The sequence below is a fragment of the Ruegeria sp. HKCCSP351 genome (assembly GCF_017872535.1).
In the GTDB taxonomy this organism is placed as follows: Bacteria; Pseudomonadota; Alphaproteobacteria; order Rhodobacterales; family Rhodobacteraceae; genus Ruegeria.
In genome coordinates this window covers 226,344-457,029 of the sequence record NZ_JAEDOV010000001.1, presented here as the reverse complement: position 1 = coordinate 457,029, position 230,686 = coordinate 226,344, and the positions used below count along the sequence as shown (strand labels likewise).

Sequence of the window (230,686 nt, the reverse complement as noted above, 5' to 3'; positions counted from 1 at the left end):
GAAGTCAACACCCTGTTTCAAGCCAAGACGTTCCTGCCGCGCGATCGAGTTTTCCACCAGCGTCGGCGTATAGGTCACGCCAGGTTTGATTTTCAGCGCATCCTGATACGGCGCTGCATCAACACCAGGAATTTCGCTAACCGTCGTGATCCTTCCAAACGAGAATTTTTGGCCTTCGGTGACGTTCATCACCAGAAAGAACGCATCCCGTTCGCGGGTAAATTCGACGTTCGCGCTGTTCACACGGAAATCAACATAGCCCCGCGACAGGTAGAAATCGCGAATGACCTGTTTGTCGAATTCGATGCGGTCGCCGATAAACGTGTCGTTGCGGAAGAAAGTCCGCAGGAACGTTGCCTGTTTGGTTTCCAGAACCCGGCGCAGCCTCCGGTCCGAAAAGGCGCGGTTGCCGACAAAGCTGACGCGCTCGACCTCAATGGTTGTGCCTTCTGCCACTTCAAAAACCAGATCAACGCGATTATCGCTGCGACGGATGATGCGGGGAATGACAGTTGCCGCGACGCGACCCTGCGCCGAATACACTTCGGCAATGGTATCAGCGTCCGCTTCGGCCGCCTGAGGCGTAAAGACCCGGCGTGGTTGCGATGAGATTACATCCAGAAGAACATCGTCTTTGACGCGAGCATTCCCTTCGATGCTGATCTGGTTGATCGTTGGGTATTCCTGAACCTGAATGACCAGAGTCGTGCCGCGCGGGGTCAGTTCAACTGTCTCAAATACACCACTGTCAAGCAAACGCTGATAGGCATCGTTAAGCTGCCCGGCAGTTACAGTCTGGCCCGGTTCGATTCCGGTCCGAGCGATAATTGTTCCGGTTTCGATCCGGCGGTTCCCCTCAACATCAAACGAGTTGATCGTGTAGCTTTGCGCCGATGCCGCATGTGGAAACGCCAGTAAACTTACCGCAACAAAAAGGAAAAAAACCGTTAGCGCCTGCCACAAAATATTGTTTGTTGGCTTGTGCCCCCCGCAGGATGTGCCTGCGTCTCGCCTGTCAGTCATTTTATGCTCTACCCAGAATTTTGAGACTTTAATGCTGAGTAACGGGATTGAATGAGCTTGTCAAAAGGCGATATCGAAGCAGTCAGGCAGACAGCCACGCGACAACAGGCCTACAATTTTCCGAAGAATCACATTCCCGCGAGGTAAGCGGCTCCAGCCATTGCCAATGCTGTAACGGCAAAACTCAGCATAACGTCCCAGTTCAACATGAAGAGGAAGCTAAAGCTTTGATACGATTTTTTCAGCGTTTTGGACATGACTGTTCCCTTTAGACGGGAATACTGTAACGCCGAAATATGGCGGGAATGCGGCTGGAATTTGCTCCAGCCGCCACATTCAGCAGAACAGGTCGTTGCTGACTGAAAACAGCATCAGCGTCAGAATGATCGCAATTCCAATGCCCATGAGCACACGCAACGCCCTGTCGCTGGGTGGTTTTCCGGCAATGGCCTCGTAGGCGTAGAAAACCAGATGCCCGCCATCCAGCGCCGGAATGGGAAACAGGTTCAACAACCCGACCGCCGTCGACAGAACAGCGATGAAAAAGATAAAGTTCTGCGCCCCCTGGCTGGCCATTGCCCCCGAGGTTTCGGCAATTCCGATTGGCCCTGAGATGTTGCAGGTACTGATTGCGCCCGTCACCATGTGCCACATGCCGGACAAGGACCCTTCGATGATGCGACCAGTCTGGATGACACCGCCCCTAAAGGAATCGAAAAGCCCGGCCGGTACGGTTGCCGGCTCCAGCATCATGCCACCGACGATTCCGATGCGCCAATGCGTGACAAAGCCACCATCAGGCTTGGGCTCGTCCGTGCGCCGCGGCGCAAGGGCAAATTCCAACTCGGACCCATCCCGCCAAACCTCAAGCAGTAAGACGCGACCGTCCGATCCTTCGACATGATCCTTTAGCTGATCGAAGGCAAAGATCGGTTCACCATTAACCGAGGTGATGACGTCCCCTTGCTTCAGCTGGATATCCATCGCCGCGCTGCGCGGGGCAACCTGACGGATCAGCGGCGGGAACATCCATGGGGCCTGAACCTCAAGGGGTTCACCATCCCGGATCACAGAATAATCCAGAACCGGCTGAACAGGCAGGTCGTCGATGAACTCCTTCCATGCGCCTTCTTCGTCATAGTCCGGCGTAGGACGACCGGCGATAGCCGTGATCACATCGCCTTCGCGTAACTCCTGCACGGTGCCTGGCAAAGGCTGCAACGCGCCAACAGTCAGGGGTTCGCGCGAAACGCCCTGCGACCAGAAGATCAGGCCAAAAACGAGAATTGACATGGCAAAGTTAAAGGCCGGGCCAGCGGCGACAGTGGCGGCTCGTGCCCATAGCGGGGCACCATGCATGGTGCGGCGCAACTCCTCAGGACTTTGGGTCGCGATGTCTTCCATCGCTTCTTCATCCTTGCCCGAGGCCGCATTGGCATCGCCCAGAAACTTCACGTATCCACCAAAAGGCAACGCCGCGATCTGCCACTTGGTTCCGCGCTTATCCTTGCGGCTCCAGAGCACCGGCCCAAACCCGAGCGAGAAGACTTCGGCATGGATACCCGACCACCGGCCCACAATGTAATGGCCATATTCATGCACGGCAACAATGACCGACAGCGCAATAACAAAGGCAACAATCGTCCACAGCAGATTGCCGAATTGCGGGATCAGGGAAAGTACGTCCAAAATTCTATCCTGCTCGTTCCATCACAGTGTTATCGACCCACTGACGTGCCAGATGGTCGGTTTGCTGTACGTTATCAAGTGTCATCGGGGCATCAATAAGGCCACCCGTTGCGTCAAATCTGTCCAATACCGCCGAGACGGTATCGGCCATATCCAGAAAACCGATCCGGTGCGCAATGAAGTGATCCAGCGCGCGTTCCTTGGCGGCGTTGAAAACTGCTCCGGCCAGCCCACCACGCTCCATCACGTCCCAGGCAAGTTTAAGGGCTGGATAGCGTGTCAGATCTGGTTCGTGAAAGCGCAGCTGTCCCAGCTTAGTCAGGTCCAGCCGTTGAACCGGCAACTCCTGCCTGTCCGGCCAGTGCAACGCATACCCAATGGCGTGGCGCATATCGGGGGCACCCATGTGTGCCATCATCGCGCCATCACAAAACCCGACCATTGCATGGACAATGGATTCGGGATGAACCAAAACTTCGATTTGATCCGGGGAAACTCCGAAATACTCTTTTGTTTCTATTACTTCCAACGCCTTGTTGAACATCGAGGCGCTGTCGATTGTGATCCGCTGGCCCATATCCCAATTCGGATGGCTGGACGCTTGTTCGACGGTGGCGTTTGCCAAATCCTTCAGCGGCCAGTCCCGGAATGCTCCGCCGCTTGCCGTGATAATCACGCGTTCGACCGCGTCGATATCTTCGCCAACCAGCGCCTGAAACACCGCCGAATGTTCACTGTCGACCGGAAGCAAACGCGCGCCATGGTTTTTTGCAGTGTCCAGAACCAATGATCCGGCGCAGACCAGTGTTTCCTTGTTGGCCAAGGCCAGTGTTGTCCCTTGTTTCAGTGCTTCGATCCCAGGTGCAAGGCCCGCTGCGCCGACGATAGCCGACATCACCCAATCCGCCGGACGCGCGGCAGCCTCGTCGATCGCACGCGCTCCGGCCGCCACTTCGACCCCACTGCCCGCCAAGGCGGCGCGCAGGTCCTCCAACCTGTCTTCATGCGCCGTGACAGCCAGATCAGCGCGCAACCGACGAGCGTCATCGGCAAGTTGTCGAATATTCGCGCCGCCGGTAAGCGCCACCACATCATAATCTTCGGGATTACGCGAAATCAGATCAAGCGTGTTTTGCCCGATCGAACCCGTGGCCCCAAGAACGGAAATCCGGCGCATTACATCTCACCCGGCGTGTACAGAAGCCCTGCAATCAGAACAAACACCGCGGCCCCCATCATGCCGTCAAACCGATCCAGAAAACCGCCATGACCCGGGATCAGGTTCGAGCTGTCCTTGACCCCGAACTTACGTTTGATCGCGCTTTCGATTATGTCACCCGCCTGACTGGCCATTGATGCGAAAACGGAAACAACAACAAAGGCAAATCCGAAACCCGCGTGGCTTGCGAAGGCGATACCGACACAGGCTGCGGCAGCCCATCCGCCCGCCGTTCCCGACCATGTTTTCTTGGGGCTGACCTTTGGCCAGAACTTGGGTCCACCGACCATTTTACCCACAAAATAGCCCGCCACATCCGTGGCAACTACCACCGCGATCAGCCAGACCATCCAGCCAAATCCCGAGTTTTCGCGAATAGAAATAAAACCCAGCCCAGCCGCAACAATCCAGACCGCGAACATGCCGTACAAGGTTTTCGAGCGGCTGATCTGTCCCATACCCACCAAAGCCGGCGCAATCACGACAGGGAGCGTGTATAGCGCCGGTAGGTGGTAGCTGAGGATAACCGCAAACGCAGTCAGAACGCCCAACTGGACGGCCACACCCTGGCTTTCTGGGTCGATCATCCGAACCAGTTCCCAGGTCATCAGGCCACAAGCAGCCGCAATGAAGACCTCGAACCAGAGACCGCCAAGCCAGACTTCGATGGCCCCTATCGCAACCAGAACGGCGGCAGAAAGGACCCGGCTCGTCAGATCAGACCACCGGCCATCACTCATGCCAGAACCGCCCCGTAACGGCGTTCTCTGGCCCCATAGTTGCGACAAAGCCTTTCGAGTTCCACCGCGGTGAAATCCGGCCACAAGGTATCTATGAATTCGTACTCGGAATAGGCGGACTGCCACAGCAGAAAGTTCGAAATCCGTGCTTCGCCACTGGTCCGAATGACAAGGTCAGGATCCGGAAGAACGCGTGTATCCAGATACTTTGGTAACGTTTCTTCATCCACATCCTCGGGTTTGAGCCGCCCGTCGGCCACATCCCGCGCAAGGCGTTTGGTGGCACGTGCCACCTCGTCCCGACCGCCATAGTTCAGGGCTACCGTCAGATGAACAAGGTCGTTGTCCTTGGTTTCTTCTTCCAGTGAATCCATCAGTTCGGTCAGTTTCGAATCCAACCGTACCCGATCGCCAATGAACCGTACCCGGATGCCATTATCCGCCAGGGTCCGTGTCTCCTTGATGATGTAGCGCCGAAACAGGCTCATCAACCCGGCCACCTCAACCTGCGTTCGCTTCCAATTCTCGGTCGAGAATGCAAATACAGTCAGGTACTTGATCCCCAGATGCGGGCAGGCCTCGACAACCTCGCGTACGCGCCGCGCTCCTGCATGGTGCCCAAACAGCCTTGGGCGACCACGCGCCTGTGCCCAGCGGCCATTGCCATCCATAATGATAGCGACATGGCGCGGGCCGCAGACCGGATCGGTTTGGGGATCTTTCGGCATCAGACCAGATCAGACCTGCATAATTTCAGTTTGCTTGGTTTCAAGCGCTGTATCGACTGCCTTGATCATCGCATCCGTCAGATCCTGCACTTCGCTTTCCCACAGCTTCTGATCGTCTTCAGACATACCGTCCGCCTTTGCCTTCTTGATCTGATCCATGCCATCCCGGCGCACATTGCGGATCGCGATCCGGGCGCTTTCCGCATATTGGCCGGCGACCTTGCCCAGTTCACGGCGACGCTCTTCGTTCAACTCGGGAATCGGCAGCATGATGATGGTGCCGTTCAGCTGCGGGTTGATGCCCAGGCCGCTTTCGCGAATGGCTTTTTCAACCTTCCCGACCAATGACTTATCCCACACATTTATAGTGACCATGCGCGGCTCTGGCACGTTGACGGTGCCCACCTGGTTGATCGGTGTCATCGAACCATATGCGTCGACCATGACAGGTTCCAGCATCGAGGCCGATGCGCGCCCGGTTCTCAGCGAGGCAAATTCGGTTCTCAGATTGACCATTGCGCCATCCATGCGGCGTTTCAGGTCATCGGTGTCCAGTTCGAAGTCGTCAGACATGCTGCTCACTCCCCGTATTCAGGTACTCTTTGGATGGGTCTTACGCCATCACATTTGGGATGTATAGCAATCATGAGGCGGTTTTGTACCAATGGCCAGAGGTGTTGCGATCATTTTGTACCAAACGCGCCTCCCCCAAACCCGAACCGGCGCATCAGGTCAGGTTTGGGTCGTCCTCTGGGCTCAGGTATTTACATCGACAACAACGCGCCCTTTGACCTGCCCTTTCAGGATATCGGCACCCAATTTCGGAAGGTCGGACAAAGCCGCCGGTTGAATCATGGCCTCAAGCTTTTCCATCGGCAGGTCGGTCGCGATCCTTTTCCAGGCACGAACCCGGTTTTCATAAGGCTGCATCACACTGTCGATGCCAAGAAGGTTCACACCGCGCAGCAGGAAGGGAATCACCGTTGCAGGCAGCGCCGCGCCACCCGCCAGACCCACGGCCGCGACCGAACAGCCGTATTTCATTTGCCCAAGCACACGCGCCAGCATCGCGCCGCCCACGGCATCCACGCAGCCCGCCCAGGTTTCACTTTCCAACGGGCGCTTGGTTGTCTCATTCAGCTCATCGCGAGGCACTATTGTCGTTGCGCCCAGCGATTTCAGATAGTCTCCGGTTTCGGGCCGCCCGGTCACGGCGGCCACCTGATAGCCGAGATGACCCAGAATGGCTGTCGCCACCGACCCGACACCACCAGCCGCCCCGGTTACCAGAACCGGGCCGCGATCGGGGGTCAGGCCATGATCCTCCAACGCCATCACGGCCAGCATCGCGGTAAACCCGGCAGTCCCAACAGCCATCGCTTGCCGGGCGTCAAGCCCATCCGGCATTGGCACCAGCCAGTCTGCTTTGGCACTGGCTTTCTGCGAATAACCACCCCAGTGCGCTTCGCCTACCCGCCACCCGGTCAGAACGACCTTGTCACCGGGCTTGTAACGCGCGTCGGAAGATGCCTCGACGGTACCGGCATAATCAATTCCGGGGACATGCGGATACGCCCGCACCAAACCGCCCCCCTTGGGGGACAGACACAGACCGTCCTTGTAGTTCACTGTGGAATATTCAACCGCGACCGTGACGTCGCCATGGGGCAGATCATCCAGCGTGAGCTGCCTGACCGACGCGCTCGCCAAACCTCTTTCTTCGTCCTTGTCCATCACAAGTGCATTGAACATCTCTCAATTCCTTTCGTGTTTCTGTAACCGGCCCGTTGCTTCACCTGGCCCTAAATATCCCGGGGGAGTCGCGCAGCGACGGGGGCAGCGCCCCCAAATCCCCTTTAAATCCAGAAATGTGACTGCACGGTCGCGCGGCGCATTCCATCTGGCGTTTCCACGTCCAGCTCCGTTCCCGAATCCCAATGGCTCAGGCGTACCATGCCAATGGCGACGTTGGTGTTGAAATCGGGTGACCACGCGGTCGAGGTCACCTGCCCCACACGCTTGCCGTCCGCGTAAAGGCCCCAAGGTCGGTCACAGCCCGGCACCGGATCGCCCCCAATGGCGACGGGGCGGATTTGCTGAACAGGCCCCTCCTTGGCCACACGCAGCAACGCGTCCCTGCCGATACAGCCAATCGCGGTATGTGTATTGCAGAACTTGCCCAAACCGCACTCATGCGGGGTGTTGTCGTCGGTCATGTCATTGCCATAAGACAGCAGACCACCTTCAATCCGTTCGATCAGGTTCGGGCATCCGGCGCGCACCTGCAAATCTTCCCCTGCTGCAAACAGGGCGTTCCACAGGGGCATGCCGATATCGCTGCCTTCCACATAAATCTCGAACCCGCCTTGTTTGGAATAGCCCGATCGCGCCACAGCCAGATCGCGACCTTCAAACTGGAACATATCGAATTTGAAGAACCGGATGTCGCGCACCCGGTCGCCAAAGACACGCGCCATCAGAGCGTCGGCTTTGGGACCCTGAACAGCAAGAGGTGACACATCCGGTTCGTCTACCAGCACATCCAGACGATATCCAACGGCGATTCCCTTGACCCACAACAACAGATCGCTGTCAGCGATTGAAATCCACCAGCGGTCTTCGGACAGTTTTACCGCAACCGGGTCATTCAGCATACCGCCGGTTTCATCGACGATGGGGACATAGAAACATTGCCCCGGCAACATCCCCCGCAAATCGCGCGGGGTCAGCATCTGCATCAGGCGCGCGGCGTCCGGTCCGCGTAGCTCGATCTGCCGCTCGCATGCGACATCCCAGACCTGCACGTGGGATTTCAGGTGCCGGTAATCGGCTTGGACGCTTTCGAAGACCGTGGGCAACAGCATACGGTTATAAACCGTGTATCCTTTGACCCCTGCGGCCTCGACCCCTTCTGAAAACGGTGTGCGCCGCAAGCGGCGAGAGGCGGAAATCTGCGGCATTCAAACCTCCTTGGGCATAAAGACGATATCGCTGACGGGCGCTTGCGACCCAACTTCGGTCAGAATCTTGCGCATTTGACCCCGGTGGTGGGTCTGATGGTTGAAGAAATGGATCACATAGTTTTCGTAAGGCATTGTGACATCGACCTCTTTTACGACTAAGTAACAGGAGATTGGCCCGATAAACAGGTCAGTTCCTGATGCGACAGCTAATGCAGAAACTCGGCCAACTGCGAGTTTTGCCAGTGTTTTTGGCGCGCCACATCTTGCGCAAACGCGCCTGTGATCATCATTTGGGCCCGTGCCAATCAATCGGGCAAATCTCAGCGGACTTGCCGCCAAAATCCCAAACGCGACCGTAGTCGCGCACTTTCGATTTGGTGCCGCGCGCCACGATGATGTCCGGTCCCATCCAGTATTTTGAGTTTGAAACCATCACGGGATGCTCGGGGTCTTTGCCCGCCAACATCTCGATCTCACCCTGAATCTTGCGACCGATCATGATGCGGCGTTTGGTGCCGTCGCGCTCGATCTGAACCGGCGCCCGTTCGGCCCCGATGATTTCGCTGACGAGCATGGTGAACAGACCGGTGGTACCGCCCGCCTGCCCGCTGAAGATTTGCAGCAGCCCGTTATAGGCTTTGCCGCTGGCGCGTTCGTCGACGTAAGCCGCCACTTTCCACTGGCCTTCACCCATCCGGCCGGGAATATCCACAAGCAGGCCGACATTCAGACCTGACAGGTCCTCGCCCTCATAATGGCCCTCATCAACGATAATACCCATCCAGGCATGGCAATGCCCTTCGGTCGGAGGGTGCGCGCCCAGTGAAACGACGCAGGGACAGAACACATCACACGAGCAGTTCAGGATCAACTCACCCTTGATGGCCCAGTCCGTCGGACTCATCTCGCGCCGTTTGGGATTGGGCATCCGGCTGTCGATGCGTTGGCTGACGGGCAACCGGTCGGCGTCTGGTTTTCTGTTCTTAGCCATTGGCTTATCCTCCGTAGCTAATTGGATAAACGAGCAGAACAAGACCGCCCGCAATCAGCGCAAACCCCATTGGCCGGGTCACAGCATGCCCGATCTGGGGAAGTTTCTCCAATACCATGAACAGGGTCGCGAGCCCCATCCACAACAGGCTCATGACGCCGCCCACAAATCCCAGCGCCATGAAACCCCAGCAGCATCCGACGCAGAAGGCACCAAGGCCCAGCCCCATGCGCACACCGCCCGCAAATCCGGTTTTCCAATGGCCCAGGAAATAGGTCATTGGGGCGTGGCACACGCCATGGCAGACCTCTTTGACGCGCGAGAACTGAAACGCGCCAACCGCGATCATCAACCCGCCCGCAACCCAGCCGGATCTGGCAATGCCCAGCATGTCGATCACACCACCAAACAGCAAAGCCAGTTGCGTTCCCGCGATCACAGCCGCAAATCCGACCCAGACCAAGGAATACCCTGCAAGCACACCCAGCCACCCGGCACGGGTGCCATTGGCGCTTTGGATCAGGTCGTCATAGCTGCGCAGGGTCGGAACAAGCGTTGGCAGCATCATGGCCGCCATCATGATCGCCCACATCCAGAACAGCGTGCCAAACTCGGCCATGGGCATGTACATGTCCATGCGCGGGTCCATCGCAGCCATCACCTGCCCCATGGGCCCCGGACGACCGATCAGGTCCAAGTCCATGTCGCGGCCCATCGCGAACATGACCCACCATGCCCACAGGATCAGGACATAAAAGCCCAGCCACATTCCGCTGCGCAGCCAAGTACGACTCACTTCGGCCTCCCGACTCAACTCTCTTGCTTTTCAAATGTCAGACTTTTAAATGTCAGACAAATAAAAATTTGCTCAGGGTCTTCTGAACATGAAAACCGCGCCTCGGAAAACCGCCGACCTGTCTGCCCAGATTGCACATGCTATCCGGGACGCGATTGTCTCAGGCGAGTTGATCGTGGATGCGCGCCTGCCCTCGGAAGCGGAACTTTCCGAGCAATTTCAAGTCTCGCGCCCAACTGTGCGTGAGGCTTTGAAACGACTGGCGGCACAATCCCTGATCCGCACGCAGCGTGGCGCAACCGGAGGTGCGTTCGTAAACCGTCTGAGTTTCGAAGATGCCTATTCGCAGCAGATCACGACCTCGACCCTGCTGCTGTCGATGAACGCGGTTAGCTTTGATACGGCCTGCGAGGCCCGCTATGCGCTGGAGCGGGCCTGTGCCCCCCTGTCTGCCCAAAGACGAACGGCGGATCAGCTTGCCACGATGCGGGCGGAAATCTTTCGCCAGGCTCAGCCCGGTCTGACGGATGAGGCGTTTTGTGCCTCAGACGTCACCTTCCACAGGGCCCTGGTAGACGGGGCCGACAACCCGGTCCTGTCCTATCAACTGGCTGGCGCGGTCGAGGCGATGCAGCCTTTGATGAACATGATTACCTTCACAGCTCGGTCGCGCGAAGAAATCATCGCAATGCACACCAGAATTGCGGACGCGCTTGAAGCCAGAGACGCAGATATTGTCGACACGGCGTTGGTCGACCTGGAGCATTACACACAGCAACTGGCCCACGATGTGGCCGAACGCAAACGCAAACCGGCCTGAAGGCTTAGACGGAAACATACTTTCAAAGGCAGAGGTACGAGCAGGCAGAATGTCATCCGGCGCCAAGACCGGAACTCTCAATAAGAATTGAATGACAATGATTTACGGGAGGACGTTATGAACAAAAGACCGGACCCAACCTTTTATCCGTCGGCCAAGCTGGCGATGGAAGGCCCCGCAGAAACGCTTGCTTTCACGCTGATGCTCAGCCCCGATTTTTCGCAACCCGACGGGCTGGCAGTTGTGAATGTCGATCCGACCTCGGCCGATTTCGGGAAGATCGTGCACCAGGTGATCATGCCCGAAAAAGGCGACGAGTTTCACCATTTCGGTTGGAATGCCTGTTCGTCGTCGCTGTCCCCGCTCAGCGGTCATGCCTTTCTGGAACGTCGCTATCTGATTATCCCCGGTATCCGGTCGAGCCGGATATACATCATCGATGTAAAGAACCCGCTTGAGGCGAAGATTCACAAGATCATCGAACCCGAGGAAGTCTTTGACAAAACAGGGTATTCACGACCACACACGATCCATTGCGGGCCGGAAGGCATCTATGTGAGCACGCTGGGCGGCGGCGGTGAGGACGGCACGGATGGCCCTCCGGGTATTTTCATCATGGATTGTGAAACCTTCGAGATCATCGGGCGCTATGAGATCGAGCGCGGCGTGCAGGACAAGCATTATGATTTCTGGTGGAATCTGCCGCGCGATTACATGGTCAGTTCCGAATGGGGCCTTCCCCCGCAATTTGAAAACGGGCTGGTGGCCGAGGATCTGCTTTCGAACAAATACGGTCACCGCATCCATTTCTGGAACCTGCGCAACCGGACCAATATCCAAACCATCGATCTGGGCGAAAACCACCAGATGGCGCTGGAAATCCGGCCCGCGCATGACCCGGTCAAACAATACGGGTTCTGTGGTGTTGTCGTCGATACCACCAACCTGCAAGGCGCAATCTTTACGTGGTGGCGCAATGAAGATGGCACGTTCGAAGCCAAGAAAACGATCACCATCGACCCACAACCCGCTGATCCTGATGATCTTCCTGATCTTCTCAAGGGGTTTGCCGCTGTACCGCCACTGGTCACCGATATCGACCTGAGCCTGGATGACAAATACCTTTATGTCGCCTGCTGGGGCATCGGTGAGATGCATCAATATGATGTGTCCGATCCGATGAACCCGACCCTTGCCGGGAAGGTCGAAATCGGAGGGATTGTCAAAAAGACCAAACATCCGAACGGTCAGACCTTTGGCTATGGCCCGCAAATGGTCGAGATCAGCCGCGATGGTAAACGCGTCTATTGGACCAATTCGCTTTATTCCACGTGGGATGATCAGTTCTATCCCGAAGAAGGCGGTGCGGCCATGGTCAAGGCGGATGTCGGCGACAATGGCGGGCTGGTTTTGGACCCGAAGTTCTGGGTCGATTTCCCCAAAGGATATCGCAGCCACCAAATCCGGCTGGAGGGCGGAGATTGTTCAACCGACAGTTTCTGTTACCCTTCGGTCTGAATTGGAAATCCTGATGACATCAACGGCTGGCCTTTGGCTGGCCGTTGTTCTGAGCGGCGCGTATCACGGGCTGAACCCCGGGATGGGCTGGCCGCTGGCGGTTTCGTCAGCCCTGATGGAGCAGCGCCAATCCGCCCTCTGGCGCGCGCTGGCAGCTTTGGCCGGCGGGCATTTTGTTGCCATGCTGGGTGTCCTTCTGCCCTTTGCCATGATGGCCGTTTTGGTCGATTATCAACGGGAAATCCGCATCGGGGCTGCGTTGATTGTCATCGCGATGGGGCTTTACATTGCGATCACCCGCCGTCACCCCCGTTTTCTGTCGCGCATACCACCCAGCAAACTGGCGCTGTGGTCGTTTCTCGTGGCTCTTGCGCACGGGGCCGCCCTTATGCTGGTTCCGATCTATCTGGGCCTGTGCCAGCTGGATGAACTCGATGCCGGTCATCAGGCGATTTCCAAAATCATGACAACAAACGGCCTGCTGGTTCTGGGGGTCGCGGCCTTGCATACCGCCGCCATGGTTCTGGGCGGAGGGTTTTTGGCCTTCGTTGTTTATCGTTGGTTGGGGCTGCGTTTTCTGTCCCGCAGCTGGTTCAACCTGGAACTCATCTGGGCGCTCAGCCTTGTTTTGGTTGGTCTTTTAGGGCTGTGGTCGGCGGTTTAATCGCTTTCCTTTGGGTCGCAACACACTATCCTTAGGTGCTGATACCGCAATTCAATGAGGCCCGGATGATCACGACTCTGAATGTCATTGCCGCGTTGCTGACAATCGGTTTTGGCCTGTTCGGCTTTCTGGCACCAGCTCATACCGCCAACGCGCTGGATCTGGCACCCACCAACAGCACCATGGGTCTGAGCGAACTGCGCGCTTCGGTCGGAGGGCTGTTTGTCGTCTCGGGCATTGCTGTCATCTGGCTGAATTCTCCGATGGCCTACACGATGTTGGGCATTGTCTATGCCGGTGCCGCACTGGGCCGCTTCCTGTCACTGGCGCTAGATAACCCGCCTTTTTTGAAGGCAGCGACTTTTGGAGGAATCGAACTGGTTCTGGCGACATGGTTGATCGCCGCCAACTTCAATAGGGCCGCGTAACGATCTGTAATTAAAGCTAACAAAGATGTGCAATCCGGGTTTGCATCCGTCGCTGACCTCACCTATATATGAGGTGTCCTTCGGGACTATGGACATAAACGCGCTCGTAATAAGCGGATCGGACCCGGGGGCGGTACCCGGCGGCTCCACCAAAATCCTTCGTTTGAGGATCACGGGGCCGAAACAGGATCGACGAACGTCTAAAGGGGTAAGCTTTGTCTCGGCTGTCTGCCACCGTTACCGGCGAAAACAGTACAATTGCAAACGACAATCGTGCTCCGGTTGCAGTTGCTGCGTAAGCAGTAACAAGACCGAAACTTAAGTCCTTGCGCCTAGCCGCGTAAGGCGGGGTTCGCAGGTACCTGGCAACAGAAACCTGCACTTCCCCCCAATATGTCTGAGATTTACGCCGCCTTTGCGCAGATTCAGAGTTTGTTCATTCCTTTTTGCCATCGTGTTCGCAGTTGGACAGGAGCGTTGGGATGACGAATTCAGAGATACTCAGATCCTGGTATTCTGAGGTTTGGGAAAACGGAAACACCGAGGCAATCGATCAGTTCTTTGCGCCAGAAACCATGGCCGAGGGGCTGATCCCCGAAATGCAGGTGGGTGCGGACGATTTTCGGGATCTCGTCACGGCGTTTCGCCATGTCTTGGGGGATATCAAGGTGGATTTGCCCAAGATCATCGAGAATGGCGATTGGGTATCCGCAATCCTGCATGTGCAGACGTGCCGGGCGGATAACGGTGCCCCTTTGGAGGTGACCAGTCAGGTCATGGCCCGGTTCAAAAACAATAAGATGGTCGAAGCGTATAATCATTTCGATTTCATCTCGTTTTTTGAAGAGATGGGTCAGTTTCCTGCCGACACCCTTCCGGTGTGCATGACCGGTCAGAGGCTCGACTGGGCCTGACGGTTCAAACCGCAAACTTGACCCCCTACGTTCTTGCGCGGTAGCACTGACGCAGGGGGTCAGCTTGCGAACACCCCGTGAGGCGTCAGCCCAAGCTTCGCATGGATCCGAATGACTAAAGGAGACATGCTATGGCTGCTCTTAACGCCATCACACCAACCCAATTGAGCCGATTGATCGGAACGCCTCAGGCGCCTGTTCTGATCGACATACGCACCGACGCGGATTTCAGTGAGGACCCGCGGCTGATACCGGGATCAACTCGCTTACCGCACACTGAAATCGACGCGATGACTCGTCTGATTGGCAACGACCCTTGTGTAATTATCTGCCACAAAGGCAAAAAGCTGAGTCAGGGGGCGGCGTCCTGGCTGCGCGGGATGGGCAAAAACGCCGAACATCTGGAAGGCGGGTTTGAAGGGTGGCACGAGCAGCGCGAGGCGCCGTTGATCCCACAGTCGATTCTGCCGGCGCCCATTAATGGCAGCACATTGTGGGTTACGCGCCAAAGGCCCAAAATTGATCGTATCGCCTGCCCCTGGCTGATCCGCCGGTTTGTTGACCGCAATGCACGGTTCCTTTTCGTCGCGTCGGAAGAAGTTCAGGGAGTCGTTGATCATTTTGATGCCACCCCCTTTGACGTTCCGAATGCATTTTGGACACATCAGGACAGCGGCTGCACATTTGACACGATGATCCGGGCATTTGACCTGCGAACCGAGGCGCTTGAGCGTATGGCCCGGATCATTCGCGCTGCGGATACCGACCAGCACGATCTGGCCCCGGAAGCCGCTGGGTTGCTGGCGTTCTCGGTTGGTTTGTCCCGCCAGTATCGCGATGATCATGCTCAGCTTGAAGCTGGGTTGCACCTTTATGATGCCCTGTTCCGCTGGGCACGCGACGGGTTTGATGAAAAGCATGACTGGCCATCGGGTCATGGCGCATGAGACCTACGGCACTGGACCTTTTCAAGGTATTCGGACGGATCGGCCTTTTGTCATTTGGGGGGCCCGCTGCCCAGATCTCGCTGATGCATCAGGAACTGGTCGAGCACAGGCCCTGGCTGGATGAACAGACCTATCTGCGCGCGCTTTCCTTGTGCATGTTGCTGCCCGGTCCCGAGGCAATGCAATTAGCAACCTACGCAGGCTGGCGCTTGCGCGGCGTCGCGGGCGGGCTGATTGCGGGCATCCTGTTCGTGTTGCCGGGGGCGTTTGTCATTACTGTTCTGGTCGCGCTTTATTCAGCATTCGGCGACGTTCCACTGGTGCAATCCGCATTTACCGGCATCAAGGCGACCGTCATCGTGATCGTCCTGCAAGCCCTGCGCAAGCTGTCAGGTAAGGCGCTGACGGATACGGAACATCGTGTCATCGCGGGTCTGTCGTTTCTGTCGATCTTTCTGTTCGACCTGCCCTTCCCGCTGATCATTCTGATCGCGGCCCTGTGGGGATATTTGCGTTACCAAGGACCTATTGAAGCAGCCGCTGCTCAGGACACGCCGGACTTTGCCCGCTCGGCCCGAACGATAGCGATCTGGTTGCCGCTTTGGCTGGGGCCGCTTGTTGCGTTAACACTCAGCGGCCACCAATTGCTCAGCGATCTGGGGTGGTTCTTTGCCCGTCTGGCTGTCGTGACCTTTGGCGGCGCCTATGCCGTTCTGGCCTATATGTCGCAAACGGTTGTGGATCAGTACCACTGGATCAGTGCAGACCAGATGATCGACGGATTGGGGCTGGCAGAAACCACCCCCGGACCACTGATACTGGTTACGCAGTTCGTCGCCATGCTGGCGGGCCAGATCAACGGTGGGTTCTCATTGGCGCTTGCAGCGGGCGCTGTCGCGCTATGGGCAACGTTTGTGCCCTGCTTTTTGTGGATTTTCCTGACGGCCCCCTATCTTGATCGGTTGGCCTCGCGCCCCCGCCTGTCTGCCGCCCTTCACGGCATCACCGCCGCTGTTGTCGGAGTGATTCTCAACCTTTCCGTGTGGTTTGCCCTGAATGTTCTTTTCGAATCGGTGCCAGACATAAATTTGGGTCCGGCGGCAATACCCGTGCCCCAAGTGTCTTCGCTGGACAGCCCGGCTCTTGCATTAACCTTTATCTCTGGCATATTGATATTTCGACTTAAATTGGGGATTGGTACGGTGCTGTTTCTGATGTCATTGGCGGGACTGGCTGCACACAATATCTGATCAATCCGATCATACCTGCCCTTTCGTTTCCGAACAAAACCCCTATGCTGAGCTTAACCACTTTTGAGGATGACACATGTCGCAAGGCATCGACTACGGCAACCTGATGCACACCGCCATGCGCGGGCTCATCAAGACTGTGCTAACGGATGTTTCGAAATCAGGCCTGCCCGGGGCGCATCACTTTTTCATTACCTTCGACACACGCGAAGATGGTGTGGATATCGCCGATTGGCTGCGCGACCGGTATCCGGAAGAAATGACAATCGTCATGCAGCACTGGTTTGAAAACCTCGAGGTTGGAGAGAACGGATTCGCCATTACCCTCAATTTCGGGGACGCACCGGAGCCGCTTTACATCCCCTATGGCGCGATCAAGACCTTTGTCGACCCATCGGTGGAGTTTGGACTGCGGTTCGAAAGCCCCGATGACGAAGATGAGGACGATTATGTTGCAGATGACTTGATCGAGGTCGAAGAGGAAGAAGAGGCGCATCACGATGCCGATATCGTGTCGCTGGACAGCTTCCGCAAATAAGCCTTTGAGCCCCGCAGGGCGCAGGGTTCAGCGTTTCATCAGAAATGTTTCGACAGAGCGGGATTTCTGACCGTCTATGAAGCGAGAGAATGACAGGTTCAGCCCGTCCTCGGCCAATGTTCGATCGAACTGCTGCAGTTCATATCCGCCGTCCACGTCGATGAACAACGAAAACACCGTCAGCGTTTCGTCTTCTATACGCCCCCAGACAAAGGGTTCACCTTTCATCGGATCCAGCGGAACCTCATGACCAAACACGTTGCGCTTCATCGCGGCTGAAAACACATCCGGGCGGTCCGAGGGCACGAAGTCGATGGAAAACTGCTGTTCTTTTACCCGCCCGTCCAGCTTATAGGTCGTGGTTTGCCAGCTGACGTTGAACCCGTTCTTGGTTTCGAAAATAGAAACGCTCATATCCCGCGGGGTTGAGGTTCCGTCCGCATCCACGACATTTGCCGAACCCACATAATCCCCCAGGAACGGAGTTATGTCTGCGGCACGCGCAGGTGCGCCCAGAACAGACAGCCACAAAGCACAGACAGCAAATAACACGATCGCTTTTTCAAGCGTAATGCGATGGAAATTTGACATCTTGTCCTCCAAGGCGGCTACGAACCTATTGTAGCTGAGAGGGGGCCGCGCACAATGGCACATTCCCCGACGATTACAATTAAAGTGACGCACCCCACGCCTATACCTTTGACGCCCTTGGGTTTAAGGTGCGCGCAACTGGCCGATTGCGTCACGGCTTGGCTGCGGCTAAACGGCATACAACAGCATACCAGACGGAGTGACAGATGTCTCAGACCCGCACCGAATCCGACAGCTTTGGCCCGCTCGAGGTTCCTGCCGACAAGTATTGGGGCGCGCAAACGCAGCGTTCGATCATGAACTTCCCGATCGGTTGGGAAAAACAACCCATTGCCATTGTGCGTGCGCTGGGCGTGATCAAGCAAGCCTGCGCGATGGAAAACAAAGCGACCGGCAAGCTGGATACCAGGATTGCCGACGCCATCATTCAGGCCGCGGGTGAGGTGATCGAAGGCAAGTTCGACGACAACTTTCCGCTGGTCGTATGGCAGACGGGTTCGGGCACGCAGTCGAACATGAACTCGAACGAGGTCATCGCGAACCGCGCTATCGAAATTCTGGGCGGTGTCATCGGTTCAAAAGACCCCGTGCATCCGAACGATCATTGCAACATGGGTCAGTCGTCGAATGACACCTTTCCAACTGCGATGCACATCGCCACGGCGATGAGTGTTCGTGACGTCCTTCTGCCCGGGCTGGAAAAGCTGGCCTCTGGTCTTGAGCAGAAGGCCGATGAGTTCAAGGGCATCATCAAGATCGGTCGGACTCATACGCAGGATGCAACACCTCTGACACTGGGGCAGGAATTCAGCGGTTATGCCCACCAGATCCGTCAGGGGATTGCACGCGTTCACGCAGCGCTGCCCGGTATTTATGAGCTGGCGCAGGGTGGCACCGCCGTAGGCACCGGCCTGAACACCCAAAACGGTTGGGGCGAAGCTGTGGCGGGCCATATGGCGCAGATCACCGGCCTGCCCTTCGTGACCGCGCCGAACAAGTTCGAAGCGCTGGCCGCCCATGACGCCATGGTCTTTATGTCCGGGGCTTTGGCGACCATCGCGGGCAGCTGTTACAAGATTGCCAACGACATCCGTTTCCTGGGTTCTGGTCCGCGTTCGGGGCTTGGCGAACTGATCCTGCCCGAGAACGAGCCCGGCTCGTCCATCATGCCCGGCAAGGTGAACCCGACCCAGGCCGAGGCGCTGACACAGGTTGCTGCGCATGTGATGGGCAACAACGCCGCGATGAATTTTGCAGGCAGTCAGGGCCATTTCGAGCTGAACGTCTATAACCCGATGATGTCCTACAACCTGTTGCAATCCATTCAGTTGCTGGGCGACGCTGCCGACAGCTTTACCGAGCGGATGTTGCTGGGCATCAAGGCCAATGAACCGCGCATCGACAAGCTGATGAAGGAATCGCTGATGCTCGTGACGGCGCTGGCCCCGACCATCGGCTATGACAACGCCACCACGGTCGCCAAGACCGCGCATAAGAACGGCACAACCCTCAAGGAAGAAGCCATCGCGCTGGGGTTTGTGGACGAGGCAACCTTTGATGCCGTTGTGCGCCCCGAACAGATGATCGGCCCGAAAGACTGATGGGCAAGCCGGTGAACCTGAACCGGTATCGAAAAGAAAAGGCGCGGGCCGAAAAGAAGGCCCGCGTAGATCAGAATGCCGTCGCCTTTGGGCGCACCAAGTCCGAGAAAGCAATCGTCAGGCTTCAGCAGGGCAAGCAGAAGCGTGACCTTGACAATCACGAGCTGGATGAATGAGCGGTCGACCGGTAAAACGTTCATTGACCCTCAAGGGACACCGGACATCAGTTTCGCTTGAAGACGAATTCTGGCGGGCATTTCGCGATATTGCGAAAGAAAAAGATCAGCCAATCAATGCACTGGCCGCGCAAATTGATGTTGACCGCGACCCGGAAACCGGATTGGCCTCGGCTATTCGCGTGTTTATTCTGAACTGGTACCGCGACAAGGTTTAACGCTTGTCAGATCTTGGTTGTTGGGTGTAACGTCCCCAAGGAACAAAAGAGGTACATTCATGGGTAACACAATATCTGGACCTGACGGTCAACCTCGGTGTTCCTGGTGCCAGGCGGCGCCGGAATTCTTTGACTATCATGACAACGAATGGGGGTTTCCGGTCGCGGATGATCAGCGATTGTTCGAAAAACTGTGCCTGGAAAGTTTTCAATCGGGTCTTAGCTGGCGCACGATCCTGAACAAGCGCGAGAATTTCCGAGAAGCGTTTTACGGATTTGATTTCACCAAGATGGCTGAGTTCTCTGAAGCCGATGTTGAACGTCTGCTGCAAAATGATGGGATCATTCGCCACCGGGGCAAGATCGAGGCGGTGATCAACAACGCCCGCCGCGCGCAGGATCTGGTGGCGTCAGAAGGATCGCTGGCAGCCTATGTCTGGCGGTATGAGGCGGAAACCCCGCCGCCCCCGCAATCGGCATCCACATCGCCCGAGTCGGTGGCTATGTCGAAGGACCTCAAGAAACGGGGCTGGAAGTTTGTTGGCCCCACGACGGTGTTTGCGTTCATGCAGGCCATGGGGCTGGTCAATGACCATGCCGAAGGCTGTATCAGCAGAAAAAAAGCGGCACAGTTGCGCCGCTCTTTCACGAAACCTGTCTGAGGATCAGACCGAGGCTTTGAAGATCTTGTCGATATTGCCGCCCAAAGCTGCGTTGAATTCGGCGTCCGACTGCTGTTTCGAGAGACCTTCGGTCAGTGCGCGCGAGAAAGACGCGATCATTTTGCCGTTCTGTTCCAACAGGTTGCAGGCCTCTTCGGTCGAATACCCGCCTGAAAGTGCGACAACGCGCAGAACACGCGGATGGTCGGCCAGTTCGTCATACAGGTTTGCCTGTGTCGGGATCGTCAGCTTCAGCATGACCTCTTGCCCTTCGGCTAGCTGGTCCAGGTTCTTCAGGATTTCAGCTTTCAGAATGTCCTCGGCCTCGGCCTTGGTTTCTGAATGAATGTTGACCTCCGGCTCGACGATTGGAACCATTCCGGCGTCAGTCACTTCACGGGCGACGTTGAATTGCTGGGCGACCACGGCCGCGATGCCGTCGGCATTGGCCTCGTGGATGACCGAACGTTCCTTGGTACCGAACACGCCTTCTGCCTTAGCCAGCGTGTCGGCCAGACCGGGGATCGGTTTCATCAACTGAACGCCGTTGGCCTGATCCTCAAGGCCCTTGTCGATTTTCAGGAATGGCACGATGCCTTTGACCGACCAGAGGTAATCAGCGACCTTGCGGCCCTCGATCTCTTCACCAAGGGTGCGTTCGAACAGGATCGCACCGATGACTTTGTCTTTGGTGAAGTCATTTGCCAGAATGATCCGCGCGCGCATCTTTTGAATTTCGCCGAACATCTCAGCGTCCGAGCTGTAGGTCGACGCGTCAACGCCGTACAACGCCAGAGCTTTCGGGGTCGAGCCGCCGCTTTGATCCAATGCCGCGATAAAGCCTGCGCCGTTGATCATCTGCGCGCGCTGTTCTGCTTTGGCCATAATGTTTTCCCGTTCAATGATGATTCCGATGTCTTCCCCCGCATACATCACAGTCAGGACCGATGGTAGTTTGTTAGCGCTCAACCAGCCGCAACCATATGCCATCCCTGGATCGAACGGTCAGATGGGCCACCGGAACCGGCGTTTTGCCGCTGATTGTTTCGAATTTGAAATTTCGCACCAGCATCGACAGGATCAGCGGCCCTTCGACCATGGCAAACCCGGCCCCGGTACAGACGCGGGGACCTGCGGAAAATGGGATATATGCCTCACGCTGGCAAGTTTTGCCGTTTTCACTGTTCCAGCGGGTCGGGTCAAAGCCGTCGGGATTGTCCCATAACCGTTCGTGACGGTGCAGGTGCCAGGGGCTGATGACGATTTGTGACCTTTTGGGAACGTCTCTGTTTCGGAACTGGTGTGGGCACGTGGCCTCTCGCACCATCATGGGAACTGGTGGGTAAAGGCGCAGTGCCTCGCGAAACACGTCGCGGCTGATCTTGAGTTTGGAAACCGAGGCAAAGGTCGGATCGTCCAGAGCGGCAGCTTCGTCAGCAATCCTTTCCTGCCATTCGGGATAAAGCGCCAGCAGATACAATGTCCACGCCAGAGCCGATGCGCTGGTTTCATGCCCTGCAAGAAAGAAGATCGCGACCTGATCGACCATTTCCTCGGGCTCGAAAAACTGGCCGGTTTCAGGATCAGCGGTTGTCATGATCTTGGTTGCCAGATCATCGGGGGCGGTTCCGGCCTTGATCGCCTCGGCCCGCTCATGGGTCAGGTCAGTGATCAGGTTACGAATGTCTTCGGCGTTTCTCCGTGTCGTCCGGGAGTGAAACCGAGGCATCCATTTGGGCAGCGGAACGAAGGCTGCAAGGTTCAGCAGTGGTTGTTCGCGCTGGTAGTTGCGGAACTTTTCAAACACCTTGCTGGCTATGGCGTGGTCGATTGGCACCGAAAACAACGTGCGAAAAATCACATCCGCTGCGGCGTGGCTTGTTTGTTCTTCGACTTCGATCTGTTTGCCGACATGGGGGCGCAACCGCTCAACACATGCGTCTGCCGCGGCCAGCATTGCGGGAAACGTGTCCTTCAGCCGCCCGCCCTCAAATGCCGGGTCAATGATGCGCCGCTGACGTTTCCACGTCTCTCCATTGGTCAGAAACACCGAATTTCCAAGCAAGGGGCGCAACCCTTCGCTGATCCGGCCCGATTTAGGGAAATCTTCGGGGCGTTTCCTGAGGACGGTGTGAATCAAGTCCGGTTGATTGATCAGGAAAGATCGAAAGAAGGGTGTCCTGAATTCGGCCATCCACGCGCGGTAAAGGCGCGCTGGCTGTGCAGACAGCAGATCCTGACGAAACAATTTCAGATAACGCAGTAGGGAAACCTTGTCTGCGCGCGGCTGGGGCTTGGGCGGGGTCATGGACGCACCGACGTGTATTTGGACACTGGCGTCTCAATCCGGCTGCGCGAAGGTGTGCGCCCAAGGAACCGCTGTTTCAGCGTCAAAGGGCCTGCCGTAATTCGGAAATAGTCGTACGGACCCGGCTTATCGAATGCGCAAAGGTATTGAAAATGCAGCCGGAAAAACCGCCAGCGCAGGGCTTTCCAACGTTCAGGTAACAGGGTTTGGGTAAAGGCTGCCGACAGGACAAGCGGCCAACGTTTCTCCGGCCCGGCCACCCCTGTAACGGCCACCGGATCACACAGCGCAAATGCGCAGCCATCCCCGGGGGCCGAGACATCGACCCATGTGATGGCTGAACTGGAGGAAAGGAATTGAAGGTCGGACCGAAGGCCCTGCGCATTTGGCAGAAAGGACACCATAGGCACCACCTGCCCCAGGCTGAGGAACGACAACTCTGCCCCTTGTTGCGGCACCGCCCTGTCGCGGATCAGGTCGGCCAGAACAGACACCGCCAGATGCGCGCCCGAACTGTGGCCTACCACCAGAACCTCATCCACACCAGATATCAGCGCGGCTTCAATCGCCTTGCGGAATGCGGCCAGCCTGTCCTTCAGTTTAAGCGGAGTTTCCCCCTTCAGCTGTGCGGAATAGGCATAATCATGCATCAGGTAGTAGGCAAACAGCCGGTTGTCGATCTTGCGGAACCACAGCATCAGCGCAACCGCAACGGCGATACCCGGAAACAGGCCCCACCAGCCGGCCACAACCACAGATGCCCACACGACCGCAAGCGCAACCAGCAACTGAGACACCAACATCGCCACCGGATAGAGCGCCGCAATCACCGGGCCTTTGCGCAACCGCATCAGGCGCCACAAAGCACCGGTCGAAATGTATATCCACGCCGTGTGGGCCAACTGCGCATAGGTGGCAGGGATCGACGCGGACATGCTGTCGCGCACGATGTCTGACCAGACCAGTACTTCAATTTCAGTCTCGACGGACGCACCGTCCTGAATGGACGTCACGGACCAGCCGAACAGACCCTCCGCGGACTTGGGAGCCATGGCGATCTCATATCCCGAAATCCGGGCCTGCGCTTGCGACTCGGTTCGGTAAAGCTCGCGATATCGTCGCGGCGGCATCGGGTCATAACCGGGGATGTAGAACACCCGGCGTTTGCGCACCTGTGACTGATTTCTCTGACTGCTCATGCCTTTACCTTCTGCCGCGCAGGTTAACGCAGGCTTTAGGTCAAGGTAAGGGGGTCAGACGCTCAACCGAAATTCGCAAGCGCCGGAAAGGTTTCCAGCAACCACCAACTGAAGCGGGTGAACAGGCCCGTGATCAGCATGATGCCCACGAACAGCAGCAGCCCACCCATGACTTTTTCGATCACACCCATATAGGGTTTGATCCGGTTCATCACGGTCATAGAGCGGTTGAGGAACATGGCAGCCAGCAGAAACGGAATACCCAATCCAGCCGCATAAACACCCAGTAACAGCGTTCCACGCGCCACCGAGGCCTCGGATGCCGCAAGTGACAGGATCGCGCCAAGTTGGGGGCCTATGCAAGGCGTCCAACCGAATGCAAAGGCCAATCCAAGAATATAAGCACCAAAGACCGAACCACCGGAATCACCGGTTTCGATCCGCGCTTCGCGGTCCAGAAAGGGGATGCGGAAGACGTTCAGGAAATGCAGACCAAAGACAATGACAACGGCACCGGACAGTTTGGCGAAAAGTACCTGATTTTGCAGCACAAACGCCCCGAAGGCAGATGCAGTGAAACCCAACAGCAGAAAAACTGTCGACAGGCCCAACACAAAGAACAGCGCTGACATGGTTGCCTTGCGCCGGGCGCGGGCCTCATCCTGCATCTCGTTGATCGTGACACCGCTCATATATGCCAGATAGGGCGGCACGATGGGCAGCACACAAGGCGACAGAAAGCTGATCAGGCCACCCAGCAGGGCAACAAACATGGCGGGCAGCAGCCCCGCGTCTATGATTTCTATTCCGAACATGTTTTAGCACATAAGTGATGAATGGCGGTCCGTCACGGGGCCAATGAGTCACATCCTCGTGCTTGGAATCTGGACAATATTACAACTTCGCCCTATCCCGAAAATCATGTCAGAGATTACAGATACGCTGGATGCGCTGGGCCTTCTGTGCCCCCTGCCCGTCCTCAAGGCCCGCAAACGGCTGAAATCCATGCCGCAAGGCTCTGTGCTGCGTGTATTGGCTGATGATCCGGCAGCCATCATCGATGTCCCGCATTTTTGCGCCGAAGCTGGCCACACCTTGCTGTCTCAGGATTTCGACGGCGCACATCAGATCTATCTGATCCGAAAATCCGACTGACTTAACGACAAAAGAAAGGCGGGCAAACCTGCCCGCCCTTTCATCATTTACCCAGCGACCACCATCCGCGCCGTTTGGGCCTGTCGGATTCTGGTTCAGGTTCATCTGCCACAGTTTCAAGCACCGGTTCAGGTTCTGCTGCCACGGGTGTTTCTGCAACGGGCGCGTCTTCGACCGGCTCATCGGCAGATTGAACTGCAGGTTCTTCCACCGCTGCCATCGCTTCAGCCTGTGCAACTTCTTCGGTCTGCTCGGCTACCTCTGTTGCTTCAGGCGCAGCATCCGCGGCCTCAACAGCTTCGCTTTGCTCGGCGACAGCCGCCTCGGCAGGTTCGGCTTCGGCGTCTGAGGCCGCTTCTTCAACCGCGGGTGCATCAGCCCCGGCATCGGCGTCCGTTGCTGCAGGCTGTTCCGCAGCCTCATCTGCTACAGAATCTTTCTTACGACGACGCGGCGCGCGCTTACGCTTGGGCTTGGCAGGTTTTTCCTCTTCGGTCGCTTCGGCTTCGGCTGCCTCGACAGTGGTTTCGGTTTCAGCGGATTCGCCTGCGGCATCCTCCTGCTGTGTCCCTTCACCGTCATCCGCGCCCTGTTCCGGCGCGTCACCATTGCCCCCACCCTTCTTGCGACGACGACGGCGGCGCTTGCGCTTGGGTTTGGTATCGTCTTCGGTCGGCGCGGTATCCTCTTCGGTTTCTTCCTCTTCCGAAGAATCGACCATATCCATCAGTGACGCATCGACCGAAACGACAGGTGCTATCGCTTCGGGAACAATGCGGCTGGCGGTCTTGAATTTCTCCATCGAGAAATCCGGGCTGACCAGATGCACATCGCCTTCGATCCGTACAGACAGGCCATAGCGCGATTCGATCTGGGCAATGTGTTCGCGCTTCTGGTTCATCAGGAAGTTCGCGATACTGACCGGGCAGCGCACCAGAACCTCGCGCGAGCGGCGGCGGGTGCCTTCCTCTTCGATCTGACGCAGGATCGACAGCGCCATGTTGTCGTCCGAACGGATCAGGCCGGTGCCGTGGCATGCCGGGCATGGCTGTGTGGTCGCCTCGATCATACCGGGGCGCAGCCTCTGACGGCTCATCTCGAGCAGGCCAAAACCCGAAATCCGGCCAACCTGAATGCGGGCGCGGTCGGTTTTCAGCTTGTCTTTCAGACGCTTTTCAACGGACGCATTGTTCTTGCGCTCGTCCATATCGATGAAATCGATGACAATCAGACCGGCAAGGTCACGCAGACGCAACTGGCGCGCCACTTCTTCCGCGGCCTCCAGGTTGGTTTTCAGCGCCGTTTCTTCGATCGAGCCTTCTTTCGTGGCCCGGCCCGAGTTCACGTCGATCGCCACCAGCGCTTCGGTCACGCCGATCACGATATACCCGCCAGATTTCAGCTGAACGGTCGGATTGAACATCCCCGCCAGATAGCTTTCCACCTGATAGCGTGCAAACAGCGGTAGTGCGTCCTCGTACCGTTTCACATTCTTGGCGTGCGACGGCATGATCATCTTCATGAAGTCCTTGGCGATGCGGTATCCGCCTTCGCCCTCGACCAGAACCTCGTCGATATCGCGGTTATAAAGGTCCCGGATCGACCGTTTGATCAGATCGCCTTCTTCATAGATCTTTGCAGGTGCGATGGATTCCAGGGTCAATGCCCGGATCTGTTCCCACAGGCGTTGCAGGTATTCATAGTCGCGCTTGATTTCCGACTTGGTCCGCTTGGCGCCCGCAGTCCGGATAATCAAACCTGCCCCTGTCGGGACATCAATATCCGCGGCGATTTCCTTCAGTTTCTTGCGGTCAACCGCGTTGGTGATCTTGCGGCTGATCCCACCGCCACGCGCGGTGTTTGGCATCAAAACACAATAGCGACCGGCCAGCGACAGATATGTCGTCAGGGCTGCCCCTTTGTTGCCGCGTTCTTCCTTGACGACCTGCACCAGCAACACCTGGCGCACTTTGATCACTTCCTGAATCTTGTACCGGCGCGGGCGTGGCTTGCGTGGAGGGCGGATGTCCTCGCTGTCATCTTCCTCGGCCACGGTTTCAATCGTGTCATCTTTCGCGGCTGCGTCAGCGTGTTCTTCATCCGCGTCGCCATCTTCTGCGTCCTGGTCATCCTCAGACGATTCAGATGCGTCATCGCCATCATCAGCGCTTGAAGCGTCCGCCGGGTCATCAGAATCCCCTGCTGCGTCGTCTTGCGAAGCCTCAACCGTTTCAACCTCAGCCTCGTCTTCCGAAGCCGTTTCCCCTGCAGTGTCATCTGACACAGCTTCCGACGCTTCGTTGTCCTCAGGCTCCTCAACAGGTGTTTCAGCGACGACTTCCATTGGCGATGTCCCTTCGGGCACCTCCATGTCGGCATCGTCTCTGTCGTCAAGGTCGATGGTTTCCATACCCGTCGGCTCGGTCGAAACTTCCATCGTTTCGACCAGATCGTCCGATTTCAGATCCGCGGCCTTCGATCGGGACCGCGAGCGCCGCTTTTTCGGCTTGCCCTCGTCGGCCTCATCCCGCGCCTTCATGGCCTCGGCATAAGCGCGCTCTTCCTCCATCAGCGCCTCGCGGTCGGCGATGGGGATCTGGTAATAGTCCGGGTGAATTTCCGAAAACGCCAGGAAGCCGTGCCGGTTCCCGCCATAATCCACAAAGGCCGCCTGAAGCGACGGCTCAACCCGTGTTACTTTTGCAAGATAGATGTTGCCAGCAAGCTGGCGCTTGTTTTCGGATTCAAAATCGAACTCCTCGACCTTATTTCCGTCAACCACCACGACGCGGGTTTCCTCCGCGTGGGTGGCATCGATAAGCATTTTCTTAGCCATGTGTCCTTGGTGCACCGCGCCAAACGCGTTGTCCTGACCCGTCCAGGTGGACAGGCACATTTGGGGAGGTGTCTTGTCAGGGCGATATTGGACGGCGCGCGGCAGGGTCTGGCGCTGTGGCCCCCTGCCCGGTCACTCAATCGTTGCGCGCGCGTCATCGCGGTTCTTCTCCGACAGGCACGGTTCGCGCCGCCGCCTGCCCATTATTCCTTTCGCCCGACATGTCGGACTCAGGTACTACATTGCCCCAAATGGGGCACAATCGGTCTGCATTGCGGCGAACAATCCGTCATCACCATCAGCAAAGCAGCGAAACTCAATGATTCGGGGCTTATGGACACAAAATTGGCCCGGCCCGTCCGGATACAATAAAAGCAGTCCTGTGGAAAAGACAATGGGCAAACTGCACCGCCCCTAACGCGGCGAGCGGGATCGCCTTCATCTGGCCAAAAATATCCCGGGGGAGTCGCCACAGGCGACGGGGGCAGAGCCCCCGTCCCAAACTCTACAGATAGTCCGACCGCTGGAGGCCGTACTTGGCCATCTTTTCATTCAATGTCCGGCGCGGAAGGCACAATTCATCCATCACAGACGCAATCGAGCCTTTGTGCCGCCGCATCGTGTTGTCGATCAGCATCCGTTCAAAGGCTTCGACATATTCCTTCAGCGGCTTGCCTTCAGTGGTCATGACCGGCTGCATTTCCTCGTGATCTGACATCAACAGCGAGGCGATCGTTCCGGATCCGCGGCGCGATTGCAGCACCGCGCGTTCGGCAATGTTGATCAACTGGCGCACGTTCCCCGGCCAGGGCGCTTGCAACAGTTGTGCCGCTTCCTGAGCGCTTACCTGAGGCGCATCACAGCCGTATTCTTCCGCGAACTGCTCGCCCAGGCGGGTGAACAGGGTCAGAATATCCTCGCCCCTCTGACGCAGGGGCGGCATGGTGATGCGCAAGGCGGCCAATCGATAGAACAGGTCAGGCCGCAAGACATCTTCCGACGTTTTTCCAGCCTCCTGCAGGTTCGAGATCGCAACGATGCGTGTCTCGGCCGGTGTGCCCTGCTCGTTCATCACGCTAAGCAGCTTGGCTTGCAGGGAATCGCTGAGCGCTTCGACATCTTCCAGAACCAGCGTCCCGCCCCGCGCCTCTTCGATGGCGGGCAATTGGGCATCTTCCGGCATCATCGGTCCAAACAGACGTTTGGCCAGCGCGTCTTCCTCGAGCGCCGCGCAGGACACCAGCACGAACTTCTTTCCAGCGCGGCTGCCAACCGCGTGCAGGGCGTGTGCAACAAGCGTTTTTCCGGTCCCTGTCTCTCCGTCGATCAGCACATGGCCATCCGCCTGGCCCAGATCGAGGATATCCTCGCGCAGGCGTTCCATAACCGGGCTGGCGCCGATCAGCTTGTTCATGATCTGGGTGCCACCGGACAATTCCCGACGCAGCGCCCGGTTGTCCAGCGTCAGACGCCGCGCATTGCTGGCCCGTTTGGCCAGTTCCGACATACGGTCCGGGTTGAAGGGTTTTTCAAGGAAGTCGAAGGCTCCGACACGCATCGCCTCGACAGCCATCGGAACATCGCCGTGACCGGTGATCATGATCACGGGCAAGGTGCTGTCAGCGCCCATCAGCTTTTTGAGAAGCTGAATGCCGTCCATTCCGGGCATCTTGATGTCCGAAATAACAATCCCAGGATAATCCGGGCCCAACACCTTGAGCGCATCTTCCGCGCTGGCGAAGGTTTCCGTGTCATATCCGGACAAAGCGAGCCACTGACTGATCGACTGGCGCATGTCCTGTTCATCGTCAACAATGGCAATTTTCATGGCTTGTGCCATAGTCATTCCTCGTTATTCCGCGGCTTCAAGGCCGTCGCTTCCCAGTGCAGGCAACTGCATTTCAAACACCGCACCGCCATATTGGCCGTTGCGCGCAGTCAACCGTCCCCCATGGTCGTTCACGATCCCTGACGAGATGGCAAGCCCCAGACCAACACCGTCTCCGGGCTGTTTGGTCGTGTAGAACGGCTCGAACAAGTTTTCGATATCCTCGATTCCGTGCCCGTTGTCGCGTACGGTCAGCACGGCCGTGTCACCCGCTGCCAGGATGATTTCCACATCCGGCTCCGCCACTGATTTGGTGGCGTCCAGTGCGTTTCGCAAGAGGTTGACCATGACCTGCTCAATGCGCATTCGGTCCCCCATCACGATCACGGGTTCCTCTGGCACGATCTGCGTGATCTTGACGTGACGCTGACGCAGTTGCGGCTCCATCATCGACAGGGACGAGGCCAGCGCGTCACCAAGATTTACTGGTGAAAACGCATCTGCCCCCTTGCGCGCATAAGACTTCAGCTGCCGGGTAATTGCGCCCATCCGTTCGATCAGACCATCGATGCGACCAAAGCTGGCAAGGGCCTCTTCCGGGCGGTTGCGGCGCAGCAACAGGCGGGCCCCGGCCAGATAGGTTTTCATTGCCGCCAGTGGCTGGTTCAACTCGTGACTGACCGCGGCCGACATCTCGCCCAAGGCGGCCAGTTTCGAGCTTTGCGCAAGCGTCTGTTCCGCCAAATCCAGCGTCTTTTCAACCCGTTCACGTTCAGCGATTTCCCGCTGTAGCCGTGCGTTCAATGCGCGAAGCTCTGCCGACTCGCGCTGGAACAGGGTCATGCGCAACGTGGCACGGCGGCTCAACGCATAGAACGCAAGCGCCAGAAGAATCGCAAACCCCATGATTTCCAGCGCCAGAACGCTGTTCACCTTTTCCCGGATCGAGGCATAGGTCGTGAACGACGTCATCTGCCAGCCGCGGAACGGAATGCGCGTTTCGATCCGCATTACCGCTTCGCCCTGAAGATAGGCATCAGGCGGCAGCGCGGTCCAATCGGTTGTAGCGCGGATGGCGCGCTGGATCGCACCTTGTGGAGGTTGGCGCAACATCGCCGTGTTCTCATCCAGCCCGCGCCACCGGGGTTCCGTAGACAGAATGATGTTGCCAGCGCTGTCGGTAACCATCACTGCATCCGAGATACCGGCCCAAGCGCGTTCGAACTTTTGCAGGTCAACCTCGACGACGATTACCCCCAGAAACTCGGCCCCGTTCTCCAACCGGCGCGAATACACAAAGCTGTATCCGCCTGCGTCCTTGGGAATAACGGAAAATATCGTCGCGTTCGAGCGGATCGCATCCACAAAATAAGGCGTGTTCCGATGCCCTTCCCCCAACCTGCTTCGGTCAGTTGCGGCAACTGTTCGCCCGTCGCTGTCCAGCAATACCAGAGAGGCCGCGCCGATCTCTTCCACGAAGGAGATAAGGCGTTGTGTCGACAGGGTGTAATCGCCTGACTGCAATGCCGAAATCAACGTCGGGTCGCGGGCAAGCAATTGCGGAACAATCGAGTTGCGGCGCAACTCACTCAGCAAGTTGCCCGAATACAGAGTCAGCCGCAGTTCCGCCCGGTTGCGCGTGGATTCGGTGAACCTGTCGGTCAACAGTCGGTTCGTGATCCATACCGTTGCAATTGTCGCGACCAGCAGAACAAGAACCGCCAGCCGCAACCGCCAGCCCAGCGGTGCACCACGAAACGGTTTCAGCATATTTGACCAGCCAGATCGAACTTCGGGGTTCATAGCAAGAGGTTAAGCCCCTGCGGGCGAGACCTCAAGTCACGCCGCTTCAAACACACCTGACAATGCGCGGAACAACGCCACCCCGTCTGTGCCGCCATGACCCTGATCCGCTGCGCGTTCGGGGTGCGGCATCATTCCAAGCACGCGGCGGTTTTCCGACAGGATCCCGGCGATATCCCCGACCGAGCCGTTCGGGTTTTCGGCATAGGTGAACGCGATCCGGTCCTGATCTTTCAAAGCGGCCAGTGTCGCGTCATCCGCAAAATAGTTGCCATCGTGGTGCGCAATCGGAATTCCGATCACATCGCCTGCGTTGTAGCCGCTGGTAAACGCGCTGTCGCTGGTTTCGACCTTCAGGCCTACGGTCTTGCAGATATATTTCAGCCCGGCATTGCGCAGCAGCGCGCCCGGCAGGATGCCGGTTTCCGTCAGAACCTGAAACCCGTTGCAAATTCCGACGGCATAACCGCCGCGCTGCGTGTGTTCGACGACGGCCTTGCAAATCGGCGATTGCGCTGCGATTGCGCCGCACCGCAGGTAGTCTCCGTAAGAGAACCCGCCCGGCACACCCACGATATCAATACCTTTGGGCAAAGCCGCGTCTTTGTGCCAAACCATATCGACCTGAAAACCGGCCTGCTCAAAGGCGACGGCAAGATCTCGGTCACAGTTGGATCCGGGGAATACGATTACGGCTGCGCGCATGGCGGGCCCTCCTACGAGACAAAATCTGTGACAACCGCAACACCCGGAGGCGTTGGATGGTCAAAAGCGGCAAGCTCGGCGCTTACCTGGTTCAGGGTTATTTTCCGGGTCACCAGCGGGCTCAGGTCGACCCCTTGACCGGTGATCAGGGACAACAGCGATGGATAGCGCCAGCTTGGCATCCCACGGGTGCCAAACACGGAGAGCTGACCAGAATAGAGCACATCCATCGGCAGCGACATCTGCACATGGTCCCCCGCGGGCATTCCGATTTGCACCATGCGGCCCATTTTACGCAGGGATCGCATGGCGGAAACGGTCGTGGCTTCGACGCCAAGCGCCTCGATCGCAACATCGGCACCGCCACCGGTGATGTCTTTCACCGCTTGAGGGGCGTCACATGTCGCGGCGTTGACCACCGCATCGGCGCCCAGAGTTTTGGCATAGGCCAGCTTGTCTTCGGCGATATCGACAACGATTACACGCGCGCCAAGCGCCTTGCCCAGAAGAAGCGTTGATATTCCGACACCGCCGCCGCCAAAGACAGCAATCCACTCACCACCCTGCACCTGCGCCCGGCCAACAAGCGCCTGCCAGGCCGTGGTTACGCGACACCCCAATGCGGCGGCGATTTCAGGCGCGATGCTGTCTGGCAAGGATGTCAGGTTGGCATCGGCATGAGCCACGGCAACATATTCAGCAAAAGCCCCGTCACAGGTAAAGCCGGGCACGACCTGGTTCGGGCAGATTGTCTGATGACCCTGCGCGCAGTCCGGACAATGCCCACAGGCAAGGATGAAGGGCGCAATCACCCGGTCCCCGACACGCCACCGCGTGACGCGCGCACCGACCGAGACCACCTCACCGCAAAACTCGTGACCGGGTGTCATGGGCAGGACAACGTCCGGGTCAGAGCCCGACCACGCGTGCCAGTCGGACCGGCACACGCCGCAGGCCAGCACCCGCACCACGACACCGTCTTCGGTGGGAACCGGGTCGGGGATCGTCGACACCTCAAGCGGTTGACGATAGGTGATCAGACGCGCGGCCCGCATCAATCAGACCAGTTCGATCTCGTAGCGTTCGATGACGGTATTGGCCAAAAGCTTTTCGCACATCTCGGTCACGTCTGCCTCGGTCGCGCCGTCGGCAAGCTCAAGATCGATGACTTTGCCTTGGCGTACGCCTTCGACCTGATCAAAGCCCATTGCACCCAATGCGTGCCGTACTGCTTCGCCCTGCGGGTCCAGCACCCCGTTCTTGAGCATCACATGAACCCGTGCTTTCATTTTGGCAACTCCACCTAAGGGCCGCATACAAGGCCCATTTCGTTGCGCGGGGGATAGCGCGCCTGATGGGTTTCGACAACCCTGTTTCAAACGCAGTTTGCCGCAGGTGGTGACGATCCTGCGCGTCATATGGACCCGAGTAATTTTGCCGGCACGGCGGCTGGAAACTTTGGAATAGTCATCTGATCAAACGGCCCGGCCACACGCAAACACCCTGCTCGGCCAATAACTTGGCAAAGGCAAAGCGCCGCCCTGAGGGGGCGGCGCTGCTAAGAAGGAGTGTTTAGTTGATCAGCGTCGGCTTGGTGACATTGCTGGCAGGCAGCACACCCAGCCTTCGGGCGACCTCGGAATAGGCATCTGTCAGGCTGCCCAGATCGCGGCGGAATACATCCTTGTCCAGTTTCTGACCGGTCTTGATATCCCACAGGCGGCAGCTGTCCGGGCTGATTTCATCCGCAACGACCAGCCGCTGATAGTCGCCTTCAAACACGCGTCCGATTTCGATCTTGAAGTCAACTAGACGGATACCCACCGCCAGCATAACGCCGCTCAGGAAATCGTTCACGCGCAGCGCAAGGCTGAGGATGTCGTCCATGTCCTGCTGGCTGGCCCAGCCAAACGCGGCGATGTGTTCCTCGGTGACAAGAGGATCGCCCAAGGCATCATCCTTGAAGCAATACTCAACGATCGGACGTGGCAATTGCGTCCCTTCGGCAATGCCAAGACGTTTCGACATCGAACCCGCCGCATAGTTTCGCACGATCACTTCCAGCGGAATGATCTCGCAATTGCGCACCAGCTGTTCGCGCATGTTCAGGCGCCGGATGAAGTGGTTCGGAATGCCAATCTGGGTCAGCCCGGTCATAAAGAACTCGGACAAACGGTTGTTCAGCACGCCTTTGCCGTCAATCACGTCCTTCTTCTCGGCGTTGAACGCGGTGGCGTCATCCTTGAAATACTGTACGATAGTGCCCGGCTCGGGGCCTTCATACAGAATTTTGGCCTTGCCTTCGTAGATTTTCTTGCGACGCGCCATAAGCGACCTTTCCAGATTGGCGAAAGGGAATGAGTCCCTTCACGTTGGCGTCCTCATAGTGCAAGCCCTGCGTTCCCGCAAGTTCGCTGCCCCGAGGGCCTTTGACGCAGCGCAAATACCTTGCACCCGGGGTGTCCTATTGTCATATCATCAGTGAGAAACGGTAATCCAAGGGGTCCCCAACCAATGACCACATTCGACGAACGTGAAGCCGCGTTTGAAAGCAAATTCGCCCATGACGAAAAGATGCAGTTCATCGCACGGATGCGTCGCAACCGCTTTATGGCTGTCTGGGCGTCCGCGCTGAAGGGCGAAACTGTTGAACAGGCACGGAAATACGGCCAGGAACTGGTTCATACCGACCTGCAGCATGTCGGTGAGGACGACGTTGTCGAGGCAGTCAAGGCCTACCTGGGTGATCTTGCGGATGAAGCCACGATCCGTTCGAAAATGGCCGAGCTTCTGGTTGAGGCCAAAGAACAGGTGATGGTGGAAAGCGAGCACTGATTGCCTGAAATGCAAAATTCATGATCTTCATGAGTTTTATGAAATTGATTTGACGCCCTGGTCATGAGACACGGGGCGTCTCTGTATTTTTTGCAGCGTTTTTACGCTTTTTCTGGAATAACCCTATGACAAACGCGCTGAGCAAACTTCTGGACACCAAAGACGCCATCCTTGCGGACGGTGCGACCGGGACCAATTTATTTAACATGGGCCTGCAGTCAGGTGACGCGCCTGAGCTGTGGAATGTGGATGCTCCGGACAAGATCAGAGCGCTTTACAAGGGGTCCGTCGACGCGGGCAGCGACCTGTTTCTGACCAATACGTTTGGGGGTACTGCCGCGCGTCTGAAACTGCATGATGCGCAGAACCGCGTGGGCGAGTTGAACCGTATCGGCGCAGAACTTGGACGTGAAATCGCGGACAAAGCCGGGCGCCCTGTTGTCGTGGCCGGATCGGTTGGACCCACTGGCGAGATTATGGAACCGGTCGGCAGCCTGTCGCATTCCGAAGCGGTTGAAATGTTCCATGAACAAGCCGAGGCTTTGAAAGCGGGCGGAGTTGACGTTCTTTGGGTAGAAACCATCAGCGCACCAGAGGAATTCCGCGCAGCAGCCGAGGCCTTTGCACTGGCCGACATGCCCTGGTGCGGCACGATGAGCTTTGACACGGCCGGGCGCACGATGATGGGTGTCACCTCGGCCGATCTTGCGCTTTTGGTTGAAACCTTGCCAAACCCACCGATCGCTTTTGGGGCCAATTGTGGTACCGGCGCGTCGGATATCCTGCGCACGGTTCTGGGTTTTGCTGCGCAAGGCACCGAGCGCCCGCTGATCTCAAAAGGCAATGCGGGCATTCCAAAATACTTGGATGGCCATATCCACTATGACGGGACACCCGAACTGATGGGTCGTTATGCTGCCATGGCACGGGATTCGGGCGCAACAATCATCGGCGGGTGCTGCGGGACCATGCCCGATCATCTGCGCAAAATGCGCGAAGCGCTGGATACCACTTCGCGCGGCGAGCGTCCGACACTGGATCAGATCACCGAGGCACTGGGGCCGTTTTCGTCGGCTTCAGACGGAACCGAGGGAGACGCAGGCCCCGAACGCCGCACGCGTCGCCGTCGCCGCGCCTAACGTTTATCAACGCCCTTCGAATTTCGGAGGGCGTTTTTCCATGAACGCCACCACGCCTTCTGCAAAATCCCGCGACCGGCCACATTCACCTTGAAGATGCGCCTCGGTCGCAAGCTGCTGCTGCAATGTGTTTTCATACGTCCCGCGAATGGCACGTTTGATCGCGCCATAGGCGGCAGTTGGACCTTTGGCTAGATACTCTGCCCTTTTGTGCCAATGTGCGGCGAACGCATCATCGGGCACAGCTTCCCAGATCATGCCCCATTCTTCGGCCTGTCGGGCGCTGATCTTTTCAGCAAACAAGGCGGCCCCCATCGCTTTGGCCAAGCCCATCTGGCGCGGCATGAACCAGGTGCCCCCGGCATCGGGTAGCAGACCGATACGCGCAAAGGCCTGTAGGAAATACGCACTCTCAGTTGCAATAACCACATCCGCACACAGCGCAAGATTGGCCCCTGCCCCCGCAGCAGGTCCGTTCACAGCTGCAATCGTCGGAACCGGACAGCTGTGGATGGTTTCCAGCATCGGCTCGTATTCGTCGCGCAATGACCGTTCCAGATCGATCTTGCCAGTTGATGATGCATCGCCCAGATCCTGCCCGGAACAAAACGCCGGCCCTGCCCCGGTGATAACGATACAGCGCGCCTTAACCGCGGCGTCTTTCATCGCGTGGGTAATCTCTGCCCGCATCCGAGTGGTCAGCGCGTTCATCTTGTCCGGCCTGTTCAAGGTCAGAACCGCCAGACCGTCCGATATGTCCAATAGAACCGTTTCGTAATTCATGAAGACTTTTCCCCTCGCGCCACGTGTTTCAGCACATTTACTTGTCCGGGCAGGATGGGAAAAGCAGAACCAAACGTCAGTCTTCAAGAATCTGGCGAAGGCGTTCCTGTTCTTCCGCGCTTAGAGCTTCGGTTTCACCCGAAACCTGCGCCTTGGCGCGCGTGCGAAGAAAGTTCAGCCCGACTGCGGCAGCGATCAGCAACATGATCGGTCCGGCAAGCCACAACAGCAGGTTCGAGCCGCTGGTGGTGGGCTTGAGCAGGACATATTCACCGTAGCGATCAACGATAAACGCGACGGCCTCTTCGTCGGTGTCACCCGCAACCAACCGTTCGCGTAAAAGAAGACGCAGATCGCGCGCCAGTTCAGCGTTGCTTTCGTCAATGCTTTCATTGCGACATACCAGACAGCGCAATCCAACACTCAGGTCGCGCGCCCGCTGCTCCAGAACAGGATCGTCCAGAACTTCATCAGGTTGTACCGCAAACACGGGTGCTGCAAGCAGCAGCAAGATCAGAACAAGGCGTCTCATTCCGCAGGTACTCCGCCAGCTGGTGTTTTTCGCGCACCAGCGGCGACGCGGAACCGCCTGTCGCTCAGGCTGAGGACACCACCGAGCGCCATCAGGATACAACCACCCCAGATCCAGTTCGCCAGAGGCTTGATATAGGTTCGCATGACCCAGCCGCCATCTGCCTGCTGATCTCCGATGACGACGTAAAGGTCACCAAGAAAACGATAGTCAATCGCGGCCTCGGTCGTCGGCATGCGTGCAACGGGATAATCCCGTTTCTCGGGATGCAGCGTTCCAATGGCGCGACCGCCCTTTTCGACCAGAACATCAGCCGTGGTTGAAAAATAGTTCGGCCCCTGAACCCGTCGCACGTCCTGCAACGTCAGTGTGAACTGACCTACTTCGAAGGGCCGGTTCAGCTGCGCCACACGGATATCTTCTGCCTCCCATGCGGTCAGACCGGCAATCGCAAAGATCGTCACCCCAAGGCCTGTATGGGCAACTGCCTTACCCCAATCGGCGCCTGGAAGTCGGATCAGACGTTTGAAGCTGCCATTGCGGCCTGTCCGGCTCCACAAATCAATGGCTGCACCGAATGTGATCCATGCCCCCAGGAACAGGCCTACGGGCCCTAACGCGCTGCGGCCGGTCTGCATGGCCCAAACCAACAGCGCAATCGCCAGCGCGAGACCAAAGGCATAGCGCAGGGACCAGGCCGTTTTGCCCAGCCGACCGCGTTTCCACGGCAGCATCGCCCCGATTGGCAGGATCAACCCCAGCAAAACCATGAACGGAGAAAACGCCGCGTTGAAAAACGGTGCCCCAACCGAAAGTTTGCGGTCAAACATCATCTCGGCCACCATCGGCCACATCGTCCCGACAAAGACGACGAAGCAACTGACCGCCAGAAGGACATTGTTCACGATCAGCGCGCTTTCGCGGCTGACCATGCCGAAAACGCCCTTGGCCTCCATCGCCTGCGCGCGTGCGGCAAACAAGGTAAGCGCGCCGCCGATGAAGAAGACCAGAATGATCAGGATGAACACACCACGCTCCGGATCATTGGCAAAGGCGTGAACCGAGGTCAGTAGCCCCGAACGCACGATAAACGTGCCGATGAGGGAAAATCCAAACGCGATGATTGCCAGCAGAATGGTCCAGCTTTTCAATGCCTCGCGCTTTTCCACAACTATTGCCGAATGCAACAGCGCCGCCGCCAACAGCCAGGGCATGAAGGACGCGTTTTCGACCGGGTCCCAGAACCAGAAACCGCCCCAGCCGAGTTCGTAATAGGCCCACCAGGACCCCAGCGCGATACCGATAGTCAGGAAAACCCAGGCCGCCAGCGTCCAGGGGCGCACCCAACGGCCCCATGCCGCATCGATACGCCCTTCGATCAGGGCCGCAATCGCAAAGCTGAAAGCCATGCTCAGCCCGACATAGCCGAGGTACAGAAACGGCGGATGGAAGGCCAGCCCGGGATCCTGAAGCAGCGGGTTCAGGTCGCGCCCGTCAAACGGAGCGATGGCCAGCCGGTCAAACGGGTTCGACGTTAACAGGATAAAACCGAAAAACGCCACGGCAATGGCCGATTGAACGGCCAGAACACGGGCTTTGAGTGTCGGTGGCAAGCCGCCACCAAAGAAAGCCGCCATCGCTCCAAACAGGGTGACGATCAGCACCCAAAGCAGCATGGATCCTTCGTGGTTGCCCCATGTTCCGCTGATCTTGTACAGCATCGGCTTTGCCGTGTGGCTGTTCTCGACCACGATCCTGAGGGAAAAGTCAGAGGTTACAAACGCCCAGATCAAAGCACCAAACGCAAACGCCGTCAGCAGGAACTGCACGATGGCGGCGGGCTCTGCAAAAACCATCCAGCCGGTCCAGCGTTTTGAGGCGCCGATCAGCGGCACAACGCTTTGCACAATTGCGACAAAGAACGCGAGGATCAGGGTGAAGTGGCCAAGTTCTGTAATCATGCCCCGGAATATACGCCGGTGCGGAACCGGGGGCCATGACCTTTAGCTTGTTCTGCACGCACAAAGTGTCGCGGGTCAGATACCGCGAAGCTTTCGCCAATCGTGCAGCGCCCGGTTTTCCTCGGGACGTATGACATCGCTGTTCAGCGCAGCATCCGGACCGGGATCAGCAATACCGGGGCTGTCGCTCTGCATGGTGCGCAAGGCCTCGATATTGCTTATGACCGTTGGCAGTTGCGTCATGGTTGAGCGGATATCCCGCTGAAAATCCTGCATTTTACTTTGGTGACGCGCGCCAAAGTAAAACGAAACGACCACGCCCAGCAACCACCACAACGGCTCTGGCACCAAGGCTATGCCCTGCATCCGTGCGGCAAACCATATTGGGTCGACCATGGCGGCAACGAACAAGCCAAGCGTTCCCAATGCCAGTGCCGGGCGCGGCAACCTGTTTACACCGTCCATGACACGGTCAAACAGGCCCTTCTGAGGTGCCTGAAATTCGCTACCGAACTGCAACATGGCCTGAGTTTGAACCTCGTAAGCGCGTACTGCGCTTGCTTCGGTGTTTTCACGATAGAGTTCTGCGGTTTCCTGCAAGACGTTGCGCCCGTTGCCAAACAGCAGCGCCAACACACCTGAAATCAGCCCCATGCCGCGATCCTTCTGTTAAAATCGCTGTCCGACAGGTGATAACGCGGCGAAAGGAACTCTTCCGCCCGTTTTATCCAGCCACCTTTGCCGCCTGATCGGCTACGCGCGTATTTTCTGGATGCAGGCCGCCGATCAGCAAGGTGAAAATAGTAGTTTCGCCGCGCAATTCCGTAAGCGTCGCGCAAGACGTCAGGCTCTGGCTGCGCCGCGCTTTCGCAGGCCGCCACGGTTTGCGGCCCGATTACGCCATCGGCGGTGACGTTGAACCCCATTTCCTGTAGCAGCCGCTGAAGGATCTTCACCGCCTGCGCACCGGCATTCACATACATGTCGAAAACAGAGGCATGCAGGGTTTCGGGCAGCTCACCAATGCGTGGCTTGTCGAAATAGTGCCGCACAAAAATGTCGACCGCTTGCCGACGGGACAATGCGCGCACATCCGCCTCGTCGACCCGTCCGTCGCCGGTCAGATCCAAGCCCAGCCTGCGCAGGGTGTGAATCGTGACCCCGAACTTGGTTGCCCCGCCCGGATCGTCGGGGTCATCAACAAAGCCCCCTTCACGGGCCACAATCTCTTTGGCAATTTGCCGAACCGTTTGCATACCACCCTCGTAACGTTAGGTGGCCACACCGTTTCCGACAGACATTAACGATTCAAAACGAAACGGAGCGCAGCATGCACCATGCACGCAACGCTCCGAAGCAGGTCCAGAGGGTTTATTAGCTTTCTTCCGCGCCTTTATAGACACCTTGCTCTTTCAGAGCGTCCATGACCTCTTTCGGCATGTAGGTTTCATCGTGTTTGGCAAGAATTTCAGTCGCTTCAAAGACTCCGTTCACGTAACTGCCTGTGCCGATCATCCCCTGATTTTCCGAGAATAGATCAGGCAGGACACCTGTGAACGAGACCGGAACGCTTTCACCACCATCCGTTACAACAAAACGAATAGTTTCGCCCTGTCCGCGAATGATCGAGCCTTCTTCGACCAAGCCGCCTATCCGGAACACCTCGGTTGGTTTCGGCGGCTCGGCAATCACCTCACTGGGTGAGCGGAAAAAGTTGATCCCGTCCTGCAATGCCCAGCCAATCAACGCTGTTGCCGCCACCAAGGCAACAACTGCCACCAGAATGACTTGTACGCGCCGACGTTTCTTGAGCGTTTTCATACCATCCTCACGGGAAAAGCGGGGCCATCATCAGGCCCAGAGTTTCATCTTCACCTAACATCAGGTTCGCGTTCTGCAAGGCTTGCCCACTGCTACCTTTTGTCAGGTTATCCAGCGCTGCAATTGCAATTGCGCGCCGCTCAATCCGATCCGCCACAACACCGATGTGACAGAAATTCGACCCCCGCACATGGTGGGTTGAAGGAGTCTCACCCATCGGCAGCATCTGGATGAACGGCTCGTCCACGTAGGTTTTGGCAAGCGTTTCGTAGATGCTGTGCGGGTCACCCTTCACATAGGTTGTGGCCAGAATACCCCTGTTTGCAGGGATAAGATGCGGCGTGAACTGCACATGCACAGCCCGACCGGCAAGTTTCGAAAACTCCTGATCGAACTCGCCAAGATGCCTGTGCGTCCCTCCGACGGAATAGGCATTGCTGCCTTCGCTCAGTTCAGCGTGCAGCAAGTTTTCTTTCAGTGACCGCCCTGCCCCTGATACGGCGCATTTCAGGTCCAGAACGATATCGTCCAGATCAATGACCCCCGCAGATATCAGCGGCCGCAGAACATATTGCCCGGTTGCCGCATTGCACCCGGTGCCCGCAACAAGCCGCGCCCTCTTGATGTCTTCGCGGTAGAACTCGGTCAGACCATAAATCGCCTCTTCCTGCTGTCTTAGCGCGGTATGCGGATTGCCATACCATTTTTCGTACTCGTCGGGGTCGGCCAGCCGGAAGTCGGCAGACAGATCAATGATTTTCAGGTCTTTCGGCAAATCCCGGATCACTTCCTGACTGGTCTTGTGCGGCAAGGCGCAGAAACACAGGTCGACCTGCGAAAAGTCGATCTCGGAGATTTTGCACAGATCAGGCAAATCCATGTGGCGCAGATGCGGGAAAACCTGCGCCATTGTCATGCCAGCCTTACGTTCGGCGGCCAGCGCGACGATATCCATGTTCGGGTGCTCGGCGATCAGCCGCACCAATTCAGCGCCGGTATAGCCCGAAGCGCCCAGAATTGCGATTTTATGGGTCATGTCAGACCTCTTTCACTTGAGTGTCACATGTTTCGACCGCCGATGCGACGGCCTTGAAATAAGGGAAGCAAAGCGGCTGCGTCCTTGACCTAAGTCAGGCAGCCTGGAACGTGATTTGTCGTCGGAGGAATTGCGTCGCCCGGTCGCTGACAACATTGGGTTTACCTGTTGTCAGGAAACCACTTGGGCCCTCGCCCAACATGGTGGGATGACGTTGCAGGTAATCTGCCAGACTGTCAGCAACAAGGGCACCCTGGCTGTAAACCTGCACATCTTCACCCAACGCCGCCTGAAATGCTTCGGCCATCAAAGGGTAATGCGTGCAGCCAAGAATAGCGGCCTGAGGTTCCGGCATTTTGCGTTTCAGCGCATCCACATGGCTGCGCACCAGGGCTTCGGCCAGGATCATGTCGCCGTCTTCTATGGCATCCACAACGCCGCCACAGGCCTGTGCCTCGACATCTACACCGATAGCCCGAAACGCCAATTCACGCTGAAAGGCCCGGCTGGACACGGTGGCAGGCGTTGCAAACAACGCCACATGTTTGACGGCCACTTCGCGCGGCGGAGAATTGTCACCCCATTGCCGTTCGGTCAGCGCTTCGATCAACGGGACAAAAACACCAAGAACGCGTTTGCCGCTGGGCACGCCCTCTTCCTGCATGCGCCGCAACGCTGCGGCGCTGGCCGTGTTGCAGGCCAGAATCACCAGGTTGCAGCCACGCGACCACAGATCCTGAACCGCCTTGCGGGTCAGCTGATAGATATCCTCGGCATCACGCACACCGTAAGGCGCGTGTGCACTATCTGCAAAATACAGGAAATCAACGTCCGGCAGACGTTGCTGCGCGGCACTCAGGACGGTCAGACCGCCCAAACCGGAATCGAAGATACCTACTGCCATTAGATCCTTCAGGCGCGATGCCGTTCCTCAAACTCATAGCCGTAATCATAAGACTTCAACGGCGTTGGAGACAGCTCATACGTGGCTTTGCGCAGGAAATCCATCATCTTGCGCGTATCCTTGCTGAGCGGGTCCAGAATGTCACGGCCTATCGGCTCTCCGATCACGACTTTCACCGGTGTATCAACGCGTTTCTTGAATTCTTTGATCAGCAGGCCCATCCGCAAAGTACTGTGCAGATGGCTGGCGACCTGAAACAGACGAGAGGTGTGGCCATCAAAGAAAACCGGAACAACCGTGGCATTCGATTTAGCCACCATCCGCGCGGTAAACCCGCGCCAACCCGGATCCATGGGGTGGGAAAACGGCTTAACCCCGGTGCTGACCGTCCCGCCGGGGAAAATGCCGATCGCCCCGCCTTCGCCCAGATAGTTGAGCGCGGTTTTTCGGGTCTCAAGGTTCAGTTGCATCGCCTCTTTCGTTTCATCAAACGAAATTGGCAAAATGATGCGATTCAGGTCTTCGGCCTTGCGAAACACCCGATGAGCGAGAATGCGGAAATCTCCCCGCGTCTCGGACAGGATATGTCCCATCATCAGACCATCCAGAATTCCGTAGGGATGATTGGCAATCAGGATCAGAGGACCGTCTTTCGGAATATTCGAAAGCGATCCCCCCGCCACGTCCAGAGTCAGCCCATAGCGTTCGACCATCACGGCCCAAAAGTCGCGCCCATTGGCAACGTCTTTCTCGTACCCGTCCGCGCGTTTGATCAGGCGCATACGGCCCGTCGTGTTCTCCATCAGCTTGATAACCATCCGCCCGCCTTTGGTTTCGGCGGAATGCGCGTAGGAAATGTCGCGAACGGCATGACGACGAGAAGGCATATGGGTCTCCGGTTTGCTGCCTGCAAAATAAGTGCAAGTAACAATTTTGCCTAGCTATCGTGACACGCTTGTGACGTTTTATTCCGCCGCGGCCTGCAACCCTGCCCCTCCGCCGCGAATGACGGCCAGCAATTCCTCGCGCCGCTTGGCTGCATTGGCCTCGTTCTCGCGCAATACGGGGCCAAACCCACGGATATCCAGCGGCAAACGGGCCAGGGCGGCAATCGCATCGCGCGTGGTCTGCGACACAAGCGGTAGAACTTCGCGCATGTCCTTTTCATATTGACGGATCAACGCACGCTCCATCCTGCGTTCCGACGAATAGCCAAATATATCCAGCGGCGTACCGCGCAGCGCCTTCAACCGGGTCAAAAGCTTCAATGGGCCAATGACCGACTCCCCGAAAGCACGTTTGCGAGGTCTGCCGTTGCTACCCGATCCCCCCAAAAAAGGCGGAGCCAGATGGAATGTCATCTTGAAATCGCCATCGAACTCGGCAACCGCTTTGTCACGGCTTGACAGAAGAAGGCGCGCGACTTCGTATTCATCCTTGTAAGACAACAGCTTGTGATAGCCTTTTGCCACCGCCTCACGGATAACCGCATCCTCCACACTGTCGACCAGCTTGCGATACCGTTTGGCCAGCCGCGCACCTTGATAGTCGGTCAGATGGCTTGCGCGGAATTCGATCTTCTGATCCAGCGATTTGGGCATCTCGGTCACGGTCGGGGACAGAATGGACTGTACCTCTGCCGGATGAAGAACCGCCCAACGCCCGATATCAAACGCACGCTTGTTCCGGTCAATCGTAGTTCCGTTCAATTCGATGGCATCAAAGATCGCCTGATGGCTGACGGGCAACAACCCGCGCTGCCAAGCCGCGCCAAAGATCATCATGTTGGAATAGATCGAGTCGCCCATCACGGCGCGTGCCAACTCGGTCGCGTCAAACAGCGAGACATCTTCTTTCAGTCGTGCCTGAAGAGCCAGTTCCAATTGATCGGCGGGAATGCGGAACTCGGTATTGCGCGTAAAGTCGCCTGTTACCGTCTCATGGCTGTTCACAACGGCGCCTGTACGGCCAGTGCGCGTCAGGCCCATTGTTTTGGCTCCGGCGGACACCACCAGATCACCGCCGATCAGCGCATGGGCTTCGCCGGTTGCGACACGGATGGCGCTGATGTCTTCGGGTGCGTTGGCCAGACGGCAATGGATGTGGACCGCGCCGCCCTTCTGCGCCAGGCCCGCCATTTCCATCATGCCCGCGCCTTTGCCGTCAATCTGGGCAGCTTGCGCAAGGATCGCACCCAGCGTGACAACACCGGTTCCCCCGACACCCGTGATCACTACGTTATGCGTACCGCTGATCTTGGGCAGCACCGGCATCGGTAGATCGGGCAAGTCGATTTCAGTTGTTGCCTCTTTGCGGATCTTCGCCCCCTCAAGCGTGACGAAGGATGGGCAAAAACCGTTCAGGCAGGAATAATCCTTGTTGCAGCTTGACTGATCGATGGCCCGCTTGCGCCCGAGTTCTGTTTCCTTGGGTACGATCGACACGCAGTTCGATTGCACCCCGCAATCGCCGCAGCCCTCGCAGACATCGGTATTGATAAACACGCGCTTGTCCGGGTCCGGGAACGTGCCGCGTTTGCGGCGGCGTCGCTTCTCGGCCGCACAGGTCTGAACATAAACGATGACCGAAACACCCTCGATCTCGCGGAACTTCTCCTGCACCTGCATCAGTTCCGCACGCTCGAACGTCTGAACACTCGACGGCAGAGCCTTGAAGTTCACGTCTTCCTTTTCGTCATAGACCAGAGCAACCTCACGGACACCCATGGCTTTGACTTCGGCAACGATCCGTTCTGCGGTCAGATCGCCTTCATTCTCCTGCCCGCCCGTCATGGCGACGGCATCGTTGAACAGGATCTTGAAGGTGATGTTCGTGCCCGCAGACAACGCCGCGCGGATCGCCTGAACGCCCGAGTGGTTATAGGTGCCATCGCCAAGGTTCTGGAACACGTGTTTGGTGGTCGAAAACGGGGCCTCACCGATCCAGTTCGCACCTTCACCGCCCATCTGGGTAAAGCCCGTGGTATTCCGGTCCATCCACTGGACCATGTAATGACAACCGATCCCTGCATAGGCACGGCTGCCATCGGGGACTTTGGTCGAACTGTTATGCGGGCAGCCCGAGCAGAAATACGGAAGCCGCGTTGCGATTTCCTGTGCGTTGTCGGCCCGGCGTGCCTCGGACAAAGAGGCCAGCCCGGCCCGAATACCATCGGTTTCACGCCCTTCTTCGATCAGGATCTCACCCAGCTTTTCAGCAATCATGATCGGGTCCAGCGCGCCGCGGGTCGGGAACAGTTCATCGCGGTGCAACGTACCGGCGCCGCCCTTGTACCACCCATAAACCCGGCGACCGCGGCGGTCGTCAAAGATAGCTTCTTTGACCTGAACCTCGATCAGCTTGCGCTTTTCCTCGACGATCACGATCAGGTCCAGCCCTTCGGCCCAGTCGTGGAACCCGACCATGTCCAGCGGGAAAGTCTGCCCCACCTTGTAGGTCGTGATCCCCAGCCGTTCGGCTTCGGATTCATCGATGTTCAACAGCGACAGCGCATGGGTCAGGTCTAGCCAGTTCTTGCCCGCGGCAACAAACCCGATCTTTGCACCCGGTTTGCCCCAAATCCGCTTGTCCAGCTTGTTGGCATGCGAAAACGTCTCGGCTGCAAACCTTTTGTAATCGATGACGCGCGTTTCTTGCAGGTGCGGCGTGTCCCCAAGGCGAATATTCAAACCGCCCTCCGGCATATCGAAATCAGGTACGGTAACCTGCATTCGGTCGGGGCGACCATCCACAACCGAAGTAACCTCGATTGTGTCCTTCATGGTTTTTAGCCCAACCCAAACCCCGGCAAAACGGCTAAGCGCAAAGCCGTATATTCCGTAGTCGAGGATTTCCTGCACGCCCGCCGGGCTGACGACCGGCATATACATATCTACCAGTGACCATTCGGACTGATGCAACACGGTCGAGCTTTCGCCGGTATGGTCATCACCCATCGCCATAAGCACACCGCCATGCTTGGCGGTTCCGGCCATATTCGCGTGGCGCATGACATCACCGGACCGATCCACCCCCGGCCCCTTGCCGTACCAAAGCCCGAAAACTCCATCGAACTTGCCGTCGCCGCGCAAGCCGGCCTGTTGGCTGCCCCACAGCGCCGTTGCCGCCAGATCTTCGTTCAATCCGAACTGAAACGTAACATCGCTTTGGGACAACTGCCTTTGCGCCCGCATCATCTGCTGATCAACAGCGCCAAGTGGCGATCCACGATATCCAGTCACCAGCCCCGCAGTGTTCAGCCCCGCCTGCCGGTCTCTGGCCTTTTGCATCAACATCAACCGGACAAGCGCCTGTGTTCCGTTCAGGAGAACGGGGCTTTTCTCAAGATCGATCCGGTCGTTTAACGTAATCTGTGGCTGACTCATCAGACGTCTCCCCTCGCCAGATCAGTGTGCATGTTCGTAGTGCATTTTAGGTCATAATTTCTGACCTGTATAGGTTTTATGCACTGAACCGTAACGATTTCGGCCTTTGATTGTAGAACTTGTTACCTGTTTCATATAGGCGTTCGAAAAGATAACGAAAGTTGCGGCGATGGATTGGGACAAGCTTAGAATATTTCACGCGGTGGCCGATGCGGGCAGCCTCACACATGCCGGGGACAAGCTCAATTTGTCTCAATCCGCCGTAAGCAGACAGATCCGCGCGCTGGAAGAGTCGTTGGATGCCACCCTTTTTCACCGCCACGCCCGGGGGCTGATTCTCACTGAACAGGGTGAACTGTTGTTCGACGCCACATCCGCCATGTCAAAACGGCTGGACGCAGCTGCTGCACGCATTCGCGACAGTGAGGAAGAGGTTTTTGGCGTACTGCGGGTCACGACGACCTTTGGGTTCGGCACGCTTTGGCTCGCCCCTCGCCTGCCCAAGCTTTATGAACAATACCCGGATCTCAACATCGATCTGATGCTGGAAGAACGTGTTCTGGACCTACCCATGAGAGAGGCGGATGTCGCCATTCGCATGAAGGAACCCAGTCAGGCAGATCTGGTGCGCAAGCGCCTGATGACGGTTCAGATGACACTTTACGCAACGCACAACTACATCGAAGCCCATGGCGGAATGCTGAAATCGCTGGAGGATATCCAAAATCACCGGCTGATCTGTCAGACGCCCGCGGCACCTCAGGTAGGCGCCAGCGCAGCCATGGTACGCCATCTTATGACGTACAATCCCGCATCCCTGTTGACGGTGAACAACTACTTCGGTGTCCTTCAGGGAGTATTGCACAATCTCGGGATTGGAGTTTTGCCAGACTACGTCACACAGGATTTTCCGCATCTTGTTCCGGTTTTGTCGGATATCGAAACCGCTGACGTGCCAGTGTATCTGGCCTATCCCGAAGAACTTCGACACTCAAAACGCGTCGGGGCGTTCCGCGACTTTGTACAGGACGAGATCATCGCACAGCGCAAACAGCTGAAAAAGATGGGAAAACTATAGCTATGCACAAATAGCATAGCGGACATGAGGACATTTCAGGGTTAAATTCCTTGAACGTTCACAAACTGACCCCTAAATGAGCACTCGAAGGCGGTGATGCTGAAACGCTCATCATCTTCATACCTCCCTGTTGGACTATGGCCGAGCTTATTGCTCGGCCTTTTTTTTTGCTCAAGGCATTGCATCAAGTCAGCGAAAGCTCTGGGAAAAATACACGCATAGGCATATGATCCCTAAAAAACGAAATAATTTCGTGTTCGAGGGAGAATCCATGTTCCACCCATTCCGCCTTTTGTTGGCGATTGTCTCTGCTTTATTGTTGGCGGTTCCACTATATGCGCAAGACACCGGCTCAACGTCTTCAGTGACCATCCCGGACGATTTAACACCCGAACAGGTCGATGGTTTGGTTGCCCGCATGTCAGATGACCAAGTGCGCGCCATTTTGTTAGAGCGCCTTGATGCGGTAGCCGAAAAGCAGGCTGCCGAGAAGGCGAACGTGGAAGACCCGCTGACCGAAATAAGCGAGATATGGGCCGAGATGGTCTCGTCCTGGACACACGTTCTGACCACGCTCCCCAACATTGTGTCGGCACAAGTTACTGCGTTTGGCAACTTCAGCGACACCTTTGGAACGAACGGTGTCTTTAAACTGTTCGGGCTTATTCTTTCTGTATTGATTGCAGGCTTTCTGGCAGAGAAGCTGTTCATTTTCCTGACCCGCCGCTGGCATGAAGCGACCGAAGTTGGGGATGAGGCCGATCTCAAGGGCGCTGTCAGTTACCTGTTCCGCAGGTTCTGTCGCGAAATTGCCGGGCTGATCGTGTTCTATGTTGTCATTCGCGCGATTGGGCGCGGGCTTCTGACACCCGAACAGATCACCTATGCCGGTCCGTTTGTATTCTATCTGATCTGGATTCCGCGCCTGGGGGCGGCGGCCTCACGTTTTGTTCTGGCACCGGAGAAACCAAAATATCGGCTGGTCAGTATTGACGACCATTGGGCAAAGTACCTGCATCGCAATCTGATCGGGCTGTTGATCCTGATCGGGTTCACGCTGTTTATTGTGCGCTTCAACGCCCTAAATGGCATCACAGGGGACGATACACGCATCGCCTTCTGGCTGAATGCGGCAACCCATGTCTATATCGCCGTCATCGCCTGGACCGCGCGCCAAGGGTTGTCTCAGATGATGCTGGGAACAGACCCGGACCGCACGAAGTTTGATGAAGAAGTCGCGCATTATTATCCCTACTTCGCCATTGGCGTTTCGGTGACAATCTGGCTGCTGGTCGAATTCCTGGTCGCACAACGCGATCCATCGACGCTAAGATTGCTTGCAGGTGGTGCGCATTTCACAACCATGTTCTGGTTGCTGATTGCCCCTGCTCTCGACACTTTGATCCGCGGGCTGGTACGCCATTTGCAGCCGCCGATGTCTGGCGAAGGCCCGCTGGCCGAACGCGCGCATCGCGCGGCCAAGCGCAGCTATATCCGGATTGGGCGGGTCATTGCCGGGCTGATCGTCGTCTTCATGATCGCCCGCGCGTGGCATCTTGACCTGCGCAATGTCGCCTCGGCCGGTGTCAGTGCCGAAGTTGGCGGCGCTGTCATTGAGTTCCTTCTAATCATCGCGGTCGGTTACATCCTAAACGAGGTCGTCTCGCTATGGATCAACCGCAGGCTGGCCAAAGAACAGACCGCAGCCGAGGCAGTCGACGAGGAAGCAAGCGGTGAAGGCGGCGGCACCGGAGGCTCTCGTCTGGCGACGGTCCTGCCGCTGATGCGGATTACGGCCCAGATCACCATCTCGGTCATCTTTGGCCTGCTGGCCCTGGGTGCGTTGGGTATCAACATCACGCCGCTTCTGGCCGGTGCCGGTGTTCTGGGTCTTGCCATCGGCTTTGGAGCTCAGAAACTGGTGGCGGATGTCGTCGGCGGTGTCTTCTTCCTGATCGATGATGCCTTCCGCGTCGGCGAATATGTTGATGTGGGCGGAACCACCGGGACGGTCGAAAAAATCTCGATCCGCTCGATGCAACTGCGCCATCACAGGGGGCCTGTGCACACGATCCCCTATGGAGAAATCCAGAAACTGACCAATTACAGCCGTGACTGGGTGATCATGAAGCTGAAATTCACCGTGCCCTTCGATACCGATCCCAACAAGGTCAAGAAAATCTTCAAAAAGATCGGGGCCGAAATGATGGAGGACGAAACCCACAAAGAAGGCTTCCTACAGCCCTTCAAATCTCAGGGTGTGTTCGACTTTGATGATGTGGGCATGATCATTCGCGGTAAATTTATGGCCAAACCGGGCAAGCAATTCACCCTGCGCAAGGAAATCTTCAACCGGGTCAAAGCAGCCTTCAAGGAAAACGGCATCGACTTTGCCCGCCGTGAGGTGCGCGTTGCGATTCCGGGCCTGGATGAGGTCGAGCATCTGACGCCGGAGCAGAAGGCTGCTGTTGGCGCCGCAGCCGCTGCCGAGGTTAACAAGGACCAGGGATCGGCGTAACCTTCGGGGATTACGTCTGCGATTTGCAACAGGACTGCTGTGCGGTTTTTCGGAACCGGCCGTGAAGCCGGTTCCGTTTTTCTTTGAAAGACGCGGCCTGCGCCGTCTTGACCCTTTCCACACGCGCGCGCTTGCCCTAAAAGGCGCGCAATCTCGGCCCACTTGGACACAGGACAGAAGATGCAAGAGCCCGCCATCACACCCGATCTGATTGCAGCACATGGGCTCAAGCCCGAGGAATACGATATGATCCTCGAGATCATCGGGCGTGAACCGACCTTTACCGAGCTTGGTATTTTCTCGGCTATGTGGAACGAACATTGTTCCTACAAGTCGTCGAAGAAATGGTTGCGCACTCTTCCGACCTCGGGGCCTCAGGTCATTTGCGGCCCGGGCGAGAATGCCGGTGTCGTGGATATCGGCGACGGACAGGCCGTGGTTTTCAAGATGGAAAGTCACAATCACCCGTCTTACATCGAACCCTACCAGGGTGCGGCAACGGGTGTCGGCGGCATCCTTCGGGACGTGTTCACCATGGGTGCGCGCCCGATCGCTTCGATGAACGCGCTGTCCTTCGGTGAACCCGGCCACCACAAAACCCGCCAGCTGGTCAACGGCGTGGTCGAAGGTATTGGCGGCTATGGCAACTGTTTCGGTGTTCCCTGCGTAGGGGGCGAGGTCCGCTTTCACCCCGCTTACAACGGCAACTGCCTTGTGAACGCCTTTGCCGCCGGTTTGGCCGACAGTGACAAGATCTTCTACTCTGCCGCGTCGGGCGTGGGCATGCCGGTTGTCTATCTTGGCGCCAAGACCGGACGCGACGGTGTTGGCGGCGCAACGATGGCCTCGGCCGAGTTTGACGACACCATCGAGGAAAAACGCCCCACTGTTCAGGTGGGTGATCCCTTCACCGAAAAACGCCTGATGGAAGCGACGCTGGAGCTGATGCAGACCGGTGCCGTGATCTCAATTCAAGACATGGGTGCTGCGGGCCTGACCTGTTCCGCGGTTGAGATGGGCGACAAGGGCGGTCTGGGCGTGCGCCTGGATCTGGAAAACGTCCCCCAGCGCGAAGAGAATATGACAGCCTATGAAATGATGCTGTCCGAATCTCAGGAACGCATGCTGATGGTTCTCAAACCCGAGCTTGAAGCCGAAGCCCGCGCCGTATTCGAGAAATGGGACCTGGACTTTGCCATCGTCGGCGAAACGATTGCCGAGGACCGTTTCCTGATCATGCATAACGGTGAGGTCAAGGCCGATCTCGTCCTGTCCAAACTGTCTTCGACCGCGCCCGAATATGATCGACCTTGGGTGCCGACGCCCGAAGCCGAGGACCTGGCCGAAGTGCCTCAGATCGACCCGATTGACGGCCTGCGCGCCCTGCTATCGTCGCCCAACTACGCGGGCAAGCAGTGGGTTTATGAGCAGTACGACACGATGGTGATGGCGGATACAAACCGAACACCGGGCCTGGGTGCGGGTATGGTGCGCGTCCACGGCACCGACAAGGTGCTGGCGTTCACCTCTGATGTGACCCCGCGCTACGTCCGCGCCAACCCGGTTGAGGGCGGCAAACAGGCGGTGGCCGAAGCCTACCGCAACCTGACGGCTGTTGGCGCCAAACCGCTGGCCACAACAGATAACCTGAACTTCGGCAACCCGGAAAAGCCCGAAATCATGGGTCAGTTTGTCGGCGCCATTCAGGGCATCGGCGCCGCAGTCGGCGCGCTGGATATGCCGATCGTGTCAGGCAACGTATCACTGTATAATGAAACCGACGGTCAGGCGATCCTGCCCACCCCCACAATTGGCGCTGTCGGGCTGCTGAACCACAGTGATGAAATCATCGGCAACGAGGTGCGCGAAGGCCACGTGGCTTTGGTTATCGGCGAAACCAAAGGCCATCTGGGTCAGTCCGCCCTTCTGGCCGAGGTCTTCAACCGAGAAGATGGCGACGCGCCACATGTGAATCTGGACGCCGAGAAACGCAATGGTGATTTCATTCGCGCCAATCGAGGAATGATCAAGGCCTGCACAGACCTGAGTGATGGCGGCCTTGCGCTTGCGGCCTTCGAACTGGCCGAGGCCGCCGGGGTTGGCGTTTGTCTGGATGATGCACCGACGGAATTCCTGTTCGGGGAAGATCAGGCACGGTATCTGGTCGCGTGCAACTTTGATCAGGCCGAGGCGTTGATGATCGCGGCAGGTCAGGCAGGTGTGCCGCTGGTCTCTGTAGGTCGTTTTACTGGAGATACCGTCAGGATCGGCGGTTCGGAGGCCTCGCTAGAAGATCTGACGACCGTTTTCCGCAACAGCTTTGCCGACGCCGTCGCCTGATCAGGCTGAATAAACCTCGCTCGAAACCTGCGCTCCGAATAAGCGCAGGTTTCGTCGTTTTGGCATATTCATGTGCCCTTGCGCGCCCGGTTCAGGCGCTCTACATCTTTGGAAAGACCTTCAGGAGTTACCTACATGCCGATGAGCGCCCATCAAATCGAACACCTGCTGCGAGAATCTTTTCCTGATGCGGATATTCAGGTCGGCGGCAACGACGGTGTTCATATGTCCGCCCTGGTGGTGGACGAAAGCTTTCGCGGCAAAAACCGGGTGCAGCAGCAACGCGCGGTTTACGCGGCCCTGAAGGGCAAGATGGATGGCCCGGATGGAGAGCTGCACGCACTGGCGTTGACGACGAAAGTGCCTGAATAGTGGACGAACCGATAGGATGGGCTCTACTGAGACTAACCTTTCTGTTCTTAGACATTATCAACTCCTTGGCGATCCTGTTTTGTGATCTGCCAAAGCTTCTTAAGTATGGGCCCAGATATTGGCGCGTCACAAGGAATATGAGACTGCGTAAACTCACACGGCGCAAAGATTGAGAGCGCCCAATTATGAATGGCTTGTTGTTCTGGATAGGTTTATTCGCAGCTTTGATAGTTGCCGCCGCAGTGATCGAAGCCTATGTGAAGCGGAACAGAAAACGCAACCTCGCCGATATGCGTCCGGATCCGGGTGAACTCAGCAAAGTGGGCGGCCTTGAGAGATACGGGCTTGATCCAGTGAAAATGGCGCAGGCAGAACACCGGCGACTTGAAACGGAAGGATGGGCACCCAGCTTGCCCAGTGATGGAACAATCCCCGCAGATGCGGATGAAAAGGAAAAACAAAATGACCGACGTTAAGACCCAGATCGACGAAACCGTCAAAGCCAACGATGTGGTGCTGTATATGAAAGGCACCAAGGAAATGCCGCAATGCGGGTTCTCCTCGCGCGTGGCTGGGGTGTTGAACTACATGGGCGTTGAATACACGGATGTGAACGTTCTGGCCGACGAAGAAGTGCGTCAGGGGATCAAGGATTATTCCGATTGGCCGACCGTGCCCCAGCTTTATGTCAAAGGCGAGTTTGTTGGCGGCTGCGATATCATCACCGAGATGACCCTTTCGGGCGAACTGGACGCGTTGTTCGACGAAAACAACGTCGGCTACAACAAAGAAGCAGCCGACAAAATCCGCGAAGCGAACGCGTAATCCGGCCTACCGGCTGGAACAACCCCGGTATATCTCCTGCTCAACGGCGGCGCCTGCCGCCAAATAGCTTACGGACGCGTCCCACCCTTTCGAGCGCAGGATGTATGTCCCGCCATCACCAATGGATTCGTAGCGGATACCAGACCCGCTTTCGACCTGACGCATCACAACCAGTGAGTTGTCCACCAAGGTTGCCGCTGCCCCTGTACTACCCGGCGCGTTGAAATAGGTAACAGGCAGCGGTATTCCGTTTTCACAGGTGAAGGTGACAGACAGAATATCGATTTCGGCCAGTGCCGTTGTCGCGGGCATAACCAGCGCCGCCGCACAGATGAATTTGCGCAGGAACCTCATCGTGCCTTTTTCTCCTCAACTACTGCGGCCAGCGCTTCGGCTCGTGCGGCCAGTTCGGCCAGCGTATCTGTAACGGATGGTGGAACCACGGCCACTTCGATGCGCTCAGGTTCGGGCACCGGGGCGCTTCGCAGCGCCTGAAGCTCGGCTTCGGCTTCGGCCAGTTTCCCTTCGAGCGATTTGACCTTGTCCTCTGTGGCCGCAGTCTTGTCGGCCAGCATCAAGCCGGCCATCAGCAACATGCGGGATTCCGGCATACGACCGATCTGATCGGACAGCACCTGCGCCTCGTCGTCCAACACTTTGGCGGCAGCGTGCAGAAAGGGCTCTTCCCCGTCCCGGCAGGACACGTCAAAACCGCGCCCGCCGATATGAATGGTCACTTCGGGCATTACTCCACCTCACCTTCTACAAGTTTCGCCTGCGACAGCAGAGGTTCCAACCTTGCAAGAACGGCCTGCGCTTCGGCGGCGTCTGACGCCTGCGCTGCACGCGTTGCTTCCAGTTCCGCGACGGTGGCCCGGTTCAGCAGTTCGGCATCTGCGACACCTTCGGCGGCGGCAGCGCGCAACTCGTCTATCGCAGTGCGCAATTGCTCGTTTGCCTTGCGCATCCGTTGCAGATCGTCGTCCAGCCGCGACATTGCAGCGCCGTGACTGGTCCGTTCAGCGCGCAGCATCTCAAGCTCGGCGCTCAGGTCGTCGACGCGGACAGTGTCTGACAGTTCTTCCTTTAGACGGCTGTTTTCCGCCTTCAGCGCCTCCAGCTCGGTGCTGTTGTCCAATGCGGCCTTGGCTTCGGCCAATTCAGCGCGCGCGGCTTCGACCGATGCGATTTTCGCACGGGCTTCTTCCAACTCGGATCGCAGGGCGTCCACTTCGGCTGTATCGGTAGACGCAGTACGCAACTCCTCAAGATCGGCACGCAACCCGTCCACTTCCTGTTCGTGCTGCTCCTTCAGGGATTTCAGCCTTTCCTGAAGCTGCGCGTTCGCAACTCTTTCATCTTCAAGTGCCGCCTTGACACCCTCATCCGGCTGGGCGTCTGCGGTCGCGCCGCCCAATGCGTCGACGCCCGCTCCGATACGGTCCATCGCCGCAATTATGCGGTGCTGTAATTCCTCAAGTTGGCTCATGCCCCTGTCACCTCTTTATCAAGGTTCATTCTGTCGCGAAGTGATCCGAATCAAAATCGAATCCCGCCTGCCGCCAGTCTAACGGAATGCGACAGAAAATACCCACTGTTTGCTTTCAACCACTTGGGCCGCGCACTTCAAGCAATCCAAGCGGATAAACCCCGGTTCTGCTTGCACTTTGAGTGCTGAGTGGTATTGAGCCCGCAATCTGCTTTTTATCCAAAGGAACAACGCCCGTGGACCTGACTGCGCTGCGCAAAGCCAACCCCGAACACTGGGACAAAGCTGCGGCCATCCGCACATTGACCCTTGATGCCGTCGCCGCTGCAAACTCCGGACATTCCGGTATGCCCATGGGCATGGCGGATGTCGCGACCGTCCTGTTCGAAAAGCACCTGAAGTTTGACGCCTCGGCCCCGAACTGGCCGGATCGCGATCGCTTCATCCTGTCCGCAGGCCATGGTTCGATGCTGGTTTATTCGTTGCTGTACCTGACAGGATATGCAGATGTGACGCTGGAGGAGATCAAGAATTTCCGCCAGCTGGGCGCAAAAACCGCAGGCCACCCCGAAAACTTTCTGGTCGCTGGTGTTGAGACCACGACCGGACCGCTGGGTCAGGGTATTTCGAACGCCGTGGGCTTTGCGATGGCCGAAGAAATACAGCGCGCGCATTATGGCAAGAAGGTTGTTGACCACTATACCTATGTCATCGCAGGCGACGGTTGCCTTATGGAAGGCGTAAGCCAGGAGGCAATCACGCTGGCCGGTCGTCACGAGCTGAGCAAGCTGATCGTCTTCTGGGACAACAACAACATCACCATCGACGGCTCCGTCGATATCGCTGACCGCACCGATCAGGTTCGTCGCTTTGCGGCCTCGGGATGGCATGTGATCGAAATCGATGGTCATGATCCCAAGGCCGTCGACGCGGCCATCGTTCAGGCGAAGAAGTCGAACAAGCCGACCATGATTGCGTGTAAAACCCACATTGCTTTGGGCCACGCGGCGCAGGACACGTCAAAGGGGCACGGCGCGCTGACCGATGCGGATCAGCTGAAGGACGCCAAAAAGGCCTATGGCTGGGCGCATGATGCTTTTGACGTGCCTACCAATGTCAAATCCGCATGGGAAGCCATCGGATCGCGTGGCGCTGCCGAGCGTGCGGAATGGGAAGCGCGTTTTGCACAACTGTCCGAGCGCAAGCAGGCTGAGTTCACCCGTGCCTATGCGTTCGAGGCCCCCAAACGTCTGGCCGGAGCCATTCGTGCCTTCAAAAAGCAGATGTCCGAAGATCAGCCGAAACTGGCCACCCGCGCCTCGTCAGAAAAGGTCCTGAATGTTGTGAACCCGATCATGACCGAAACCGTTGGTGGTTCGGCGGACCTGACCGGATCGAACAACACCAAATCGGCCGATATGGGTGTATTCCTGCCGGAAAATCGCAAGGGCCGTTACATCCACTACGGTATCCGTGAACACGGCATGGCGGCGGCGATGAACGGTATGGCCCTGCATGGTGGTATCCGTCCCTATGGCGGCACGTTCATGGCCTTCACAGATTATGCCCGCCCGTCCATGCGCCTGGCGGCACTGATGAAGATCCCGTCTGTCTTCGTAATGACTCATGACTCGATCGGTCTGGGCGAGGACGGCCCGACCCACCAGCCGGTCGAACACCTGGCGATTTCTCGCGCAACACCCAACACTTTTGTGTTCCGCCCCGCTGACACCATTGAAACCGCCGAGGCATGGGAACTCGCACTGACCTTCAAGGACAGCCCGTCGGTCCTTTCGCTGACCCGTCAGGGTGTTCCAACGGTACGTACCGAGCACAAGACCAAGAACCTGACCGCGCAGGGTGCTTACGTTCTGGCCGAAGCAGAAGGCAAGCGTCAGGCGATCCTGATTGCCACAGGTTCCGAAGTGTCGCTGGCCATGGAAGCCAAAGCGATGCTCGAAGCCGAAGGCATCGGCACCCGCGTCGTCTCGATGCCCTGCATGGAGCTGTTCGCCCAACAGGACGAAGCCTACCGCAAGCGCGTCCTTCCGGCAGGTCCGGTCCGCGTTGGCATCGAGGCTGCGGTTCGTGCTGGTGGTTGGGATCGTTGGTTGCTGGGTGAACGTGGCCGCGAAGCCAAAGCCGGGTTCATCGGCATGTCCAGCTTTGGTGCCTCGGCCCCTGCCGGTGAGCTGTACAAGCATTTCGGCATCACCGTCGAAGCAACCGTGGCCAAGGTCAAGGAATTGTTGGGGCTGTAAATCAGTCCCATCTGATCGAGCAAAGGGCGGCCTTGGCCGCCCTTTTCATTTGGGTTCAGCCTTAACCCGAAGTGCAAGTTCTTCATAGGCTTTCAGAGCGTAATCCAACCGCAACTCATACCGTCCTTGCACCACCACTTTCTCAGGTGCTTGCAGGCCGAGGCAAGACAACGCTTGGCGAAGATGTGTTCCAGACAGCGGGACATAATTAGCCGATTGACCCACTAAAGCGTTATAAAAGCGTCCCCCGAACCAACGGCTACGCTCCTGCGCCCTGAAAGCGGAATCAACACGAAAATGCAAGAAACTGAGAAGCTCGGATTCATCGAATGGGACTTCGTCGGCCGCAACACTCAAAGCAGAAATAATTGAGGATCTGCCGTTTAAGCCGCGCGTGCCCACTTTTCGAATAAGCGGGCCATCGATGGTCGTGCCCAGACGGTAACGGGTCAATTCAGTGTTTCGCATTCTTACTTAACAGTGGTGCTATGATCCGGGTCGCAACAGGGATCAAAACCAATCCCCAAGCCAAACCAAATACGCCATCCATCGTGGCCTTGGATACCCACTCAACCGCGCCAACCCATTGATCAGACACAGTATGCCCAATGGCATAGGCCCAATCATGGATATGATGGCCCAACCATCCAAAGCCCAACACCTCCATCCCGTGGATGACAATCGAGCCTCCGACCCAAAGCATCGCCGCAGTTCCGACAATGGACAATGTTTTCATCACCCCGGGCATTGCCTTGACCAACCCTCGGCCCAGACCGCGACCGATAGGTGTCGGCGCGTTCTGCGCCAGATAAAGCCCAGCATCATCCATCTTCACGATCAGAGCCACCGACCCATAGACGGCCACCGTCACGCCGATCCCCACAACGGCCAGCGTCGCGGCTTGCATCCAAAGGTTCGGGGCTTCAATCGCCGCCAGTGCAATGGTCATAATCTCGGCAGACAGAATAAAATCAGTTTTGATCGCGCCCTTGACCTTCTGTTCTTCCAGATGGCCAGGGTCCCGGTTTTTCATATCCTCTTCAATGACATGGCTACCATGAGGAAACAGGACGTGAAAAATCTTCTCTGCGCCTTCAAAACACAAATATGATCCACCCAGCATCAACAGTGGGGTGATCAGCCACGGGGCGAAATTGGCCAGCAACAAGGCCACCGGCAACAGGAGTATGATTTTGTTGAAAACCGAACCGCGCGCGATGCGCCAGATGATCGGCAATTCGCGCGCCGGGGCAAAGCCCTGAACGTATTTCGGTGTCACTGCGGCGTCGTCGATGATCACTCCCGCAGTCTTGGCCCCAGCCTTGCCCGCCGCAGCCACGACATCATCCACCGATGTCGCCGCAACCTTGGCGATCCCGGCCACATCGTCCAACAAGGCCAAAAGACCACTCATTGCGTTTCCTTTCCCTTTCGCTGCCGCATCTGGACCCTACCTGATCCAACGGCTAGCGCAAGCGTTAGCGCAACCGTTGCAGGTTTGCGCTAACACCTTAAAAATATGCCGTTTTTGCCCTTTTGAGATTCCCATTTCGCCGCTATATGGCCCTCAACGCAAGCGCATCAGGAGACGTCACATGACCATCAAGGTCGGTATCAATGGTTTTGGCCGTATTGGCCGCTGCACCCTGTCGCACATCGCCGCGTCGGGGCGTAACGACATCGAAGTGATCAAAGTCAACGCAACCGGCCCATTGGAAACCTCTGCACATCTGCTGAAATATGACAGCGTTCACGGGCGGTTCCCGCGCGAAGTTTCGATCGAAGGCAACACGATGGATCTGGGTCGTGGCCCGATGCAGATGTTTTCGACCTACGATATGAATGAACTGGACTGGGAAGGCTGTGACGTCGTTCTGGAGTGCACAGGTAAATTCAATGACGGCACCAAGGCCAAAACACATCTGGATCGCGGTGCGGGCAAGGTGCTGCTGTCCGCCCCCGGCAAGAACGTGAACAAAACCATCGTTTTTGGTGTGAACCACAACACCCTGACCGCAAACGACAACATGGTGTCGAACGGCTCCTGCACCACCAACTGCCTGGCCCCGCTGGCCAAGGTGCTGGACGAAGGTGTCGGCATTGAACACGGTATCATGACCACCATTCACGCCTATACCGGAGACCAGCCCACGCTGGACCGTCGTCACAGTGACCTCTATCGCGCCCGCGCTGCCGCGATGTCGATGATCCCGACCTCAACCGGTGCTGCCAAAGCTTTGGGTGAAGTTCTGCCAAACCTGAAAGGCCGCCTGGACGGGTCCGCCATCCGGGTCCCTACCCCGAACGTTTCTGCGGTTGACCTGACCTTCCGCGCATCGCGTGACACTTCGGTGGCCGAGATCAACGCAATCGTCGAAGAAGCAGCCAAAGGCCCGATGCAGCGTGTTCTGGGATATGAGCCCGCACCGCTGGTATCAACCGATTTCAACCACACCGAAGAAAGCTCGATCTTCGCACCCGATCAGACCCGCGTCGTCGATGATCGCATGGTGCGCGTGCTGGCCTGGTATGACAACGAGTGGGGTTTCTCGGTTCGCATGGCAGACGTAGCCGTCGCCATGGGTCGCCTTAACTGACCCTTCGGACTTCGCTTGTACCTTGATGCCCGCTCAGGTTATCTGGGCGGGCATTTTCGTTCGGAACCGTCATGAACAATCAAATTGCTATCTGGCTTGGCGTCCTACTGCTTGGGGGCATGATGCTGGACGTAGCCTTGTATGGAACCGAGCACATGTTGTTCCTCGGCAAGAAGCTTTACGACTTTCTGGACTGGCTCGCTTTTTGGCGATGAGAGAGGTTTTTCTTGACATTTCGCTTGATCTGTAATTGTTAGCGCTAACTCATAAAGCTGAGATATTTTATGGAGCGAGCCATGACCCTGAAACTAGCGATCAACGGATTTGGACGGATCGGGCGCGGGGTTCTGCGCGCGGTGATGGAAAGCGGGCGTACAGACGTTGAGATCGTCGCGATCAACGACTTGGGCAAGCCCGACATGAACGCGCATCTGTTCGAATTTGACAGCGTTCATGGCCGTTATCCCAACCCTGTCACGCTTACAGACGACGGTCTGGATGTGGGGCGCGGCCCGATCCGCCTGAGCAGTGAGCGTAATCCCGAAGACCTGCCCTGGTCTGACATCGACGTTGTTCTGGAATGCACCGGTGTTTTCCGCACGCGCGAAGCGGCTGAACGTCACTTCAAAAACGGTTCACGGAAAGTCCTGATCTCAGCCCCTGCACGAGGTGACGGTGGCGTGAAAACCATCGTCTTTGGCGTCAACGACAGCGAGTTGACGCCCGAAGATCTGATCGTTTCGAACGCATCCTGCACCACGAATTGCCTTTCTCCGGTTGCCGCAGCTCTGGACGCAGGTCTTGGCATCAAACATGGCAACATGACCACCGTTCACGCCTATACCGCCAGCCAGCCTGTTCATGACACAGTTGGAAAAGACCCCTACCTGTCGCGCGCCGCTGGACTGTCGATGATCCCCACCACGACCGGTGCAGCCGCCGCTGTGGGGCTGGTACTGCCGCAACTCAAGGGCAAACTGACGGGTCAGGCCATCCGGGTACCCACCCCGAACGTTTCGGTCGTTGATCTGGTTGCCGAGGTTTCACGCCCAACGACCGAAGATGAGGTCAATCAACTGTTCATTGATGCCGCGGCAAAGATCCCCGGTGTTCTGGCGGCGGAAAGCCGTCCTCTGGTGTCGGTCGATTTCAACCACGACTCGCACAGCTCGACGGTGTCACTGGCAGAAACCAAAGTCACTGACGGTACGCTGGTTCGCGTGCTGGCCTGGTATGACAACGAATGGGGCTTTTCGAACCGGATGCTGGATACGGCCGCCGCGATGGGCGCCCTAGCCTAACCGCTCACGCAGTGCGGCATTGACACGGGGCGTGACAAACTTTGACACGTCCCCGTTCAAACGGGCAATTTCTTTCACCAGTTTTGAAGCAATCGCCTGATGGCGTGCCTCGGCCATCAAAAAGACAGTCTCGATCGAGTCGTCCAGTGCGCGGTTCATACCAACCATCTGGAATTCATACTCGAAATCCGCGACAGCGCGCAAACCGCGCACGATGATCTGTGCACCGACATCCCTTGCGCAATCGATCAGTAGGTTTTCGAAGGGATGAGCGATGATTTCTGTGCCGGTTTGTTCGGTCAGTTCGGCGCATTCGGCCTCGATCATCGCGACGCGCTCTTCCAGCGAGAACAACGGGCCTTTGTCCCGGTTGATGGCGACGCCAATGACCAGTTTATCCACCAATGCAGCCGCCCGGCGAATGATATCGATGTGCCCTATGGTGATAGGGTCAAAGGTTCCCGGATACAAACCAACCCGCATCACGCCCTCCTGCGCAACAAAATTTCTGCGCAAGCAAACACAACTTTGCTGCAGGTGCAAGTGATTGCTTTGACACCCCTTGCTGTTAGTGCCCCATTATCATGCCTTCCAAGGCGTCTTTTTCCATCGCCAGTTCGGCCAGCTGGGCTTTTACCACGTCACCAAGTGTGACGATGCCGATCAGTTTACCGTCTTCGACAACCGGCATATGGCGAAAGCGCCCTTCTGTCATGCGGGCCATGATATCCTGAACAGAGGCCTGACGCGTCGTCGTGATCAGGTCCTGCGTCATGTAAGATTTTACAGGCTGGTCGAGACAGCCACTACCGCTGGCGGCAAGCTCGCGGACGATGTCGCGTTCAGACAGAATTCCAATTGCGGTTTTTCCGCCATCGTCAGAAACAACAACCGTCCCGATCCGCTTTTCCGCAAGAATCTTCGAGGCTTCTGAAACTGTCGCCGTTGGCGCCACCGTTACAACGCCGTCTGTCGCTTTGGACGTCAGGATAGCCTGTACCAACATGAAGAACTCCTCCGGAATAATAACACTTATTCCAAAGCGTTGCGCGATTGTGGCGACCTGTCAAGCACCGGCATCTGCTTCCAATCGAAGCACTTCCTCGCGAATACCGCGCGTCAGGGCATCGGCAAAGCGGTTCAACCGTTCGTTGCGCTGATCTCCTTCATGCCGGACCAGATAGAAACTGCGCGTCAGACTCACTTGATCCGTCAGGATTTTCCGAAGCCCCGGATGGAACGGCAACGTAAAGTCATGCGCCACGCAAACGCCAGTTCCCAAACTGACCTGCCGCAATTGCACCGAGACCGAGTTCGATGCAAGCGCGACACGGTCAACCCCAATATCGTTCAGGTAATCCAGTTCCCGGTCAAAGATCATGTCGGGAATGTAACCGATCAATCGGTGCCCCTTGAGGTCAGCGACCGAGTGGATTGGATCGTGACGTTTCAGATATTCATCGGTCGCGACCATGTGCAGTTTGTAATCACTGACTTTCTTGACCAAAAGCTGCCCTGCGGTTGGCGCGCTGACAGTCACGGCCATATCGGCCTCGCGACGGGACAGGTTGATCACCCTCGGCAGAGCCAGAATCTGAATATCCAGTTCCGGGTTTGAATCACTGATCCTGGCGCAGACCTGGGGCAACAGGTAATTTGCGCTGCCATCTGGCGCGCCGATCCGGATTTGCCCGCTGAGTGATTTCGTGGATCCCGCCACGGCTCCGGCCGCTGCGCGCATCGCCTCTTCTGCATGCAACCCATGCTCCAACAGGCGCTGCCCTGCCGGTGTCAGGACATAGCCCTGCTGCGACTTTGTGAACAACGCAGAATCCAGCGTCGTTTCCAATCGCGCAACACGTCGCCCCACGGTGGCAGGATCGATTTTCAGGATACGACCAGCGGAGGAAAGACTTTCCTCGCGCGCTACGGCCAGAAAGATCCGCATATCGTCCCAGTTTGGAGTCACACCGTTTCCTTTTGCATTTTTGCAAAACTCTTTTGAGACATTGCCTCTGTTCGCGGGATTTCTGCAAGCCTATTGTGCGCACAAATCTATCGGAGGAGTTATTGATGCAAGATCTGACCCATTTCCTGAACGGCGAAATGGTCGCCGGTACATCCGGTCGTTTCGACAACGTCTACAACCCGGCTACGGGCGAGGTTCAATACAAGTGCCCGATGGCAAGTGCTGCGGAAACCACGGCGGCGATTGAGGCCGCAGCCGCCGCCCAGCCGGAATGGGGCGCAACCAACCCTCAGAAACGTGCACGTGTCATGATGGCAATGGTCGGCCTGATGAACCGCGACATGGACAAACTGGCCGAGGCACTAAGCCGCGAGCACGGCAAGACCATTCCCGATGCCAAGGGCGACTTGCAGCGTGGTCTGGAGGTGATCGAATACTGCATCGGTGCACCGCAGATGCTGAAGGGCGAGTTCACCGACAGCGCAGGCCCCGGCATCGACATGTATTCCATGCGCCAGCCGCTGGGTGTCGTGGGTTCGATCATGCCCTTTAACTTCCCTGCGATGATGCCCCTGTGGCATGTAGGTCCTGCACTGGCCTGCGGTAACGCCGTTGTTCTGAAACCGTCCGAGCGTGACCCCTCGGTTCCGCTGATGCTGGCCGAACTGTTTGTCGAAGCCGGTCTACCCAAGGGTGTGTTCCAGGTCGTGAATGGTGACAAAGAGGCCGTTGATACGATCCTCGACAGCGAGATCATTCAGGGCGTCAGCTTTGTGGGGTCTACCCCGATCGCTCAGTATATCTACAGCCGTGCCACCGCAAACGGCAAACGCGCCCAGTGTTTTGGTGGCGCCAAGAACCACATGATCGTCATGCCCGACGCCGATCTGGATCAGGCTGCCGACGCGCTGGTCGGTGCCGGGTTTGGCGCAGCAGGCGAACGCTGCATGGCAATCTCTGTTGCGGTTCCGGTTGGTGAAGAAACCGCGGACAAGCTGATCGAAAAGCTGATACCGCGCGTCGAAAAGCTGAAAGTAGGCCCCTACACCGCTGGTGACGATGTCGACATGGGCCCTGTAGTAACCGCCGCCGCGAAAGAGCGTATCCTTGGTCTGATCAATTCGGGTGTCGAGCAAGGCGCTAAGCTGGTCGTCGATAACCGCGACTTCAGCCTGCAAGGTTATGAAGACGGTTTCTTCGTCGGCCCGCACCTGTTTGACCACGTCACTCCGGACATGGACATCTACAAACAGGAGATCTTTGGCCCGGTTCTGTCGACCGTCCGTGCAGGTTCCTACGAAGAGGCGATCGGCCTGGCGATGGACCACGAATACGGCAACGGCACAGCGATCTTTACCCGCGACGGTGACACAGCGCGCGATTTTGCCAGCCGGATCAATATCGGCATGGTGGGTATCAACGTTCCGATCCCCGTTCCGCTGGCTTATCACACTTTTGGTGGTTGGAAAAAATCCATGTTTGGCGATCTGAACCAGCATGGCCCGGACAGCTTCAAGTTCTACACCCGCACCAAAACAGTAACCGCACGCTGGCCGTCCGGCATCAAGGAAGGTGGCGAGTTCAACTTCAAAGCCATGGACTGATTTCAGCCTGCATGACTATGGAACCCGGCCCTTTTCAGGGCCGGGTTTTTGCATTTTTCCGCCGAGCAGCGTTCAAATCCTTCACGCTCACAAGAAATTCAGGTGCGCCACTCTGGAAAATTGCGACCAATGGAAATATCTTGCCGCCAAATACACAACGACCAGTGAATTTACCGGAGGCACCCTTGTCCCACTCCCGAATAACCCGTCGTTCCGCCCTGCTGGGCGTTGCATCCCTGATGGCGACCCCCGCCCTTGTTCGGGCCCAAAGCACGGACGCGTTTCCGGAGACAGAAGACGCGATCAGCACACAGTTACCGGTACGGCGCAATGTATCGTCCTTCGCGCAACAAAACTGGCAAGACCATTTTGATGAGCTGGGCGTTGGCTGCCTGTTGGCCGACATTACCAGCCGCGCGGTTCACTATTGGGCGCCGGATGGCACTTATAAGCTGTACCCCAGCTCTGTGCCCATGAGCGAAGAGCTTACAAAACGCGGCTACACAAAAGTTGTGCGCAAGACAGAGTTCCCAAGCTGGACACCGACCGCCTCGATGCGCGAGCGTGACCCCAGCCTGCCCATTCGGATCGATGGCGGTGATCCCGGAAACCCACTGGGCACCCGCGCGATGTATTTGGATTGGCCCGCTTACCTGGTTCATGGCACGCATGATACCCGCAAGATCGGCCGGCAGAGCTCGTCTGGCTGTATCGGCCTGTACAACCAACATGTCGAGGAACTGTATCCGCTGGTCCAGATTGGCACACAGGTTCGTTTGGTCTGATCTACCAGCTCAGAAAAGCAAAAGCCCCGGTCATACGCCGGGGCTTTTGACTCTTCAGGAACAGAGCATCATTCCGGCAGGATAACAGTGTCGACCACGTGGATCACACCATTGCTTGCTTCAATATCTGCCTGTATGACCTTGGCGTCATTCACTTTGACGCCGTTTTTGGCATTCACGCTCAGCCGATCACCCTGAACAGTCAGAACCTTCGCGCGCTTGCCAGCGATGTCGCCAGACATCACCTTGGCTGGTACAACATGGTACGTCAGGATCGACACGAGCTGATCTTTGTTCTCCGGCAACAACAACGTTTCCACCGTGCCTTCGGGCAATGCAGCAAACGCCTCGTCTGTTGGGGCAAAGACGGTGAATGGACCTTTTCCTTTCAGGGTATCTACCAAACCTGCAGCTTGAACTGCGGCAACCAACGTGTTGAATGATCCGGCCGCTACAGCGGTATCAACGATATCTGCTGCCTGCGCCTTGAGCGGCATGGCAAATGCAAATGCGGCGGCTGCGCCCATAAAAGTACGACGTAACATGGCTGTCTTCTCCTCTCCAGCTTGTTATGGAAAGAGGTACGGGGCTTTCGTCACGCCGGATCAGTCTGAGATCACTTTTCTTTTAGCTGCACCCAGATGCTTTGCGCGCGCCCTTCAGCCAAAAAGGGCAAATTGGCGACAGCATCGGGCCGATCCTGTTGCAGGTAATATCCTGGCCAAAGCATTGAATACGCGCCAGATTGCAGCAAAGCGTGCAACATGTACTGCTCACCCCAGCCCGGGCAGTCATAGAAGAACCGCTTGGGGTATTCGTAGGGCAGAAAAACATCGTGCACATGGATCACTACTCCGGGCTTCAGTGTCGGAATGATGCGGCAGAACAAGTGCGCGACGTCGTTGCTCATCCGCACAACATGGCTGGAGTCGATAAACAGGACGTCGCCGGCTTCCAGCTCTGAAAACAGTACCGGGTCGGCCTCTTCCAGCCGTTTTTGCTCGAACCGATCAACAACTTGGGCAATGTCAGCGCGGGGATACGGATCGATTGCCGTAATCGTGGTGTCAAACCCGCCATCGATGGCCGCCTGCCGGGTTACTCGGGTCGAGTTACCACATCCAACCTCGATCACCCGCCGGGGCTGAAAGCGTCGGATCATCAGATACAGGGCATCCGCATCCGGGCTGTCGTAATAGCCGTTTCCAGCACGATAGCCGGTCTGATTGCGCTCAGGATCCTTCAGCGCCTCTAGCGCATTCTTGTGCGCAGCGTATTCACTGATCAGCTGAGAGATATCAAACCCGTCCATTCCCGGCGACAAGGCATAGACGGGGCGAGTCAGACCTCCGGCAGCCTCAAAGGCTTCCAGCCGCGCGCGCTCATCCTGTTCGGTGATCTTGTCGACCAGTCTTACCCCCAGTTCATCCAGGGCGGCGTTGATCTGTGGGAATTTTCTGGGTTTCAAGTCGCTGGCTCCGTAGTCTTTGCTGCGCTATTCCATACCTTTGCTGGTCGTTCCTCTGCAAGGACAAGCCGGGCAAACCCTTGGCAAAAAGAAAATTTCCGTATTCACTAATCAAAATAACTACCGCGAGGGCCGCCATGCAGCAGGAATTCACGATCGGGATCGAAGAAGAATACCTTCTTGTAGACCGCGACAGCCTCCAATTGTCCGAAGCTCCCGAAGCGCTGATGGAAGCCTGTCAGAATGATTTCGAAGGACAGGTCAGCCCCGAATTCCTGCAATGCCAGATCGAAGTCGGCACCCGCCCACATACAACCATCACCTCGGCGCGCGAGGACCTGAAACGCCTGCGCTCCTGTGTTTCGGAACGGGCCGCGGAATACAACCTGTCGCCAATAGCCGTGTCGTGCCACCCTTTTGCGAACTGGAAGGATCAGCATCACACTCGAAAGGAACGCTATGATGCGCTGCAACACGCGCTGGGGGGTGTGGCCCGCCGGATGCTGATCTGCGGAATGCATGTTCATGTCGGGGTTGAAAGCCAAGCCTTGCGTTCTGATCTGATGCCGCAATTGTCGTACTTTTTGCCGCATCTTTTGGCGTTGTCGACGTCCTCGCCTTTCTGGAACGGCGAAGATACGGGCCTGTCGTCGTACCGTCTGACCGTCTTTGACAATCTGCCGCGCACCGGTCTGCCGCCGGTCTTTGCAAGCTGGGGCGAATATGAACGCACCACGGGAATATTGATTGAACTGGGGGTCATTGAAGATACCACAAAGATCTGGTGGGATCTTCGCCCCTCGCATCGCTTTCCAACACTTGAAACGCGGATTATGGATGTCCAACCAAGGTTGGAGCACACGCTTTCACTGGCCGCCCTTGTGCAGGCGTTGACGCGAATGTTGTGCCGCTTGAAAGATCGCAACTTGCGCTGGCGGCAATATGATCGCTTTCTGATAGGTGAAAATCGCTGGCGCGCGCAGCGATACGGTGTGGGCGAAGGATTGATCGATTTCGGCGATCGCTCGATCAAACCCATGTCCGATTTGATCGGTGATCTGATGGGATTGCTGGCCGAAGATGCCGAGGCACTGGGTACAATGTCGGATCTGGCCCGGCTGCGGCAGATCGCCGAGAACGGCACCTCGGCCACACGCCAACGTCGCGTTCATGCCGAGGCTGCCGCGCGCGGGGAAGATCCCGGCAAGGCCGTCGTGCGTCACCTGATCGAAGAGTTCCACGCGGATCTTTAGACACTGGCGACAACAGTCCCCTGCTCAGAGCCATTGTTGAACCTGCAAAATTTCTGTAAGAATTCAGAAATAAACAACTGTTCAATTCATTGCCGATGGGAGGGAGCGCCATGGATTTCGCACTCAGCGAGGAACAAACAGCCATTTTCGACATGGCACATGCCTTTGGGCAGGAACATATCGCCCCTTTTGCCCGGCAATGGGAGGCTGATGGAACAATCCCCAAAACCTTGTGGCCCCAAATCGGAGAGCTTGGCTTCGGCGCCCTTTACGTGTCCGAGGCCAGCGGTGGGTCAAACCTGACCCGTCTGGATGCCACCCTGGTTTTTGAGGCCTTATCGATGGCCTGCCCGTCGGTCGCGGCCTTCCTGTCGATCCATAACATGTGCGCCAAGATGCTCGACAACTTTGCCGACGATGACCTCAAGGCGCGCATCATGCCCGATGTTCTGAGCTTGAAAACTGTGCTGAGTTATTGCCTGACCGAGCCCGGTTCTGGATCGGATGCGGCGGCGCTGAAAACACGTGCTGAACGGACCAACGAAGGCTATACGCTGAACGGAACAAAAGCCTTCATTTCAGGCGGCGGATATTCCGACGCTTACGTCTGCATGGTGCGTACCGGACAGGATGGGCCCAAAGGGATATCAACCGTTTACGTTGAAGACGGCACGCCCGGCCTCAGCTTTGGCGCGCTCGAGCAGAAGATGGGCTGGAAAAGCCAACCCACCGCGCAAGTTCAGTTCGACGATTGCAAGATACCGGCCGGAAACCTTGTGGGCACGGAAGGTGACGGGTTCAAATATGCGATGATGGGACTGGATGGCGGACGACTTAACATTTCTGCCTGCTCGCTTGGGGCCGCTCAGGCCGGGCTGGATATGACGCTGCAGTACATGTCCGAACGTAAGGCTTTTGGCCAATCCATCGACCAGTTTCAGGCCCTTCAGTTCCGTCTAGCGGATATGGAGATCGAATTGCAGGCCGCGCGAACGTTCCTTAGGCAGGCAGCCTGGAAGCTGGATCAGGGCGCACCCGATGCTACGAAATTCTGCGCCATGGCCAAGAAGTTCGTTACCGAGACCGGATCGAAAGTGGTGGACCAGTGCCTGCAATTGCATGGCGGTTATGGCTATCTTGCGGATTACGGCATCGAAAAGCTTGTGCGTGATCTTCGTGTGCACCAGATATTGGAAGGCACGAACGAGATCATGCGTGTAATCGTATCACGCCAATTGCTTGCCAATCGCTGAGGCACCCATGTCAGATATCGATATCCGCACCACAGGCCGTGCCGGGCGTATCACCCTGACCCGTCCTCATGCGCTGAACGCGATGACCTATGACATGTGCATGGCTATCGACACAGCGCTGCGCAACTGGCGCGAGGACGATGAGATTGACCTGATCATCCTGGACGCCGAGGGGGAAAAAGCCTTCTGCGCGGGTGGTGATATTGCTGAACTTTATGAAACCGGCACCAAGAGTGATTTTTCTTACGGTCAGAAATTCTGGCGTGACGAATACCGTCTGAATGCCCTGATCTTCGAATATCCCAAACCGGTCATCAGCTTTCTTCAGGGGTTCGCGATGGGCGGCGGTGTTGGCATCGGATGCCATGGCAGCCATCGCGTTGTTGGAGAAAGCGCAAAGATTGCCATGCCAGAATGTTCCATCGGACTGGTGCCGGATGTCGGCGGCTCGTTGATGCTGGCCCTTGCGCCTGGACACGCGGGTGAGTTTCTGGGAACAACCGGCTATCGGATGGGGCCTGCGGATGCGATCTATGCCGGGTTTGCCGACCTTTTCATCCCGCAATCACAATGGTCCGATCTGATCGAGTTGCTCGAAGCCTCTGGAAACGCTGAACTATTGGCTGACCATGCCGGTACACCGCCTGTTGGTGAATTGGCGAACTTGCAGGCCCAAATCGATCAGCATTTTTCCGGTGACACCCTTGGCGACGTTCTGAACAGTCTGCACAGCGACGACAATGAGTTTTCGGCTAAAACTCTGGGCATGCTGAGAAAGAACGCACCGCTTTCCGTGGCCTGCACGATCGAGATTCTTCATCGCCTGCGCTCCCCTTCTCTGACCATACGCCGAGCTCTGGAGATGGAGTATCGTTTCACCCACCGCGCGATGGAGCATGGCGATTTTCTGGAAGGTATCCGCGCGCAGATCATCGACAAGGATCGCAATCCGAACTGGCAGTTTCCTGACATGAACGTCCCTCTGGTGGCCGTGTCGAAAATGCTTCAGCCCCTGGGTGCGGACGCCCTGACTTTCGAAGAGGATTAAGAGATGCAAATCGGTTTCATCGGACTGGGAAACATGGGCGCGCCAATGGCAGCCAATCTTGCAAAAGCCGGTCATAAGGTGGTTGGCTTTGACACAGCAGGCGTGACGGTTGACGGGGTTTCTCAAGCCGCAACCGCTTCGGAAGCTGTTGCAGCGGCCGATGCTGTCATCACGATGCTGCCAAACGGTGCGATTCTGAGGGCCGTTGCGGATCAGATCATTCCTGCAATGGCACAAGGTGCCGTGCTAATCGATTGCTCGACAGTTGATGTGGAAAGCGCGCGGGCAGTTGCGGATCAGGCCATCAGTGCCGGACTGTTGTCCGTAGACGCGCCAGTTTCTGGCGGCATCGGAGGTGCGGCGGCTGGCACGCTGACCTTCATGGCTGGCGGATCAGAGGCCGCGTTTGCCAAGGCATCCCCTCTTTTCGATATCATGGGGCAGAAAGCTGTTCACTGTGGTGAGGCCGGTGCCGGTCAAGCTGCCAAAATCTGCAATAACATGATCCTTGGTGTCACCATGATTGCAACCTGTGAAGCCTTCGCTTTGGCCGACAAACTGGGTCTGGACCGGCAGAAGATGTTTGACGTGGTAAGTACGTCGTCCGGATACAGCTGGACGATGAACGCCTATTGCCCTGCCCCCGGTGTCGGCCCGCAAAGCCCGGCCGACAATGGGTACGCCCCCGGTTTTGCGGCCGAGCTGATGCTGAAGGACCTGCGCCTCAGCCAGCAGGCGGCTGAGAGTGCAGATGCAGATACACCGATGGGTCAGGCGGCCACCGCGCTTTATGAGCAATTTGTCGAGAACGAAGATGGCAAGGGACGCGATTTCAGTGCCATGTTGCCACGGTTCGAAAACCGCGGACGTGACTAAAACAACTGGCGGCATCTTGCCCAACGATTTGACAGATCTTGGGCAAGCGACCATCTAGGCAGTCATGAACAAAAGGCCCGGCTGGCCAATTCGCAAAGGACGGCGACATGACGAGATTTTTGGTGACGACGGCAACTCTGGCGGCTTTGGCCCTTTCCCCGGTTGCCGCGGTTGCAAAGAACAAGGCCGGGCATTGCCCTCCGGGTCTGGCCAAGAAATCCGTTCCCTGCGTGCCGCCTAGTCAGGCAAAGAAAATCTATCGCGATGGTGACTTCATTACCAATGATTACCGTTGGATCAATGACCCTTATCGCTATGGGTTGAACCGAAACTACTCTTATGTCCGTGCCGGTGATTATGTGTACCGGGTCGACCCCGAGACACGCAAAGTCCTGAACCTGATCGGCGCGATCGCAGATATCCTGAACTGAGGCCGCGTCTGGGCACTTATTCTGCCGCGACGCGCGCCCCTTTCAGCATCGGCTTCAGGTATCGCCCGGTGTGGCTGCGTTCAACATCGGCTATGTCTTCCGGTGTTCCTGTGGCGACGATTTTGCCACCGCCATCACCACCTTCAGGTCCAATGTCGATGATATGATCCGCGGTTTTAACCACATCCAGATTATGTTCAATCACCACGACAGTATTGCCCTGATCGACGAGTTCGTGCAGCACTTCCAACAGCTTGCGAACATCTTCGAAATGCAGACCTGTTGTCGGTTCGTCGAGAATATAGAGCGTTCGCCCGGTTGAACGCTTTGACAGTTCCTTTGACAACTTTACCCGCTGCGCCTCGCCACCTGACAACGTCGTGGCTTGTTGACCCACCTTGATATAGCCAAGACCCACACGCGCAAGGGCGTCCATCTTGTCCCGGATTGAGGGCACGGCCTTGAAGAATTCCTGCGCATCTTCCACTGTCATATCAAGCACATCCGCGATGGATTTACCCTTGAACTTGATCTCAAGCGTTTCGCGGTTATACCGCGCGCCTTTGCAGGTTTCGCAAGTCACATAGACGTCCGGCAGAAAGTGCATCTCGATCTTGATGACACCGTCACCCTGACATGCCTCACACCGCCCGCCTTTGACGTTGAAGCTGAATCGACCCGGTTTGTACCCGCGTGCCTTAGCCTCGGGCAGACCGGCAAACCAATCTCGGATCGGGGTAAAGGCCCCGGTGTAAGTCGCCGGGTTTGAACGCGGCGTTCGCCCAATGGGGCGCTGGTCGATGTCGATGACCTTATCGAGGTGTTCCAGCCCCTTGATGGTTTCACAGGGTGCTGGTGTCTGACGCGCCCCGTTCAGCCGCATTGACGCGGTTTTGAACAATGTCTCGATCGTGAGGGTGGATTTACCTCCGCCCGACACACCTGTGACGCAAACGAATTTGCCCAAGGGGAATTCGGCGGTGACATTCTTCAGGTTGTTACCCGTGGCCTTGACCACTGTGACTTTCTGCTTTTTCCCCTTCCGACGCTGCACCGGAACTGCGATTTCACGCGCTCCCGCTAGGTACTGCCCGGTAATGGAGGCCGCATCTGCCGCGATTTGCGCAGGCGTTCCGTGACTGACCACCTGCCCGCCATGCACACCTGCCCCCGGACCGATGTCGAAAACATAGTCAGCCTCGCGGATGGCTTCCTCGTCATGTTCTACGACGATCACCGTATTGCCCTGATCCCTCAGGTTCTTGAGCGTGCCTAAAAGCCGGTCATTGTCTCGCTGATGTAGCCCGATCGAAGGCTCATCCAGCACATAGAGAACCCCGGTCAGCCCCGAGCCGATCTGACTGGCCAGACGAATACGCTGGCTTTCGCCTCCTGACAGCGTTCCACTTGAACGGGACAGCGTAAGGTATTCTAAACCAACATTATTCAGGAATCCTAGCCGCTCGCGAATTTCCTTGAGAATGGCGCGCGCAATTTCGTTCTTCTGTGCGCTCAGGTGGTTGGGCGCATCTTCGATCCACGCCAAAGCCTCACGGATCGACATCTGCACCACCTGCCCCACATGCAGCCCGGAGATCTTTACCGCCAGCGCTTCGGCCCGCAGCCTGTAGCCTTCGCAGGCGCCGCAGGGACGATTGTTTTGATATCGTTCAAATTCCTCACGAATCCACGCACTGTCGGTTTCGCGGTACCGGCGTTCCATATTCGGGATCACGCCTTCAAAGCTGCGGGTCACCTGATAGACACGCCCGCCTTCGTCGTACCGGAACTGAATTTCATCATCCCCGGACCCACGCAGAAAGACCTCCTGCACATTTTTAGGCAGGTCTTTCCAGGGCGTGTTCTTGTCAAACTCGTAATGGCGCGCAATGGCCTCGATTGTTTGCAGGAAATACGGGGATTTACCCTTGCGCCACGGGGCCAAAGCGCCATCGTAGAGTTTCAGCGTCTGGTCCGGCACCACCAGGCGCTCATCGAAAAACAACTCAACTCCAAGACCGTCACAATCCGGGCAGGCACCGAACGGCGCGTTGAACGAAAACAGGCGTGGTTCGATTTCGGGGATGGTGAAACCGCTGACCGGGCAGGCAAAATTCTCGCTGAATGTGATGCGTTCCGGATCACCCTCACGCGGGGCAGTTTCCAATATGGCAATCCCGTCGGCCAGATCCAGAGCGGTGCGCAGACTGTCGGCCAGGCGCGTTTCCATACCTTCCCGCACAACCAGTCGATCAACAACCACATCGATATCGTGACGGAATTTCTTATCCAACACTGGCGGTTGATCCAGTTCGTAGAACTCTCCGTCTACCTTGACGCGTTGGAAACCCTGTTTGCGCAGCTCCAGGAATTCTTTTTTGTACTCACCCTTCCTGTCGCGCACGATGGGGGCAAGAAGATAGCCGCGCGTGCCGTCTTCCATTGTCATGATCCGGTCGACCATGTCCTGCACCTGCTGCGCCTCAATCGGTTGCCCGGTGGCCGGGCTATAGGGCGTTCCGGCGCGGGCAAACAGCAGACGCAGATAGTCATAGATTTCGGTCACCGTGCCCACAGTTGAACGCGGGTTCTTGGACGTCGTCTTTTGTTCAATCGAAATTGCCGGAGACAGGCCGCTGATATGATCGACATCCGGTTTTTCCATCATATCCAGGAACTGCCGGGCATAGGCCGAAAGGCTTTCGACGTACCGACGCTGGCCTTCTGCATAGATGGTGTCAAACGCCAATGAGGACTTTCCCGAACCCGACAGTCCGGTGATGACCACCAACTGATCCCGAGGGATATCAACGTCTATACCTTTGAGGTTATGTTCACGCGCGCCGCGCACCTCGATATTCTTCAGCTCAGCCATATGCGGCCCCCAACAAACAAGTGGTTAAGAGATAGGCGAGCCAGACCAAGACTCCAACAGAAAAGTTAGAACATTTAGTGAACAGTCGAAATTTCGCCGATTAGAACCTGCAATGATCAATGGATTGGAAAAAGGTGCTCGGGAAGGCGCAACCGTTGATCGGATTGAGGAGAAAAGTGGCGCGGTTGACGGGGCTCGAACCCGCGACCCCCGGCGTGACAGGCCGGTACTCTAACCAACTGAGCTACAACCGCGCATCTATTTTCGTGGCCTTTTACCTGGACCAAGGATGGCAGCGATGGCGCGGTTGACGGGGCTCGAACCCGCGACCCCCGGCGTGACAGGCCGGTACTCTAACCAACTGAGCTACAACCGCCCGCTGCATGTTCATTGCTGAACGTTTGGGTGTATTATGGCTACGCTCGGGCAGCGTCAAGCGGCGTTTTCAAGTTTTTTGTCAGATTCCAGATTTTTGTATACGGCGCGATTTTTTGCGGATGCCGCGGGTTCTATTTCCCTTGCAGCCAACCTTCGGGAAAGATATCACCCCGTCCCATGGGTGATTAGCTCAGTGGTAGAGCGCTTCGTTCACATCGAAGATGTCAGCGGTTCAAATCCGTTATCACCCACCATTTTTCAAAGCACGCCGATGCCCAAAATGAAACGCTGGATTCATGCCGCGTTTTGGCGCTGAGTGGTGCAGTCTTCACTACATCCCACGACAAAAAAAGGCGAAGCTCATGCTTCGCCTTTTTTTCCATTTACCAAAGACTTAATGCGCGGTTGCGGAAGGTCCGGTATTACCGGACGACGCGGCCGCCGCTGCTGCGGCCTCTTCCGCGGCTTCGTCCCATTCGATCGGCTCGGGTTTGCGTACCAAAGCATGTTCCAGAACTTCCGAGACATGTTTGACCGGGATGATCTTCAGCCCTTCTTTGACGTTGTCCGGGAAATCCGCCAGATCCTTTTCATTCTCTTCCGGGATCAGAACGGTCTTTATCCCACCACGCAGCGCGGCCAGCAGTTTTTCTTTCAAACCACCAATCGGCATCGCATTCCCACGCAGTGAGACTTCGCCGGTCATGGCAATGTCTTTCCGAACGGGAATACCGGTCAGAACCGAGACAATAGACGTGACCATGGCCAGACCAGCGGATGGGCCATCCTTGGGTGTCGCGCCATCCGGCACGTGAACGTGAATGTCTATCTTGTCAAACTGCGGCGGTTTCACCCCGATCTGAGGCGAAATCGAGCGCACATAGGACGAAGCGGCGTCGATGGATTCCTTCATCACATCACCCAGCTTACCAGTCGTCTTCATCCGCCCTTTGCCGGGCAGTTTCAACGCTTCGATATGCAGCAGGTCGCCACCCACTGATGTCCACGCAAGACCGGTGACAACACCAATCTGATCGTCCTGCTCGGCCAGACCGTAACGGAATTTCGGAACACCCAGGAAATCTTGCAGGTTTTCGGGCGTGACCTTAACGGTCTCCGCGTCCTTCTTGATGATCTTGGTCAGCGACTTCCGTGCAACCTTGGCAATTTCACGTTCAAGGTTCCGTACGCCAGCCTCACGGGTATAGGTGCGGATGATCTTTTGCAGCGCCTCATCGGTCAGCTCGAATTCCTTGGCTTTCAAACCATGGTTCTTGACCTGTTTGCTGATCAGGTGCTGCTTGGCGATCTCGCGCTTTTCGTCCTCGGTGTAACCGGCCAGCGGGATGATCTCCATCCGGTCAAGCAGAGGCCCGGGCATGTTGTAGCTGTTCGACGTGGTCAGGAACATCACGTTGGACAGGTCATATTCAACCTCTAGATAATGGTCCATGAACGTGTTGTTCTGTTCCGGGTCCAGCACCTCAAGCATTGCTGATGCCGGATCACCCCGAAAATCCTGCCCCATCTTGTCGATTTCATCCAACAAAATCAGAGGATTCGTGGTTTTCGCCTTCTTCAACGCCTGGATGATCTTGCCGGGCATCGAGCCAATGTAAGTCCGACGATGGCCCCGGATTTCGGATTCGTCGCGTACACCACCCAATGAGATGCGAATGAACTCGCGCCCGGTTGCCTTTGCAACCGACTTACCCAGCGAGGTCTTGCCCACGCCCGGAGGGCCGACAAGGCACAAAATCGGCCCTTTCAGCTTTTTCGAGCGCTGCTGAACCGCAAGGTATTCAACGATCCGTTCCTTAACCTTCTCAAGCCCATAATGGTCCGCGTCCAGAATCTCCTGCGCGCGGCCCAGATCCTTTTTGACACGGGATTTAGTGCCCCAAGGCAGAGCAAGAATCCAATCCAGATAGTTGCGCACAACTGTGGCCTCGGCCGACATGGGCGACATGTTCTTGAGCTTCTTAAGCTCGCCCTCGGCCTTTTCCCGCGCTTCTTTCGACAGCTTGGTCTCGGCGATTTTGGCTTCCAGTTCAGCAACTTCGTTGCTGCCGTCCTCGCCATCGCCAAGTTCCTTCTGAATGGCTTTCATCTGCTCATTCAGATAATATTCACGCTGCGTCTTCTCCATCTGGGATTTGACGCGGGTCTTGATCTTCTTCTCGACCTGCAGAACAGACATCTCGCCCTGCATCAGGCCATAGACCTTCTCAAGCCGCTCGCTGACGCTAAGGGTTTCCAGAAGCTCCTGCTTTTGTTCGACTTCGATGCCCAGATGCCCCGACACAAGGTCGGCCAGTTTCGCAGGCTCGGTTGTATCGCCTACTGCGGTCAGTGCCTCTTCGGGGATGTTCTTGCGCACTTTAGCGTAACGCTCGAACTCATCCGCGACAGTGCGCAACAGTGCTTCGGTTGTGGTGACGTCGCCGGGAATTTCGGTCAGGTATTCTGCGCGGGCTTCGAAAAATTCTTCGTTTTCCAGAAACTCGGTGATCTGAACGCGCGCCTGCCCTTCGACCAGCACCTTTACTGTGCCATCGGGCAGCTTCAGCAGTTGCAGCACATTTGCCAGAACGCCGGTGCGGTAGATGCCTTCTTCATCAGGGTCGTCAACGCCGGGATCGATCTGGCTGGACAACAGAATTTGCTTGTCATCCTGCATCACCTCTTCCAGCGCGCGGACCGATTTGTCACGGCCTACGAAAAGCGGCACGATCATATGTGGGAACACCACAATATCGCGCAGCGGCAGGACGGGGTAGGAGGAATTCAGAGGCTCTTGCATGCTCTATCCTTATCGTTGGCAAGACGGCACTTGTCCCTCATCGAGGCAACATTTGACCGTCTCCTGTCTTGGACGATAAAGGTGGGGCCTCATCGCCCATTTTCAACCTTATCGCCATGTATCACCGATCAGAATGAACCGAGGATCGGCCGACTGCAAGGCGTGCCGGGAACATATCCACCAAAATAGTAGAATACACCCTGCTCTTGCGCGATCAGTCGCCAGAAAATTGCCCGGCTGTTCAGAACTGGCCGTTTTCACCTTGGAGGGGGCAAAACATCACAGCGGTTCGATATCCCCCTGCGCGCGCCGCGCGTGGAAATCGGCCTGCCAGGCTTCGAACACACCTTCCGCAATCGCGTCGCGCATGCCGGCCATGATCTCCTGAAAATAATGCAGGTTATGCCATGTCAGCAACATGCCGGAAATCATCTCATTCGCGCGGAACACGTGGTGCAAATAAGCGCGAGAGTAATTCGAACAGGCCGGGCAAGTGCACTGCGCGTCCAGCGGGCGCGGATCATCTGCGTGACGGGCATTTTTGATGTTCACCACGCCGTAGCGGGTGAAAACCTGCCCTGTACGCCCGGACCGCGAGGGCAACACGCAGTCCATCATGTCGATCCCGCGGGCAACGGCACCGACGATATCGTCGGGCTTGCCGACGCCCATCAGATAGCGCGGCTTGTCCGATGGCAGAAACTCGGGGGCATAATCGAGACAAGAGAACATTGCCTCCTGCCCTTCGCCGACGGCTAGGCCACCAACTGCATAGCCCTCGAAACCGATAGATTTCAGCGCCTCGGCGCTTTCTTCGCGCAGGTCTTTTTCTAACCCACCTTGCATGATGCCAAAAAGCGCATGCCCCGGACGATCGCCGAACGCATCACGCGACCGTTCGGCCCAACGCATCGACAGGCGCATCGACTCGGCAATGCGATCACGATCAGCTGGCAACGCGGGGCATTCGTCGAAACACATGACAATGTCCGACCCCAGAAGGCGCTGAATCTCCATCGACCGTTCCGGCGTCAATTCGTGCTTTGACCCGTCAATATGGGATTTGAAGGTCACGCCCTTTTCAGTCAGCTTGCGCAAACCGGCCAGCGACATGACCTGAAATCCGCCGGAATCTGTCAGAATGGGCCGATCCCAGTTCATGAATTTGTGCAGTCCACCCAGTCGATCAATACGCTCAGCGGTCGGGCGCAACATCAGGTGATAGGTGTTCCCCAGAAGGATGTCTGCACCTGTCGCCCGAACGCTTTCCGGCATCATCGCCTTGACCGTTGCCGCAGTGCCAACCGGCATAAAGGCAGGCGTTCGAACGTCGCCGCGCGGTGTGCTGATCACACCCGTCCGGGCTTTGCCGTCTGTGGCCTTAAGTTCAAATGAAAAGTGCTGGGTCATGTCATCGCCTCGGGTCACCGAACCGGGCAGGCTTTGCCCGATCCGATTGGTCTTTGCAACCCGTCAGGGTAGCGAGGCAACACGGTCTGTAAACAGCTGCACAACCCCTGCCCCATCCACATCGCGGCAGACCCGAACTGTGGGACGTTCCGGGTCAGGTTGCGTCGCCCCCTTCTGGTCGCCTTCGGTGACAACCCGAAGACCTGTTTCAACCATGTCGAACATGGCACCGTGAGAACAAGCAATCACAGCGGTCGAATCGTGCAGGCCGCAGCCTTCCAGACCACCGACGTCCTTGTAGAACTTCAGGTAAAAGCGTGAGATATCGCGCAGAAAGGATCCCATGTCAGGTGATCGCATTGCCAGGCTTTCGAAATCCGCAGTCTCGTAAAGCGTTTTCAGCGTAACATCCAAACCGACAAGTACGGTATCCGGCGGTGTGGCAAAGACCTCTTCAGCCGCAATAGCATCATGGTAGATGTTGGCCTCGGCATGGTTGGTTATATTGCCCGGGCAGTACACAGCGCCGCCCATGATCACCAAACGCCCAAGATTCCCGGCAAATTCCGGATCCAGACGAATAGCGTTGGCGATGTTGGTCAGGGGGCCCACGGCGCAAACCACCAGCTTTTTCTTATGGGTTCGTGCCATATCGACCAGAAATTCCGCAGCTGGCAGAGCGTGGTTTCTTCCGATCTCGGGTATATCAGTCAGGTCACCGAATCCTTCGGGGCCATGCACATGCTCGGATGGCGAATGCGTATCGGCACCCAAGGCAACCGCAGCCCCTTCCGCGACTGGCAAATCCAGACCCAGCTTATCAAGCAGGAACCGGGCATTGCGGCTGGATTGATGTACATGTGTGTTCCCAAACACGGTGGTTAAGCCGATCAGCTCGATCTCGGGTGCTGCGGCGGCATAGGCGATTGCCATGGCATCATCGATGCCAGGATCTGTATCGATTATCAGTTTCATCCCCGCCCGATACCGCAAACAATTAGGGATGCAAAGCGGTCACAGCGCTAATTTTCAAAGCCGCGTTTCACTATCTGGGCATTTGCGTGACGCTGCTTTCCCCTCATACCAGAGTTGAAATCGAGCGATTCAATTGCCACATGTATACTATAGTACACAACAATAAGAGGACAGAATGACCGAAGACCAAATCATCGGATTGCTTTCGTCGAACATCATTTACCTGCTGGCAGCAGTGCTGGTAATTGTTATCATTTTCAAAGGCATCAAGATTGTACCTCAGTCCGAAAAATATGTGATTGAACGGTTTGGGCGCCTGCACTCCGTGCTTGGCCCCGGCATCAACTTTATCGTTCCACTGCTGGACGTTGCGCGCCACAAGATCTCGATCCTGGAACGCCAGCTGCCAAACGCGACACAGGACGCAATCACCAAGGACAACGTTCTGGTGCAGATCGATACATCGGTCTTCTACCGTATTCTCGAACCTGAAAAGACGGTCTACCGAATCCGCGACGTTGATGGCGCGATTGCTACCACGGTCGCCGGGATCGTTCGCGCCGAGATTGGTAAGATGGATCTGGATGAGGTTCAATCAAACCGGTCCCAATTGATCACGCGTATACAGGAAAGCGTTGAAACCGCTGTCGATGACTGGGGTATCGAAGTTACCCGCGCCGAGATTCTGGACGTAAATCTGGATCAGGCCACCCGCGATGCCATGCTGCAACAGCTGAACGCCGAACGTGCCCGCCGCGCACAGGTGACAGAAGCCGAGGGCAAGAAGCGCGCAGTCGAACTGCACGCCGATGCTGAGCTTTACGCCGCGGAACAAACCGCCAAGGCGCGGCGTATTCAGGCCGAAGCCGAGGCTTTCGCCACTGGTGTTGTCGCCAAGGCCATCCAGGATAACGGCATCGAAGCTGCGCAGTATCAGGTTGCGTTGAAACAGGTTGAAGCCCTGAACGCGCTTGGAAACGGAACTGGCAAGCAAACCATTGTTGTACCTGCCAACGCACTGGAAGCCTTTGGTGACGCGTTCAAAATGTTAAAAGGAGGAAAGTGATGGCTGACCCCTTCTGGTTGACCTGGTGGATCTGGCTGGCCGCCGCATTGGCGCTGGGTATCCTTGAGATTGTCCTGCCCGGTTTCATTTTTCTGGGCTTTGCAATCGGCGCCGCAATCACGGGCCTTATCCTTGCCATTCCCGGAATGGCTCTGTCTTTGAATGTGTTGGCGTTGATCTTTGCCGTATTGTCGCTGATTGCGTGGCTTGTTTTGCGGAAACTGTTTGCGTTGCCACACGGTCAGGTCAAAACCTTCAACCACGACATCAACGACTAAATTGCCGCGGCGCCCCAATCGGCGCCGCCGCCCTACTGGACCCTGTTGCGCCAATTCCCTATATAATCACTCAGGCAACTGACCCGAGGCAAAGATGACTCACCCCAGCGAACAGTTTGAAGGCACACCGCTGATTGCGCCGTCAACCATTGAGCACCCCCTGTACGAGCCCGTGGTCGAGGCGTGCCGCACGGTCTATGACCCGGAAATCCCCGTGAATATCTATGACCTCGGCCTGATCTACACGATCGACATTTCCACGGACAACGCCGTGAAGGTGATCATGACGCTGACAGCCCCCGGATGCCCGGTTGCAGGCGACATGCCCGGATGGATCATGGAAGCGATCGAGCCTGTTGCAGGCGTCAAAGAGGTCGACGTGGAGCTGACCTGGGAGCCGCCCTGGGGTATGGAGATGATGTCAGACGAAGCACGTCTGGAACTGGGGTTTATGTAGGCACCCACCACAGTTTTCCGGCTATTTGTCATAAAACATTGGCGTTTTTGTTACCTGCTCGTGCTGTCCTTGTCACAATGATACGGGAAAAGGCCTGCGGACGGTATCAATTGGTGCCGTACCTCGGGCCAGACATGATTTGACCGCCCCCCCGAGTTCCGGCCCCGAAATACGGACCGTTCTTGCCCGAGAACGGTCCTTTTCTTATCCAGATCACCAAACGCCGGGTGATCAGTTCAAGTTGCAGGTCTTTTTGATTTCCGCAGATCTGGCATCCAGTTGATTGATGTAGTCCCCCGATAGCATTTGCAGCCGTTTGTGCTCGGTTCCCGTCACCAGCCCCAAAAGTGCTCCGGCGGGGGTAATGGCGGCAACGCTTTCCAACTGTTGGTCCTGTGCGTGTTTCCTCTCGGCCGCGATGGCGCGCAGATCGCCCTCGGCGGTCGCGCAGTTTACCGGATGCCTCTCTCCATCATTGGCGGCCACCGCAACATCCGGGACAAACAGAAGAACTGCAACAGCAAGTACCGCATCCGTCAAGATCGCATTAAAAATCGCCTGTAAGCTTTTCACAATATTATCCTTTCCGACGGTATACCACAGCAAACCGAGTTAACGGCCGACTAACTTGAACCTATTCAGTTCCACGACCTTACGGTCGAATGTTTTCAGCGAACCCATTCTGAATGCCTGGTTGTTTCATCCGGATAAAACTCTTTATAACACACCGTCTTGAGCCTTGGCCCCCTGATCCCTAAATTAAATGCAACGCGCGACAACGGAGACTTACATGTTCGGCATTCCCGGCAAGCAGGCTGTGACCATGACGCCTAAAGCCGCAGAACAAATCACCCGCCTGATGAACTCGGGTGGCCACGCTGGCTTGCGCATTGGCGTCAAGAAAGGCGGCTGTGCGGGTATGGAATATACAATGGAATACGTCGATCAGGCCGATCCGCATGACGAAGTTGTCGAACAAGATGGAGCACGCGTCATGATCGCACCAATGGCGCAGATGTTCCTGTTTGGGACTGAAATCGATTACGAGGTGTCGTTGCTGGAATCAGGTTTCAAGTTCAGGAACCCGAATGTTGTCGACGCCTGCGGCTGCGGTGAATCCATCAAGTTCGATGACAGTATCGCGCAGCAATCCTAATTTGCACCGGATAATCCTGTGACACGGGCCCGCCCGAACGCCGTGTTGTCGATCAAAGCGCGTGAACCCACCCGATCCGTGGAATTGTAAGATCGCGCCGACAATGTTATCCGCATCCTAAATTATCGAATGATCAGGGAGATATGGGTATGCGGCGCAAGCTTGCGGCAGGAAACTGGAAAATGAACGGAACCGGTGCTGCGCTGAGCGAACTTGAAGCACTGTGCAAGTCCCACCCAGACGCTTCGGTCGATATCCTGATTTGCCCTCCGGCAACATTGCTCAGCCGCGCAGCTGACACTGTACGCGGGTCAGCGGTTACCATCGGCGGGCAGGATTGCCACGCGGCAAGCGCGGGCGCGCATACAGGCGACATCAGCGCCGAGATGCTGCTGGACGCGGGCGCGACATCAGTCATCTTGGGTCATTCCGAGCGGCGCGTGGACCATGAAGAGCATGACGAGGATATACGCGCCAAGGCCTGTGCAGCGATGGACGCGGGGTTAAAAGCGATCATTTGCGTAGGCGAAAGTCTGGAGCAACGAGAGGCGGCCAATACACTCGACATTATCGGCGGTCAGATGTCGGGGTCGATCCCGGATCAGGCAACCGGCGAGAACCTGATAATTGCATATGAACCGATCTGGGCCATCGGCACTGGCAAGGTTCCAACGCTTGATGAGATCGGAGAGGTTCACGACTTCATCCGCGCCCGGTTAGAGCGTCGTTTTGGCGAAGGTGTGGGTCGCTCTGTCCGTCTTGTGTATGGCGGTTCAGTCAAACCCTCCAACGCGGCGGAGATCTTTGCGGTTTCAAATGTCGATGGTGCGCTTGTGGGCGGCGCCAGCCTGAAGGCCAGGGATTTCACGGGCATTATTCAGGCACTGGAGAGCGTCTAGAATTCTCCTTTACTCGGCAATATCTTCGGCCCAAAGCTCTGGCTTTTCTTCGATAAACCGCTGCATCAGTGCGATACAGTCGGGATCGTTGGCTATCACCACCACGACGCCGCGTTCGCGCAGAAAGTCTTCGTTGCCACCAAAGTTCTGGGTATCGCCGATCACCACACGCGGGATACCAAACTGAACGATAGTGCCCGAGCACATCATGCAAGGTGACAATGACGTGTAAAGAACCGTATCCCGATAGGTTTTCTGACGCCCCGCTTTGCGTAAGGCATCCATTTCCCCATGTGCGATCGGATCCCCGCCCTGCACACGTTGATTGCGCCCTTGTGAAACAATTTCGCCACCCCGCGCCAGAACTGACCCAATCGGGCATCCACCTTCATCAAACCCAGCTTTGGCCTCGTCATAAGCCACGCGTAGCAAGCGCTTGTCGGTCTCGGTCAACATTCCGGTCTCCATTTCCCGTGTTTCCCAAACCCTGCCCAAGCGCAAAGACTTGGTCAATGACGGCCTCACGACAGCTTCATCACGATAAGACCTGACACGATCAGAAGGGCCGCGAGAATCCGCGCAGGGCTTAGGGCTTCGCCCAGAAACAGGATACCTACACAGAACGCCCCCACTGCCCCAATACCCGTCCAGATGGTATAAGCTGTGCCCAACGGCAGGTCCCGCATCGCCGGCGCAAGAAGACCGAAAGACCCTATCATCGAAAGCCCCATCAAGGCTGTAGGCCACAATCGGGTGAAACCAGCCGATTGCTTCATCGCTACGGCCCAGACGATTTCCAACAGGCCAGCAAATAGGAGGAATACCCAGGGCATAAGACAACCTCGTATCCGTTCGGGTCGTCCCGAATGATGTCCCGATATGGGGAGGTCGTCCTCTGAACCCGAGATATGAACCCGGTGCGCGGTTTCAAGATGCAAAAAAAGCCGGACGGTCGAAACCGCCCGGCTTTGCACGTGGTCAATTTGCCTAGTTGGTCACGATTTCCGGCCCCATGAACGTGTTGGGCAGGAAGGTCGAAAGCCAAGGGATATATGTCACCATAATCAGGAAGACGAACAGGACAGCAAGGAACGGCAGCGCCGCCTTCACAACGCTCATCATCGGCATACCCGCAACACCCGACGTTACGAACAGGTTCAAACCGACCGGAGGTGTGATCATCCCGATCTCCATATTCACAACCATGATGATGCCCAGATGGATCGGATCAATACCCAACTCGATGGCAATCGGGAACACCAGCGGTGCGACGATCACCAGCAAGCCCGACGGCTCCATGAACTGACCACCGATCAGCAGGATTACGTTGACCACGATCAGGAAGGTTACCGGTCCAAGACCCGCTGAAAGCATGGCGCTAGCAATGTGCTGCGGCACCTGTTCGTCCGTTAGAACATGTTTGAGGATCAGCGCGTTAGCGATCACGAACAACAGCGTCACCGTCAGCTTTCCTGCCTCGAACAGAGTATGCTTGGTGTCGGGATGAAAGAACGCCGTGACCAAAGCGTAGGGCTTTTTCAGCAACGGCAGGTTCTGTGCGTCCCCTTCCGTACTCAGCGGCCCCATGTCCTTGTAGACGAAACTGGCAATGAAGAAGGCATAGACGGCAGCAACCGCGGCAGCCTCGGTCGGGGTAAAGATACCCCCATAAATGCCACCCAGAATGATAACGATCAAGAAGAGGCCCCAACCGGCCTCGCGGGCCGAGGTGAAGACCTCACCCCACCCCTTCCATTCACCCTTGGGCAGGTTCTTGACCTTTGCCATGACATAAATGGTGATCATCAGCATGAAACCAGCCATCAGACCGGGAATAACGCCAGCCAGAAACATGCGCCCAACTGAAACTTCGACGGCGGCGGCATACACAACCATCACGATGGACGGTGGGATCAGGATGCCCAGCGTACCCGCGTTACAGATCACACCGGCGGCAAACTCTTTGGAATACCCAACCTGGCGCATACCTGCGATGACGATCGAACCGATAGCTACAACCGTGGCCGGGGACGATCCTGACAGCGCGGCAAAAAGCATACAAGCAAACACGCCCGCAATCGCCAGACCGCCGGGCAGATGCCCTACGCAAGCAATCGAGAAACGGATGATCCGACGCGCTACGCCGCCTGTCGTCATGAAGGACGAGGCGAGAATGAAGAACGGGATCGCCAACAGGGTGAAATGCCCCTCGAACGCCTCGAACAGCGTACCTGCGACTGAAGCCAGCGAACTGTCGGAATAGATCAGCAGGAACAGGGTCGAGCTGAGGCCAAGTGCAACCGCAATCGGAACGCCGATCAGCAGCAGGCCGATGACCATCGAGAAAAGAAGGATAACGTCCATCAGTCATGCACCCCTTGTTGTGCGCGGACTTCCTCAATCTCGTCCTCGACTTCGTGGCTGGCGACAAGGCGATCGGTCTCACCACGCCAAATTTGAACGGCGACCTGCGTAAACCGGATCACGAGCAGCAGCATGGATACCGGCAGAACCAGGTAAGGTACGACCTTGGGCAGTTTTTCATACCCCTCGCCATAGTTGATCAGGTCTTCCAGAAAGCGCAGCGGCGCGACCATGGGGATGTCGTCTACCTCGTAGAAACTCTGGCTGCGTGCGCCGAAATCAAACCCGGTAGGGAACCAGCGGCCCGATGTTGGCGGCAGATCTGCAAAGACGGCCCAATAATCATATGCCCCTTTGAGCATCAGCAGAGAAAACACCAGACAGCATCCAACCGAGACCAACGCCATTAGGCGCCTCGGTGCTGGCGCCAGCATGTTCAGGATTGCATCCACGCCCAGATGAGCATGTTTCTTGACTGCGTAAGACGCGCCCAGCAGCACCAGCCAGCCAAACGTGAACACTGTCAACTCAAGTGCCCATAGGATATTGGAATTAAAAACAAACCGCGCGATCACGTTGGCAAATGTAACGACCGTCATAAGGCCCAAAAGCAACGCGATCAGGGTTTCTTCGATATGGTCGATCAGCCCGCCCTGGCCGGAGTTCGCACCAGACATCTTTCAGTCCCCGTATTTTATTGAAGAGAGAGTTGAGAATGGGGCGGGCCATTTCAGCCCGCCCGGCCTGCGCGTCGAATACTCCCCAGTCCCCGGACGCGCGGTCTTTGACCGGATCAGAACCCGGCGTTGATGGCCTGTGCCGCGTCGATCTTGTCCTGACCCACGTCACCGGCGAATTTGTCCCAAACCGGTTTCATTGCGTCGACCCAGGCCTGACGCTGTTCAGGGGTCAGTTCACGGATGACGCCGCCTGCATCGATGATCGACGCTTTGGCCGCTTCGTTCACAGCAAAGGCTTCTTTGTTCCGGGTCTCGGTAACTTCGGCCAGAATAGTCAGGAACTGATCCCGCACCGCCGGATCAAGACTGTCCAGCCAATCCACCGATGTCACGACCAGATAGTCGATGATGCCGTGGTTGGTTTCGGTGATACCGTCCTGCACCTCAAAGAACTTCTTGCCGTAGATGTTCGACCAAGTGTTCTCCTGCCCGTCCACAACGCCCTGTTGCAGCGCGCCATACACTTCCGAGAATGCCATTTTCTGCGGGCTACCACCGATGGCTTCCATCTGTGCCACCAGCACATCTGACGACTGCACGCGGAACTTCAGACCGTTTGCATCCGACGGATCAACCAAAGCCTTGTTGGCCGACATCTGCTTCATGCCATTGTGCCAGAACGCCAGACCTTGCAGGCCACGACGCTGCATGCTGTCTTTCATCGCCTGCCCCTCGGCCGAGGCCTGGAACGCGTCTACAGCGTCGACATTCTTGAACATGAACGGCAGGTCAAACAGGCGGAACTGTTTGGTGAACTTCTCGAATTTCGACAGAGAGGGCGCGGCCAGTTGCACGTCGCCCTGCAACATCGCTTCGAGAACTTTGTCATCGTTGTAGAGAGTCGAGTTCGGGTAGACCTCAACACACATCGTGCCGTTCATTTCATCGTTGACCCGCTGCTCTAACAGCGATGCCGCGATGCCTTTGGGGTGTTTGTCGGTGTTCGTCACATGCGCGAACTTAACGACGATTTCGCCTTCATCGCATGCAGCCATACCAGCCGTTGCGGTTGCCGTCAGAGCAAGCGCAGTTGCTGCCGTTGTCAAAAGCTTCATCTGATATCCTCCCAGAGTTCTTTGAAACTTGCAGTCGACGCCGGGTAAGCGCCGTATGGCGTGCAGTGAAGCGACTCAGGGTAAAGCACACAACTTTTGACTGCGACTACATGAAATGTCTGATTACCTGTTTAATACCAAAGCGTTACGGCTTTGTTGGTTCGGGTTATGCACTTCACAGTTCTGAGCCGTGCGAAAACTCGCACATTCTCAGAGAGGCTTGTGCGGATTTCCGCACAAATTTCGAATCAGTTCATCCGAATCAGATGCGCCAATCCGGTTCCTGCTTATCTGCGGTAATCCTCGGGACGAATCTGATAGCGCGCCAGCTTGTCGTAAAAGGTCTTGCGCGGCAGCTTCAGCGCCTTGGCCGCATCTGACGCTTTTCCATTGTGGCGGCCCAAAGCTGCAATCAACAAGGATCGTTCAACCCGCGCCATCTGTTCGCTCAACCCCAGATCCGTTGCCTGCGTAACCTCCTCGGGCATTCCAAGAACAAACCGCATTGCTGCTGACATCAGAGAACGGGCGTTGCCCGGCCAATCGCTGGCCATCAAGGCCGCCAGATGTTCAGACGAAATCTCGGGAATTGCGATGCCTGCCTGCTCGGCCGCTTGTGCCACATAGTGGCGAAAGATGACCGGAATGTCGTCGGGGCGTTCCGCCAGTGAAGGAACACGCACCCGCATTACATCCAAACGATAAAACAGATCAGCGTTGAACCGCCCTTCCGAACTTAACGCGGATAGGTCGGCGGTTGTTCCTGCAATAATACGCCCCCCCGGACCGCGCTCGATGATCTCCAACGCCGCAAACTGCGTGGCTTGGGGCATGGCGGACACTTCGTCCAGAAACAGGGAACCACCCACGGCATCGCCGCAGCTTCGGGCAAGATCATCGGGGCTTAGGCTTGAAGCCGGACGTTTGACAAAAGGCCCCTGACCAGCGGGTGACATCAGGTGAACCACTTCGGCCACTTTGGATATGCCGCTGCCCGGTGGGCCTGTAACAAGAACTTCGGCCCCTGTCGGTGCGACGGTCCGCACGCGGTCCCGCAGCGCTTCGGCTTGCGGAGACAGACCAAAAAGCAAACGTGCTGCCGGGTCCCCCCTTTCAAGTTCGGATTTTAAGGCGCGCTGTTCCAACACTTGGGTGCGGGCTGCGAATGCGCGTTCAAGAACGTCCATCAGGTCAGACGCAGCGCAGGGTTTCTCGAGAAAATCGAACGCTCCTTTTCCCATGGCTTCCACGGCCATTGGGATATCTCCTTCTCCGGTCAAAAGGATCACTGGAAGCTCGGGGTCGATTTCCCGAGCATACGCCAACAAGTGAAAGCCATCACGACCGGGCATTCGGATGTCCGAAACAATCACACCGGGGAAATCCCGCCGAATATGATCCTTGGCCGCCACAAAAGATCCGGCTGTTGTCGGTGCATAATCCGCCAGTTCAATGGTTTGCGCCAATGCCTCGCGAACAGCTGCGTCATCATCGACCAACAGAACCCTGCGCATCATGCTGCCTCTTCTTTTCCATAGGGCTCCAACTCGACAGTAAACACTGCGCCATCAGCCGTGTTTGCTCCGCGGATTTCACCCCCAAAGCTTTGAACAAGACCATATGATATTGAAAGACCAAGCCCCAGACCTTCAGAGGATCCTACGCTTTTGGTCGAATAAAACGGCTCGAACACCCGGTCGGGGTCTTCAATCCCCGGGCCGGTATCCTGCACAGAAACACGCAACCGGTCTTCTTCGTGCATCACAATCGAAATGTGCCGCTTGGGTCGCCCCAGCATTGCATCCGCCGCGTTGTTGATCAGATTAACAAAGACCTGCACCAAACGGACTTCCCCCCCCCAAACATAAACCGCAGACTGTCCCGGTTCCCATTCCAGCGTCACATCATCGTCACGCAATCGGGTTTCGGTCAATTCGACGGCAGTTTTCAGAACCTGCACCAGATCGACCCGGCCCATCGGTTCGCTTTCGTTGCGCGCAAACGCGCGCAGGTTCTTGATGATGCGGGCCATGCGGGCGGCCATTTCCGAAATACGCCCAAGGTTTTCGCTGGCCCTGTCGCCTTTGCCACGTTCAAGAAAGGCCGTACCATTGTCGGCGAATTGCTGGATCGCCATCAACGGTTGGTTAAGTTCGTGGCTGATCCCCGCGGACATCTGCCCCAACGCGCTGAGCTTACCTGCCTGCACCAGCTCGGCCTGCGCTTTTTTCAGTGCGGCTTCGGCCTCCTGACGTTCTGCAACTTCGCGGCGCAACGCGGTGTTTGCTTGGGTCAATGCTCGGGTACGCTGCGCCACCCGGCTTTCCAGAACCGTGTTGGCATTAGCCAGCGTCCGTCGCCGCTCCATGGCAAGATACAACATCGCACCAAACGCCAGACAGATCGCTGCGACCGCCGCCGCCTGCAACCCGGCAAGTCGCCGGGCCGGGGCCACGTCCACCAGAACCTCGGCGGTCATATCGATGACAGGCAATTCAAGCGTTAGGTGCAACGCATCGCGTGGCAAGTACCGCCCCCAGTTCAGCCGCCACAATTCATGCTGGCCGACCCGCGTCTCAGCAAAATCCACTGGCGCACCCTCTGGCGGTGACAGCCCGGACTGGCCAACCTCGCGGCTCCAGAACAGCAAGTCCGACCGGTTCGAGATGAAGACGACACCGTCAGAATCAACAAAGAAAACGGCTTCGGTACTGCCCCGCCAGGTTTGTTCAATGTCCTGGACATCGGCAACCACCATCACTGCTCCTTCGACTTGCCCAGACGGAGCAAAAGTCGGAGCGGCATAGGAGTATATCCGGTCGCCACTGTCTGGAACCACCTCATGCGCGGTGCCCGCCGCCCCTTGCATAGCGCGCCTGAACGCTGGATGTGCGGACATGTCTCGCTGTGTCACTGGCTGTGCAGCGACCAGAACCCGACCCTTGCGATCCAGGTACATCATGTTGACGGCCGCTGTCTTGTCAGCAACGTCCAGCAACATCGCTTGCGCGTCATGTACCTGTGTTGGTGTATCCAACGCGTGCAAAGCGGGATGTGTCGCCATCAGAACCGCCAATTCTTGGTAGACCTGCATCTGGGTGCTGAGCCGATCCGCCGCCAGTTCAAGGTCAGCTTCGGCCTTGTCACTTAGCTGAGACAGCGCCTGACGATAGCCATAAGACCAAACAAAACCTGACAGCAGCCCGACAGCGGACAAAAAACCGGCAATGATCCAAACTCTCTGCATAGACAGGGTCTTGCATTCAACGCGGCTCGTGGCAAGTGTGCGTCGCATGAAGTCATTCTCGCAATCCCCGACAGACCCGGGTTTCGTTCAGAACCCCTACCCTTTCTATGATCAGGCCCGCGCTGCTGGTGATCTGTTCTATTGGCGCGACTACGATATGGTTGCTGCGACGTCTTGCCAGGCGGTGCGAACACTTCTTCGCGACCGCCGGTTTGGGCGGGAAGCTCCGCCTGAATGCGCAACACAGGGCCCTGCCCATCTGGCCCCCTGGCTGGCTATCGAGGCCCATTCGCTGCTTGAAGCTGAACCCCCGCGACATACCCGCCTAAGAGCGCTTGTCATGCGCGCTTTCACGTCGCGGGAAATCTCTGCATTGCAGCCTTCCATTGAATCCCTATGCCACAGTCTTATCCAGACGTTTCCGAATACACATTTTGACTTGCTGAGTGCTTACTGCACGCAGGTCCCGGTGATAACCATCTGCCGACTGCTGGGCGTTCCCGAAGACATGGCAACCAACCTGTTGCGGTGGTCACATGACATGGTCGCAATGTATCAGGCCAACCGGACGCAGGCGACCGAGGATAAGGCCGCCAAGTCGTCTCAGGAGTTCACTGAGTTCCTGTTAGGATACATTAACCAGCGACGCAATGATCCGCGTGACGATTTGATCACCCGGCTTATCAGCGCCGAGGAGGAAGGCGAAAAGCTGTCCATCGACGAGCTGGTCGCAACATGCATCTTGCTACTGAATGCAGGACACGAAGCAACCGTGCATTCGCTGGCGAACGGTGTGAAAACCCTGTTGCAAACCCATACCAGCCCCGACGTTCTGGCACCGGACCAGATCGACGCAACGATCGAAGAAATCCTGCGCTATGACCCGCCTTTGCATATGTTCACACGGTATGCGTATGAAGACGTTGACATATTTGGGCATTCGTTCAGGCGCGGTGACCAGGTCGCGCTTTTGCTTGGCGCTGCAAACCGCGACCCTGCCGTCTGGGATGAACCCGAAAGGTTTAATCCGACGCGCTCGATTGAGGTCAACACAAGTTTTGGTGGAGGCATCCACTTCTGCGTCGGCGCCCCTTTGGCAAGGTTGGAAATGCGCATTGCCCTGCCCTTTCTGTACAGCAGCTGCCCGAACCTGCGGCTCGCCGTAACGCCAACCTATTCAGACAGCTATCACTTCCATGGTCTGGAACGGTTAATGGTTCAGGTCTGACCTGTATAAGGCGCCGCTCGATCCGGCGCTGGCAGCACCTGCCTTCTATACCCCTTCAGCCAATGCGCTGAGGGGAAGCATCGTTGTGGACTTGATTTCTTCCATCGACAAAAGCGCGGTCACGTTGTGCACCCGCACTTCCGAAATCAGCGACTGGTAGAATTGATCATAGGCGCGCGCGTTCTTGACCCGAACCTTGAGGATATAATCAATGTCACCCGCCAGCCGGTGCGCCTCCTGCACTTCGGGATGATCGCGCAGTGCTTTAAGGAACTTTCGCTGCCACTCAGCTTCGTGCTCCGACGTTCGGATCAAAACAAAGAAAGTCGCTTCAAACCCAAGCGCCTCGGCATCCAGCAAAACCGTTTGCTGACCAATGATTCCCGCACTCTTGAGCTTGCGTATTCGATTCCAGACAGGCGTCTTTGAACTGCCGACACGAGCCGCTATTTCGTCCAGTGACTGCCCTGCATCGCGCTGCAGCTCGGCCAGAATTTTCCGATCCGTATCATCTATCCGCACCGACATTCCAATTTTCCTTCCGCATCGAAGCTTTCGTTCCAAATTTTCGTTTTGATGGAACGTTTGTCCTTATTTAAGCGCCCATATGGCACTTTGGTGGGAATATTTCCTATATTGAGGATCAAGTCAAACCACACCCGAGATGATCCGATGCAGGACGTTCGCACAACAGGCCCCAAAGGACATGTCGACTTTGTCGGCGCAGGTCCGGGCGACCCTGAGTTACTGACGCTCAAGGCGTTGACTGCGTTTGAGCGGGCTGATGTTGTGCTGCATGACCGCCTTATCAGTGAACCCGTACTGGACATAGCCGGTCAAAGCGCCGCCTTGGTTGATGTCGGCAAAGCCGGGTTCGGCCCATCCTGGAAGCAAAGTGATATCGACGCGCTTTTGGTCGAATATACCTTGAAAGGTAACCGCGTGGTCCGCCTTAAATCTGGCGATCCCACTGTCTTTGGCCGTCTGGATGAAGAGATCGAGGCCGTCGAGGCGGCGGGTATTTCGTGGCAGATCGTTCCTGGGATCACAGCGGCCTCTGCCGCGGTGGCAGGCATCGGCCAAAGCCTGACTCAACGCGGCCGGAATTCCTCGGTGCGGTTCCTGACCGGGCACGACATGAAAGGTTTTGCCGATCATGACTGGAATGCCCTGGCAAGGGCCGGTTCGGTTGCTGCGATCTATATGGGCAAGAAATCTGCCCGCTTTATCCAGGGTCGCCTGATCATGCATGGCGCCGATCGCGCCACCCCTGTCACACTGGTCGAAAACGCTTCGCGTCCGAACCAGCGGATACTGGCCACCACACTGGATCAACTGCCCGCCGATCTGGCCGCCGCCGAAATGGATGGACCGGCCCTGACATTCTATGGCCTTGCCCCGCGCGAAGCGGCGCAGGCTGTAACCGAATTCAACAAGGAGCTTGCCTGATGGCCCGCGCTTTTACCCCCAAAGTCGTCACCGCAAATGACTTGCTGGTAGGTGACGTCATTTACCAGACCGAAGATGACAGTTGGACGCGTGAACTGTCGCAGGCGGAACTGATCACTGACGAAGCACATGCACAGGTGCGTCTGCTGGATGCGGCGCGTCAGGCAAGTAAAGTCGTGGGCGCCTATCTGGCCGATGCCGTTGCTGGCAAAAACGGCCCAGAACCCACCCATTTTCGGGAAGATTTCCGCCGGACTGGTCCGTCCAACTATGCCCACGGCAAACAGGAAACTTCCCCGCAGCCCCGGGCCTGACCTCTGGCCATCACTCTCCCCTTTCAAGGCCCCTAGGTTCGGGGCTGCAAACAAGGACAGCTAGACATGTATCGCTACTCCGAGTTCGACACAGCATTTTTGGCAGAACGTAACGCGCAGTTCCGTGCCCAGGTCGAGCGTCGCATTGACGGCTCGTTGACCGAAGACGAATTCAAGCCGCTGCGCCTGATGAATGGGCTGTACCTGCAACTGCACGCCTACATGCTGCGTGTCGCCATTCCCTACGGCACGCTGAACAGTGCGCAGATGCGTCAACTGGCGCTGCTGGCCGAGAAGTGGGACAAAGGCTATGGCCATTTCACCACGCGTCAGAACATCCAGTACAACTGGCCAAAGCTGAACGACGTACCGGATATGCTGGACGCGCTGGCCGAGGTTGGCATGCACGCCATCCAGACCTCGGGCAACACCATCCGCAACGTGACGGCCGACCATTTCGCCGGTGCCGCCGCGGATGAGGTCGCCGACCCGCGCCCCTATGCTGAGCTTCTGCGCCAATGGTCGACCGACCACCCGGAATTCCAGTTCATGCCGAGAAAGTTCAAGATCGCCATCACTGGCAGTGAAAACGACCGCGCCGTGATCAAAGCGCATGACATCGGCCTGCAACTGGTCGAACGTGACGGCGTTCTGGGCGCTCGCGTCATTGTTGGTGGTGGCCTTGGCCGTACGCCCATGATCGGCAAGGAATTGTCCGAGTTCGTCGCCTTTGACGACCTGCTGGCCTATCTGGAAGCCACCGTTTCCGTATGGAACCAGATTGGTCGCCGCGACAACAAGTACAAAGCACGTATCAAGATCACCGTTCACGAGCATGGCATCGACGCTATCCGCGCCAAGGTCAACGAACGCTTCCTGAAGGTCCGCCCGCAGTTCAAAGGCGCGGATATGAACCTGCTGGAAGAGATCAAGGGCCACTTTGCACCACCTGCCTACCGCCAGGCTTCGGTCGCGTCGTTTGAAAGCGCCTATACCAACGATCCGGTCTTCCGGTCGTGGGTCGACACCAACATCGCGCCGCACAAGAACGCGGACCATGCGATTGTCACGATCTCGATCAAGAAGCATGGGGCAACGCCGGGCGATGCAACTGCCGAGCAGATGCGCGTGATGGCCGGTCTGGCCGAAGAGTTCGCCTATGACGAGCTGCGCATCAGCCACGAGCAGAACGTGATCCTGCCGCATGTCCACAAATCGGACCTGCCCGCGATCCACGCCAAGCTGAAAGAGCACGAACTGGCCACCGCCAATATAGGCCTGATCAGCGATATCATCGCCTGCCCCGGTATGGATTATTGCGCGCTGGCGACGGCGCGTTCGATCCCGGTTGCTCAGGAAATTGCAACGCGGTTTGAAAACCTGAAGCTTGAGCATGACATCGGCCACCTGAAGATCAAGATCTCAGGCTGCATCAACGCCTGCGGTCATCACCATGTTGGCCACATCGGCATTCTGGGTCTGGACCGCGCAGGTGTCGAAAACTACCAAATCACTTTGGGTGGCGATGCGACCGAAACTGCGGCAATTGGTGATCGCACCGGTCCGGGCTTTGCCTATGACGAAATCGTTCCTGCCGTGGAGCGCATTGTCGACACCTATCTGAACCAGCGTGCAAGCGCAGAGGAGACATTCCTGGAAACATATCGCCGGGTGGGCATGGCGCCGTTCAAAGACGCCCTCTACCCCGAGGCCCGCGCAAATGCCGCTTGACCTGATCCAGACGGAACTGGGCCGGGACAGACGCGAACTGACTGAACGTGTCGAAAACCTGAATGCCCGGTTCCGGCACCACAGCGCTCATGATGTCATGCATGGAGCGATTGACGAGATCGACGAGCTTGCCTTGGTCTCGAGCTTTGGCGCGGAATCCGTCGTGCTGTTGCATATGGCGGCGGTGGTGAACAAGGCAACGCCCGTTCTTTTCGTGGACACGCAGATGCTGTTCACCGAAACGCTGGAGTACCAGCAGGAGGTGAGCGAGCGTCTGGGGCTTACCAACATTCGCATCATCCGGGCCGAGGATGCGGAAGTTGAGCGCGAAGACCCATACGGTGCGTTGCGCCTGCGCGACACGGACGCGTGCTGCAACCTGCGCAAGACGTTCCCGCTGCAAAAAGCACTGGTGGGGTTCGATGGCTGGATAACCGGACGCAAGCGGTTTCAGGCAGGCACGCGCGCCGCGCTGGAATTCTTCGAGGTCGAGGACGGAATAGGCCGGATCAAGGTCAACCCGCTGGCCCATTGGGCACCCGAGGATGTGCGGGCCTATATGGAAGAAAACAACCTGCCCCGGCACCCGCTGGTGGCCAAAGGATACCCTTCGATCGGCTGTGCACCCTGCACCTCGCCGGTCAAAGAGGGCGAAGACCCCCGCGCCGGACGCTGGCGCGACCAGAACAAGGAAGAATGCGGCATCCATTTTGTCGATGGCAAGATGATGCGCGTCGGAGAGAAAACATGAACGTAATCGTAACGGATCAGGGCTTTTCGCCCGATGACTGGACCGACGGCTTTGTCACTCTGGATGATGCCGCCAATGACGTGGTCGCGCTGGACGTCAGCTCAGAAACTGACCCAGACGAACTGTATGACCGGTTGGGCGGCACCAGGCTGGTTCGGATAGACTTCCCCTCTTTCGCAGATGGTCGCGGCTTTACCATCGCCCGCACATTGCGCTTGAAGGGCTACAAAGGCCGGTTACGCGCCAAAGGGCATGTGCTTGCCGATCAATACGCCATGGCGCGCCGCAGCGGCTTTGACGAGGTCGAGATCGACGGAGAACTGGCAGACCGCCAACCCGAAGATCAATGGCTAGCCCGCGCGAACTGGAAAGAGAATAACTATCAGGCTCGCCTGCGCGGCTGAACCCCGCACTCGCCAGCTTGTGACGCAAAGGGGGCAATCTGTCCCCTTTTCCTGACTTGGATCAAAGATTAAACGGAGATGTCGGTTTAGCAGACCGGCAGGTAAACGATGACAGAGATGAAGCCCGTGAGCGAAGCAACCGCCGTAAAAGTCCCCGTCCTGCCGGACGCGCAAACTGTAACCGATGTCAAACACTGGACCGACAGCCTGTTTTCTTTCAAGGTGTCGCGCCCGGCCTCGCTGCGTTTCCGCTCGGGCGAGTTTGTGATGATTGGTCTTCTGGGCGACAACGGCAAGCCGTTGCTGCGCGCCTATTCCATCGCCTCGCCCTCGTGGGATGAAGAGCTGGAGTTTTATTCGATCAAGGTTCAGAACGGCCCGCTGACCTCAAAATTGCAACATATCAAACCGGGTGACCAGATCATCCTGCGTCCAAAACCGGTTGGCACCTTGGTGCATGACGCCCTGCTGCCCGGCAAACGCCTGTGGTTCTTTGCGACCGGCACCGGCTTTGCGCCCTTTGCCTCGCTGCTGCGTGAACCGCAGACCTATGAGGATTATGATGAGGTCATCATCACCCACACCTGTCGCGAAGTGGCAGAGCTGGAATATGGCCGTCAACTGATCGACAGCATCCGTCAGGACGAACTGTTGGCCGAACTGATCGGTGAAGGATTTGCCGACAAGATCCGCTATTACCCGACTACCACACGGGAAGAGAGCCCCAAGATGGGCCGCATCACTACCTTGCTTCAGGACGGCACCGTGTTTTCCGACCTGGGTATTGACGGCGGCATCAAGCCTGAAACCGATCGTGCAATGGTCTGCGGCTCGCTGGCTTTCAACTTGGATATCAAGGAAATCCTAGAAGGGTTTGGATTGCGCGAAGGTGCCAACTCAGAACCCAAGGAGTTTGTTATCGAAAAAGCCTTTGTCGGTTAAAGTGGGCTTGCGTTCAGGACTTGGCCGCCCTGAACGCGAAAAACACCGCCAGAAAACAAGTTTTTTCGCATTACCCTGTATTTATGCCGCTTGAAGTGCGGCCCTGCCCGGTTTAAATTCCGGGCTCGAAATTCTGCAATCATCAAAGGAATGAACCCATAGCTCGCAGACCTCACAACGCGCCGCCACAAAGAGACACCGGCCCGCGCGTCAATGATAAGATCCGTGCCCCCGAAATTCGCCTGATTGGCGCCGAAGGTGAAAACGTCGGGGTGGTTCATCCCGCCAAAGCCATGCAGATGGCCGCAGATGCAGGTCTTGATCTGGTCGAAATCTCGCCTAACGCAAACCCGCCGGTCTGCAAGATCATGGATTTCGGCAAATTCAAATACGAAACGCAAAAACGCGAAGCCGAAGCCCGCAAGAAGCAAAAGATCATTGAGGTAAAAGAGGTCAAGTTCCGGCCAAACACCGACACGCATGACTATGACGTCAAAATGAAGAACGTCTTTAAGTTTCTGGAAAAGGGCGACAAGGTCAAAGTCACCTTGCGCTTTCGTGGCCGTGAAATGGCACACCAGAATCTGGGTCGCGAATTGCTGGAACGTGTGGCTGAAGACATCAAAGAGGTCGGCAAGATAGAAAACATGCCGAAGATGGAAGGCCGTCAGATGGTCATGATGATCGGCCCGCTTCCGCAGAAGTAATCGAAAACCAGTTGAAAGACTAAGGGCTCTCGCTGATTTAGCGAGAGCCTTTTTTGTTGTCACGGTGTTAGATAGCAACAGCCAGTGCGCGACCAAGTTTTTGTACTAGCTCCTCAATCTGGGCGTCCTCGATGATAAAGGGCGGCGCCAGCAGGACATGATCGCCATTCCGGCCATCCCGCGTGCCAGCCATGGGATAGCAAATCAACCCTTCGGACAGCGCTGCCTTTTTCACCTTTCCTGCGATGCCACGTGATGGATCAAAGGGTGTCTTGGTGTCACGGTCAGCGACCAGTTCAACACCACGGAACAACCCGCGCCCACGGATATCTCCCACGTTCGGGTGCTGTCCGAATGCAGCCTCGAGGGCGGATTGCAGCTTGTTGCCCATGACCCCGGCACGCGCAGGTAATTCCCGTTCGGTCAACTCACGGACTACCGCCAATGCAGCCGCTGTGGCGACCGGATGACCGACATAGGTGTGCCCATGCTGGAAAAACCCTGATCCGTCGCGGATCGCGTCATAGATTTTGCCGGTGCACAGCATAGCTCCGATTGGTTGATATCCGGCCCCCAACCCCTTGGCGATACACAAAATATCTGGCGCGATGCCGTCATGATCGCAGGCAAACATGTGACTGGTTCGGCCCATACCGCACATCACCTCATCCAAAATCAGCAATACACCATAGTGGTCGCAGATTTCGCGAATACGCTTGAAGTACCCTTCAACCGCCGGGACCGCGCCAAGGGTGGCCCCAACCACTGGTTCGGCCATAAATGCCATGACCGTATCGGGACCCAACCGCAGGATTTCAGATTCCAGCTCATTCGCCACACGCTGGCCATAGTCAAAGCTGCTCTCGTCTTCCGGTTTTTCGGCATATTCGTAGCAGGCTGAGATATGGGTCATCTCGATCAGCATCGGGGCGAATTGCGCCCGTCTCCATGCGTTACCCCCAGCGGACAAAGCCCCTAAAGTGTTGCCGTGATAGCTTTGCTTTCGCGCGATAACGTGACGGCGTTCAGTTTGTCCGATTTCTAGAAAGTACTGGCGCGCCAGTTTGATTGCCGCTTCGGTCGCCTCGGACCCGCCCGAAACAAAATACACCCGGTCCAGATCACCCGGCGCGTGCCGGATCAACAATTCAGCCAAAGCCTCGGCCGGTTCCGATGTCATGAACCCGGTATGTGCAAAAGCGATCTGTTCCACCTGTTGCTGTACCGCTTGGATCACGGCCTGATTCGAATGGCCCAGACAAGACACCGCCGCATCACCGCAATCCAGGTAACGCTTGCCCTCTGCATCAATCAGATAACAGCCATCGCCGCCAACCGCGACAGGGAGGTCCGATTTCGTGTGACGTGGGAAAACATGACTCATTTCTGTGCCCTTCCAAGCAATTCAACTAATGCTGCGACCGAAGCCGCGTTATCTGCCCACGGTCTGCCATCGGCCCCCGTCAGACTGTTTTCAAAACCAACCCGCAAGTCACCACCGTGTCGCGCAGCCTCGGCCAGACAGGCATGTTCTTGCGCTCCAAAGGCGCACACCATCCAACGAGCCTGGCATTTTGGAAAGGCGTCGAGATCGGATGGCATAGATTGTTGGCCATCGCTGTATCGCCCCAGAACAAGCAAACGATCTGTCTGATCCGCCTGTACGATTCCCAAAGCGAGCCACTGGTCCAGTAGTCGTGCATCGTCAGCATCATACAGAATATGCTGAACCCGCGTGCCCTGATCCGCGCATTGTGCATAGACCCTGGGCGCAAGGTTCAGGTCGCGGGCGATTTCACGCACCGAGATTGAGGCCCATTCAGGTCGCACCTTTTGCAAACAGTCCAGTTGCGATGCTACGTCAAACCGTCCAACGGCTTCGGTCGTGATCTGTAGCTCCATTTTTGGAACCTCTCGCTGCAATTCCGCGATCATTTCCAGGTACAATCCGGCGTCCAGTGAATGCAGTCCGTCAGAATCCCGAATATGCAGATGCAACCCATCCGCACCTGCGGCATGGCAATCCCGTGCAGATATGACGATCTGGTCAATCCTGAGCGGCAAGGCGGGATGATCCAACGCGTTCCGCCGGGCACCGTTTGGCGCAACCAGAATGTAGGGCCTGTCCAAGCTGTCAGTTGTTATTGATGTCATAGCACCACCCAAGTCTTTGCCTTCAGTTAGAGTCGCTGGACACCGTTTTCAATTTACACAAAAGAAAACATATGTTTCTTTTTGGTATGGCACCCACCCTTACAGCTTTGACCAGCCAAATTCGACGCGAGATCGACGAGATGCCTGCGCAGATGCAAGTCGCGGCGAAATATATCATCGACCATCCCGGTGATTTCGGCCTGAACCCGGTCCGGGTGACCGCTGACCGGATCGGCATCAGCACCAGTGTTCTTGTTCGACTGGCGCAGCGTATGGGTTTCGACAGTTTTGACGCCTTCCGCCACCCATTTCGCCTTGCCCTCACAACAGACAGCGAAGACAGGATAGGTCAAGGGTGGCTAACCACATCACCCGGCCAAGACCTTTTCCACGGCGCACAGGCCAGATTCGCGCGCAATGAGATGAATGTTGTGTCCCGCTCTCTGCGTCTGATGGAGCCGAATTTGGCCAAGCGTGCCGTTGAGTACATGGTGTCTGCACGTCGCTGTTATGTGACCGCCACAAGGGCCAGCCATGCGCTGGCCTATTATTTTCACTACGCCGGCCGCATGGCCCATCCCGGACTACAGCTGATACCTCGGCACATGGGCTCGGCCATCGATGACCTTGTCGAGGCCACGTCCGAGGATTGTTTGTTTGCCGTCACGGTCCATCCCTATTCCGCAGATACGATCCAGTCGATGCGCTTTGCCCGCGACCGCGCCATGAAGATTGTGTTGCTGTCGGATAGCGAGGTGATTGCCCCCGGCGTCAATCCGGATGTGGTTCTGAGCGTCAGCACCCGCACATTACATCCGTTTTCAAGCTTTTCTGGCGCGATGGCGGTTCTGGAATGCCTGCTCGGTCATCTCTTTGATGCAGGGGGCGAAGCTGCCCGAGATAGGGTCGAACAGTTTCAGAAAGCGCGGGAGGACACCGGCGCGTATTGGCGACCCGGCGTGTTGCCAAGGATGAGAAAACCCTAGAAAACCAATTGAATTGGCCGCAAGCGCGGCGTGACACGCCATATCACGAACCTTGGCGGCGGTCAGTCGTTTCGTTTCGCTCGCGGCTGAGGTCTGGTCGGAATTTCCTTCAGCAATCCGCCAACACCCATTCCGGCAATATCTGCACCTGTTGTTTCAATCCCGCATGCAACACGCGACAGCACCCAATCTGCCCCATTCAACGCCGGAGAGCGGGCGCATCCTGGCAAGCCGATCACAGGTCGGCCCTGCAAGTCCCCCAGAAACAGCAGGTTTCCCGGATCAACCGGCATACCAAAGCGATCAATCGTCCCACCGGCCTGCCGAACGGCCGACGGTGCGACATCGTTCGGATCCGAGGTGGCCGATCCCGTCAATATCATCAGAAGATCGCCCTTCCCCTTAGAAATCGCGCTGGTCAAGGAATCTGTTCGATGCGGAACAACCTGCACCTGCGCAAGCTCCATTCCCAATGCTTCGACCCGTCCCCGAATGGCCGCAATCCCCTTATCGTTCGGTGGGCCACCGGGAATTTCCGTGACAACAAGCCCGGCTGTCCGATGAACAGGCCGCGCCAAACGCACAGCCCCTTGTGCCAGCCCGGCGGCGCGCCGAACATCAGCCTCTGGCACAGCGTATGAGATGACCTTGATGGTCGCCACCATGCCGTTCGCCCCCATTTGCTGATACTGCGGAACGGTCGCAACGGTAATCATCGGATTGACCAGATTGAACAATTCAAGTGCACGAACATCAAGCACGGCAACCCCAGGCCCGTCGGCCAAAAGGTTTACCCGCCCGGTAAATGCCTCGGTTACCCGCAAGTTGGCTGAAGCTGGATCAGGTGCCAGCGCAGACGCCAGCTTGCGCGCAGCCTGATCTTCATGGCAATCACCGGTATCCAGCCGGGCAACAATGACCTCGTTTAGACCAGCCTTTTCCAGTTGCTCCACATGTTCCGAGCGCAATTCAAGCCCTTTGCGAAGCTTTCGCCCATCCGCTGTAACCGAATGCGCCAGAATGGCCCCCTCTGCCCGGGACACCGGCACAGGTCCAAATTTCATGATTTCCCTCGAAGAACTGCAGTGATTTGCGCCAGTATCGCAACCGCGATTTCCGAGGGACCGGCGGCCCCGATATCCAAGCCAATGGGCCCATGAATGCCAGAGATTTGCGCATCGGTGAAACCGGCCGCTTTCATACGCTCAATGCGCTTGGCATGGGTGCGTGTTGACCCTAATGCACCAATATAGAACACATCGGCGTCCAATGCGGCTTGTAGCGCCGGATCATCAAGTTTTGGGTCATGTGTCAGCAAGACAATCGCGGTCCGCGCGTCCAATCCCAGCTTCGCAACGGCTTCATCCGGCCAATCCGTCAGGATCGTTTCGCCGGGAAAACGCGCACTGGACGCGAAGGCGTCACGTGGGTCGATGATGGTTGGATCGTAGCCCGCAATCCGCGCCATCGGCACCAGAGCCTGCGCAATGTGAACCGCCCCAACGACCAGCAACCTTAGCGGCGGGTTGTGCACTGCGACAAAGGTCTGGCCATCTTCTTCGAACCCTGACCGATCCATGCGCAGCCTGTCGGCATAAGCATTGCGGCGCAACGCCCTGCGCCCTGTCTCGACATTGACTTCGTAGGCAATGGGCGCACGAGCGGCCCGAGCGGCAACCAGTTCCGCCAACATAGGTTCGGGCAGGACTTGTCCTATGGGTTCGACAAGAATGCGTATGGTCCCCCCACAGGCCAAACCAACCGCAAAGGCATCGTCGTCACTGACCCCGAATTCAAGCAAACGCGCTTCGCCTTCGTCAATGGCTTCAAGCGCCTCGACGATAACAGCACCTTCGACACATCCGCCAGAAACGGAACCTTCGATCCGACCATCGCCACCAATCACCAATTGGGATCCCACCCGCCGCGGCGCACTGCCCCAAGTTTCGACAACTGTAGCGAGCGCCGCGCCGCGCCCGCTGCGGTGCCAGTCAAGCGCCGTTTCAGGACTGTTGTCGAATCGCTTCATCGGAACCTCCGGATGACCTATGACACCAACATAAGCGGGATTTGCGGGATGAAAAGCGCACCAAGCTTACCAAAAGGTCTATATTGGACCCCATTAGGCAACGCCACGGCCTGAAAGATATTCAACAAATCATAGCATTGATTGTTTGTGACCCGAGTTCTAGCCTGTAGAGGCAACCGGCATCAGGTCTGGCTTGCATACCAAACAATTCATAGATCGGAGACATGCAGTTGAAACGTTTTCTTGCACTGGGCGCGGCAGTTGGTCTTTTGACTTCAACCGCGGCGTGGGCTGACACATTCCAACGCTATGGAGAGGTTGAAGGCTGGAAAGTCTTCATCGACAATGAAAAGAAATCCTGCCTGATCGAGGCCGTTGATGATGCGGAAAACGTCGTTCAGATGGGTCTGACCGAAGATCGCGGTGTGGGATATGTCGGCGTGTTCACCAAGGCTGAAACCGATATCAAACGTGGCGAGACGCAAGAAGTCGCCATCCTGCTGGGCGACAACATCTATCTGGGTGAAGCGACCGGCATGAAAGGTAACATCACCAAAGGCTATTCCGGTGGTTATGTCCTGTCGGACAGCCCTCAGTTCGCGGATGATCTGGCAAAGAAGAAGGTCATGATCGTGTTCCCCGAGACATCCTATGCCTTCACGGTCGATCTGACAGGCACTTACAAAGCCATGGAAATGGCTCGGAAGTGCAACGAAGAGCAGCTGTCGTAATCGGCTAGTCGGAAAGCGCGGCCATCAGCCGTGCTTTCTGGCCCTGGTCACCGGATTGTGAAATCGCTGCGGCCAAGTCTTCGAGTGAAGCAATCGAATGCCCTGCGCGAAAACTGTCTACATGCGGCAGCATCGCGGCAACCCCTTGCGCCTTGGGCGCGAACCCGTCCCAACGCAACAAGGGATTCAGCCAGATCAGGCGTTTTGAGGACAGGTGCACACGTTCAATCTCTTTCCTGAGGAGCTCTGGATCACCCCGCTCGAGCCCGTCGGTGATCAGCAGAACGACCGCCCCTTGCCCCATCACCCGGCGTGACCAGTCCCGATTGAATTGATGCAGGCACTCTCCGATGCGAGTGCCACCCTCCCAATCCTGTGCCTCGGCCCCTGCGGCGGTAAGTGCTGCGTCTACATCCCGTTGGTGCAGGTGGCGCGTTATGTTGGTCAGGCGTGTGCCGAATGTGAAGGCATGGACCTTGGCCCAACCTGCACCCTTGGCGTTCGATACCGTGTGCAGGAAATGCAAGATGATCCGACTGTACTGGCTCATCGAGCCGGAAATATCGCAAAGCGCGACAAGATTTGGCCAGCGTGGTTTGGGTTGTAGCCTGGCTATGTCGCGCAACTCACCCCCTTGCCGCATGGCCGCGCGCAAGGTGCGGGCACGGTCGATGCGGTGCCCCAGATGACTGGTCTGCCCGCGGCGTGATTCAATTGGCTTTACTGGCAGTGTCATCCCCGCCAAAACGCGCTTGGCCTGCGCGATTTCGGCGGTGCTCATCTGCTCGAAGTCCAGATTGCGCAGCCGCTCCTCGGACGAAGCGGTTTGGGTTGCGTCGATTTCGATCTCGGTTTCGCCTTCCTCTTGTCCGGCAGCCTCCGGCAAATCACGCTCAACCCCGTCCAGCAGCGCCTCAGCCGCGCGCTTTTCACCGGCGTCAGCCTTGCGCTCTTCCTGAACGCCCCGAATTGCAGGAAGCATCATCGCCATCATGTGTTCCATGTAACGCGGGTCTCGCCAGTACATTCGGAAGACTTGCGCAAAAACCACGCGGTGTTCCGGGCGGTTTACGAAACAGGCGTGTAAGGTCCAGTAGAAATCCTGTTTCTCGGAAAAACCTGCCGCTTGCACGGCACGAATAGCGTCGATCACGCGACCGGGTCCGATTGGCAACCCTGCCTTTCTGAGTGCGCGGGCAAAATGGGTGATGTTGTGCGCCAGCTTTGGGTTGTCCGGGATATCCAGCGGAAGTTGTTCGGCCATCAGACGTTATGGGGGCTCTGCCCCCATACCCCCGGAGTATTTGGAAAAAGATGAAACATCAAACCGGTTCGAGCGTGGCCTTGGCCTCGTCGAGGATCCGTTTGGCCTCGGACCCCTGAAGTTTTTGAATGTCGTCCTGATATTTGAGGATCGCACCCAGCGTGTCGCCTATCACCTCGGGGCTGAGGTTCATCACATCCAGCGCCAACAGGCATTTCGCCCAGTCGATAGTCTCGGCCACACCGGGCTTCTTGAACAGATCCTCGGTGCGCAAACGTTGAACGAAGGCTACAACCTCGCGACTGAGCCCTTCCGCAGCTTCAGGCGCACGCGCGTGCAGAATTTCGATCTCACGTTCGAAATCGGGATAATCGACCCAGTGATATAGGCAGCGACGCTTGAGGGCATCGTGCACTTCGCGGGTCCGGTTCGACGTGACAATCACAATCGGTGGTTCGGGTGCTGCAACAGTGCCCAGTTCAGGAATCGTGACCTGAAAATCACTGAGCGCTTCCAGTAGAAAGGCTTCGAACGGTTCATCGGTCCGGTCCAGTTCGTCGATCAGAAGAACCGGCGCTCCGTTTTCGTCCTGGCGCATTGCCTGCAACAAGGGGCGTTCGATCAAGTATTCGTCCGAGAACAGTTCAGTCTGCAACGCGCCCCGGTCGGCCCCACCTGCGGCCTCGGCCGTTCGGATCGCGACCATCTGCGCCGGAAAGTTCCATTCGTAAACGGCAGAAGACGCATCCAGACCTTCGTAGCATTGCAGACGGATCAGGCGCCGGTTCAACCCGGATGCCAGAGCCTTGGCGATCTCGGTTTTTCCCACCCCTGCCTCGCCTTCCAGAAACACCGGGCGTCCAAGCTTCAGCGACAGGAACACAACCGTCGCAAGGGCGCGACCACAGACATAGCCCTGACGACCCAGCATCTGCTGCACGGCATCGATGGAAACTGGCTGTGTCATGGAACCCCTCTCTGCTTTAGGGATAAACAGGTCATGCAACCGTCTGGCCGTCAAGGCCTCAACCTAGGTCGGGGCTACGACGTTCAGGTCGGTTGACAAGATTTTCTTTGTGGCTTGCGCGGACGCAGTTGGTCTTTTGCAACAGCTATGCTAGCGGAAGGCCATGACCGACACCCTTACGCTCCACCGCCCCGACGACTGGCACCTGCATCTGCGCGATGGCGCGATGCTACAAGCCGTTCTGCCCGAAACCGCGCGCCATTTCGCCCGTGCGATCATTATGCCGAACCTAGTGCCGCCGGTTGTGCGCGGCGATCAGGCCGCCGCTTATCGCGACCGCATTCTGGCGGCCCTGCCCGACGGTATGACGTTCGAGCCGCTGATGACCCTGTATCTGACCGAAGATACAGACGCCGCAGATGTCGCAGCGGCCCATGCCAGCGGTGTGATCAAAGCCGTCAAGCTGTATCCTGCCGGGGCTACGACCAACTCTGCCTCGGGTGTGCGCGATTTCGACAAAGTGCGCCCGGTGCTTGAGAAGATGGCCGAAATCGGCTTGCCCATGTGCGTACATGGCGAGGTGACGGATCCCGAGATCGATATATTTGACCGTGAAGCCGTGTTCATCGACCGTGTTCTGGATCCGATCCGCAGATCGACACCGGGCCTGCGTGTGGTGATGGAACATATCACCACGTCCAATGGTGTGGATTATGTCAAAGCCAACGCGATTGATCTGGGTGCAACGATCACGGCGCATCACCTGATTATCAACCGCAACAACATCTTGGTTGGTGGCATCAAACCGCATTACTATTGCCTTCCCGTTGCCAAGCGCGAGGAACACCGTCTGGCCCTGCTAACCGCCGCAACGTCGGGCGATGCGCGGTTTTTTTTGGGTACAGACAGCGCCCCGCACACGGATGCAAACAAGGAAATGGCTTGCGGCTGTGCCGGTTGTTTCACGGCGACCAACACTATGTCTTTGGTCGCCGAGATGTTTGACCGGGAAGGTTCTTTGGACAAGCTGGAAGGCTTTATGTCGCTCAACGGGCCAGGTTTCTATCGCTTGCCCGTGAACCAAGAGATGATCACCCTGACCAAGGGTGAGCCCGTTTCGTATCCCTCAAAGATTGACACAGGCGATGGACCGGTCACTGTGTTTGACCCGGGCTTTCCGTTGCACTGGCGCGTGGCTTAACCCGCCATTCGTTCGGCCAAATCGCGTGCACGTCCCCCTGTGCGCAGCATCGACCAGATCGTGTCCGCCTCATCCGCGCCGATCAGCTTGGTCGCTTTGTCGCGCACGCGATCCTCGCGGTCAGACAGCGATATTGGGTTCAGCAGATCATGCGTTGCTTCGCGGCGAATGCCATCGCGACGCAGCAGGGACAGATGCGACTGCGTTTCTGACAGGCTTTCATCTGCCTCGACCGTGATGCGGTCGCGCAAAGACGTTATACGCGGGTCGAGGCAGACCTTGTCAGTGAAACTGCCTGGCAAAGCCGTATCATATCCCAGCGCCTGCATCGCGATCACTGTCCGATAGGAAAACTTGGCCCCCAGTCCGGTTGTCGGTGACAGCTGATTGCACACACTCATCCAGCGCGGATGCGTTTTTATCTGGATCTCGGCGACCTCGGGTTCTGCTATGTCCAACTCCCGCGCGGCTTCCAGCGCGGCGTGAAGACCGTGGCAACAGGCGTGAAACTTGTGGCTTACCGTTTCAAACAGCCATTCATCGCCCAACCCATCCAGAGCAGTTTGGTCTGCCGCGCCTTGATGCGTTGCGCCAAACCCAAAAGGACCTTCCAGCGCGTCGGCGTTGGCCTGAAAACCGCGCTGCACCAGCAAGGCTGTCTCGACCCCTGCCGAGGCGGCAAGTCCGGCGTTATACGGCTTGCCCATGGTTCCGAACTGCGCCTTCAGTCCTGCCGCACGCGTTGCCGTCAGACCCAGAACCATTCGCATCTGGTTTGCGTCAAAACCCAGCAAACGACCGACAGCGACAGCCGCCCCAAAGGCACCGGATGTTGCCGTCTGGTGAAATCCTGCCTGATAGTGGCCGCGCCCCAGCCACAAGCCAATTCGGATTGAGGTTTCCATACCCACCAAAGCGGCTTCGAGCATGTCGACAAGAATACGGTCATCCCATTCTGCCACCGCAAGGGCTGCGGGCAAAATGGCGACGGAAGGATGTCCGATATGGGCGAAATGCGTGTCATCGTAATCCAGCGCGTGGGACACCGTGCCATTGACCAACGCCGCACCACGCAGCGGCGCCGAGCCGCCGCCAAAGAGATGCGCCTGAGGGTTCCCGCCCTCGGACAATATCATGTCGCGAACCGTGGTTGAGACGGGTTCGCGCGCACCTGCCCGGCCCACAGCGACCCAGTCAAGAACAGAAAGCGACGTGACGATTCTTGCCTGAGCCGACGTCAAAACCGGACCTGCCACGAAGGTGGCTAATGATGCTGTAAATCCCGTCATGCGCGTAGTCTAGCGTGCGCCTGACAAGGGTAAAGACCTAGCTGTAGAGTTCTTGCGCACGCGCCTCGAACGCGCGCACGATCCGATGCATGGCTTCGTTGAAAACCACGCCGATTATTCCTTGCAGGATGGCATTCTTGAACTCGAAATCCACATGGAACGATACGTTACAGCCCCCTTCAGGCGCGTCCTCGAACTGCCAGTCGGATTTCATGTATTTGAAGGGGCCGTCCAGGTATTCGGTGTCGATTTTCTTTTGATCCGCAAACAGGGTTACTTTGCTGCCAAAACGTTCCCGGAAAACCTTGAACGAGATGACCAGATCGGCCTCCATCACCTCAGCCTCTTCCAGCGCATAGGTATTGCGAATGCGGGCAGCAGCGCACCACGGCAGAAATTGGGGGTACTTGGCCACGTCGGCAACCAAGTCGTACATCTGCTGGGCTGTATACGGCAGGTGGCGGGTTTCCGAATGGATAGGCATGGCGTCCGGTATTTGCAGGTGACAATGGCGCGTCATGTCGTATGTTGCGCGCCAAAGATCAAGGGGGCTGCGATGACTGACCGCGCATATATGATAGATGAGATGATCTCGGCAAAGGCCATCGCTGCTCGAATCGAGGAGCTGTGTCGCGACATTTCGGCAGAGTTCAAAGACACCGACAAATTGGTGGTCGTGGGTCTGCTGCGCGGCAGCTTTGTATTCATCGCCGACCTTGTGCGCGAACTTGACCTTCCGATCGAGGTGGATTTCCTTGAAGCTTCTTCTTACGGAGACGCGATGGAGAGCAGCCGGGAAGTTCGTATTCTCAAAGACTTGCGCGGCGCAATTGAAGGGCGCGACGTGCTGGTTGTCGAGGATATCGTTGACACCGGCCATACGTTGAACCATGTCACCAAGTTGCTGCAAAGCCGTAACCCCGCGCGCCTGAAATCCATCGCCCTGCTGGACAAGCCGAGCCGCCGCGAAGTGGATTTCCGATCAGACTGGATCGGTTTTGAGATACCAGACGAATTTGTCGTGGGTTATGGAATTGACTACGCCCAACGCAATCGCAACCTGCCCTATATTGGCAAAGTCCGCTTTACGGACGAATAGCCGAACGGGAAATTTGCCGATCTCGTGCTCAGGCCCGTTTAAAATTCATTATTTCGAATATCATTGGACAATCATCGCCTCGTCGCTTTACCTTTTAGGTAATAACAGGAGTATTGTTGATGAAGCGATTTTTTGCGGTAGCGAGCGTCTTTTTGGTGATCGTGTCCCTTGCAAACGAGTCATATGCAAAAGACAACAAGGGCAAAGGGAAGGGTGCCAACAAAACCAAAGTAGAGAAATCCATTAAGTCAAACGGCAAGGCTGTTCCGCCCGGTCAAATCAAACGATACACCCGAGGTCAGAAATTGCCGGACGACCTGCGTTTTGACTATATTGACGACCTCGACAACTGGAAGCTCAAACCGCTGAAGCCGGGGCAACGGTATATTCGGGTCGACAACGAAATAATCTCGATATCGGATGATACGAAGACTGTAATAGAAGCTGTTGGAATCGTTGGCGATCTGATGAACTGAAAGCCTCGGTCCTAGCAGTCGCGGCCTAACACAGCTTCGATGGCCTTCAGAAATATCCCGGTCCCAATCGGAATAAGGGCATCCGGGAAATCATAGTCCGGGTTGTGCAACTGGGGATGGTCGCTCCCCGACCCCAACCAGAACATGGCGGCCTTCGCACTTTTTCCAAACTGGCCGAAATCTTCTGAAAACCGCTGTGGCTGATCGACAAACCTGCAAGCAACGCCCTGCTCCGTGCAGGCCGTGTACAGGATCGAGACTGCTTCCGGGTGATTGGCACAAGCCTCAAACACTTCGTCATAACTGATTTCGACCGCCAGTCCTTCGGCTTTGGCCATTTCACGGACCAACGATTCAGCGTCGCTGATCAGCTGCGCCATTCGCGCGTCCGTGACCGTGCGAAGCGTCACCCACAGCTCGGCCCGCCCCGGTGCTACTCCGACCGTGCGCTCACCCAACGTGGCATGTGTGACGGTGGTCAATGCGTAATCGTCATTAAGATCCCCGCCGCCCCCTAACGCGTTTAAAGCCGGCATCAGGTTAGCCAGCGCACCGGCAGGCGACACCCCATCTTGAGGAGCAGCAGCATGTGACGTCTTTCCGGTCAGAACAATCTGCATCCCACGTGAGGCGCAATTGGCAGGACCGTCACAAATTTCAACCGCCCCCAACTCCAACCCCGGTAAGTTGTGCAACGACAACACGAGGTCGGGCGCAACCTCGGCGTATTGGGGATCAGCCCGGAAAGCGATTGCACCATGGCCAGTCTCTTCGGCTGGCTGGAAAATCAATACGACTCGGCCTTTCACTGGGCGGTGATGCTTCAACCCGTCTGCCACGCCCAGAACCATTGTCATATGCCCATCGTGGCCGCACAAATGCCCTTTGCCTACGACCTGTGATACATAGGAATGATCCGCCAACTCCTGGATCGGCAACCCATCCAACTCGCAGCGAATGCCCAAGGAGGGACCGGGTTGGCCACTTTCGAAAACGGCGGCGACTCCGTGCCCACCAATTCCGGTCAAGACATGGTCAGCACCCGCTTTGTGCACAAGTTCAGCCACCCGCGCTGCGGTATTCTTTTCTTGCCCCGAAAGTTCAGGATGTTGATGCAACTCGTGGCGCAGAAGGGTCAGTCGCGCGATCTGGTCCGGCGTCACGCTTTTTGTAGCTTTTCTAGACGCGCCGCGCGCAGCCGTGCAAAATCATCACCTGCATGATAAGAAGACCGGGTCAAAGGTGTCGCGGATACCATCAGAAAGCCTTTGCCGTAAGCCGCCTTTTCGTAAGACGCGAACTCTTCGGGTGTTACGAAACGATCAACGCCATGGTGTTTCGGTGTCGGTTGCAGATACTGGCCAATTGTCAGAAAATCGATATCCGCCGCGCGCATGTCATCCATGACCTGACGCACCTGCTGTTCGTTTTCGCCAAGCCCAACCATGATACCGGACTTGGTAAAGATCGACGGATCAAGCTCTTTCACCCGCTGCAATAGACGCAGGGAATGGAAGTACCGCGCGCCGGGGCGAACCTCGGGGTACAGACCCGGTACGGTTTCCAGATTGTGATTGAAGACATCCGGCTTTGCCTGGACCACAATTTCCAGAACATCCGCATCGCATTTCAGAAAATCGGGCGTCAGAATCTCGATCGTGGTTTTGGGAGAGCGGTGCCGCACCGCGCGGATGGTCTGCGCAAAATGCTCGGCTCCACCATCGCTCAGATCATCCCGATCAACCGAGGTGATAACCACATGGTTCAGGCCAAGTTTTTCGACCGCATGTGCCACCCGGCCGGGTTCAAAGGCGTCAAGGTCGTCTGGGCGGCCAGTAGCGATATTGCAAAATGTGCAGCCACGGGTACAGATCTCACCCATGATCATCATGGTGGCGTGGCCCTGGCTCCAGCATTCGCCGACATTGGGGCATCCCGCCTCTTCGCAGACGGTGACCAGATTGTTATCGCGCATGATCCGGCGCGTTTCTGCATAACCTTTGCCGCCGGGTGCCTTGACCCTGATCCAGTTCGGTTTCTTGGGCTGCGCATTATCTGGGCGGTGCGCTTTCTCCGGGTGGCGCTGTTCGGGGATCTTCAGATCTCGCACGGGCAGTATTCCTGACTTTGGGTCAATCTTGTCGCTCATAACATAGACAGATGTGCAGTGTTACACCAGTGGCGCATAGCCGCTATGCAACGCCACCGCGCATGAGCAAGAACGCGATTGCAAATTCCCGTTTTACCGCATGTTTTTAATGCCTAATGAGAATAAATTATTAATTCAGAATGCGGCATTTCGTCGATTGAAGGCAGTTTAGAACTGTTTTAAGCCACGGCAAAACCACAGGTGAATCACAGGAGCTTGACCATGAAATCCGGCGCAATACTGCCCAACGTGACCTTTCACACCCGTGTCCGCGATGACTCAGTCGAAGGACCAAACCCGTTCCGTTGGGAAGACAAGACCACCGCTGACTATTTTGCCGGAAAACGCGTGATCCTGTTCTCGTTGCCCGGCGCGTTCACGCCCACGTGCTCGACATATCAACTGCCCGGCTTTGAAAACGGGTATGACGATTTCATTGCCCGGGGTGTCGATGAAATCTATTGCATGTCTGTCAACGACAGCTTTGTGATGAACAAATGGGCCCAAGATCAGGGTCTGACCAACGTCAAGGTCATTCCCGATGGATCTGGCGAGTTCACCCGCAAAATGGGTATGTTGGTTGACAAGGATAACCTTGGCTTTGGCATGCGGTCATGGCGCTATGCGGCCATCGTAAACGACGGTGTTGTCGAAGCGTGGTTTGAAGAACCTGGTCTGATGGATAACTGCCCCGAAGATCCCTATGGCGTGTCTTCGCCCGAAAACCTGATGAAACATCTTCAGGCAACGGCAGAGCCCGAACTGGCCTGAGTATTAACAAGACGAAGAAAGGCCCGTTTAGACGGGCCTTTTTTGTGCCTTCAGCCTATCATGCGGTCGCGTTCAGCCTATCATGCGGTCGCGTTCAGCCTGATCCTGATAGTGGCGCTTCAGCCGCTGTAACGCGATCCGCAGAACAATCTTTCCGGATCGTGCTGACCAGCCCATGCGTTTTTCCGCCAGTTCCAACCCTTCGAGATAGCAACAGCACCGCAGGGCAACGTCACTTAGTCCGGGGCCAAGGTCAGACAAAGCCCGCGCCACGCGGTCCCGCGCATCGGATGCCCCCTTTCCTCCGTGGCTTTCACTGTCATAACTGCCGCGGCCACCAGCCGTTAGAAACCGGTCCCAGTTCTGTGAAACCTGTGGGCCAATCTGCGCCAATTCGAAATCTTCTCGCAAACGCTCTCCGGCGCTGACAAGCGTTTCATCCAGAAATGGCTTGCCATCACGGTCACGCCTGCGTGCAAGGGCGACCAACGGGCTTTCGGTGGCACTATAGCGAATGCGCCTGATCCGGTCTGTCGCCCCACCCGATGTTTTTACCTGAAACAACGACTGAGTTTCGGCAAAGCCGACTTCGGTTCCCACACGCGCCTTGTTTTCCGCTTTTGCGATCAGGTGGCTCAGGGCCGTTCGGCCTGCAGCGGAAATCCTGTACCGCGATATACGACCGGGATTATCGCAGGAAATCCAGTCCTTTAAGGCCAGAGCCTGAGCGATCTCGCAATCGACGACTGCGGTTCTGGTGGCTCCGGCATTGCCGGTGTCACGAACGACTACCGCTTTGTCCATTTCTTCAGCCACGGCAAGAACCGAACCCGTCTCACTCAGGCGGCGCAAAATGCGCAATGCCTCTCTTTCGAACGCCTCTTCCTGGGCTGTTTCATCCGCGATCGCGGCCGCCCCGTTTTTGTCGTCGGACATGGAGAAATGTGTTTCTGCCAGCGATTGCAACGCGGCATCCACCAAAGGATCGTCGCGGCGCATCTCAATACGTCGGATTTGCCGGAGGATGGTTGACGCATGGCAGCCTGCCGATCTCGCGATATCGCGGATCGAGCGTCCGGTTTCGGTATGAGCAAGGTATCTTTGCGCCCCCTCTGGAACCCATGCCGGAATGGTGAAAGCCATGTTGTTTTCCATGATTATTTGCCCTCGTCGACAAAACAAAATGTCACTTTTCGCCCTCGGATAGCCGGTTAACCAAATCTAACTAGAGGCCCATTCGTTACTCGTTCGTTAACCTCACAAGGCACGAACCAGATTTGATTCAAAAAGATAAACAGTCGTGAAACCATCGTTCGGAGAGGCTGTCACAAAGGCAGCACCCGCTTAGGTTGTGCATTAAATGGTCCCGTAAACCTCAGACACAGGACACATAAGATGCAGGACCTGATGACAATGATCGCAATGCTTCACCGCCCACGCATGTTGGCGAGAGCCGCCAATTTCGGAGCGAGGGACTACAACCGGGACAGGCATCTGCAACGTATTCTGGGATACGAGTCCTTGCCGGGTTCAGGTCAAGCCCTGCTGCACCTGTTTGAGATGGAAAAAGAGGTGAATGAACTGCGCAAAGAAGATGATGCCGCATACTCTCTGGTCCGACATCTCGACATTCTTATCGCGCTGTTGGGTGAGGCGCGGCTGTATCAGGCCAACCGCGCCCCAGTCCTTCAATAATTAGGAAAACGCATCCGGCATGGAGGCCTTTTTCTCGGCGATATAGGCTTCCAGCGCTGCAGCTGTATCCGGTTCCATATGCGGTTGCTGGTAATTTGCCAGCAGGCGTTCAACCCGCGCAGAGGCCAGAGCCCGCGTATCACGTGCGCCTTCTTCCTGCCAGGTTTCATATGGCTTGTAGTCCAGCAGATCGGACTTCCAGAAAGATTGCTTGAAGTTTGCCTGCGTGTGGGCACATCCAAGATAATGCCCGCCGGGGCCAACTTCCCGGATCGCATCCATGGCCTGCGCGTTTTCGTCATAGGCCACGCCCTTGGCCAGCGAATGCAGAACACCCAACTGGTCGGCATCCATGACAAACTTCTCGAAGTCGGCCACCAGACCACCTTCCAGCCAGCCGCAGGCATGCAACATGAAGTTCACGCCAGCCAACAGTCCCATATTCAGCGAGTTCGCTGTTTCATAAGCCGCCTGCGCATCCGGAAGTTTCGAGCCACAGAAAGACCCTGCGGACCGATACGGCAAGTTCAGACGCCGCGCCAACTGACCCGCGCCATAGGTGATATGCGCAGCTTCCGGCGTACCGAAGGTCGGCGCGCCAGAATTCATGTCGATCGAGGTCACGAATGCACCAAATATCGCGGGTGCACCGGGACGGACGATCTGGCTGTACGCCACACCGGCAAGAACCTCGGCCAGAACCTGTGTCAAAGTACCGGCAACCGAGACCGGCGCCATCGCACCGCCCACGATAAAGGGCGAGATGATACAGGCCTGATTGTTGCGAGCATAAACTTCCAGTGAGCCCATCATCACATCGTCGAATGTCATCGGCGAGTTGATGTTGGTCAGCGACGTCATCACCGTGTTTTGCTGAACGAATTCCTTACCGAACAGGATTTCGCACATCTCAACCGAATCCTGAGCCCGGCTGGGATCGGTCACTGAACCCATGAAAGGCTTGTCCGACAGGGTCATGTGCGCCTTCAACATATCCAGATGGCGCTTGTTCACCGGAATGTCCGTCGGTTCGCATACTGTACCGCCCGAATGGTGCAGCCACTTGGACATGTAGGCGAGTTTCACGAACTTGTTGAAGTCGTCCATCGTCGCGTAACGACGGCCGCCTTGTGCATCGCGCACGAAAGGAGGGCCGTAAACCGGGGCCAGAACCATGTTCCGGCCACCAATCACGACCGATTTCTCGGGGTTGCGGGCATGTTGGGTAAACTCGCTGGGCGCTGTTTTGATCAGCTCACGAGCCAAGCCGCGCGGAATGCGCACACGTTCACCGTCAATATCCGCACCAGCGTCGCGCCATCGTTTCAGAGCGGCAGGGTTGTCAACAAAGTTTACACCGATCTCTTCCAACACGGTTTCCGCGTTGTTTTCAATGATCTCCAGCGCCTCTTCGTTAAGGATTTCGAAGTTCGGAATGTTGCGTTCGATGTATTTCGCGGTCTCGATACGAACTGCAGTCCGCTCGGCACGGCGGGCAGCGCCACCGCCACCTCTTGCCCTGCGCCGGGTGTTTGCCTCGGTCATGAGAAGATCCCGTGTTGTTGGTTAGATTGAGCGTTTGATACAGGTTTGCCGGAACGCAAGCATAGGGATTGCGGCACGTTGGGGGAAAAAGCGACATTGCCGCGTGGCAATCCGGCGAACCGGCTGCCAAAGGTGAAATCTGGAAATGTAAAGCGTCCCCTTCTTCCCTGTACAAGACGCCTCCGGAACCACCGGTCAAAAACCCTCGTGTCAAAGATCTTTGCGGTGAACTTTGCCGAAACCAGCGCAGGATTTGGACCTCGCTCTTGCGAAATGTGCGGGCTTGCCCTAAGGCGCTGACATGACCCAGACATCCCACGACCGCCTTCTGATCATCGACTTCGGCAGCCAGGTTACGCAGCTTATTGCCCGCCGCCTGCGTGAACTGAATGTCTATTGCGAAATTCACCCCTACCAGAATGTCACGATGGATTTTGTGCGGGAAATGGCACCACGTGCCGTGATTTTCTCGGGCGGGCCAGACAGTGTGACGCGCGAGGGGTCACCCCGTGCTCCGCAAGAGATTTTTGACTACGGCGTGCCGATCCTGGGCATTTGCTATGGCCAGCAAGTGATGATGCACCAGCTTGGCGGCAAGGTCGAAAGCGGCCATGGCACGGCCGAGTTTGGTCGGGCTTTTGTCACGCCAAAAGACAAACTGGAAATTCTGAACGGCTGGTTTGACGACGGGGATGAACAGGTCTGGATGAGCCACGGCGACCACGTCAGTGAAATCGCGCCGGGGTTTCAGGTCTTCGGCACGTCGCCCAACGCGCCCTTTGCAATCACAGCCGATCCAGCGCGTCATTTCTATGCCGTGCAATTCCATCCTGAAGTCCACCACACGCCCAAGGGCGCGAAGCTGTATGAGAACTTCGTCAAGCTGGCCGGTTTCAAAGGCGACTGGACCATGGGGGCCTATCGCGAAGAGATGATTCGCAAGATCCGCGAGCAGGTTGGCGACAAGAAGGTCATCTGCGGTTTGTCGGGCGGTGTTGACAGCTCAGTCGCGGCGATCCTGATCCACGAGGCGATTGGGGACCAGTTGACCTGCGTCTTCGTCGACCACGGGCTGTTGCGCAAGAACGAGGCTACGGAAGTTGTTGGCATGTTCCGCGACAACTACAACATCCAGCTGATCCACGCGGACGAATCCGAACTGTTCCTTGGCGAGCTTGAAGGGCAAAGCGACCCGGAAACCAAACGCAAGATCATCGGCAAACTGTTCATTGACGTCTTCCAGAAACACGCCGACACCATTGAAGGGGCCGAGTTCCTGGCGCAAGGCACGCTTTATCCGGACGTAATCGAATCGGTGTCATTTTCAGGCGGGCCTTCTGTAACCATCAAATCGCACCACAATGTCGGTGGCTTGCCGGAAAAGATGGGCCTCAAGCTGGTCGAGCCCTTGCGAGAGCTGTTCAAGGATGAAGTGCGCGCACTTGGCCGCGAACTTGGTCTTCCACAGAGCTTCATCGGACGCCACCCCTTCCCCGGCCCAGGTCTGGCAATCCGCTGCCCCGGTGAAATCACACGTGAAAAGCTGGGTATTTTGCGGGAAGCCGATGCGATCTATATCGACCAGATCCGTAAACACGGCCTCTATGATGACATCTGGCAGGCTTTTGTCGCCATCTTACCAGTGCGCACCGTAGGCGTCATGGGCGACGGACGCACCTATGACTACGCCTGTGCGCTGCGGGCCGTCACATCTGTCGATGGCATGACCGCGGACTACTACCCGTTCAGCCATGATTTCTTGGGCGAAACGGCAACGCGGATCATCAACGAAGTCAAAGGCATCAACCGGTGTACCTATGACATCACATCGAAACCTCCCGGCACCATCGAGTGGGAATGACCAGCAGATGCCTGCGAAAAACCTAACTGATTGAGCTGCAAAACGCCCTGTTGGTTCAAGCCTTTGTTCGGGGCGGTCACCTATGCGACCTTGAATCTGGCGCACCTTCGGCGTTTGAATAGCCTGACGAACCCAGTCTGCTTATCATAAGCGCTTGGCTTTGCGGTCTTTTGGCAGCGCGGCCCCGCGACGAACCTGATGGACGCCCGAAATGAGCCATGCACAGAAAGACGTGTTGAAGGCCGGTCTTTGGATGACGGGTGCGATCGCCTCATTTTCATCCATGGCGGTTGCAGGGCGTGAGCTGAGTTCTGCGCATGATACCTTTGAAATCATGATGTATCGCAGCATCGTGGGGTTCGTCGTTGTTGCAACAGTCCTGACTTTAACTCGCAACTGGCATCAGGTTTCAGCCGAACGGCTGGGATTGCACGCCCTACGAAACACTTTACATTTTACAGGGCAAAATCTCTGGTTCTACGCCGTTGCAGTGGCTCCTTTGGCTCAGGTTTTCGCGCTGGAGTTCACTCAGCCGCTTTGGGTGATCCTGCTATCGCCGCTGTTTCTGAACGAACGGTTGACCCCGCTCCGGTTGATAGCGGCGCTAATTGGGTTTTCAGGAGTTCTGATCGTCACGCGCCCAGGCGCTGCCCCGTTGAGCCCCGGCTTAATAACAGCGGCGGCATCCGCGGTATTCTTTGCTTTTACAACGATTACCACTAAGAAGCTCACGCGTTGTGCCAGCATTGGGTGTATCGTTTTCTGGCTGACTGCAATGCAAGCGGTCCTTGGGGCCACAGCCGCTGGCATCGACGGTCAGATTGCGCTTCCGACAATGCAAACTGCTCCCTACTTGATTCTGGTTGGATTGGCGGGATTGTTAGCGCATTTCTGCATTACCAATGCCCTGTCTATCGCCCCGGCAACCGTCGTCATTCCCTTTGATTTTGCACGCCTTCCGACAATCGCGGTGATCGGAATGATCCTCTATCACGAGCCCATCGACCATTGGGTGCTGATCGGTGCTGCTGTCATCTTTACAGGCATTTTCCTGAACATCTGGTCCGAAAATCGTAACAGTTTAGCAACAGTTCAGAACTGTAGTGGTAGCAAGTAACGCACCGTCACCAGTTGACCTTAAACTAACTGAAAAGAAAGTATCGCGCATTACACAACGAGTAGGCGCTGGACTCACTCAATTCTTCGCCAGGCAAATACTCGAAAAAAGTTCGGGAGGACAGAATGAAAACAACACTACTCGCAACGTGCGCTTTGTGCGTTGGAGCAACGGCTGGTTATGCAGGCGGTCTGGACCGCAGCGGTCAGGGTATCAACCTGATCTTTGAAGAAGGCTCTGCAGTTCAGTTTCGGTTGGGGTATACCGACCCAAGCGTGACCGGTACGATGCCAGACATTTTTGGTACAAACGGCGGCCAACCCGTTGCTTCCGGCGAAGTTGCAAACGACTTCTTTACGCCACACTTGGGGTACAAAACGGCGCTTACGGAAAAACTTGATTTCGCGCTGATCTACGATCAACCCTACGGCGCCGATATTCAGTACGCGAGCACGTATCCCCTGTCTATCAACCCAATTCCCGGCGGTCGGACCGACAGCCTGAGGGCGACAGCGGATACAGATGCCATCACTGCACTGCTGCGCTACAAATTCGATGGCGGATTCAGTGCGATCGGTGGTATTCGCGCGCAACGCGTCGAGGCTTCGATAACTGTTCCGATTACCGCAGGCTATCAGGTGGATACCAGCGCTGATACCGCATTCGGGTATGTCGTTGGTGTCGCGTGGGAAAAACCCGAAATCGCTGCACGTGTATCGCTGACTTACAACTCCAAGATCAGCCACGACCTTTCGCAGACAGAATCGCTCAATCCGCCTCCTTTCCCACCAATTCCACCGGGGACTGTCGCAACGTTCAACACCACAAGTGAGATTGAAACACCCCAGTCAATCAACTTGGATTTCCAGACTGGTGTGGCGCCCAAGACATTGTTGTTCGGCTCGATCCGTTGGGTCGACTGGCCACAGCTTGTGTATAACCCGCCAAACTATCCGCCGACGACGAACCTGGTTGATTATGACGAAGCCACGTTCACCTACTCGCTGGGTTTGGGTTATCAGTTCTCGGAAGAATTTTCTGGTGCTGTGACACTGGGCTACGAATCTTCCCAAGGTACGCCGGTGTCGAACCTCGGCCCGACAGATGGGTTCTGGAGCATCGGTCTGGGTGGCACCTATTCTCTTGAGAATGCCAAAATTTCCGGTGGTGTGCGTTACACGGATATCGGAGATGCCACCTCAAATGGCGCCGGTCCGGCGGCACGTGGTACATTCACTGGCAACAGCGCCTGGAGCGTTGGTTTTCAGATCACATACGCTCTGAACTGATCTGAGTAATCATATTTACTACAAAGCCCCGCAGTTTCTGCGGGGCTTTTTCGCATGAACCGGGTCGCCGTTGGTTAACTTCAATGAAACAGTGCCCGCATGAACGAACAAAAACACCTCTCTCTCCGCGGGTGGACCGAGCTTTTGCTGCTTGGACTGATCTGGGGCGCCTCCTTTGTTTCCATCCGGGTCGCTCTGGACACACTTCCCGTGATGACGTCGGTTTTGCACCGCACATTCTGGGCCATGCTGGTCTTGTGGCTGGTGACTTGGATCGGGGGGGGGGGCAAGGTGCCAAGCGTGCCCCGAGTCTGGGGCGCTTTTCTGGTCATGGGGCTGTTGAACAACGTCATCCCCTTTAGCCTGATGGCTTGGGGGCAGCTGTACATTGACACGGGTCTGACGGCGATCCTGAACGCAGCAACTGCGATCTTCGGCGTTCTGATAGCAGCAGTGTTTTTTCGCGACGAACGATTGACAAAAAACCGGCTACTGGGTGTCTGCCTGGGCTTTCTTGGTGTCTCAATCGCGATCGGAGCGCAGAATTTCTTGAGTTTCAGCCTGCAAAGCACCGCTCAGCTTGCAGTGTTGGCCGGAACAGTTTCCTACGCATGCGCCGCGGCTTGGGCGAGGCAGACATTATCGCACCTTCCACCGGTGGTTGCCGCCGCCGGTATGCTGACGGCTTCGACAGTGCTGGTATTGCCAATAACACTAGCAGTTGATGGAGTACCCAGCTTGGCGTTACCCGCAATAACCTGGGCGGCCATCGGGTACTATGCGATCGTCGCAACGGCCGGCGCATATCTGCTTTACTATCGGGTTTTGGCAATGGCCGGCAGTGGCAATCTTATGCTGGTGACGCTTGTCATACCCCCGGTCGCTATAGTTCTGGGCGCATTGCTGCGCGAAGAGTCCCTGCCCCCTAACGCCTTTCTGGGCTTTGCCGTTCTGGCGATTGGCCTTTTGGTTCTGAATCGTTCGTCCCAGCCCAATTGACGCCGTGCGCTGCCCGATTTAGCTAGGGCAAAAAAGGACAGCGCAAAATGATCTACACCTCAGCCAATGACTGGCGCACCGCAAGCCGCAAGAAAGTGCTGTTCTTTGGCATGTCAGGATTGGGCAAGACCTACGTATCCAACATCCTCAGAGATTCCGGGAACTGGTTCCACTACTCGATCGATTACCGGATCGGAACACGCTATATGGGCGAGTACATTACCGACAATGCCAAGGCCGAGGCTATGAAAGTTCCGTTCTTGCGTGAACTGCTGTTGTCGGATTCGATCTATATCGGTTCGAATATTTCATTCGCCAACCTGACACCTGTTGCCGCTTATCTGGGCAAGCCGGGAAACCCCGATCTGGGTGGCTTGGACATGCCGGAATACCGCCGCAGGCAGGAACAGTTTCGCTTGGCCGAAATTCATGCGCTGCTGGACACCGAATACTTCATCGACCGCGCCGAACGTCTGTACAAATATCCTCACTTTATCTGCGATACGGGCGGATCCATCTGCGAGTGGGTAGATCCCGAGGACCCAAGAGATCAGGTTTTGTCTGAACTCGCGCGGCAAACCCTCATGATCTGGCTAAAGGGTGACGAGGGTCATACGGCCGATCTTGTGCGCCGTTTCGACAAGGCCCCAAAACCCATGTCTTATCAGGCCAATTTCCTGACCCGTTCCTGGACCGAGTATCTGGATCAACACGGCTGTGCAGAGGCCGAGGTCAACCCCGATGATTTTGTTCGCTGGACCTATGCGCAAGCCCTGGCCCATCGTCAGCCCCGGTACGAGGCGATGGCAAAGAACTGGGGCGTGACGATTGATGCCAACGACATCGGCAAGATCCGCGATGCGGCTGATTTCGATGAGTTGATCGAACGCACCCTTGAGGCCAGTCGCAATAACGCCTAACTACCAGTTTTCCCTAATCTCTTCGAAGTAAGACACATGCCCATCAAAATTCCCTCAGATCTGCCCGCCTATGATGTCCTGAACAAAGAGGGCGTTATGGTCATGTCCGAGGATCAGGCAATGCGTCAGGATATTCGCCCCCTGCGCATCGGGCTGCTGAACCTGATGCCGAAGAAGATTCAGACGGAAAACCAGTTTGCGCGCCTGATCGGCGCAACCCCGTTGCAGATCGAACTGTCTTTGATCCGTATGACGGAACACCAGACAAAAACCACCGCCGCCGAGCATATGTCCGAGTTCTATCAGCCTTTTCAGGAGGTCAAGGACCAAAAGTTCGACGGCCTGATCATTACTGGCGCACCGATCGAGCATCTGGAATTTTGTGACGTCACCTATTGGGATGAAATCAGCGAGATCTTTGACTGGACTCAGACAAACGTTCACTCAACCTTTGGCGTTTGTTGGGGCGGGATGGCGATGATCAACCATTTTCATGGTGTCCGAAAACACATGCTGGATGCCAAGGCCTTTGGCTGCTTCCGTCACCGCAATCTGAACCCTGCATCACCTTTCTTACGTGGGTTCTCTGACGATTGCGTTATCCCGGTCAGCCGCTGGACGGAAATGAAACAAGTTGAGATCGACGCTGCGCAGGGTTTGACGACCCTTCTGGGCAGCGACGATGTAGGCCCTTGTCTGGTCGAGGATCCCAGCCACCGCGCGCTGTATATCTTCAATCATTTTGAATATGACAGCGACACGCTGAAACAGGAGTATGACCGCGACGTCGCCAATGACACGCCCATCAACGTGCCGATCAACTATTATCCGGATGATGACCCATCCAAGACACCTCAAAACCGTTGGCGCAGCCACGCGCATCTTCTTTACGGGAACTGGATAAACGAAATCTATCAGACGACGCCTTTTGATATGAGCGAAATTGGCCGCTAAGAACTTGATATCCTTTGGCCTCATCATTCTGGGCCTTGCTGCTGTGACTGCGTGGCGCAGCGCCCGGAATGAAGCGCAGGCAGAAGCGGCTTTCCCACCCGAAGGCCAGATTCTTGATGTCGACGGGATCGCCGTTCATGCGGTTGTCATGGGGAAAGGGCTAGACGTGGTCCTTCTTCACGGCTCAAGCGGCAACACCCGCGACATGACTTTTGCGCTGGCACCCATTCTGGCTGAAAACTACCGCGTCATCGTTTTTGACCGGCCCGGCCTGGGATTTTCAGAAAGTTTCAACCCAGACGGTGAAACGATCACGGAACAAGCGGATATCCTGCAAAAAGCTGCTGCCCAGCTTGGGGCGGACAAGCCTATCGTGGCGGGCCAAAGCTATGGCGGTTCAGTGGCGCTTGCATGGGCGGTCACCAGGCCCGAGGATCTCTCGGCGCTTGTTCTGATCGCACCCGCTGCCATTCCGTGGGAAACGCCGCTGGATGGGTTTAACCAATTGGCGTCTACCTCGGTCGGCAACGCGCTCGCCCTGCCCCTGATCTCTTCATTCGTGCCCGATTGGTACGTGACACGGGCATTGGACAGTGTATTTGCGCCCCAATCGGCCCCTGCCGGATACGCTGATCATTTCGGGCCCGGCCTGACCATCCGTCGCAGTTCCATGCATGCAAATGCCAAGCAACGGGCCAACCTATTGGATGAGATAACCCAAATACAGCCGAGATACGGTGAGATTTCAGTGCCAACCGAAATCGTTCACGGCACCGCCGACGACACTGTCGGCCTTGAATGGCATTCCCAAAGTCTGATCCAGCAAATCCCGCAGGCCGAACTGGTCGCGTTACCGGGGATCGGTCACATGCCGCAGGTTGTCGCAGCGCCCGAGGTTGCTGCCGCAATTGATCGTGCAGCGCGGCGTGCAGGTTTGCGTTAATCCAAGCACTAATCCATAGTCGGATATGGGTTTTATCGCGAGGTGACAAATGGCCCGGACCGCAAAAGGTTCTATCGAGAAGTACTTTCAGGAAAGCGCGCCCAAAGCTGTGCGGGATGAGATCGAGAATTCGAAGAAAGGCGATATCCTGAATCCGACCTACCCGTATAGCGAGAAGATGAAGACCAAGGACTATGATGAGCAGATGGAACTGCTCCAGATCGAGCTGGTCAAAATGCAGTCTTGGGTCAAGGACACCGCCCAACGGATCGCCATCATCTTCGAAGGCCGCGATGCCGCCGGCAAGGGCGGAACGATCAAACGGTTTCGTGAAAATCTGAACCCACGCGGCGCGCGCAACGTGGCGCTCAGCAAACCCTCAGAGACTGAACGCAGTCAATGGTACTTCCAGCGCTACATCCCTCACCTGCCCGCCGCCGGGGAAATCGTTTTCTTTGACCGAAGTTGGTACAATCGCGGCGTGGTCGAGAACGTCTTTGGTTTCTGCACCCAGGAAGAGCGCGAGCGGTTCTTTCGTCAGGTTCTGCCGCTTGAAACGGGTCTGGTCAATGATGGCATCAAACTCTTCAAGTTCTGGCTCAATGTCGGGCGCGCTGAGCAACTGAACCGCTTTCTGGCCCGTGAAATCGACCCATTAAAGCAATGGAAACTCAGCCCAATTGACGTGGCTGGGTTAGACAAGTGGAACGAATACACACAGTCGATTTCGGAAACTCTGACCCGGTCACATTCAGACATATCTCCTTGGACAATTGTCCGGTCCGACGACAAGAAACGCGCCCGTCTTGCAGCAATCCAAACGGTCCTGCACACGCTGGACTATGATGAGAAGGACGCAAAAAGCATTGGCGACATTGATCCCCTGATCTGCGGTGGTCCGGATGTCTGGGAAGCGTAGGTTGCGTTTTCGCCCTGCCCGGCCAAGGCTTTCAAGGGCAAGTGTTGGACGACCGTGTGCATGTGGTCTATCCGCTTGTCTTCCAATACCTAATCAAAGAGCCTGAGGCCGGGATGTCGAAACGCGGTTATCATCACGGAAACCTAAAGCAAGCCCTGATCGAGGCAGCCTTGTCCCTGATCGAAGAAAAGGGGCCGACAGGTTTTACGTTATCTGAAGCCGCCAAAACCGCTGGCGTAACACCAGCCGCAGTCTATCGCCATTTTGAAGGGCGTGAAGACCTTATCGCCGAAGCTGCACGGCAAGGGTTCGAGATGTTCGCGGACCTGATGCAATACGCTTATGACAAGGGCCAACCCTCTGCCCTGACGGCCTTCGAGGCAACCGGGCGGGCCTATCTGGCTTTTGCCCGGAAGAACCCCGGCCATTACATTGCCATGTTCGAAAGCGGAATTTCGTTGAATCGCACCCCCGAGCTATCAATGGCCGCCAATCGGGCCAAATCCGTTCTTGAAAAAGCCGCCGACGACCTGTCGCAGCATATTCCACCTGAAAAACGCCCGCCCGCGTCGATGTTCAGCGCACATATCTGGGCGATGAGCCATGGCGTGGTCGAATTATACGCGCGCAATACCGGGGCGACGTCACCCTTCCCCCCGGAAGACCTACTGGAAAGCGGCATTGGTATCTACCTGCGCGGGCTGGGCCTGATCCCGCAGGACGATTGACACCTGTCAGAAAGTACGGCTGCTTTGCGGCAAGCTCAGCCCGGACGTTACGTTGATCAGGTTCATCTCGCCCATTCCCTTTATGTCAACGCCCCCCAGGTCCGAGACCTGAAACTCGTCAATCAGGGCGTATTTCATCTCTTCCGGCGCAACGATTTTCATAGGATTGGCGAAAATTTGCAGTCGGGACGCGATATTTACCGCCGGACCGAAAACGTCGTAGACGTATTTCTGAATACCCACGACAGACCCGACCGCGGCCCCCATACCCAAACCGATCCGAGCCTGCCATTTGTGGGGATGGCTTTCGTTACGGCGTTCGAGATAGCGCAGGAAACGTACCGCGCAATGGGCCACAGCAGTCGCGTGATCGGGTGTCGGGTCAGGCATGCCTGAGACCGCAAGATATGCGTCCCCAATCGTTTTGATCCTTTCACACCCGAATTGCTCAACGATCCTGTCAAACGCTGTGAAAATGTCGTTCAACTCGCTCAGGGTCACTGTCGGGTCGGTCTTGGCCGCGAAATCGGTGAAACCCACAAAGTCCAGCATGACCACGGACACCTGCTTGTAGAGCTGCGGAGTGACGACACCGAAGGTTTTGAACTCTTCATAAACAGCCCGTGGCATCAGGTTCAGAAGCAGGCGTTCCACCCGTTCTTTCTCGCGTTCCAGCTCTCGCGTGTTGCGTTCGACCATGGTGGAATAGCTGTCGATCATGCTTTCCAGCTCGCGAATGCGCGTGATGTTCTGGCATTCGACAATCAGAACCTGCTCGGACAGCCCTTTGGCCAACGAAACTGCGACTGCAAAGATCAACGTCCGCCGCTTTGGTTTGATCTGCAACTCAACCGAATATCTCAGGCCCGATTGCTTGACGTCTTCCAACTCTTTGGGATCAAGGGCGGGAAGAATGTCCGTAAGTGTACTGTCGTTCTCAGGGGTTCCAAACCACTCCGAAAACGGCCCGTTATGAAAAACGAACTGAAGATCCGAGGCGCGCACCACGGCAATGCCGACACCGATGGCGCGTAACAGCTGTTCGTTTATTGCATGAATGCTCATGCCGCGTTTCGGGCGACGATAATTGAACGCTTCCCTTCAATTGCGGCCAGCGCGGTTTTGATATCCTGATCGGACATACCATGCACGCTCAGCGCTTCGCCAAACAGCTCAGCCATCACATCAAATTCGTCATGTGAGATACTCAGATGCCTGTGTACGGCTTCGATCCTGTCATCACTGAATGACGCCGGTCCGCCTATCAGGGACGATACAAACTTCGTCTGATGATCAATCAGCCGCGGCATATCTATATCTTCAAAATAATGGCCGATGTCATCCGAATCCAACGCCATTTCATAGAAGGTCATCACGACACGGCTGATCGTTTTGAAGCCACCGTATTTATCATAAAGCGTTTGCGCCACACGAAAACCCAAGAGTTACCGAACAAAAACACTGTAATTCTATATCAAATGGACATTTTTGTTAATGTTTGTGGTATTTTTTTCGTTTTCCGGCTTAACGCGCGTTCATTTTAGGAAAAGCAAAAGTGTCCGGGAAGTACGATCCTGCGCTTTCGAAGACCCGGCGTGGTACACGAAACTAAGTTGTACACAGCCGAGACGCCGGGGCGGGTTTGGGCTTCTGTCCAAGGGGGTGATGGCGGAGAGACAGGGATTCGAACCCTGGAGACGGTTCCCCGCCTACACACTTTCCAGGCGTGCGCCTTCGACCACTCGGCCACCTCTCCGTGCCGGCGATGTTTGGACCAATGTCATAAGATTTGCAAGGCCCCAATTCGGTGAAATCACCGGAATGGATCAATTAAATCCGGTAGCCTTCCCGGAGGGGCAAACGACCAGAAACTCCCCCTTGAGCTTTCCGACTGGTCGTCATAATTCATCGCCAGCGTCAGGGTCCAGATCAGATTCGGTCAGTTCCACTGGCTCTCTTGTCGCCAATTCATCTACGTTCTGTTTGGACGCTGATCCAACCTCTTTGACCTTGTTCGAGGTCGGCAATGCTTCGGGATTGCGCAGCCAGATATCACGCTGTGCAAAGGGTACTTCGATGCCTGCTTCTAGGAAGCGTCGGTTGATTTCGTGGTTCATGTCGGATTTGACGGACAGAACCCAGTTCACATCCCTCAAGATCGCCCTGATTTCAAAATCCAACGCATCCGCCCCAAATCCTTGGAAAACCACACTGGGCGCCGGGTTGGCCAGCACCATCGGGTGGTTGTTTGCAACCTCACCCAGAATAGTCTCGACCAGACGCGTATCTGTACCGTAGGCAACGCCGACCGGAACAATCACCCTGCCGATAGTATTGCCACGGGTGTAGTTCGTGACGACGCCGCTGATCAGGTCCGAGTTCGGGATGATCACATCCGATCTGTCGAACGTCTCGATACGGGTCGAGCGGACGGAAATGTCACGTACGTAGCCCATCATCCCGTTCACATCGATCCAGTCACCCTTGGAAATTGGCCGTTCGACCAGAAGGATGATACCGGACACGAAATTGGACACAATCGTTTGCAGGCCAAAGCCAATACCGACAGACAGTGCACCTGCAACAATTGCCAGCGACGACAGATCAAACCCCGCGACCATGATCGCAGCCAGCGCGGCCAGAAATATTCCGATATACCCAGAGCCAGCGACAATCGCGTTCTGCCCGCCCGGATCGATACTGGTTTTGGGCAACAGCGAGTTGCGCAACCCGCTTTGCAACAACCGTGTCAGCGTATATCCGATTGCGAAAACAGCGATAAACGTCAGGAAATTGCTGGGCGAGATCGTGACACCGCCAATGTCAAAGCCAAGCAACAGACGTGACCATACTTCAAGCAGGTCGGTTTCGCGCGCACCCCAGTAAATCGCCAAAACAGGCAGCGCGAGGATGGCGAGTGCAAAGCCCACCAGGACCGAAAAAAGAGAGTCGCGCGCAGCGTCGCCCTGCCCTGTGATCCATCCGTATATCTGACTGACGAACCGTTGGAAAATTGCCAGAGCGGCAATCAGAACCAGCGTTTTTACCGCCGGAAACACGATCGCTTCGGCCGCATTAGTGTAGCCGACAAGTGCCAGTACGGGTGTTGCGATCCCCAGCAGGAACATGGCCTTGCGCAGGAATTCCACCATTTGGCTGAATCCGGCCGCCCTTGTGGACGCCGTTTGATCAAGCAGTTGGTCGTTCGTCCGGATTTGGCGCACACGGAGCAAAAGCAAAGCCGTTCCGACGATCACGGGGAAACTGATGACCGCACGGGTCGCGTCCGAGACGTTTTCGATCTGCTGGAACAGAAGCGCCAATTCATGCAGGATCAGCATCAAAGCCAACAGATCGATGTAGATGCGCAACTCGGTGATCCGCGCGGCAGACAGCCGCTTGAACCCCTGCGAAGCACCAATCACGTAAATCTGTCGGCCGATCCAGTCGTAGAATAAGGCGATTGCCGCCCAATACGGGATATTTTCCAGCAACAAACTGCCGCGCAGGCCCGGAATGCCCGATAGGCTGATCGCCGTAATGGCGGCAACGACACCAATCCAGGGCAACAGGATCCGCAGCAGCGAAATGATGAAGGACCAGGCACCTGTCCCGGCTCCACCCAGCAATCTTAGATAGTCGCCGCCCTTCTCTGACCAACGCTTGCCAAAGATCAGCAGAACTGCCGCGAGGATCACTAAAAACAGAATGCCCAAACCGCGATCACGGATGCGTTCTTTGACAACGTCCGATCGCAGGTTGGCAAATATTTCATTCGCCAGGCTCAAAAGCGCTTCTTTTACATCCTGCCACGCAGGTCCCCAATATACGGGGTTGATCGGCGACGGACCGCGTTGGAAAAACTCCTTCGTTTGCCGTTTCCGGATAATCTGGTCGATTTCACTGATCAATCCGTTTGCGCGGCTATACGCTTCTTCGGAAATGATGCGAGGCACGCGCAAACTGTTGAGCTGATCATTAAGATGAGTTCGCAATTTAGCGATATCTTCAGGTTCGGTCGCGTCCCCTTCGGGTTTCGGACCAAGCGCCTTGATCTGGCTTTCCAGCGTTGCGATACGATCCGTATTGGCGCTGCGCGCCTTGTTAAAGTCCTCTCGGTAACCGTTTATTTCAGAACGTAAATTCTCAAACGCAGCGTTTGACGCACGGTTTGCTTCGATCACCGACTCGGCACGGTCCGCCGTTTTTATCCAGCCCCGGTAATACTCGCTTTGCCTGTCGGTCAGCTGCGCAACAGCACCGCCTGCGAACCCGACAAGACACAGAAAAACCAGTGTCAGAAACAGGCGAGCCTGCTTAGGCATCACACGTCCTCGAAAACGCCGGGAATGCTGCGCGGTGCACCGGTCATCCAATTCGGTACCGGTAGGTCTTTTTCGCGCAGAAAGTCCGGGTTGAACAATTTGGACTGATACCGTGTGCCATAGTCGCAAAGGACGGTCACAATCGTGTGGCCCGGCCCCATTTCCTTGGCCAGACGCACAGCGCCCGCCATGTTGATTGCGGTCGACCCGCCCATAACCAGCCCCTCTTCGCGGAGCAGGTCAAAGATGTAAGGCAGTGCCTCGGTGTCAGTAATTTGATAGGAATGATCCGGCGTGAACCCTTCGAGATTTTTTGTTATCCGCACCTGTCCGATACCTTCGGCAATCGAACCTCCCTCCATCGCGATTTCACCGGTGGTATAGTAAGAGTAGAGACCCGCCCCCATGGGATCGGCCAAACCGATTTTCACACCCTTGGGCTGCAGCGCTTCGGCAACCCCGGCCAACGTACCACCCGACCCGACAGCACAGATAAACCCGTCGACCTTACCATCTGTTTGTTCCCAGATTTCGGGTCCTGTGGTTTCAACATGGGCCTGCCGGTTCGCCACGTTGTCAAACTGATTGGCCCAGATCGCCCCATTGGGTTCGGTCTGCGCCAATTTCTCGGCCAAACGCCGGGAATAATGCACAAAATTGTTGGGGTTACGATAAGGTGCGGCCGGAACTTGAACCAGTTGTGCACCGGCCAGCCGCAGCATGTCTTTCTTTTCTTCCGACTGGGTTTCCGGGATCACAATCACGGTCTTGAACCCCATTGACGCACCCACCAGCGCCAGGCCAATACCGGTATTGCCTGCGGTGCCTTCCACAATGGTGCCGCCGGGCTTCAAATCGCCCCGCGCGACTGCGTCACGGATAATATAGAGTGCTGCACGATCCTTGACGGATTGGCCGGGGTTCATGAATTCGGCTTTGCCGAGAATATCGCAACCAGTTTCTTCACTGATGCGGCGCAGCCGGATCAGCGGTGTTTTTCCTACTGCGTCAGCAAGATCTCGTGCAATGCGCATGATGGCCCCTTGTCGTTTTGTACCATCGAAGATTTACAGCCGCACCGCCGCGACCACAAGCGGGATAGTCACCCGCGCAATCTGTCCCGGTGGCGGGCCAGCCAATAAGCCAGAGACACTAATTGTAGATCCTTGAAAACATGGCGATCCGTCATGTCTATGAACTCTTCGAACGGCAGGATTTGACTGCGGATGTCTTCACCTTCTGTGTCCAGGCCACCGGTGATTGTGGTGTGCGTCAACTCACCCAGACCAACATAAAGATACATGAACCCGGTGGAAGATCCGCTCGAGGTGTAGGCACCGCCAGCATATTCCAGCCTGTCAAAACGAATACCCGCCTCCTCCATCGCCTCTCGATGCGCGGCCTGTTCGGGTGTCTCGCCCGGATCAATCATCCCGGCCACCGCTTCCCAAAGCCAGGGTTCCGGATCGTTGTTCAGAAAAACCGGTGGTCTGAACTGTTCCACGATCAAAACGGTATCGCGGACCGGATCATAGGGCAGAACGCCGACCGCACTGCCCTGCAACAAACTTCCACGGCGCAGAACCGGACCCATGCTGCCGTCATGCCGCCGGTGTTGCAGATCGATTTCCTCCATCCCGAAGTAATCAAGATACACCCGGTCATGGCGATGCACGATCACGTCTTTTGCAATGTCCCGCGGATCACCGGTTCGCCGCTGCCCGGCCATGATCTTTGACCAGGCGCGCGTTTGCGTGGCGCGAACACTGCGGGCCATGACCCGGGGATCGACCTTCCCGAAATAGGCCATCTCTTCCTCAGCGGCGAGCGTTGTAAGTTCGCCCAATCTGTCCGCCCAGTCCTGAAACGACCACAAATCACCCGGTCTCCAAGCATCGGGGGCAGGAAAAAAGACCTGAGCTTGGGCCTCGGTCCCGTCTTCCAATTCGACCTTCAGAGACTTCAGATCATAGTCGAAAGACCCTTCGTAATAATCCAGCCTAGCCAGATTCAAAGACGACAATTCCTGCACCAGTAAACCTTCAGCACTGGCACCTTCCAATTCCACGATCATTGGGAAATCCTGCCCCTGAACAGAATGGACAGCATGGCCTCGAAGTTGGGCGGGCCGCGCTTTGGTTTCGCTCAGAGGATGGCCAAGAACGCGTTCCAACAACGGCAAGTGTCGCAGCGTTCCATAAAAGAACAAATCAGACAAATTCGATCTCTCTTGTCAGTAACGGATCAGCGCCACGACCGGCTGGCCTGTTCTGTGGCCAGCCCCGAGACAACAGCCCCAATTAGGAATGCAATCAGGATTTCCGGGTAAATCAGAAGCTTACCGTACTCAATCCCGATCTTGAAAATGGCCAGGATGGCCTCAAATGGGCCACCGTAACGGTTGCGCATGGCAAGCCGGAACATTTCGTAACAGCCCTGCACGAACAACGCCCAGAATATCAGCGAGGCGACACCAGTCAGGCCGTTATTGATCCCAGCAGTCCAGCCGCGCCCTGCACGCTTGCCCATGATGCCCCACCCGCAAACCGCACCAAGGCCCATGTTAACCAGGGTAAAGTACCCGTAATCCTTACCTTCTTCGCCGTTCTCGATAATCATGCCAGAGACAATGAATGCCAGCACGATGAGGCAAACGGCGGCTACAAGACGCGAGGCAGTGGGCATGTTACGGTCCGTCAGTTAACTTGCTTTGCTACGGTGATCTGTGTCACATCGCAATTGCGCGTGTCAAAGGCTGCGCCACAGGCAGTCAAATAATAATTCCACATGCGGCGAAAACGCTCATCAAAGCCCAGGTCTGCGATCTGTTCCCATTTTGCATTGAACGTCTCATACCACCGCCGCAGCGTCAGGTCGTAACTTTTGCCGAATTCTTTCGACTTCACCACATTCAAACCCGCCAGATTGATCTGCTGCCGTAGGATCGTGGGCGACGGAAGCATTCCACCCGGAAATATGTATTTCTGAATGAAATCAACACCGTTCTTGTAATAATCCCAGCGGTGGTCACCTACCGTTATGATTTGCAAGGTCGCTTGCGCCCCCGGCTTCAGCCGTTCGCGAACGGTTTCAAAATAAACCGGCCAGTATTTTTGACCGACCGCCTCGAACATCTCGATAGAGGCGATGCCATCATATTGCCCACGCTCGTCGCGATAGTCTTGCAACTTGAACTTCACTTTATCAGAAAGTCCTGCTTTTTCAATGCGTTCATTGGCAAACTTGAACTGCTCCTCACTAATCGTAAGGCCGGTTACATGCAAACCCCGCTCTTTCGCGGCATATTCGGCAAAACCGCCCCAACCGCATCCGATTTCCAGTATGTGGTCGCCGGGTTTGGCCCCCATTTCATCGACAAGGCTGGCGTATTTCGCAGTTTGCGCCTTCTCAAGACTTTCTTGCCCGGTTTCAAAGATAGCGCTGGAATAAGTCATCGTGTCATCCAGCCACAAACCGTAGAAGTCATTGCCCAGATCATAGTGGTACGAGATATTCTTTTTCGCCTGCGTCCGGTTATTGCGATGAAGCCAGAACCGCAGCCGTTCATAGGCCTGAACAAGGAACTTCCCAGTAAACCCGTCATAGACGGTCTCGGACCCCAGATGGACAAGATCCATAAATGAGCGCAGATCAGGCGTGCTCCAGCCGCCCTCAAGATACGCATCAGAAAACCCCAGCTCGCCTTCGCGGATCAGACGGGCAAAAACATCTCCGTCGTGGATATCGATCTGAGCAACAGGCCCTGCCTTGGGTCCCTCTGCGCGAAAGATGCGACCATCTGGCAATGTTATGTCCAGTCGCCCCGACTCCATTCTGGTCAGCATCTTGAAGACCTGGGCGAAATACCTGGGCAGATCCGACTGCCCCTCTGTCGTCGTCAGCACCATCCGCTCTCCCCTCTGCGGCACAGGTCTCAGGCTAGGCCGCGATTCTGTTTCTGGCAAGTTTTCAGTTCCTTAGTGAGATTTTCGGCTTTCATACGCACGCAAGGCGCGGTTTCGTCCATCCGCCAGTTTCCCGACAGGCTCGGGATAACCCGCCTGCGGACACAGGTTCCATGACCGGGGAACCGCAGCGAAATAGGAAAGTGCAACGTCACTGGGTTTCGTCTGGCCTTCGGCGATCCAGCGCCGCAGGTAAGACCCCTGCGGATCAAACTTTTCGGCCTGCGTTTCGGGGTTGAAAATACGAAAGAAGGGCGACGCATCGGGGCCTGATCCCGCAACCCACTGCCAGCCCATGGCGTTACAGGCTGGGTCCCAGTCAATCAGGCAATCCTCGAACCAGTTCATCCCGATTTTCCAGTGTGTCATCAGATGCTTGGTCAGGTAACTGGCAACAATCATCCGGGCCCGGTTATGCATACGGCCTGTCACATACATCTGCCGCAGGCCAGCATCGACGACAGGAATTCCGGTTCGGGCTCGCCTCCAGGCGGCAACTTCAGGGTGGTGCGGATCGATATTCCAAGGGAAATCATCCCATTCCGCTTTCCAGTTATCGGTCAGCAGATGCGGTGAGTGATACATCAGGTGATAGGCAAACTCACGCCAGACCAACTGGCGCAGAAATGCCTCAGCGCCGGGGGTTCCCGTCATCGCAGCCTGTTGAACCCTGTGCCAGACAGTACGTGGCCCGATCTCGCCCAATGAAAGGTATTCTGACAGGTTTGATGTTCCGTCCAGATCCAACCGGTCACGGTCATTGGAATAACGGGGGATTTGGTCGAGAAAGTGCTCAAGTCGATCGCGGGCGGCCTGCTCGCCGGGTTGAACATGGGGGCGCACGATTGCAGCACCTCGGTTCATGCCTGCACCCATCTGCCAGGTGCTCAGTTTATCACTGGAAGGCCAGGTTGCGGGCGCTGCCAAGCGTGACACCAATGCATCCGGCGTTGGCACGTCCCGCCGCTGAACCGCGCGCCACATAGGGCTGTAGACACGAAACGGCTGGCCCTGCTTTGTTGCTACCGTCCAGGGCTCAAAAAGCAAATGACCGGGAAAGGACTTTGCGCCTACACCCAGTTCGGTCAGTGCCGTTTTGATCTGTGTATCGCGTCTGATCGCTGCTGGATCATAGGCCCGCGACCAATAAACAGCCTTGGCACCGGTTTCTTTGACAAGTGTCTGCAACTGCTCAAGCGCATCGCCACGCCGCAGGATCAGACGGCTACTCAGCCTCTTCAGAGCATCGCTAAAGATCTCCAGACCCAACTCCAACCGCCATTTCGGAGCCGCGCCAAGGTGTTGCACTAGAGGGTCATGAACAAAGAATGGTATTATTGGGCGGCCGCTTGCGACAGCTGCAGTCAATGCCGGATGGTCCGACAGGCGCAGATCCCGTCGGAACCATAAGATGATTGGAGACCGCTCGAATTCCATTTCCGCCCTGTTGTTTTCTTTATTCTACGAATCCAGGCGGAAACTGGATCACAAAACGCGTTCAAGCGCCTCCAAAAGCTGATCAATCTCCTGCTGCGAGGTGTAATGCGTAAAGCTGACCCGCAAAACGCCCTGTGCCGGATCTACTCCCATCGCCTTCAAGGGGCGCACAGCATAAAAGTCGCCGCCTCCGGCCATAACGCCGTATTGCGCCAGTTCCGCTGCAACAGGTTCAGCCGGGCGGTTCAACGACAGCGCAACGGTCGGCGCGCGTCGGGTGGCGTCTGATGTGCCGATCAGACGCACCGCATTGCGATCCTTTACCGCATCCAGAACAGGTTGCAGTAAGGACACCTCGTGTGCGCGCATCAGATCATGAGCAAAGGCACCCTGCTCTGCCGCGCCCACGTCAGGCCCGCCGTGATGAGCACACAGGAGCTCGACGTAATCGGCCATACCTGCACTTGCAGCAATCTGTGCATGATCCGGGCCCGCCGGGGTAAAGCGTTTATACAGAACATCAGCGTTGAAATAATGCGCTTGGTTGGGCAGTAACTCTCCCAGTGTTCGGCGAATGACCATGCACCCCTGATGCGGGCCGTAGGTTTTATAGGCCGAAAACAGGTAGATATCCGGCCCCAGATCACCAACGTTCGGAAACCCATGCGGGGCGTAAGATACGCCGTCCACGCAGACAAATGCGCCGGCCGCGTGGGCAATCGCAGTGATCTCGGTGACCGGGTTAATCTCTCCCACCACATTGGAACAATGCGGGAAACAGACCAGACGCACTTTTTCGTCCAACATGTTTTCCAGATCCTGTGGGTTCAGTGATCCGGTTTCCGGATCGATCTGCCACTCCCTCACCTCAATCCCTGCCTCGGCGAGACGACGCCAAGGGCCCGAATTTGCCTCGTGATCCTGATTAGTCACGACAATCGCCTCACCCGGTTTCATCCACTGCCGGAATGCCTGCGCCAAAACATAGGTATTCTGTGTTGTCGAAGGGCCAAAGCTCAACTCATCAGTTTCAACACCCAGGATGGCGGCCATGCGCGCACGTGCCTCATCCATCTCGGCACCTGCAAGACGGCTTGCTTCATACGGGGCGTAGGGCTGAACCTTTCGTTGCGTATAGAACCGCGTCAACCGGTCGATCACCGGCTTGCAGGTATAAGACCCGCCAGCGTTCTCAAAAAACGCCTGTCCTTTCAGGCTGGGTTCGGAAAAAGCCGGAAACTGTGCCCGAACGAAATCGATATCCAGAGAGCTCATGCCTCATTGCTCCTTAGTTGTGCTGTCATATCAACAAGATGCCCGCTCATGTTTCCGGACATCTCAGAAATCATGGCAGGTCTTCCAGCCCAGCCTGTGCTTGCGTCACGGACTGACGAAACACCGGGCAGCCCTTCACTGCAGAAGGACAACGCTACTTAGACAGCGCCATCCGCGACCGTCAAGCTGAAGCAAAAGAAAAAGCCCCGGCGGGGCTGCCGGGGCTGAATTTCTAACACTCTGGGCCAGGTCTCGTTCGGGCCTCAACCCTGAACTTTGGTATATGTCCCCTCGCCTGCAAGAATACCACGGAAACCGCCGGGCTCATCCAGACCAAAGACGATCAGAGGCAGGTTGTTGTCACGCGCCAGCGCAATGGCCGACGCATCCATGACCCGCAACCGCTTGGCCAGAACGTCGTCATAGGTGACCGTGTCATAACGCACCGCGTCGGCATGTTGTTTGGGGTCCTTGTCATAAACGCCGTCGACACCGTTCTTGCCCATGAAAATCGCCTCACACGCCATTTCATTGGCGCGCAAGGTCGCTGCAGTGTCGGTGGTGAAATACGGGTTGCCAGTTCCGGCCGCAAAGATGCAAACCCTTTTCTTTTCAAGGTGCCGCACGGCACGACGGCGAATATACGGCTCGCACACCTCATCCATCCGAATGGCCGAGATAACCCGCGTGAACACCCCAATCTCTTCCAGGGCTGACTGCATACCCAGTGCGTTCATCACCGTAGCCAACATCCCCATATAGTCTGCTGTCGTCCGCTCCATACCCTGGGCAGACCCGCTCAGGCCGCGGAAAATGTTTCCGCCACCGATAACCATACAAATCTCAACACCCAGATCGTGAACCGATTTCACCTCTTGCGCGATGCGCTGAACGGTTGGCGGGTGCAGGCCAAAGCCTTGATCCCCCATCAATGCCTCGCCTGAAATCTTCAACATGACACGTTTGTATGTGGTTTTCGGGGTTTCGGAAGTTTCAGAAGACGGGGAAAGGCTCATGTTGCGCTCCGGGCTGGCACGGGGTTAATTTCCGGCGCAAAATGAAGCAAAAGCTCCGCAGGTTCAATGCGGTTGGTGAGGATTGAGGCAACCGCATATGACCCGGCGATCAACAGACGCATTATTTCGGCAATTGCCCCCTATTCCCGATGACAAACCTGTCTTGATTGCAGGGCCGACGGCATCCGGGAAATCAGCGCTGGCGCTGGAGATCGCCGAACGCCATGGCGGGGTCATCGTCAATGCCGATGCAAGTCAGGTTTATGATTGTTGGCGCGTGATTTCGGCCCGACCATCTGCCGAAGAAGAAGCACGCGCACCGCATCTGCTCTATGGTCACATCGCCTATGATCAGGAGTATTCAGCCGGTCACTGGCTGCGAGAAGTGGTGCCACTGCTGACCGGGGGCCAGCGGCCAATCATTGTCGGCGGGACAGGATTGTATTTCTCGGCCCTGACCGAAGGCATGGCCGAGATCCCCGCAACTCCGGTGCAGGTGCGGGCCGAAGCAGACTTGCTGACCGTTGCCGAGCTTGTCGCCGGGGTTGACGAACAGACTTTGGCTGGCCTGGATACGCAGAACCGCGCGCGCGTGCAGCGCGCTTGGGAAGTGCAGCGTGCCACGGGGCGCAGCCTGTTATCTTGGCAGGCCGATACGCCACCGCCAATTTTACGGCTCAATGATGCGGTTCCTATCGTTTTTGACGTCGACAAAGCGTGGCTTCTGGATCGGATCGAGCGCCGTTTTAATCAGATGCTTGAACTGGGTGCAATTGACGAAGTGAGCGCGATGCGGGATCGTTTCGACCCCGTTCTTCCCGCCTGCAAAGCCATTGGCGTGCCAGAACTTATGGCCTATCTGGATGGAATGATGACGTTGGATCAGGCCCGTGAACGGGCCACAATCTCGACCCGGCAATTTGCCAAACGTCAACGCACATGGTTCCGGGCCAGAATGAAAACATGGAATCACGTCGATTTCTCAAAGTGATATCTGGTGTTGTTCATTCCTCTGGATTTGATAGCGAAAGCAATTTGATCAACAGATAAAGAAGAAGTTTCTCGTCTTTTATCAGTAATTTGACATCGAAATTCCGCAAGAGGCTCCCCCTGCGGTGTGTCACATAGGAACATCCCCACCGAAATATCAACAATGCGCTAACGTCGCTTTTGTGCATTTTATGTCGATTCCGAACGTTGACGTTGAGTGATTTCTGGTGCCGAATGGCGGCATGGGGATGCACAGAGTCCAAAAACCGGAATCCTTCTTTCTTGCGACCGGACAAGCCCGCGTCGGTTAGAACAAGAACAAATCAACAAAATCAATGTCACAGGGAGACATTTATGACCAATACGGCAATCACCAACGACAAGGTGCACTGGGCGGCCGAGATGCACGCGCAGGAATACCGTGACGGCAAGCTTAGCCGCCGGGAATTTCTGGTCCGTGCGACGGCGCTGGGTGTCGCGGTACCGACGGCCTATGGTTTGATCGGTCTGCAATCGCCTGCGGCGGCACAAGAGCCGCAGCGCGGCGGTACCATTCGCTACCAGATGGAAGTGCGCGCGCTCAAAGATCCGCGAACTTATGACTGGACGCAAATTGCCACTTTCACAGCAGGCTGGCTGGAGTACCTCGTCGAATACAACAACGACGGCTCGTTCAAGCCGATGCTGCTGGAAAGCTGGGAAGCCAATGACGACGCCACTGAATACACATTGAACGTTCGCAAGGGCGTAAAGTGGAACAACGGCGACGATTTCACAGCCGAAGACGTGGCCCGCAACATTGCAGGATGGTGTGACGCTGGTCTGGAAGGTAACTCGATGGCATCGCGTATGGCGTCGCTTATCGACGAAAGCACTCAGCAAGCTGCGGACGGTGCAATCACTGTGGTTGACTCCCATACTGTCAAACTGAAGTGCAACGCGCCTGACATCACGATCATCCCGGGTATGGCGGACTATCCCGCCGCAATCGTTCATAGCAGCTTCGATGCGAACGACATGCTTTCAAACCCCGTCGGCACGGGCTTCATGCTGCCTGACAGCCATGAAGTTGGTGTCAAAGGTGTGCTGGTGCGCAACGAAGGTTTCGACTGGTGGGGATATGAGGCTGGCAAAGGCGGCTATATCGACCGCATCGAGTTCATCGACTACGGCACTGACCCGGCTGCATTCCTTGCAGCTTATGAGGCCGAAGAGATCGACATGAACTGGGAATCTGTTGGCGAATTCGTCGACATCTTTGACGGCATTGGGCTTGTGCGCTCGGAAATCCCGTCAGGCTTCACCATCGTTATCCGCCCGAACCAGTTGGCCGAAGACGAAAACGGCAACAAGATCTACGGCGACAAGCGCGTTCGTCAGGCTTTGGCCATGGCGGTCGACAACGAAGTGTGCCTGGAGCTGGGCATGTCGGGCTACGGCATTCCGGCTGACAACTGCCACGTCGGACCGATGCACCCTGAACATGACTCGGCCGTGACTCGTATCCCGTATGATCCTGCCGGGGCGAAAGCCCTGATGGACGAAGCGGGTATGGGTGATTTTGAGCACGAAGTGCAATCAATCGACGATGACTGGCGCCGTAACACCACGGCCGCGGTTGTAGCGCAGCTGAACGACGCGGGAATCAAGGCCAAGCATACAGTTCTGCCGGGGTCGACCTTCTGGAACGACTGGACGAAATACGCCTTCTCGTCGACGAACTGGAACCACCGCCCATTGGGCACTCAGGTTCTGGCACTGGCCTATAAATCGGGAGTCGCGTGGAACGAATCCGGTTTTGCCAATGCAGAGTTTGATGCGTTGCTGGCCGAGGCGAACTCGATCGCAGATGTCGACAAACGTCGTGAAGTGATGGCCAAACTGCAGGGGATCATGATCGACGAAGGTGTCACGATCCAGCCTTATTGGCGGACAGCGATGCGCCATCACCGCGACAATTTGGTGGGTGTCGAAAAGCATATCGCAGACCTGCCGCAGCTTTATAAGTTCGGCTTTACGTCCTGAGCGAAAAAGCAAAAGGCCGCGCCACCCTGGCGCGGCCTCTTCGTCCTGAACGCGACGAACAAATAATAACAGCTAAGCGTGGCGTTCCTTGAAACCCGCGCTAGCCGACCCACAGGGGCAAATATGGGACTTTTCATTCTAAGGCGCGTTGGCATCATGCTGTTGACGGCATTGTGTCTGACTTTCCTGGTTTTCTTCTTAACCAACCTCTATCCGAACCTCGAGAAACTGGCGAAAACGCAGGGCAACTTTCGGATGTCGGATGAACAGGTTGAGAGCTACCTGAGCAAAAATGGTTACCTCCAATCCACTCCGATAAAATACGGCGAATGGCTGGGTGTCCTGCCCTCTTATCGGTACACGAATGAAGACGGAACCGTTCAGGGAAGATGCATTCTGCCGGGCAAAACCGCCGAAGAATCTCCGAATTTCTGCGGAATCCTGCAAGGGTATTGGGGCTATTCGACTGTCTTCAAGGAAGAGGTTTCCACCGTTGTTGGGAACCGGTTGGCTCTGACTGGTCGTCTGATGCTCTGGGTCATGTTGCTGATGGTTCCGTCCGCGTTGATCCTTGGTGTTTTGGCAGGAATGAAAGAAGGATCTGCCACTGACAGGACGTTATCGACCTTCGCCATCACAACGACGGCGACGCCGGAATATGTCTCGGGCGTGATCTTTATCGCCATCTTCACCTCATCCGCAGTTGGTTTGAAGTGGTTCAAAGGCACGGCCACGCAAGCGATGGAGAACCCGACCTTTGAGAACTTCTTCCTGCCGGTCCTGACTATTGCACTTTATGGGATGGGCTATATTGCCCGAATGACTCGCGCTTCGATGACCGAAGTGATGACCGCCCAATATATCCGGACAGCGCGTCTGAAAGGTGTGTCCTTCCCCAATATCGTCATGAAACATGCGTTGCGTAACGCGCTGATCGCACCCTTCACCGTCATCATGCTGCAGTTCCCCTGGCTGCTGAATGGCGTGGTGATCGTCGAGACCCTGTTCAACTACAAGGGCTTCGGCTGGGCGCTGGTTCAGGCCGCGGGCAATAACGACATTCAGCTGTTGCTGGCGATTTCGGTCGTTTCGGTCTTTGTGGTGCTGGTGACCCAGCTGATTTCGGATATCGGCTATGTCTACCTCAACCCGCGCATCCGCATTTCATAAGGAGGGTTAGATCATGGAACCACTTACCTGGACCGGCTCTATCGCCTTCCTGAACCCGCTTTTTGCCCTTGGCCTTGCGCTAATGGTCTTATCCATTGCCGTCTGGATGCTGGCCAGCATCGTGCTGCCCGAAGACCAGATGACGGTGAACCCGGACGGTACGTTGAGCTCAAGCTCGGGCCTGCGGACACTGATACAACTTGCACTGCGCTACAGTTTCTTGGCCAGTGTCGGAATCGCACTCGCCTATATCGTGCTGGGCGTTGTGATGGGCACCAGCGCCGGGATTATTGGCGCCATGTCCCAGCAGTTCTTGCCTGTATGGGTGTCGTTGATCATCCTTTATGCCATGTCGATCGCTTTCAAACGCAAGCTTGGCCTCTACGGCAAACTGTTTGACAGTCCCATCGGCATGATCGGCTTTGGCCTTGTAATGTTCTGGGTTTTCACCGGAGTATTCGGCGCGATGGATTTGATCGTCACGCATGACCCGCTGTCACAGGTTTCGGGCATGAAGAACAAAGTGCCAGGTACGCCACTTTCCAATCTAGAGGACGGTCAATACGCCTGGTATCTGCTGGGTGGCGACAATCTGGCCCGCGATGTGTTCAGCCGCATGGTCAAAGGGGCATGGATTGTTGTTCAGATCGCCCCGCTTGCCACGATGTTTGCCTTCATGGTTGGCATCACGTTGGGCCTTCCGGCAGGCTATTATGGTGGTCGGCTGGATACTTTGCTGTCGTTCCTTGCGAACCTGATTCTGGCCTTCCCGGTGATCTTGCTGTTCTATCTGCTGGTCACGCCCGAGATCGTTGCGACCGGGGTACCGAATTACATGGCGGCCGTCTTGTTCGTATTCCCGATCATCTTCCTCGGTGTGCTGCTGAACTCACGATATTATACCAGACCGAACTTCCGAACACCGCTGTTGATCGGAGTTTTAGGGGTAGCGGGTTGGTTCTACTTGTCTCTGATTTCGACCGGTGGCTACATCATTAATACCGACGCCTATCGTATCTGGGGTCTGCCGACCTATCTGGATCTGTTCGATATCCCCGGCGGTATTCTGGTGGTCTTCGTCTCGGTGGTCTTTGTGAACTCGCCCACCGTTTTCCGCATCGTGCGCGGACTGGCGCTGGACATCAAAACACGGGACTACGTGGCGGCAGCACAAACCCGTGGCGAAGGTCCGTGGTACATCATGTTGTGGGAAATCCTACCCAACGCGCGCGGCCCGCTGATCGTCGATTTCTGTCTGCGTATTGGCTATACCACCATCCTACTGGGAACCTTAGGTTTCTTTGGTTTGGGCCTGCCACCTGAAAGCCCTGACTGGGGGTCGACGATCAACGAGGGGCGCAAGCTTTTGTCGATCTACCTGCACCCTGCTCTGCCACCCGCGCTGGCCTTGTTGACGCTGGTTCTGGGTCTGAACCTGCTGGCCGACGGGTTGCGCGAAGAAAGTCTGAAAGACTGATGTGAAAGCGACCGGGGGGCCAGCCCCCCGGACCCCCCGAGATATTTTTAGCCAGATGAAGAGGATCCCCTCGATCTGGTGAGGAGATACAAGATGAGCAAGATGGCGGATTATGACGGCCCGATCCTGGAGATCGACAAGCTGTCGATTTCCTTCTTTACCCGCCTGCGGGAAATTCCGGCCGTGATGGATTTCTCTGTCAGCGTGCAACCCGGTGAAGCTGTTGGTCTGGTCGGTGAATCCGGCTGCGGTAAGTCCACGGTGGCGTTGGGTGTCATGCAGGACCTTGGCAAAAACGGTCGCATCGTTGGCGGTACAATCAAGTTCAAGGGTCGTGATCTGGCGGAAATGAGTTCAGATGAATTGCGAGACATACGCGGCAATGAGATCGCGATGATCTATCAGGAACCGATGGCCTCGCTGAACCCGGCGATGAAGATCGGCAAGCAGCTGATGGAAGTGCCCATGATTCACGAGGGCGTCAGCGCGGAAGAAGCGTATTCGCGCGCGCTGGAAGTTGTCACCGATGTGCGCCTGCCGGACCCCGAACGAATGCTCAACTCGTTCCCGCACCAGCTGTCAGGCGGTCAGCAACAGCGGATCGTGATCGCAATGGCACTGATGTCAAAACCGGCGCTTCTGATCCTTGATGAACCAACGACGGCACTTGATGTGACGGTTGAGGCTGCGGTGGTCGAACTTGTGAAGGATCTGGGCAAGAAATACGGCACTTCGATGCTGTTCATTTCGCACAACCTTGGGCTGGTTCTGGAAACCTGCGACCGGCTTTGCGTGATGTATTCGGGTGAGGCAGTCGAGCGCGGCTCGATCAAGGATGTGTTTGACGAGATGCAGCATCCTTACACGCAGGCCCTGTTCCGGTCGATCCCGCTGCCGGGGGCCGACAAGAATTCGCGCCCGCTGGTGGCTATACCGGGGAACTTTCCCCTACCCCATGAGCGGCCCCCTGGTTGTAACTTTGGCCCGCGCTGCGACTATTTCGAAGAGGGTCGCTGTGACGCCAAGGACATCCTGATGGAGGCGGTGCCCGGAAATGACCGGCACCATACCCGTTGCCTGAAATTCAAAGAGATTGACTGGAACGCACCAATCACGGTGGGTGATCAGAAAGCGAAAGGTGAGATCGGCAGAGTCGTTCTGAAGATGGACAACCTCAAGAAATACTATGAGGTTGCAGCTAATGCCCTGTTCGGTGGTGGCGAAAAGAAGGTTGTGAAAGCAAACGAAACGCTCAGTTTCGAGGCGCATGAATCCGAGACATTGGCCATCGTGGGCGAATCCGGTTGCGGCAAATCCACCTTTGCCAAAGTTCTCATGGGTCTTGAGACGGCCACGGACGGGCAGATTCTGCTGGACAACCGCAATATCGAACAGGTGCCCATAGAAGAGCGCGACGCAAAGACCGTTGGTGAAGTTCAGATGGTGTTTCAGAACCCGTTCGACACGCTGAACCCGTCGATGACCGTCGGGCGCCAGATCATCCGGGCATTGGAAATCTTCGGTGTTGGCAATTCTGAGGCCGAGCGCAAGAAGCGGATGCTGGAACTGCTGGATCTGGTGAAGCTGCCGCGCGCCTTTGCTGACCGGATGCCGCGTCAGCTGTCAGGTGGCCAGAAGCAGCGCGTAGGTATCGCGCGTGCCTTTGCTGGCGATGCGCGCATCGTGGTCGCCGACGAGCCCGTATCGGCGCTGGATGTTTCGGTGCAAGCTGCGGTGACCGACCTGCTGATGGAAATTCAGCGCGAGCACAAAACCACGTTGCTGTTCATCAGCCATGACCTTTCCATCGTGCGATACCTCAGCGACCGTGTGATGGTAATGTATTTGGGACACGTGGTCGAGCTGGGCACAACTGATCAGGTTTTTGCACCCCCCTACCACCCTTATACCGAAGCGCTGCTGAGTGCTGTTCCCATCGCCGATACATCGGTCGAAAAGCAGCACATCGTTCTGGAGGGTGATATTCCTTCGGCCATGAACCCACCACCGGGATGCCCGTTCCAGACACGGTGTCGCTGGAAATCCGAAGTGCCAGATGGGCGCTGTGAGTCGCATGTGCCGCCTGTGCAGACATTGGCCGAGGGGCATCAGGTGAAGTGCCACTTGTCCGAAGAGGTGCTGGCACGGATGCAACCCGTAATCAAAGTCGCGGCCGAATAGGTTTGCGGATCTTCATTGGAAAGGGCCGGTCGTTGACCGGCCCTTTCTGTGAGCGCCGCGTGTCACGAGGAGACTGGCGACGCATGTGAGTGGTGGTTCCCAAAAAGTTCAGCCAGTCATGACATTGTTGCCGAAATGCATAAACTCCTGGTTCATACCAGCAATCTCTCCGGCCTCCAGTTTCAGGCTGGCACTGTCAAGCATCTGATAGCTTTGCTGCCCCTTTACCCACTCGTCTGCTGATTGCAGCGTGGTCAGCGTGTAAGACGTGACTTCGTTCAGGTAATGAGTTGGGATAGTGATCTTGGGCTTTAGCTTGGCCACGATGTCATTACCCTGATCGAAGCTCAGAATATGTTGCGACCCGTCTACCGGTAGGGTCAGAACATCGACCTGTCCGACGGCGTCCCAAAACTCCTGCGGCGGGTTATGGCGATTGTCACCCCAGATCAGCGTACGAATGCCACCTGTTTCCACCAGATAGACCACCATATCCATATGACCCACATTGTTCGGCGGACAGGCTTCGACCCCAAATTCGGCCAGTGCATTTGTCCAGTTGTACCAGCCCGGCGCCACGCAGGCATGTTTATCTGCAAAACCAGTGATCTTGATATCGGCGAACTCGAAATTGCCCACCATCCTGTCCAGCACCATGGTCGAACTTGGGCGTTCGATCGCGTCGTGATCGAAATGCGCGTGGGTCGACAGGGTAATGTCTACCGGGATCTGGGGGAACTCATTGCGGAACCAAAGCCCCCACGCGCCCGACGGGTCATCACGCCAGGGGTCGAACAGGACCGTTGCGCCGTTGGGCGAGGTGATCTTGATGGCGCAATGACCATAATAATCGATACCGACAATTCCGGCACTGGCCTGCCCCGTCGATCCCTGCAGGTCGATCACATGGTTATTGTTCCCTGGTTGCAACCACGCCTGCGATTGCGCCTCGACCGGTTTCGCGCCCAGCACTGAAGCTGTCGCGCCAACACCGGCGGCACCTGCCGCCATGAAAAACGACCGCCGAGACAACCCCGGTGCCAGATGATCCCTGTCCCCTTTCAGGATGGTCGGTTTCAGATCCTTGCGATCCATATCTATGTACCTCTCTGTTGGACGTGCGCCGTTTTTCGGCACCTCATCCCAGAGGGTAACAAGCCAAGGCGTATCAGCTCAGACCGAAAAAATGGGGGTGGAATATGGGGGCATTCCCCATATTCGACATTCACGAAATCGAGAGCAAATGACTGCGCAGGTTTTGATCCCGGCCCTCAAGTCCAAGTTTTCGGCGAATGTTGTTGCGGTGAAAATCGATTGTCGACGTCTCTCGGGACAGGGCCTTGGCAATGTCCTTCGTGGTTTTCCCAAACATGACCATCTGTGCAATTTCCATTTCGGTAGGGGTCATTGCCGCGAAGGCATCCGTCAACTTGTCAGACATCGAAGATGTGATCTCGTTCAGGTTCTTCTCGGCCAGCTCAAGATAGACAAATTGCGCCTCATCCCCTGAAAGCTGCGCCCGAACCTTTTCAAGATGTGGTAATACTCTGCTACGAACCTGCTCGATGATTTCGTGATCCCGGTTTTTGCGGTCATCGTCGAGACTTGAGAGCAATACGCGCAACGCCGTGTTCGTCTCCTGCAACTCTCGGGTTCGATCCGAAACACGGGTTTCAAGCTGGGCAAGTGTTTCGTTCAGTTTCTCCTCCAACGCGCGTCTCAGATAAACCTCTTGCAACAAAGCCAAATCCGACTCGACCATGCGCGCGAACTGCGCCAGCCCCTCTCGGAACAACAGAGCCCGCCGGTTCTGTTTACGGTCCAGAACACAGATTGTGCCGAACACCGATCCATCGGGCCATTTCAGCGGTAAGCCGATGTAAAAGGTCATTCCGTGTTCCAGGTCGTCGTTGTCCGCCCAAACCGGATCACATTTGGCGTCCTGGACCACCAACTCTCCGTCACGCTCCAGAACACCCTGACAGTACAGCTTGGGGTTCAACTGGAAACTCAGACCGACCGGATACGGGTTCTCGGGGTGATCGGATGTGATCAAAACCGCATGATCCGGCGCGTCGGTTTTCATGATCAGGCTTGCGGGCACGTCGGCCAGTTCTGCGACCAGATCAACAAGTTGCTGCCAGTTTGCCAGCGTTTCCTTGGGAATCTGCGGATGATCAGCAGGCATTTGGGGCCTCACCAGTTTCTGGGCGATACCCTGTCAGGTTAGTTGGAGGCTTTGCACTGAATCAAGAATATGACGTTCTGCGGCGCAGCATCGGTTTCAGCCGCCCCAGATAACCTTCACGTAGTTCTGGGTTTCCTTGTACGGCGGAATACCACCGTGCTTTTCAACCGCATCGGGACCCGCGTTATAGGCCGCCAGCGCCAAAGGCCACGACTTGAACTTGCGGTACTGCCAGGACAGATATCTGGCACCGCCTTCGAGGTTCTGCTTGGGATCATGGGGGTTTACGCCCAAAAGCTCGGCCGTTTGTGGCATAAGCTGCGCCAGTCCTAACGCACCTTTATGTGACTTCGCCTGTGGGTTCCATCCACTTTCCTGCTGCACGAGACGCAAGAACAGATCTTCAGGGATGCTGTGAAGGCGAGCAACACGGCGCGCGATTTCCAGATATTCTCCGCGATACTTTCCTGAATACCGTTTGCTGACCTGATCACGCGTTGTTTTGGGTTTCAGCCGGGCCGAGTCGCGGTACTGGGTTGCCGCACGAGAATCCAGAACCTTCGCCTGTTTCAGAAAAATATCCTTGCGGCTTTTGCTGGACAAAGTTTGTGCCTGCACCGGCGCAACGGCCAATACTAGGCAGGCAACAGAAAACCCAGCAACCCAAGAACGCATCTTTGCTTATCCTGCTCGATCAAAAACCAGTGGGAGTATAGGTATTCCCGCAAAAAATGAAAGCTTGGTAAATAGTACAGTAAGACTCTTGTTCCACAGTGTTGTATCAACTGTTTTCAACCATGATGCAGGCCGTATAGGGTCTCACGAAACTCATTGCGCCAGATTCGGCGCATTTACGCAGAACAGAACGAGGATTTACATGGCGGGTTCAGTCAACAAGGTCATTCTGGTGGGAAATCTTGGCCGCGACCCCGAGGTCCGGTCGTTCCAGAACGGCGGCAAAGTGTGCAACCTGCGCATTGCCACCTCGGAGAACTGGAAAGACCGCAACACGGGCGAGCGGCGCGAACGGACAGAGTGGCATTCAGTTGCCATCTTCTCGGAACCGCTGGCCCGCATCGCCGAGCAATATCTGCGCAAGGGCAGCAAGGTTTATATCGAAGGCCAGCTGGAAACCCGCAAATGGCAGGATCAATCCGGTCAGGATCGATATACGACCGAGGTTGTCTTACGCCCCTATCGCGGGGAACTGACCCTGTTGGACGGTCGTAGTGAAGGCGGTGGAGGCAGTGGCGGCGGTTATGGTGGTGGCCAGGCTGGTGGTGGTTACGGTGACCCCTACGGCGGCCCATCCAGCTCTCCGGCACCAGCCTCGGGCGGAATCGACGACGACGAGATTCCGTTCTAACCAAAGCGGAGTAACAATATGACATGGTCCTTCTCTCTCGGCCGATTGCTCGGGTCCGAACTGAGGGTCCATGTCACCTTTTTTCTGCTGCTTGCATGGGTCGGTTTTGCCGCATTCTCAGCCGGTGGCGTGCCAGCCGCGATAGAAAACCTTCTCTTTGTTCTGGCGCTGTTTGCCTGCGTTGTCGCGCATGAGTTCGGTCACGCCCTTATGGCGCGGCGTTATGGTATCAAAACCCCCGACATCACCCTTCTGCCCATCGGCGGCCTGGCCCGGCTTGAGAGAATGCCGGAAAAACCGATGCAAGAGGTTCTGGTGGCGCTTGCGGGTCCGGCAGTGAATATCGCTATCTTTATTGGCCTTGCCGCGCTTGGCGCAGGTATGCCGCTAGAGACCCTCGCGCAATTGGAGTCACCAAATGTGAGGATTGTGGACAAGCTGGCCTATATCAATCTGCTTTTGGCCATCTTCAACTTGATCCCGGCCTTCCCAATGGACGGAGGCCGCGTCTTTCGCGCCCTTCTGTGTTTACGCATGAATCGTGTCAAAGCCACCCGAGTTGCAGCCGTTGGTGGCCAGGTTGTCGCTGTCGGGTTTGGATTTCTAGGGCTGAGCTCTGGCAATCCAATTCTGGTATTGATCGCCGTATTTGTGTTCTTTGCAGCCAATGCAGAAAGCCAGGAAGTCGCTTTGCGATCTGCGGTTCGTCGTGTTCTGGCCCGTGACGCGATGATCACCGAGTTTCACGCACTTTCTCCCAGTGATACGCTGAGCACAGCGGCACAAGCCGTCATTCACACCACGCAGCACGAATTTCCGATACTGGACCCAAATCACACGTTGCTGGGCTTTGTGACACGCGATCGCCTGTTCACCGCCCTTGCAAGCGACCAGCCCAGAACCGCGCCCGCGACCTCGATCATGGATGCAAACGTCCCCACAGTCCTGCTGACAACCGGCCTCGAGGACGTGCTGGAACACCTGCACAATGGGGCACCGGCCATTGCAGTTCTGACCCATGGCGGTCGCATGATCGGTTATATAACCCGCGAAAACATCGGCGAGCTGATGGTCATTCAGGGTCGTTAACCCCTTGCGTCACACCGGGGCGAGAGCGTCCGACAGAACCGATAAGACCGCATCCTTCGGCACATCCGAGGTCACAAAAGCCTGACCAATTCCGCGGGCCAGGATAAACCGCAGCTGGCCGTCCACGACCTTTTTGTCCTGCCCCATCAGATCCACCAGAGCCTCGGCACTTGCCAATTCGCCCGGAATATCAGCCAGATCCGTTTTCATACCCATTGCTCGCAGATGCGCGCGTACCCGGCTTGGGTCTTCTTGTGAACACAGGCCAAGGCGGGATGAAAGCTCGAACGCAAGTGCACAGCCGATGGCCACACCCTCGCCATGCAAAAGACGGTCGGAATAACCTGTGGCGGCCTCCAAGGCATGGCAGAAGGTGTGCCCCAGATTCAGAAGCGCGCGATCGCCTTGTTCGGTTTCATCCCGGGCCACGATATCGGCTTTCATCTGAACCGAGCGGGTTACCGCACGCACACGTGCGGCCATGTCGCCCGAGGATAACCTTTGCCCGTTCGCCTCAAGCCATTCAAAGAAATCAGCATCCCCAAGCAAGCCGTATTTCACCACTTCGCCATACCCTGAAAGAAAGTCCCTCTGGGACATGGTCTGCAACACAGATGTATCGGCCAGAACCAGCGATGGCTGATGAAAAGCGCCGATCAGGTTCTTCCCCTGAGGGGCGTTGATCCCTGTTTTCCCCCCGACAGAGCTGTCGACCTGCGCCAGCAAAGACGTGGGGATTTGTACGAACCGAACACCTCGGCGCAGAACGGCTGCGGCAAAGCCGGCAAGATCACCAATTACCCCACCACCAAGGGCCACAACAACGTCGCTGCGTTCAACCTTTTCAGTCAACAGCCACTCAACCGCGCGTTCGAAATGTGGCCAGCTTTTTGTTGCCTCTCCGGCGGGTAAGGCCAGCGCGGACATTTCGATCCCGGTGGTTTTCAGACCCGCACGCAGCGTTTCCAGATGCAGATCAGCGACACTTTCATCTGTCAGGACGGCCACCTTAGGACGCGCCAATAGCGGTGCAATCCAATCGCCCGCGCGCGCCAGAAGATCCGGACCGATCTCAACGTCATACGACCGGTCCCCAAGTTCAACTTGTACTGTTTGATGCATTATCTGATTTCCAAAACATCAGGGCGCGCCAACAAGGCGTCGACAACCCGGTCCACCATATTCTCGATCGAAGTTTCGCCATCCGAATCCACGATCAGATCCGCCTCGGCGTAAACCGGAACACGCGCCTCGTAGAGGGCTTTCAATGTCGCATAAGGATCGGCAGTACGAAGCAGCGGGCGCGTGTCCTTGTGGCGGACACGGCTCCACAGAACTTTCAGGTCTGCCCGCAGCCAGACCGACGCACCCCGCATGGTGATCATACGCCGGTTGTCAGGCTGAAGAAACGCGCCGCCACCCGTTGAAAGTACGCCTTTTTTGTCATCCAGCAGGCGGCTGATAACCTGTGATTCCTTGGTGCGAAAAAAAGGTTCCCCGTCCCGCTCAAAGATTTCGGGGATGGTCATGTTGGCGGCTGATTCGATTTCGGCATCGCTGTCCAGAAAAGGAACACCCAATCGAGCGGCCAAAGCGCGACCCACGGCTGACTTTCCGGCCCCCATCATACCGACCAGAACCACGGTTTTGTGTAGATCAAACCGGGTCTGCGCGTCCGCTGAGTGCGTGTTATGCTTAATTTCGCTCATTTCACCGTGAATGACGTGATCTTGGGAAAAATGCCAGTTATAACTTGGTCAAAATCAAAAATTGAGGCAGCGTGACGCCATGAGCCGTCTGATCAAATTCCTGATATATGTTCTGTGCCTGGCATTCATCGGGCTGGTCGCCTATGCCTATGTCGGTCCATTCTTTGGTGCGGATTTCTCTGCGCCTCAAAGTGAAATTCGCGAGCCGGTTGCACTGGATGTCAACTAAGCAACTGCTTTTGGTAATCACACTTGCCGGGTCGGCACATGCGCAGGAACCCTTATCCGCCATCGAATGGCTGACAGACCCGCCGGAAAACCTGCCGGGAACCGTTCTGCTGGAACCTCCGGTCACGCAAGATGGCGCATTGCCGGAAATTGAGGTGACTTCGCTTGAAGCGCTGTCGCAGCCGCTGGGCCTTGTTTCATCCTCAGTCACTGGTCTGCCCGTCGACCTTTGGCAGGGCAGCGATGCGGATCGTTTGGCCGAACTGATCGCCGGCGTCCACGTGCGTGACAACCCGGCCATGCAGCGATTGTTGTTCACGCTGCTCTTGTCTGAAACCCGCGCGCCGTCAGGGCCTCTGGCTGAAGAAATCCTTTTGCTGGCACGGCTGGACCGATTGATGCAACTGGGCGCTGCTGATCCGGCGCAGTCGCTTGTTCAATTGGCCGGGCCCACTGACACGCAGGACCGTTTCAAGCGCTGGTTCGATGCGACGCTCTTGACCGGGGATGAGGATCGTAGCTGTACCGCCCTTATAGCTGAACCGCATCTTTCGCGGGACTATGCGGCTCAGATCTTCTGCAAGGCCCGCCGCGGGGATTGGGTTTCAGCCGCGCTGACACTTGAGGCAGCTCATGCGCTTGAAATCCTTCCACCCGAGGATCTGGCGGTTCTGGACCGTTTCCTCAGCCCGGAACTGTATGAAGGCGCAGCTTACCTGCCGCAGCCGGAAAACCCTGATCCCCTGACGTTCCGTTTGTTTGAGGCAATTGGCGAACGGCTTCCCTCCGCTCCGCTGCCACGGGCGTTTGCCAATGCGGATCTGCGCGATGTCGCAGGTTGGAAGGCACAGATCGAAGCAGCGGAGCGGCTGACCCGAATTGGCGCATTAACCCCCAATCAGCTGCTGGGCCTTTATACCGAGCGTGATCCGGCAGCCTCAGGTGCTGTCTGGGATCGGGTGGCTGCCGTTCAGCGATTTGAAAGCGCGTTGGACACCGGGAACGCGGAAGCGATAGGAAAGACCTTGCAGCCGGTCTGGCAACAGATGCGTGGTGTCGGGCTTGAGGTTCCGTTTGCCGAACTGTTCGCCGAGCGCTTGTCATCTGTCACATTGCCGGTTGCCACCACCGAAAGCCTGCGCTGGCGTATTCTGATGCTGTCCGGGCTTTACGAACAGGCCGCCTTGTCAACACCTGACACATCCAACGACACCCAGTTTCTTGCCGCTTTGGCACAAGGCGACCCCGGGCGCGCGGTGTCCCCGTCCCCTTTGGCTGATGCCGTCGCTCAGGGGTTTGAATGGGCAGCGCCTGTGCCAGGCGACATTGATGCGTTGCTGACCAACGGTCAATTGGGCGAAGCCATTATTGAAGCCATGCAACTGTTTGCACATGGCGCGCGGGGCAATCTGGTGGATCTGACAGCGGCAATTGCAACATTCCGGCGCGTTGGGCTGGAGGACACCGCGCGACGTGCCGCCCTGTCCCTTTTGATCCTGCAAGAGCGTTGATCATGGGCTCTCCGGTATCAGATGCACTGTGGATTTCAACGTTTTTGCAGGCGCAGGCGGCGGAGCTTGGCGCTGCGACCAATACGCTGCTGGCTTATGGGCGCGACCTGAAAGATTTTGCCGAATGGCTGGACCGCAAGAAATCCGGATTTGATCAGGCAAATCGCGACCTGATCGAAGCCTACCTGATCGACTGCGATGCACAGGGCTTGTCACGTTCGACCCGCGCGCGGCGTTTGTCTGCTATAAAACAGCTGTACCGGTTTGGCTTTGAGGAAGGCTGGCGCGCGACCAACCCTGCCATTCAGATCAAAGGTCCCGGCCGGCAGAAACGGTTGCCCAAGACGCTGGATGTGCCCGAAGTTGACCGTTTGCTGGAGGCCGCCAGACAAACCGGGCGAACCGAAGCTGACAGGCTAAGAAACACCTGTCTGATGGAAGTTTTGTACGCCACAGGAATGCGGGTGACTGAGCTTGTCTCCCTGCCCGTCTCTTCGGCCCGTGGCGATCCCCGGATGCTGCTGGTGCTGGGGAAAGGGGGTAAAGAGCGAATGGTCCCCCTGTCGCCCCCGGCCCGGGATGCTTTGGCCGCGTGGCTGACCGCGCGGGACGAGGCCGAGGACTTGGCCGCGGAAAAAGGCGCTCAGCGCTCGCGCTTTCTGTTCCCATCACGCGGAAAGTCCGGTCATCTGACACGGCACAGGTTCTTTTTGCTGGTGAAAGAACTGGCTGTACGGGGTGGTGTTTCTTCTGAAAAAGTCACACCACACACGCTGCGCCATGCATTCGCCACGCATCTGCTGGCCAACGGCGCTGATCTGAGATCGATCCAGACGTTATTGGGCCATGCAGACGTGGCGACGACCGAGATCTATACGCATGTTCTGGATGAACGTCTGGCGGAACTGGTGTTGCAACATCACCCGCTGAGCAAGGACCGCAATGAGGACAAGGGCTAAGACCTTGATCCAGCGGGGCGACGTCCCCATAACGGATGCAGTACACAAATCTATCAAGGACCAATGGAACCCTTACCTTCTATGTTCGACGGCGCATTCTGGGTTACGACCGGCGCTATCCTGTTCCTGCTTATCCTGTCCGGATTTTTCTCGGGCTCGGAAACGGCGCTGACCGCCTCATCAAGGGGGAAACTGCGCGTTCAGGCCGACAAGGGATCGCGCGGGGCTAAAAAGGCGCTGGAAATAACCGACGACAACGAACGTCTGATTGGGTCGGTTCTGCTGGGCAACAACCTCGTCAACATTCTGGCCGCGTCGCTGGCGACAGCGTTGTTCACACGTCTTTTCGGCGAAAGCGGCGTGGCATTGGCGACCCTGGTCATGACCTTTCTGGTGCTGATCTTTGCCGAAGTGCTGCCCAAAACCTACGCCATCACCAATTCCGAAAAGGCCGCTGCGGCCGTTGCACCGATCATCAGCGTGGTCGTGACGGTGTTTTCACCTGTCGTCGCGGCCGTTCGATTGTTGGTGCGTGGCGTATTGCGCCTGTTCGGAGTTCAGATCGATCCTGACAGCAACATTCTGGCCGTGCGCGAAGAAATCGCAGGCGCTCTGCAACTGGGCCATTCCGAAGGGGTGGTTGAAAAGGAAGATCGCGACCGCATCCTCGGCGCGCTGGATCTGGGCGACCGCACGGTGGAAGAGATCATGCTCCACCGTTCCAACATCGAGATGATCGATGCGAACGCCCCACCCGAAGCTATCCTGAGGCAATGCCTTGAAAGCCCCCACACTCGTCTGCCTGTTTTCAGGGACGAGCAGGAGAACATTGTCGGCGTTGTTCACGCCAAGGACTTGTTCCGCGCGATGTATGCACAGGCTGGCAGCAGTGACGGCAGCACTGACCGGCTGGCCAGCTTCGACATCGGCAAAGTCGCAAATGCCCCCTATTTCGTTCCAGAGACCACAACTCTGGATGACCAGATGCGCGAGTTTCTGAAGATGCATGGTCATTTTGCGCTGGTGGTGGACGAATATGGCTCATTGCGTGGGCTGATTACGCTTGAAGATATTCTGGAAGAAATCGTGGGCGAAATAGCCGATGAGTTCGATATTGCCGAAGAGGTACCGGTTGTGCGGACGGATGATGGCCAATTCCTTGTCGAAGGTGCTATGACCATTCGCGATGTCAATCGTGCGCTGGACTGGTCGCTACCGGATGAAGAGGCCAACACTCTTGCTGGTCTGGTCATCCACGAAGCCCAAATGATCCCGGTTGTTGGACAAGTGTTTTCGTTCCATGGCTTCCGGTTCGAGGTCACAGCACGCGAAGGCAATCGTATCACAGCCCTGAAAGTGCGGCCCTTATAGGGTTTGGACGCAAGACAAAAACGACGCGCTCTGTCGCTCGTATGACAGAATGCTTTATCGTTGGTCTGCACCGTCCTACCAGAAAAGGAGGAGCAGATGAAAAACACATGCCAGGTGGTCGTCATTGGTGGCGGCGTTGTCGGATGTTCGGTTCTTTTTCACCTGACCAAGCTTGGGTGGTCGGACGTCATGTTGCTGGAACGGTCCGAACTGACCAGCGGCTCGACCTGGCATGCGGCAGGCGGGTTTCACACCCTCAACGGCGACACCAACATGGCGGCGCTGCAGGGCTACACGATCAGGCTGTATAAAGAACTGGAACAGATTACCGGCATGTCCTGTGGCCTACACCACGTGGGCGGTGTGACACTTGCCGATAATCAGGACCGGTTTGATATGCTGCTGGCCGAGCGCGCCAAGCATCGGTTCATGGGGCTTGAGACAGAAATCGTCGGCCCGGAAGAAATCAAAAAGATCGCGCCCATTACGAACACCGACGGAATTATCGGCGCTCTTTACGATCCGCTGGATGGTCATTTGGACCCGTCAGGCACCACCCATGCCTATGCCAAGGCCGCGCGAATGGGCGGCGCCACGATCGAAACCCATTGCATGGTGCGTGAAACCAACCAGCGCCCCGATGGAAGCTGGGATGTCGTCACTGACAAAGGCACAATCCATGCCGAACACGTTGTTAACGCAGGCGGGCTTTGGGCGCGTGAAGTTGGTGCCCTGGCGGGTGTCTATTTCCCCCTGCACCCGATGGAACATCAATACCTTGTCACCGACGCGATCCCACAGATTGAAGCGATTATCGATGCGGGTGGCGAGCATCCGCATGTCATGGATCCGGCAGGTGAAAGCTATTTGAGGCAGGAAGGGCGCGGCCTGTGCATCGGGTTCTACGAACAGCCCTGCAAGCCCTGGGCAGTAGACGGCACACCGTGGGATTTCGGGCACGAGTTACTGCCCGATGATTATGACAAGATCACCGACAGTATCGAATTCGCGTATCGCCGCTTTCCTGTGCTGGCTGAGGCTGGGATAAAATCGGTGATCCATGGGCCGTTTACCTTTGCCCCTGATGGCAACCCGCTGGTCGGCCCTGTACCCGGGCTGCGCAACTACTGGTCGGCCTGCGGTGTAATGGCCGGGTTCAGTCAGGGTGGCGGCGTTGGCCTGACGCTGGCGCAGTGGATGATCGAAGGCGAGCCCGAGCGAGATGTGTTTGCCATGGATGTTGCCCGCTTCGGCGACTGGATCAGCCCAGGTTATACCCGCCCCAAAGTCATCGAGAATTACCAGAAACGCTTCAGCGTCGCCTATCCGAACGAAGAACTGCCCGCTGCACGCCCCAACCGCACAACACCAATGTATGACATCTTCAGCGATCTTGGCGCAGTCTGGGGGCAGCAATACGGCCTTGAGGTGCCAAACTATTTTGCGCAGGAAGATGAGCCGGGATTTGAAACACCATCCTTCCGCCGCTCGAACGCGTTCGCGGCGACTGGGCGCGAAGTGCGGGCAGTGCGTGAAGCTGTGGGTATCAACGAAGTCCACAATTTCGGCAAATACCGCATCACCGGACCCAGTGCTCGGAACTGGCTGGACCGGATCATGGCAGGCCGCATTCCGAAACCCGGTCGGCTGTCTCTGACCCCGATGCTGTCGCACAAGGGCAAGCTAATTGGCGATTTCACCGTTTCCTGCCTGACGGACACCGAGTTCCAGCTTACGGCGTCCTACGGCAGTCAGGCTTTCCACATGCGGTGGTTCCAGCAAAACGCTCAGGACGACGTGAGGATAGAAAACGTCAGCGACCGGTTGAACGGCTTCCAGATTGCCGGCCCAAAGGCAACACAGGTTCTGGCGGCCTGCACCCGCGACGACCTGACGGATTTCGACTTCCTCAACGTGCGCCGGATGACTGTCGGCATGACCGACTGTGTCGTTCAGCGTGTCAGCTATACGGGCGATCTGGGTTATGAAATCTATTGCGACCCCTTAGCGCAGCGTCAGCTTTGGTGGACGCTGTGCGAGGCCGGACAACCCCACGGCATTGTTCCGTTCGGAATGCGCGCGATGATGAGCCTGCGGCTGGACAAGTTCTTTGGCTCATGGATGCGAGAGTATTCGCCAGATTACACCGCCGCGGAAACGGGATTGGATCGTTTCATTGCATTCAGCAAAAACACCCAATTCATCGGCCGCGATACAGCGGAAGCAGAACGGGCCAATGGAACCACCCGCCAGCTGGCAGCCTTCGAGGTTGATACGGACGATGCAGACGTCAACGCCTATGAACCGATCTGGCTGGATGGTGCAGTTGTTGGGTTCTGTACCTCGGGCGGCTACTCTCATTTTGCGCAAAAATCCGTCGCCATGGGTTTTCTGCCGTCCGGGCGTATAGAAGATGGTCTGGAGGTTGAAATCGAGATTCTGGGGCAGATGCGCAAAGCGAAGGTTATCTCGACACCTTTGTTTGACCCAGATGGTAGACGCATGAGGGGATGACAGCACACATGACTGACGGCAGTGTGGCTCAGTGACTGAAATACCCATCATCCTGCTTGCCGCCGGTCAATCCAGCCGCATGGGCGGGTTGGACAAGCTTCTGCAGCAAATCGACGGCATTCCACTGCTGACCCGTACAGCGACCCTTGCGCGTGGCGTGGCGCCTGTCCTTGTCGCCCTGCCACCGCGCCCGCACCCAAGATATGATGCTCTTGCGGGAATGGATGTTCAGACGGTTCCGGTTCCGGACGCGGCCGAGGGAATGAACGCCAGTTTGCGCACCGCCATCGAATACCTTCCTGCAGATGCACCCGCAGTCATGGTTTTGCTGGCCGATTTACCTGACCTGACCCAGACCGATCTGAGAACGATCTTGAAAGCACGCCAATTGCATCCCGACAATGTAGTCTGGCGCGGAACAACCGCAGATGGAAAGCCCGGGCACCCGGTGATCTTCGATCGGACGCTTTTCACTCAGCTTTCGGCATTACACGGCGATCACGGCGCGCAGGCGGTGGTTCGCTCACAACAGCGCGGCGTATTCCTGCAACCCCTGCCCGGTCAAAACGCGGTTTTAGATCTGGATACACCGGAAGATTGGGACGCCTGGCGCAAAAAGTGTACTTCTTGAATAAACACGGCCCGGTCGATATCGACCGGGCCGGTGCCCAATACAGGACTACCACTTTCTACAATTCCAAAAGTTTGACCAATAGGTCTTTAAGACACTCTGGTTCCCTAGCCGCTAAACCTAAACAAGACCCCCTCGTTAACACGCCGCTAAAACTTCCGGTAACTGAGTTAGCCGCCAGCGCCCCCTAGCGCTTTTGGCTTCCCCTCACTTGGGCAATTTCATCCTCACTTATCCGATCCTTAGAAACAACGTAAAATTGGATGAATAGGTTAATTTAGCGCATCTCGATTTGGCTTTTAGGCAACATAGCCCTGGGGCTCGTTCAACCTATAGGCGATCCTCATTCGATGCACAAATCAACGATTCGGAATTAAGCGCAAACTTATGCGCCCATTCAGCTGCCTCTCAGCAAAGTTATAGCGTCAAGTCCGAAGACCCCCGGACTCGCCCACAACCATTGGAAGAGCAGCATTTTTCCCCACTGTTCAGTGAAAGCATTGTCAACAAAACAATGAAAATACAACTTTTTTGAAAATTTGACGTCTGTTTTGGCAACAATCCTCCGATTCGCCTTCGACCTCCTCGGTTAAATCAGCGAATCCTGATCAACGTCTTTCGCCACAAAACACCCGCTTTGTGGCAAAATTAAGATTTATTAATTGATCAGTCAGGAAACCCCAATCCTGACAGTGCATCTCATGTCTCAACGCGCAACGGAAATTGCGTGATCAAACCAGGAGACAGAAATGAGCATCCGAAAATCTTCGCTTTTACTTCCCCGCACATCCAACTGGATGGGTGTTAGCGCATTGGGCGCAGCCATGCTGGCCACAACCGCTTTACCTTCGATGGCGGATGAGGCGCTAGCCGATCTTGTCGAATCCGTTTCCCCGTCGGTTGTGACCATCATTGCCGAGCAAAAGGCCGCCCCAAGCCCCGCACAGGGGCAGAGTTTTGATTTTGACGGTCATCCGTTTGGGGAATTCTTCAAACGTTTTGGTGGGCCTGAAGGGTTCAACATGCCTCAACGCGGTCCGGCACAAGGGCTCGGGTCAGGGTTTGTACTGGATGAAGCCGGTTATGTCGTCACCAATCACCATGTGGTGGACAATGCCGAGACTGTAACCGTTCGCTTAAGTGATGACCGAACATTTGAGGCCGAGGTGGTTGGCACCGACCCGCTGACCGACATCGCGGTGTTGAAGATTGATGCAGGCAAGGGCCTGCAAGCTGTCAAACTGGGTGACAGCGATGCAATCCGCGTTGGCGAAGATGTCGTTGCGATCGGCAACCCGTTTGGTTTGAGCTCGACAGTTACTACCGGCATTGTATCGGCCAAAGGGCGCAATATCTCGGACGGGCCTTATGCCGAGTTCATTCAGACGGACGCCGCCATCAACAAGGGCAACTCTGGTGGCCCGCTTTTCAACATGGACGGCGAAGTGGTTGGCGTGAACTCGGCCATATATTCCCCCAGTGGCGGATCTGTCGGATTGGGATTTGCTGTAACCTCGAACATCGTTGAACATATTGCGGCCGATCTGCAGGATGACGGGCAGGTCAGCCGTGGGTGGCTGGGTGTATCTATCCAGAATATCAGCCCGCAGCTTGCGGCGGCACTGGGAATTGATGCCTCCTCGGGTGCACTGGTGGCAGATGTTGTCGCCGACAGCCCTGCAGATGGCGTTCTGGAGCAAGGCGATGTTATCCTGTCCTTCAACGGCGAAGCCGTAGACTCCAGTGGTGACCTGCCCATTCTGGTGGGCACAACCAAGGTCGGCACCGCAAGTAATCTTACCATTCTGCGCGATGGCAAACAGGAAACGGTCACTTTGACCGTTGGCCAGCATCAGGCAGCGTCGGCTCAGTCCGATACCCCTGTCGAATCCGAAGCGGCAGGCACGTCGCTTGGTGTCACCGTGGCCCCGCTGACCGAAACGGTGCGAGCCGAGACAGGTATCGCCAAAGCCGTCGAAGGTGTCGTCGTCACAGACCTGCAACCGGACAGCCCTGCGGCTCGGGCGGGTCTGCAACGCGGTGACGTGATCGTCAAACTGGGCAATCAGGACACGTTCACACCCGAAGCGCTGAAGGCGGCACTGGACAGCGAAAAAACAGACCCGGCACTGGTGCTGATCAACCGGGCCGGCAGCCAGATCTTCGTTGCCGTCGAACTGGTCTGATCAATACCTTGCGCGCGCTGCTTGATGGGGAGAACCGGCGCGCGCCTCACCCGACGGAACTGAGTTGTCCGCTGTCCGTCGGGCTTGCCGGGTGCGTGCCCAGCACCCGGCAAGATCGTCAGCAAACCATATGCTTTGTTTGAATTTTGTGTTTAAATCTTTAGGGAAAGGAACCACATCATGAGCCGCCGTCTGTTGATCGTCGAAGATGACGCTGACACCAGGGATTTCATTGCCAAAGGGTTTGGCGAAGAAGGCTATGTGGTCGAAACGGCTGCTGATGGCCGCGAAGGATTGTACCACGCCACAGATGGCGGGTTCGACGCCATTGTTCTGGACAGGATGCTTCCCGGTCTGGACGGTCTGTCGCTGATCAAATCCCTGCGTGCAGCAGGGCTGAAAACACCTGTCTTGATGTTGACGGCCATGAGCGCAGTAGACGAGCGCGTCAAAGGATTGCGGTCAGGCGCCGACGATTATTTGGTCAAGCCCTTCTCATTTCAGGAACTTCATGCACGGATCGAAGCCCTGTTGCGACGTCCGCAGGAATCCGAGGAAACGCCGACGCTGACCTGCAAGGATCTTGAAATGGATCTTCTGACCCGCAAAGTTACGCGGGACGGCCATGAGATTACGCTGACGCCTCGTGAATTCCAGATCCTTGAGTTCTTTCTGCGCCGCAAAAACCGTGTCGTGTCTCGTACTATGCTGCTTGAAGGCGTCTGGGATTATCATTTCGACCCGAACACCAACGTTGTGGATGTTCACATCTCAAAGTTGCGCCGCCAGTTGGATGAAGGCGGAGACATACCTTTGATTGAAACTGTTCGCGGTGCAGGTTACATGATGTCCGATGGATAACCTTCGGCTTTCCCTTAATAATTCACGAACAAGACTTGTCGCCACCAGCATGGTGCTAAGCACGTTCCTGACCGCGTCCGTGTTGGCATTGGTCTATGTGACAGCCAACAGAAGCATCGAATCCGAGACCCGATCAGTCGTGTCCGCCGAACTGACCGGGCTTGCAGATGAATATGAACGGCGCGGGCTGATCGGGCTGATCACAGCGATCGAGCGTCGTCTTCCAAGCGCGCCCGACCGAGACGCGCTGTATCTTCTGGCGGATCGGCAAGGCGTGAAGCTTGTGGGTAACCTGAAAACCTGGCCGGTCACTGTGACCGCCGGAAGCGGCTGGGTCGACCTTGAGTTGCGCAGGGCTGACAATGACCAACTGGTGCCTATCTCGGCGGCATCAATCCGCCTGCCTGGCGGTGAACGCCTTTTGGTCGGCCGGGATGCAGCTGTCCGTCAACAATTCGACCGCGTGCTGTTCCGTTCGCTGGCACTGGCACTGGCAATTGCATTTGTCCTGAGCGTGATCACCGGCTGGCTGTTCACACGTCTGGTGTTTTCACGCCTGTCAGACATCGCAAGCACAGCCGAAAACATCGTTTCTGGCGATCTTTCCAAAAGGATGCCCCTACGCGGAACCGGGGACGAGTTCGATCAGGTCTCTGGCACGTTGAACAACATGCTCGACAGGATCGAAGAGCTGGTCAGTAATCTGCGCACCACCTCGAACTCTATCGCACATGATTTGCGCTCTCCTCTGTCCCGCCTTCGCCAACGGGTCGAATCCCTTTCCGAGCCCGGCAAAAGCGATCTGGATCGCGAGATCGACATTGCGCGGGCAACGGGAGAAATCGACCATGTTTTGCGGGTCTTGGGGCAGCTTACCGAGATATCGCGGGCCGAGGCCGGTCTGGGGCGCGAGCAATTCGAAGACATTGACTTGCAGCAACTGGTTGGCGATGTCGTGGAGCTTTATGATCCGGTGGCCGCGGATCAGGACGTCCGTCTTGAGGTTATAGGCTCTGCCCCCGCAATTCAGGGGCACCGGCCCCTCCTCTCGCAGGCTCTTTCCAATCTGCTGGAAAACGCTATGCGCTACGCACCGGCAAATACCACAATCACGATCTCAATCGGTACCGAGGACGGATTTGCCCAATTGCAGGTTCGGGACCGTGGTCCGGGTGTTCCGCCCGGAGAGTTGGATCGCCTTCAGCTTCCGTTCGTCACGCTTGATCCGGCGCGGACGGAACGCAACGCGGGATTGGGGCTCGCGCTGGTTGCCGCGATTTCTCATATGCATGGCGGGACATTCGCAGCCCGAAACTGCAACCCAGGTTTGGAAACCACGATCAATCTGGCAATTCAGAGTTAACCCGGCAGTCCGTTTACCGCCAATATCATGTTTTTATAACGTTTATCCTCGGTGACATCCGCACCGAACCAATCCGGTGGGACATAGGCATTTGCGGCTTCACTGGTATGGAATTCAACTTCAACCAAACACAGGGGTTCCAGGCCGCCTGAGAAAACATCCAGCTCGAACTGGTGGCCGTCCGGCATTTGATCCGTGTAACGTACCTTCTCGATCCGGCGTCCTCGAGTTTCCGGCCAGAAGGTTTCAAACTGGTCCCGGGTTATCTCTGTCTCACGCTCAACACGTACAAGATCACCGCCTCCTTTTAAGGTCAGGAAAAACACATCGTTCTTTTGCCTTAAGCGCAATTCGGTCGAGTCCTCCGGCGCGGTGAGGTACCCCTGACGCACCTCTGCTTTTTCCGCGCGGCTCAGGTCCGGCATCCTTGCCACCAGAAACTTGCGCTCAAGTTCCCTGCTCATAAGGGTACCCCCGCTCAATCTTCCAGCTTATCAAACAGCACCCGATATGCCGTACCAACCGCGCCGCGATCTGCGTAAGTGCCGACAGAGACCCGATGCTGCACCATCGAAAAGAACGTTCGCAACTTTTCTGGCGCAGCTCACGTTTGTTGAAGAAGCCATCCAGTTGACCAAATGACCGCTCGGTCAAGGTTGTGCGACTGACGGGAACAACGATCTCATCGGCGGCTCGAAAACAGAACCCAGACGCACCCTGATGATCGAGATCGCATAACAATATCCTTTGACCAGCCTGTGCATAGGCATAATCCCGGTTCACCGAAGTCGCGGTTTTTCCGACACCGCCCTTGTTGCTGTAACAGGCAATGATCCTCATTCCTTATTCCACTTTGTGGTGAAACTGGCTGCGGAACATGTGTCGTACGTCTTGCCCGTCGAACTGATGAAAACTTGCGACAACACGCATTCGTTCGGTCTTCTTGCGTTGATCAAGAACAGCGATTAGCCCGCCCACGGACAAACCGATCTGCGCATCCACGCGGCCTTGCGTATCGGCGCGCGACGCTACAAAGGTCAGCAACGCATCTTGCTGAACAGAATAGTCGTTGAACAAGCCAAGACTATCCTGGAGTTTTTTCAACGGCTTAAGGATCATTCTCAAACCATTCCAATCGAATAGAGGGTCAAACAACTCCATCAGGTATCTAAGCTTTTTGCATTCAATGCGAAGGTCATGCACCGTCTTGTCTGGCGTACTGACAGTAATACCGCGCGCCAGTTTGCACACCTTGCGATAACGCTTCCAGATCAGCGCGCAGGCATAGTCATACGTGCCGCGATGCGCGTTTGGTCCAAGGTCCAAGTGGTCCGGACTTGCAAACAGTGCGGTCAGGTCGGTCATGGTCGTCGTGTAGTCGGCGCTGTGCAACCAGCGTGACAGGCGCAGTTGCTCTTGTGCACGTTCCGTTTGCAACTGATCAAACATCTCGGACAATCCCACGTGAAGGTTCGGCGGGATAAGATTGAAATACTTGTCTTTTTCCAGAAGATAGACGTCCAAATCGCGCAGAGGTCCGGTACGGGTCATGAGGTCGGAAAAGACCCGCTTCAGCTCGGTCGTCTGAGACTCGGACAACACGCCCTTGAACAGGCTGATCACCGACCTGATCTTGCGCAACGATACTCGGTAATCGTGCAAAAACTCGGTGTCGATGTCAGCGATCACACCCTCTTCGTTTTGCCGCGCAACCCGCAGATATGTTTGAATGATTTTCGCAGCGACTTCGATGGAAGGATCCGCTTGACCAAACTTTATTTCAGGCTTGGCCTGATAGGGAACCATGTCTGGAATCAGGCTGGAATAGAGCGTTTCAATATCATGAACACTGCCCGTAATGCTGGCGATAGAGGAACAGACCAACTGATAAGCCTTCTTGTACCCACGCAACTTCTGAATTCGTACAATGGTCGCCTGCCCTGATGGCGTCGACATGTACGTTAAAGTTCCCCTGACTTTTGTCTTTTGCAGGTCATCTAGTACGGCAAAGGTCTGAACCCTGATCTCTCCAACACCGATCCGCGTCAGCGCCCGCAGTTCAGGAAAGTCGCTCAGTCCCTTTTGAACCGGCCCTTCTGACAAGTCCCGCACAAATCGCAGATGCCCCGAGTATTGCTGAGACAAAGGTCCGTGATCCTTCCGCAGCAGGTGCAACACCCCGCCGGTATCGATCAAAGCACGACCCGAGGCGCGCAATGACTGATCGTGACAATCGAGCAATGCGAAAGCTTTGACGGGGCTACCGGGTGAAACTTCTTGGGAAAACCCGGCAATGGCATTTGCCAGAGCCGTTTCGTCAATCCTCGCTGGGAAAATGAACTGATCGCCTGACGATCTGGTCATGATACGCCTTTCCAGTTCAATTTCAGAAACCCGTTTACGGGTTTCTCAACGGTCATTTGCGCGCCCGCCCCTTTGTTTGGCGGGCTGCCCCAACGCCATTCTGGGTTTTCTTGTTCAATCTCGGCGGAACCCGAAAGGACATCAAGCCATTATGACTGCAAGCGAGTATATTCACGGGATGACAGGCCCCGGGCACCGAAGTAAGAAACCACTATGAGCGAACCAGTATCTTCGATCCGAAACCTTGGCCCGGCCTTTGAACAGGCTTGCGCACGTGCTGGTATTCATTCGGCTGAGGCGCTGCGAGAACTGGGGCCGGACGAAGCCTATGCCCGCCTGTTGCGGGCAGGCACCAGGGCGCATTTCATCGGATATTATGTTCTGGTGATGGGATTGCAGGGCCGCCCGTGGAACGACTGCAAGGGTGACGAGAAAAAAGCCCTGCGCGAAAGGTTCGACGCAATCAAAGCCGGTAACGGGGCGGCTCCGGAAAACCAGATGATTGCAGATCTGGACGCCATCGGGGTTCGTGTTGCACCAAAGGACCTAAAGCAGGTCTGAACGAATAAAGCCGCACCCAACCAAGGATGCGGCTCCTATTTGTCAGCAATGGCTGTAACTTAGCCGACCAGCTCAATACCCGAGAAGAAATATGCGATTTCAACTGCTGCGGTTTCCGGAGCGTCCGAACCGTGGACCGAGTTTTCACCAACCGATTCCGCAAACTCGGCGCGGATGGTGCCGGGTGCTGCGTCTGCAGGGTTGGTTGCGCCCATGACTTCACGGTTCTTTGCAATGGCGCCTTCGCCTTCCAGAACCTGAACAACAACCGGAGCCGACGACATGAATTCGCACAGTTCGTCATAGAACGGACGCTCGGCATGAACGTCATAGAATTTGCCAGCCTGAGCTTTGGTCATGTGAATGCGCTTTTGCGCCACAATGCGCAGGCCAGCTTCTTCGAACTTGGCGTTGATCTTGCCGGTCAGGTTGCGGCGGGTTGCATCGGGTTTGATGATCGAGAATGTGCGTTCCAGTGCCATGTCGGCCTCTCCTTATAATATGACGCGGGACCCGCGCCGAAATCCATCGCGCGCCGGGTATCACGGTCTTTGGTCCATGAAAAGTGTAATGATGCTTTGCCGGTGGCTTTGTAGTTCAGATTGTCTCTGGCAAAGGGTCGAAGCGGTCCAGTCGACGGATGTAAAGCACCGCCAGCAAGCCAGCAAAGCTACAGGCCCACATCATGCCCAGTACCAGATACGGCCCGTTTTCGGGGCTGACGAATGCGCCGGTCATTGAGGTCAGGACAGCGCCCAAAGCCACGATCATCGCCCCCGACAGCCCTGCTGCGCTACCTGCCAGCCCGGGGCGTACCGACATGACACCAGCCGCGGCATTGGCATTGGTCAAACCGTTGCCAAAGCCGACACAGATTGCCGAGCCGAAGAAGACCCAGACCGATCCTTGATTGGCGAGAAACAGCATCAATCCGCAAAACGGCCCGGTCGAGGCCACGATCCTCCCTGACAAGATCATCGTCGTCAGACGCGTCCGGGCGGCAATCCGACCGGTAACAAAATTGCCAACCATGAACCCGCCGGTGATGATGCCAATCCCCAGCCCCAGCGTTGCTGGGCTCAGGTCGAACCACGCTGCAGCAACCAGCGGCGCACCGGTGATAAAGCTGTAGAACCCCCCAATCGAAAACGCTGCGCATAAGGCATAGCCCCAGAACCTGCGGGCACGGAACAGATGTGGATACTCGCGCAGTTGGGCACCAAATGTGGACGAGCGGTTCGTGTTGGTCTCGCCCATGTCGAACCAAAGCAGCACCAGCAACCCTGCCCCGAGCAACGAGTACAGGACAAACCCCGAACGCCAGCCGAAAAGCATATCCAGCGCCCCACCCAACATCGGCCCAAGCATCGGGGCCAAAGCCATGGCCATCGCGACGTAACCGAGTTTGCTTGCCGCCTCATTCGGTGCGTAACGGTCTCTGATCGACGCGCTGGACAGGACCGAGCCCGCGACGACAGCAGCCTGAAGCAGGCGGAAGCCAAGAAAAACCCAGATCGATCCGGCCAGTGTGCATCCGATCGACGCGAGGGAAAATATTGACATACAAATCAAAAGGATAGGCCTGCGTCCAAAGCGATCCGATAACGGGCCCATGATCAATTGCAACACTGCCGAAATCGCCAGATACCCCGCAACGGACAGGTTCATCAGGCCGTAATCCACGGCGAAATCTTCACTCATATGCGCCAGCGACGGCAGGAACATGTTGAGCGTCAGCACCGACAGCGCCGTGGCAAAGATCAACGTGATCAGGGATGGAGGCGTCCGGGCCGCGCGCATGTGGAAAACCGCTTCAATAAACAAACGAGACAGCGCTAACACATTACTTGACGCTTGAAAACGCCAAGCCGCTGGCGGCGGCATCACACCTCTGCTAAGAGCGCCCCATGTTACGGATCGAAGACATCACCTATGCCGTTGAAGGCCGCCCATTGTTTGATGGCGCCAGCGCAACCGTACCAGACGGTCACAAGGTTGGCCTTGTGGGCCGGAATGGCACGGGAAAGACTACGCTTTTTCGCCTGATCCGCGGGGAACTGGCGCTGGAATCGGGCAATATCGCGGTTCCCAAACGCACCCGCATTGGTGGGGTCGCGCAGGAGGTCCCCTCGTCTGACGTTTCGCTGATCGACACTGTTCTGGCCGCTGATACCGAACGCAGCGCCTTGATGGCCGAGGCTGGCAACGCAACGGATCCCACGCGAATTGCCGAAATTCAGACCCGGCTAGCCGATATCGACGCCTGGTCGGCCGAGGCCCGCGCAGCCTCGATCCTTAAGGGATTGGGGTTTGACGACGCCGACCAATCGCGCCCCTGCTCGGATTTTTCCGGTGGCTGGCGGATGCGCGTGGCATTGGCGGCGGTTTTATTCTCGCAACCGGATTTGTTGCTGTTGGACGAACCGACCAACTATTTGGACCTTGAAGGCGCGCTATGGCTGGAAAGCTATTTGGCGAAATATCCGCACACGGTCATTATCATCAGCCATGACCGGGGCCTGTTGAACCGTGCCGTAGGGTCGATCCTGCATCTGGAGGATCGTAAACTCACCTATTACGCGGTGCCTTACGACAAGTTCGCGGAACGCCGTGCGGAACGGCTGGCACAGGCGGAAACGGAAAACGCCAAGGCCAAGGCCCGCATCGCACACCTGCAAAGCTTTGTGGATCGCTTCCGCTACAAGGCGTCGAAAGCCGTACAGGCCCAATCGCGCCTGAAGATGATCGAACGCATCCAGTTGGTCTCAACCCCGCAAGAGGCCGCGCTGCGCGCGTTTTCCTTCCCCGAACCCGAGGAGCTGTCGCCGCCGATCATCCAGATCGAAGGTGGTGTCACCGGCTATGGCGAAACCGAAGTACTGCGCCGCCTGAATCTGCGCATCGATCAGGATGACCGTATCGCGCTGTTGGGTAAGAACGGTCAGGGCAAATCTACTCTGTCCAAGCTGCTGTCAGACCGCCTGCCCCTGATGGCGGGCAAGATGACCCGCAGCAGCAAGCTGCGCATCGGGTATTTCGCACAGCATCAGGTGGATGAGCTTTACGTGGACGAAACGCCGCTGGACCACCTGCGCCGTCTGCGCCCTGACGAAGCGCCGGGCAAGTGGCGATCGCGTTTGGCGGGGTTCGGCTTGAACGCGGCTCAGGCGGAAACCGAGGTTGGCCGCCTGTCGGGTGGGCAAAAAGCGCGCCTGTCGCTGCTGCTGGCCACCATCGACGCGCCACATATGCTGATCCTCGACGAGCCTACGAACCATCTGGATATCGAAAGCCGCGAGGCGCTGGTCGAGGCGCTGACGGCCTATTCCGGCGCTGTCGTGCTGGTCAGCCACGACATGCACCTTCTGTCGCTTGTTGCCGATCGGTTGTGGCTGGTCTCGGAGGGTACGGTCAAATCTTATGGCGGTGACCTTGAATCCTATCGTGCCCTTTTGCTGGCGCGTGACAAACCGGTGAAGGAAAAGCCGCAAACAGAGAAGCCCAAACGCGCCTCGCGCGATACCATGCTGGCATTGCGCGCGGACCTGCGCAAATGCGAGGACCGGGTCGAGAAACTGACAGAGATGCACGACAAGCTCGCGGCAAAACTGGCCGACCCGGAGCTATACGAGGACGACAAGATCAACGATCTGGAAACCTGGAACCGCAAATTCGCCGAAGTGGTCGAGGCCATGCAAAAAGCAGAAGCGCTTTGGATCGCCGCTGCTGAGCGACTGGAACAGGCGGAAACGGTATGAGCGATCCCGTTGTTGAAACCAAAGCGATGATCGCGGGAATGCGCCCCGAAATTCAACCCTGCGAATTCGCATTTGTTGTCTGGCCCGAAGATATGGACTGGCCCGACGGGACACGCGCCAGTTATGTCGAGGCCGAAGGGCTGTCTTTAATCGTTCCGATTAATTGCGCACCAAAAGAGGCGGTCGCTATGCGCTGTATCACGCTTCAGGTACACTCCTCGCTGGAAGGCGTGGGTCTGACCGCTGCGGTCTCGGGGGCGTTGGCACAGGCCGGAATTCCGGCGAACATGGTTGCGGGCTATCACCACGATCATGTCTATGTTCCGTCAGGATTGGCCGAAGACGCCCTGAAAATTTTGAAACATCTGCAACAGAGTAGCAAAGAGTGATTGACACCGCATTTCTGATCACCGCGTTCACAACGCTTTTCGTGGTTCTTGATCCACCAGCGCAAACGCCGATTTTTGTGGCCCTGACCCAGAACATGGATTGGCACACGCGCCGCTCTGTCGCGATACGCGCGTGCCTGACTGCTGGCGGCATTCTGGCGATGTTCGCGGCCTTCGGCGAAGCGCTGCTGGGATTTGTCGGCATCTCGATGGAGGCGTTTCGCGTTGCGGGGGGTGTTTTGCTGTTTCTGACCGCGCTCGACATGCTGTTTGAACGCCGGACCAAACGTCGTGAAAACAGCGCCGAAGAGGAAGAACATCCGGACCCGTCGGTGTTTCCACTGGGTATCCCACTGATTGCAGGGCCTGGTGCGATTGCCACCATGATTCTACTGGCCGGTCAACATCCCGGCATTCAGGGTCTGGCCGTGGTCATCGGCGTTATGCTGGTCGTACTGGCAATGGTTTTTGTGATGTATCTTTCATCTGGGGCCGTGGCACGGCTTTTGGGGAAAACCGGGCTGAACGTGTTGACCCGGCTTCTTGGGATGCTGCTGGCTGCATTGTCTGTTCAGTTTATTCTTGATGGCCTCAAGGCCTTTGGATTCGCATCTTAAACCCCCATATTCACAAGGTTAAGGGGATTTCCGGGAACCGCATGGACAGTTTCGATATTGGACGCCTGATCTATCTGGCCCTGCTTGGGGCGGCGCTGCTGATGTGGTTTGTCACCCACAATCGGCAGTCGCTCGGCAAGACGTTGCAGCAGGTGATGGCATGGGTGTTCATTTTCGTCGGGGTCATCGCACTGGTCGGTCTGTGGGAGGATATTCGCTCCTCGGTCGGTCCCGCACCGCAGATGAGTGTCACCGGAAACTCGGTTGAGGTTCCCCGTGCCTATGATGGCCATTATTACCTTCCGGTTCTGGTGAATGGTGAGCTGATCACCTTTCTTGTCGACACCGGCGCCAGCCAGATCGTGCTGAACGCTCAGGACGCCAAAAGGGCAGGCATTGATCCCGATCAGCTGAACTATTTCGGGCGCGCCTTGACTGCAAATGGTGAGGTGCGTACTGCGCCGGTGCGGCTTGAGACCCTGACGGTAGGACCCATTACGGATCAGAATGTTTCGGCCTGGGTCAACGAGGGCGAACTGGATAAGTCTCTTTTGGGGATGGAGTACCTGCACCGTTTTTCAAGCATCCAGTTTGCGGATGGCAAACTGATCCTGTCCCGTTGATGTCTCTCACCTCTTGAGAACAAAAAGGGAACATGATAACTTGTGGGCATGTCTGCTCAGCTTCTTGGCCACAAACCTGCGCGTCACGTACCGGGGGTAAATCTCCATTCCCAGATCACCCTGCAACCGGGTCGCGTGCACGAGGCTTGCGGCCCCGCCCGGCGCAGCTTTGCCATCTGGCTGGCCGGTCAGACACAGGGCCCCGTGCTGTGGATTTCCCCCGCGTGGGAGCCCGCCCAACTGAACCCCGACGGAATTATGGCCTTTGCTGATCCGGCGCGTTTTCTGTTCGTCCATCCCACCCGCGCCGAAGATCTGCTATGGTGTATTGAAGAGGCGCTGCGCAGCGGGGCCATCCCGTTGATCATAGGCGACCTGCCCGGCGCACCGGGGCTGACGCCGGTGCGGCGGATGCATCTGGCCGCAGAACAAGGCGGCACGATGGGCCATGCCCCGCTTGGCTTGCTGCTGACGCCCGGTGAGGGCGGCGCACAAGGGGTTGAGACACGCTGGCACATGGCCGCCGCCCATCAGGGGGATGCCAGGCACTGGACCCTGACCCGCCGCCGCGCCCGCGCCCTGCCCCCGGTCAGTTGGCAGGCCACTCAGACTGCTGCCCGTACCGGTCTGCACCTGAAACGCACCAAAACAGAGGACATTCTGGCGTGAAGCCGCAACGATCACGCAAGATGTGACTGGCCAAACTCCGGATCGCACCCTAGCGTCGCCGCATGAGCCACCCGATCCATGACAGCCGCTATTCCTGGATACGCCTCCTGATCACGCTCGCCATCGCAACTGTGGCGAATGTGGGAATGTGGGCGGTCATCGTGGTCATGCCCGCCGTAGAAGCTGAGTTCAGCGTCGGCCGCGCCGAAGCCTCGATGCCATACACGCTTACGATGATAGGATTCGCGCTGGGGAATATGTGGCTGGGGCAATTGGTTGACCGGTTGGGGGTAACACGCGCGCTGATCGGCGCAGCTGTTTTAAGCGCAATCAGTTATGCGCTGGCAACGCTGGCTCCAAATATCATGCTTCTATCTGTGGCGCATCTGCTGGTCGGGCTGGGAACATCGATCGGATTTGGGCCCTTGATCGCCGATATCTCGCACTGGTTCATGAAACGGCGCGGAATCGCCGTCGCACTGGTGGCCAGCGGGAATTACCTGTCTGGGGCAATCTGGCCCACCCTGCTCGCCGGTATTCTGGCACGCGACGGCTGGCAGCAGGTCTATCTGACATTGGCGGCTCTGACGCTGCTGGTTGTCATCCCCCTTTCCTTGTTGTTGCGCCGCAAGGTCCCAATCGAGGCGCACAGCACCGCCGCGGCCACAGCCCGGATCAACGCACGCAGTGTCGGTGTTTCACCGCGCGTGTTGCAGTACATTCTTGGTCTGGCCGGCATTGGATGTTGCGTAGCGATGTCCATGCCACAGGTCCATATCGTGTCGTATTGCGTCGGGCTGGGATATGGCCCCGCAGTGGGGGCTGAAATGCTATCGCTGATGCTACTGGGTGGCGTCGCCAGCCGTATTGTCTCGGGCCTGTTGGCCGACCGTCTCGGCGGCGTCATGACACTTCTGATCGGCTCTGTATTGCAGTGCATCGCGCTGTTCCTGTTCCTGCCATATGACGGGATGGTCTCACTTTACGTGATCAGCTTGCTATTCGGTCTGGCGCAGGGTGGCATCGTGCCCAGCTACGCTTTGGTTGTCCGCGAATACATGCCGCCGCAAGAAGCCGGTGCGCGAGTCGGATTCGTCATGATGATGACAATTCTTGGCATGGCGCTTGGTGGCTGGATGTCAGGCTGGATTTACGATGTCACCGGAAGTTACCAACTCGCTTTCGTCAACGGCATTCTTTGGAACGGTTTGAACATTGCCATCATACTGATGTTGCTCAAAAGATCCCGTCCCAGACGAGGCGCGGTCATGGCATGAGACTCCTGACCCGCCGCAAGGTGCTTGCAGGGATGGCGGCTCTGCCTTTGGCTAGTACAGCGCAGGCCGCGTTGCAGCCATACATCTTATCAACGAAAGCCACCGTGGTCGGTTTTACCTTTGATCTGTCTGGCATTCCCCAGACCGGTTCAATGCCGATCCGGCAGGCTGACGTACAGATTGACATGCACCGCCTGCAAAACAGCCAGGTCACAGTGGTTCTGGATGTTAACATGGCCAAGACTCGCTTGCCCTTTGCCCGCATGCCAATGCTCGGTCCCAGTGTATTGGACACCAAAACCTTTCCGACAATTCAGTTCGTATCGACTGACATTCAACTGGGCGCGGATGGGCGCATATCGAATGGTGCTCGTATCACGGGGGAACTGACAGTTCGCGGTATCACGCGCCCGGTCACCTTGGAGGCCAACCTCTACCGCCAGCCCGGAACAGCCGCGAACGACCTGAACCGCCTGTCCATAGGTTTGACGGGGACTTTGAACCGGCACGACTTCGGCGCTTCGGGCTATCATGATCTGGTCGGAAAAAACGTCGGACTGAACATCCATGCCGAGATCATTCGCGCAACCTAAACCACAAAAAGCAAAAAACGACTGGATAAAGTCGAATAGATGCGCGCATTGTCCGGTGACGCCGCCTATCTGAGAAAACCATGCGCACGATCATTTCATTTGCCGCTCTGTTTCTTTCGGTCATTCTGCTTCAGCTTTCAACGGGCGGCGTCGGGCCACTTGATGCCATTTCCGGGATCACACTGAACTTCTCGACCGAACAGATCGGTATGCTGGGTTCGGCACATTTCCTCGGCTTTTTCATAGGTTGCTGGTGGGCGCCGCGACTGATGGGCAGCGTCGGGCATTCCCGCGCATTTGCCGTATGCACGGCGCTGGGCGCGATGGGGTTGATCGGGCACACCCTGACAGACAATCCCTACGTCTGGGCGGCGCTGCGCATTGCCTCAGGCACATGTGTGGCAGGCTGCTACACCGTCATCGAAGCCTGGCTGAATGCAAAAGTGACCAATGAGACACGCGGTCGAGCAATGGGCACCTATCGCATAGTCGATATGGGTGCCTCGCTGAGTGCACAGTTGATCATCGCCATCCTGCCACCCGCCTCGTATGTTTCCTATAACCTCCTGGCTATCCTGTGCTGCGCCTCGTTGCTGCCTCTGACCCTGACACGCGCAAGTCAACCGAGGACGCCTGACGCACCTCGGCTGCGCCCGAAACTGGCGTGGCACAGTTCGCCATTGGCCGTTGCAGGCGTCATTGTTTCTGCACTCAGCTCAGCATCTTTCCGAATGGTCGGGCCAGTCTACGGTCAGGAAGTCGGGCTGGGAGTGGATCAAATCGCCTTCTTCCTAGCTTCTTTCGTTCTGGGCGGAGCACTGGCGCAGTATCCGATGGGATGGCTCGCTGACAAGTATGACCGGCGCTGGGTCTTGATCTGGCTTTCGGTCGCGGCGGTACTAAGCTGCGGGGTTACAATGGCAGCAAGCGACACGGGAACCGTCGGTGTCATGCTGGCCGCAGGGCTTTTTGGCTTCACGACATTCCCGATCTTTTCGGTGTCCTCCGCGCATGCCAACGATTTTGCGACGACCGAACAAAGGGTCGAATTGTCTGCCGCCCTGATGTTCTGGTACGCGCTGGGGGCAATTGCATCTCCCTATATCACATCAACACTGATCCAGGATTTCGGTCCCAGCGCTTTGTTTGCATTTGTCGCGGTTGGACATGTGTTCCTGATCGGGTTCGGACTGGCCCGGATGCGTTCCCGTCCAACACCAGAGGAGAGAACCAATTATGTTTACGCGCCGCGTACATCATTTACTGTCGGAAGGCTGCTGAAACGCGCCCGAGAGGAATGAATAGCGGACCCGCAGCCCTGCATTTCGGAGAGTCTACGTATTGGCTGACCACATTCTGATCGGTTTACAACGGCCATCGGTGACTTGGTCGTCCCATCAGGCGCGCGTCACAAATCAGAGTTATTCCAGTCATCTACGAAACCGGGCTTTTGCTGAGCGGTGACTTAGGTTAGACGAACGCGCAGTTAGATACGCGGAAACGGAATATGGCTCGGATTCTCATCACCTCGGCGATCCCATACATCAATGGGATCAAGCATCTCGGCAACCTGGTCGGCTCGCAACTGCCTGCCGACTTGTATGCACGCTACCAGCGTGGCCGGGGGAACGAGGTCATGTTCCTGTGTGCCACCGACGAACATGGCACCCCGGCCGAACTGGCCGCGGCCAAGGCGGGAAAGCCGGTGGCCGAGTATTGCGCGGACATGTACGAAATTCAGGCCGACATCGCCAAACGTTTTGGGATGAGCTTTGATCACTTTGGCCGCTCATCCAGCGAGCAGAATAAAAAGCTGACCCAACATTTTGCCGGAAAGCTGGATGAGGCCGGGTTGATCCGCGAGGTCACGGAAAAGCAAATCTATTCCAACGCAGATGGTCGCTTTCTTCCGGACCGCTATATCGAGGGCACCTGCCCCAATTGCGGATACGAGAACGCACGTGGCGACCAGTGTGAAAACTGCACCAAGCAGTTGGATCCGACCGACCTGATTGAACCGCGCTCGGCCATTTCGGGCTCGACGGATCTGGAAGTGCGCGAGACCAAGCACCTCTATCTGCGCCAATCGGCAATGAAGGATCAGCTGGATGCCTGGATTGACAGCAAAACCGACTGGCCGATCCTAACCACATCCATTGCCAAGAAATGGCTGCATGATGGCGACGGGTTGCAAGACCGGGGGATCACCCGCGATCTGGACTGGGGCGTTCCGGTCAAGAAAGGCGATCAGGACTGGCCCGGTATGGAAGGCAAGGTCTTCTATGTCTGGTTCGACGCGCCGATCGAATACATCGCCTGTGCCAAGGAATGGGCGGATTCCACGGGGAAACCCGATTCCGAGTGGGAACGCTGGTGGCGCACCGATAAGGGCGCGGACGATGTGCGCTATGTCCAGTTCATGGGCAAGGACAACGTGCCGTTTCACACGCTTTCTTTCCCCGCCACTATTCTGGGATCGGGCGAGCCGTGGAAAATGGTCGACCACCTGAAATCCTTCAACTACCTGAATTACGACGGCGGCCAGTTCTCGACCTCGCAGGGGCGTGGCGTTTTTATGGATCAGGCTCTCGAGATTCTGCCAGCTGACTACTGGCGGTGGTGGCTGCTGAGCCATGCGCCAGAAAGCAGCGACAGCGAGTTCACGTGGGAGAACTTCCAACAATCCGTGAACAAGGATCTGGCCGATGTTCTGGGCAACTTCGTCAGCCGCATCACCAAGTTCTGCCGCTCGAAATTCGGTGAGGTGGTGCCCGAAGGCGGTGACTTTGGCGAGCGTGAGAACGCTCTGATCGACGAACTCACCAAACGCGTCCGCGCTTACGAGGCGCATATGGAAGCAATGGATGTCCGCAAGTCGGCTCAGGAACTGCGTGCCATCTGGGTGGCTGGCAACGAATACCTGCAAGCAGCGGCACCGTGGTCAACCTTCAAGGAAGACCCCAAACAGGCCGCTGCACAAGTACGCCTGGGCCTGAACCTGATCCGGTTCTATGCCGTGCTCAGCGCGCCGTTCATCCCTTATACCTCGGCCAAGATGCTAAGCGCCATAAACACGCTCGACACCAGTTGGCCGGAAGACGTGGCCGCAGCGTTGAACGCGCTACCCGCGGGTCACGACTTTACCGTGCCAGACGTTCTGTTCGCCAAGATCACAGACGAACAGCGCGAAGAATGGCAGGCAAAATTCGCCGGAAAACGCGGCTGACCGCCCTGATATTCGAAAGCTCAAACGGGGGCCGTCGGCCCCTGTTTTCGTTCGGCACCTCGGAACGGGCCGACACCTAAACCAGCTTAGTTGCTGCAAATTTTGGCGTCATCGCAAACCACCTCGGGATTCATCGCGCTTGAGAAATCGTGGTAAACAAGCCATCCTGCAAACAAGTTTTGTCGACTCGCGCGATTGTGACCGCCGGGATGGACACCAATTGTTTCTGAAATGCACGAGGCTTTCGCCATGTCCCAAATTTTCCCTTTTCCAACTCAGGCCCGCAATCCAATTGCCACCGCATTATTGCTGATATCCCTGGGACTGGTCCAACCTGCAACTGCACAGGACGAAGGAGCGGCACCGAAAGTCACGATTGCGGCCGCCTACACCGAAGAAATCACCGACGAGGCTTCCTTCATAGGGCGCGCTCAGGCGATCAATAAGGTCGACATCGTCGCCCGCGTGAACGGTTTTCTCAACAGCCGGAATGTCGAAGATGGGGCTACGGTCAAGGAAGGCGACCTGTTGTTCACTATCGAACCGGACCTTTACGAGGCGACATTGGAGGCCCGAAAAGCCGATCTGAACCGGGCCGAGGCAAATCTTGAGTTGGCCAAGGTGGACCTGGCGCGTAAGGAAGAGCTTTACAAGCGCGACGCGACACCTGAATCCGAACGCGACATCGCGCGGGCCAACGAACTGGTCGCCGAGGCTCAGGTCAAGGCCGCAAATGCAGCGATCCAGCAGGCCGAACTGGACCTCAGCTATACACAGATCCACGCGCCTTTTGATGGACGTATAGGCAGCATCACCACCAGTGTCGGTGATGTGGTCGGCCCGACCAACCCGCCGCTGGTGAACATTGTTAGCGAGACGCCAATCTATGTGAATTTCTCGCTCAACGAAAAACTCTTCACTTCGGTTCTTCAGACCGTTGGCGCAAATTCCGCTTCTCTTGCGGACAGCCCGCAAAGCCCCAATGTGCATATCACGCTGCCAAATGGAACCAAGCTGGATGAAACGGGCAGGATCGTATTTGTTGACAATCGTATCGACCCGTTGACCGGCGCGATCACAATGCGCGCCCAGTTCGAAAATGCCGACCGTTTGATCCTGGACGGTGCATTCGTGAATGTGCAGATCGAAGCGTTGCAACCGACCTTGCAAGTTCTGGTGCCGCAAGCTGCGCTGCAACGCGACCAGCGCGGTGACTTTGTGCTTGTAGTAAACGACAAACAGATGGTGGAGCAGCGATACATCACCACAGGCAACACGGAAGGTACCGCCATCATCGTTACCGAAGGTTTGCGCGAAGGCGAAAGCGTAATCGTCGAGGGCCTGCAAAGGGTTCGCCCCGGTGTCGCTGTTGACGCAGTCGTCGCCTCTGAGCAACCGGGAGAGTAACAGATGTTCTCAGCCCTGTTCATCAGCCGGCCCAAGCTGGCGCTCGTCATTTCGCTGGTGCTGACCATCATGGGCGGTATCGGATACCTGGTGCTGCCGGTCGCGCAGTTTCCCGATATCACCCCACCCGTGGTCAACGTCTCGACCACCTATACCGGCGCAAACGCCGAAACCGTTGAAAACACCGTTGCCGCGCCGATCGAGGCACAGGTCAACGGTGTGGACGACATGATCTACATGACGTCCAGATCATCGGACAACGGGTCCTATTCGCTGGATGTGACCTTTGAGGTCGGCACCGATCCCGACATCGCATCGGTCAACGTTCAAAACCGGGTGGCGCAGGCCATGTCGTCGCTGCCAGCCGAAGTGACATCTTCGGGCGTTGTCACACAAAAATCGTCGACCAATATGCTGATGCTGGTCACGCTGACCTCGCCCAACGGCACCTATGACAGCGTGTTTCTTTCCAACTATGCCTCGATCAACCTGCGCGATGCGCTGGCGCGTGTGCAAGGCGTGGGTAAGGCTGATGTTCTGACCAACCTTGAATACGCCATGCGGGTCTGGATGGACCCTGACAAGATGGCAGCCCTGTCCATCACACCAGGCGATGTAATCACCGCGATCCGCGAACAGAATATCGAAGTGTCTGCAGGGTCGATTGGTGCGCCGCCTGTGCCCGAAGGACAGACCTTTCAATACACGATCAAATCCAAGGGGCGATTGACGTCAGCCGAAGAATTTGGCGACATCGTGATCCGTACCGGAGATGCCGGCGCAATTGTCCGCGTAAGGGACATCGCCCGGGTTGAGCTTGGCGCACAGTTCTACTCGGCGTCCGGCTATTTTCAGTCCGTGCCCGCAACCGTGATCGGTATCTATCAAGCGCCCGGCGCAAACGCCCTCGCCGTTTCAGAGCGCGTGCAGGCGGAACTGGAGCGGCTGTCCCGCGCATTCCCGACGGATGTCGAATATGATGTCCCCTTCAACACGACCGACTTTGTCGAAGCTTCTTTGAATGACGTTGTTTCCACACTGATCCTGACCTTCACACTTGTGATCTCGGTCGTTTTTGTGTTCCTCGGCAGTTGGCGTGCCACGATCATTCCGGCGGTTGCCATCCCGGTCTCACTGATTGGCACGTTTGCTTTCTTGCTGGCCTTTGGCATGTCGTTGAACACGATCTCGCTGTTCGCACTGGTGCTGGCTATCGGTATTGTGGTCGATGACGCCATCGTCGTTGTTGAAAACGTCGAGCGCATCATCGCTGATGAGGGGCTGCCCCCAGCCGAAGCGACCCGTAAGGCGATGGGGCAGATCACAGGCCCGGTCATCGCAACCACATTGGTTCTGTTGGCAGTATTCGTGCCGGTGACCTTCATGCCGGGCATCTCAGGGCGGTTGTACTCTCAGTTCGCTGTCACGATCTCGACTGCTGTTGTGATCTCGTCCATCAACGCGCTGACACTGTCACCTGCCCTGTGCGGCCTGGTCCTTAAGGCCCGCTCAGGGCCGCCCAAAGGGCTGCTTGCACTGTTCGAAAACTTCATTGGTGGCGTTCGCAACGGCTATGTCGCTATTGTTCGCAAACTACTTGTCTTTCCGGCTATCGCGCTGGCCATCGTGGTTGGTCTTGGCATGGGAACAGGGGCGATCATGTCGAACACCTCAGCCGGGTTTATCCCGCTGGAAGACAATGGTTATCTCTTTGTTGACGTGCAACTGCCTGACGCCGCGACGTTGGAACGGACCGAAGCTGTGACAAAGCGCCTCGATGACCAGATACGCGAGATCCCGGGTGTGTCCAGCACCGTTCTGATCAATGGCTTTTCATTGCTGAACGGCACAATTACCAACGGCGCTGCGATCTTCGTGAACCTCAACAACTGGGCCGAACGGCAGGAGGAAGACCTGAGCGCCAAGGCCATTCTGGGCAAGGTGCTGGCCATCGCGAATAACGAAACCGCAGCCTCGACCGTTGCCTTCAACCCGCCACCAATTCAGGGTCTTGGCATGTCTGCCGGGGTTGAGATGGAGGTGCAGCAAACCGGAGGCGGCTCGCCGCAGGATCTGGCTTCGGCTGTGGGATCGTTTGTCTATTCGGCCAACCAGCGCCCCGAGATCGGGCAGGCCTATACGACATTCCGCGCCAACGTTCCGCAGCTGTTCGTGGATCTGGACCGCGAGAAAGCCAAAACACTGGACGTCTCGGTGGCTGAGATTTTCCAGACCATGCAGGCCCAGCTGGGGTCGTATTATGTCAACGACTTCAACCTGTTTGGTCGCGTCTATCGCGTAATGATCCAGGCGGAAGGCAGCTATCGCGACAATGTCGATGACATTGCCAGCCTCTATGTGCGCTCTCAGAAGGGCGACATGGTGCCACTGGGCACCCTGATCGACGTAGAAAACGTGTTGGGGCCGGTTCTGCTGAAACGGCATAACCTGTTCCGGTCGGCAACGGTTACGGCGGTGCCTGCACCGGGCCTTTCCAGCGGCGATGCGATCACCGCGATGACAGAGGTCTCTGCTTCGGCCCTGCCGCCGGGATACTCGTTCGAATGGACGGGGACGGCACAACAACAGTTGGCGTCCGGCAGCCTGGTGATCATCATTCTGGGGCTGGCCATCCTATTCGGTTACCTGTTTCTTGTGGGACAGTATGAAAGCTGGACTATGCCGGTCTCGATCCTGCTGTCTGTGGTCGTGGCCCTGTTCGGCGCGGTGGCCGCGGTTGCCATCGTTGGCAGTGACATCAACCTCTATACGCAGATCGGTATGATCATGCTGGTGGGCCTTGCTTCGAAGAACGGCATTCTGATCGTCGAGTTTGCAATGGAACAGCGCGCCAAGGGTCTTTCGATCAAGGACGCTGCCGTCGAGGCAGCTCATCAGCGGTTCCGCGCTGTCATGATGACCGCCCTGTCTTTCCTGCTAGGCGTCGTACCGCTGCTGGCTGCCAATGGTGCGGGTGCGGCCAGCCAAAAAGCCATCGGTGTCGCCGTGTTCGGTGGCATGTTGGCCGCGACGCTGGTTGGCGTAATCGTGGTGCCTGTCCTCTACGCCCTGATGCAAAGCATGCGTGAGTGGCTGAAAGGCAGCAAAAACGATCCCGGCCCTTCAGAAGAAGCGGCCTGATCCGATCAAAGCCCCGCCCATCAGCGGGGCTTTTTTCTTAACGTCAGTCTGGTCTTCCCCGCCGACGTTCAGAGAGTTCCCGGATCACCACCTTTGCTTCTGGTGTCGGTGCCTGCTCGACCCGGCGATAATCCGATCCATCCCGGTTCCGTGTCAGCAGCCCACAGGAAATCATGGTCCGGCGCAGGGTTGCAGGGTCATCAAAACAATGTTCGGCATTGAGGCACACGTTGACCTCACCCTCTTGCAGCACCGCGGCTGCCGGTATCGCAGACCAGAGCCCCCACAAAGACAAAGTCTGCACCGATCGTTTTGACGGCCATTGTCGAAGCCTGCCTTGTGCGTCGAACAGGTGCAATGTACGCTCAACCGTGCGCATTTCAGCAGCCGGTTGTTTCTGACGGGCCTTGATCCGCCTGGCAGCAGCACTGGTGGCGCGCATATGTTGCACGTTCTGAAACCCGGCGGCACGAGCGACCATATTCATCAGTGTCAGGTGCGACGGGCTGGAATCGCCAAGCTGTTGGGACAGGGTGCGCACGAATCCGGTCAAATCATCGGCGTGCAAGGGTACAGGAGTTTTGCTCATCACAAATCCATATCGGGCGTTTGCGCGATCGTTGGTCGCTGACTTGACGAAACAACGCCCTGATGGTTGCGATAGTTTCACATACATTGGCAGGTTTAGCACTCTGGGTAAGAGCAGCGACGCCTCGGTGACTGCCGACCGTGACCAACGGCTAGCACAACACGCATCACCCGCCAAGAGGACAGAAAGATGGATCAGGCCGTGCTGCTGATCCGCCGTTCGGTCATCCAACCGTCGATCCGCGCGATCTGCTCCGCACTCAGTCGCAGGCCCAGCTTGTTGCGCCTCCAGACGACATCTTCGGCGGTCCGTGCATATTCCTTGTCGATCAGCCACACGACCTCCCGCTCGGTCAGGGTTGCGCCAAAATCCTCACCCAGATCAGACAGCTGCTGCGCATCCCCAAGGACATCTGTTGCTTCGGTTCCATAGGCCCTGATCAGGCGTGCAGCCCAGGCGGCACCCAGAAACGGATACCTGGCCAAAAGCTGATCAGTCAGGGCTTCAACAGCGTCAACCGGAAAGTCACCGCCCGGCAGCGTCACACCGGCGGTCCAGGGGCCCGGCATATTCGGAAAGAATTCACCAACCTTTTCCAGAGCACTTTCCGCAAGCCGGCGATAGGTGGTGATCTTGCCGCCAAACACGTTCAATACAGGCGCCCCACCCTGCGCATCGACCTTCAGGGTGTAATCCCGCGTTGCGGCGGTGGCACTGCTGGCGCCGTCGTCATAAAGCGGCCGCACACCGGAATAGGTCCACACAACATCTTCGCGGGTCACAGCGCGCTTGAAATACTTCGAAGCGAAGGCGCACAAGTACTCCTGCTCGGCCTCGGTACAGACGGGTTTCGTGTCAGGGTCTGGGTGATCCTGATCCGTTGTGCCGATCAGGGTAAAATCCTGCTCGTATGGTATGGCGAAAATGATGCGGCCGTCTTCGCCCTGAAAAAAATAGCACTTGTCGTGGTCATACAGCCGGGGCGTCACAATATGGCTGCCCCGAACTAGCCGAACACCCTCGCGTGAGTTCACACGGATCTTGGTCTGGATGATGTCCCCGACCCAAGGGCCACCCGCATTGATCAGCATTCTGGCCAGGACAAGACGGATTTCGCCGCTGTTGCGATCACGAATGGATACCTGCCAAAGGTCGTCCACCCGCTCGGCCGAAATCACCTCGGTTCGCACCATGATCTGCGCACCGCGCGCCTCGGCGTCGCGGGCATTCAGGACCACCAACCGTGAATCTTCGATCCAGCAATCAGAGTATTCATAAGCCGTTTCGAACTTGTCCTGTAGCGGGGCGCCTTCCGGAGCCGATCGCAGGTTCAGCGACGTGGTGCCCGGCAGAATTTTGCGGCCACCCAGATTGTCATACATGAACAAACCCAACCGGATCAGCCAGGCCGGACGCCGCCCCCGCATCCACGGCATGACCGTGCTGAGTAGCCGTGAGGTCGGCGTTTCCGAGTCAAACCGCATGTCCTTGTGGTAGGGCAGCACAAAGCGCATCAGCCAGCTGATATGCGGCATCGCGCGCAACAGGGTTTCACGCTCGATCAGGGCCTCGCGCACCAGACGGATTTCGAAATACTCCAGATACCGTAACCCGCCATGAAACAGTTTGGTCGAGGCTGATGATGTGGCCGAGGCCAGATCATTCATCTCTGCCAAAGCAACTGACAGCCCGCGGCCAGCAGCATCCCGTGCGATGCCGCAACCATTGATCCCGCCACCGATGATAAAAAGGTCCGTTGTCTGAACGTCCGCTGACTGCATGCCAATGATTCCTTGTCAGGATGGATGATAGGCATTTGCCAGAACATTCTTCGTATGGTCAATGTTTATGTTCGAATTTCTTCGTTTTGCAACACTGACCTGATATTTTCGCATGCCGTTCTTGCAAAACCGGCCAGAAAGAACAAAAACGAAAGAAATACTTCAAGTCTGGAAACACCCATGTCGCTGTCTTTCCGCCAATCTGACATTCTGGACATTGCCGGGGCCGAAGGTCGCGTCACCGTTGACGGGTTGGCCGAAAGATTTGGTGTCACGGTCCAGACGATCCGGCGCGACCTGACCGAGCTGGCCGAGGCAGGTAAACTGGATCGGGTGCATGGCGGCGCGGTTCTGCGCTCGGGCGTTTCCAACATAGGATATGAAGACCGCCGTGCCCTGAACGCCGACGCCAAGACCCGTATTGCACAGGCTTGCGCCACCGATATACCCGACGGTGCGTCGATCTTCATGAACATCGGAACCTCGACCGAGGCAGTGGCGCGGCAATTGCTGAACCACAAGAATCTGATGGTTGTGACCAACAACATGAACGTCGCAAACATTCTGATTGAGAACCCGGATTGTGAGGTCGTCATGGCCGGTGGCGTCCTGCGGCGCACAGACGGCGGGTTGATCGGGAACCTGACCGTTTCGACCATTCGGCAATTCAAATTTGATCTTGCCGTGATCGGCTGTTCAGCTTTGGACATTGACGGAGATCTTCTGGACTTCGATTTTCAGGAGGTACAAGTCAGCCAGACCATCATTGCGCGGGCACGCCGTACATTTCTGGTTGCCGACCATTCAAAGTTTCACCGCTCTGCCCCGGCGTGCATCGCTTCTTTGGCTGAAATCGACGCGATCTACACGGATGCGCCGTTACCTGGCAATCTGCACCTGCGCAGTCAGGAATGGCAAACGAACATCATCCTGTGTAACTAGCGGACATTAAGAATAGTCTCAAAATTACCGCGTCGCTTGCCAGATGCCACCCGGCCTGACACTATCGTCTGCACAAAGATATGTGCACGGGAGGGGAGCACCGGGCCATGATTGCGCTTTTATTTGCACTACTTACCGCCACGATGGGGCTCAACTATTTCAACATGACGAAGGCAGGCAATGCGCTGTTCTTCCTCACAATCGCCCTGAGTATCTACTGGTTGAAATTCCACGCCACCAGTCAGCTGACAATTCAGCTTTGAGGGCCTCGTCATGACACCCGAACTGTCACGTACACTGAACGCGATCGGAATGCTGGCTGTCTGTCTTGTTCTGGCGCTGGCGTTTTTCTATCAACTTGTCCTTTACGAACTACCCTGCCCGCTTTGCCTGTTGCAGCGTGTCGGCTTTGTTGCTGTCGGCGTCGGGCTGGGCTTGAACCTGCTGTATGGCGCGCGACCGCAGCACTATGCCATCATGCTGATTGCCGCTTTGTATGGCGGCAGCGTTTCGATCCGGCAAATCCTGTTGCACATTGTGCCGGGAACCGGCCACTACGGTTCGCCCGTTCTGGGGCTGCATTACTACACTTGGGCGGGCATCGCCTTTTTCCTTGTCCTGCTGGGTACGTCGTTCATGCTGCTTTTTGATCGCCAATACGACTCGGGCGCGACCAGCGAGGGGCGATTTGGGGGAAACAAGCTGGCCAAAACCGCCTTCTTTGTCATGCTGGCACTGGCCGTGCTGAATGCCGGTTCAACTCTGCTGGAATGCGGACCGGGCATTTGTGATGACCCGCCTACGGACTACAAGTTGATTGACGAACTGAAAGCGAATGATTGAGGATACCCTAACCTTCCCCTGATGGAGGCAAACGCATGGGACTATTGGGCCAGCCGCTTGGCTACTATGACTATCTGACATTTGCCGCGCTGATCCTGCTACTTGCAGCGGTTATGGCGCTGTTCCTGTTCATTATGGGCCTTCCGGGGCGGATCGCGATCAAACGCAATCATCCCCATGCCGAAGCTGTAAAGATCATGGGATGGATGGGGTTCTTGGCTGTCGTGCCTTGGGTTCACGCTTTCATGTGGGCTTTCCACGATGGCGTCACGGTCGATATTCGCCGCGGCCCGGACGAGGAAAAAGATGCCATTCGCGATGAAATCAAACGTCTGGGCGGCAAGGTCAAGCCCGAATACCAGGATCGTCTGGACACAGACGACACACAACCCGGTTAAAGCCGAAGGACCCTAATACCTATGTTCGTCGCCCTCGGCATCACGCTGTTCTACATCATTTTCGTCTGGCTCATTTTCTTCAAGCTGGAATGGCTGAAGTTCAACATAGCCTGGGGCATTGTTTCGTTCTGGGTGGGCGCACATCTGCTGCTGATCTTCCTTGTGGCATTGCGCTTCTTTCAGCCGTTTTCGGCAGACAGCCACGTGGTGCGTTCGACAATACAGATCATCCCTAAGCTGACACAGCCGACGATCCTGTCCGAGGTGCTTGTTGAACCGAACACACCGGTCACAAAGGGCGATCCGCTTTATCGGTTCGACGATACGGTGTTTTCTCTGGCGGTCGATAATGCGCAGGCCCAGTTGGTGGCGGCACAGCAGAACGCCAAGATCCTTGAACAGGATGTCATTGCCTCGACCGAAGCTGTCGAACGGGCCAATGCACAACTGGCTTATGCGCAAACTCAACAGGCAAGGTATGAAAACCTTGTTCCCGCCGGAGGCGCCCGTCAGGACGACCTCGACCGTTGGAACGAACAGGTGACAGAAGATCAGGCCGCCGTCAAACAGGCCGAGGCGAACCTGGCCAAGGCTCAGCTGGCGCTGGAATCGCAGATTGACGGCGTGAACACCGGCATCCTTCAGGCGCAGGCGCAATTGGCCGAAGCCGAGTATTTTCTGGAAAACACAACAATCTATGCGCCTGAAAATGGCATGATCGTTTCGCAGCAGGCTCGTCCCGGATTGGTAGTCGGTGACGTCCGGTTGGGTGCGATTGCCAGCTTTGTGACTGATGAAAGCCCTTATATCCTTGCCACATTCCGCCAGCAGAACCTGAAATTTGTCGAGCCGGGGCAAGAGGTCGAAGTCGCACTTGATCTTTATCCCGGTGAAATCCTAACAGGCAAGGTCGAAGCGATCTGGTGGGCGACCCGGCAAGGGCAACTCATCCCGTCGGGCCGCCTGCCCGGTTTCGAGCTGCCCAAACTGCCCGGTCGGATTGCTGTTCAGATCACCGTCGATGTTCCGGAAGACCACATTTTCCCAGCGGGCGGCCATGCCGCAGTGGCGATCTATACAGGCCAAGGCAAAAGTTTTGAGTTTCTGAGGCGTATCAACATCCGCCTCTATTCTTTCGCCAACTTCATCCGACCTCTGGATATCTGAGGATGCGCGCCATGACACTCCGCAGGTTGCTGGGAACCGCCATTTGTGCCGCCACTCTTGCGGCCTGCACACCCGTTGGGCCGGATTTCGTGCGCCCCAACTCACCGGTCGTGAAACAGTGGATCGAGGTCAACAACCCCAGCACTGGTCAAAGCGGGCTGACGTCGCGCAGTGCGCCTGTCGTGAAATGGTGGCAGACATTCAATGATCCGACCCTCAACAAACTGATTGCCGAGGCCTACGCCCAGAACCTGACACTTCAGGTCGCTGGCGCGCGGGTTTTGCAGGCTCGCGCACAACTGGGTATCGCCTTTGGCGAGCTTTATCCACAGTCGCAGGCCATAGGCGGATCGCTTGAACGGCGCCAGATCAGTGACAACCTGGGGCCGATTTCGGATGTTAATCGCGTCATCCCGCTGGATACCGAATTCTCGACCTCGCAAGTCGGCTTCGATGCCCAGTGGGAGCTGGACGTCTGGGGTGCCCAGCGGCGCGGTGTTCAGGCGGCGCGATCCAACCTGGCCCTGCAAGTGGCGAATTACGACGACGCGTTGGTTACGCTGACCGGGGACGTCGCCGCGCTTTACGTCAATATCCGGGCGTTGCAGGAGACGCTGGCAATTGCGCGCGAGAACATCAAATTGCAGCAGGACTCGGCAGACCTGACTCAGCTGCGGTTCAACAATGGCGTCACCACGGAACTGGACGTGCAAGAATCCACCGCCCTACTGAACAACACTAAGGCGCTTGTACCGGAACTGGAAAGCGACCTGCAACAGACCAAGAACGCGCTTGCGGTGTTGTTGGGCACAACACCTTCACGCATGACCGGTCTGTTGGGCAATACCGGACGCATTCCATCGGCCCGAGCAAATGTGGCTGTGGGCGTTCCCGCTGAATTGCTGCGCCGCCGCCCGGATGTGCGCGCGGCTGAACTGGCGGCAGCCACGCAATCAGCACAGGTGGGCATCGCGATGGCGGACCTGTATCCCCAATTTATCCTGTCGGGCGCGATCGGTCTGCAGGCATCCGGCGGGCGCGATCTGTTCAGCGGTGGCAGCACAACGGGACTGGCCAGTGCTGGTGTGGTCTGGAATGTGCTGAACTATGGCCGCATCAAGAACAATGTTCGCGCGCAAGACGCCGCTTACCAGGCGCTGATTGCGAATTATCAGAACACTGTGCTGACCGCTTATTCCGAAGTTGAAAGTGCCATGGTCGCTTATGCGCAGGCACGTAAGCAGGTCGGGTTCTATCAGCAAAGTGTCGAGGCCTCACGCAAAGCTGCCGAAATCGCCGTCAACCAGTATACAGACGGCATTGCCGATTATTCGCGTGTTCTGAACACCCAGACCGCGCTATTGCGATCACAGGCCAACCTGATCGAGGCGCGGCAGCAAGTATCCAGCAACCTGGTGGCGGTTTACAAGGGCCTGGGCGGCGGATGGCAAATCCGTCAAAATCAGGAATTCCTGCCTGAAACCGTTCTGGCCGAGATGGCCTATCGCACGGATTGGGGCGATCTGCTGCAGAAAACCCCAACCCGCGCGAGCCTGAATTAGGTGCTACTTGGTTAACCCGCGCAACCCGCCCGAGATCAGGATATTGACCTCATAGAGGATGCGGGGCGCGGCCAGCCCGCCGGGGCTGGCCAGATAATTCGGGCTCCATTCCGGATCGAACTTCTGCTTGAACGCACGAAGACCCTCAAAATGGTAGAACTGTTCGCCATGTTCGTAAACGAACCCTCCAATCCGGTTCCAAAGCGAGGCAAGCTGACGGTTCTCAATCCCTGAGAACGGTGCGGCACCCAGTGAAAACCAGTGAAAACCCTGCTGCGCACCCCAATCCATCATGTCGGCGAAAAGAGCGTCCATGACGAAACTTGGGCTATCGGGTTCATAGCGCATAAGGTCCAGTGATAACTCGGATTTATTTCCCCCTTGGAACAGGTTGGCAAAGGCCATGATCTTGCCGGTGTTGCCATCACGCAGGATCGCATGATCGAAATAGGACAGGTATTGATCATCAAATCCACCCAGCGCAAAGCCCTTTTCTGCACCGGCCTTTTGCGCAAGCCAGCGGTCTGAAATCCCACGCAAGTCTGGCAACAGAGGCGCCAGTTCTTCCTTCGGAATGATCTCGAACACATATCCTTCGCGTTGAGCACGGTTCTTGGCCTGCCGGAACCGCTTGCGCGACTTTCCGTCCAGTGAGAAGTCGTGCAATGACACCCGCGCAACCTCACCAATCTTCAGGATCGACAGTCCAAGATCCAGAAAAGTCGGCAGATATTTGGTCGAGACACTGTAGAACGCGCAGAGTTTACCTTCGCGATCCGCCATTTCCCGAAGTTGCCAGATCAGTTGCTGCCCGGCCCTCTCGTCACCAACAGGTTCTCCTTTTGAAATCAGCGCATTGCCCGTGTCGGCGTAGGCGATAAACGCGGTCTCATCCGGTGAGATCAGGAATTGCTTGTCGCCGGTAAGCGAGATCTGGGATTCCGTATCCTCACTCTCCATCACCAGCTGCTCCACAACCTCTGGGATTTCAACCCGCTGCGGTGTCGGTATCTCACGCCCGAACAGAGAGTTCACGGCAACAATGCCCACGATCACGGCCACAACAAGGCTGGACCGCAGAAAGCGCGAAGCGTCACCGTTCCAGGCAAACTGCCACCACAGATCGTTTTGGTATTCGACATGCGAATATGCAAACAGCCCGATCCAGAAAATCACCGCCAGCAGAACCACGACACTGATCAGCCATGGGATGTTCAGCCTAAATATCGACGCGCCGCTGACTCGGTAGAACGCGCCACGAAACATGGCCAGCAGACCAATCGTTCCCAGCATCGAAAGCGCTTCGTGGATGTCGAGCCCCTTTGCAAGCGAAGCAAAGAACCCTGCCCCCATCAGCACCATCGCAACGATCCATGCCCAGTAGAGCTTGCGGAACAACCCGCGCGAGACCAGCAACAGCAACACGCCTACGACGCTGCCTGCTAGATGCGAAGCCTCGACAAACGAAAGCGGCAGAATATCTTTCAGCGTGCCGAGCTTTTGCGCCCCAGCTGGCAAAGCGCCCGACACCAGCAAGATCACTCCGGCCGCCGCGGCAACCCCGGCCGCGACCATCGGAACCATGGGACGGATCACGCGATAGACCCAGATGGCGGCACCACCAATCATGTGTCTTTGCGTCAAGGCAGATGCAACGGCAATGGAAAGGCTGGCGACTGCAAATGGCAGAAAAGTATAAACCACCCGGTACAGCAGCAACGCAGCAATCACATCCGAACGGCCCGACGCCCCCAGACCGGCAATCAATGTCGCCTCAAACACGCCGATCCCACCCGGCGCATGGCTTAGAATCCCAACGGCAATGGCAGCGATATAGATCGTGAAGAAGTACGGGTACCCGACACCCAGATCATCCGGCATCAAAACGTAAAGCACCATGGATGCGCCAAATAGGTCGCCAATGGCAGCCAACGTCAGCAGGCCCGCCAGTTTCCCGCCGGGCAGATCGAAACCGACGCCTGCAACAGCCAACCGCCGGCCACCGCTGGACAACCATATGAACATCGCGACAAATGCAGCCAGCAAGCACAATCCTATGATGGTTTCGGCCGTTTCGCTGACGGGCATCACCTTGGATATTCCATCCGGGTGCAGGGTCAGCAACAAACCCAAAATCAGGATCAGACCCATCCAGAACGCCACCCACGAGGTCGCGATTACGCCAGCCACCCGGCCAAGGTCCAAGCCAAGCGACGCATATATACGATACCGGATCGCAGTTCCTGTAATGTAGGAAAACCCAAGGCAGTTCGAAACCGCGTATCCGCTGGCTCCGGCCATCCCCGCGACAGGTAACGGCACCTTCCCGTCCGCCACGCTTTGTACCGCGAACACATCATAAAGCGACAGCGACAAAAAGCTAAACGCTGTCCAGCACACCGCAAAAAACATCAGTTTCCATGATGTCGCCGAAATATCGGTCTGGACATCCGACCATTTCACATGGGCCGACAGATCGTGCAAAACCGAAAGGGCAATCCCGGTAATAACGACCGGTAACGCGATGCGCAGCCAAGGTTTTTCCAGCAGGGCAACAAGTCGTTCGACCCATTGTCCGGCTAAAGGCTCGTCGCCCTTTTCAGATGTCGTCATGCCGTAAGCCTTCCGGATATACTGACCCCTTAGACGGCAAGCGACCTACCTTAGGGTAAGCCGCACCCTGTCTGCTCACAAACTCTGGCACAATTCGCATTCATCTCAAAGCACTAGAGCCGCCCCTTGCGCGTTGACAGCAGCAGGTTCGTTTCCGAACGTGTAACACCGTCAATCTTGCGAATTTGAAACAAAACCTCGTCCAGTTCAGCCAGAGTTTCTGTACTGATTTCCGCAATCAAATCCCAACTGCCGTTGGTCGAATGGACCGCTGTGACCTGCCGCATGGCTCCAATCCGGGACATCACGCGCTCGGTGCCGCGCCCCTCGATTTCCAGCATCATCAGCCCACGTACCGGGCTTTGCGCCAGATCCCGACGCGTCAACACGGTAAAACCGACGATCTCACCGGATTGCTTGAGCCGTTGCAAACGGCTGCGCACCGTCGTGCGGGTCACACCAAGCGTTTCCGACAGCTCTGACAGGCTGGCGCGCGCGTCGCGCTGCAATGCGCCCAGCAGACGACTATCCAATTCGTCCATATCACTTTCCCATTAAGGAACTTCCTGAACCATTTTGAGCATTTTGTGCTCTTCACGCAAGACACAGTGACGGCCTAAATGAACCACATGGAACGCAAAAACATCATTTTAGTCGGCGCGCCGATGGACGCCGGAAAACGGCGTCAGGGTTGCCGAATGGGTCCCGACGCATATCGCGTGGCCGGGCTGGATCAGGCCTTGACCGATCTTGGTCACTCCGTTTGCGATTGGGGCAACGTACAACCTGAAGAAATCGGCTTGCCCGAGCATCCGCACCTGTTCGCGCTGCCCGAATGCATCGGTTGGACACAAGCGCTAAGCAAGGCCGCATTAACAGCGGCTGAACAGGGCATTCCAATCTTCATGGGCGGCGATCATGCATTATCCATGGGAACCGTGACCGGGATGGCCGCCTATGCTGCTAAGGTCGACCGCCCGCTGTTCGTTCTTTGGCTGGATGCGCATAGTGACTTTCACACCCCCGACAGCACAGACAGCGGCAACCTGCATGGGACACCCGTCGCTTATTTTACAGGAAGGCCAGGATTCGAGGCGCTTCCACCCTTACCCGCTATCGTGCCCACGGACCGCGTCGGTATGATCGGCCTGCGCTCTGTCGATCCGGCGGAACGTTCTGCGCTGGAACAGAACCGCGCGATGCTGGCCGACATGCGCAGCATTGACGAACATGGGATCAAGACGCCGTTGCTGGCGTTTCTGGATCGCGTCAAAGCTGAAAACGCCCTTCTTCACGTCTCGTTGGATGTTGATTTCCTGGACCCGGCCATTGCCCCTGCCGTCGGCACCACTGTTCCCGGCGGCGCGACCGAGCGCGAAGCCCATCTGGTCATGGAACTGCTGCATGAAAGCGGACTGGTCAGTTCTCTGGATCTTGTCGAACTGAACCCGTTTCTGGATGAACGTGGCCGCACTGCAAAGTTGATGGTCGATCTGGCCGCCTCACTTATGGGCCGCCGCATCTTTGACCGCCCCACCCGGAGTTTCTGATGCTATCGCTACAAGCACCATCTGCCGCGGTAATGATCCGGCCACATGCTTTTGCCTCCAACCCGGAGACACGCGATGACAACGCGTTTCAAACGCTGAGTATCACGTCTGACGGAACCACGTCGGAAGCTGCAAGAGATGAGCATGACCAGGCAGTTCAACGCCTGCGCGACACAGGAATCACTGTTCACGTATTTGATGATTTTGGCGATCTCGACACACCCGACAGCGTTTTCCCGAACAATTGGTTTTCCACACATCCTGGTGGTCACATAGCAGTTTACCCGATGTTCGTGCCATCTCGCCGACGCGAGCGGCGAACCGATGTAATCGAACTGCTCAAACACGAGTATCGCGTGCAGGATGTCATAGACTATTCCGGGCTGGAACAAGACAACCTTGCGCTGGAAGGGACCGGTGCGATGGTGTTGGACCACATTGCCCGCATCGCGTATACGGTCACGTCCAATCGCGCCGACCCGGTCTTGCTGGAACGGTTCTGCACGCATTTCAACTATGAACCAATTGCCTTTCAGGCCCGCGACGCAAAAGGCAGGGACGTTTATCATACCAACGTATTGATGGGGATCGGCACTCATTATGCCTTAATCTGCCTCGACATGATATCGGACCCCGACCGCCGCATGACTATTCGCAATCGGTTAGAGGAATCCGGTCGAACCGTGATTGATCTGACTCATGACCAAATCGCCGAGTTTGCGGGGAATGCAATTGAGTTGAAGGGACGCGATGGATTGGTGCTGGCCTTGTCGAGCCGAGCGTTAAGCGCCCTAACCCCTGATCAAATCAAAATAATCCAAGCCAGTGCAACGCCTTTGCCACTGTCCGTCCCAACAATTGAAACTGCTGGTGGGTCAGTGCGCTGCATGATTGCAGGCGTCCACCTTGCCCGCCGATAGGAGAGTACGATGCAACCTTCTGACAAGGCACTCGTGCCTTTTGTGTCCGTTGACAACATGATGCGGCTGGTTCACCACATCGGTGTGGAACAGATGATCGTTCAGATTGCCGATCAGATCGAATCCGATTTCAAACGGTGGGAGAGCTTTGACAAGACACCCCGTATCCCGGCGCATTCTCCCCACGGCGTGATTGAACTGATGCCCACCTCGGATGGTGAGGCATATGGGTTCAAATACGTGAACGGCCATCCCAAAAACACCTCAGAGGGGCTGCAAACAGTGACCGCATTCGGTTTGCTGGCGGATGTATACACTGGGTACCCCACCCTGCTGACCGAAATGACGATGCTGACGGCGTTGCGCACGGCGGCAACGTCTGCTCTGGTCGGGCGCTATCTTGCCCCAAAGAATGCCACCACCATGGCCATGATCGGCAATGGGGCGCAGTCCGAGTTTCAATGCCTCGCTTTCAAGGCAATGTGCGGGATCGACACTGTCCGGCTTTACGATACCGATCCCGGTGCAACAGCGAAATGCACCGCAAACCTGCAAGGCAAAGGCCTGACGGTCATCCCATGCAAGACGCCGGAAGACGCTATTGAAGGCGCTCAGATCATCACCACCTGCACGGCCGACAAGAAATATGCCACCATACTCACCGACAACATGGTCGGCCCCGGCGTCCACATCAACGCCATCGGTGGCGATTGTCCCGGCAAGACTGAATTGCATCGCGATATCCTGCTGCGCTCAGACATCTTTGTCGAATACCCCGAGCAAACCCGGATCGAGGGCGAGATTCAGGCACTGGATGCCGATCATCCCGTGACCGAGATGTGGCAGGTTATGACCGGTGCCGCCAAAGGGCGCACCGACGACCGCCAAATCACCCTGTTCGACAGCGTTGGCTTCGCGATCGAAGATTTCTCAGCCCTGCGCTATGTCAAGCAGGCGATCGAAGGCACTGCGTTCTTTGAGCCTCTGGACATGTTGGCCGACCCGGACGATCCGCGCGACCTGTTCGGAATGCTGATGCGGGCCGGTTAGGCGCGCCTAAGGGGGCTCTGCCCCCGCCGCCCGTGCCGGGCGCCTCCCCCGGGATATTTGTTGGCCAGATGAAGCAGGGGATCCCTTCTTCATCTGGCTTTAAATATCCCGGAGCGCGAGGCAGAGCCTCGCATCCTACCTACCCCGCAAGCGATGGCAGGTAGAGTACAATACCAGGGAAAGCCACGAGCATTGCTATGGTCAGCGCGTCGGCCACAAAAAAGGGTGTCACACCCCTGAAAACATCCTGAACACTCAAATCCGGTCGCACCCCGGCGACGACAAAGCAGTTGAGTCCGATGGGCGGTGTGATCAGACAGAATTCGGCCATCTTGACTACCAGAATTCCGAACCAGATCGCGCACATAGGGCCGGACATGCCAAACGCACTGTCTGCGGCACTGACAGATTCACCACCGTTCAGCGCCATGACCGCCGGATAAACAACAGGTAAGGTCAAGAGCAGCATTCCAATCGCATCCATGAACATGCCCAACACGGCGTAGGCAAGAAGAATACAGATCAGGATCAACATGGGCGCCATCTCGAGCCCAGTTATCCAGTCAGAAAAGGCGCCGGGAAGGTCTGCGAACCCTAGAAACCGCACATAGATCAGAACGCCCCAGATGATCGAAAAGATCATCGCAGTAAGCTTGGCCGTCTCTAGCAACGCGGATTTGAACTCGCTCCAACGCATGCCGTGAAACAGCGCGAAGCAGAAGACAATGAAGGCGCCGATTGCGCCGCCTTCCGTCGGTGTGCCCCACGCTTTTTCACCAAACGGGTTATAGACAAAGCAGATGATAATCAGGATGACGGCGACAATAGGAATGGCTCCGGGAAGGGCCGAAAAGCGCTGTTTCCATGTAAAGCCTGTGACCGGAGGACCGACGGATTTAAATATCACAGCGATCCCGACAATCAGCACGGCATAGATGATCGCTGAAAACGCGCCCGGAATGAACCCCGCCAACAGCAGCTTCCCAACATCCTGCTCGACGATGATCGCGTAGATCACCAGAATAGCCGATGGTGGAATCAGTGATGCCAGCGTTCCTCCGGCGGCCACCACACCAGCAGCAAAGCGTTTGTTGTAGCCTACCTTCAGCATTTCCGGGATCGCGATGCGGGCGAAGACGGCAGAGGTGGCAACCGAGGCACCCGACACCGCGGCGAAACCAGCGGTGGCGAATACGGTTGAAACCGCCAACCCTCCGGGAACCCATGCGACCCAGCGTTTTGCAGCCTCGAACAATGCCCGCGTGAGACCTGCGTAGTAAGCCAGATACCCGATCAGGATAAAGGTCGGGATCAGGCTGAGAGTATGAGAGGCAACTTTGGAATGCGGCACTTGCCCGGCGGTTTTGACCGCAACAGTCAGCGCTTTTCCAAACCGCGCCGGATCATACCCAAACTTGGCCCAAAAAATCCAAATCAGCCCAATTAACCCGGCCAAACCCGCAGCAAAAGCCACGCGCATGCCGACCACGACAAAGACCAGAAGCCCGCCCGTGACCCAGAGGCCAATTTCAATCGTGTCCATAAATCAGTCCTGCCCTTCGAACTGTTCGGCCTCAGCCGCTGCTTGTGCTGCCGCGTCCTGAATCAACGGAACAGCGACCGGAGCGTCCAGTCCCAGCAAAAAAGCCCGGCCATATCCCCAGATCTGCAAGGCAAGCCGCAGGCACAGAACAGAAAACGCGATAGGGGCCAGTAGTTTGGCGGGCCACAGCGGAATTCCGATATCAATGGAACTATCCCGACTCCACAATGGTGCGCCGAAATCAAAGGAGCGGTCGAAGTGAGACCAGCTGCCCCAAACCAACGCAAGCATCAGAAGTAGGATCAAAACCACCGAGATCAGTTCAAACAACCACAGCCCTCTGCCGTGAAGGCGCGACAGAACGATGTCCATTCGAATGTGGCCACCGTCGCGTTGAACATAAGAAATACCAAGAAATGCGATCAATGGCATCGCCTGTTCGATCCAGTCAACATATCCCGGCAATGGGGCATTCAGGGCATTGCGCCCACTGACCGAGATAACGGCCAGGACCATCAAGCCAAATACTGCCAAACCGCTGATGAGCGCCAGAAAACGCTCCAGTTTCAACAACTGCTGATCCAGCTGGCTCAGACGGCTTCCGTCCACCAGCACTGTGGCCTTTCCTGCCATTCCAGTGTTCCCCAATATTCGTGTACCGGGTGCCTGGCAGGCACCCGGATTCAGGATCAGTTGCCGCCGCGCTGTTGCGTCAGCGTCATCTGCACGAGATCATAAAGATCCTGCGCTGGCAGCCCCTGTGCTGTCATGTCCGCGATCCACTTTTCACGGATTGGATCGGCTGCCTTGGTGCGGAACTCCGCGATCACGGCATCGTCGATCATGACTTTCTGCACACCCTTTTCTTGGAGAACGCCGTCCCATTGCTCGAGCAATCCGCCGTAATTCGCGAGGTAGTGCGCAATGGCCTCATCAATCGAGCTGTCCAGTGCCTCGCGATGCGCGGCCGGCAGAGCCTCGTAAGCGTCAATGTTGACCACGACCGGGCAGTTTACCGTTCCCGGGTTCAGGTTAGCCGTCCACCAGTCGGCTTCGTTGATCGTCCCGAAAGACAGATGTGCGTGCTGGGCAAAGGCCACGGTATCGACCACACCGGATTCCATTGCATTGAACGCTTCGGTTGCGGGAACTGATGTCGGAACACCTCCGACCGCCTCGAAGGCTTGCCCCAAACCACCAGTGGCCCGGACCCGCATTCCGTCAAAATCAGCCAGTTCATCGCGCGGCTCGCCGGTGCCGACCAGATTATACTGTGGCATAGGTGAGGTCATGATGATGCGGGCGTTCCATTGGGCCATCTCATCCTTGACTGCGGGATGGTCATATACCGCATGGCTTACCGCCACCTCCTCCTGCAAGTTGTTCACGCCGAGAAAAGGCAACTCCAGAACGGTAATCGCGCGGTTTTTGTCGCGGTGGTAACCCGCACAGAACTGAGCCATCTCGAATGCGCCGATTTCAATACCGTCCAGATTTTCACGCGGCTTGGACAAACCGCCATAGCTGACATTGATGGTGAATTCGCCACCGGTTTTTTCACTGACAAGCTCGGCCAGTTTTTCAACATGTTCGGTGAAGGCTCGACGCTTGCCCCAGACCGATGCGTTCCATTCAGTAGCAAAAGCTTCGCCGACAAAGGCAAAGCTCAGGGCGGCGACGGCGGCGCCGCTCAACATGTTTTTCATCATTTGATCTCCCATTGATGCGCCTCCTCCCGAGGCGCTTGAGGATCAAGCTAGCGCCAACATTCTAATGTGCCAACCCTGCGCTGGTATTCCGCTGGTCTCAGAAGGAGTTCCCGCTTGGATTGCGCACGAAGAAAAACCAGATGTTCACGGACCGACACCCGCTTATGCCAAGCATCGCAGGCAGGAAATGTGTTACACATATCCGTTTATTTTAAATATGTTTTTACGGAATTTTCGAACTTTCTTTACTACGTGCGACCATAGTTAGAAATTTCTTTACAAATAAATTCAGGGATTCCGGCAATTTATTTATTTATTTTCAGAACTCGGTAATATTCGACCTCGGGGAGGAACGGGATCGACATTGCCGGACCAAGTGGCAAAAAATATCCCAACGAAATCCAGTCCAGAGGGAGGAGCCTCAAAAATGACCACCGCTGCCCAGGCAGATGCCAAGACCTATCCGCCATCCGCAGAAACCGTCGCACGTGCGCATGTTGATGCCGAAAAATATTCCGACATGTACGCCGCTTCGATCAGCGACCCCGACGCATTCTGGGGCGAGCAAGGCAAGCGCGTTGACTGGATCAAACCCTTCACCCAGGTCAAAGACGTTAACTACGATTTCGGTTCGGTTAAGATAAACTGGTATGCCGATGGCACCTTGAATGTTTCGGCCAACTGCCTGGATCGCCACCTGAAAACCCGCGGTGATCAAACGGCAATCATCTGGGAGCCGGACGATCCAAATGATCCGGCTCAGCACATCTCTTACGCAGAGTTGCACCGCCGCACTTGCCGCATGGCAAATGTCCTTGAATCTTTGGGGGTGCGCAAAGGCGACCGCGTCGTCATTTATCTGCCGATGATCCCCGAGGCTGCATATGCCATGCTGGCCTGTGCGCGGATCGGCGCAATTCACTCTATCGTTTTTGCAGGCTTCTCGCCGGACGCGTTGGCGGCCCGGATCAATGGCTGTGACGCCAAGGTCGTCATAACTGCGGACGAGGCTCCGCGCGGTGGTCGTAAAACGCCCCTGAAATCCAATGCCGACGCGGCGCTGCTGCACTGCAAGGATACCGTCAAGTGCCTTGTCGTAAAACGCACCGGTGGTCAGACCACCTGGATCGACGGTCGTGACTTTGATTACAACGAAATGGCCCTTGAGGCGGACGACTACTGCGCACCAGCCGAAATGAGCGCCGAAGATCCGCTGTTCATCCTATACACCTCTGGCTCGACCGGTCAGCCAAAAGGCGTTGTTCACACAACCGGCGGCTATCTGGTTTACGCCGCAATGACGCACGAGATCACCTTCGATTATCACGAAGGCGACGTGTATTGGTGTACTGCGGATGTGGGCTGGGTGACCGGCCACAGCTACATCGTCTATGGCCCGCTGGCCAACGGTGCGACGACGCTGATGTTTGAAGGTGTACCAACCTTCCCGGACGCCTCGCGTTTCTGGCAGGTCTGCGAAAAGCACAAGGTGAACCAGTTCTACACCGCGCCTACAGCGATCCGCGCCCTGATGGGTCAGGGCAAAGAGTTTGTCGAGAAATGCGACCTCAGCGATCTGCGCACTCTGGGCACAGTGGGTGAGCCGATCAACCCCGAAGCCTGGAACTGGTACAACGATGTCGTCGGCAAGGGCAAATGTCCCATCGTGGATACATGGTGGCAAACGGAAACCGGCGGTCACCTGATGACCCCCCTGCCCGGTGCCCATGCAATGAAACCCGGATCGGCAATGAAGCCGTTCTTTGGCATCGAACCGGTGGTGTTGGACCCGCAGTCCGGCGTCGAGATCGAAGGCAATGGTGTCGAGGGTGTGCTCTGCATCAAAGACAGCTGGCCGGGCCAGATGCGCACCGTCTGGGGCGATCATGAGCGGTTCGAAAAGACCTATTTCTCGGATTACAAAGGCTACTACTTCACTGGTGATGGCTGCCGTCGCGATGAAGATGGCGACTACTGGATCACCGGGCGCGTGGACGATGTGATCAACGTGTCGGGCCACCGTATGGGAACGGCCGAGGTGGAAAGCGCACTGGTTGCGCACGCCGCCGTGGCAGAAGCTGCTGTTGTCGGATATCCTCATGAAATCAAGGGGCAAGGCATTTATTGCTATGTCACTTTGATGAACGACCGTGAACCAAGCGAAGAGCTCCGCAAGGAGTTGCGCACCTGGGTCCGGACCGAGATCGGACCGATCGCCAGCCCCGATGTGATCCAGTGGGCCCCGGGCCTGCCCAAAACACGTTCGGGCAAGATCATGCGTCGCATCCTGCGCAAGATCGCCGAAAACGACTTCGGTTCGCTGGGTGACACTTCGACGCTGGCCGACCCGTCGGTGGTCGAAGACCTGATCGAAAACCGCGCGAACAAGTGAGGATGTGATGGAAGCTGCCACAATCACCACACCCGCAGTTCTTATCCTTCTCGGCCCTCCGGGCGCCGGGAAGGGCACGCAGGCCCGGATGCTGGAAGAAAAATTCGGACTTGTTCAACTCAGCACGGGTGACCTGCTGCGCGAAGCCGTTGCCGCAGGTACCGAAGCAGGCAAAGCCGCCAAAGCCGTGATGGAAGCCGGTGATCTGGTCAGTGACGAGATCGTCATTGCGATCCTGCGCGATCGTATGGCGCAACCAGATTGCGCCAAGGGTGTCATTCTGGATGGGTTCCCCCGCACAACGGTTCAGGCCGAGGCGCTGGATGGTCTGCTGGCGTCCAATGACCAAAAGATCAACGCAGCAATCAGCCTGGAAGTGGAAGATGCAGAAATGGTGATCCGCATCTCGGGCCGCTATACCTGCGCGGGCTGCGGTGAAGGGTACCACGACCAGTTTAAGAAGCCTGCCGAAGACGGTAAGTGCGACAAGTGCGGCAGCACCGAATTCAAGCGCCGCGCGGATGACAACGCTGAAACCGTGGCTTCGCGCCTGGCGGCTTATCACGCACAGACCGCGCCGTTGATCACCTACTACGACAGTCACGGTGTTCTGAAACGCATCAATGCTATGGGCAGGATCGAAGATATCGCAGGCGATCTCGAAGGGATCGTCAGCGACGTGATGAGTTAAGGGGAGGAGAAAAGCCACAAGGCTTTGATCCTAAGAAGAATACTTCAAAAGACCGCCTTGGCGGACTGGTGGAGTTTTGCCTGTCACCACACGGTGTTGGGCATTGTCGAGAAGCGGACCGACGCACTGGAGGAGTTGGGCACCGGGCCGCCAAACGAGGAAGCGAAGGAGGAACCCGCAATGGCGGATCAATTTACAAACTCCGCGCAGGCAGCCGAAGCCGACAAGGGCTATTGGCAGGCCAACCTGCGCCTCATCTACATCAGCCTCGTGATCTGGGCGCTGGTGTCATTTGGATTCGGCATCCTGCTGCGTCCGCTGCTGTCGGGCATCGCCGTCGGCGGTACTGATCTGGGCTTTTGGTTCGCTCAGCAAGGATCGATCCTGGTCTTTCTGGTGCTGATCTTCAACTACGCCTGGCGCATGAACAAGCTGGACGCCGAACACGGCGTGGATGAAGAGTAAGGGAGAGCGGGGATAATGGATCAGTTTACCATCAACCTGCTGTTTGTCGGCGCATCCTTTGCGCTGTACATCGGCATCGCGATCTGGGCCCGCGCGGGTTCCACATCAGAGTTCTACGCCGCCGGTCGCGGCGTACACCCGGTCACCAACGGTATGGCGACAGCGGCAGACTGGATGTCTGCGGCCTCGTTCATCTCGATGGCGGGCCTGATTGCCTTTACCGGCTATGACAACTCGACCTTCTTGATGGGGTGGACGGGTGGCTACGTGCTGTTGGCCCTGCTGCTTGCGCCTTACCTGCGGAAGTTCGGCAAGTTTACCGTATCGGAGTTCATCGGCGACCGCTTCTACAGCCAGACAGCGCGCATCGTTGCGGTGATCTGTCTGATTGTTGCATCGGTGACCTACGTTATCGGTCAGATGACCGGTGTTGGGGTTGCCTTTGGCCGCTTCTTGGAAGTGTCGAACACCACCGGGCTGTTGATCGGTGCAGGCGTTGTGTTTGCCTACGCGGTGTTCGGAGGGATGAAGGGCGTGACCTATACACAGGTCGCTCAGTACTGCGTGCTGATCACCGCCTACACCATCCCTGCCATCTTTATCTCGCTACAGCTGACCGGCACTCCGATTCCGGCGCTGGGTCTGTTTGGCGACACTGCAAGCGGTGTACCGCTGCTGACCAAGCTGGACAGCATCGTGACAGAGCTGGGTTTCAACGAATACACGGCCCATCATTCGAACACGCTGAACATGGTGCTCTTCACCCTGTCGCTGATGATCGGTACTGCCGGTCTGCCGCACGTTATCATGCGCTTCTTCACCGTTCCCAAAGTGTCTGACGCACGTTGGTCGGCTGGCTGGGCGTTGGTCTTCATCGCGCTGCTGTATCTGACCGCTCCGGCTGTTGGCGCAATGGCCCGTCTGAACATCACCGACATGATGTGGCCCAATGGTGGCATCGAAGGTGGTGCCGTTACAGTCGAACAGATCGACAATGATGCACGCTACGACTGGATGGCCACATGGCAGAAAACCGGTCTGCTGGATTGGGAAGACAAGAACGGCGACGGCAAGATTCAGTACTACAATGACAAGTCTGAATCGATGCAGGCGATTGCGGAACAAAAAGGCTGGGTCGGAAATGAGCTGACCAAGTTCAACCGCGACATCCTGGTTCTGGCCAACCCCGAGATTGCCAACCTGCCCGGTTGGGTGATCGGTCTGGTCGCTGCCGGTGGTCTTGCGGCTGCTCTGTCGACTGCTGCGGGCCTGCTGCTGGCGATTTCGTCGGCCGTGTCTCACGACCTGATCAAGGGCGCAATCAACCCGCAGATCTCGGAAAAAGGCGAGCTTCTGTCGGCACGGATTGCGATGGCTGTGGCGATTGCTGTAGCGACCTGGCTGGGTTTGAATCCTCCGGGCTTTGCAGCACAGACTGTTGCTCTGGCCTTTGGTCTGGCGGCAGCCTCGATCTTCCCGGCACTGATGATGGGGATATTCTCGACCCGCATCAACAACACCGGTGCTGTTGCAGGTATGATGGCAGGTCTGGTTGTTACCCTGGTCTACATCTTCCTGCACAAGGGATGGCTGTTCATTCCGGGCACCAACTCGTTCACCGATGCCGATCCGTTGCTGGGTCCGATCCAGTCGACCTCGTTCGGCGCTGTCGGTGCCATGGTCAACTTCGCTGTCGCCTATGTTGTGGCTGGCATGACCAAGGAAACTCCGCAGGAGATCAAGGAACTGGTCGAAAGCGTTCGCATTCCCCGTGGTGCGGGTGCAGCTCAGAACAAGTGAGCATGATGCGGTCGTTGGCTCTTGCCTTCGACCGCGTCTTTCGATCCACTACTCCCGCCCGGCATACCACTGGGCGGGATTTTTTCACCAGAACATCGGAGACATCAGATGCCCCTGTCCCACGATGAAATCGCCCGGTTTCTGAAATCCGTTCATCCCTATGACGCGTTACCGGCTGATGCACTGGATCAGATCGTAAAACAGATCGAGGTCTGGGAAGTCGAGGAAGACACCTCGGTCTATGAACTGGGCCATGCGCTTCCCGGTGTATTCGTGATCTATGAAGGACAGGTTGAAATCACCGATGAAAATGGTGCCGTTGTCTCTCAACTGGGCTTGCGCAATTCTTTTGGAGAGCGTGGGCTGCTGAAAGACGGCAAGGCAGCCACCAAGGCGCGTGCGCATACTCCGTCGGTTCTGATAGTATTGCCACCGGATCTGGTGCGCGAGTTGATCGATGGTCACGATGTGGTCGCCAAATTCTTCGACCGGACACGCGGCGACCGCAGCAGCCCGCAAAGCCTTGCGACCAGCTCCATTGATATTCTTATGGCACCTAACCCGGCCACCTGCCCCGCGGATACGCCTGTTCAGAAAGCGGCCCAGATCATGCGCGACAAGCGCATCTCGTCGCTGTGCATCACGGACGGCGACACGTTGCAGGGCATCGCAACGCTGCGGGATATCTCGGGCAAATACGTTGCGGACGGACTACCTCCGTCCACACCAATTTCCGAGATCATGACCGCGAACCCCGTCACCCTGTCACCCGGCGACATCGGTTCCGACGTTCTGCACATCATGATGGAACGCGGCATCGGCCACGTCCCGATTTCCGAGGGCGGTCGGCTGGTCGGTATCGTCACACAAACCGATCTGACATATTATCAGGCCGTGAACTCGGCCGAACTGGTGCGACGCATCGCACAGGCACATACCGCCGAAGATATGGCGCGGGTAACGGCGGAAATCCCACAGCTGCTGGTGCAACTGGTTGCAGGCGGGAACCGTCACGAAATCGTCACGCGCCTGATCACCGACATTGCCGACACGGTTACCCGGCGCCTTCTGGCCCTTGCTGAACAGAAACTGGGCCCGCCCCCGGTGCCGTATCTATGGCTGGCCTGCGGCTCGCAAGGGCGGCAAGAGCAGACAGGCGTGTCGGATCAGGACAACTGCATGATGCTGGACGACAGCGTGACCGATGCGGATATGGAATACTTTACAAAGCTGGCCAGGTTCGTGTCGGACGGGCTGGATACCTGTGGCTATTTCTATTGTCCCGGCGACATGATGGCGACCAATCCGCGCTGGTGTCAGCCGGTGCGTGTCTGGCGCGACTATTTCAAGGGATGGATCGCCAAACCGAACCCCGAAGCGCAAATGCTGGCATCAGTCATGTTTGACTTGCGCCCGATTGGCGGCGCGTTCGACCTGTTCGCCGACCTGCAGGCCGACACATTGGCCGCAGCTCGGGCCAATTCGATCTTCGTCGCACATATTATCTCGAACTCGTTGAAACACACGCCACCGCTAGGGCTGCTGCGTGGGTTTGCGACCATCCGGTCGGGCGAACATCGCAATACGCTGGATCTGAAACACAATGGTGTTGTTCCGGTCGTGGATCTGGCGCGGATCTACGCCTTGCAAGGCGAACTGCCCGAGGCCAATACCCGCGCCCGCCTTAAAGCGGCTGAGGCCAATGGCGTTCTCAGCGCGTCAGGCGCACACGACTTACTGGACGCCTATGATCTGATCGCCGAAACCCGGCTTGAGCATCAAGTCCAACTGGTCAAATCGGGCAAGAAACCAGACAATTATTTGCCACCTTCCGATCTTTCGGACTTTGAGCGAAGTCATCTTCGTGATGCCTTCGTTGTGGTAAAAACGATGCAATCGGCGGTCGGCCACGGCAAGGGACTACTGGGCTGACATGCATCTGAAGAACGGAGTGACACGATGTTTCTGGAATTGATCGGCACTGTTTTTGCGGGCTTCGCTTTTGCGGGTATCGTTCTTGTGCTGAACAAGTTGACCGGAGGGCAGTTGCCGAAATGGGTTACTCCGGTCGCGGCGGGTTTGGGGATGATCGCTGTGACCATCTCCAGCGAGTATACCTGGTATGAGCGTACGCGCGAACAGCTTCCCAAGGAGATGGCAATCGTGCAAGAGGTTGAAAGCCGTGCCCTCTACCGCCCGTGGACCTACGCCAAGCCCTTCGTCGACCGTTTTGCCGCCATCGATACCGTGTCGGTGCGAACAAACGAAAACGTGCCAGATCAACGGCTTGTCGATCTTTACTTCTTCGGCCGCTGGGCCCCGGTTTCAAAACTGCCCGTGGCCGTAAACTGTACCGAGAATCGGCGCGCCAACCTTGCGGACGGTGCTGAGTTTTCCGATGACGGACGTCTTCTGAATGCAGACTGGATATCTGCCGGGCCTGCCGACCCCATCATCGACGCCACCTGCGGGGTTTGACCATGCTCACAGGGTTAAGCCTCAGGCTCAGGATATTTCTGTTTTTCTGTCTGCTTGCGCTCGGCGGGATATCAATCAGTTCCGCCGCCCTGTGGATCACCTATGCCCGGGCCGCACAACCTGACCTGTTTGATGACTTCATCTTTGCCGAAGTTCTGATCGGGTTTGGATTGCTGGCTTTGATCGCAGGTGTCTGGCTGTTGTTTGACGACAATGTCGCCAAGCCGATCGAACGGCTTTCAGCGCAATTGCGGGCCCGCGCTCATGCCGGTGTCAGCACCGATCTGGATATGCAGGCCGCGCGATACTTGGGCGATCTGGCCCCGGCAGCGGCCGGCCTTGCCGAGCAACTTGCCACAAATGCCATGCACACGGCCGAGGCGGTGGCAGCCGAAACCGCTCATCTGGCGGCAGAAAAACAGCGCCTCACCGCCCTTCTGACCGAAATCCCGGTCGCCATGTTGCTGGCCAGTCCGAAACACCAGATCGTTTTGTATGACGGACAGGCGGCCGAGGTGCTGGCCCAGATCGCGCATCCCCGCCTGAACGCCTCGCTCTTCGAATACATCGAATCGACCGGGTTGACGGACGCGTATGGGAAGTTGTGCAAATCTGGTAAGGATGTCTTCTGCACCCTGACCAGCGTGGACGGCCGACAAACCTATTCGGCCCGCATGAAGCCACTGGGGGACGCACCCGGTTACATGCTGGTGTTCGAAGACAGCGTTGCCCGTATGTCGCCAGATGAGGCCCGCCCGCTGGTCTATGATTTCGAGTTGCTGGACACGCCGGGTGACGGCGCGTTCGAAAACCGCTCTTTGCTGGATCTGTGTTTTGTGGTCTTCGACACGGAAACAACCGGCTTGTTGCCACACAAGGATGAGATCGTTCAAATCGGCGCGGTCCGCGTTGTGAAAGGCAAGATCGTCGCGGGCGAGCATCTGGACATGCTTGTTGATCCGGGCATTCCGATCCCTGCCGCCTCGACACGCGTGCACAAGATCAGTGATCGCATGGTTCAGGGCGCGCCGGATATCGTCAAAGCCGGGCGTGTGTTTCACCAATTCTCGCGCGATGCGGTGATCGTGGCCCATAACGCCCCGTTCGACATGGCGTTCCTGCGCCGCCATGCCATGCGTATGGAAGTCGAATGGGATCACCCGATACTCGACACTGTTCTGTTGTCGGCTGTTTTGTTCGGCGCGAGCGATACACATACACTGGACGCACTTTGTGAACGGCTGGACATCACTATCCCCGAGGCGCTGCGCCATACGGCATTGGGTGACGCAGTGGCAACAGCCGAGGCACTGGTCAAGATGCTGCCCATCCTGCAGGCCCGCGGGTTGAACACCTTTGGCGAAGTCATCGTCCAGACCCGCAAACACGGGCGTCTTCTGGAAGACATGAATTAACGCTGAAATTTGCAAACGCCGTTCAGCTTTTCGTGGACAATCCGGGCCACGCATGGCACCTGATGCGCGGCCAAGGAACACGCGCGCGATATGACGGAAAAGATTTTCACACCGACCCCGGATCAAAGCCACGCCTTTCGTGAGGCGCTGGGATGTTTCGGAACGGGAGTCACCGTGATAACTGCGCAAACCGAAGACGGACCGCGTGCAATCACCGTAAACTCGTTCGCGTCGGTGTCCCTGGACCCGCCGCTGGTGCTCTGGTGTCTGGCCAGAGAGTCAAACCGCTTCGATACGTTCAGCACCTGCACGCATTACTCGATCCACGTGATGGCTCAGGATCAACAGGACCAGGCGCTTAGATTTGCCCGCGACGGTGTGGATTTCACCCATGCCGAGTGGACGGCGGACGAGGCTGATCGCCCACAGCTGGCCAATTGTCTGGCACGGTTTGACTGCCGGTTGCATGCCCGGCACGAAGCCGGAGATCATCTGATCATTGTCGGTCATGTGGATCAGGTCATGTACCGCACCGGCAAGGGTCTGATCTTCAAGCGTGGTCAGTTCGGCGGGTTCGTAGACCCTTTCTAGTCGTCCAGCGACCCATGCACCGCCAGCACCTCTAACTGTGCGTCTTGCGGAGTGATCAAACGAAAGGCTTCGTGCACGCCTGTCTCAGACAATTCTCTGGCGACGGTCAGCAGCGTGTTGGCGGCATGGTCTTCACAGAGCTCTGACATGTGATCGATTTCGTTCTGTGCCACGCCCAATGCCGCTTCGATTGAGGGCGCTCCGTAATACTGCACGAAATGATCTGCCAGATTGCGGATGATCTGATCCCTTTCAGCGACTTCGATCTGGGTTACCGCCACAAACGTCACTCGGCCAAAGGTTTCCAGCCCCAGCCAGCCATTCGCAAAAGCCTGACGCGCCTTGCCTTCCAGATCTGCGCCGCTCCAGTTCGAAAACTCGAATCCGCCCGAAACGCACCATTCGCCGGTACGTGCCGGAGAATGGAACACGTTCATGTCGCTTTCATCGAAATGGATCGCGCGGGCCAGTTTCATCGTCCGTTCTCCAATAGTTCCGTCAGCGGGCGCAGACGGGTGTTGACCCCGTCGCGGATCAGCATTCCAAACCGCTCATCCGTACCAAGGAATACACCGCCATCGACCAGTGGCTCACCTACGCCACGCAGCAGGCCCATCCATTCGGCATGCAGGGGCGCGTTGCCATCCTCCTGCCAGCGGTTGAGCCAGGTCAGCATATGGCGTGACCAGCTTTCGACCAGTTGCGTGGCCGAAACCTCGGCACAGCCTTCATCATAAAGGGCTGTGACATCCGGCGTTTCGCCGGGCGCGGTGCTGGTTTGCATCAATGCGAGCTCCCAGCCGACAATCAACCAATCCGGTTCTTCTTCCGCGTTTTCACCGGAGGCCGAAACACGGAACACACCGCATTTCGCGCCATTCACACAGATCAGACCGTCCCACCCCAAATGCACCGCCACTTCGGGTGGGGCCAGAGCGCCCAGCGCATTCTGAAACCCAACAGCACAAAGCGGCAGCATCGCCATCGCGTCCCGAAGCGGCACCTCGGGCGCAAATACGATCGCAACGCGCAGGTAATCAGCATGAATGTTATGAACAACCGCCCCCGCATCGCAGCCCAAAGCCGCCATAGCCTGGGCGCGTTCAAACGGGTCTTCCCCACCCTGAACCGGATGGCCCGTCAACAAAGGGGGAAAGACCGGTTGGCTCATGCGGTGCCTTTGGCGATCATGTCGCGGGCGATCTTGCGGAAAGCCTCGGCCTGAGGGCTGTCCGGTTTGCTGACCACAATAGGCGCGCCCCCGTCTGCGGCGACACGAATGTCCAGATGCAACGGGATTTCACCCAGCAGCGGCACGCCCATCGCCTCGGCCTCGGACTTGACACCACCGTGACCAAAGACGTGTTCTTCATGCCCACAGTTCGAGCAGATATGCGTGGACATGTTTTCGATCATCCCAACGATAGGTGTCTTGAGCTGATTGAACATGTCGATCCCTTTGCGGGCATCAATCAGCGCCACATCCTGCGGCGTCGAGACGACAATAGCGCCGTCCACTTGGAACTTCTGGCTCAGCGTCAGTTGGACGTCACCGGTGCCGGGCGGCAGGTCGACGATCAGCACGTCCAGGGCACCCCATTGCACCTGGCTCATCATCTGTTGCAACGCGCCCATCAGCATCGGACCCCGCCAGACAACCGCCTGCCCTTCGTTGGTCATCAGACCCATCGACATCATGGTGACACCGTGGTTGCGCAGCGGCAGGATGGTCTTGCCATCGGGGCTGGCCGGACGGCCCGAGACGCCTAACATCCGAGGCTGCGACGGCCCATAAACATCCGCGTCCAGCAGACCCACGCGCCGCCCTTCTGCGGCCAGTGCACAGGCCAGATTGGCCGACACGGTGGATTTGCCCACACCCCCCTTGCCAGAAGCAACCGCGATGATCCGGTCAACTCCGGGAACGGCCTGCGGTCCAGTTTGCGAGGGCTTGGGTTTCGGCTTCAGATCCGGCGGCGCCTTATCGGAATGCGCAGTCATCAGGGCCGATACATTTGCAACGCCCTCAACCATCTGCGCAGCCTTTTCGGCTGTTGCGCGCACAGGTTCCATCTTTTCGGCATGCTTGGGATCGATCTCAAGGACAAAGCGAACCGTATCGCCCTCGACGTTCAGCGCACGCACGATGCCTGCACTGACAATGTCCTGACCTGAAACCGGATCAGTGATCTTTTTCAGGTTCGCCAGAACCGCGTCACGAACACTCATGCTGTTCTCTCCTTTATCTGTCCCGCCGACAGGGGCGTGCGTGCCGACATGTATTGGTCGCCGCTCATTGCATGTGTCTCCGTCTCTTTCTGTTCATTTGACGCGTAATGGCCTTCATAGTTAGGCTAAACCATGCGCCTTGTCTTGTTGTGCCTGAGCCTGACGCTCACCGCCACCCCCTCCTTGTCGCAGGAGGCAATCGGCCTTGCGGCCCCGGCAGAGGTTAACGACTCCGGTCTGTTGCAACATATCCTTCCTCGCTTCTCTCTCAAGACCGGGATACGCGTTGTCGCAGATGATGCCGGTGTCATGGTGCTGGAAACCGCGCCGCCCGGCGATCCTGTTTTTGCCCGCGACGACGTGATCTATCACCTGCGGATCGAAGACAACGACCGCCAGGGCCGTTTTCTTGAATGGCTGCAATCAGATATCGGCAAGCGCACTGTCGAAGGTTTTCTTCCTTCGGTGGGTGAACCGTTCAGCGCCAGTTTTGATCCCAAGATCACCCAGTCGGACGATACCCTGGACGGCAACACCGTGTTGGGTGAAGAACTATCGATGACCCATTGTGGTCGATGTCACGTGATTGGCCCCCGCAACCGGATGAGCGGGCTTGGATCAACCCCCTCTTTCGCGGTTCTGCGCGCGATGCCTGATTGGTCGGAACGGTTCGAGGCGTTCTTTGCCCTTAACCCTCACCCCGCATTCACGCAGATCGACGGGTTGACACCCCCCTTTGATCCCGAACGTCCATCCCCAATTTACCCGGTCAAGATGACATTGGACGATCTTGAAGCCATCCTGGCATTTGTTTCGCGCATTGACGCCGCAGATCTGGGCGCGCCGCTAAAGCTTCAGTGATCCTTTCTGTCCGAATAGTAATCCTCGGTGGTAACGACCCGAGGCTTGGGTTTTGACTGGAACGGATTGTCCTGCTGCTGGAAATGAGCATTCACCCGACAATTGTCACACATCTGGATCATTCGTGCCTGATCCGTAGTGGCAAACATCGGGTGCGTGCCCGAAAGCTTTTCCATGATCCGTTCAACGGTTGATTTAACCCCAAACAAAGCCCCGCATTCGATGCAGGCAAATGGCTCTTCCTCGTTCAACACCCGCTGAGACAGAGCGGCATCGCTCAGGTCCAGTTGCGGCACCAAGGTGATCGCGTCTTCGGGGCAGATCGTCTTGCACAATCCGCATTGCAGGCACGCATCCTGCTGAAAGTTAAGCTGGGGCTTGTCAGGGTTATCCATCAAAGCCCCGGACGGGCACAGCGACACACAACTAAGACAGAGTGTGCAACTGTCTGTATTCACTGCAACTGCACCGTAAGGTGAACCTTCAGGCAATGGCAACGGGGCACCAGCCTGCGGGTTAAGGGCCTGTGCTGCCAGCCGCGCGATTTGTCGACGGTTGCCAAGTGGCAAGGCCGGATCTGCCAATGGTTGGGGTACCTTTTGCGCATACAGCAAGTCTGCCATCGCATCAGGATCCACCTCTTCAATGAACCCGATTCCATCCGAACTGGTTATGGCACGTGCCAGTTCAATTTCGCGATCCAGCGCATCCCGCTCCGTTGTCGGTGCCAGCAGCACATCCACACGCGCAAATCCATGCGCCAGCGCGGCCAGCATTTCCGAATGACCGAACCCGGATATCACTTTCAATTCCAATGGGATAACATCCGAAGGTAATCCCCGGCCAAACCTTGCTGCAAGCCTTATCATTTCGGCCCCGTGGGCGTCGTGCACAAGCAGCCGGGGTGCGATACCGCCTGCCCTTCGGTACGTGCGCGCCAGAATATGCATACGTGACAATAAGGCCGAAACAGGTGGATCTTCATAGGTTATCGCTGTTGACGGGCAGACCGCCGCGCATTCGCCGCACCCGGCGCAGACCATCGGATCAATCGCCACATGCTCGCCCGAGGGTGTGATTGCACCGGTTGGGCAGATATCCAGACAGTTTGAGCACCCGACCTGTTCCGCCCGCGAATGGGCGCAAAGTGTTTCCTCCAGTCGCACGTACAGGGGTTTTTCGAATGTTCCGACCAGTTGGGCGGCGTCAAAAGCCATGCGTTCTACAGAAACCACATCCTTGGGATCAGCCCGCAAATACCCCTCGCGCTTGGCCGGAGCCTGCACAAAGGGCGTGCCCCCCGTCAGATCAACGATGATATCACAGGCCGATTGCGCCCCATCTCTAGGTTCCGTCCAATTGAAAGCACCCCTGCCTGCAGGAGCCACTTGCTGCACATTGTCCAGACGCAAGGAAAACCCACCCAGAGCACCCGAAACAGACCGCAATTGCCCCCGAATGACGTCGAAGGCCCGAGAGTCCGGCTCAGCCTGATCCGTGACCAGAACGGTTACCGCCAGTGTTCGGGCCAACCTTTCCGCCAGTCCAAAGGCAACGTTGCCCGGACCAATGATGAAACACGTGCCTTCGCTGATGACATCAACGCTGGGCGTCACGGGTTGCGGCAGGAACGCTTCGGCGGCTAAGGCAGCCATTTTGGCTGTCGCATCCGCGCCCTGATCGGACCACCCAGCACGATCCCGCAGGTCGACAAAGCCGGGGATTTCGATATTCATATCTTCGGCAAGAGACCGGAACACCTCTTGTTCTTGCAGACAGCCAATGACGGTATCGCCCTCTTGCATCAAGGCCGCAGCGGATTGCAGTTCTTTTGTACAAAGCGCGGTATGCACCTTTGAACAGGTAATTCCGCAGGCGCTTTCGATTCTGTCCGGATCCAGCGCCTGAGTTCCCGCGCAATCGCAGAGCAAAAGTTTCGTGCCCATGTCCCCTCCCTCGGGAAGCAATCCTGATCCTTTGCACTTTAGGGTGCATTCCCGATGAGGCAACTTCAACCCTGCACAGCATGCAATTCGCCGGTCAGAATTTCGCGGCAAATTCTCTAAAACAAAAGCCTTCTCAGACTTTGATCACGAAGACGCTACTGGGAATACGACCAAAGTATTAACGCGCAGGCTTGGCACGCGGCTATTTTGTGTACCATAGTGAACATGGAAAGGCAGGGGAGAGCCTTTCGGGGAGGATCCAGTGGCCAAGGCCGCAAGCCAGATCGACATGCCGGTTGGCGTCATTGTGCGCAAAACACCCGGGGTCACACGTTGGGCCCGCTGGAACTGGCGCGCGGTCGCCGTGTTGCCCGGTGCCGGACCTGCGGACTGGCAGGAACTGCGCCGCGAAGGCGAGGCGGTAGAATACCACGCTGCCACCCTCCCCCTGACTCTCTGGGCGGACGAGACCGAAGCCTACATGGTCAACCTGTCGGATGGGCAGCCTTCGATCTATCTTGTACTGCGGAATGAGCTGAAGGGCGACACGCCGCTAAATGCAGTTCTGATCACCGCTTCTCCGTTCCAGGGGCAGGATTACGCAGATACCGGCGAAGAAATTGTCGAGAAAATCCCAATGACGGAAGGGCTGATCGCCTGGGTGCGGGATTTCACCCTGAAACATCACCAGCACGAAGTGTTTATCAAACGCCGCCGCGACAGAAAGCAGACCGATTTGGTGGAGGATGGTAAGGGCGACGCGCGCATCCGTCAGACATCGGATGTATTTCGCGCACCAAGACGGGTGCTGCAATGACAGAGCGGCGTGATTTCTGGTCGCGCCGAAAGGCAGCCGTTCAGGCCGAAGCTGAAGCCGAGGTGCTGGCCCTTGAAGAACAGGTGATCGCAGCCCATCACGCCGAACTTGAAGAAAGAAGTGACGCCGAGATTTTGGCCGAATTCAACCTTCCCGATCCGGATACCCTCGGGCCCGGCGATGATGTTTCGGGCTTTATGTCCAAGGCAGTGCCTGATCGCCTGCGGCGCCGCGCCCTGCGTCGGCTGTGGCGGTTGAACCCTGTTCTGGCCAATGTCGACGGGCTGGTTGATTACGGCGAGGACTACACCGATGCGGCCTGCGTGATCGAAAACATCCAAACCGCCTATCAGGTTGGAAAAGGCATGCTGGCGCATGTCGAAGCACTGGCCACCGACGCGCAAGAAACGGAAGAAGACGAAATCGAGGCTGATACGCTCTCTGAACCAGAGGTCGTGCCGGTTGATCCCGATCCCCTGCCACAGCCGGTTTCAGTTGCTCAGGTCGAAGAGCCGGAAGAACTCGAGCGTCCCCCGTCGCCACGTCGAATGACATTTGAATTTGAAGGATGACCGAATGACCGCAAGTGACGCGCACACTCTAGATGTTTCAGCCGAGGATCGACTGCGCGCGGATTTCTATAACTTTCTGGGTCTGTTACTGGCAGGTCCTCCGGATCAGATGTTGCTGGACCAAATGGCTGGTCTGGTCGGAGATGACACGGATCTCGGCAAGGCCGTTCAATCCATGGCACGGGTTGCTAAGGTCACCAAGCCAGCCGCTGCCGAACGGGAATTCAATGCGTTGTTCATCGGATTGGGCCGGGGTGAGTTGCTGCCATATGCCAGCTTCTACCTGACGGGCTTTTTGAACGAGAAACCCTTGGCTCAGCTGCGCAATGACATGGCGGTTCGCGGGATCACACGTGCCCAAAACGTGTTCGAGCCCGAAGATAACATCGCCTCATTGATGGAGATGATGGCCGGAATGATCGTCGGGCGTTTTGGCGGCCCGGCTTCCCTGGATGACCAAAAGGCATTCTGGAGCAAGCACATCGGCCCCTGGGCCACGCATTTCTATTCGGATTTGGAAGCAGCCGAGAACTCGGTCCTTTATGCATCCGTCGGCACTGCCGGGCGGGTGTTTATGGAGATCGAGCGCGAAGCGTTCCGGATGACGGCGGGGTAATCCGCACATCGCCGGTGTCCCATGGGCACCAAACCGCAATTGGGAAAGGAGGTTCCCATGAGCAAGACCAAGGAAGAAGGCGCCACGCGCCGTGACTTCCTCAAACTGGCCGGTACCGCAGCGCCTGCTGCCGTTGTCGCCGCCAGCCTGACCGGGAAGGCCGAAGCCGCGGCGCTACCGACCGACGAAACCCGCATTCAGGATACAGCGCATACACGCGCCTACATCGAGAGCACCCGGTTCTAGGACCGGACGCTTTCACACCCGACAGACGGTTGCGATTGGCCCTGACGTCGGTTTCAGCAGTACCAAGCCAGCCGTGGCTTACACGGTGCGCAAGGGAGGAAAGACATGCTTAGGAAAAAGACCAACGGGGTTGCGAGACGCCCCCAGCGGACAAGTATCCTGTCCCAGGTCGGCGAGAAAACCGTCGATCGCCGCGCATTCCTGCGTGGCTCGGGCCTGACGATCGGCGGCCTTGCCGCGATCAGCGCCACGGGTGGAACCGTGACGCCAGCCAGTGCCCAGACTGCGGCCAATCAGGCCGTCGAAAACATCAAATCCGTATGCACCCACTGTTCGGTCGGCTGTACTGTCGTCGCCGAAGTGCAGAACGGTGTCTGGGTCGGGCAGGAACCCGGCTGGGACAGCCCGTTCAACCTGGGTGCACATTGTGCCAAGGGAGCGTCGGTTCGCGAGCACGCCCATGGTGAGCGTCGCCTGAAATATCCGATGAAAAAGGAAGGCGGCGAGTGGAAGCGCATCAGCTGGGAAGAGGCGATCAACGAGATCGGCGACGGCATGATGAGCATCCGCGAGGAATCCGGGCCCGACAGCGTGTACTGGCTGGGCTCAGCAAAACACAATAACGAACAGGCTTATCTGTTCCGCAAGTTCGCTGCCTACTGGGGCACGAACAACGTGGACCATCAGGCCCGTATCTGCCACTCGACCACCGTTGCGGGTGTTGCGAATACATGGGGCTACGGTGCCATGACCAATTCGTATAACGACATCCACAACTCGCGCGCCATCTTCATCATTGGCGGCAACCCGGCTGAGGCGCACCCTGTCTCTCTACTGCACGTTCTGCGCGCAAAAGAGCAGAACAACGCCCCGCTGATCGTCTGCGACCCGAGATTTACACGCACCGCGGCCCATGCGGATGAATATGTCCGTTTCCGCCCAGGCACAGACGTTGCGCTGATCTGGGGCATCCTGTGGCACATCTTCGACAACGGTTGGGAGGATAAAGAATTCATCCGCACCCGTGTCTGGGGCATGGACCAGATTCAGGATGAGGTGGCCAAATGGACGCCCGAAGAAACAGAACGCGTCACTGGTGTGCCCGGCTCGCAACTGAAACGTGTTGCCCGAACCATGGCGAACAACCGCCCCGGCACGGTCATCTGGTGCATGGGCGGCACACAGCACACCAACGGCAACAACAACACCCGCGCCTATTGCGTGCTTCAGCTTGCGCTGGGCAACATGGGTACCTCGGGTGGTGGCACCAATATCTTCCGCGGCCACGACAACGTGCAGGGCGCGACAGACCTTGGTGTGTTGTCCCACACCCTGCCCGGCTATTACGGCCTGTCCGCAGGCGCATGGGGCCACTGGAGCCGCGTCTGGGGCGAAGACCTGGATTGGCTGAAGGGCCAGTTCGCCACGATCAAGGGCAAAGACGGCAAGGACAAACCGCTGATGAATGAAAGCGGTATCCCGGTATCCCGCTGGATCGACGGTGTTCTGGAAGACCCTGCGAACATGGATCAGGACAACAATGTCCGTGCCATGGTTCTGTGGGGTCATGCGCCGAACTCGCAAACGCGGGGTCCGGAAATGAAAACGGCAATGGAGAAGCTGGACATGCTAGTCGTGATCGACCCGTATCCCACCGTTTCCGCTGTTCTGCATGACCGCACCGATGGCGTCTACCTTTTGCCCGCTTGTACGCAGTTCGAAACCCGTGGCTCGGTCACCGCGTCAAACCGCTCGCTACAGTGGCGTGACAAGGTGGTTGATCCGCTGTTCGAAAGCCTGCCGGACGAGGTCATCATGGCCAAGTTCGCCAACAAGTTCGGCTGGGCAGACCGCCTGTTCCGCAATATCGAGATGGAAGACCCCGAGACCCCGAATGTTGAAAGCATCACGCGTGAGTTTAACTCGGGCCTCTGGACCATCGGATATACCGGGCAGTCACCGGAACGCTTGAAAAGCCATATGGCCAATCAGCACACGTTCGACAGAACCACACTACAAGCCATTGGTGGACCCAACGACGGCGAGTATTACGGTTTGCCGTGGCCTTGCTGGGGAACGCCTGAGATGGGTCATACGGGTACACCCAACCTTTATGACATGTCCAAACCGGTGGCCGAAGGCGGCCTGACCTTCCGCGCCCGGTTCGGTGTGGAACGCGATGGCGACAACCTGCTGGCCGAAGGGGTCTATAGCGTCGGATCGGAAATTCAGGACGGATACCCTGAATTCACGATGCAGATGCTGATGGATCTTGGCTGGGATGGTGACCTGACGGCTGAAGAACGCGCCGCAATCGATGCCGTTGCAGGCCCCGAGACCAACTGGAAAACCGACCTTTCAGGTGGTATCCAGCGGGTCGCGATCGCTCATGGCTGTGCGCCCTTCGGGAACGCCAAAGCCCGCGCGGTTGTCTGGACCTTCCCGGATCCGATCCCACTGCACCGCGAGCCGCTTTATACGAACCGGCGCGATCTGGTGGCGGACTATCCAACCTACGAGGACCGGCACGCATATCGCCTGCCCACCCTTTATGCTTCGATCCAAAAGAACGACTTTTCAAAGGATTACCCGATAATCCTGACGTCAGGTCGTCTGGTCGAGTATGAAGGCGGCGGCGAGGAAAGCCGGTCGAACCCATGGCTTGCTGAACTTCAGCAGGATATGTTCGTCGAGATCAATCCGCGCGATGCCAACAACCTTGGCATTCGGGACGGACAACAGGTCTGGGTCGAAGGTCCGGAAGGCGGTAAGGTCAAGGTGATGGCGATGCTGACCAATCGGGTTGGTGTCGGTGTCGCCTTCATGCCTTTCCACTTTGGCGGCCATTTCCAGGGCGAGGATCTGCGGCACAAATACCCCGCAGGCGCTGACCCCTATGTTCTGGGCGAAAGTTCCAACACCGCCCAGACTTATGGCTATGATTCAGTGACCCAAATGCAGGAGACCAAGTGTACTCTCTGCAAGATCTCGGCAGCGTAAGGAGGACGATTAATGGCTAGAGCAAAGTTTCTCTGCGACGCTGAACGCTGCATCGAATGCAACGCCTGCGTAACCGCGTGCAAGAACGAGCATGAGGTACCTTGGGGTATCAACCGCCGCAGGGTGGTGACGATCAATGACGGCAACCCGGGCGAACGCTCGATCTCGGTGGCCTGTATGCATTGTTCGGATGCGCCCTGCATGGCGGTGTGTCCGGTCGACTGCTTCTATCAGAACGAAGAAGGTGTTGTCCTGCACTCCAAGGACCTGTGCATCGGTTGCGGCTATTGCTTCTATGCGTGCCCGTTTGGCGCGCCGCAATACCCGCAAGCGGGCAATTTCGGTTCACGCGGTAAGATGGACAAATGCACCTTCTGCGCCGGTGGTCCCGAAGAAAACCATTCGACCGCAGAGTTCGCCAAATATGGTCGCAACCGGATCGCCGAGGGCAAACTGCCCATCTGCGCCGAAATGTGCTCCACCAAGGCCCTGCTTGCCGGTGACGGCGACGTGGTGTCGGCTGTTTACCGTGAACGCGTCGTGGCGCGCGGTTTCGGCTCGGGCGCCTGGGGCTGGGGTACTGCCTACGACCAGAAAGACGGCTAAGCTGCTGTCTGCACAAAGCAATGGACAACCCGCTCGGCGCGGGTTGTCCGATCTTGGAATTTGACCGAGGTTCAGATGCTCCGCTTTCTCATCGCTTTTCTGTTGACCCTTGGGCTGACCCTTTCGGCAGCCGCCCAAACGACCGATGACAGCAACGCCACGCCTGAAAGGGCGGGAACCGGCGGAGCGACGACCCTCGAAGACATTCTCGCCCGGCAACGTGGTGAGCAGGTGGATAACGGATATCGCTCCGGCAATACCGGCCAGAGCAATGTCGAGGGCCTGATGGGTCAGCTTGGCACCCGTGGAGTCGCGTCGGATAGTGATGTGTACCGTGCGTTGCGTTATGGCTCGGCCGATGTGACCGTATCGTCAAACGGCCCGGCGGCAAGTGTGCTGATACAGGATGGCGGCATGTGGTGGCTGAACTTCCGCAGTGGACCGCTGCGCGAATATGGCACCTATATCATCGCCGGGATGCTGGGCATCATTCTGCTGTTCTTTCTGATCCGTGGGAAAATCCGCATCGATGGAGAGAAAACGGGCCGCACGGTTACCCGCTTCAACGGGATTGAACGTTTCGGTCATTGGCTGTTTGCAGGATCGTTCCTAATCCTCGGCATTACTGGTTTGCTCACGCTCTATGGCCGCGACTTCCTGATTCCGATCTTCGGCAAGGAAGGTTTCGCTACCATCGCACTCGGCTGTAAGTGGCTGCATAACAATCTGGCCTGGGCCTTTATGCTGGGTCTGATCATCGTCACGGTGAACTGGATTGCTCATAACATTCCCAACCGGACCGACCTGAAATGGCTCGCCGCCGGAGGGGGGCTGTTCACCAAGGGCAACCACCCGCCCGCCCGGAAATTCAATGCGGGGCAAAAGATCATTTTCTGGGCCTGTATTCTGTTAGGCGTGTCGATCAGCCTGTCCGGCTTGTCACTGCTGTTCCCGTTCGAGATGCCCCTGTTCGCCAAAACCTTCTCGGTCGCAAACGCCACGGGCATTCCGCAGGCGCTGGGTCTGACCTTGCCGGTGCAGATGTCACCGCAGGAAGAGATGCAATTCGCCCAAGTCTGGCATGTCATGATTGCCTATGTGTTCATCGCGATCATCGTTGCGCACATCTATCTCGGCTCGGTCGGGATGGAGGGTGCGTTTGACGCCATGGGAACCGGAGAGGTCGAGGAACAATGGGCGCGCGAGCATCACTCGCTCTGGCTGGAAGAGGTGCAGAAAAAAGAGGCTGACACAGCAGCCGCCTCACCCGCTGAATAGATGCGTGGGCTGGTTCTGGCGCTGGTGCTGGTGCCCCTGCCCGCCGTGGCAGAATTCTACACGCTGAAAGGGCATGGCGGCCCCATCATGGGCATCGCCATCGCGCCTGACGGTCGCATCGCAACAGCCAGTTTCGACAACTCTGTGGGTCTTTGGACCGGGCAAGCACCAGAATGGTACGAAGGGCACGAAGCCGCCGTGAACACAGTCGCGTTCAACGGCGCCGCTTTCTATTCTGCCGGAGACGACTTCACCCTGCGCAAGTGGCCCAGCGGTGAAGTCATTGGCCGACACAAGGGCAAGATTGTCGGCCTTGCCGCGTCAGAAACCGCAATTGCGACCGCCAGCTGGGATGGAACAATCGGCCTGTGGCCTGTCGATGGCACAGAGCCCGCGCGGCTTGGACCGACCGGCAGTGGCGTGAATGCGGTTGCATTTTCACCTGACGGCACACAGCTTTATTCGGCGGGAGTCGACGGCGCTTTGCGGTTATGGGATGTATCCAGCGGGCAGGAAACAAGGCGTCTGGTCGAGCACGGGTTCGGCATCAATGAACTGGCCCTGAATGCACAGGACAACTGGATCGCCTATGGCGCGGTTGACGGTGTCACGCGTGTCCTTGACCTTGCCACCGGGGAAGAGCGCGATTTCACTCTGGACCGCCGCCCGATCCTTGCCCTTGCACTCAGCCCGGATCGGAGACTTTTGGCCGTAGGCGATGGCGAAGGGTATATTATGGTCATCGACACCGTCGATTGGCGCATTGCACAGGATTTTCGCGCCACTTTGCGCGGTCCGGTCTGGGCTTTGGCATTTTCCACAGACGGTAAGAACATCCATGCGGGCGGGCTTGACGAGGCGATGTACAGCTGGCCTGTGGATGCGTTGTCCGACCAACACCAGATGGCCTCGGCAGTACCAAGTTTCCTAAAAAATCCTGACGAGATGGACAACGGAGAACGCCAGTTTGCGCGCAAATGCTCGATCTGTCACAGCTTGTCTTCCGATAACGAACGACGTGCAGGCCCCACCCTGCACGGTGTATTTGGACGTCAGGCCGGCACGGTTCAAGGATATTTGTACTCGGATACATTGCAAGGCTCTGATATCATTTGGAATGACGAGACAATAAATGCCCTTTTCGACGAAGGGCCAGACCACTACATTCCAGGGTCGAAAATGCCGATGCAGCGGATTGCCAAATCACAGGATCGCCAGGACCTTATCGCTTTTCTGCGTCGCGCAACAACTGACCGGAACTGAACCGGAGGAGCCCATGAAAGCCTTTCTCGCCGCTGTCGCCGCGATGGTCGTTATTGCAGGCGCAGCCCCATTTGTGCTGGAACAGATCGGGTTCAGCACCGCTGACACCACATCCGGCGCCACCGTGCGCCTAGACTGAATGCCGCAATATCTGACCACCCGTGAACTGGCCGATCTGCTGCGCATTGGCGAGCGGAAGGCTTATGACCTTGCCTCGTCAGGTGAGGTGCCGTGCGTGCGCGCCATGGGCAAACTGTTGTTTCCGCGGGCCGAGATCATTGCCTGGCTCAACGCGTCGCGATCTGGCCCACAGGTTGCCGAACCGCCCCTACCCCCGATCATAGCGGGCAGCCACGATCCTTTGCTGGACTGGGCGCTGCGTGAAAGTGGGTCGGGGCTGGCCACCTATTACGACGGTTCTTTTGACGGGCTGATCAGGCTCAGCGAACGCAGCGCGCAGGCCGCTGTGTTGCACATCCACGAAAATGGCGGATTCAACAAAGAATCCCTGCAAGACACTTTGGGCGAAGCCCCGGTAATCCTGTTTGAAATCGCCCGGCGTGAGCGTGGATTGCTTCTTGCTCCGGGCATATCCGACATCAGTTCTTTTGATGACCTCAAGTCACACACCGTCATGCTGCGTCAGGACAGTGCGGCAAGCCAGCGCCTGTTCGACACTCAACTGAAAGCCCACGGCCTGAGCCGGGATGATCTGGATACTCGACCAGGCTGCGCACGTACAGAAGAAGAGCTGGCAATCGCCCTGCATGACCGGAAGGCCGAGGCCGGCTTTGGGCTTGGCGCCCTAGCCGGTCTCTACAACTTGGGTTTTGTCCCCACTCATTCCGAGAGGCTGGATCTTGCCATCTGGCGTCGGGCCTTTTTCGATCCGCCAATACAGAAACTGCTAACCCTGTTGCGCTCGGGTCAGTTCACCCAGCGGGCACGCGAGTTTAGCGGCTATGACCTGTCTGGTCTTGGCACGATCCACCACAATGGGGCCAGCGGGTGAACCTCTACCCGCGCCTTCATCTTTTTATAAATACTCGCCCCGCAGGGGCTGGCCGCAGGCCAGCTTATTGCGCATTGGGGAAAAACACCTGCTGACCGTCCAGCCGGAAAGAAGCGATCGCCTCCTGCCCGTCCGGCCCGGTCAACCAGTCGATGAACCGCTGACCAGAGGCAGCGCGCACATGCGGATGCTTTTCGGGATTTACGAGGATCACACCGTATTGATTGAACAGACGCGGATCACCTTCAACCAGGATCTCAAGATTGCCTCTGTTACCAAAGGACAGCCAGGTCGCCCGATCTGTCAGAGTATACGCATCCATGCCGCTGGCCACGTTCAGAGTCGCACCCATACCTGAACCGGTTTCCCGATACCAACTGCCGGACGCGCCGGTCGGATCCGCCCCCGCAGCCGACCAATGCCGCAGTTCAGCCTTGTGCGTTCCGCTATCATCGCCGCGCGACGCAAACGGGGCTTCAGCCTTTGCAATCGCTGTAAGAGCGCTCAGAATGTCGGCACCACCGCGAATTCCGGCGGGATCTGCCTTGGGGCCCACCAATACAAAATCGTTATACATCAGGTCCTTCCGCTCCACGCCATATCCATCAGCGACGAATTTCTCTTCGGCGGATTTGGCGTGAACCAGCAGGACGTCCCCGTCACCATTGACCGCATTGCGGATTGCTTGACCGGTTCCTACGGCCACAACGCGCACGTCAATGCCCGACTCGGCCTCGAACCACGGCAGTATATAGTCCAACAGCCCCGAGTTCTGGGTGGATGTCGTAGACTGCACGACAATGAACGGTGTCTCTGCCAAGGCCGCATTTGCCGACAGACCAAGGGCCATCACTGCCGCCCGAAGTATTGCGCGGAACATCATTTTCTCCGTTTTATCTTTTAGGTAACCAATCCACCCGCGAGATAGCGACGCGATGCTTCACTTTCGGGGGTATCCAAAACCTGTTTTGCGGGGCCGTGTTCAACCACATGACCGCCCTGCATCATGACCACATCCGAGGCCAAACGACGGGCCTGCCCAATATCATGTGTCACCATCACGATCCGTACACCCCGCGCCGAGGCGCGCAGAACCATACGTTCGATCATCTGTGTCGCGCCGGGATCAAGGGCGCTGGTGGGTTCGTCCAGAAACAGTGTTTCGGGCTCCAGCGCCAAAGCACGCAAAATGGCCAGCCTCTGGGCCTCGCCCCCCGAGAGCGACCGGGCGGATTGCCGGGCCTTCCCATCCAGCCCGCCTTCAGCAAGCAACTCGGCGATACGTGCCTTTCTTGCCGTTCGCCCCATGCCCTGACGCTTGAGGACAAAACCCAGGTTCGCAGCAACAGACCGTCGCAACAGAACCGGTCTCTGAAATACCATGGCTTGGCGCGCTTTCTGCGCAGCGCCCAGATGGTTTCCATCCTGCACCACCCGCCCGCGATCCGGCGAGATCAGGCCATGCAAACACCGCAGCAACAGACTTTTGCCCGCACCGTTGGGGCCAAGAAGCAACGTCGGCCCTGGACCATCCAGAATCAATGAAGGAACATCCAGCAAAACCTTGCCGTTGCTGAGAATTTGCACATTTTCAACCGTCAGACAGTTCGACATGTCACAGATCACGTCACGCATGGCTCAACCCCTCCTGCTCGGCCCGCAAACTGACCGCGCTGACCATCGCGTTTACGGCAACTGCAATCCCGATCAGGATCGCCCCCAACGCCAGTGCCAGCGACAGATTTCCCTTCGACGTTTCAAGCGCAATGGTTGTCGTCATCACGCGGGTCACATGATTGATGTTTCCGCCAACGATGATAACCGCGCCCACCTCGGCGATGGCGCGTCCGAAACCGGCAAGCAGGGCCGTGACAAGCGCCAGTCGCGCATCCCACAACAAAACCGGAACCGAGGCCAGCCGTGACACACCCAAGGACCGCAGCTGTTCGGAATATTCCTCAGCCAACATTTCAACAACCTGTCGCGTCAGAGCCGCGACAATGGGGGTGACCAAAACGACCTGCGCAATGATCATGGCGGTCGGAGTGTACAAAAGCTCAAGCACTCCCAAAGGACCCGAACGGGACAGCATCAGATAGACCAGCAGGCCTACGACAACCGGCGGAAACCCCATCAGTGCATTCATCAGGACGATCAGCATCCGGCGGCCGGGGAACCGTGCGACGGCCAATGCAGCCCCCACGGGCATTCCGATCAGAGCAGAAACCAGAACCGCAAACACGGACACTTTCAGAGACAACAGCACAATTGCCCACAGCTCAGAATCTCCCCCAAGGATCAAGGCAATCGCAGCGCTGAATTCTGATGAAAATTCCTGCATTTTCTTCTCAAACACCCGCGCTTCGTACAAAACACATTAGATTACATGGAAATACTACTTCATATCGGTGCCAAGTACAGACACAATTCCGACACCACGAATACGAAACGCGGCCCCGATTGGGACCGCGCTTTTGACCTTCAAATTAACGGTTAGCGTCAGTTCAGAGCAGCGTCCGTGATCTGGTGCGTCCAGGCCCCTTCGGGTTCCTTGGTGATCGCCGGATTTTCCGCAGATACGGCCGACAACAGCGTTTTCACTGTCTGCTCGTAGTCCGCTGGATCTAGCGCACCGTCGGATCCTTCGATCAGCTTCGCTACCTCGCCCATCATGTAAACCTGATGGTCCAGCTCCTGCGCGCCGGTCTCGTCAAACTCCAGAACGATTTCAGCGGCCTCTTCCTGATTTTCAGCCGCGTATTTCCAGCCTTTCATCGACGCCCGAACAAAACGCTCCATTTTGTCGACAAACGCTGGGTCGTTCAGGTTTTCCTCCATAACATAAAGCCCGTCCTCCAGCATACCGAACCCCATCTGCAAATAGTTGAAAGTCACCAACTCTTCCGGGGTGATACCAGCCTGAAGGATCTGGCGGTATTCGTTATAAGTCATGGTCGAGATGCAATCCGCTTGCCCTTGGATCAAAGGATCTGCGGAAAACGCCTGCTTCAGAACAGTAACGCCGTTCTCATCAGCACCATCAGTCTCGATGCCTAGAGACGCCATCCAAGCGTAGAATGGGTATTCATTGCCAAAGAACCAGACCCCCATGGTGCGACCTGGGAAATCCTCAGGCGATTCAACTCCTGTGGATTTCAGGCAGTTAACTTGAAGACCGCCTGTTTTGAATGGCTGAGCAATGTTTACTAGCGGAACACCGCGCTCGCGTGCAGCCAAGCCGGCGGCCATCCACGTGGTGATAACGTCTGCACCGCCACCAGCGATCACTTGCTCCGGTGCAATATCGGGGCCGCCCGGTTTGATTGTGACATCAAGCCCCTCTTCGTCGTAGAAACCCTTTGCTTCTGCCACAAAGTAGCCAGCAAACTGCGCCTGCCCAACCCATTTCAGCTGCAACGTCACTTCGTCTGCCGCAAACACCGTGCTGGCTGCCAAACTGAAGGCGGCAACCGCCCCGCTAAGTAGCTTGTTCATTTTCCTATCTCCTAGTTGCTTTTGATTGCCCCGTTGTCGAGGTCTGTTGAATTATTCCTTCGTTTTCATCGACGCTGCGACGGGTGCCAGAACGTCACGACCTTCTCGATACCAGCGACAAGCCCGTAAAAGGCGGTCCCGGCAAGTGCAGCTACGACGATCTCAGCCCAAACCATATCAAGCGACAGCTGGCCGACGCTGGTAGAAATCCGAAAGCCCATCCCCACGATCGGCGATCCGAAGAATTCAGCCACGATGGCGCCAATCAAAGCCAAAGTTGTTGAAATCTTCAACCCGTTGAAAATGAAAGGCATCGCCGCAGGCAGCCGCAGCTTCAGAAAGCTCTGCCAATAGCTTGCTGCATAGGTTTCCATCAAGTCACGCTGCATCGCGGTGGCCTCGCGCAGTCCGGCCACGGTGTTGACCAGCATCGGAAAGAACACCATCACAACGACCACCGCCGCTTTGGAATGCCAATCAAACCCGAACCACATGACCAGAATGGGTGCCGTCCCAACGATGGGCAAAGCCGCGACGAAATTCCCGACTGGCAAAAGCCCCAAACGCAGGAAATCCCACCGATCGACGGCAATCGCCATAAGGAAGGCCGATCCACAGCCGATGACATATCCGCTGAGCGCTCCTTTCAGGATTGTCTGAACAAAGTCGGCCCAAAGAATATCAAGGCTACCTGCAAATCGCACCGCTATGGCAGACGGTGCTGGCAGAATGACCAGCGGCACTTCAAGCCCGCGGACCACCAGCTCCCAGACTCCGACAATGGTCAGACCAAAAATCACCGGTGCCAAGAAGCGTACCATCTGGCTGTCGGCTTGCGGGCCACTGGCCAATCGGCTGTTCAACCACCAGCCGAAAGCCCACAGCAGCAAAGCAAAGACAACCAACATCATTGCGCCATCCCCATCCGCTTCAGAACCGACCGTTCAATCAATCCCAGCAAACCGACTAGGCAGGCGGCCAGAATGGCCGCAGCGAACAGCGCTGACCATATCTGCACGGTTTGTCCATAGTAACTGCCCGCCAGCAACCGAGCACCCAATCCTGCGACAGCGCCTGTCGGCAGCTCGCCAACAATTGCGCCGACCAGCGACGCCGCAATACCGATCTTCAACGATGTGAACAGGTATGGCATTGACGCAGGAAGGCGCAGTTTCCAAAACCCCTGCGATTGGCTGGCATTATAGGTCCGCAACAGGTCAAGTTGCATCGCGTCAGGGCTGCGCAACCCTTTGACCATGCCGACGACAACCGGGAAAAAGCTCAGATACGCTGAG

The 230,686-nt window shown here is 56.9% G+C and carries 222 protein-coding genes, 4 tRNA genes, 1 other RNA gene and 1 pseudogene (2 of these 228 only partly in view); 119 read left to right on the top strand and 109 right to left on the bottom strand.

Annotated elements, in window-relative coordinates; all coding sequences use genetic code 11:
- The 12 genes from bamA to I9182_RS02195 all read right to left on the bottom strand — a co-directional run.
- Window positions 1-1,023 carry the start of an outer membrane protein assembly factor BamA gene (gene bamA / locus I9182_RS02245; protein WP_209503982.1) on the bottom strand. 1,338 nt of this gene lie to the left of the window's left edge, so the window shows 1,023 of its 2,361 coding nt (coding positions 1-1,023); its start codon is at window positions 1,021-1,023; its stop codon lies beyond the left edge, outside the window.
- Window positions 1,024-1,151: 128 nt separating this feature from the next.
- On the bottom strand, window positions 1,152-1,280 hold the full coding sequence (locus I9182_RS20515) for a hypothetical protein (RefSeq protein ID WP_267364732.1): 129 nt from the start codon (window positions 1,278-1,280) through the stop codon (window positions 1,152-1,154).
- Between the two features lie 79 nt (window positions 1,281-1,359).
- The gene (gene rseP / locus I9182_RS02240; RefSeq protein WP_209503983.1) at window positions 1,360-2,712 is read right to left on the bottom strand and encodes an RIP metalloprotease RseP; all 1,353 of its coding nucleotides are present in this window, start codon (window positions 2,710-2,712) and stop codon (window positions 1,360-1,362) included.
- Window positions 2,713-2,716: 4 nt separating this feature from the next.
- Window positions 2,717-3,889: a 1-deoxy-D-xylulose-5-phosphate reductoisomerase gene (gene dxr, locus I9182_RS02235; protein WP_209596185.1), complete on the bottom strand. Its 1,173-nt coding sequence runs from the start codon at window positions 3,887-3,889 to the stop codon at window positions 2,717-2,719.
- Window positions 3,889-4,671, bottom strand: a complete 783-nt coding sequence (locus I9182_RS02230) for a phosphatidate cytidylyltransferase (RefSeq protein ID WP_209596183.1) — start codon at window positions 4,669-4,671, stop codon at window positions 3,889-3,891. Before I9182_RS02230 ends, dxr begins: the two co-directional genes overlap by 1 nt.
- The gene (locus I9182_RS02225) at window positions 4,668-5,399 is read right to left on the bottom strand and encodes an isoprenyl transferase (RefSeq protein WP_209503986.1); all 732 of its coding nucleotides are present in this window, start codon (window positions 5,397-5,399) and stop codon (window positions 4,668-4,670) included. The genes I9182_RS02230 and I9182_RS02225 overlap by 4 nt, the downstream gene beginning before the upstream one ends.
- Before the next feature lie 9 nt (window positions 5,400-5,408).
- Window positions 5,409-5,972, bottom strand: coding sequence for a ribosome recycling factor (gene frr / locus I9182_RS02220; RefSeq protein WP_209596181.1), 564 nt, complete (start codon window positions 5,970-5,972; stop codon window positions 5,409-5,411).
- A 183-nt stretch (window positions 5,973-6,155) separates the two neighbouring features.
- Window positions 6,156-7,151: an acryloyl-CoA reductase gene (gene acuI / locus I9182_RS02215; RefSeq protein ID WP_209596179.1), complete on the bottom strand. Its 996-nt coding sequence runs from the start codon at window positions 7,149-7,151 to the stop codon at window positions 6,156-6,158.
- 104 nt (window positions 7,152-7,255) lie between these two features.
- Entirely contained in the window at window positions 7,256-8,359 is a 1,104-nt protein-coding gene (locus tag I9182_RS02210; protein WP_209503989.1) for a dimethylsulfoniopropionate demethylase, read from the bottom strand.
- A complete protein-coding gene (locus I9182_RS02205; protein WP_209503990.1) occupies window positions 8,360-8,494 on the bottom strand; it encodes a DinB family protein in 135 nt (44 codons plus the stop codon). It abuts the gene before it with no gap.
- 154 nt (window positions 8,495-8,648) lie between these two features.
- On the bottom strand, window positions 8,649-9,353 hold the full coding sequence (locus I9182_RS02200; protein WP_209596177.1) for a DUF1326 domain-containing protein: 705 nt from the start codon (window positions 9,351-9,353) through the stop codon (window positions 8,649-8,651).
- A gap of 4 nt (window positions 9,354-9,357) precedes the next feature.
- Window positions 9,358-10,122: a DUF2182 domain-containing protein gene (locus I9182_RS02195; protein ID WP_209596712.1), complete on the bottom strand. Its 765-nt coding sequence runs from the start codon at window positions 10,120-10,122 to the stop codon at window positions 9,358-9,360.
- Between the two features lie 115 nt (window positions 10,123-10,237).
- On the opposite strand from I9182_RS02195, the gene I9182_RS02190 reads away from it, so the two are divergent.
- From I9182_RS02190 to I9182_RS02150, 9 genes are all read left to right on the top strand, one after another.
- Window positions 10,238-10,969, top strand: a complete 732-nt coding sequence (locus I9182_RS02190; protein ID WP_209503992.1) for a GntR family transcriptional regulator — start codon at window positions 10,238-10,240, stop codon at window positions 10,967-10,969.
- A gap of 117 nt (window positions 10,970-11,086) precedes the next feature.
- A complete protein-coding gene (locus I9182_RS02185; RefSeq protein WP_209596176.1) occupies window positions 11,087-12,487 on the top strand; it encodes a selenium-binding protein SBP56-related protein in 1,401 nt (466 codons plus the stop codon).
- Window positions 12,488-12,500: 13 nt separating this feature from the next.
- The gene (locus I9182_RS02180; protein ID WP_209596174.1) at window positions 12,501-13,151 is read left to right on the top strand and encodes a hypothetical protein; all 651 of its coding nucleotides are present in this window, start codon (window positions 12,501-12,503) and stop codon (window positions 13,149-13,151) included.
- Between the two features lie 65 nt (window positions 13,152-13,216).
- On the top strand, window positions 13,217-13,579 hold the full coding sequence (locus tag I9182_RS02175) for a DUF4345 family protein (RefSeq protein ID WP_209596172.1): 363 nt from the start codon (window positions 13,217-13,219) through the stop codon (window positions 13,577-13,579).
- A gap of 36 nt (window positions 13,580-13,615) precedes the next feature.
- Window positions 13,616-13,962, top strand: a transfer-messenger RNA (tmRNA) gene (ssrA, locus tag I9182_RS02170).
- Between the two features lie 99 nt (window positions 13,963-14,061).
- Window positions 14,062-14,493, top strand: a complete 432-nt coding sequence (locus I9182_RS02165; protein WP_209596170.1) for an ester cyclase — start codon at window positions 14,062-14,064, stop codon at window positions 14,491-14,493.
- Between the two features lie 131 nt (window positions 14,494-14,624).
- Window positions 14,625-15,440, top strand: a complete 816-nt coding sequence (locus I9182_RS02160; RefSeq protein ID WP_209503997.1) for a chromate resistance protein ChrB domain-containing protein — start codon at window positions 14,625-14,627, stop codon at window positions 15,438-15,440.
- Window positions 15,437-16,690 (top strand): chromate efflux transporter, encoded by a 1,254-nt coding sequence (chrA, locus tag I9182_RS02155; protein ID WP_209596168.1) that lies wholly within the window; start codon window positions 15,437-15,439, stop codon window positions 16,688-16,690. The genes I9182_RS02160 and chrA overlap by 4 nt, the downstream gene beginning before the upstream one ends.
- 76 nt (window positions 16,691-16,766) lie before the next feature.
- On the top strand, window positions 16,767-17,228 hold the full coding sequence (locus tag I9182_RS02150) for a ClpXP protease specificity-enhancing factor SspB (RefSeq protein ID WP_209503999.1): 462 nt from the start codon (window positions 16,767-16,769) through the stop codon (window positions 17,226-17,228).
- 27 nt (window positions 17,229-17,255) lie between these two features.
- Here I9182_RS02150 and I9182_RS02145 read toward each other — a convergent pair whose 3' ends face one another.
- Entirely contained in the window at window positions 17,256-17,819 is a 564-nt protein-coding gene (locus tag I9182_RS02145; RefSeq protein ID WP_209504000.1) for a hypothetical protein, read from the bottom strand.
- Window positions 17,820-18,025: 206 nt separating this feature from the next.
- Here I9182_RS02145 and fumC point away from each other — a divergent pair, with 206 nt between their 5' ends.
- Genes fumC through I9182_RS02125 form a run of 4 tightly spaced genes read left to right on the top strand, consistent with a single transcriptional unit; the run spans window position 18,026 to window position 20,476 of the window.
- Window positions 18,026-19,420: a class II fumarate hydratase gene (gene fumC / locus I9182_RS02140; RefSeq protein WP_209504001.1), complete on the top strand. Its 1,395-nt coding sequence runs from the start codon at window positions 18,026-18,028 to the stop codon at window positions 19,418-19,420.
- Window positions 19,420-19,596 (top strand): DUF4169 family protein, encoded by a 177-nt coding sequence (locus I9182_RS02135; RefSeq protein WP_209596166.1) that lies wholly within the window; start codon window positions 19,420-19,422, stop codon window positions 19,594-19,596. Before fumC ends, I9182_RS02135 begins: the two co-directional genes overlap by 1 nt.
- Complete coding sequence (locus I9182_RS02130; protein WP_209504003.1) at window positions 19,593-19,814, top strand: ribbon-helix-helix domain-containing protein; 222 nt, start codon at window positions 19,593-19,595, stop codon at window positions 19,812-19,814. Before I9182_RS02135 ends, I9182_RS02130 begins: the two co-directional genes overlap by 4 nt.
- A 59-nt stretch (window positions 19,815-19,873) precedes the next feature.
- On the top strand, window positions 19,874-20,476 hold the full coding sequence (locus I9182_RS02125; protein WP_209596164.1) for a DNA-3-methyladenine glycosylase I: 603 nt from the start codon (window positions 19,874-19,876) through the stop codon (window positions 20,474-20,476).
- A gap of 3 nt (window positions 20,477-20,479) precedes the next feature.
- Here I9182_RS02125 and I9182_RS02120 read toward each other — a convergent pair whose 3' ends face one another.
- The 4 genes from I9182_RS02120 to I9182_RS02105 form a co-directional block, all read right to left on the bottom strand.
- A complete protein-coding gene (locus I9182_RS02120; protein ID WP_209596162.1) occupies window positions 20,480-21,361 on the bottom strand; it encodes a fructose bisphosphate aldolase in 882 nt (293 codons plus the stop codon).
- 73 nt (window positions 21,362-21,434) lie between these two features.
- Window positions 21,435-22,784, bottom strand: coding sequence for a cytochrome P450 (locus I9182_RS02115; protein WP_209596161.1), 1,350 nt, complete (start codon window positions 22,782-22,784; stop codon window positions 21,435-21,437).
- Window positions 22,781-23,983, bottom strand: a complete 1,203-nt coding sequence (locus tag I9182_RS02110) for a hypothetical protein (RefSeq protein ID WP_209596159.1) — start codon at window positions 23,981-23,983, stop codon at window positions 22,781-22,783. Before I9182_RS02110 ends, I9182_RS02115 begins: the two co-directional genes overlap by 4 nt.
- Before the next feature lie 62 nt (window positions 23,984-24,045).
- Window positions 24,046-24,798 carry a cytochrome c biogenesis protein CcdA gene (locus I9182_RS02105; RefSeq protein WP_209504008.1) on the bottom strand — a complete coding sequence of 251 codons (753 nt, stop codon included), beginning with the start codon at window positions 24,796-24,798 and terminating at the stop codon, window positions 24,046-24,048.
- A gap of 106 nt (window positions 24,799-24,904) precedes the next feature.
- Between I9182_RS02105 and I9182_RS02100 the strand changes: the two genes are divergently transcribed.
- Window positions 24,905-25,138, top strand: a complete 234-nt coding sequence (locus I9182_RS02100) for a sulfurtransferase TusA family protein (RefSeq protein WP_209504009.1) — start codon at window positions 24,905-24,907, stop codon at window positions 25,136-25,138.
- Window positions 25,139-25,181: 43 nt separating this feature from the next.
- Here the strand turns inward: I9182_RS02100 and I9182_RS02095 are convergent, their stop codons facing one another.
- The 7 genes from I9182_RS02095 to purC form a co-directional block, all read right to left on the bottom strand.
- The gene (locus I9182_RS02095) at window positions 25,182-27,974 is read right to left on the bottom strand and encodes a ribonuclease E/G (RefSeq protein WP_209596157.1); all 2,793 of its coding nucleotides are present in this window, start codon (window positions 27,972-27,974) and stop codon (window positions 25,182-25,184) included.
- Window positions 27,975-28,479: 505 nt separating this feature from the next.
- The gene (locus I9182_RS02090) at window positions 28,480-29,814 is read right to left on the bottom strand and encodes a sigma-54 dependent transcriptional regulator (RefSeq protein WP_209504011.1); all 1,335 of its coding nucleotides are present in this window, start codon (window positions 29,812-29,814) and stop codon (window positions 28,480-28,482) included.
- Between the two features lie 12 nt (window positions 29,815-29,826).
- On the bottom strand, window positions 29,827-31,572 hold the full coding sequence (locus I9182_RS02085) for an ATP-binding protein (protein ID WP_209504012.1): 1,746 nt from the start codon (window positions 31,570-31,572) through the stop codon (window positions 29,827-29,829).
- 69 nt (window positions 31,573-31,641) lie between these two features.
- Window positions 31,642-32,310: a phosphoribosylformylglycinamidine synthase subunit PurQ gene (purQ, locus tag I9182_RS02080; RefSeq protein WP_209596155.1), complete on the bottom strand. Its 669-nt coding sequence runs from the start codon at window positions 32,308-32,310 to the stop codon at window positions 31,642-31,644.
- 11 nt (window positions 32,311-32,321) lie between these two features.
- Window positions 32,322-33,365: a zinc-dependent alcohol dehydrogenase family protein gene (locus I9182_RS02075; RefSeq protein ID WP_209596153.1), complete on the bottom strand. Its 1,044-nt coding sequence runs from the start codon at window positions 33,363-33,365 to the stop codon at window positions 32,322-32,324.
- Window positions 33,366-33,368: 3 nt separating this feature from the next.
- Window positions 33,369-33,599 (bottom strand): phosphoribosylformylglycinamidine synthase subunit PurS, encoded by a 231-nt coding sequence (gene purS / locus I9182_RS02070; protein ID WP_117872765.1) that lies wholly within the window; start codon window positions 33,597-33,599, stop codon window positions 33,369-33,371.
- Window positions 33,600-33,882: 283 nt separating this feature from the next.
- On the bottom strand, window positions 33,883-34,638 hold the full coding sequence (purC, locus tag I9182_RS02065) for a phosphoribosylaminoimidazolesuccinocarboxamide synthase (RefSeq protein WP_209504015.1): 756 nt from the start codon (window positions 34,636-34,638) through the stop codon (window positions 33,883-33,885).
- 186 nt (window positions 34,639-34,824) lie between these two features.
- Here purC and I9182_RS02060 point away from each other — a divergent pair, with 186 nt between their 5' ends.
- Both I9182_RS02060 and bmt read left to right on the top strand, forming a co-directional pair.
- On the top strand, window positions 34,825-35,145 hold the full coding sequence (locus I9182_RS02060) for a DUF1476 domain-containing protein (protein ID WP_209596151.1): 321 nt from the start codon (window positions 34,825-34,827) through the stop codon (window positions 35,143-35,145).
- Window positions 35,146-35,270: 125 nt separating this feature from the next.
- Complete coding sequence (bmt, locus tag I9182_RS02055; RefSeq protein WP_209596149.1) at window positions 35,271-36,284, top strand: betaine--homocysteine S-methyltransferase; 1,014 nt, start codon at window positions 35,271-35,273, stop codon at window positions 36,282-36,284.
- A 6-nt stretch (window positions 36,285-36,290) separates the two neighbouring features.
- Here bmt and I9182_RS02050 read toward each other — a convergent pair whose 3' ends face one another.
- The 10 genes from I9182_RS02050 to I9182_RS02005 form a co-directional block, all read right to left on the bottom strand.
- Window positions 36,291-37,067: an enoyl-CoA hydratase-related protein gene (locus tag I9182_RS02050; protein WP_209596147.1), complete on the bottom strand. Its 777-nt coding sequence runs from the start codon at window positions 37,065-37,067 to the stop codon at window positions 36,291-36,293.
- 76 nt (window positions 37,068-37,143) lie between these two features.
- Window positions 37,144-37,599, bottom strand: coding sequence for a cytochrome c-type biogenesis protein (locus I9182_RS02045; RefSeq protein ID WP_209596145.1), 456 nt, complete (start codon window positions 37,597-37,599; stop codon window positions 37,144-37,146).
- The gene (locus I9182_RS02040) at window positions 37,596-39,560 is read right to left on the bottom strand and encodes a heme lyase CcmF/NrfE family subunit (RefSeq protein WP_209596143.1); all 1,965 of its coding nucleotides are present in this window, start codon (window positions 39,558-39,560) and stop codon (window positions 37,596-37,598) included. Before I9182_RS02040 ends, I9182_RS02045 begins: the two co-directional genes overlap by 4 nt.
- Window positions 39,561-39,635: 75 nt before the next feature.
- Complete coding sequence (locus I9182_RS02035; RefSeq protein ID WP_209596141.1) at window positions 39,636-40,214, bottom strand: holin family protein; 579 nt, start codon at window positions 40,212-40,214, stop codon at window positions 39,636-39,638.
- A complete protein-coding gene (locus tag I9182_RS02030; RefSeq protein WP_209596139.1) occupies window positions 40,205-40,816 on the bottom strand; it encodes a holin-associated N-acetylmuramidase in 612 nt (203 codons plus the stop codon). Before I9182_RS02030 ends, I9182_RS02035 begins: the two co-directional genes overlap by 10 nt.
- Window positions 40,817-40,934: 118 nt before the next feature.
- Complete coding sequence (gene ccmE, locus I9182_RS02025; RefSeq protein WP_209504023.1) at window positions 40,935-41,381, bottom strand: cytochrome c maturation protein CcmE; 447 nt, start codon at window positions 41,379-41,381, stop codon at window positions 40,935-40,937.
- 7 nt (window positions 41,382-41,388) lie between these two features.
- On the bottom strand, window positions 41,389-42,417 hold the full coding sequence (gene argC / locus I9182_RS02020; protein ID WP_209596137.1) for an N-acetyl-gamma-glutamyl-phosphate reductase: 1,029 nt from the start codon (window positions 42,415-42,417) through the stop codon (window positions 41,389-41,391).
- Window positions 42,418-42,511: 94 nt separating this feature from the next.
- On the bottom strand, window positions 42,512-43,321 hold the full coding sequence (murI, locus tag I9182_RS02015) for a glutamate racemase (protein ID WP_209596136.1): 810 nt from the start codon (window positions 43,319-43,321) through the stop codon (window positions 42,512-42,514).
- A gap of 8 nt (window positions 43,322-43,329) precedes the next feature.
- Window positions 43,330-44,208 carry a lysophospholipid acyltransferase family protein gene (locus I9182_RS02010; RefSeq protein WP_209596133.1) on the bottom strand — a complete coding sequence of 293 codons (879 nt, stop codon included), beginning with the start codon at window positions 44,206-44,208 and terminating at the stop codon, window positions 43,330-43,332.
- A gap of 78 nt (window positions 44,209-44,286) precedes the next feature.
- A complete protein-coding gene (locus I9182_RS02005) occupies window positions 44,287-47,706 on the bottom strand; it encodes an indolepyruvate ferredoxin oxidoreductase family protein (RefSeq protein ID WP_209596132.1) in 3,420 nt (1,139 codons plus the stop codon).
- 169 nt (window positions 47,707-47,875) lie between these two features.
- On the opposite strand from I9182_RS02005, the gene I9182_RS02000 reads away from it, so the two are divergent.
- The 6 genes from I9182_RS02000 (at window position 47,876) to grxD (ending at window position 54,839) form a co-directional block, all read left to right on the top strand.
- Window positions 47,876-48,784 (top strand): LysR family transcriptional regulator, encoded by a 909-nt coding sequence (locus I9182_RS02000; RefSeq protein WP_209504894.1) that lies wholly within the window; start codon window positions 47,876-47,878, stop codon window positions 48,782-48,784.
- A gap of 271 nt (window positions 48,785-49,055) precedes the next feature.
- Window positions 49,056-51,302 (top strand): mechanosensitive ion channel family protein, encoded by a 2,247-nt coding sequence (locus I9182_RS01995; protein ID WP_209504028.1) that lies wholly within the window; start codon window positions 49,056-49,058, stop codon window positions 51,300-51,302.
- Between the two features lie 180 nt (window positions 51,303-51,482).
- Window positions 51,483-53,642 carry a phosphoribosylformylglycinamidine synthase subunit PurL gene (gene purL, locus I9182_RS01990; protein ID WP_209596131.1) on the top strand — a complete coding sequence of 720 codons (2,160 nt, stop codon included), beginning with the start codon at window positions 51,483-51,485 and terminating at the stop codon, window positions 53,640-53,642.
- A gap of 135 nt (window positions 53,643-53,777) precedes the next feature.
- The gene (locus I9182_RS01985) at window positions 53,778-54,014 is read left to right on the top strand and encodes a BolA/IbaG family iron-sulfur metabolism protein (protein WP_209504030.1); all 237 of its coding nucleotides are present in this window, start codon (window positions 53,778-53,780) and stop codon (window positions 54,012-54,014) included.
- 242 nt (window positions 54,015-54,256) lie between these two features.
- A complete protein-coding gene (locus tag I9182_RS01980) occupies window positions 54,257-54,490 on the top strand; it encodes a hypothetical protein (protein ID WP_209504031.1) in 234 nt (77 codons plus the stop codon).
- Complete coding sequence (gene grxD / locus I9182_RS01975) at window positions 54,477-54,839, top strand: Grx4 family monothiol glutaredoxin (protein WP_209596128.1); 363 nt, start codon at window positions 54,477-54,479, stop codon at window positions 54,837-54,839. Before I9182_RS01980 ends, grxD begins: the two co-directional genes overlap by 14 nt.
- Before the next feature lie 6 nt (window positions 54,840-54,845).
- Here the strand turns inward: grxD and I9182_RS01970 are convergent, their stop codons facing one another.
- The 3 genes from I9182_RS01970 to I9182_RS01960 are packed head-to-tail and all read right to left on the bottom strand — an operon-like array spanning window position 54,846 to window position 56,328.
- Complete coding sequence (locus I9182_RS01970) at window positions 54,846-55,193, bottom strand: MliC family protein (protein WP_209504033.1); 348 nt, start codon at window positions 55,191-55,193, stop codon at window positions 54,846-54,848.
- Window positions 55,190-55,585, bottom strand: a complete 396-nt coding sequence (locus I9182_RS01965) for a cell division protein ZapA (protein ID WP_209596126.1) — start codon at window positions 55,583-55,585, stop codon at window positions 55,190-55,192. The genes I9182_RS01970 and I9182_RS01965 overlap by 4 nt, the downstream gene beginning before the upstream one ends.
- A complete protein-coding gene (locus tag I9182_RS01960) occupies window positions 55,585-56,328 on the bottom strand; it encodes a hypothetical protein (protein ID WP_209504035.1) in 744 nt (247 codons plus the stop codon). The genes I9182_RS01965 and I9182_RS01960 overlap by 1 nt, the downstream gene beginning before the upstream one ends.
- Before the next feature lie 236 nt (window positions 56,329-56,564).
- Between I9182_RS01960 and tkt the strand changes: the two genes are divergently transcribed.
- Entirely contained in the window at window positions 56,565-58,589 is a 2,025-nt protein-coding gene (gene tkt, locus I9182_RS01955) for a transketolase (RefSeq protein ID WP_209596124.1), read from the top strand.
- Between the two features lie 45 nt (window positions 58,590-58,634).
- Here tkt and I9182_RS01950 read toward each other — a convergent pair whose 3' ends face one another.
- Window positions 58,635-59,057, bottom strand: coding sequence for a hypothetical protein (locus I9182_RS01950; RefSeq protein WP_209596122.1), 423 nt, complete (start codon window positions 59,055-59,057; stop codon window positions 58,635-58,637).
- A complete protein-coding gene (locus I9182_RS01945; protein ID WP_209504038.1) occupies window positions 59,044-60,003 on the bottom strand; it encodes a DUF808 domain-containing protein in 960 nt (319 codons plus the stop codon). The genes I9182_RS01950 and I9182_RS01945 overlap by 14 nt, the downstream gene beginning before the upstream one ends.
- Window positions 60,004-60,184: 181 nt before the next feature.
- On the opposite strand from I9182_RS01945, the gene gap (I9182_RS01940) reads away from it, so the two are divergent.
- From gap (I9182_RS01940) to gap (I9182_RS01930), 3 genes are all read left to right on the top strand, one after another.
- Window positions 60,185-61,186 carry a type I glyceraldehyde-3-phosphate dehydrogenase gene (gene gap / locus I9182_RS01940; protein WP_209504039.1) on the top strand — a complete coding sequence of 334 codons (1,002 nt, stop codon included), beginning with the start codon at window positions 60,185-60,187 and terminating at the stop codon, window positions 61,184-61,186.
- A 71-nt stretch (window positions 61,187-61,257) separates the two neighbouring features.
- Complete coding sequence (locus I9182_RS01935; RefSeq protein ID WP_209596120.1) at window positions 61,258-61,401, top strand: hypothetical protein; 144 nt, start codon at window positions 61,258-61,260, stop codon at window positions 61,399-61,401.
- A gap of 81 nt (window positions 61,402-61,482) precedes the next feature.
- Complete coding sequence (gene gap, locus I9182_RS01930) at window positions 61,483-62,487, top strand: type I glyceraldehyde-3-phosphate dehydrogenase (protein ID WP_209596118.1); 1,005 nt, start codon at window positions 61,483-61,485, stop codon at window positions 62,485-62,487.
- Here gap (I9182_RS01930) and coaD read toward each other — a convergent pair.
- The 3 genes from coaD to I9182_RS01915 form a co-directional block, all read right to left on the bottom strand.
- Window positions 62,479-62,970, bottom strand: coding sequence for a pantetheine-phosphate adenylyltransferase (gene coaD / locus I9182_RS01925; protein WP_209596116.1), 492 nt, complete (start codon window positions 62,968-62,970; stop codon window positions 62,479-62,481). The two genes, gap (I9182_RS01930) and coaD, sit on opposite strands and share 9 nt — an antisense overlap.
- An 85-nt stretch (window positions 62,971-63,055) precedes the next feature.
- The gene (locus I9182_RS01920) at window positions 63,056-63,493 is read right to left on the bottom strand and encodes a CBS domain-containing protein (RefSeq protein ID WP_209504042.1); all 438 of its coding nucleotides are present in this window, start codon (window positions 63,491-63,493) and stop codon (window positions 63,056-63,058) included.
- A gap of 60 nt (window positions 63,494-63,553) precedes the next feature.
- Window positions 63,554-64,456: a LysR family transcriptional regulator gene (locus I9182_RS01915; protein ID WP_209596114.1), complete on the bottom strand. Its 903-nt coding sequence runs from the start codon at window positions 64,454-64,456 to the stop codon at window positions 63,554-63,556.
- Between the two features lie 104 nt (window positions 64,457-64,560).
- Here I9182_RS01915 and I9182_RS01910 point away from each other — a divergent pair, with 104 nt between their 5' ends.
- Complete coding sequence (locus tag I9182_RS01910) at window positions 64,561-66,060, top strand: CoA-acylating methylmalonate-semialdehyde dehydrogenase (protein WP_209596112.1); 1,500 nt, start codon at window positions 64,561-64,563, stop codon at window positions 66,058-66,060.
- A 185-nt stretch (window positions 66,061-66,245) separates the two neighbouring features.
- A complete protein-coding gene (locus tag I9182_RS01905) occupies window positions 66,246-66,845 on the top strand; it encodes a L,D-transpeptidase (protein WP_209596111.1) in 600 nt (199 codons plus the stop codon).
- Between the two features lie 68 nt (window positions 66,846-66,913).
- On the opposite strand, the gene I9182_RS01900 is transcribed toward I9182_RS01905, so the two are convergent.
- Together I9182_RS01900 and I9182_RS01895 are read right to left on the bottom strand one after the other, a co-directional pair.
- Entirely contained in the window at window positions 66,914-67,390 is a 477-nt protein-coding gene (locus I9182_RS01900) for a fasciclin domain-containing protein (protein WP_209504046.1), read from the bottom strand.
- Window positions 67,391-67,461: 71 nt separating this feature from the next.
- Window positions 67,462-68,313, bottom strand: coding sequence for a class I SAM-dependent methyltransferase (locus tag I9182_RS01895; RefSeq protein WP_209596110.1), 852 nt, complete (start codon window positions 68,311-68,313; stop codon window positions 67,462-67,464).
- A 137-nt stretch (window positions 68,314-68,450) separates the two neighbouring features.
- Here I9182_RS01895 and I9182_RS01890 point away from each other — a divergent pair, with 137 nt between their 5' ends.
- The 5 genes from I9182_RS01890 (at window position 68,451) to I9182_RS01870 (ending at window position 73,174) form a co-directional block, all read left to right on the top strand.
- On the top strand, window positions 68,451-69,566 hold the full coding sequence (locus tag I9182_RS01890) for a carboxylate-amine ligase (RefSeq protein ID WP_209504048.1): 1,116 nt from the start codon (window positions 68,451-68,453) through the stop codon (window positions 69,564-69,566).
- Between the two features lie 110 nt (window positions 69,567-69,676).
- Window positions 69,677-70,819, top strand: a complete 1,143-nt coding sequence (locus I9182_RS01885) for an acyl-CoA dehydrogenase family protein (RefSeq protein WP_209596109.1) — start codon at window positions 69,677-69,679, stop codon at window positions 70,817-70,819.
- A gap of 7 nt (window positions 70,820-70,826) precedes the next feature.
- Complete coding sequence (locus I9182_RS01880) at window positions 70,827-71,867, top strand: 3-hydroxyisobutyryl-CoA hydrolase (protein WP_209596108.1); 1,041 nt, start codon at window positions 70,827-70,829, stop codon at window positions 71,865-71,867.
- A gap of 3 nt (window positions 71,868-71,870) precedes the next feature.
- On the top strand, window positions 71,871-72,743 hold the full coding sequence (gene mmsB, locus I9182_RS01875) for a 3-hydroxyisobutyrate dehydrogenase (protein ID WP_209504051.1): 873 nt from the start codon (window positions 71,871-71,873) through the stop codon (window positions 72,741-72,743).
- A 107-nt stretch (window positions 72,744-72,850) separates the two neighbouring features.
- Window positions 72,851-73,174 (top strand): hypothetical protein, encoded by a 324-nt coding sequence (locus I9182_RS01870; RefSeq protein ID WP_209596107.1) that lies wholly within the window; start codon window positions 72,851-72,853, stop codon window positions 73,172-73,174.
- 16 nt (window positions 73,175-73,190) lie between these two features.
- On the opposite strand, the gene uvrA is transcribed toward I9182_RS01870, so the two are convergent.
- From uvrA to I9182_RS01855, 3 genes are all read right to left on the bottom strand, one after another.
- Complete coding sequence (gene uvrA / locus I9182_RS01865) at window positions 73,191-76,049, bottom strand: excinuclease ABC subunit UvrA (protein ID WP_209596106.1); 2,859 nt, start codon at window positions 76,047-76,049, stop codon at window positions 73,191-73,193.
- A 177-nt stretch (window positions 76,050-76,226) separates the two neighbouring features.
- Window positions 76,227-76,303 (bottom strand) — tRNA-Asp (locus tag I9182_RS01860).
- Window positions 76,304-76,348: 45 nt separating this feature from the next.
- Window positions 76,349-76,425: transfer RNA gene (locus I9182_RS01855), tRNA-Asp, on the bottom strand.
- 181 nt (window positions 76,426-76,606) lie between these two features.
- Here I9182_RS01855 and I9182_RS01850 point away from each other — a divergent pair.
- Window positions 76,607-76,681, top strand: a tRNA-Val gene (locus I9182_RS01850).
- Between the two features lie 140 nt (window positions 76,682-76,821).
- Here I9182_RS01850 and lon read toward each other — a convergent pair.
- From lon to I9182_RS01835, 3 genes are all read right to left on the bottom strand, one after another.
- On the bottom strand, window positions 76,822-79,230 hold the full coding sequence (gene lon, locus I9182_RS01845) for an endopeptidase La (protein WP_209596105.1): 2,409 nt from the start codon (window positions 79,228-79,230) through the stop codon (window positions 76,822-76,824).
- 279 nt (window positions 79,231-79,509) lie between these two features.
- Window positions 79,510-80,640 carry a tRNA guanosine(34) transglycosylase Tgt gene (tgt, locus tag I9182_RS01840; protein WP_209596104.1) on the bottom strand — a complete coding sequence of 377 codons (1,131 nt, stop codon included), beginning with the start codon at window positions 80,638-80,640 and terminating at the stop codon, window positions 79,510-79,512.
- A 63-nt stretch (window positions 80,641-80,703) separates the two neighbouring features.
- Window positions 80,704-81,615 (bottom strand): nucleoside hydrolase, encoded by a 912-nt coding sequence (locus tag I9182_RS01835; RefSeq protein WP_209504056.1) that lies wholly within the window; start codon window positions 81,613-81,615, stop codon window positions 80,704-80,706.
- 175 nt (window positions 81,616-81,790) lie between these two features.
- Between I9182_RS01835 and I9182_RS01830 the strand changes: the two genes are divergently transcribed.
- The 3 genes from I9182_RS01830 to I9182_RS01820 all read left to right on the top strand — a co-directional run bounded on the left by I9182_RS01830 (window position 81,791) and on the right by I9182_RS01820 (window position 83,416).
- Window positions 81,791-82,681 (top strand): SPFH domain-containing protein, encoded by an 891-nt coding sequence (locus I9182_RS01830; protein ID WP_209504057.1) that lies wholly within the window; start codon window positions 81,791-81,793, stop codon window positions 82,679-82,681.
- Complete coding sequence (locus I9182_RS01825) at window positions 82,681-82,959, top strand: hypothetical protein (RefSeq protein ID WP_209504058.1); 279 nt, start codon at window positions 82,681-82,683, stop codon at window positions 82,957-82,959. The genes I9182_RS01830 and I9182_RS01825 overlap by 1 nt, the downstream gene beginning before the upstream one ends.
- A gap of 94 nt (window positions 82,960-83,053) precedes the next feature.
- The gene (locus I9182_RS01820; protein ID WP_209504059.1) at window positions 83,054-83,416 is read left to right on the top strand and encodes an SUF system Fe-S cluster assembly protein; all 363 of its coding nucleotides are present in this window, start codon (window positions 83,054-83,056) and stop codon (window positions 83,414-83,416) included.
- Between the two features lie 231 nt (window positions 83,417-83,647).
- Here the strand turns inward: I9182_RS01820 and I9182_RS01815 are convergent, their stop codons facing one another.
- On the bottom strand, window positions 83,648-83,956 hold the full coding sequence (locus I9182_RS01815; RefSeq protein ID WP_245222461.1) for a hypothetical protein: 309 nt from the start codon (window positions 83,954-83,956) through the stop codon (window positions 83,648-83,650).
- A 250-nt stretch (window positions 83,957-84,206) separates the two neighbouring features.
- Between I9182_RS01815 and I9182_RS01810 the strand changes: the two genes are divergently transcribed.
- Both I9182_RS01810 and tpiA read left to right on the top strand, forming a co-directional pair.
- Window positions 84,207-84,572, top strand: coding sequence for an iron-sulfur cluster assembly accessory protein (locus tag I9182_RS01810; RefSeq protein WP_209504060.1), 366 nt, complete (start codon window positions 84,207-84,209; stop codon window positions 84,570-84,572).
- A gap of 149 nt (window positions 84,573-84,721) precedes the next feature.
- Window positions 84,722-85,471, top strand: coding sequence for a triose-phosphate isomerase (tpiA, locus tag I9182_RS01805; protein ID WP_209596103.1), 750 nt, complete (start codon window positions 84,722-84,724; stop codon window positions 85,469-85,471).
- Window positions 85,472-85,480: 9 nt separating this feature from the next.
- Here the strand turns inward: tpiA and I9182_RS01800 are convergent, their stop codons facing one another.
- The 7 genes from I9182_RS01800 to I9182_RS01770 form a co-directional block, all read right to left on the bottom strand.
- A complete protein-coding gene (locus tag I9182_RS01800) occupies window positions 85,481-85,927 on the bottom strand; it encodes a nucleoside deaminase (protein ID WP_209596102.1) in 447 nt (148 codons plus the stop codon).
- Between the two features lie 65 nt (window positions 85,928-85,992).
- A complete protein-coding gene (locus I9182_RS01795; protein ID WP_209596101.1) occupies window positions 85,993-86,304 on the bottom strand; it encodes a multidrug efflux SMR transporter in 312 nt (103 codons plus the stop codon).
- A 154-nt stretch (window positions 86,305-86,458) separates the two neighbouring features.
- The gene (locus I9182_RS01790; protein WP_209504064.1) at window positions 86,459-87,835 is read right to left on the bottom strand and encodes a TRAP transporter large permease; all 1,377 of its coding nucleotides are present in this window, start codon (window positions 87,833-87,835) and stop codon (window positions 86,459-86,461) included.
- Window positions 87,835-88,512 carry a TRAP transporter small permease gene (locus I9182_RS01785; RefSeq protein WP_209504065.1) on the bottom strand — a complete coding sequence of 226 codons (678 nt, stop codon included), beginning with the start codon at window positions 88,510-88,512 and terminating at the stop codon, window positions 87,835-87,837. The genes I9182_RS01790 and I9182_RS01785 overlap by 1 nt, the downstream gene beginning before the upstream one ends.
- Window positions 88,513-88,628: 116 nt before the next feature.
- Complete coding sequence (locus tag I9182_RS01780; protein ID WP_209596099.1) at window positions 88,629-89,630, bottom strand: DctP family TRAP transporter solute-binding subunit; 1,002 nt, start codon at window positions 89,628-89,630, stop codon at window positions 88,629-88,631.
- Window positions 89,631-89,917: 287 nt separating this feature from the next.
- A complete protein-coding gene (locus tag I9182_RS01775; protein ID WP_209596098.1) occupies window positions 89,918-91,147 on the bottom strand; it encodes a sigma-54 dependent transcriptional regulator in 1,230 nt (409 codons plus the stop codon).
- Entirely contained in the window at window positions 91,144-92,877 is a 1,734-nt protein-coding gene (locus I9182_RS01770) for an ATP-binding protein (protein WP_209596096.1), read from the bottom strand. The genes I9182_RS01775 and I9182_RS01770 overlap by 4 nt, the downstream gene beginning before the upstream one ends.
- Before the next feature lie 46 nt (window positions 92,878-92,923).
- Between I9182_RS01770 and I9182_RS01765 the strand changes: the two genes are divergently transcribed.
- The gene (locus tag I9182_RS01765; RefSeq protein WP_209596094.1) at window positions 92,924-94,105 is read left to right on the top strand and encodes a cytochrome P450; all 1,182 of its coding nucleotides are present in this window, start codon (window positions 92,924-92,926) and stop codon (window positions 94,103-94,105) included.
- A gap of 45 nt (window positions 94,106-94,150) precedes the next feature.
- Here I9182_RS01765 and I9182_RS01760 read toward each other — a convergent pair whose 3' ends face one another.
- Window positions 94,151-94,633 carry an Lrp/AsnC family transcriptional regulator gene (locus I9182_RS01760; protein WP_209504069.1) on the bottom strand — a complete coding sequence of 161 codons (483 nt, stop codon included), beginning with the start codon at window positions 94,631-94,633 and terminating at the stop codon, window positions 94,151-94,153.
- A 174-nt stretch (window positions 94,634-94,807) separates the two neighbouring features.
- Here I9182_RS01760 and cobA point away from each other — a divergent pair.
- The 7 genes and pseudogenes from cobA to infC all read left to right on the top strand — a co-directional run.
- A pseudogene (gene cobA, locus I9182_RS01755) lies at window positions 94,808-95,554 on the top strand (uroporphyrinogen-III C-methyltransferase); the annotation flags it as partial.
- On the top strand, window positions 95,554-95,868 hold the full coding sequence (locus I9182_RS01750) for a DUF2849 domain-containing protein (RefSeq protein WP_209504071.1): 315 nt from the start codon (window positions 95,554-95,556) through the stop codon (window positions 95,866-95,868). The pseudogene cobA and the gene I9182_RS01750, both read left to right, overlap by 1 nt.
- A gap of 66 nt (window positions 95,869-95,934) precedes the next feature.
- Entirely contained in the window at window positions 95,935-97,599 is a 1,665-nt protein-coding gene (locus I9182_RS01745; RefSeq protein ID WP_209504072.1) for a nitrite/sulfite reductase, read from the top strand.
- Window positions 97,589-98,350: a phosphoadenylyl-sulfate reductase gene (locus I9182_RS01740; protein ID WP_209596090.1), complete on the top strand. Its 762-nt coding sequence runs from the start codon at window positions 97,589-97,591 to the stop codon at window positions 98,348-98,350. The genes I9182_RS01745 and I9182_RS01740 overlap by 11 nt, the downstream gene beginning before the upstream one ends.
- Entirely contained in the window at window positions 98,347-98,754 is a 408-nt protein-coding gene (locus I9182_RS01735; RefSeq protein ID WP_209596088.1) for a DUF934 domain-containing protein, read from the top strand. Before I9182_RS01740 ends, I9182_RS01735 begins: the two co-directional genes overlap by 4 nt.
- Window positions 98,755-98,862: 108 nt before the next feature.
- A complete protein-coding gene (locus I9182_RS01730; protein ID WP_209504075.1) occupies window positions 98,863-99,696 on the top strand; it encodes a ferredoxin--NADP reductase in 834 nt (277 codons plus the stop codon).
- Between the two features lie 158 nt (window positions 99,697-99,854).
- Window positions 99,855-100,403, top strand: a complete 549-nt coding sequence (gene infC / locus I9182_RS01725) for a translation initiation factor IF-3 (protein ID WP_209504896.1) — start codon at window positions 99,855-99,857, stop codon at window positions 100,401-100,403.
- Between the two features lie 67 nt (window positions 100,404-100,470).
- Here the strand turns inward: infC and I9182_RS01720 are convergent, their stop codons facing one another.
- The gene (locus tag I9182_RS01720; protein WP_209596086.1) at window positions 100,471-101,787 is read right to left on the bottom strand and encodes an aspartate aminotransferase family protein; all 1,317 of its coding nucleotides are present in this window, start codon (window positions 101,785-101,787) and stop codon (window positions 100,471-100,473) included.
- Window positions 101,784-102,557: a 3-keto-5-aminohexanoate cleavage protein gene (locus I9182_RS01715; protein WP_209596084.1), complete on the bottom strand. Its 774-nt coding sequence runs from the start codon at window positions 102,555-102,557 to the stop codon at window positions 101,784-101,786. The genes I9182_RS01720 and I9182_RS01715 overlap by 4 nt, the downstream gene beginning before the upstream one ends.
- Window positions 102,558-102,643: 86 nt before the next feature.
- On the opposite strand from I9182_RS01715, the gene I9182_RS01710 reads away from it, so the two are divergent.
- On the top strand, window positions 102,644-103,543 hold the full coding sequence (locus tag I9182_RS01710) for a MurR/RpiR family transcriptional regulator (RefSeq protein WP_209504897.1): 900 nt from the start codon (window positions 102,644-102,646) through the stop codon (window positions 103,541-103,543).
- A 62-nt stretch (window positions 103,544-103,605) separates the two neighbouring features.
- On the opposite strand, the gene I9182_RS01705 is transcribed toward I9182_RS01710, so the two are convergent.
- Together I9182_RS01705 and I9182_RS01700 are read right to left on the bottom strand one after the other, a co-directional pair.
- On the bottom strand, window positions 103,606-104,607 hold the full coding sequence (locus I9182_RS01705) for a molybdopterin-binding protein (RefSeq protein ID WP_209596082.1): 1,002 nt from the start codon (window positions 104,605-104,607) through the stop codon (window positions 103,606-103,608).
- The gene (locus I9182_RS01700) at window positions 104,604-105,572 is read right to left on the bottom strand and encodes an XdhC family protein (RefSeq protein ID WP_209596081.1); all 969 of its coding nucleotides are present in this window, start codon (window positions 105,570-105,572) and stop codon (window positions 104,604-104,606) included. The genes I9182_RS01705 and I9182_RS01700 overlap by 4 nt, the downstream gene beginning before the upstream one ends.
- 230 nt (window positions 105,573-105,802) lie before the next feature.
- Between I9182_RS01700 and I9182_RS01695 the strand changes: the two genes are divergently transcribed.
- Window positions 105,803-106,303, top strand: a complete 501-nt coding sequence (locus I9182_RS01695; RefSeq protein WP_245222460.1) for a hypothetical protein — start codon at window positions 105,803-105,805, stop codon at window positions 106,301-106,303.
- Window positions 106,304-106,307: 4 nt separating this feature from the next.
- On the opposite strand, the gene I9182_RS01690 is transcribed toward I9182_RS01695, so the two are convergent.
- Together I9182_RS01690 and I9182_RS01685 are read right to left on the bottom strand one after the other, a co-directional pair.
- Window positions 106,308-107,567, bottom strand: coding sequence for a VWA domain-containing protein (locus I9182_RS01690; protein WP_209504081.1), 1,260 nt, complete (start codon window positions 107,565-107,567; stop codon window positions 106,308-106,310).
- A gap of 58 nt (window positions 107,568-107,625) precedes the next feature.
- Window positions 107,626-108,534, bottom strand: coding sequence for a MoxR family ATPase (locus I9182_RS01685; protein WP_209596079.1), 909 nt, complete (start codon window positions 108,532-108,534; stop codon window positions 107,626-107,628).
- A gap of 163 nt (window positions 108,535-108,697) precedes the next feature.
- On the opposite strand from I9182_RS01685, the gene pyrC reads away from it, so the two are divergent.
- Window positions 108,698-109,735, top strand: a complete 1,038-nt coding sequence (gene pyrC / locus I9182_RS01680; RefSeq protein ID WP_209596078.1) for a dihydroorotase — start codon at window positions 108,698-108,700, stop codon at window positions 109,733-109,735.
- On the opposite strand, the gene I9182_RS01675 is transcribed toward pyrC, so the two are convergent.
- Window positions 109,732-111,024 carry an MmgE/PrpD family protein gene (locus I9182_RS01675; protein ID WP_209504084.1) on the bottom strand — a complete coding sequence of 431 codons (1,293 nt, stop codon included), beginning with the start codon at window positions 111,022-111,024 and terminating at the stop codon, window positions 109,732-109,734. The genes pyrC and I9182_RS01675 overlap by 4 nt on opposite strands.
- Window positions 111,025-111,061: 37 nt before the next feature.
- The gene (locus I9182_RS01670) at window positions 111,062-111,508 is read right to left on the bottom strand and encodes a type II toxin-antitoxin system RatA family toxin (protein WP_209504898.1); all 447 of its coding nucleotides are present in this window, start codon (window positions 111,506-111,508) and stop codon (window positions 111,062-111,064) included.
- Window positions 111,509-111,580: 72 nt separating this feature from the next.
- Between I9182_RS01670 and hpt the strand changes: the two genes are divergently transcribed.
- Both hpt and I9182_RS01660 read left to right on the top strand, forming a co-directional pair.
- Window positions 111,581-112,123 carry a hypoxanthine phosphoribosyltransferase gene (gene hpt, locus I9182_RS01665; RefSeq protein WP_209504085.1) on the top strand — a complete coding sequence of 181 codons (543 nt, stop codon included), beginning with the start codon at window positions 111,581-111,583 and terminating at the stop codon, window positions 112,121-112,123.
- A 119-nt stretch (window positions 112,124-112,242) separates the two neighbouring features.
- Window positions 112,243-112,599, top strand: coding sequence for a hypothetical protein (locus tag I9182_RS01660; RefSeq protein WP_209596077.1), 357 nt, complete (start codon window positions 112,243-112,245; stop codon window positions 112,597-112,599).
- Window positions 112,600-112,610: 11 nt separating this feature from the next.
- Here I9182_RS01660 and I9182_RS01655 read toward each other — a convergent pair whose 3' ends face one another.
- Entirely contained in the window at window positions 112,611-113,762 is a 1,152-nt protein-coding gene (locus I9182_RS01655) for an amidohydrolase (protein WP_209596076.1), read from the bottom strand.
- Window positions 113,759-114,709 (bottom strand): lipoyl synthase, encoded by a 951-nt coding sequence (lipA, locus tag I9182_RS01650; protein WP_209596710.1) that lies wholly within the window; start codon window positions 114,707-114,709, stop codon window positions 113,759-113,761. Before lipA ends, I9182_RS01655 begins: the two co-directional genes overlap by 4 nt.
- A gap of 261 nt (window positions 114,710-114,970) precedes the next feature.
- Here lipA and I9182_RS01645 point away from each other — a divergent pair, with 261 nt between their 5' ends.
- Window positions 114,971-115,519 (top strand): peroxiredoxin, encoded by a 549-nt coding sequence (locus I9182_RS01645; protein WP_209596075.1) that lies wholly within the window; start codon window positions 114,971-114,973, stop codon window positions 115,517-115,519.
- A 72-nt stretch (window positions 115,520-115,591) separates the two neighbouring features.
- Here I9182_RS01645 and I9182_RS01640 read toward each other — a convergent pair whose 3' ends face one another.
- Window positions 115,592-116,674, bottom strand: coding sequence for a DUF6456 domain-containing protein (locus I9182_RS01640; RefSeq protein ID WP_209596073.1), 1,083 nt, complete (start codon window positions 116,672-116,674; stop codon window positions 115,592-115,594).
- A 240-nt stretch (window positions 116,675-116,914) separates the two neighbouring features.
- Here I9182_RS01640 and I9182_RS01635 point away from each other — a divergent pair, with 240 nt between their 5' ends.
- Window positions 116,915-117,214: a DUF6477 family protein gene (locus I9182_RS01635; protein ID WP_209596071.1), complete on the top strand. Its 300-nt coding sequence runs from the start codon at window positions 116,915-116,917 to the stop codon at window positions 117,212-117,214.
- On the opposite strand, the gene I9182_RS01630 is transcribed toward I9182_RS01635, so the two are convergent.
- Window positions 117,215-118,759 (bottom strand): trimethylamine methyltransferase family protein, encoded by a 1,545-nt coding sequence (locus I9182_RS01630; RefSeq protein ID WP_209596069.1) that lies wholly within the window; start codon window positions 118,757-118,759, stop codon window positions 117,215-117,217.
- Between the two features lie 301 nt (window positions 118,760-119,060).
- On the opposite strand from I9182_RS01630, the gene guaA reads away from it, so the two are divergent.
- The 9 genes from guaA to I9182_RS01585 all read left to right on the top strand — a co-directional run bounded on the left by guaA (window position 119,061) and on the right by I9182_RS01585 (window position 128,489).
- Window positions 119,061-120,620, top strand: coding sequence for a glutamine-hydrolyzing GMP synthase (gene guaA, locus I9182_RS01625; protein ID WP_209504093.1), 1,560 nt, complete (start codon window positions 119,061-119,063; stop codon window positions 120,618-120,620).
- A 211-nt stretch (window positions 120,621-120,831) separates the two neighbouring features.
- A complete protein-coding gene (locus I9182_RS01620) occupies window positions 120,832-121,737 on the top strand; it encodes a DMT family transporter (RefSeq protein WP_209596067.1) in 906 nt (301 codons plus the stop codon).
- 125 nt (window positions 121,738-121,862) lie between these two features.
- Window positions 121,863-123,026, top strand: coding sequence for an outer membrane protein transport protein (locus I9182_RS01615; protein ID WP_209596065.1), 1,164 nt, complete (start codon window positions 121,863-121,865; stop codon window positions 123,024-123,026).
- 99 nt (window positions 123,027-123,125) lie between these two features.
- Window positions 123,126-124,025 carry a DMT family transporter gene (locus tag I9182_RS01610; RefSeq protein WP_209596063.1) on the top strand — a complete coding sequence of 300 codons (900 nt, stop codon included), beginning with the start codon at window positions 123,126-123,128 and terminating at the stop codon, window positions 124,023-124,025.
- A 47-nt stretch (window positions 124,026-124,072) separates the two neighbouring features.
- The gene (locus I9182_RS01605; RefSeq protein ID WP_209596061.1) at window positions 124,073-124,945 is read left to right on the top strand and encodes an ATPase; all 873 of its coding nucleotides are present in this window, start codon (window positions 124,073-124,075) and stop codon (window positions 124,943-124,945) included.
- A gap of 36 nt (window positions 124,946-124,981) precedes the next feature.
- Entirely contained in the window at window positions 124,982-125,899 is a 918-nt protein-coding gene (metA, locus tag I9182_RS01600; RefSeq protein WP_209596059.1) for a homoserine O-succinyltransferase, read from the top strand.
- Window positions 125,889-126,842 (top strand): alpha/beta hydrolase, encoded by a 954-nt coding sequence (locus I9182_RS01595; protein ID WP_209596057.1) that lies wholly within the window; start codon window positions 125,889-125,891, stop codon window positions 126,840-126,842. Before metA ends, I9182_RS01595 begins: the two co-directional genes overlap by 11 nt.
- 49 nt (window positions 126,843-126,891) lie before the next feature.
- Complete coding sequence (gene ppk2, locus I9182_RS01590) at window positions 126,892-127,761, top strand: polyphosphate kinase 2 (RefSeq protein WP_209596055.1); 870 nt, start codon at window positions 126,892-126,894, stop codon at window positions 127,759-127,761.
- A gap of 113 nt (window positions 127,762-127,874) precedes the next feature.
- Window positions 127,875-128,489, top strand: a complete 615-nt coding sequence (locus tag I9182_RS01585) for a TetR/AcrR family transcriptional regulator (protein WP_209596708.1) — start codon at window positions 127,875-127,877, stop codon at window positions 128,487-128,489.
- A gap of 6 nt (window positions 128,490-128,495) precedes the next feature.
- Here the strand turns inward: I9182_RS01585 and I9182_RS01580 are convergent, their stop codons facing one another.
- From I9182_RS01580 to pyrH, 11 genes are all read right to left on the bottom strand, one after another.
- Window positions 128,496-129,554, bottom strand: a complete 1,059-nt coding sequence (locus I9182_RS01580) for an adenylate/guanylate cyclase domain-containing protein (protein WP_209596053.1) — start codon at window positions 129,552-129,554, stop codon at window positions 128,496-128,498.
- Window positions 129,551-129,931: a group 1 truncated hemoglobin gene (locus tag I9182_RS01575; RefSeq protein WP_245222458.1), complete on the bottom strand. Its 381-nt coding sequence runs from the start codon at window positions 129,929-129,931 to the stop codon at window positions 129,551-129,553. The genes I9182_RS01580 and I9182_RS01575 overlap by 4 nt, the downstream gene beginning before the upstream one ends.
- A 224-nt stretch (window positions 129,932-130,155) precedes the next feature.
- Window positions 130,156-130,245, bottom strand: a tRNA-Ser gene (locus I9182_RS01570).
- A 142-nt stretch (window positions 130,246-130,387) separates the two neighbouring features.
- Complete coding sequence (locus I9182_RS01565; RefSeq protein ID WP_209596051.1) at window positions 130,388-132,814, bottom strand: DUF3772 domain-containing protein; 2,427 nt, start codon at window positions 132,812-132,814, stop codon at window positions 130,388-130,390.
- Window positions 132,814-133,848 (bottom strand): cysteine synthase A, encoded by a 1,035-nt coding sequence (locus I9182_RS01560; RefSeq protein WP_209596049.1) that lies wholly within the window; start codon window positions 133,846-133,848, stop codon window positions 132,814-132,816. The genes I9182_RS01565 and I9182_RS01560 overlap by 1 nt, the downstream gene beginning before the upstream one ends.
- A 68-nt stretch (window positions 133,849-133,916) precedes the next feature.
- A complete protein-coding gene (locus I9182_RS01555; protein ID WP_209596047.1) occupies window positions 133,917-135,032 on the bottom strand; it encodes an NUDIX domain-containing protein in 1,116 nt (371 codons plus the stop codon).
- A 26-nt stretch (window positions 135,033-135,058) separates the two neighbouring features.
- Window positions 135,059-135,499 (bottom strand): TrgA family protein, encoded by a 441-nt coding sequence (locus I9182_RS01550; RefSeq protein WP_209504107.1) that lies wholly within the window; start codon window positions 135,497-135,499, stop codon window positions 135,059-135,061.
- Between the two features lie 11 nt (window positions 135,500-135,510).
- On the bottom strand, window positions 135,511-136,722 hold the full coding sequence (locus I9182_RS01545; protein WP_209596045.1) for a cyclopropane-fatty-acyl-phospholipid synthase family protein: 1,212 nt from the start codon (window positions 136,720-136,722) through the stop codon (window positions 135,511-135,513).
- A 69-nt stretch (window positions 136,723-136,791) separates the two neighbouring features.
- Complete coding sequence (locus I9182_RS01540; RefSeq protein WP_209596043.1) at window positions 136,792-138,216, bottom strand: deoxyribodipyrimidine photo-lyase; 1,425 nt, start codon at window positions 138,214-138,216, stop codon at window positions 136,792-136,794.
- 48 nt (window positions 138,217-138,264) lie between these two features.
- A complete protein-coding gene (locus tag I9182_RS01535) occupies window positions 138,265-139,491 on the bottom strand; it encodes an aminotransferase class V-fold PLP-dependent enzyme (protein ID WP_209596041.1) in 1,227 nt (408 codons plus the stop codon).
- A 263-nt stretch (window positions 139,492-139,754) separates the two neighbouring features.
- Window positions 139,755-140,507, bottom strand: coding sequence for a UMP kinase (pyrH, locus tag I9182_RS01530; protein ID WP_209596040.1), 753 nt, complete (start codon window positions 140,505-140,507; stop codon window positions 139,755-139,757).
- Between the two features lie 97 nt (window positions 140,508-140,604).
- Between pyrH and miaA the strand changes: the two genes are divergently transcribed.
- The 5 genes from miaA (at window position 140,605) to I9182_RS01505 (ending at window position 148,350) form a co-directional block, all read left to right on the top strand.
- Entirely contained in the window at window positions 140,605-141,498 is an 894-nt protein-coding gene (gene miaA, locus I9182_RS01525; RefSeq protein ID WP_209596038.1) for a tRNA (adenosine(37)-N6)-dimethylallyltransferase MiaA, read from the top strand.
- 353 nt (window positions 141,499-141,851) lie between these two features.
- On the top strand, window positions 141,852-143,522 hold the full coding sequence (locus tag I9182_RS01520) for an ABC transporter substrate-binding protein (protein ID WP_209504112.1): 1,671 nt from the start codon (window positions 141,852-141,854) through the stop codon (window positions 143,520-143,522).
- Window positions 143,523-143,645: 123 nt separating this feature from the next.
- Window positions 143,646-144,692 carry an ABC transporter permease gene (locus I9182_RS01515; RefSeq protein WP_209504113.1) on the top strand — a complete coding sequence of 349 codons (1,047 nt, stop codon included), beginning with the start codon at window positions 143,646-143,648 and terminating at the stop codon, window positions 144,690-144,692.
- 13 nt (window positions 144,693-144,705) lie between these two features.
- The gene (locus tag I9182_RS01510) at window positions 144,706-146,169 is read left to right on the top strand and encodes an ABC transporter permease (RefSeq protein ID WP_209596036.1); all 1,464 of its coding nucleotides are present in this window, start codon (window positions 144,706-144,708) and stop codon (window positions 146,167-146,169) included.
- 93 nt (window positions 146,170-146,262) lie between these two features.
- Window positions 146,263-148,350: an ABC transporter ATP-binding protein gene (locus I9182_RS01505; RefSeq protein WP_209504115.1), complete on the top strand. Its 2,088-nt coding sequence runs from the start codon at window positions 146,263-146,265 to the stop codon at window positions 148,348-148,350.
- Window positions 148,351-148,458: 108 nt separating this feature from the next.
- Here the strand turns inward: I9182_RS01505 and I9182_RS01500 are convergent, their stop codons facing one another.
- From I9182_RS01500 to I9182_RS01490, 3 genes are all read right to left on the bottom strand, one after another.
- Window positions 148,459-149,445: an MBL fold metallo-hydrolase gene (locus tag I9182_RS01500; protein ID WP_209596034.1), complete on the bottom strand. Its 987-nt coding sequence runs from the start codon at window positions 149,443-149,445 to the stop codon at window positions 148,459-148,461.
- A 130-nt stretch (window positions 149,446-149,575) separates the two neighbouring features.
- Entirely contained in the window at window positions 149,576-150,538 is a 963-nt protein-coding gene (locus I9182_RS01495; protein WP_209504117.1) for a LuxR C-terminal-related transcriptional regulator, read from the bottom strand.
- Between the two features lie 96 nt (window positions 150,539-150,634).
- Window positions 150,635-151,213, bottom strand: a complete 579-nt coding sequence (locus I9182_RS01490; RefSeq protein ID WP_209504118.1) for a lytic transglycosylase domain-containing protein — start codon at window positions 151,211-151,213, stop codon at window positions 150,635-150,637.
- Between the two features lie 202 nt (window positions 151,214-151,415).
- Here I9182_RS01490 and ssb point away from each other — a divergent pair, with 202 nt between their 5' ends.
- Window positions 151,416-151,904 carry a single-stranded DNA-binding protein gene (gene ssb, locus I9182_RS01485; RefSeq protein WP_209504119.1) on the top strand — a complete coding sequence of 163 codons (489 nt, stop codon included), beginning with the start codon at window positions 151,416-151,418 and terminating at the stop codon, window positions 151,902-151,904.
- An 18-nt stretch (window positions 151,905-151,922) separates the two neighbouring features.
- A complete protein-coding gene (locus I9182_RS01480; protein WP_209504120.1) occupies window positions 151,923-152,993 on the top strand; it encodes a site-2 protease family protein in 1,071 nt (356 codons plus the stop codon).
- Window positions 152,994-153,002: 9 nt separating this feature from the next.
- Here I9182_RS01480 and aroB read toward each other — a convergent pair whose 3' ends face one another.
- On the bottom strand, window positions 153,003-154,115 hold the full coding sequence (gene aroB / locus I9182_RS01475) for a 3-dehydroquinate synthase (RefSeq protein WP_209596032.1): 1,113 nt from the start codon (window positions 154,113-154,115) through the stop codon (window positions 153,003-153,005).
- The gene (locus tag I9182_RS01470; protein ID WP_209504122.1) at window positions 154,115-154,702 is read right to left on the bottom strand and encodes a shikimate kinase; all 588 of its coding nucleotides are present in this window, start codon (window positions 154,700-154,702) and stop codon (window positions 154,115-154,117) included. Before I9182_RS01470 ends, aroB begins: the two co-directional genes overlap by 1 nt.
- 79 nt (window positions 154,703-154,781) lie before the next feature.
- Here I9182_RS01470 and I9182_RS01465 point away from each other — a divergent pair, with 79 nt between their 5' ends.
- From I9182_RS01465 to I9182_RS01425, 9 genes are all read left to right on the top strand, one after another.
- Window positions 154,782-154,931: a hypothetical protein gene (locus I9182_RS01465; RefSeq protein ID WP_209504123.1), complete on the top strand. Its 150-nt coding sequence runs from the start codon at window positions 154,782-154,784 to the stop codon at window positions 154,929-154,931.
- Complete coding sequence (locus I9182_RS01460) at window positions 154,921-156,441, top strand: hypothetical protein (RefSeq protein ID WP_209596030.1); 1,521 nt, start codon at window positions 154,921-154,923, stop codon at window positions 156,439-156,441. The genes I9182_RS01465 and I9182_RS01460 overlap by 11 nt, the downstream gene beginning before the upstream one ends.
- A gap of 2 nt (window positions 156,442-156,443) precedes the next feature.
- A complete protein-coding gene (locus I9182_RS01455; RefSeq protein WP_209504125.1) occupies window positions 156,444-157,400 on the top strand; it encodes a site-specific tyrosine recombinase XerD in 957 nt (318 codons plus the stop codon).
- A gap of 63 nt (window positions 157,401-157,463) precedes the next feature.
- Window positions 157,464-158,771, top strand: a complete 1,308-nt coding sequence (locus I9182_RS01450) for an HlyC/CorC family transporter (protein ID WP_209596027.1) — start codon at window positions 157,464-157,466, stop codon at window positions 158,769-158,771.
- 96 nt (window positions 158,772-158,867) lie between these two features.
- Window positions 158,868-161,285, top strand: coding sequence for an FAD-dependent oxidoreductase (locus I9182_RS01445; protein WP_209596025.1), 2,418 nt, complete (start codon window positions 158,868-158,870; stop codon window positions 161,283-161,285).
- Window positions 161,286-161,316: 31 nt separating this feature from the next.
- Window positions 161,317-161,916 carry a nucleotidyltransferase family protein gene (locus tag I9182_RS01440; protein ID WP_209596024.1) on the top strand — a complete coding sequence of 200 codons (600 nt, stop codon included), beginning with the start codon at window positions 161,317-161,319 and terminating at the stop codon, window positions 161,914-161,916.
- Window positions 161,917-162,665: 749 nt separating this feature from the next.
- Complete coding sequence (locus tag I9182_RS01435) at window positions 162,666-164,102, top strand: DegQ family serine endoprotease (protein ID WP_209596022.1); 1,437 nt, start codon at window positions 162,666-162,668, stop codon at window positions 164,100-164,102.
- Window positions 164,103-164,282: 180 nt separating this feature from the next.
- Window positions 164,283-164,963, top strand: coding sequence for a response regulator transcription factor (locus I9182_RS01430; RefSeq protein WP_209504130.1), 681 nt, complete (start codon window positions 164,283-164,285; stop codon window positions 164,961-164,963).
- Window positions 164,964-165,012: 49 nt separating this feature from the next.
- A complete protein-coding gene (locus tag I9182_RS01425; RefSeq protein WP_245222457.1) occupies window positions 165,013-166,326 on the top strand; it encodes an ATP-binding protein in 1,314 nt (437 codons plus the stop codon).
- On the opposite strand, the gene I9182_RS01420 is transcribed toward I9182_RS01425, so the two are convergent.
- From I9182_RS01420 to I9182_RS01410, 3 genes are read right to left on the bottom strand one after another with little or no spacing between them, the layout of a single operon-like run.
- Window positions 166,323-166,790, bottom strand: coding sequence for a CYTH domain-containing protein (locus I9182_RS01420; RefSeq protein WP_209596019.1), 468 nt, complete (start codon window positions 166,788-166,790; stop codon window positions 166,323-166,325). The two genes, I9182_RS01425 and I9182_RS01420, sit on opposite strands and share 4 nt — an antisense overlap.
- Window positions 166,774-167,166 (bottom strand): AAA family ATPase, encoded by a 393-nt coding sequence (locus tag I9182_RS20345; protein ID WP_245222456.1) that lies wholly within the window; start codon window positions 167,164-167,166, stop codon window positions 166,774-166,776. The genes I9182_RS01420 and I9182_RS20345 overlap by 17 nt, the downstream gene beginning before the upstream one ends.
- Before the next feature lie 3 nt (window positions 167,167-167,169).
- Window positions 167,170-168,690, bottom strand: coding sequence for a CHAD domain-containing protein (locus tag I9182_RS01410; RefSeq protein ID WP_209596017.1), 1,521 nt, complete (start codon window positions 168,688-168,690; stop codon window positions 167,170-167,172).
- Between the two features lie 213 nt (window positions 168,691-168,903).
- Between I9182_RS01410 and I9182_RS01405 the strand changes: the two genes are divergently transcribed.
- On the top strand, window positions 168,904-169,251 hold the full coding sequence (locus I9182_RS01405; RefSeq protein WP_209504134.1) for a TfoX/Sxy family protein: 348 nt from the start codon (window positions 168,904-168,906) through the stop codon (window positions 169,249-169,251).
- A gap of 59 nt (window positions 169,252-169,310) precedes the next feature.
- Here I9182_RS01405 and ndk read toward each other — a convergent pair whose 3' ends face one another.
- Both ndk and I9182_RS01395 read right to left on the bottom strand, forming a co-directional pair.
- On the bottom strand, window positions 169,311-169,733 hold the full coding sequence (ndk, locus tag I9182_RS01400) for a nucleoside-diphosphate kinase (protein ID WP_008757405.1): 423 nt from the start codon (window positions 169,731-169,733) through the stop codon (window positions 169,311-169,313).
- 115 nt (window positions 169,734-169,848) lie between these two features.
- Window positions 169,849-171,051, bottom strand: coding sequence for a multidrug effflux MFS transporter (locus I9182_RS01395; RefSeq protein WP_209596015.1), 1,203 nt, complete (start codon window positions 171,049-171,051; stop codon window positions 169,849-169,851).
- A gap of 107 nt (window positions 171,052-171,158) precedes the next feature.
- Between I9182_RS01395 and I9182_RS01390 the strand changes: the two genes are divergently transcribed.
- The 11 genes from I9182_RS01390 to I9182_RS01340 all read left to right on the top strand — a co-directional run bounded on the left by I9182_RS01390 (window position 171,159) and on the right by I9182_RS01340 (window position 184,951).
- A complete protein-coding gene (locus tag I9182_RS01390; RefSeq protein WP_209596014.1) occupies window positions 171,159-173,009 on the top strand; it encodes an ABC-F family ATP-binding cassette domain-containing protein in 1,851 nt (616 codons plus the stop codon).
- Window positions 173,006-173,398, top strand: coding sequence for an ACT domain-containing protein (locus I9182_RS01385; protein WP_209596013.1), 393 nt, complete (start codon window positions 173,006-173,008; stop codon window positions 173,396-173,398). The genes I9182_RS01390 and I9182_RS01385 overlap by 4 nt, the downstream gene beginning before the upstream one ends.
- Window positions 173,395-174,015 (top strand): MarC family protein, encoded by a 621-nt coding sequence (locus I9182_RS01380; RefSeq protein ID WP_209504138.1) that lies wholly within the window; start codon window positions 173,395-173,397, stop codon window positions 174,013-174,015. Before I9182_RS01385 ends, I9182_RS01380 begins: the two co-directional genes overlap by 4 nt.
- A gap of 41 nt (window positions 174,016-174,056) precedes the next feature.
- The gene (locus tag I9182_RS01375; protein ID WP_209504139.1) at window positions 174,057-174,638 is read left to right on the top strand and encodes a TIGR02281 family clan AA aspartic protease; all 582 of its coding nucleotides are present in this window, start codon (window positions 174,057-174,059) and stop codon (window positions 174,636-174,638) included.
- Window positions 174,639-174,686: 48 nt separating this feature from the next.
- Window positions 174,687-175,307, top strand: a complete 621-nt coding sequence (locus tag I9182_RS01370; protein WP_209596012.1) for a hypothetical protein — start codon at window positions 174,687-174,689, stop codon at window positions 175,305-175,307.
- A gap of 62 nt (window positions 175,308-175,369) precedes the next feature.
- The gene (locus tag I9182_RS01365) at window positions 175,370-176,584 is read left to right on the top strand and encodes an MFS transporter (RefSeq protein ID WP_209596011.1); all 1,215 of its coding nucleotides are present in this window, start codon (window positions 175,370-175,372) and stop codon (window positions 176,582-176,584) included.
- Window positions 176,581-177,177, top strand: coding sequence for a YceI family protein (locus I9182_RS01360; protein WP_209596010.1), 597 nt, complete (start codon window positions 176,581-176,583; stop codon window positions 177,175-177,177). The genes I9182_RS01365 and I9182_RS01360 overlap by 4 nt, the downstream gene beginning before the upstream one ends.
- Window positions 177,178-177,257: 80 nt before the next feature.
- Window positions 177,258-178,478 (top strand): MFS transporter, encoded by a 1,221-nt coding sequence (locus I9182_RS01355; protein ID WP_209596009.1) that lies wholly within the window; start codon window positions 177,258-177,260, stop codon window positions 178,476-178,478.
- A gap of 206 nt (window positions 178,479-178,684) precedes the next feature.
- The gene (gene metG / locus I9182_RS01350) at window positions 178,685-180,403 is read left to right on the top strand and encodes a methionine--tRNA ligase (protein ID WP_209596007.1); all 1,719 of its coding nucleotides are present in this window, start codon (window positions 178,685-178,687) and stop codon (window positions 180,401-180,403) included.
- Between the two features lie 249 nt (window positions 180,404-180,652).
- Window positions 180,653-181,810, top strand: coding sequence for an efflux RND transporter periplasmic adaptor subunit (locus I9182_RS01345; protein ID WP_209596005.1), 1,158 nt, complete (start codon window positions 180,653-180,655; stop codon window positions 181,808-181,810).
- 3 nt (window positions 181,811-181,813) lie between these two features.
- On the top strand, window positions 181,814-184,951 hold the full coding sequence (locus tag I9182_RS01340) for a multidrug efflux RND transporter permease subunit (protein WP_209596002.1): 3,138 nt from the start codon (window positions 181,814-181,816) through the stop codon (window positions 184,949-184,951).
- Window positions 184,952-184,994: 43 nt separating this feature from the next.
- Here I9182_RS01340 and I9182_RS01335 read toward each other — a convergent pair whose 3' ends face one another.
- Together I9182_RS01335 and glpD are read right to left on the bottom strand one after the other, a co-directional pair.
- The gene (locus I9182_RS01335; RefSeq protein ID WP_209596000.1) at window positions 184,995-185,540 is read right to left on the bottom strand and encodes a DUF2087 domain-containing protein; all 546 of its coding nucleotides are present in this window, start codon (window positions 185,538-185,540) and stop codon (window positions 184,995-184,997) included.
- Between the two features lie 194 nt (window positions 185,541-185,734).
- Window positions 185,735-187,321, bottom strand: a complete 1,587-nt coding sequence (gene glpD, locus I9182_RS01330) for a glycerol-3-phosphate dehydrogenase (RefSeq protein ID WP_209595998.1) — start codon at window positions 187,319-187,321, stop codon at window positions 185,735-185,737.
- A gap of 180 nt (window positions 187,322-187,501) precedes the next feature.
- Here glpD and I9182_RS01325 point away from each other — a divergent pair, with 180 nt between their 5' ends.
- From I9182_RS01325 to I9182_RS01300, 6 genes are all read left to right on the top strand, one after another.
- The gene (locus tag I9182_RS01325; RefSeq protein ID WP_209595996.1) at window positions 187,502-188,263 is read left to right on the top strand and encodes a DeoR/GlpR family DNA-binding transcription regulator; all 762 of its coding nucleotides are present in this window, start codon (window positions 187,502-187,504) and stop codon (window positions 188,261-188,263) included.
- A gap of 107 nt (window positions 188,264-188,370) precedes the next feature.
- On the top strand, window positions 188,371-188,526 hold the full coding sequence (locus I9182_RS01320) for a DUF5993 family protein (protein WP_209595994.1): 156 nt from the start codon (window positions 188,371-188,373) through the stop codon (window positions 188,524-188,526).
- Window positions 188,527-188,536: 10 nt separating this feature from the next.
- On the top strand, window positions 188,537-189,106 hold the full coding sequence (locus tag I9182_RS01315) for a disulfide bond formation protein B (RefSeq protein ID WP_209504149.1): 570 nt from the start codon (window positions 188,537-188,539) through the stop codon (window positions 189,104-189,106).
- Between the two features lie 35 nt (window positions 189,107-189,141).
- The gene (locus tag I9182_RS01310; protein WP_209504150.1) at window positions 189,142-189,504 is read left to right on the top strand and encodes a DUF3302 domain-containing protein; all 363 of its coding nucleotides are present in this window, start codon (window positions 189,142-189,144) and stop codon (window positions 189,502-189,504) included.
- 21 nt (window positions 189,505-189,525) lie between these two features.
- Entirely contained in the window at window positions 189,526-190,671 is a 1,146-nt protein-coding gene (locus tag I9182_RS01305; RefSeq protein ID WP_209595992.1) for an efflux RND transporter periplasmic adaptor subunit, read from the top strand.
- A gap of 11 nt (window positions 190,672-190,682) precedes the next feature.
- Complete coding sequence (locus I9182_RS01300; protein ID WP_245222455.1) at window positions 190,683-192,233, top strand: efflux transporter outer membrane subunit; 1,551 nt, start codon at window positions 190,683-190,685, stop codon at window positions 192,231-192,233.
- A gap of 3 nt (window positions 192,234-192,236) precedes the next feature.
- Here I9182_RS01300 and mprF read toward each other — a convergent pair whose 3' ends face one another.
- Window positions 192,237-194,846, bottom strand: a complete 2,610-nt coding sequence (gene mprF, locus I9182_RS01295; RefSeq protein WP_209595987.1) for a bifunctional lysylphosphatidylglycerol flippase/synthetase MprF — start codon at window positions 194,844-194,846, stop codon at window positions 192,237-192,239.
- 113 nt (window positions 194,847-194,959) lie between these two features.
- Entirely contained in the window at window positions 194,960-195,388 is a 429-nt protein-coding gene (locus I9182_RS01290; RefSeq protein ID WP_209504154.1) for an Lrp/AsnC family transcriptional regulator, read from the bottom strand.
- Between the two features lie 87 nt (window positions 195,389-195,475).
- On the opposite strand from I9182_RS01290, the gene rocF reads away from it, so the two are divergent.
- Genes rocF through I9182_RS01275 form a run of 3 tightly spaced genes read left to right on the top strand, consistent with a single transcriptional unit; the run spans window position 195,476 to window position 198,366 of the window.
- A complete protein-coding gene (rocF, locus tag I9182_RS01285; protein WP_209595985.1) occupies window positions 195,476-196,396 on the top strand; it encodes an arginase in 921 nt (306 codons plus the stop codon).
- Window positions 196,396-197,316, top strand: a complete 921-nt coding sequence (locus I9182_RS01280; protein ID WP_209595983.1) for an arginine deiminase-related protein — start codon at window positions 196,396-196,398, stop codon at window positions 197,314-197,316. Before rocF ends, I9182_RS01280 begins: the two co-directional genes overlap by 1 nt.
- 9 nt (window positions 197,317-197,325) lie before the next feature.
- The gene (locus I9182_RS01275) at window positions 197,326-198,366 is read left to right on the top strand and encodes an ornithine cyclodeaminase (RefSeq protein ID WP_209595981.1); all 1,041 of its coding nucleotides are present in this window, start codon (window positions 197,326-197,328) and stop codon (window positions 198,364-198,366) included.
- Window positions 198,367-198,505: 139 nt separating this feature from the next.
- Here the strand turns inward: I9182_RS01275 and I9182_RS01270 are convergent, their stop codons facing one another.
- The 3 genes from I9182_RS01270 to I9182_RS01260 are packed head-to-tail and all read right to left on the bottom strand — an operon-like array spanning window position 198,506 to window position 201,615.
- The gene (locus I9182_RS01270; protein ID WP_209595979.1) at window positions 198,506-199,909 is read right to left on the bottom strand and encodes a TRAP transporter large permease; all 1,404 of its coding nucleotides are present in this window, start codon (window positions 199,907-199,909) and stop codon (window positions 198,506-198,508) included.
- Window positions 199,910-199,912: 3 nt separating this feature from the next.
- Entirely contained in the window at window positions 199,913-200,542 is a 630-nt protein-coding gene (locus I9182_RS01265) for a TRAP transporter small permease (protein ID WP_209595978.1), read from the bottom strand.
- Between the two features lie 56 nt (window positions 200,543-200,598).
- Window positions 200,599-201,615 (bottom strand): C4-dicarboxylate TRAP transporter substrate-binding protein, encoded by a 1,017-nt coding sequence (locus I9182_RS01260; protein WP_209596704.1) that lies wholly within the window; start codon window positions 201,613-201,615, stop codon window positions 200,599-200,601.
- A 430-nt stretch (window positions 201,616-202,045) separates the two neighbouring features.
- Here I9182_RS01260 and acs point away from each other — a divergent pair, with 430 nt between their 5' ends.
- The 8 genes from acs to I9182_RS01220 all read left to right on the top strand — a co-directional run bounded on the left by acs (window position 202,046) and on the right by I9182_RS01220 (window position 211,450).
- The gene (gene acs / locus I9182_RS01255) at window positions 202,046-204,010 is read left to right on the top strand and encodes an acetate--CoA ligase (RefSeq protein ID WP_209504160.1); all 1,965 of its coding nucleotides are present in this window, start codon (window positions 202,046-202,048) and stop codon (window positions 204,008-204,010) included.
- Window positions 204,011-204,017: 7 nt separating this feature from the next.
- Window positions 204,018-204,701: an adenylate kinase gene (locus tag I9182_RS01250; protein WP_209595976.1), complete on the top strand. Its 684-nt coding sequence runs from the start codon at window positions 204,018-204,020 to the stop codon at window positions 204,699-204,701.
- 180 nt (window positions 204,702-204,881) lie between these two features.
- Window positions 204,882-205,166, top strand: a complete 285-nt coding sequence (locus I9182_RS01245) for a DUF4212 domain-containing protein (protein ID WP_209596702.1) — start codon at window positions 204,882-204,884, stop codon at window positions 205,164-205,166.
- Between the two features lie 15 nt (window positions 205,167-205,181).
- A complete protein-coding gene (locus I9182_RS01240) occupies window positions 205,182-206,966 on the top strand; it encodes a sodium:solute symporter family protein (protein ID WP_209595974.1) in 1,785 nt (594 codons plus the stop codon).
- A gap of 108 nt (window positions 206,967-207,074) precedes the next feature.
- Complete coding sequence (locus I9182_RS01235) at window positions 207,075-208,898, top strand: DUF294 nucleotidyltransferase-like domain-containing protein (RefSeq protein WP_209595972.1); 1,824 nt, start codon at window positions 207,075-207,077, stop codon at window positions 208,896-208,898.
- A 27-nt stretch (window positions 208,899-208,925) separates the two neighbouring features.
- Window positions 208,926-209,444, top strand: coding sequence for a hypothetical protein (locus I9182_RS01230; RefSeq protein WP_209595970.1), 519 nt, complete (start codon window positions 208,926-208,928; stop codon window positions 209,442-209,444).
- Between the two features lie 2 nt (window positions 209,445-209,446).
- The gene (locus tag I9182_RS01225; RefSeq protein WP_209596700.1) at window positions 209,447-210,859 is read left to right on the top strand and encodes a 3'-5' exonuclease; all 1,413 of its coding nucleotides are present in this window, start codon (window positions 209,447-209,449) and stop codon (window positions 210,857-210,859) included.
- A 90-nt stretch (window positions 210,860-210,949) separates the two neighbouring features.
- Complete coding sequence (locus I9182_RS01220) at window positions 210,950-211,450, top strand: flavin reductase family protein (RefSeq protein ID WP_209504166.1); 501 nt, start codon at window positions 210,950-210,952, stop codon at window positions 211,448-211,450.
- Here I9182_RS01220 and I9182_RS01215 read toward each other — a convergent pair.
- The 3 genes from I9182_RS01215 to I9182_RS01205 are packed head-to-tail and all read right to left on the bottom strand — an operon-like array spanning window position 211,447 to window position 213,679.
- Window positions 211,447-211,926, bottom strand: coding sequence for a DUF6505 family protein (locus I9182_RS01215; protein ID WP_209504167.1), 480 nt, complete (start codon window positions 211,924-211,926; stop codon window positions 211,447-211,449). The genes I9182_RS01220 and I9182_RS01215 overlap by 4 nt on opposite strands.
- A complete protein-coding gene (locus I9182_RS01210; RefSeq protein ID WP_209504168.1) occupies window positions 211,923-212,621 on the bottom strand; it encodes a biotin/lipoate--protein ligase family protein in 699 nt (232 codons plus the stop codon). The genes I9182_RS01215 and I9182_RS01210 overlap by 4 nt, the downstream gene beginning before the upstream one ends.
- Window positions 212,618-213,679 carry an Mrp/NBP35 family ATP-binding protein gene (locus I9182_RS01205; protein WP_209504169.1) on the bottom strand — a complete coding sequence of 354 codons (1,062 nt, stop codon included), beginning with the start codon at window positions 213,677-213,679 and terminating at the stop codon, window positions 212,618-212,620. Before I9182_RS01205 ends, I9182_RS01210 begins: the two co-directional genes overlap by 4 nt.
- Before the next feature lie 132 nt (window positions 213,680-213,811).
- Here I9182_RS01205 and I9182_RS01200 point away from each other — a divergent pair, with 132 nt between their 5' ends.
- The gene (locus I9182_RS01200) at window positions 213,812-214,540 is read left to right on the top strand and encodes a hypothetical protein (RefSeq protein ID WP_209595967.1); all 729 of its coding nucleotides are present in this window, start codon (window positions 213,812-213,814) and stop codon (window positions 214,538-214,540) included.
- Here I9182_RS01200 and I9182_RS01195 read toward each other — a convergent pair.
- Entirely contained in the window at window positions 214,534-216,486 is a 1,953-nt protein-coding gene (locus tag I9182_RS01195; protein WP_209595965.1) for a 4Fe-4S binding protein, read from the bottom strand. The genes I9182_RS01200 and I9182_RS01195 overlap by 7 nt on opposite strands.
- Before the next feature lie 262 nt (window positions 216,487-216,748).
- Here I9182_RS01195 and I9182_RS01190 point away from each other — a divergent pair, with 262 nt between their 5' ends.
- The 10 genes from I9182_RS01190 (at window position 216,749) to I9182_RS01150 (ending at window position 225,896) form a co-directional block, all read left to right on the top strand.
- Window positions 216,749-217,303, top strand: coding sequence for a DUF3305 domain-containing protein (locus I9182_RS01190; protein ID WP_209595964.1), 555 nt, complete (start codon window positions 216,749-216,751; stop codon window positions 217,301-217,303).
- On the top strand, window positions 217,300-217,875 hold the full coding sequence (locus tag I9182_RS01185) for a DUF3306 domain-containing protein (protein WP_209595962.1): 576 nt from the start codon (window positions 217,300-217,302) through the stop codon (window positions 217,873-217,875). Before I9182_RS01190 ends, I9182_RS01185 begins: the two co-directional genes overlap by 4 nt.
- A 4-nt stretch (window positions 217,876-217,879) precedes the next feature.
- Complete coding sequence (locus I9182_RS01180) at window positions 217,880-218,491, top strand: molecular chaperone TorD family protein (RefSeq protein WP_209595960.1); 612 nt, start codon at window positions 217,880-217,882, stop codon at window positions 218,489-218,491.
- Window positions 218,492-218,548: 57 nt separating this feature from the next.
- On the top strand, window positions 218,549-218,737 hold the full coding sequence (locus I9182_RS01175; protein ID WP_209595957.1) for a ubiquinol-cytochrome c reductase iron-sulfur subunit N-terminal domain-containing protein: 189 nt from the start codon (window positions 218,549-218,551) through the stop codon (window positions 218,735-218,737).
- Between the two features lie 105 nt (window positions 218,738-218,842).
- A complete protein-coding gene (locus I9182_RS01170) occupies window positions 218,843-221,737 on the top strand; it encodes a formate dehydrogenase subunit alpha (RefSeq protein ID WP_209595955.1) in 2,895 nt (964 codons plus the stop codon).
- A 12-nt stretch (window positions 221,738-221,749) separates the two neighbouring features.
- Window positions 221,750-222,343: a formate dehydrogenase FDH3 subunit beta gene (fdh3B, locus tag I9182_RS01165; RefSeq protein ID WP_209504177.1), complete on the top strand. Its 594-nt coding sequence runs from the start codon at window positions 221,750-221,752 to the stop codon at window positions 222,341-222,343.
- A gap of 75 nt (window positions 222,344-222,418) precedes the next feature.
- Window positions 222,419-223,621 (top strand): formate dehydrogenase subunit gamma, encoded by a 1,203-nt coding sequence (locus I9182_RS01160; RefSeq protein ID WP_209504178.1) that lies wholly within the window; start codon window positions 222,419-222,421, stop codon window positions 223,619-223,621.
- On the top strand, window positions 223,622-224,884 hold the full coding sequence (locus tag I9182_RS01155) for a c-type cytochrome (protein ID WP_209504179.1): 1,263 nt from the start codon (window positions 223,622-223,624) through the stop codon (window positions 224,882-224,884). It abuts the gene before it with no gap.
- 13 nt (window positions 224,885-224,897) lie between these two features.
- Complete coding sequence (locus I9182_RS20510; RefSeq protein ID WP_280922657.1) at window positions 224,898-225,023, top strand: hypothetical protein; 126 nt, start codon at window positions 224,898-224,900, stop codon at window positions 225,021-225,023.
- Window positions 225,024-225,896 (top strand): helix-turn-helix transcriptional regulator, encoded by an 873-nt coding sequence (locus I9182_RS01150; protein WP_209595953.1) that lies wholly within the window; start codon window positions 225,024-225,026, stop codon window positions 225,894-225,896.
- 64 nt (window positions 225,897-225,960) lie between these two features.
- On the opposite strand, the gene I9182_RS01145 is transcribed toward I9182_RS01150, so the two are convergent.
- From I9182_RS01145 to I9182_RS01120, 6 genes are all read right to left on the bottom strand, one after another.
- Window positions 225,961-226,779, bottom strand: coding sequence for a substrate-binding domain-containing protein (locus tag I9182_RS01145; RefSeq protein WP_209504181.1), 819 nt, complete (start codon window positions 226,777-226,779; stop codon window positions 225,961-225,963).
- A gap of 17 nt (window positions 226,780-226,796) precedes the next feature.
- On the bottom strand, window positions 226,797-227,531 hold the full coding sequence (locus I9182_RS01140) for an ATP-binding cassette domain-containing protein (RefSeq protein WP_209595951.1): 735 nt from the start codon (window positions 227,529-227,531) through the stop codon (window positions 226,797-226,799).
- The gene (locus I9182_RS01135) at window positions 227,524-228,237 is read right to left on the bottom strand and encodes an ABC transporter permease (RefSeq protein WP_209595949.1); all 714 of its coding nucleotides are present in this window, start codon (window positions 228,235-228,237) and stop codon (window positions 227,524-227,526) included. The genes I9182_RS01140 and I9182_RS01135 overlap by 8 nt, the downstream gene beginning before the upstream one ends.
- 158 nt (window positions 228,238-228,395) lie before the next feature.
- Complete coding sequence (locus I9182_RS01130) at window positions 228,396-229,391, bottom strand: ABC transporter substrate-binding protein (RefSeq protein WP_209504184.1); 996 nt, start codon at window positions 229,389-229,391, stop codon at window positions 228,396-228,398.
- Window positions 229,392-229,456: 65 nt separating this feature from the next.
- On the bottom strand, window positions 229,457-230,302 hold the full coding sequence (locus I9182_RS01125; RefSeq protein ID WP_209595947.1) for an ABC transporter permease: 846 nt from the start codon (window positions 230,300-230,302) through the stop codon (window positions 229,457-229,459).
- On the bottom strand, window positions 230,299-230,686 hold the final stretch of the coding sequence (locus I9182_RS01120; protein WP_209595945.1) for an ABC transporter permease. The gene runs 530 nt beyond the window's last position; only the last 388 of its 918 coding nucleotides appear in the window; its start codon lies beyond the right edge, outside the window; it ends in the stop codon at window positions 230,299-230,301. The genes I9182_RS01125 and I9182_RS01120 overlap by 4 nt, the downstream gene beginning before the upstream one ends.

Coding starts and splice junctions, on each gene's coding strand:
- I9182_RS01465 (WP_209504123.1), top strand. CDS start 154,782: ATGAGCCGTCTGATCAAATTCCTGATATATGTTCTGTGCCTGGCATTC.
- I9182_RS02180 (WP_209596174.1), top strand. CDS start 12,501: ATGACATCAACGGCTGGCCTTTGGCTGGCCGTTGTTCTGAGCGGCGCG.
- I9182_RS02075 (WP_209596153.1), bottom strand. CDS start 33,365: ATGCGGGCCGCGCGTCTGATCACCTATCGTCAACCGCTTGAGGTGTCG.
- aroB (WP_209596032.1), bottom strand. CDS start 154,115: ATGCATCAAACAGTACAAGTTGAACTTGGGGACCGGTCGTATGACGTT.
- I9182_RS01795 (WP_209596101.1), bottom strand. CDS start 86,304: ATGCCCTGGGTATTCCTCCTATTTGCTGGCCTGTTGGAAATCGTCTGG.
- I9182_RS01535 (WP_209596041.1), bottom strand. CDS start 139,491: ATGAGCTCTCTGGATATCGATTTCGTTCGGGCACAGTTTCCGGCTTTT.
- I9182_RS01660 (WP_209596077.1), top strand. CDS start 112,243: ATGAAGCGATTTTTTGCGGTAGCGAGCGTCTTTTTGGTGATCGTGTCC.
- coaD (WP_209596116.1), bottom strand. CDS start 62,970: ATGCGGGTTGGTTTGTATCCGGGAACCTTTGACCCTATCACCATAGGG.
- gap (WP_209596118.1), top strand. CDS start 61,483: ATGACCCTGAAACTAGCGATCAACGGATTTGGACGGATCGGGCGCGGG.
- I9182_RS01215 (WP_209504167.1), bottom strand. CDS start 211,926: ATGAAACTGGCCCGCGCGATCCATTTCGATGAAAGCGACATGAACGTG.
- I9182_RS02030 (WP_209596139.1), bottom strand. CDS start 40,816: ATGCAAACGGTTCGGCAAATTGCCAAAGAGATTGTGGCCCGTGAAGGG.
- I9182_RS01250 (WP_209595976.1), top strand. CDS start 204,018: ATGGAAGCTGCCACAATCACCACACCCGCAGTTCTTATCCTTCTCGGC.
- I9182_RS20510 (WP_280922657.1), top strand. CDS start 224,898: ATGAAAGCCTTTCTCGCCGCTGTCGCCGCGATGGTCGTTATTGCAGGC.
- I9182_RS01270 (WP_209595979.1), bottom strand. CDS start 199,909: ATGGACACGATTGAAATTGGCCTCTGGGTCACGGGCGGGCTTCTGGTC.
- I9182_RS01830 (WP_209504057.1), top strand. CDS start 81,791: ATGACCGAAGACCAAATCATCGGATTGCTTTCGTCGAACATCATTTAC.
- I9182_RS01620 (WP_209596067.1), top strand. CDS start 120,832: ATGAGCCATGCACAGAAAGACGTGTTGAAGGCCGGTCTTTGGATGACG.
- I9182_RS01985 (WP_209504030.1), top strand. CDS start 53,778: ATGCCGATGAGCGCCCATCAAATCGAACACCTGCTGCGAGAATCTTTT.
- I9182_RS01470 (WP_209504122.1), bottom strand. CDS start 154,702: ATGAGCGAAATTAAGCATAACACGCACTCAGCGGACGCGCAGACCCGG.
- I9182_RS01835 (WP_209504056.1), bottom strand. CDS start 81,615: ATGAAACTGATAATCGATACAGATCCTGGCATCGATGATGCCATGGCA.
- fdh3B (WP_209504177.1), top strand. CDS start 221,750: ATGGCTAGAGCAAAGTTTCTCTGCGACGCTGAACGCTGCATCGAATGC.
- fumC (WP_209504001.1), top strand. CDS start 18,026: ATGTCTCAGACCCGCACCGAATCCGACAGCTTTGGCCCGCTCGAGGTT.
- I9182_RS01645 (WP_209596075.1), top strand. CDS start 114,971: ATGAAATCCGGCGCAATACTGCCCAACGTGACCTTTCACACCCGTGTC.
- I9182_RS01230 (WP_209595970.1), top strand. CDS start 208,926: ATGTTTCTGGAATTGATCGGCACTGTTTTTGCGGGCTTCGCTTTTGCG.
- I9182_RS02115 (WP_209596161.1), bottom strand. CDS start 22,784: ATGACCCCGCCCAAGCCCCAGCCGCGCGCAGACAAGGTTTCCCTACTG.
- ndk (WP_008757405.1), bottom strand. CDS start 169,733: ATGGCACTGGAACGCACATTCTCGATCATCAAACCCGATGCAACCCGC.
- I9182_RS02035 (WP_209596141.1), bottom strand. CDS start 40,214: ATGGGGCTGATTTCAGGTGTGTTGGCGCTGCTGTTTGGCAACGGGCGC.
- I9182_RS02225 (WP_209503986.1), bottom strand. CDS start 5,399: ATGCCGAAAGATCCCCAAACCGATCCGGTCTGCGGCCCGCGCCATGTC.
- I9182_RS01385 (WP_209596013.1), top strand. CDS start 173,006: ATGAGCGATCCCGTTGTTGAAACCAAAGCGATGATCGCGGGAATGCGC.
- I9182_RS01390 (WP_209596014.1), top strand. CDS start 171,159: ATGTTACGGATCGAAGACATCACCTATGCCGTTGAAGGCCGCCCATTG.
- I9182_RS02050 (WP_209596147.1), bottom strand. CDS start 37,067: ATGAATTACGAAACGGTTCTATTGGACATATCGGACGGTCTGGCGGTT.
- I9182_RS01490 (WP_209504118.1), bottom strand. CDS start 151,213: ATGCGTTCTTGGGTTGCTGGGTTTTCTGTTGCCTGCCTAGTATTGGCC.
- I9182_RS01675 (WP_209504084.1), bottom strand. CDS start 111,024: ATGACGGGATTTACAGCATCATTAGCCACCTTCGTGGCAGGTCCGGTT.
- glpD (WP_209595998.1), bottom strand. CDS start 187,321: ATGCAGTCAGCGGACGTTCAGACAACGGACCTTTTTATCATCGGTGGC.
- pyrC (WP_209596078.1), top strand. CDS start 108,698: ATGACCGACACCCTTACGCTCCACCGCCCCGACGACTGGCACCTGCAT.
- I9182_RS01615 (WP_209596065.1), top strand. CDS start 121,863: ATGAAAACAACACTACTCGCAACGTGCGCTTTGTGCGTTGGAGCAACG.
- I9182_RS01785 (WP_209504065.1), bottom strand. CDS start 88,512: ATGTCTGGTGCGAACTCCGGCCAGGGCGGGCTGATCGACCATATCGAA.
- I9182_RS01310 (WP_209504150.1), top strand. CDS start 189,142: ATGGGACTATTGGGCCAGCCGCTTGGCTACTATGACTATCTGACATTT.
- I9182_RS01140 (WP_209595951.1), bottom strand. CDS start 227,531: ATGCGTGACGTGATCTGTGACATGTCGAACTGTCTGACGGTTGAAAAT.
- I9182_RS02105 (WP_209504008.1), bottom strand. CDS start 24,798: ATGTTCGGAATAGAAATCATAGACGCGGGGCTGCTGCCCGCCATGTTT.
- I9182_RS01495 (WP_209504117.1), bottom strand. CDS start 150,538: ATGCCTGCTGATCATCCGCAGATTCCCAAGGAAACGCTGGCAAACTGG.
- acuI (WP_209596179.1), bottom strand. CDS start 7,151: ATGTTCAATGCACTTGTGATGGACAAGGACGAAGAAAGAGGTTTGGCG.
- purC (WP_209504015.1), bottom strand. CDS start 34,638: ATGGCGCGTCGCAAGAAAATCTACGAAGGCAAGGCCAAAATTCTGTAT.
- I9182_RS01935 (WP_209596120.1), top strand. CDS start 61,258: ATGAACAATCAAATTGCTATCTGGCTTGGCGTCCTACTGCTTGGGGGC.
- I9182_RS01630 (WP_209596069.1), bottom strand. CDS start 118,759: ATGACCGAGGCAAACACCCGGCGCAGGGCAAGAGGTGGCGGTGGCGCT.
- I9182_RS02095 (WP_209596157.1), bottom strand. CDS start 27,974: ATGGCTAAGAAAATGCTTATCGATGCCACCCACGCGGAGGAAACCCGC.
- mprF (WP_209595987.1), bottom strand. CDS start 194,846: ATGACGACATCTGAAAAGGGCGACGAGCCTTTAGCCGGACAATGGGTC.
- I9182_RS01245 (WP_209596702.1), top strand. CDS start 204,882: ATGGCGGATCAATTTACAAACTCCGCGCAGGCAGCCGAAGCCGACAAG.
- hpt (WP_209504085.1), top strand. CDS start 111,581: ATGACTGACCGCGCATATATGATAGATGAGATGATCTCGGCAAAGGCC.
- I9182_RS02090 (WP_209504011.1), bottom strand. CDS start 29,814: ATGGCACAAGCCATGAAAATTGCCATTGTTGACGATGAACAGGACATG.
- I9182_RS01885 (WP_209596109.1), top strand. CDS start 69,677: ATGGATTTCGCACTCAGCGAGGAACAAACAGCCATTTTCGACATGGCA.
- I9182_RS01265 (WP_209595978.1), bottom strand. CDS start 200,542: ATGGCAGGAAAGGCCACAGTGCTGGTGGACGGAAGCCGTCTGAGCCAG.
- gap (WP_209504039.1), top strand. CDS start 60,185: ATGACCATCAAGGTCGGTATCAATGGTTTTGGCCGTATTGGCCGCTGC.
- I9182_RS01220 (WP_209504166.1), top strand. CDS start 210,950: ATGACGGAAAAGATTTTCACACCGACCCCGGATCAAAGCCACGCCTTT.
- I9182_RS01185 (WP_209595962.1), top strand. CDS start 217,300: ATGACAGAGCGGCGTGATTTCTGGTCGCGCCGAAAGGCAGCCGTTCAG.
- I9182_RS01355 (WP_209596009.1), top strand. CDS start 177,258: ATGCGCACGATCATTTCATTTGCCGCTCTGTTTCTTTCGGTCATTCTG.
- I9182_RS01640 (WP_209596073.1), bottom strand. CDS start 116,674: ATGGAAAACAACATGGCTTTCACCATTCCGGCATGGGTTCCAGAGGGG.
- I9182_RS01345 (WP_209596005.1), top strand. CDS start 180,653: ATGTCCCAAATTTTCCCTTTTCCAACTCAGGCCCGCAATCCAATTGCC.
- I9182_RS01290 (WP_209504154.1), bottom strand. CDS start 195,388: ATGGACGAATTGGATAGTCGTCTGCTGGGCGCATTGCAGCGCGACGCG.
- I9182_RS01585 (WP_209596708.1), top strand. CDS start 127,875: ATGTCGAAACGCGGTTATCATCACGGAAACCTAAAGCAAGCCCTGATC.
- I9182_RS01820 (WP_209504059.1), top strand. CDS start 83,054: ATGACTCACCCCAGCGAACAGTTTGAAGGCACACCGCTGATTGCGCCG.
- I9182_RS01920 (WP_209504042.1), bottom strand. CDS start 63,493: ATGTTGGTACAGGCTATCCTGACGTCCAAAGCGACAGACGGCGTTGTA.
- I9182_RS02150 (WP_209503999.1), top strand. CDS start 16,767: ATGTCGCAAGGCATCGACTACGGCAACCTGATGCACACCGCCATGCGC.
- miaA (WP_209596038.1), top strand. CDS start 140,605: ATGACCCGGCGATCAACAGACGCATTATTTCGGCAATTGCCCCCTATT.
- I9182_RS02100 (WP_209504009.1), top strand. CDS start 24,905: ATGTCAGAGATTACAGATACGCTGGATGCGCTGGGCCTTCTGTGCCCC.
- I9182_RS02210 (WP_209503989.1), bottom strand. CDS start 8,359: ATGCCGCAGATTTCCGCCTCTCGCCGCTTGCGGCGCACACCGTTTTCA.
- I9182_RS01125 (WP_209595947.1), bottom strand. CDS start 230,302: ATGATGTTGGTTGTCTTTGCTTTGCTGCTGTGGGCTTTCGGCTGGTGG.
- I9182_RS01460 (WP_209596030.1), top strand. CDS start 154,921: ATGTCAACTAAGCAACTGCTTTTGGTAATCACACTTGCCGGGTCGGCA.
- I9182_RS01500 (WP_209596034.1), bottom strand. CDS start 149,445: ATGGATCGCAAGGATCTGAAACCGACCATCCTGAAAGGGGACAGGGAT.
- I9182_RS01335 (WP_209596000.1), bottom strand. CDS start 185,540: ATGAGCAAAACTCCTGTACCCTTGCACGCCGATGATTTGACCGGATTC.
- I9182_RS01770 (WP_209596096.1), bottom strand. CDS start 92,877: ATGCAGAGAGTTTGGATCATTGCCGGTTTTTTGTCCGCTGTCGGGCTG.
- I9182_RS20345 (WP_245222456.1), bottom strand. CDS start 167,166: ATGAGGATCATTGCCTGTTACAGCAACAAGGGCGGTGTCGGAAAAACC.
- I9182_RS01340 (WP_209596002.1), top strand. CDS start 181,814: ATGTTCTCAGCCCTGTTCATCAGCCGGCCCAAGCTGGCGCTCGTCATT.
- I9182_RS02040 (WP_209596143.1), bottom strand. CDS start 39,560: ATGATTACAGAACTTGGCCACTTCACCCTGATCCTCGCGTTCTTTGTC.
- I9182_RS01240 (WP_209595974.1), top strand. CDS start 205,182: ATGGATCAGTTTACCATCAACCTGCTGTTTGTCGGCGCATCCTTTGCG.
- I9182_RS01320 (WP_209595994.1), top strand. CDS start 188,371: ATGATTGCGCTTTTATTTGCACTACTTACCGCCACGATGGGGCTCAAC.
- I9182_RS01705 (WP_209596082.1), bottom strand. CDS start 104,607: ATGAAATTTGGACCTGTGCCGGTGTCCCGGGCAGAGGGGGCCATTCTG.
- I9182_RS01560 (WP_209596049.1), bottom strand. CDS start 133,848: ATGCGCATTGCACGAGATCTTGCTGACGCAGTAGGAAAAACACCGCTG.
- I9182_RS01375 (WP_209504139.1), top strand. CDS start 174,057: ATGGACAGTTTCGATATTGGACGCCTGATCTATCTGGCCCTGCTTGGG.
- I9182_RS02125 (WP_209596164.1), top strand. CDS start 19,874: ATGGGTAACACAATATCTGGACCTGACGGTCAACCTCGGTGTTCCTGG.
- ssb (WP_209504119.1), top strand. CDS start 151,416: ATGGCGGGTTCAGTCAACAAGGTCATTCTGGTGGGAAATCTTGGCCGC.
- I9182_RS01130 (WP_209504184.1), bottom strand. CDS start 229,391: ATGAACAAGCTACTTAGCGGGGCGGTTGCCGCCTTCAGTTTGGCAGCC.
- I9182_RS01700 (WP_209596081.1), bottom strand. CDS start 105,572: ATGAAGCGATTCGACAACAGTCCTGAAACGGCGCTTGACTGGCACCGC.
- I9182_RS01715 (WP_209596084.1), bottom strand. CDS start 102,557: ATGACATCAATAACAACTGACAGCTTGGACAGGCCCTACATTCTGGTT.
- I9182_RS01155 (WP_209504179.1), top strand. CDS start 223,622: ATGCGTGGGCTGGTTCTGGCGCTGGTGCTGGTGCCCCTGCCCGCCGTG.
- grxD (WP_209596128.1), top strand. CDS start 54,477: ATGACCGACGTTAAGACCCAGATCGACGAAACCGTCAAAGCCAACGAT.
- I9182_RS01810 (WP_209504060.1), top strand. CDS start 84,207: ATGTTCGGCATTCCCGGCAAGCAGGCTGTGACCATGACGCCTAAAGCC.
- I9182_RS01760 (WP_209504069.1), bottom strand. CDS start 94,633: ATGTCGGTGCGGATAGATGATACGGATCGGAAAATTCTGGCCGAGCTG.
- I9182_RS01300 (WP_245222455.1), top strand. CDS start 190,683: ATGACACTCCGCAGGTTGCTGGGAACCGCCATTTGTGCCGCCACTCTT.
- I9182_RS02230 (WP_209596183.1), bottom strand. CDS start 4,671: ATGAGTGATGGCCGGTGGTCTGATCTGACGAGCCGGGTCCTTTCTGCC.
- I9182_RS01420 (WP_209596019.1), bottom strand. CDS start 166,790: ATGAGCAGGGAACTTGAGCGCAAGTTTCTGGTGGCAAGGATGCCGGAC.
- guaA (WP_209504093.1), top strand. CDS start 119,061: ATGACCCAGACATCCCACGACCGCCTTCTGATCATCGACTTCGGCAGC.
- I9182_RS01325 (WP_209595996.1), top strand. CDS start 187,502: ATGTCGCTGTCTTTCCGCCAATCTGACATTCTGGACATTGCCGGGGCC.
- I9182_RS02190 (WP_209503992.1), top strand. CDS start 10,238: ATGAAAACCGCGCCTCGGAAAACCGCCGACCTGTCTGCCCAGATTGCA.
- I9182_RS01610 (WP_209596063.1), top strand. CDS start 123,126: ATGAACGAACAAAAACACCTCTCTCTCCGCGGGTGGACCGAGCTTTTG.
- I9182_RS01965 (WP_209596126.1), bottom strand. CDS start 55,585: ATGCCCGAAGTGACCATTCATATCGGCGGGCGCGGTTTTGACGTGTCC.
- I9182_RS01260 (WP_209596704.1), bottom strand. CDS start 201,615: ATGAAAAACATGTTGAGCGGCGCCGCCGTCGCCGCCCTGAGCTTTGCC.
- I9182_RS01445 (WP_209596025.1), top strand. CDS start 158,868: ATGAAAAACACATGCCAGGTGGTCGTCATTGGTGGCGGCGTTGTCGGA.
- purQ (WP_209596155.1), bottom strand. CDS start 32,310: ATGCGCGCAGCCGTAATCGTATTCCCCGGATCCAACTGTGACCGAGAT.
- I9182_RS01545 (WP_209596045.1), bottom strand. CDS start 136,722: ATGGTGCTGACGACGACAGAGGGGCAGTCGGATCTGCCCAGGTATTTC.
- I9182_RS01235 (WP_209595972.1), top strand. CDS start 207,075: ATGCCCCTGTCCCACGATGAAATCGCCCGGTTTCTGAAATCCGTTCAT.
- I9182_RS01450 (WP_209596027.1), top strand. CDS start 157,464: ATGGAACCCTTACCTTCTATGTTCGACGGCGCATTCTGGGTTACGACC.
- I9182_RS01480 (WP_209504120.1), top strand. CDS start 151,923: ATGACATGGTCCTTCTCTCTCGGCCGATTGCTCGGGTCCGAACTGAGG.
- I9182_RS01945 (WP_209504038.1), bottom strand. CDS start 60,003: ATGAGTGGTCTTTTGGCCTTGTTGGACGATGTGGCCGGGATCGCCAAG.
- metA (WP_209596059.1), top strand. CDS start 124,982: ATGCCCATCAAAATTCCCTCAGATCTGCCCGCCTATGATGTCCTGAAC.
- I9182_RS01410 (WP_209596017.1), bottom strand. CDS start 168,690: ATGACCAGATCGTCAGGCGATCAGTTCATTTTCCCAGCGAGGATTGAC.
- I9182_RS02120 (WP_209596162.1), bottom strand. CDS start 21,361: ATGGCCAAAGCAGAACAGCGCGCGCAGATGATCAACGGCGCAGGCTTT.
- I9182_RS01900 (WP_209504046.1), bottom strand. CDS start 67,390: ATGTTACGTCGTACTTTTATGGGCGCAGCCGCCGCATTTGCATTTGCC.
- purS (WP_117872765.1), bottom strand. CDS start 33,599: ATGAAAGCACGGGTTCATGTGATGCTCAAGAACGGGGTGCTGGACCCG.
- I9182_RS01960 (WP_209504035.1), bottom strand. CDS start 56,328: ATGAGCCAACTTGAGGAATTACAGCACCGCATAATTGCGGCGATGGAC.
- I9182_RS02195 (WP_209596712.1), bottom strand. CDS start 10,122: ATGTGGCTGGGCTTTTATGTCCTGATCCTGTGGGCATGGTGGGTCATG.
- tgt (WP_209596104.1), bottom strand. CDS start 80,640: ATGACCCAGCACTTTTCATTTGAACTTAAGGCCACAGACGGCAAAGCC.
- I9182_RS01370 (WP_209596012.1), top strand. CDS start 174,687: ATGTCTGCTCAGCTTCTTGGCCACAAACCTGCGCGTCACGTACCGGGG.
- murI (WP_209596136.1), bottom strand. CDS start 43,321: ATGGCAGTAGGTATCTTCGATTCCGGTTTGGGCGGTCTGACCGTCCTG.
- bmt (WP_209596149.1), top strand. CDS start 35,271: ATGACAAACGCGCTGAGCAAACTTCTGGACACCAAAGACGCCATCCTT.
- I9182_RS01210 (WP_209504168.1), bottom strand. CDS start 212,621: ATGAGCCAACCGGTCTTTCCCCCTTTGTTGACGGGCCATCCGGTTCAG.
- I9182_RS01540 (WP_209596043.1), bottom strand. CDS start 138,216: ATGGAATTCGAGCGGTCTCCAATCATCTTATGGTTCCGACGGGATCTG.
- frr (WP_209596181.1), bottom strand. CDS start 5,972: ATGTCTGACGACTTCGAACTGGACACCGATGACCTGAAACGCCGCATG.
- I9182_RS01950 (WP_209596122.1), bottom strand. CDS start 59,057: ATGCGAAACACTGAATTGACCCGTTACCGTCTGGGCACGACCATCGAT.
- I9182_RS01455 (WP_209504125.1), top strand. CDS start 156,444: ATGGGCTCTCCGGTATCAGATGCACTGTGGATTTCAACGTTTTTGCAG.
- dxr (WP_209596185.1), bottom strand. CDS start 3,889: ATGCGCCGGATTTCCGTTCTTGGGGCCACGGGTTCGATCGGGCAAAAC.
- I9182_RS01730 (WP_209504075.1), top strand. CDS start 98,863: ATGACAGAGATGAAGCCCGTGAGCGAAGCAACCGCCGTAAAAGTCCCC.
- I9182_RS01510 (WP_209596036.1), top strand. CDS start 144,706: ATGGAACCACTTACCTGGACCGGCTCTATCGCCTTCCTGAACCCGCTT.
- I9182_RS01750 (WP_209504071.1), top strand. CDS start 95,554: ATGGCCCGCGCTTTTACCCCCAAAGTCGTCACCGCAAATGACTTGCTG.
- I9182_RS02145 (WP_209504000.1), bottom strand. CDS start 17,819: ATGTCAAATTTCCATCGCATTACGCTTGAAAAAGCGATCGTGTTATTT.
- I9182_RS01430 (WP_209504130.1), top strand. CDS start 164,283: ATGAGCCGCCGTCTGTTGATCGTCGAAGATGACGCTGACACCAGGGAT.
- I9182_RS02135 (WP_209596166.1), top strand. CDS start 19,420: ATGGGCAAGCCGGTGAACCTGAACCGGTATCGAAAAGAAAAGGCGCGG.
- I9182_RS01275 (WP_209595981.1), top strand. CDS start 197,326: ATGCAACCTTCTGACAAGGCACTCGTGCCTTTTGTGTCCGTTGACAAC.
- I9182_RS01910 (WP_209596112.1), top strand. CDS start 64,561: ATGCAAGATCTGACCCATTTCCTGAACGGCGAAATGGTCGCCGGTACA.
- I9182_RS01745 (WP_209504072.1), top strand. CDS start 95,935: ATGTATCGCTACTCCGAGTTCGACACAGCATTTTTGGCAGAACGTAAC.
- I9182_RS01435 (WP_209596022.1), top strand. CDS start 162,666: ATGAGCATCCGAAAATCTTCGCTTTTACTTCCCCGCACATCCAACTGG.
- pyrH (WP_209596040.1), bottom strand. CDS start 140,507: ATGAGCCTTTCCCCGTCTTCTGAAACTTCCGAAACCCCGAAAACCACA.
- I9182_RS01205 (WP_209504169.1), bottom strand. CDS start 213,679: ATGAGTGTTCGTGACGCGGTTCTGGCGAACCTGAAAAAGATCACTGAT.
- I9182_RS01880 (WP_209596108.1), top strand. CDS start 70,827: ATGTCAGATATCGATATCCGCACCACAGGCCGTGCCGGGCGTATCACC.
- I9182_RS01870 (WP_209596107.1), top strand. CDS start 72,851: ATGACGAGATTTTTGGTGACGACGGCAACTCTGGCGGCTTTGGCCCTT.
- I9182_RS01135 (WP_209595949.1), bottom strand. CDS start 228,237: ATGCAGGAATTTTCATCAGAATTCAGCGCTGCGATTGCCTTGATCCTT.
- I9182_RS02060 (WP_209596151.1), top strand. CDS start 34,825: ATGACCACATTCGACGAACGTGAAGCCGCGTTTGAAAGCAAATTCGCC.
- I9182_RS01180 (WP_209595960.1), top strand. CDS start 217,880: ATGACCGCAAGTGACGCGCACACTCTAGATGTTTCAGCCGAGGATCGA.
- tpiA (WP_209596103.1), top strand. CDS start 84,722: ATGCGGCGCAAGCTTGCGGCAGGAAACTGGAAAATGAACGGAACCGGT.
- I9182_RS01305 (WP_209595992.1), top strand. CDS start 189,526: ATGTTCGTCGCCCTCGGCATCACGCTGTTCTACATCATTTTCGTCTGG.
- I9182_RS01565 (WP_209596051.1), bottom strand. CDS start 132,814: ATGCCTAAGCAGGCTCGCCTGTTTCTGACACTGGTTTTTCTGTGTCTT.
- I9182_RS01970 (WP_209504033.1), bottom strand. CDS start 55,193: ATGAGGTTCCTGCGCAAATTCATCTGTGCGGCGGCGCTGGTTATGCCC.
- I9182_RS02185 (WP_209596176.1), top strand. CDS start 11,087: ATGAACAAAAGACCGGACCCAACCTTTTATCCGTCGGCCAAGCTGGCG.
- I9182_RS02205 (WP_209503990.1), bottom strand. CDS start 8,494: ATGCCTTACGAAAACTATGTGATCCATTTCTTCAACCATCAGACCCAC.
- I9182_RS01550 (WP_209504107.1), bottom strand. CDS start 135,499: ATGCCCACTGCCTCGCGTCTTGTAGCCGCCGTTTGCCTCATCGTGCTG.
- rocF (WP_209595985.1), top strand. CDS start 195,476: ATGGAACGCAAAAACATCATTTTAGTCGGCGCGCCGATGGACGCCGGA.
- I9182_RS01515 (WP_209504113.1), top strand. CDS start 143,646: ATGGGACTTTTCATTCTAAGGCGCGTTGGCATCATGCTGTTGACGGCA.
- I9182_RS02010 (WP_209596133.1), bottom strand. CDS start 44,208: ATGCCTTCTCGTCGTCATGCCGTTCGCGACATTTCCTACGCGCATTCC.
- I9182_RS01315 (WP_209504149.1), top strand. CDS start 188,537: ATGACACCCGAACTGTCACGTACACTGAACGCGATCGGAATGCTGGCT.
- acs (WP_209504160.1), top strand. CDS start 202,046: ATGACCACCGCTGCCCAGGCAGATGCCAAGACCTATCCGCCATCCGCA.
- argC (WP_209596137.1), bottom strand. CDS start 42,417: ATGACCCATAAAATCGCAATTCTGGGCGCTTCGGGCTATACCGGCGCT.
- I9182_RS01505 (WP_209504115.1), top strand. CDS start 146,263: ATGAGCAAGATGGCGGATTATGACGGCCCGATCCTGGAGATCGACAAG.
- I9182_RS01825 (WP_209504058.1), top strand. CDS start 82,681: ATGGCTGACCCCTTCTGGTTGACCTGGTGGATCTGGCTGGCCGCCGCA.
- I9182_RS01995 (WP_209504028.1), top strand. CDS start 49,056: ATGTTCCACCCATTCCGCCTTTTGTTGGCGATTGTCTCTGCTTTATTG.
- I9182_RS01635 (WP_209596071.1), top strand. CDS start 116,915: ATGCAGGACCTGATGACAATGATCGCAATGCTTCACCGCCCACGCATG.
- I9182_RS01775 (WP_209596098.1), bottom strand. CDS start 91,147: ATGATGCGCAGGGTTCTGTTGGTCGATGATGACGCAGCTGTTCGCGAG.
- I9182_RS02005 (WP_209596132.1), bottom strand. CDS start 47,706: ATGAGTCAGCCACAGATTACGTTAAACGACCGGATCGATCTTGAGAAA.
- purL (WP_209596131.1), top strand. CDS start 51,483: ATGCAAGAGCCCGCCATCACACCCGATCTGATTGCAGCACATGGGCTC.
- I9182_RS02165 (WP_209596170.1), top strand. CDS start 14,062: ATGACGAATTCAGAGATACTCAGATCCTGGTATTCTGAGGTTTGGGAA.
- I9182_RS02045 (WP_209596145.1), bottom strand. CDS start 37,599: ATGAGACGCCTTGTTCTGATCTTGCTGCTGCTTGCAGCACCCGTGTTT.
- I9182_RS01800 (WP_209596102.1), bottom strand. CDS start 85,927: ATGTTGACCGAGACCGACAAGCGCTTGCTACGCGTGGCTTATGACGAG.
- I9182_RS01670 (WP_209504898.1), bottom strand. CDS start 111,508: ATGCCTATCCATTCGGAAACCCGCCACCTGCCGTATACAGCCCAGCAG.
- I9182_RS02200 (WP_209596177.1), bottom strand. CDS start 9,353: ATGGCTAAGAACAGAAAACCAGACGCCGACCGGTTGCCCGTCAGCCAA.
- I9182_RS01170 (WP_209595955.1), top strand. CDS start 218,843: ATGCTTAGGAAAAAGACCAACGGGGTTGCGAGACGCCCCCAGCGGACA.
- I9182_RS01780 (WP_209596099.1), bottom strand. CDS start 89,630: ATGAAGCTTTTGACAACGGCAGCAACTGCGCTTGCTCTGACGGCAACC.
- I9182_RS02175 (WP_209596172.1), top strand. CDS start 13,217: ATGATCACGACTCTGAATGTCATTGCCGCGTTGCTGACAATCGGTTTT.
- I9182_RS01690 (WP_209504081.1), bottom strand. CDS start 107,567: ATGGCCGAACAACTTCCGCTGGATATCCCGGACAACCCAAAGCTGGCG.
- metG (WP_209596007.1), top strand. CDS start 178,685: ATGGCTCGGATTCTCATCACCTCGGCGATCCCATACATCAATGGGATC.
- I9182_RS01150 (WP_209595953.1), top strand. CDS start 225,024: ATGCCGCAATATCTGACCACCCGTGAACTGGCCGATCTGCTGCGCATT.
- chrA (WP_209596168.1), top strand. CDS start 15,437: ATGAGACCTACGGCACTGGACCTTTTCAAGGTATTCGGACGGATCGGC.
- I9182_RS01740 (WP_209596090.1), top strand. CDS start 97,589: ATGCCGCTTGACCTGATCCAGACGGAACTGGGCCGGGACAGACGCGAA.
- I9182_RS01195 (WP_209595965.1), bottom strand. CDS start 216,486: ATGGGCACGAAACTTTTGCTCTGCGATTGCGCGGGAACTCAGGCGCTG.
- I9182_RS01890 (WP_209504048.1), top strand. CDS start 68,451: ATGCAGCAGGAATTCACGATCGGGATCGAAGAAGAATACCTTCTTGTA.
- I9182_RS20515 (WP_267364732.1), bottom strand. CDS start 1,280: ATGTCCAAAACGCTGAAAAAATCGTATCAAAGCTTTAGCTTCCTCTTC.
- I9182_RS01365 (WP_209596011.1), top strand. CDS start 175,370: ATGAGCCACCCGATCCATGACAGCCGCTATTCCTGGATACGCCTCCTG.
- I9182_RS01425 (WP_245222457.1), top strand. CDS start 165,013: ATGGTGCTAAGCACGTTCCTGACCGCGTCCGTGTTGGCATTGGTCTAT.
- ppk2 (WP_209596055.1), top strand. CDS start 126,892: ATGGCCCGGACCGCAAAAGGTTCTATCGAGAAGTACTTTCAGGAAAGC.
- I9182_RS01200 (WP_209595967.1), top strand. CDS start 213,812: ATGCGCCTTGTCTTGTTGTGCCTGAGCCTGACGCTCACCGCCACCCCC.
- I9182_RS01160 (WP_209504178.1), top strand. CDS start 222,419: ATGCTCCGCTTTCTCATCGCTTTTCTGTTGACCCTTGGGCTGACCCTT.
- I9182_RS01765 (WP_209596094.1), top strand. CDS start 92,924: ATGAAGTCATTCTCGCAATCCCCGACAGACCCGGGTTTCGTTCAGAAC.
- I9182_RS01790 (WP_209504064.1), bottom strand. CDS start 87,835: ATGGACGTTATCCTTCTTTTCTCGATGGTCATCGGCCTGCTGCTGATC.
- I9182_RS01405 (WP_209504134.1), top strand. CDS start 168,904: ATGAGCGAACCAGTATCTTCGATCCGAAACCTTGGCCCGGCCTTTGAA.
- I9182_RS01710 (WP_209504897.1), top strand. CDS start 102,644: ATGGCACCCACCCTTACAGCTTTGACCAGCCAAATTCGACGCGAGATC.
- I9182_RS01580 (WP_209596053.1), bottom strand. CDS start 129,554: ATGAGCATTCATGCAATAAACGAACAGCTGTTACGCGCCATCGGTGTC.
- I9182_RS01720 (WP_209596086.1), bottom strand. CDS start 101,787: ATGAGTCATGTTTTCCCACGTCACACGAAATCGGACCTCCCTGTCGCG.
- I9182_RS02160 (WP_209503997.1), top strand. CDS start 14,625: ATGGCTGCTCTTAACGCCATCACACCAACCCAATTGAGCCGATTGATC.
- I9182_RS01360 (WP_209596010.1), top strand. CDS start 176,581: ATGAGACTCCTGACCCGCCGCAAGGTGCTTGCAGGGATGGCGGCTCTG.
- I9182_RS01280 (WP_209595983.1), top strand. CDS start 196,396: ATGCTATCGCTACAAGCACCATCTGCCGCGGTAATGATCCGGCCACAT.
- I9182_RS01145 (WP_209504181.1), bottom strand. CDS start 226,779: ATGATGTTCCGCGCAATACTTCGGGCGGCAGTGATGGCCCTTGGTCTG.
- mmsB (WP_209504051.1), top strand. CDS start 71,871: ATGCAAATCGGTTTCATCGGACTGGGAAACATGGGCGCGCCAATGGCA.
- I9182_RS01735 (WP_209596088.1), top strand. CDS start 98,347: ATGAACGTAATCGTAACGGATCAGGGCTTTTCGCCCGATGACTGGACC.
- I9182_RS01225 (WP_209596700.1), top strand. CDS start 209,447: ATGCTCACAGGGTTAAGCCTCAGGCTCAGGATATTTCTGTTTTTCTGT.
- uvrA (WP_209596106.1), bottom strand. CDS start 76,049: ATGGCTGAGCTGAAGAATATCGAGGTGCGCGGCGCGCGTGAACATAAC.
- I9182_RS01520 (WP_209504112.1), top strand. CDS start 141,852: ATGACCAATACGGCAATCACCAACGACAAGGTGCACTGGGCGGCCGAG.
- I9182_RS02130 (WP_209504003.1), top strand. CDS start 19,593: ATGAGCGGTCGACCGGTAAAACGTTCATTGACCCTCAAGGGACACCGG.
- I9182_RS01685 (WP_209596079.1), bottom strand. CDS start 108,534: ATGACACAGCCAGTTTCCATCGATGCCGTGCAGCAGATGCTGGGTCGT.
- ccmE (WP_209504023.1), bottom strand. CDS start 41,381: ATGAAAACGCTCAAGAAACGTCGGCGCGTACAAGTCATTCTGGTGGCA.
- I9182_RS01395 (WP_209596015.1), bottom strand. CDS start 171,051: ATGCGCGCGGCCCGGACGCCTCCATCCCTGATCACGTTGATCTTTGCC.
- I9182_RS02000 (WP_209504894.1), top strand. CDS start 47,876: ATGGATTGGGACAAGCTTAGAATATTTCACGCGGTGGCCGATGCGGGC.
- I9182_RS01175 (WP_209595957.1), top strand. CDS start 218,549: ATGAGCAAGACCAAGGAAGAAGGCGCCACGCGCCGTGACTTCCTCAAA.
- lon (WP_209596105.1), bottom strand. CDS start 79,230: ATGCAAGAGCCTCTGAATTCCTCCTACCCCGTCCTGCCGCTGCGCGAT.
- I9182_RS01605 (WP_209596061.1), top strand. CDS start 124,073: ATGATCTACACCTCAGCCAATGACTGGCGCACCGCAAGCCGCAAGAAA.
- I9182_RS02110 (WP_209596159.1), bottom strand. CDS start 23,983: ATGAGCAGTCAGAGAAATCAGTCACAGGTGCGCAAACGCCGGGTGTTC.
- I9182_RS02085 (WP_209504012.1), bottom strand. CDS start 31,572: ATGCTGAAACCGTTTCGTGGTGCACCGCTGGGCTGGCGGTTGCGGCTG.